This window comes from Gordonia oryzae (assembly GCF_003797185.1).
GTDB classification, from domain to species: domain Bacteria; phylum Actinomycetota; class Actinomycetes; order Mycobacteriales; family Mycobacteriaceae; genus Gordonia; species Gordonia oryzae.
On the sequence record NZ_RKMH01000002.1, the window covers coordinates 113,692 to 340,403 of the forward strand.

249 protein-coding genes, 5 tRNA genes and 4 pseudogenes (2 of these 258 only partly in view) are annotated in these 226,712 nt (G+C 64.6%); 190 read left to right on the forward strand and 68 right to left on the reverse strand.

Annotation, left to right across the window (positions count from 1 at the left end):
- From menE to EF294_RS02520, 5 genes are all read right to left on the reverse strand, one after another.
- Window positions 1-948: the 5' portion of an o-succinylbenzoate--CoA ligase gene (menE, locus tag EF294_RS02500; RefSeq protein WP_123925432.1), read on the reverse strand. It extends 207 nt beyond the left edge of the window; only the first 948 of its 1,155 coding nucleotides appear in the window; it begins with the start codon at window positions 946-948; the stop codon falls past the left edge of the window.
- Window positions 945-1,295: a DUF3349 domain-containing protein gene (locus EF294_RS02505; protein ID WP_123925433.1), complete on the reverse strand. Its 351-nt coding sequence runs from the start codon at window positions 1,293-1,295 to the stop codon at window positions 945-947. Before EF294_RS02505 ends, menE begins: the two co-directional genes overlap by 4 nt.
- Before the next feature lie 168 nt (window positions 1,296-1,463).
- Window positions 1,464-1,772: a DUF3349 domain-containing protein gene (locus EF294_RS02510; RefSeq protein ID WP_123925434.1), complete on the reverse strand. Its 309-nt coding sequence runs from the start codon at window positions 1,770-1,772 to the stop codon at window positions 1,464-1,466.
- A gap of 37 nt (window positions 1,773-1,809) precedes the next feature.
- The gene (locus EF294_RS02515; RefSeq protein WP_123925435.1) at window positions 1,810-2,094 is read right to left on the reverse strand and encodes a hypothetical protein; all 285 of its coding nucleotides are present in this window, start codon (window positions 2,092-2,094) and stop codon (window positions 1,810-1,812) included.
- 23 nt (window positions 2,095-2,117) lie between these two features.
- Window positions 2,118-3,338 carry an inorganic phosphate transporter gene (locus EF294_RS02520; protein WP_246007634.1) on the reverse strand — a complete coding sequence of 407 codons (1,221 nt, stop codon included), beginning with the start codon at window positions 3,336-3,338 and terminating at the stop codon, window positions 2,118-2,120.
- A gap of 214 nt (window positions 3,339-3,552) precedes the next feature.
- Here EF294_RS02520 and EF294_RS02525 point away from each other — a divergent pair, with 214 nt between their 5' ends.
- The 3 genes from EF294_RS02525 to EF294_RS02535 all read left to right on the forward strand — a co-directional run bounded on the left by EF294_RS02525 (window position 3,553) and on the right by EF294_RS02535 (window position 7,474).
- Window positions 3,553-4,617: an LLM class F420-dependent oxidoreductase gene (locus EF294_RS02525; protein ID WP_123925436.1), complete on the forward strand. Its 1,065-nt coding sequence runs from the start codon at window positions 3,553-3,555 to the stop codon at window positions 4,615-4,617.
- 610 nt (window positions 4,618-5,227) lie between these two features.
- Window positions 5,228-6,412 carry an EAL domain-containing protein gene (locus tag EF294_RS02530; protein WP_123925437.1) on the forward strand — a complete coding sequence of 395 codons (1,185 nt, stop codon included), beginning with the start codon at window positions 5,228-5,230 and terminating at the stop codon, window positions 6,410-6,412.
- 255 nt (window positions 6,413-6,667) lie between these two features.
- Complete coding sequence (locus EF294_RS02535; RefSeq protein ID WP_123925438.1) at window positions 6,668-7,474, forward strand: hypothetical protein; 807 nt, start codon at window positions 6,668-6,670, stop codon at window positions 7,472-7,474.
- Here EF294_RS02535 and EF294_RS02540 read toward each other — a convergent pair.
- Window positions 7,433-8,581, reverse strand: coding sequence for a ThiF family adenylyltransferase (locus tag EF294_RS02540; protein WP_123925439.1), 1,149 nt, complete (start codon window positions 8,579-8,581; stop codon window positions 7,433-7,435). The genes EF294_RS02535 and EF294_RS02540 overlap by 42 nt on opposite strands.
- 86 nt (window positions 8,582-8,667) lie before the next feature.
- Window positions 8,668-9,840, reverse strand: coding sequence for a GGDEF domain-containing protein (locus tag EF294_RS02545; protein WP_123925440.1), 1,173 nt, complete (start codon window positions 9,838-9,840; stop codon window positions 8,668-8,670).
- 676 nt (window positions 9,841-10,516) lie between these two features.
- Here EF294_RS02545 and EF294_RS02550 point away from each other — a divergent pair.
- Window positions 10,517-11,701: an EAL domain-containing protein gene (locus tag EF294_RS02550; RefSeq protein ID WP_123925441.1), complete on the forward strand. Its 1,185-nt coding sequence runs from the start codon at window positions 10,517-10,519 to the stop codon at window positions 11,699-11,701.
- A 381-nt stretch (window positions 11,702-12,082) separates the two neighbouring features.
- On the opposite strand, the gene EF294_RS02555 is transcribed toward EF294_RS02550, so the two are convergent.
- Window positions 12,083-13,051, reverse strand: a complete 969-nt coding sequence (locus EF294_RS02555) for a 1,4-dihydroxy-2-naphthoyl-CoA synthase (protein WP_123925442.1) — start codon at window positions 13,049-13,051, stop codon at window positions 12,083-12,085.
- A 263-nt stretch (window positions 13,052-13,314) separates the two neighbouring features.
- Between EF294_RS02555 and EF294_RS02560 the strand changes: the two genes are divergently transcribed.
- The gene (locus EF294_RS02560) at window positions 13,315-13,971 is read left to right on the forward strand and encodes a PaaI family thioesterase (protein WP_123925443.1); all 657 of its coding nucleotides are present in this window, start codon (window positions 13,315-13,317) and stop codon (window positions 13,969-13,971) included.
- Between the two features lie 9 nt (window positions 13,972-13,980).
- On the opposite strand, the gene EF294_RS02565 is transcribed toward EF294_RS02560, so the two are convergent.
- From EF294_RS02565 to EF294_RS21815, 3 genes are all read right to left on the reverse strand, one after another.
- Window positions 13,981-15,282 carry a saccharopine dehydrogenase family protein gene (locus EF294_RS02565; protein ID WP_123925444.1) on the reverse strand — a complete coding sequence of 434 codons (1,302 nt, stop codon included), beginning with the start codon at window positions 15,280-15,282 and terminating at the stop codon, window positions 13,981-13,983.
- Between the two features lie 31 nt (window positions 15,283-15,313).
- Window positions 15,314-16,390: an AbrB family transcriptional regulator gene (locus EF294_RS02570; RefSeq protein ID WP_123925445.1), complete on the reverse strand. Its 1,077-nt coding sequence runs from the start codon at window positions 16,388-16,390 to the stop codon at window positions 15,314-15,316.
- Between the two features lie 213 nt (window positions 16,391-16,603).
- The gene (locus tag EF294_RS21815; RefSeq protein ID WP_246007635.1) at window positions 16,604-16,843 is read right to left on the reverse strand and encodes a hypothetical protein; all 240 of its coding nucleotides are present in this window, start codon (window positions 16,841-16,843) and stop codon (window positions 16,604-16,606) included.
- 201 nt (window positions 16,844-17,044) lie between these two features.
- Here EF294_RS21815 and EF294_RS02580 point away from each other — a divergent pair, with 201 nt between their 5' ends.
- The 6 genes from EF294_RS02580 to EF294_RS02605 all read left to right on the forward strand — a co-directional run bounded on the left by EF294_RS02580 (window position 17,045) and on the right by EF294_RS02605 (window position 22,986).
- On the forward strand, window positions 17,045-17,875 hold the full coding sequence (locus tag EF294_RS02580) for a type IV toxin-antitoxin system AbiEi family antitoxin domain-containing protein (protein WP_123925446.1): 831 nt from the start codon (window positions 17,045-17,047) through the stop codon (window positions 17,873-17,875).
- Between the two features lie 169 nt (window positions 17,876-18,044).
- Window positions 18,045-19,730, forward strand: a complete 1,686-nt coding sequence (gene menD / locus EF294_RS02585; protein WP_185090923.1) for a 2-succinyl-5-enolpyruvyl-6-hydroxy-3-cyclohexene-1-carboxylic-acid synthase — start codon at window positions 18,045-18,047, stop codon at window positions 19,728-19,730.
- 21 nt (window positions 19,731-19,751) lie between these two features.
- Window positions 19,752-20,291, forward strand: coding sequence for a DUF3592 domain-containing protein (locus tag EF294_RS02590; protein ID WP_123925448.1), 540 nt, complete (start codon window positions 19,752-19,754; stop codon window positions 20,289-20,291).
- Between the two features lie 93 nt (window positions 20,292-20,384).
- Complete coding sequence (locus tag EF294_RS02595) at window positions 20,385-21,548, forward strand: glycosyltransferase family 4 protein (protein WP_123925449.1); 1,164 nt, start codon at window positions 20,385-20,387, stop codon at window positions 21,546-21,548.
- Window positions 21,549-21,736: 188 nt separating this feature from the next.
- Window positions 21,737-21,895, forward strand: a complete 159-nt coding sequence (locus EF294_RS21820; protein WP_246007636.1) for a hypothetical protein — start codon at window positions 21,737-21,739, stop codon at window positions 21,893-21,895.
- A 395-nt stretch (window positions 21,896-22,290) separates the two neighbouring features.
- On the forward strand, window positions 22,291-22,986 hold the full coding sequence (locus EF294_RS02605; RefSeq protein ID WP_123925450.1) for a demethylmenaquinone methyltransferase: 696 nt from the start codon (window positions 22,291-22,293) through the stop codon (window positions 22,984-22,986).
- Window positions 22,987-23,106: 120 nt separating this feature from the next.
- Here the strand turns inward: EF294_RS02605 and EF294_RS02610 are convergent, their stop codons facing one another.
- The 3 genes from EF294_RS02610 to EF294_RS02620 all read right to left on the reverse strand — a co-directional run bounded on the left by EF294_RS02610 (window position 23,107) and on the right by EF294_RS02620 (window position 25,954).
- Window positions 23,107-23,754 carry a DUF3558 family protein gene (locus tag EF294_RS02610; RefSeq protein ID WP_123925451.1) on the reverse strand — a complete coding sequence of 216 codons (648 nt, stop codon included), beginning with the start codon at window positions 23,752-23,754 and terminating at the stop codon, window positions 23,107-23,109.
- Window positions 23,747-24,076 carry a hypothetical protein gene (locus EF294_RS21285; protein ID WP_185090924.1) on the reverse strand — a complete coding sequence of 110 codons (330 nt, stop codon included), beginning with the start codon at window positions 24,074-24,076 and terminating at the stop codon, window positions 23,747-23,749. The genes EF294_RS02610 and EF294_RS21285 overlap by 8 nt, the downstream gene beginning before the upstream one ends.
- 624 nt (window positions 24,077-24,700) lie before the next feature.
- A complete protein-coding gene (locus EF294_RS02620) occupies window positions 24,701-25,954 on the reverse strand; it encodes a geranylgeranyl reductase family protein (RefSeq protein WP_425459386.1) in 1,254 nt (417 codons plus the stop codon).
- A gap of 167 nt (window positions 25,955-26,121) precedes the next feature.
- Here EF294_RS02620 and EF294_RS02625 point away from each other — a divergent pair, with 167 nt between their 5' ends.
- Together EF294_RS02625 and htpX are read left to right on the forward strand one after the other, a co-directional pair.
- Entirely contained in the window at window positions 26,122-27,138 is a 1,017-nt protein-coding gene (locus EF294_RS02625; RefSeq protein WP_123925452.1) for a polyprenyl synthetase family protein, read from the forward strand.
- 133 nt (window positions 27,139-27,271) lie between these two features.
- Window positions 27,272-28,123 carry a zinc metalloprotease HtpX gene (htpX, locus tag EF294_RS02630; protein WP_123925453.1) on the forward strand — a complete coding sequence of 284 codons (852 nt, stop codon included), beginning with the start codon at window positions 27,272-27,274 and terminating at the stop codon, window positions 28,121-28,123.
- Window positions 28,124-28,143: 20 nt separating this feature from the next.
- Here the strand turns inward: htpX and EF294_RS02635 are convergent, their stop codons facing one another.
- Window positions 28,144-28,635 (reverse strand): YajQ family cyclic di-GMP-binding protein, encoded by a 492-nt coding sequence (locus EF294_RS02635; RefSeq protein ID WP_123925454.1) that lies wholly within the window; start codon window positions 28,633-28,635, stop codon window positions 28,144-28,146.
- Between the two features lie 229 nt (window positions 28,636-28,864).
- On the opposite strand from EF294_RS02635, the gene EF294_RS02640 reads away from it, so the two are divergent.
- The 6 genes from EF294_RS02640 (at window position 28,865) to EF294_RS02665 (ending at window position 31,545) form a co-directional block, all read left to right on the forward strand.
- Window positions 28,865-28,945, forward strand: a tRNA-Tyr gene (locus EF294_RS02640).
- Between the two features lie 135 nt (window positions 28,946-29,080).
- Window positions 29,081-29,153: transfer RNA gene (locus EF294_RS02645), tRNA-Thr, on the forward strand.
- 41 nt (window positions 29,154-29,194) lie between these two features.
- A tRNA-Met gene (locus tag EF294_RS02650) sits at window positions 29,195-29,268 on the forward strand.
- 84 nt (window positions 29,269-29,352) lie between these two features.
- A complete protein-coding gene (rpmG, locus tag EF294_RS02655) occupies window positions 29,353-29,520 on the forward strand; it encodes a 50S ribosomal protein L33 (RefSeq protein WP_003929651.1) in 168 nt (55 codons plus the stop codon).
- Between the two features lie 178 nt (window positions 29,521-29,698).
- On the forward strand, window positions 29,699-30,799 hold the full coding sequence (locus tag EF294_RS02660; protein WP_123925455.1) for a fused (3R)-hydroxyacyl-ACP dehydratase subunits HadA/HadB: 1,101 nt from the start codon (window positions 29,699-29,701) through the stop codon (window positions 30,797-30,799).
- Window positions 30,800-31,200: 401 nt separating this feature from the next.
- Window positions 31,201-31,545: a hypothetical protein gene (locus tag EF294_RS02665; protein ID WP_123925456.1), complete on the forward strand. Its 345-nt coding sequence runs from the start codon at window positions 31,201-31,203 to the stop codon at window positions 31,543-31,545.
- Here EF294_RS02665 and EF294_RS02670 read toward each other — a convergent pair.
- Complete coding sequence (locus tag EF294_RS02670) at window positions 31,457-32,485, reverse strand: DMT family transporter (protein ID WP_123925457.1); 1,029 nt, start codon at window positions 32,483-32,485, stop codon at window positions 31,457-31,459. The two genes, EF294_RS02665 and EF294_RS02670, sit on opposite strands and share 89 nt — an antisense overlap.
- Between EF294_RS02670 and EF294_RS02675 the strand changes: the two genes are divergently transcribed.
- From EF294_RS02675 to EF294_RS02705, 7 genes are all read left to right on the forward strand, one after another.
- The gene (locus EF294_RS02675) at window positions 32,484-33,902 is read left to right on the forward strand and encodes an aminotransferase-like domain-containing protein (protein ID WP_123925458.1); all 1,419 of its coding nucleotides are present in this window, start codon (window positions 32,484-32,486) and stop codon (window positions 33,900-33,902) included. The two genes, EF294_RS02670 and EF294_RS02675, sit on opposite strands and share 2 nt — an antisense overlap.
- Window positions 33,903-34,172: 270 nt before the next feature.
- Window positions 34,173-34,245, forward strand: a tRNA-Trp gene (locus EF294_RS02680).
- Between the two features lie 38 nt (window positions 34,246-34,283).
- Window positions 34,284-34,763: a preprotein translocase subunit SecE gene (gene secE / locus EF294_RS02685; protein ID WP_185090925.1), complete on the forward strand. Its 480-nt coding sequence runs from the start codon at window positions 34,284-34,286 to the stop codon at window positions 34,761-34,763.
- Window positions 34,764-34,910: 147 nt separating this feature from the next.
- A complete protein-coding gene (nusG, locus tag EF294_RS02690) occupies window positions 34,911-35,774 on the forward strand; it encodes a transcription termination/antitermination protein NusG (RefSeq protein ID WP_123925460.1) in 864 nt (287 codons plus the stop codon).
- 103 nt (window positions 35,775-35,877) lie between these two features.
- Entirely contained in the window at window positions 35,878-36,309 is a 432-nt protein-coding gene (rplK, locus tag EF294_RS02695) for a 50S ribosomal protein L11 (RefSeq protein ID WP_006370804.1), read from the forward strand.
- A gap of 172 nt (window positions 36,310-36,481) precedes the next feature.
- Window positions 36,482-37,198 (forward strand): 50S ribosomal protein L1, encoded by a 717-nt coding sequence (gene rplA / locus EF294_RS02700; protein ID WP_123925461.1) that lies wholly within the window; start codon window positions 36,482-36,484, stop codon window positions 37,196-37,198.
- A gap of 358 nt (window positions 37,199-37,556) precedes the next feature.
- Window positions 37,557-38,492, forward strand: a complete 936-nt coding sequence (locus EF294_RS02705; protein ID WP_123925462.1) for an alpha/beta fold hydrolase — start codon at window positions 37,557-37,559, stop codon at window positions 38,490-38,492.
- Window positions 38,493-38,943: 451 nt separating this feature from the next.
- Here the strand turns inward: EF294_RS02705 and EF294_RS02710 are convergent, their stop codons facing one another.
- A complete protein-coding gene (locus EF294_RS02710; protein ID WP_123925463.1) occupies window positions 38,944-42,516 on the reverse strand; it encodes an indolepyruvate ferredoxin oxidoreductase family protein in 3,573 nt (1,190 codons plus the stop codon).
- A gap of 213 nt (window positions 42,517-42,729) precedes the next feature.
- Between EF294_RS02710 and EF294_RS02715 the strand changes: the two genes are divergently transcribed.
- From EF294_RS02715 to EF294_RS21825, 17 genes are all read left to right on the forward strand, one after another.
- Complete coding sequence (locus EF294_RS02715) at window positions 42,730-44,340, forward strand: carboxyl transferase domain-containing protein (protein ID WP_425459387.1); 1,611 nt, start codon at window positions 42,730-42,732, stop codon at window positions 44,338-44,340.
- Between the two features lie 83 nt (window positions 44,341-44,423).
- Window positions 44,424-46,544 carry an ATP-binding protein gene (locus EF294_RS02720; protein ID WP_123925915.1) on the forward strand — a complete coding sequence of 707 codons (2,121 nt, stop codon included), beginning with the start codon at window positions 44,424-44,426 and terminating at the stop codon, window positions 46,542-46,544.
- 39 nt (window positions 46,545-46,583) lie between these two features.
- A complete protein-coding gene (locus EF294_RS02725; protein WP_123925464.1) occupies window positions 46,584-47,729 on the forward strand; it encodes an acyl-CoA dehydrogenase family protein in 1,146 nt (381 codons plus the stop codon).
- The gene (locus EF294_RS02730; protein WP_123925465.1) at window positions 47,726-48,244 is read left to right on the forward strand and encodes a MaoC family dehydratase; all 519 of its coding nucleotides are present in this window, start codon (window positions 47,726-47,728) and stop codon (window positions 48,242-48,244) included. The genes EF294_RS02725 and EF294_RS02730 overlap by 4 nt, the downstream gene beginning before the upstream one ends.
- 58 nt (window positions 48,245-48,302) lie before the next feature.
- Window positions 48,303-49,199 (forward strand): HpcH/HpaI aldolase/citrate lyase family protein, encoded by an 897-nt coding sequence (locus EF294_RS02735; protein WP_123925466.1) that lies wholly within the window; start codon window positions 48,303-48,305, stop codon window positions 49,197-49,199.
- 31 nt (window positions 49,200-49,230) lie between these two features.
- Window positions 49,231-50,907 (forward strand): AMP-binding protein, encoded by a 1,677-nt coding sequence (locus EF294_RS02740; RefSeq protein ID WP_185090926.1) that lies wholly within the window; start codon window positions 49,231-49,233, stop codon window positions 50,905-50,907.
- On the forward strand, window positions 50,904-52,907 hold the full coding sequence (locus tag EF294_RS02745) for an acetoacetate--CoA ligase (RefSeq protein WP_123925468.1): 2,004 nt from the start codon (window positions 50,904-50,906) through the stop codon (window positions 52,905-52,907). The genes EF294_RS02740 and EF294_RS02745 overlap by 4 nt, the downstream gene beginning before the upstream one ends.
- Window positions 52,908-53,259: 352 nt before the next feature.
- Window positions 53,260-54,534 carry a DUF5336 domain-containing protein gene (locus EF294_RS02750; protein ID WP_123925469.1) on the forward strand — a complete coding sequence of 425 codons (1,275 nt, stop codon included), beginning with the start codon at window positions 53,260-53,262 and terminating at the stop codon, window positions 54,532-54,534.
- A gap of 154 nt (window positions 54,535-54,688) precedes the next feature.
- Window positions 54,689-56,251, forward strand: a complete 1,563-nt coding sequence (locus tag EF294_RS02755) for a cell division protein PerM (RefSeq protein WP_123925470.1) — start codon at window positions 54,689-54,691, stop codon at window positions 56,249-56,251.
- A 148-nt stretch (window positions 56,252-56,399) separates the two neighbouring features.
- Window positions 56,400-56,981, forward strand: a complete 582-nt coding sequence (gene purN, locus EF294_RS02760; RefSeq protein ID WP_221182438.1) for a phosphoribosylglycinamide formyltransferase — start codon at window positions 56,400-56,402, stop codon at window positions 56,979-56,981.
- Window positions 56,978-58,582 carry a bifunctional phosphoribosylaminoimidazolecarboxamide formyltransferase/IMP cyclohydrolase gene (purH, locus tag EF294_RS02765; protein WP_123925472.1) on the forward strand — a complete coding sequence of 535 codons (1,605 nt, stop codon included), beginning with the start codon at window positions 56,978-56,980 and terminating at the stop codon, window positions 58,580-58,582. The genes purN and purH overlap by 4 nt, the downstream gene beginning before the upstream one ends.
- A 69-nt stretch (window positions 58,583-58,651) precedes the next feature.
- Complete coding sequence (locus EF294_RS02770; protein ID WP_123925473.1) at window positions 58,652-59,398, forward strand: sulfite exporter TauE/SafE family protein; 747 nt, start codon at window positions 58,652-58,654, stop codon at window positions 59,396-59,398.
- Window positions 59,399-59,864: 466 nt separating this feature from the next.
- Window positions 59,865-60,731, forward strand: a complete 867-nt coding sequence (locus EF294_RS02775; protein WP_123925474.1) for an ABC transporter permease — start codon at window positions 59,865-59,867, stop codon at window positions 60,729-60,731.
- Between the two features lie 6 nt (window positions 60,732-60,737).
- Window positions 60,738-61,796 (forward strand): taurine ABC transporter substrate-binding protein, encoded by a 1,059-nt coding sequence (locus EF294_RS02780; protein WP_123925475.1) that lies wholly within the window; start codon window positions 60,738-60,740, stop codon window positions 61,794-61,796.
- Window positions 61,777-62,628, forward strand: coding sequence for an ABC transporter ATP-binding protein (locus tag EF294_RS02785; protein ID WP_123925476.1), 852 nt, complete (start codon window positions 61,777-61,779; stop codon window positions 62,626-62,628). The genes EF294_RS02780 and EF294_RS02785 overlap by 20 nt, the downstream gene beginning before the upstream one ends.
- Before the next feature lie 240 nt (window positions 62,629-62,868).
- On the forward strand, window positions 62,869-63,822 hold the full coding sequence (locus EF294_RS02790; RefSeq protein ID WP_123925477.1) for a TauD/TfdA dioxygenase family protein: 954 nt from the start codon (window positions 62,869-62,871) through the stop codon (window positions 63,820-63,822).
- Between the two features lie 79 nt (window positions 63,823-63,901).
- Window positions 63,902-64,369, forward strand: coding sequence for a hypothetical protein (locus EF294_RS21825; RefSeq protein ID WP_246007637.1), 468 nt, complete (start codon window positions 63,902-63,904; stop codon window positions 64,367-64,369).
- Here EF294_RS21825 and EF294_RS22525 read toward each other — a convergent pair.
- Window positions 64,370-64,651: pseudogene (locus EF294_RS22525) on the reverse strand (site-specific integrase); the annotation flags it as partial. It lies immediately after the preceding gene.
- Window positions 64,652-64,968: 317 nt separating this feature from the next.
- Here EF294_RS22525 and EF294_RS02805 point away from each other — a divergent pair.
- The 10 genes and pseudogenes from EF294_RS02805 to EF294_RS02850 all read left to right on the forward strand — a co-directional run bounded on the left by EF294_RS02805 (window position 64,969) and on the right by EF294_RS02850 (window position 75,910).
- Entirely contained in the window at window positions 64,969-65,655 is a 687-nt protein-coding gene (locus tag EF294_RS02805; RefSeq protein ID WP_123925478.1) for an MspA family porin, read from the forward strand.
- Window positions 65,656-65,784: 129 nt separating this feature from the next.
- Complete coding sequence (locus tag EF294_RS02810) at window positions 65,785-66,891, forward strand: hypothetical protein (RefSeq protein WP_123925479.1); 1,107 nt, start codon at window positions 65,785-65,787, stop codon at window positions 66,889-66,891.
- A gap of 34 nt (window positions 66,892-66,925) precedes the next feature.
- Entirely contained in the window at window positions 66,926-67,426 is a 501-nt protein-coding gene (locus EF294_RS02815) for a hypothetical protein (protein ID WP_123925480.1), read from the forward strand.
- Between the two features lie 128 nt (window positions 67,427-67,554).
- Entirely contained in the window at window positions 67,555-68,595 is a 1,041-nt protein-coding gene (locus EF294_RS02820) for an ISL3 family transposase (RefSeq protein ID WP_123925481.1), read from the forward strand.
- A gap of 46 nt (window positions 68,596-68,641) precedes the next feature.
- Window positions 68,642-69,136 (forward strand): SRPBCC family protein, encoded by a 495-nt coding sequence (locus tag EF294_RS02825; RefSeq protein ID WP_185090938.1) that lies wholly within the window; start codon window positions 68,642-68,644, stop codon window positions 69,134-69,136.
- Window positions 69,133-69,711, forward strand: coding sequence for a TIGR03086 family metal-binding protein (locus tag EF294_RS02830; protein WP_123925483.1), 579 nt, complete (start codon window positions 69,133-69,135; stop codon window positions 69,709-69,711). Before EF294_RS02825 ends, EF294_RS02830 begins: the two co-directional genes overlap by 4 nt.
- A gap of 81 nt (window positions 69,712-69,792) precedes the next feature.
- Window positions 69,793-72,126, forward strand: coding sequence for an ArnT family glycosyltransferase (locus EF294_RS02835; RefSeq protein WP_123925484.1), 2,334 nt, complete (start codon window positions 69,793-69,795; stop codon window positions 72,124-72,126).
- 21 nt (window positions 72,127-72,147) lie between these two features.
- A pseudogene (locus tag EF294_RS22635) lies at window positions 72,148-72,264 on the forward strand (alanine-zipper protein); the annotation flags it as partial.
- 123 nt (window positions 72,265-72,387) lie between these two features.
- Complete coding sequence (locus EF294_RS02845) at window positions 72,388-73,857, forward strand: sigma 54-interacting transcriptional regulator (protein WP_123925485.1); 1,470 nt, start codon at window positions 72,388-72,390, stop codon at window positions 73,855-73,857.
- 67 nt (window positions 73,858-73,924) lie between these two features.
- Entirely contained in the window at window positions 73,925-75,910 is a 1,986-nt protein-coding gene (locus EF294_RS02850; protein ID WP_123925486.1) for a vWA domain-containing protein, read from the forward strand.
- Here the strand turns inward: EF294_RS02850 and EF294_RS02855 are convergent.
- Window positions 75,884-76,276 (reverse strand): hypothetical protein, encoded by a 393-nt coding sequence (locus EF294_RS02855; protein ID WP_246007638.1) that lies wholly within the window; start codon window positions 76,274-76,276, stop codon window positions 75,884-75,886. The two genes, EF294_RS02850 and EF294_RS02855, sit on opposite strands and share 27 nt — an antisense overlap.
- Before the next feature lie 225 nt (window positions 76,277-76,501).
- On the opposite strand from EF294_RS02855, the gene EF294_RS02860 reads away from it, so the two are divergent.
- A complete protein-coding gene (locus tag EF294_RS02860) occupies window positions 76,502-77,158 on the forward strand; it encodes a DUF1707 SHOCT-like domain-containing protein (RefSeq protein WP_123925487.1) in 657 nt (218 codons plus the stop codon).
- A 13-nt stretch (window positions 77,159-77,171) separates the two neighbouring features.
- Here EF294_RS02860 and EF294_RS02865 read toward each other — a convergent pair whose 3' ends face one another.
- Window positions 77,172-77,807, reverse strand: coding sequence for a TetR/AcrR family transcriptional regulator (locus EF294_RS02865; protein WP_123925488.1), 636 nt, complete (start codon window positions 77,805-77,807; stop codon window positions 77,172-77,174).
- Window positions 77,808-77,892: 85 nt separating this feature from the next.
- Between EF294_RS02865 and EF294_RS02870 the strand changes: the two genes are divergently transcribed.
- Window positions 77,893-79,389: an MFS transporter gene (locus EF294_RS02870; protein WP_123925489.1), complete on the forward strand. Its 1,497-nt coding sequence runs from the start codon at window positions 77,893-77,895 to the stop codon at window positions 79,387-79,389.
- Between the two features lie 18 nt (window positions 79,390-79,407).
- On the opposite strand, the gene EF294_RS02875 is transcribed toward EF294_RS02870, so the two are convergent.
- Window positions 79,408-80,340 (reverse strand): AEC family transporter, encoded by a 933-nt coding sequence (locus EF294_RS02875; protein WP_123925490.1) that lies wholly within the window; start codon window positions 80,338-80,340, stop codon window positions 79,408-79,410.
- Window positions 80,341-80,473: 133 nt separating this feature from the next.
- On the opposite strand from EF294_RS02875, the gene EF294_RS02880 reads away from it, so the two are divergent.
- Window positions 80,474-81,076, forward strand: a complete 603-nt coding sequence (locus EF294_RS02880; RefSeq protein WP_123925491.1) for a DUF4190 domain-containing protein — start codon at window positions 80,474-80,476, stop codon at window positions 81,074-81,076.
- Between the two features lie 337 nt (window positions 81,077-81,413).
- Window positions 81,414-81,587, forward strand: a complete 174-nt coding sequence (gene rpmF / locus EF294_RS02885; RefSeq protein WP_014359175.1) for a 50S ribosomal protein L32 — start codon at window positions 81,414-81,416, stop codon at window positions 81,585-81,587.
- 572 nt (window positions 81,588-82,159) lie between these two features.
- Here the strand turns inward: rpmF and EF294_RS02890 are convergent.
- On the reverse strand, window positions 82,160-82,930 hold the full coding sequence (locus tag EF294_RS02890; RefSeq protein ID WP_123925492.1) for an SDR family oxidoreductase: 771 nt from the start codon (window positions 82,928-82,930) through the stop codon (window positions 82,160-82,162).
- 172 nt (window positions 82,931-83,102) lie between these two features.
- Here EF294_RS02890 and EF294_RS02895 point away from each other — a divergent pair, with 172 nt between their 5' ends.
- From EF294_RS02895 to EF294_RS02915, 5 genes are all read left to right on the forward strand, one after another.
- Window positions 83,103-84,053, forward strand: a complete 951-nt coding sequence (locus EF294_RS02895) for an AurF N-oxygenase family protein (protein ID WP_123925493.1) — start codon at window positions 83,103-83,105, stop codon at window positions 84,051-84,053.
- Window positions 84,053-85,636, forward strand: coding sequence for a 4Fe-4S binding protein (locus tag EF294_RS02900; RefSeq protein WP_123925494.1), 1,584 nt, complete (start codon window positions 84,053-84,055; stop codon window positions 85,634-85,636). The genes EF294_RS02895 and EF294_RS02900 overlap by 1 nt, the downstream gene beginning before the upstream one ends.
- Window positions 85,637-85,915: 279 nt before the next feature.
- Window positions 85,916-86,263, forward strand: a complete 348-nt coding sequence (locus tag EF294_RS02905) for a molybdopterin oxidoreductase (RefSeq protein WP_123925495.1) — start codon at window positions 85,916-85,918, stop codon at window positions 86,261-86,263.
- Window positions 86,263-88,791, forward strand: coding sequence for a nitrite reductase large subunit NirB (gene nirB / locus EF294_RS02910; RefSeq protein ID WP_123925496.1), 2,529 nt, complete (start codon window positions 86,263-86,265; stop codon window positions 88,789-88,791). Before EF294_RS02905 ends, nirB begins: the two co-directional genes overlap by 1 nt.
- The gene (locus EF294_RS02915; protein WP_342774311.1) at window positions 88,788-89,162 is read left to right on the forward strand and encodes a Rieske (2Fe-2S) protein; all 375 of its coding nucleotides are present in this window, start codon (window positions 88,788-88,790) and stop codon (window positions 89,160-89,162) included. Before nirB ends, EF294_RS02915 begins: the two co-directional genes overlap by 4 nt.
- Window positions 89,163-89,734: 572 nt before the next feature.
- On the opposite strand, the gene EF294_RS02920 is transcribed toward EF294_RS02915, so the two are convergent.
- On the reverse strand, window positions 89,735-93,916 hold the full coding sequence (locus EF294_RS02920; protein ID WP_123925497.1) for a bifunctional nitrate reductase/sulfite reductase flavoprotein subunit alpha: 4,182 nt from the start codon (window positions 93,914-93,916) through the stop codon (window positions 89,735-89,737).
- Between the two features lie 237 nt (window positions 93,917-94,153).
- Between EF294_RS02920 and EF294_RS02925 the strand changes: the two genes are divergently transcribed.
- The 6 genes from EF294_RS02925 to EF294_RS02955 all read left to right on the forward strand — a co-directional run bounded on the left by EF294_RS02925 (window position 94,154) and on the right by EF294_RS02955 (window position 101,080).
- Complete coding sequence (locus tag EF294_RS02925; RefSeq protein ID WP_123925498.1) at window positions 94,154-94,840, forward strand: response regulator transcription factor; 687 nt, start codon at window positions 94,154-94,156, stop codon at window positions 94,838-94,840.
- A 233-nt stretch (window positions 94,841-95,073) separates the two neighbouring features.
- Window positions 95,074-96,492, forward strand: coding sequence for a HAMP domain-containing sensor histidine kinase (locus EF294_RS02930; protein ID WP_425459392.1), 1,419 nt, complete (start codon window positions 95,074-95,076; stop codon window positions 96,490-96,492).
- 203 nt (window positions 96,493-96,695) lie between these two features.
- Window positions 96,696-98,276, forward strand: coding sequence for a trypsin-like peptidase domain-containing protein (locus EF294_RS02935; protein WP_123925500.1), 1,581 nt, complete (start codon window positions 96,696-96,698; stop codon window positions 98,274-98,276).
- A gap of 136 nt (window positions 98,277-98,412) precedes the next feature.
- Window positions 98,413-99,036, forward strand: a complete 624-nt coding sequence (locus EF294_RS02940) for a MogA/MoaB family molybdenum cofactor biosynthesis protein (protein WP_185090927.1) — start codon at window positions 98,413-98,415, stop codon at window positions 99,034-99,036.
- Between the two features lie 656 nt (window positions 99,037-99,692).
- On the forward strand, window positions 99,693-100,346 hold the full coding sequence (locus EF294_RS02950) for an MspA family porin (RefSeq protein WP_123925503.1): 654 nt from the start codon (window positions 99,693-99,695) through the stop codon (window positions 100,344-100,346).
- Between the two features lie 77 nt (window positions 100,347-100,423).
- Complete coding sequence (locus EF294_RS02955) at window positions 100,424-101,080, forward strand: MspA family porin (RefSeq protein ID WP_123925504.1); 657 nt, start codon at window positions 100,424-100,426, stop codon at window positions 101,078-101,080.
- Window positions 101,081-101,392: 312 nt separating this feature from the next.
- Here EF294_RS02955 and EF294_RS02960 read toward each other — a convergent pair whose 3' ends face one another.
- The 3 genes from EF294_RS02960 to EF294_RS02970 form a co-directional block, all read right to left on the reverse strand.
- Window positions 101,393-103,495, reverse strand: coding sequence for a heavy metal translocating P-type ATPase (locus EF294_RS02960; RefSeq protein ID WP_425459388.1), 2,103 nt, complete (start codon window positions 103,493-103,495; stop codon window positions 101,393-101,395).
- A 127-nt stretch (window positions 103,496-103,622) separates the two neighbouring features.
- Window positions 103,623-104,480: a large conductance mechanosensitive channel protein MscL gene (gene mscL, locus EF294_RS02965; protein WP_123925506.1), complete on the reverse strand. Its 858-nt coding sequence runs from the start codon at window positions 104,478-104,480 to the stop codon at window positions 103,623-103,625.
- A 169-nt stretch (window positions 104,481-104,649) separates the two neighbouring features.
- Window positions 104,650-105,306 (reverse strand): SAF domain-containing protein, encoded by a 657-nt coding sequence (locus tag EF294_RS02970; protein WP_123925507.1) that lies wholly within the window; start codon window positions 105,304-105,306, stop codon window positions 104,650-104,652.
- A gap of 192 nt (window positions 105,307-105,498) precedes the next feature.
- Here EF294_RS02970 and nhaA point away from each other — a divergent pair, with 192 nt between their 5' ends.
- A complete protein-coding gene (gene nhaA / locus EF294_RS02975) occupies window positions 105,499-106,833 on the forward strand; it encodes a Na+/H+ antiporter NhaA (protein ID WP_123925508.1) in 1,335 nt (444 codons plus the stop codon).
- A gap of 102 nt (window positions 106,834-106,935) precedes the next feature.
- The gene (locus EF294_RS02980; RefSeq protein ID WP_123925509.1) at window positions 106,936-107,286 is read left to right on the forward strand and encodes an FmdB family zinc ribbon protein; all 351 of its coding nucleotides are present in this window, start codon (window positions 106,936-106,938) and stop codon (window positions 107,284-107,286) included.
- Between the two features lie 18 nt (window positions 107,287-107,304).
- Here the strand turns inward: EF294_RS02980 and EF294_RS02985 are convergent, their stop codons facing one another.
- The gene (locus EF294_RS02985; RefSeq protein WP_123925510.1) at window positions 107,305-107,880 is read right to left on the reverse strand and encodes a 5-formyltetrahydrofolate cyclo-ligase; all 576 of its coding nucleotides are present in this window, start codon (window positions 107,878-107,880) and stop codon (window positions 107,305-107,307) included.
- A gap of 145 nt (window positions 107,881-108,025) precedes the next feature.
- Between EF294_RS02985 and EF294_RS02990 the strand changes: the two genes are divergently transcribed.
- From EF294_RS02990 to EF294_RS03000, 3 genes are all read left to right on the forward strand, one after another.
- The gene (locus EF294_RS02990; protein WP_123925511.1) at window positions 108,026-108,970 is read left to right on the forward strand and encodes a UTP--glucose-1-phosphate uridylyltransferase; all 945 of its coding nucleotides are present in this window, start codon (window positions 108,026-108,028) and stop codon (window positions 108,968-108,970) included.
- A 146-nt stretch (window positions 108,971-109,116) separates the two neighbouring features.
- Complete coding sequence (glp, locus tag EF294_RS02995; protein WP_123925512.1) at window positions 109,117-110,421, forward strand: molybdotransferase-like divisome protein Glp; 1,305 nt, start codon at window positions 109,117-109,119, stop codon at window positions 110,419-110,421.
- Between the two features lie 69 nt (window positions 110,422-110,490).
- On the forward strand, window positions 110,491-111,147 hold the full coding sequence (locus tag EF294_RS03000) for a GNAT family N-acetyltransferase (RefSeq protein WP_123925513.1): 657 nt from the start codon (window positions 110,491-110,493) through the stop codon (window positions 111,145-111,147).
- 35 nt (window positions 111,148-111,182) lie between these two features.
- Here EF294_RS03000 and EF294_RS03005 read toward each other — a convergent pair whose 3' ends face one another.
- On the reverse strand, window positions 111,183-111,977 hold the full coding sequence (locus tag EF294_RS03005) for a hypothetical protein (protein WP_246007639.1): 795 nt from the start codon (window positions 111,975-111,977) through the stop codon (window positions 111,183-111,185).
- 180 nt (window positions 111,978-112,157) lie between these two features.
- On the opposite strand from EF294_RS03005, the gene EF294_RS03010 reads away from it, so the two are divergent.
- The 5 genes from EF294_RS03010 (at window position 112,158) to sepX (ending at window position 116,090) form a co-directional block, all read left to right on the forward strand.
- Window positions 112,158-113,423, forward strand: a complete 1,266-nt coding sequence (locus EF294_RS03010) for a sensor histidine kinase (RefSeq protein WP_123925515.1) — start codon at window positions 112,158-112,160, stop codon at window positions 113,421-113,423.
- Entirely contained in the window at window positions 113,420-114,070 is a 651-nt protein-coding gene (locus EF294_RS03015) for a response regulator (RefSeq protein WP_123925516.1), read from the forward strand. Before EF294_RS03010 ends, EF294_RS03015 begins: the two co-directional genes overlap by 4 nt.
- A 43-nt stretch (window positions 114,071-114,113) precedes the next feature.
- Entirely contained in the window at window positions 114,114-114,242 is a 129-nt protein-coding gene (locus EF294_RS22410; RefSeq protein WP_281275960.1) for a hypothetical protein, read from the forward strand.
- A 1-nt stretch (window position 114,243) separates the two neighbouring features.
- On the forward strand, window positions 114,244-114,489 hold the full coding sequence (locus EF294_RS21835) for a hypothetical protein (RefSeq protein WP_246007640.1): 246 nt from the start codon (window positions 114,244-114,246) through the stop codon (window positions 114,487-114,489).
- A 317-nt stretch (window positions 114,490-114,806) separates the two neighbouring features.
- Entirely contained in the window at window positions 114,807-116,090 is a 1,284-nt protein-coding gene (gene sepX / locus EF294_RS03025) for a divisome protein SepX/GlpR (RefSeq protein ID WP_123925517.1), read from the forward strand.
- Here the strand turns inward: sepX and EF294_RS03030 are convergent.
- Window positions 116,047-116,817 carry a hypothetical protein gene (locus EF294_RS03030; RefSeq protein WP_123925518.1) on the reverse strand — a complete coding sequence of 257 codons (771 nt, stop codon included), beginning with the start codon at window positions 116,815-116,817 and terminating at the stop codon, window positions 116,047-116,049. The two genes, sepX and EF294_RS03030, sit on opposite strands and share 44 nt — an antisense overlap.
- A gap of 106 nt (window positions 116,818-116,923) precedes the next feature.
- Between EF294_RS03030 and EF294_RS03035 the strand changes: the two genes are divergently transcribed.
- Window positions 116,924-116,996 (forward strand) — tRNA-Ala (locus EF294_RS03035).
- A 13-nt stretch (window positions 116,997-117,009) separates the two neighbouring features.
- Here EF294_RS03035 and EF294_RS03040 read toward each other — a convergent pair.
- The 11 genes from EF294_RS03040 to EF294_RS03090 all read right to left on the reverse strand — a co-directional run bounded on the left by EF294_RS03040 (window position 117,010) and on the right by EF294_RS03090 (window position 123,826).
- Window positions 117,010-118,266: a tyrosine-type recombinase/integrase gene (locus EF294_RS03040; protein WP_123925519.1), complete on the reverse strand. Its 1,257-nt coding sequence runs from the start codon at window positions 118,264-118,266 to the stop codon at window positions 117,010-117,012.
- 3 nt (window positions 118,267-118,269) lie between these two features.
- Entirely contained in the window at window positions 118,270-118,722 is a 453-nt protein-coding gene (locus tag EF294_RS03045; RefSeq protein WP_123925520.1) for a hypothetical protein, read from the reverse strand.
- 70 nt (window positions 118,723-118,792) lie between these two features.
- Window positions 118,793-119,017: a DUF3263 domain-containing protein gene (locus EF294_RS03050; RefSeq protein WP_123925521.1), complete on the reverse strand. Its 225-nt coding sequence runs from the start codon at window positions 119,015-119,017 to the stop codon at window positions 118,793-118,795.
- A complete protein-coding gene (locus EF294_RS03055) occupies window positions 119,014-119,532 on the reverse strand; it encodes a hypothetical protein (protein WP_246007641.1) in 519 nt (172 codons plus the stop codon). Before EF294_RS03055 ends, EF294_RS03050 begins: the two co-directional genes overlap by 4 nt.
- Window positions 119,533-119,536: 4 nt before the next feature.
- Window positions 119,537-119,977, reverse strand: a complete 441-nt coding sequence (locus tag EF294_RS03060; protein ID WP_246007642.1) for a hypothetical protein — start codon at window positions 119,975-119,977, stop codon at window positions 119,537-119,539.
- Between the two features lie 50 nt (window positions 119,978-120,027).
- Window positions 120,028-120,522, reverse strand: a complete 495-nt coding sequence (locus EF294_RS03065; protein WP_123925522.1) for a hypothetical protein — start codon at window positions 120,520-120,522, stop codon at window positions 120,028-120,030.
- A gap of 1 nt (window position 120,523) precedes the next feature.
- Window positions 120,524-120,916: a helix-turn-helix domain-containing protein gene (locus EF294_RS03070; RefSeq protein WP_185090928.1), complete on the reverse strand. Its 393-nt coding sequence runs from the start codon at window positions 120,914-120,916 to the stop codon at window positions 120,524-120,526.
- Window positions 120,917-121,001: 85 nt separating this feature from the next.
- Window positions 121,002-121,430, reverse strand: coding sequence for a hypothetical protein (locus EF294_RS03075; protein ID WP_123925524.1), 429 nt, complete (start codon window positions 121,428-121,430; stop codon window positions 121,002-121,004).
- A gap of 545 nt (window positions 121,431-121,975) precedes the next feature.
- Window positions 121,976-122,092 carry a DUF2510 domain-containing protein gene (locus EF294_RS03080; RefSeq protein ID WP_123925923.1) on the reverse strand — a complete coding sequence of 39 codons (117 nt, stop codon included), beginning with the start codon at window positions 122,090-122,092 and terminating at the stop codon, window positions 121,976-121,978.
- A 102-nt stretch (window positions 122,093-122,194) separates the two neighbouring features.
- On the reverse strand, window positions 122,195-122,863 hold the full coding sequence (locus EF294_RS03085; protein ID WP_123925525.1) for a hypothetical protein: 669 nt from the start codon (window positions 122,861-122,863) through the stop codon (window positions 122,195-122,197).
- A gap of 3 nt (window positions 122,864-122,866) precedes the next feature.
- Window positions 122,867-123,826, reverse strand: a complete 960-nt coding sequence (locus tag EF294_RS03090; RefSeq protein WP_123925526.1) for a hypothetical protein — start codon at window positions 123,824-123,826, stop codon at window positions 122,867-122,869.
- Between the two features lie 477 nt (window positions 123,827-124,303).
- On the opposite strand from EF294_RS03090, the gene EF294_RS03100 reads away from it, so the two are divergent.
- The 46 genes and pseudogenes from EF294_RS03100 (at window position 124,304) to EF294_RS03315 (ending at window position 146,845) form a co-directional block, all read left to right on the forward strand.
- The gene (locus EF294_RS03100; RefSeq protein ID WP_123925528.1) at window positions 124,304-124,741 is read left to right on the forward strand and encodes a GIY-YIG nuclease family protein; all 438 of its coding nucleotides are present in this window, start codon (window positions 124,304-124,306) and stop codon (window positions 124,739-124,741) included.
- Window positions 124,742-124,805: 64 nt separating this feature from the next.
- On the forward strand, window positions 124,806-125,678 hold the full coding sequence (locus EF294_RS03105; protein ID WP_123925529.1) for a phage antirepressor KilAC domain-containing protein: 873 nt from the start codon (window positions 124,806-124,808) through the stop codon (window positions 125,676-125,678).
- Window positions 125,675-125,944 carry a hypothetical protein gene (locus EF294_RS03110; protein WP_123925530.1) on the forward strand — a complete coding sequence of 90 codons (270 nt, stop codon included), beginning with the start codon at window positions 125,675-125,677 and terminating at the stop codon, window positions 125,942-125,944. The genes EF294_RS03105 and EF294_RS03110 overlap by 4 nt, the downstream gene beginning before the upstream one ends.
- Window positions 125,944-126,087: a hypothetical protein gene (locus tag EF294_RS21290; protein WP_185090929.1), complete on the forward strand. Its 144-nt coding sequence runs from the start codon at window positions 125,944-125,946 to the stop codon at window positions 126,085-126,087. Before EF294_RS03110 ends, EF294_RS21290 begins: the two co-directional genes overlap by 1 nt.
- Window positions 126,081-126,380, forward strand: coding sequence for a helix-turn-helix domain-containing protein (locus EF294_RS03115; protein ID WP_246007643.1), 300 nt, complete (start codon window positions 126,081-126,083; stop codon window positions 126,378-126,380). The genes EF294_RS21290 and EF294_RS03115 overlap by 7 nt, the downstream gene beginning before the upstream one ends.
- An 8-nt stretch (window positions 126,381-126,388) precedes the next feature.
- Window positions 126,389-126,571, forward strand: coding sequence for a hypothetical protein (locus EF294_RS03120; protein ID WP_123925531.1), 183 nt, complete (start codon window positions 126,389-126,391; stop codon window positions 126,569-126,571).
- Window positions 126,568-126,801 carry a hypothetical protein gene (locus EF294_RS03125; RefSeq protein ID WP_123925532.1) on the forward strand — a complete coding sequence of 78 codons (234 nt, stop codon included), beginning with the start codon at window positions 126,568-126,570 and terminating at the stop codon, window positions 126,799-126,801. Before EF294_RS03120 ends, EF294_RS03125 begins: the two co-directional genes overlap by 4 nt.
- Window positions 126,798-127,103, forward strand: coding sequence for a hypothetical protein (locus EF294_RS03130; protein ID WP_123925533.1), 306 nt, complete (start codon window positions 126,798-126,800; stop codon window positions 127,101-127,103). Before EF294_RS03125 ends, EF294_RS03130 begins: the two co-directional genes overlap by 4 nt.
- An 11-nt stretch (window positions 127,104-127,114) precedes the next feature.
- Window positions 127,115-127,405 carry a hypothetical protein gene (locus EF294_RS03135; RefSeq protein ID WP_123925534.1) on the forward strand — a complete coding sequence of 97 codons (291 nt, stop codon included), beginning with the start codon at window positions 127,115-127,117 and terminating at the stop codon, window positions 127,403-127,405.
- On the forward strand, window positions 127,402-127,839 hold the full coding sequence (locus EF294_RS03140) for a helix-turn-helix domain-containing protein (RefSeq protein WP_123925535.1): 438 nt from the start codon (window positions 127,402-127,404) through the stop codon (window positions 127,837-127,839). Before EF294_RS03135 ends, EF294_RS03140 begins: the two co-directional genes overlap by 4 nt.
- Before the next feature lie 133 nt (window positions 127,840-127,972).
- Window positions 127,973-128,320 (forward strand): hypothetical protein, encoded by a 348-nt coding sequence (locus EF294_RS03145; protein ID WP_123925536.1) that lies wholly within the window; start codon window positions 127,973-127,975, stop codon window positions 128,318-128,320.
- Window positions 128,321-128,326: 6 nt separating this feature from the next.
- Entirely contained in the window at window positions 128,327-129,202 is an 876-nt protein-coding gene (locus tag EF294_RS03150) for a DUF2303 family protein (RefSeq protein WP_123925537.1), read from the forward strand.
- Window positions 129,203-129,503: 301 nt separating this feature from the next.
- A complete protein-coding gene (locus EF294_RS03155) occupies window positions 129,504-129,998 on the forward strand; it encodes a response regulator (protein ID WP_123925538.1) in 495 nt (164 codons plus the stop codon).
- Window positions 129,995-130,537, forward strand: coding sequence for a dual specificity protein phosphatase family protein (locus tag EF294_RS03160; protein ID WP_246007644.1), 543 nt, complete (start codon window positions 129,995-129,997; stop codon window positions 130,535-130,537). The genes EF294_RS03155 and EF294_RS03160 overlap by 4 nt, the downstream gene beginning before the upstream one ends.
- On the forward strand, window positions 130,534-130,728 hold the full coding sequence (locus tag EF294_RS03165) for a hypothetical protein (RefSeq protein ID WP_123925539.1): 195 nt from the start codon (window positions 130,534-130,536) through the stop codon (window positions 130,726-130,728). The genes EF294_RS03160 and EF294_RS03165 overlap by 4 nt, the downstream gene beginning before the upstream one ends.
- Complete coding sequence (locus EF294_RS03170) at window positions 130,725-130,910, forward strand: hypothetical protein (protein WP_123925540.1); 186 nt, start codon at window positions 130,725-130,727, stop codon at window positions 130,908-130,910. Before EF294_RS03165 ends, EF294_RS03170 begins: the two co-directional genes overlap by 4 nt.
- Window positions 130,907-131,911, forward strand: coding sequence for an AAA family ATPase (locus EF294_RS03175; RefSeq protein ID WP_123925541.1), 1,005 nt, complete (start codon window positions 130,907-130,909; stop codon window positions 131,909-131,911). The genes EF294_RS03170 and EF294_RS03175 overlap by 4 nt, the downstream gene beginning before the upstream one ends.
- A complete protein-coding gene (locus EF294_RS03180; RefSeq protein ID WP_123925543.1) occupies window positions 131,904-132,266 on the forward strand; it encodes a hypothetical protein in 363 nt (120 codons plus the stop codon). The genes EF294_RS03175 and EF294_RS03180 overlap by 8 nt, the downstream gene beginning before the upstream one ends.
- Complete coding sequence (locus EF294_RS03185; protein ID WP_123925545.1) at window positions 132,263-132,481, forward strand: WhiB family transcriptional regulator; 219 nt, start codon at window positions 132,263-132,265, stop codon at window positions 132,479-132,481. Before EF294_RS03180 ends, EF294_RS03185 begins: the two co-directional genes overlap by 4 nt.
- Complete coding sequence (locus tag EF294_RS22640; RefSeq protein ID WP_123925547.1) at window positions 132,478-132,816, forward strand: HNH endonuclease; 339 nt, start codon at window positions 132,478-132,480, stop codon at window positions 132,814-132,816. Before EF294_RS03185 ends, EF294_RS22640 begins: the two co-directional genes overlap by 4 nt.
- Window positions 132,813-133,280, forward strand: coding sequence for a hypothetical protein (locus EF294_RS03195; protein WP_123925550.1), 468 nt, complete (start codon window positions 132,813-132,815; stop codon window positions 133,278-133,280). Before EF294_RS22640 ends, EF294_RS03195 begins: the two co-directional genes overlap by 4 nt.
- Complete coding sequence (locus EF294_RS03200) at window positions 133,277-133,792, forward strand: hypothetical protein (RefSeq protein WP_123925552.1); 516 nt, start codon at window positions 133,277-133,279, stop codon at window positions 133,790-133,792. The genes EF294_RS03195 and EF294_RS03200 overlap by 4 nt, the downstream gene beginning before the upstream one ends.
- Window positions 133,789-134,367, forward strand: coding sequence for a phage N-6-adenine-methyltransferase (locus EF294_RS03205; protein WP_246007645.1), 579 nt, complete (start codon window positions 133,789-133,791; stop codon window positions 134,365-134,367). Before EF294_RS03200 ends, EF294_RS03205 begins: the two co-directional genes overlap by 4 nt.
- Window positions 134,368-134,659: 292 nt before the next feature.
- Complete coding sequence (locus EF294_RS03210) at window positions 134,660-134,854, forward strand: hypothetical protein (RefSeq protein ID WP_123925554.1); 195 nt, start codon at window positions 134,660-134,662, stop codon at window positions 134,852-134,854.
- Entirely contained in the window at window positions 134,851-135,039 is a 189-nt protein-coding gene (locus EF294_RS03215) for a hypothetical protein (RefSeq protein WP_123925556.1), read from the forward strand. Before EF294_RS03210 ends, EF294_RS03215 begins: the two co-directional genes overlap by 4 nt.
- Entirely contained in the window at window positions 135,036-135,305 is a 270-nt protein-coding gene (locus tag EF294_RS03220) for a hypothetical protein (RefSeq protein ID WP_123925558.1), read from the forward strand. Before EF294_RS03215 ends, EF294_RS03220 begins: the two co-directional genes overlap by 4 nt.
- Complete coding sequence (locus EF294_RS03225; protein WP_123925560.1) at window positions 135,302-135,538, forward strand: hypothetical protein; 237 nt, start codon at window positions 135,302-135,304, stop codon at window positions 135,536-135,538. Before EF294_RS03220 ends, EF294_RS03225 begins: the two co-directional genes overlap by 4 nt.
- The gene (locus tag EF294_RS03230; RefSeq protein WP_123925562.1) at window positions 135,531-135,863 is read left to right on the forward strand and encodes a dATP/dGTP pyrophosphohydrolase domain-containing protein; all 333 of its coding nucleotides are present in this window, start codon (window positions 135,531-135,533) and stop codon (window positions 135,861-135,863) included. The genes EF294_RS03225 and EF294_RS03230 overlap by 8 nt, the downstream gene beginning before the upstream one ends.
- Entirely contained in the window at window positions 135,860-136,105 is a 246-nt protein-coding gene (locus EF294_RS03235) for a hypothetical protein (RefSeq protein WP_123925564.1), read from the forward strand. Before EF294_RS03230 ends, EF294_RS03235 begins: the two co-directional genes overlap by 4 nt.
- Window positions 136,102-136,365: a hypothetical protein gene (locus tag EF294_RS03240; protein WP_123925566.1), complete on the forward strand. Its 264-nt coding sequence runs from the start codon at window positions 136,102-136,104 to the stop codon at window positions 136,363-136,365. Before EF294_RS03235 ends, EF294_RS03240 begins: the two co-directional genes overlap by 4 nt.
- Window positions 136,362-136,901: a hypothetical protein gene (locus tag EF294_RS03245; RefSeq protein WP_123925567.1), complete on the forward strand. Its 540-nt coding sequence runs from the start codon at window positions 136,362-136,364 to the stop codon at window positions 136,899-136,901. Before EF294_RS03240 ends, EF294_RS03245 begins: the two co-directional genes overlap by 4 nt.
- Window positions 136,902-136,939: 38 nt before the next feature.
- Window positions 136,940-137,398: pseudogene (locus EF294_RS21840) on the forward strand (DNA cytosine methyltransferase); the annotation flags it as partial.
- Window positions 137,399-137,839: 441 nt separating this feature from the next.
- On the forward strand, window positions 137,840-138,385 hold the full coding sequence (locus EF294_RS21845; RefSeq protein ID WP_246007675.1) for a hypothetical protein: 546 nt from the start codon (window positions 137,840-137,842) through the stop codon (window positions 138,383-138,385).
- Window positions 138,385-139,056, forward strand: a complete 672-nt coding sequence (locus tag EF294_RS22530; protein ID WP_123925571.1) for a DNA-methyltransferase — start codon at window positions 138,385-138,387, stop codon at window positions 139,054-139,056. The genes EF294_RS21845 and EF294_RS22530 overlap by 1 nt, the downstream gene beginning before the upstream one ends.
- A gap of 148 nt (window positions 139,057-139,204) precedes the next feature.
- Window positions 139,205-140,218: a DUF5131 family protein gene (locus tag EF294_RS03260; RefSeq protein ID WP_123925573.1), complete on the forward strand. Its 1,014-nt coding sequence runs from the start codon at window positions 139,205-139,207 to the stop codon at window positions 140,216-140,218.
- A gap of 116 nt (window positions 140,219-140,334) precedes the next feature.
- Window positions 140,335-140,571, forward strand: a complete 237-nt coding sequence (locus EF294_RS03265; RefSeq protein ID WP_123925575.1) for a hypothetical protein — start codon at window positions 140,335-140,337, stop codon at window positions 140,569-140,571.
- Window positions 140,571-141,182 carry a hypothetical protein gene (locus EF294_RS03270; protein WP_123925577.1) on the forward strand — a complete coding sequence of 204 codons (612 nt, stop codon included), beginning with the start codon at window positions 140,571-140,573 and terminating at the stop codon, window positions 141,180-141,182. The genes EF294_RS03265 and EF294_RS03270 overlap by 1 nt, the downstream gene beginning before the upstream one ends.
- A 214-nt stretch (window positions 141,183-141,396) precedes the next feature.
- Window positions 141,397-142,284, forward strand: coding sequence for a hypothetical protein (locus tag EF294_RS03275; protein WP_123925579.1), 888 nt, complete (start codon window positions 141,397-141,399; stop codon window positions 142,282-142,284).
- Window positions 142,281-142,619 carry a hypothetical protein gene (locus tag EF294_RS03280; protein WP_123925581.1) on the forward strand — a complete coding sequence of 113 codons (339 nt, stop codon included), beginning with the start codon at window positions 142,281-142,283 and terminating at the stop codon, window positions 142,617-142,619. The genes EF294_RS03275 and EF294_RS03280 overlap by 4 nt, the downstream gene beginning before the upstream one ends.
- Entirely contained in the window at window positions 142,616-142,924 is a 309-nt protein-coding gene (locus EF294_RS03285) for a hypothetical protein (protein ID WP_123925583.1), read from the forward strand. The genes EF294_RS03280 and EF294_RS03285 overlap by 4 nt, the downstream gene beginning before the upstream one ends.
- A gap of 214 nt (window positions 142,925-143,138) precedes the next feature.
- Complete coding sequence (locus EF294_RS03290; RefSeq protein WP_123925585.1) at window positions 143,139-143,711, forward strand: exonuclease domain-containing protein; 573 nt, start codon at window positions 143,139-143,141, stop codon at window positions 143,709-143,711.
- 322 nt (window positions 143,712-144,033) lie between these two features.
- Window positions 144,034-144,402 (forward strand): hypothetical protein, encoded by a 369-nt coding sequence (locus EF294_RS03295; RefSeq protein WP_123925587.1) that lies wholly within the window; start codon window positions 144,034-144,036, stop codon window positions 144,400-144,402.
- 397 nt (window positions 144,403-144,799) lie between these two features.
- Entirely contained in the window at window positions 144,800-144,991 is a 192-nt protein-coding gene (locus EF294_RS21855; RefSeq protein ID WP_246007646.1) for a hypothetical protein, read from the forward strand.
- Window positions 144,988-145,266, forward strand: coding sequence for a hypothetical protein (locus EF294_RS03305; protein WP_123925591.1), 279 nt, complete (start codon window positions 144,988-144,990; stop codon window positions 145,264-145,266). The genes EF294_RS21855 and EF294_RS03305 overlap by 4 nt, the downstream gene beginning before the upstream one ends.
- Window positions 145,263-145,874: a hypothetical protein gene (locus tag EF294_RS03310; protein ID WP_123925593.1), complete on the forward strand. Its 612-nt coding sequence runs from the start codon at window positions 145,263-145,265 to the stop codon at window positions 145,872-145,874. Before EF294_RS03305 ends, EF294_RS03310 begins: the two co-directional genes overlap by 4 nt.
- Entirely contained in the window at window positions 145,874-146,845 is a 972-nt protein-coding gene (locus EF294_RS03315; protein WP_123925594.1) for a hypothetical protein, read from the forward strand. The genes EF294_RS03310 and EF294_RS03315 overlap by 1 nt, the downstream gene beginning before the upstream one ends.
- A gap of 46 nt (window positions 146,846-146,891) precedes the next feature.
- Here the strand turns inward: EF294_RS03315 and EF294_RS03320 are convergent, their stop codons facing one another.
- Window positions 146,892-147,182, reverse strand: a complete 291-nt coding sequence (locus tag EF294_RS03320; RefSeq protein WP_123925596.1) for a ribbon-helix-helix domain-containing protein — start codon at window positions 147,180-147,182, stop codon at window positions 146,892-146,894.
- 8 nt (window positions 147,183-147,190) lie between these two features.
- Entirely contained in the window at window positions 147,191-147,490 is a 300-nt protein-coding gene (locus EF294_RS03325) for a hypothetical protein (RefSeq protein WP_123925598.1), read from the reverse strand.
- A 580-nt stretch (window positions 147,491-148,070) separates the two neighbouring features.
- Between EF294_RS03325 and EF294_RS03330 the strand changes: the two genes are divergently transcribed.
- From EF294_RS03330 to EF294_RS03515, 38 genes are all read left to right on the forward strand, one after another.
- Complete coding sequence (locus tag EF294_RS03330; protein WP_123925600.1) at window positions 148,071-148,316, forward strand: hypothetical protein; 246 nt, start codon at window positions 148,071-148,073, stop codon at window positions 148,314-148,316.
- The gene (locus EF294_RS21295) at window positions 148,313-148,489 is read left to right on the forward strand and encodes a hypothetical protein (RefSeq protein WP_185090930.1); all 177 of its coding nucleotides are present in this window, start codon (window positions 148,313-148,315) and stop codon (window positions 148,487-148,489) included. The genes EF294_RS03330 and EF294_RS21295 overlap by 4 nt, the downstream gene beginning before the upstream one ends.
- Window positions 148,489-148,791, forward strand: coding sequence for a hypothetical protein (locus EF294_RS03335; RefSeq protein ID WP_123925602.1), 303 nt, complete (start codon window positions 148,489-148,491; stop codon window positions 148,789-148,791). Before EF294_RS21295 ends, EF294_RS03335 begins: the two co-directional genes overlap by 1 nt.
- An 82-nt stretch (window positions 148,792-148,873) precedes the next feature.
- Complete coding sequence (locus tag EF294_RS03340) at window positions 148,874-149,023, forward strand: hypothetical protein (RefSeq protein ID WP_246007647.1); 150 nt, start codon at window positions 148,874-148,876, stop codon at window positions 149,021-149,023.
- Window positions 149,023-149,274, forward strand: a complete 252-nt coding sequence (locus EF294_RS03345) for a hypothetical protein (protein ID WP_123925606.1) — start codon at window positions 149,023-149,025, stop codon at window positions 149,272-149,274. The genes EF294_RS03340 and EF294_RS03345 overlap by 1 nt, the downstream gene beginning before the upstream one ends.
- Window positions 149,274-149,738, forward strand: coding sequence for a hypothetical protein (locus EF294_RS03350; protein ID WP_123925608.1), 465 nt, complete (start codon window positions 149,274-149,276; stop codon window positions 149,736-149,738). Before EF294_RS03345 ends, EF294_RS03350 begins: the two co-directional genes overlap by 1 nt.
- Before the next feature lie 77 nt (window positions 149,739-149,815).
- Complete coding sequence (locus EF294_RS03355) at window positions 149,816-150,130, forward strand: hypothetical protein (protein ID WP_123925610.1); 315 nt, start codon at window positions 149,816-149,818, stop codon at window positions 150,128-150,130.
- Window positions 150,131-150,360: 230 nt separating this feature from the next.
- Window positions 150,361-150,678 carry a hypothetical protein gene (locus EF294_RS03360; protein ID WP_123925612.1) on the forward strand — a complete coding sequence of 106 codons (318 nt, stop codon included), beginning with the start codon at window positions 150,361-150,363 and terminating at the stop codon, window positions 150,676-150,678.
- Between the two features lie 785 nt (window positions 150,679-151,463).
- A complete protein-coding gene (locus EF294_RS03370; RefSeq protein WP_185090931.1) occupies window positions 151,464-152,000 on the forward strand; it encodes a phage terminase small subunit P27 family in 537 nt (178 codons plus the stop codon).
- Between the two features lies 1 nt (window position 152,001).
- The gene (locus tag EF294_RS03375) at window positions 152,002-153,681 is read left to right on the forward strand and encodes a terminase large subunit (RefSeq protein WP_123925618.1); all 1,680 of its coding nucleotides are present in this window, start codon (window positions 152,002-152,004) and stop codon (window positions 153,679-153,681) included.
- Window positions 153,682-153,691: 10 nt separating this feature from the next.
- Window positions 153,692-153,997 (forward strand): hypothetical protein, encoded by a 306-nt coding sequence (locus tag EF294_RS03380; protein WP_123925620.1) that lies wholly within the window; start codon window positions 153,692-153,694, stop codon window positions 153,995-153,997.
- Complete coding sequence (locus EF294_RS03385) at window positions 153,984-155,492, forward strand: phage portal protein (protein WP_123925622.1); 1,509 nt, start codon at window positions 153,984-153,986, stop codon at window positions 155,490-155,492. The genes EF294_RS03380 and EF294_RS03385 overlap by 14 nt, the downstream gene beginning before the upstream one ends.
- Before the next feature lie 94 nt (window positions 155,493-155,586).
- Window positions 155,587-156,762, forward strand: a complete 1,176-nt coding sequence (locus EF294_RS03390; RefSeq protein WP_123925624.1) for a hypothetical protein — start codon at window positions 155,587-155,589, stop codon at window positions 156,760-156,762.
- Window positions 156,763-156,857: 95 nt separating this feature from the next.
- On the forward strand, window positions 156,858-158,381 hold the full coding sequence (locus EF294_RS03395) for a phage major capsid protein (protein WP_123925626.1): 1,524 nt from the start codon (window positions 156,858-156,860) through the stop codon (window positions 158,379-158,381).
- Window positions 158,382-158,446: 65 nt separating this feature from the next.
- Window positions 158,447-158,647 (forward strand): hypothetical protein, encoded by a 201-nt coding sequence (locus EF294_RS03400; protein WP_123925628.1) that lies wholly within the window; start codon window positions 158,447-158,449, stop codon window positions 158,645-158,647.
- A complete protein-coding gene (locus EF294_RS03405; protein WP_123925630.1) occupies window positions 158,644-159,249 on the forward strand; it encodes a hypothetical protein in 606 nt (201 codons plus the stop codon). The genes EF294_RS03400 and EF294_RS03405 overlap by 4 nt, the downstream gene beginning before the upstream one ends.
- Window positions 159,246-159,602 carry a hypothetical protein gene (locus tag EF294_RS03410; RefSeq protein ID WP_123925632.1) on the forward strand — a complete coding sequence of 119 codons (357 nt, stop codon included), beginning with the start codon at window positions 159,246-159,248 and terminating at the stop codon, window positions 159,600-159,602. The genes EF294_RS03405 and EF294_RS03410 overlap by 4 nt, the downstream gene beginning before the upstream one ends.
- The gene (locus EF294_RS03415; protein ID WP_123925634.1) at window positions 159,592-159,930 is read left to right on the forward strand and encodes a hypothetical protein; all 339 of its coding nucleotides are present in this window, start codon (window positions 159,592-159,594) and stop codon (window positions 159,928-159,930) included. The genes EF294_RS03410 and EF294_RS03415 overlap by 11 nt, the downstream gene beginning before the upstream one ends.
- Window positions 159,923-160,324 carry a hypothetical protein gene (locus EF294_RS03420; RefSeq protein ID WP_123925636.1) on the forward strand — a complete coding sequence of 134 codons (402 nt, stop codon included), beginning with the start codon at window positions 159,923-159,925 and terminating at the stop codon, window positions 160,322-160,324. The genes EF294_RS03415 and EF294_RS03420 overlap by 8 nt, the downstream gene beginning before the upstream one ends.
- Before the next feature lie 11 nt (window positions 160,325-160,335).
- The gene (locus EF294_RS03425; protein ID WP_123925638.1) at window positions 160,336-161,301 is read left to right on the forward strand and encodes a fibronectin type III domain-containing protein; all 966 of its coding nucleotides are present in this window, start codon (window positions 160,336-160,338) and stop codon (window positions 161,299-161,301) included.
- Between the two features lie 111 nt (window positions 161,302-161,412).
- The gene (locus tag EF294_RS03430) at window positions 161,413-161,994 is read left to right on the forward strand and encodes a hypothetical protein (RefSeq protein ID WP_123925640.1); all 582 of its coding nucleotides are present in this window, start codon (window positions 161,413-161,415) and stop codon (window positions 161,992-161,994) included.
- 98 nt (window positions 161,995-162,092) lie between these two features.
- Window positions 162,093-162,374, forward strand: coding sequence for a hypothetical protein (locus EF294_RS03435; protein ID WP_123925642.1), 282 nt, complete (start codon window positions 162,093-162,095; stop codon window positions 162,372-162,374).
- A 3-nt stretch (window positions 162,375-162,377) separates the two neighbouring features.
- Window positions 162,378-168,149: a phage tail tape measure protein gene (locus EF294_RS03440; RefSeq protein ID WP_123925644.1), complete on the forward strand. Its 5,772-nt coding sequence runs from the start codon at window positions 162,378-162,380 to the stop codon at window positions 168,147-168,149.
- Window positions 168,146-169,150 (forward strand): phage tail domain-containing protein, encoded by a 1,005-nt coding sequence (locus EF294_RS03445; protein ID WP_123925646.1) that lies wholly within the window; start codon window positions 168,146-168,148, stop codon window positions 169,148-169,150. Before EF294_RS03440 ends, EF294_RS03445 begins: the two co-directional genes overlap by 4 nt.
- Window positions 169,151-169,218: 68 nt before the next feature.
- Complete coding sequence (locus tag EF294_RS03450) at window positions 169,219-170,814, forward strand: Gp37-like protein (RefSeq protein WP_221182435.1); 1,596 nt, start codon at window positions 169,219-169,221, stop codon at window positions 170,812-170,814.
- 9 nt (window positions 170,815-170,823) lie between these two features.
- Complete coding sequence (locus tag EF294_RS03455) at window positions 170,824-171,903, forward strand: hypothetical protein (RefSeq protein ID WP_123925648.1); 1,080 nt, start codon at window positions 170,824-170,826, stop codon at window positions 171,901-171,903.
- Window positions 171,900-173,828, forward strand: a complete 1,929-nt coding sequence (locus EF294_RS03460; protein ID WP_123925650.1) for an alanine-zipper protein — start codon at window positions 171,900-171,902, stop codon at window positions 173,826-173,828. The genes EF294_RS03455 and EF294_RS03460 overlap by 4 nt, the downstream gene beginning before the upstream one ends.
- Window positions 173,825-174,880, forward strand: coding sequence for a glycine-rich domain-containing protein (locus EF294_RS03465; protein ID WP_123925652.1), 1,056 nt, complete (start codon window positions 173,825-173,827; stop codon window positions 174,878-174,880). The genes EF294_RS03460 and EF294_RS03465 overlap by 4 nt, the downstream gene beginning before the upstream one ends.
- Window positions 174,881-174,891: 11 nt before the next feature.
- Window positions 174,892-175,233 (forward strand): phage tail fiber protein, encoded by a 342-nt coding sequence (locus EF294_RS03470; protein WP_123925654.1) that lies wholly within the window; start codon window positions 174,892-174,894, stop codon window positions 175,231-175,233.
- On the forward strand, window positions 175,230-175,556 hold the full coding sequence (locus EF294_RS03475; protein ID WP_123925656.1) for a hypothetical protein: 327 nt from the start codon (window positions 175,230-175,232) through the stop codon (window positions 175,554-175,556). Before EF294_RS03470 ends, EF294_RS03475 begins: the two co-directional genes overlap by 4 nt.
- Before the next feature lie 10 nt (window positions 175,557-175,566).
- Entirely contained in the window at window positions 175,567-176,271 is a 705-nt protein-coding gene (locus EF294_RS03480; protein WP_123925658.1) for a glycoside hydrolase family 25 domain-containing protein, read from the forward strand.
- Window positions 176,268-176,768 (forward strand): hypothetical protein, encoded by a 501-nt coding sequence (locus EF294_RS03485; protein ID WP_123925660.1) that lies wholly within the window; start codon window positions 176,268-176,270, stop codon window positions 176,766-176,768. Before EF294_RS03480 ends, EF294_RS03485 begins: the two co-directional genes overlap by 4 nt.
- Window positions 176,765-177,412 (forward strand): hypothetical protein, encoded by a 648-nt coding sequence (locus EF294_RS03490; RefSeq protein ID WP_123925662.1) that lies wholly within the window; start codon window positions 176,765-176,767, stop codon window positions 177,410-177,412. The genes EF294_RS03485 and EF294_RS03490 overlap by 4 nt, the downstream gene beginning before the upstream one ends.
- Window positions 177,409-177,795 carry a hypothetical protein gene (locus EF294_RS03495; RefSeq protein ID WP_123925664.1) on the forward strand — a complete coding sequence of 129 codons (387 nt, stop codon included), beginning with the start codon at window positions 177,409-177,411 and terminating at the stop codon, window positions 177,793-177,795. Before EF294_RS03490 ends, EF294_RS03495 begins: the two co-directional genes overlap by 4 nt.
- A complete protein-coding gene (locus EF294_RS03500) occupies window positions 177,785-178,249 on the forward strand; it encodes a hypothetical protein (protein WP_123925666.1) in 465 nt (154 codons plus the stop codon). The genes EF294_RS03495 and EF294_RS03500 overlap by 11 nt, the downstream gene beginning before the upstream one ends.
- A complete protein-coding gene (locus EF294_RS03505; protein ID WP_123925668.1) occupies window positions 178,246-178,572 on the forward strand; it encodes a hypothetical protein in 327 nt (108 codons plus the stop codon). The genes EF294_RS03500 and EF294_RS03505 overlap by 4 nt, the downstream gene beginning before the upstream one ends.
- The gene (locus EF294_RS03510) at window positions 178,569-179,285 is read left to right on the forward strand and encodes a hypothetical protein (protein ID WP_123925670.1); all 717 of its coding nucleotides are present in this window, start codon (window positions 178,569-178,571) and stop codon (window positions 179,283-179,285) included. Before EF294_RS03505 ends, EF294_RS03510 begins: the two co-directional genes overlap by 4 nt.
- Window positions 179,282-179,554, forward strand: coding sequence for a DUF7427 family protein (locus EF294_RS03515; protein ID WP_123925672.1), 273 nt, complete (start codon window positions 179,282-179,284; stop codon window positions 179,552-179,554). The genes EF294_RS03510 and EF294_RS03515 overlap by 4 nt, the downstream gene beginning before the upstream one ends.
- 227 nt (window positions 179,555-179,781) lie before the next feature.
- Here the strand turns inward: EF294_RS03515 and EF294_RS03520 are convergent, their stop codons facing one another.
- Window positions 179,782-180,351 (reverse strand): hypothetical protein, encoded by a 570-nt coding sequence (locus EF294_RS03520; RefSeq protein WP_123925674.1) that lies wholly within the window; start codon window positions 180,349-180,351, stop codon window positions 179,782-179,784.
- Window positions 180,352-180,397: 46 nt separating this feature from the next.
- Window positions 180,398-180,643, reverse strand: a complete 246-nt coding sequence (locus tag EF294_RS03525; RefSeq protein ID WP_123925676.1) for a hypothetical protein — start codon at window positions 180,641-180,643, stop codon at window positions 180,398-180,400.
- A 670-nt stretch (window positions 180,644-181,313) separates the two neighbouring features.
- Here EF294_RS03525 and EF294_RS21300 point away from each other — a divergent pair.
- Entirely contained in the window at window positions 181,314-181,487 is a 174-nt protein-coding gene (locus EF294_RS21300; protein ID WP_185090942.1) for a hypothetical protein, read from the forward strand.
- Between the two features lie 81 nt (window positions 181,488-181,568).
- Here the strand turns inward: EF294_RS21300 and EF294_RS03530 are convergent, their stop codons facing one another.
- The 11 genes from EF294_RS03530 to EF294_RS03585 form a co-directional block, all read right to left on the reverse strand.
- Window positions 181,569-183,389 (reverse strand): recombinase family protein, encoded by a 1,821-nt coding sequence (locus EF294_RS03530; protein ID WP_123925678.1) that lies wholly within the window; start codon window positions 183,387-183,389, stop codon window positions 181,569-181,571.
- Window positions 183,390-183,392: 3 nt separating this feature from the next.
- Window positions 183,393-183,992, reverse strand: coding sequence for a helix-turn-helix domain-containing protein (locus tag EF294_RS03535; protein WP_246007648.1), 600 nt, complete (start codon window positions 183,990-183,992; stop codon window positions 183,393-183,395).
- Complete coding sequence (locus EF294_RS03540) at window positions 183,979-184,587, reverse strand: antirestriction protein ArdA (protein ID WP_123925680.1); 609 nt, start codon at window positions 184,585-184,587, stop codon at window positions 183,979-183,981. Before EF294_RS03540 ends, EF294_RS03535 begins: the two co-directional genes overlap by 14 nt.
- A 142-nt stretch (window positions 184,588-184,729) precedes the next feature.
- On the reverse strand, window positions 184,730-185,056 hold the full coding sequence (locus EF294_RS03545) for a hypothetical protein (RefSeq protein ID WP_123925682.1): 327 nt from the start codon (window positions 185,054-185,056) through the stop codon (window positions 184,730-184,732).
- Between the two features lie 84 nt (window positions 185,057-185,140).
- Entirely contained in the window at window positions 185,141-186,178 is a 1,038-nt protein-coding gene (locus EF294_RS03550; protein ID WP_123925684.1) for a DNA-methyltransferase, read from the reverse strand.
- A complete protein-coding gene (locus EF294_RS03555) occupies window positions 186,175-187,170 on the reverse strand; it encodes a replication-relaxation family protein (protein ID WP_123925686.1) in 996 nt (331 codons plus the stop codon). Before EF294_RS03555 ends, EF294_RS03550 begins: the two co-directional genes overlap by 4 nt.
- Window positions 187,167-189,368 (reverse strand): type IV secretory system conjugative DNA transfer family protein, encoded by a 2,202-nt coding sequence (locus EF294_RS03560; protein ID WP_123925688.1) that lies wholly within the window; start codon window positions 189,366-189,368, stop codon window positions 187,167-187,169. Before EF294_RS03560 ends, EF294_RS03555 begins: the two co-directional genes overlap by 4 nt.
- A gap of 467 nt (window positions 189,369-189,835) precedes the next feature.
- Window positions 189,836-190,030 carry a hypothetical protein gene (locus EF294_RS03570; protein WP_123925691.1) on the reverse strand — a complete coding sequence of 65 codons (195 nt, stop codon included), beginning with the start codon at window positions 190,028-190,030 and terminating at the stop codon, window positions 189,836-189,838.
- On the reverse strand, window positions 190,027-190,602 hold the full coding sequence (locus tag EF294_RS03575) for a hypothetical protein (protein WP_123925693.1): 576 nt from the start codon (window positions 190,600-190,602) through the stop codon (window positions 190,027-190,029). The genes EF294_RS03570 and EF294_RS03575 overlap by 4 nt, the downstream gene beginning before the upstream one ends.
- Window positions 190,599-190,856 carry a hypothetical protein gene (locus EF294_RS03580; RefSeq protein WP_123925695.1) on the reverse strand — a complete coding sequence of 86 codons (258 nt, stop codon included), beginning with the start codon at window positions 190,854-190,856 and terminating at the stop codon, window positions 190,599-190,601. Before EF294_RS03580 ends, EF294_RS03575 begins: the two co-directional genes overlap by 4 nt.
- Window positions 190,853-191,200 carry a hypothetical protein gene (locus tag EF294_RS03585; RefSeq protein WP_123925697.1) on the reverse strand — a complete coding sequence of 116 codons (348 nt, stop codon included), beginning with the start codon at window positions 191,198-191,200 and terminating at the stop codon, window positions 190,853-190,855. Before EF294_RS03585 ends, EF294_RS03580 begins: the two co-directional genes overlap by 4 nt.
- 144 nt (window positions 191,201-191,344) lie before the next feature.
- On the opposite strand from EF294_RS03585, the gene EF294_RS03590 reads away from it, so the two are divergent.
- The 3 genes from EF294_RS03590 (at window position 191,345) to EF294_RS03600 (ending at window position 194,917) form a co-directional block, all read left to right on the forward strand.
- Window positions 191,345-192,136 carry a hypothetical protein gene (locus EF294_RS03590; protein ID WP_123925699.1) on the forward strand — a complete coding sequence of 264 codons (792 nt, stop codon included), beginning with the start codon at window positions 191,345-191,347 and terminating at the stop codon, window positions 192,134-192,136.
- 218 nt (window positions 192,137-192,354) lie between these two features.
- Window positions 192,355-193,485: a radical SAM protein gene (locus EF294_RS03595; protein ID WP_123925701.1), complete on the forward strand. Its 1,131-nt coding sequence runs from the start codon at window positions 192,355-192,357 to the stop codon at window positions 193,483-193,485.
- Between the two features lie 205 nt (window positions 193,486-193,690).
- Window positions 193,691-194,917 (forward strand): hypothetical protein, encoded by a 1,227-nt coding sequence (locus EF294_RS03600; RefSeq protein ID WP_123925703.1) that lies wholly within the window; start codon window positions 193,691-193,693, stop codon window positions 194,915-194,917.
- Window positions 194,918-195,600: 683 nt separating this feature from the next.
- On the opposite strand, the gene EF294_RS03605 is transcribed toward EF294_RS03600, so the two are convergent.
- Both EF294_RS03605 and EF294_RS03610 read right to left on the reverse strand, forming a co-directional pair.
- A complete protein-coding gene (locus tag EF294_RS03605; RefSeq protein WP_246007671.1) occupies window positions 195,601-196,677 on the reverse strand; it encodes a hypothetical protein in 1,077 nt (358 codons plus the stop codon).
- 145 nt (window positions 196,678-196,822) lie between these two features.
- A complete protein-coding gene (locus EF294_RS03610) occupies window positions 196,823-197,347 on the reverse strand; it encodes a GNAT family N-acetyltransferase (protein ID WP_123925707.1) in 525 nt (174 codons plus the stop codon).
- Window positions 197,348-197,713: 366 nt separating this feature from the next.
- Here EF294_RS03610 and EF294_RS03615 point away from each other — a divergent pair, with 366 nt between their 5' ends.
- From EF294_RS03615 to EF294_RS03670, 12 genes are all read left to right on the forward strand, one after another.
- Complete coding sequence (locus EF294_RS03615; RefSeq protein WP_123925709.1) at window positions 197,714-197,962, forward strand: helix-turn-helix domain-containing protein; 249 nt, start codon at window positions 197,714-197,716, stop codon at window positions 197,960-197,962.
- 206 nt (window positions 197,963-198,168) lie between these two features.
- A complete protein-coding gene (locus tag EF294_RS03620; protein WP_123925712.1) occupies window positions 198,169-198,399 on the forward strand; it encodes a DUF2188 domain-containing protein in 231 nt (76 codons plus the stop codon).
- Between the two features lie 200 nt (window positions 198,400-198,599).
- Window positions 198,600-199,268, forward strand: a complete 669-nt coding sequence (locus EF294_RS03625) for a DUF6338 family protein (protein WP_123925714.1) — start codon at window positions 198,600-198,602, stop codon at window positions 199,266-199,268.
- A gap of 556 nt (window positions 199,269-199,824) precedes the next feature.
- Window positions 199,825-200,151, forward strand: a complete 327-nt coding sequence (locus tag EF294_RS03630; RefSeq protein WP_123925716.1) for a hypothetical protein — start codon at window positions 199,825-199,827, stop codon at window positions 200,149-200,151.
- A 60-nt stretch (window positions 200,152-200,211) separates the two neighbouring features.
- A complete protein-coding gene (locus tag EF294_RS03635) occupies window positions 200,212-200,835 on the forward strand; it encodes a hypothetical protein (protein ID WP_123925718.1) in 624 nt (207 codons plus the stop codon).
- A gap of 660 nt (window positions 200,836-201,495) precedes the next feature.
- Entirely contained in the window at window positions 201,496-201,870 is a 375-nt protein-coding gene (locus tag EF294_RS03640) for a helix-turn-helix domain-containing protein (protein ID WP_281275963.1), read from the forward strand.
- Window positions 201,867-202,424 carry an ImmA/IrrE family metallo-endopeptidase gene (locus EF294_RS03645; RefSeq protein ID WP_246007649.1) on the forward strand — a complete coding sequence of 186 codons (558 nt, stop codon included), beginning with the start codon at window positions 201,867-201,869 and terminating at the stop codon, window positions 202,422-202,424. Before EF294_RS03640 ends, EF294_RS03645 begins: the two co-directional genes overlap by 4 nt.
- Window positions 202,425-202,480: 56 nt before the next feature.
- Window positions 202,481-202,822: a hypothetical protein gene (locus tag EF294_RS03650; RefSeq protein ID WP_123925720.1), complete on the forward strand. Its 342-nt coding sequence runs from the start codon at window positions 202,481-202,483 to the stop codon at window positions 202,820-202,822.
- Window positions 202,823-202,859: 37 nt separating this feature from the next.
- Window positions 202,860-203,201 (forward strand): hypothetical protein, encoded by a 342-nt coding sequence (locus EF294_RS03655; RefSeq protein WP_123925722.1) that lies wholly within the window; start codon window positions 202,860-202,862, stop codon window positions 203,199-203,201.
- A gap of 116 nt (window positions 203,202-203,317) precedes the next feature.
- Window positions 203,318-204,451 (forward strand): DNA cytosine methyltransferase, encoded by a 1,134-nt coding sequence (locus EF294_RS03660; RefSeq protein ID WP_123925724.1) that lies wholly within the window; start codon window positions 203,318-203,320, stop codon window positions 204,449-204,451.
- A gap of 92 nt (window positions 204,452-204,543) precedes the next feature.
- Window positions 204,544-205,611: a restriction endonuclease, SacI family gene (locus tag EF294_RS03665; protein ID WP_123925726.1), complete on the forward strand. Its 1,068-nt coding sequence runs from the start codon at window positions 204,544-204,546 to the stop codon at window positions 205,609-205,611.
- Window positions 205,608-207,302 carry a DUF262 domain-containing protein gene (locus tag EF294_RS03670; RefSeq protein WP_123925728.1) on the forward strand — a complete coding sequence of 565 codons (1,695 nt, stop codon included), beginning with the start codon at window positions 205,608-205,610 and terminating at the stop codon, window positions 207,300-207,302. The genes EF294_RS03665 and EF294_RS03670 overlap by 4 nt, the downstream gene beginning before the upstream one ends.
- Window positions 207,303-207,323: 21 nt before the next feature.
- Here the strand turns inward: EF294_RS03670 and EF294_RS22415 are convergent, their stop codons facing one another.
- Both EF294_RS22415 and EF294_RS03680 read right to left on the reverse strand, forming a co-directional pair.
- On the reverse strand, window positions 207,324-207,776 hold the full coding sequence (locus EF294_RS22415) for a helix-turn-helix domain-containing protein (protein WP_281275964.1): 453 nt from the start codon (window positions 207,774-207,776) through the stop codon (window positions 207,324-207,326).
- Between the two features lie 170 nt (window positions 207,777-207,946).
- Window positions 207,947-208,780 (reverse strand): restriction endonuclease, encoded by an 834-nt coding sequence (locus tag EF294_RS03680; protein WP_123925730.1) that lies wholly within the window; start codon window positions 208,778-208,780, stop codon window positions 207,947-207,949.
- Window positions 208,781-209,187: 407 nt separating this feature from the next.
- On the opposite strand from EF294_RS03680, the gene EF294_RS03685 reads away from it, so the two are divergent.
- From EF294_RS03685 to EF294_RS03705, 4 genes are all read left to right on the forward strand, one after another.
- The gene (locus EF294_RS03685; RefSeq protein ID WP_123925732.1) at window positions 209,188-209,493 is read left to right on the forward strand and encodes a nucleotidyltransferase family protein; all 306 of its coding nucleotides are present in this window, start codon (window positions 209,188-209,190) and stop codon (window positions 209,491-209,493) included.
- Entirely contained in the window at window positions 209,477-209,842 is a 366-nt protein-coding gene (locus tag EF294_RS22645; RefSeq protein WP_425459389.1) for a HepT-like ribonuclease domain-containing protein, read from the forward strand. The genes EF294_RS03685 and EF294_RS22645 overlap by 17 nt, the downstream gene beginning before the upstream one ends.
- A gap of 448 nt (window positions 209,843-210,290) precedes the next feature.
- Entirely contained in the window at window positions 210,291-211,568 is a 1,278-nt protein-coding gene (locus EF294_RS03700) for a cation:proton antiporter domain-containing protein (RefSeq protein ID WP_123925736.1), read from the forward strand.
- A gap of 244 nt (window positions 211,569-211,812) precedes the next feature.
- A complete protein-coding gene (locus tag EF294_RS03705; RefSeq protein ID WP_123925738.1) occupies window positions 211,813-212,067 on the forward strand; it encodes a hypothetical protein in 255 nt (84 codons plus the stop codon).
- 265 nt (window positions 212,068-212,332) lie between these two features.
- Here EF294_RS03705 and EF294_RS03710 read toward each other — a convergent pair whose 3' ends face one another.
- Window positions 212,333-213,622, reverse strand: coding sequence for an alpha/beta hydrolase (locus EF294_RS03710; RefSeq protein ID WP_123925740.1), 1,290 nt, complete (start codon window positions 213,620-213,622; stop codon window positions 212,333-212,335).
- Window positions 213,612-214,643 (reverse strand): alpha/beta hydrolase family protein, encoded by a 1,032-nt coding sequence (locus EF294_RS03715; RefSeq protein ID WP_185090933.1) that lies wholly within the window; start codon window positions 214,641-214,643, stop codon window positions 213,612-213,614. The genes EF294_RS03710 and EF294_RS03715 overlap by 11 nt, the downstream gene beginning before the upstream one ends.
- Before the next feature lie 253 nt (window positions 214,644-214,896).
- On the opposite strand from EF294_RS03715, the gene EF294_RS03720 reads away from it, so the two are divergent.
- From EF294_RS03720 to EF294_RS03740, 4 genes are all read left to right on the forward strand, one after another.
- On the forward strand, window positions 214,897-215,592 hold the full coding sequence (locus EF294_RS03720; RefSeq protein WP_246007651.1) for a response regulator: 696 nt from the start codon (window positions 214,897-214,899) through the stop codon (window positions 215,590-215,592).
- Window positions 215,589-216,725 carry a sensor histidine kinase gene (locus EF294_RS03725; RefSeq protein ID WP_123925744.1) on the forward strand — a complete coding sequence of 379 codons (1,137 nt, stop codon included), beginning with the start codon at window positions 215,589-215,591 and terminating at the stop codon, window positions 216,723-216,725. Before EF294_RS03720 ends, EF294_RS03725 begins: the two co-directional genes overlap by 4 nt.
- 265 nt (window positions 216,726-216,990) lie before the next feature.
- Complete coding sequence (locus tag EF294_RS21305; protein WP_185090934.1) at window positions 216,991-217,155, forward strand: hypothetical protein; 165 nt, start codon at window positions 216,991-216,993, stop codon at window positions 217,153-217,155.
- A 561-nt stretch (window positions 217,156-217,716) separates the two neighbouring features.
- Window positions 217,717-218,808 carry a hypothetical protein gene (locus EF294_RS03740; protein ID WP_246007652.1) on the forward strand — a complete coding sequence of 364 codons (1,092 nt, stop codon included), beginning with the start codon at window positions 217,717-217,719 and terminating at the stop codon, window positions 218,806-218,808.
- 15 nt (window positions 218,809-218,823) lie between these two features.
- Here EF294_RS03740 and EF294_RS03745 read toward each other — a convergent pair.
- Window positions 218,824-219,888: pseudogene (locus EF294_RS03745) on the reverse strand (fatty acid desaturase family protein).
- Window positions 219,889-220,666: 778 nt separating this feature from the next.
- Complete coding sequence (locus EF294_RS03750) at window positions 220,667-220,870, reverse strand: cold-shock protein (RefSeq protein WP_006369600.1); 204 nt, start codon at window positions 220,868-220,870, stop codon at window positions 220,667-220,669.
- Window positions 220,871-220,978: 108 nt separating this feature from the next.
- Between EF294_RS03750 and EF294_RS03755 the strand changes: the two genes are divergently transcribed.
- A complete protein-coding gene (locus tag EF294_RS03755; protein WP_185090935.1) occupies window positions 220,979-221,197 on the forward strand; it encodes a hypothetical protein in 219 nt (72 codons plus the stop codon).
- 80 nt (window positions 221,198-221,277) lie between these two features.
- Window positions 221,278-222,228, forward strand: a complete 951-nt coding sequence (locus EF294_RS03760) for an esterase/lipase family protein (protein ID WP_123925748.1) — start codon at window positions 221,278-221,280, stop codon at window positions 222,226-222,228.
- Between the two features lie 32 nt (window positions 222,229-222,260).
- Here EF294_RS03760 and EF294_RS03765 read toward each other — a convergent pair whose 3' ends face one another.
- On the reverse strand, window positions 222,261-222,584 hold the full coding sequence (locus tag EF294_RS03765; protein WP_123925750.1) for an AzlD domain-containing protein: 324 nt from the start codon (window positions 222,582-222,584) through the stop codon (window positions 222,261-222,263).
- Window positions 222,581-223,339 (reverse strand): AzlC family ABC transporter permease, encoded by a 759-nt coding sequence (locus EF294_RS03770; protein ID WP_123925752.1) that lies wholly within the window; start codon window positions 223,337-223,339, stop codon window positions 222,581-222,583. The genes EF294_RS03765 and EF294_RS03770 overlap by 4 nt, the downstream gene beginning before the upstream one ends.
- A gap of 18 nt (window positions 223,340-223,357) precedes the next feature.
- On the opposite strand from EF294_RS03770, the gene EF294_RS03775 reads away from it, so the two are divergent.
- Window positions 223,358-223,975, forward strand: a complete 618-nt coding sequence (locus tag EF294_RS03775) for a helix-turn-helix domain-containing protein (protein ID WP_123925754.1) — start codon at window positions 223,358-223,360, stop codon at window positions 223,973-223,975.
- A gap of 3 nt (window positions 223,976-223,978) precedes the next feature.
- Here the strand turns inward: EF294_RS03775 and EF294_RS03780 are convergent, their stop codons facing one another.
- The 3 genes from EF294_RS03780 to EF294_RS03790 form a co-directional block, all read right to left on the reverse strand.
- On the reverse strand, window positions 223,979-224,806 hold the full coding sequence (locus EF294_RS03780; protein WP_246007653.1) for a maleylpyruvate isomerase N-terminal domain-containing protein: 828 nt from the start codon (window positions 224,804-224,806) through the stop codon (window positions 223,979-223,981).
- A gap of 160 nt (window positions 224,807-224,966) precedes the next feature.
- Window positions 224,967-226,505, reverse strand: a complete 1,539-nt coding sequence (locus tag EF294_RS03785) for a 4Fe-4S binding protein (RefSeq protein WP_123925758.1) — start codon at window positions 226,503-226,505, stop codon at window positions 224,967-224,969.
- Between the two features lie 113 nt (window positions 226,506-226,618).
- Window positions 226,619-226,712: the final stretch of an AurF N-oxygenase family protein gene (locus EF294_RS03790; RefSeq protein ID WP_123925760.1), read on the reverse strand. It continues 908 nt past the right edge of the window; the window shows 94 of its 1,002 coding nt (coding positions 909-1,002); the start codon falls outside the window, past its right edge — the gene reads right to left on this strand; the stop codon is at window positions 226,619-226,621.

Genomic DNA, 226,712 nt, shown 5'->3' on the forward strand with positions numbered 1-226,712 from the left:
CCCGATCACGGCGCATTCGGCGACGGCGGGGTCTTCGATGATGATGGCCTCGACGACCTGCGGGAGGATCGTGAGCCCGCCGGAGGAGATGGCCTCGTCGGCGCGGCCGATGATCCGCAGGACGCCGTCGTCGACACGTCCGAGGTCGTCGGTGCGGAAGGTGCCCGGCCTGGCGAAGGCCGGGTGGTCGGGGAGTAGGCGATAGCCGTGCGCGACCATCTCTCCGGTGAGTTCGACGCGCCCGATGCCCTCGGCACTCGACCCGTGCAGGGTGATCTTCATGCCGTGCAAAGGAGTACCGTCATAGACGCAACCGCCCGCGGTCTCACTCATCCCATAGGTGCGCACGATCGGGATGCCTGCGTCGATCGCCTTGTGTAGCAACGGCTGTGGGGTGGCTGCGCCGCCGACGAGCAGGGCGTCGAGGTTTGTCAGTGCGGTCGTCGCGCGCGGCGAGTCGAGGACCTTGACAAGTTGAGTGGGTACCAGCGAGGTATAGCGGCGCGGACCGTCGAGATGATCGAGAGCGTCTGCGAGGGCGTCGGGATCGAAACCCTCCGACAGATCGAGCACGGCGGGGATGTGCCCGGCGGCCAACGCGCGCAACAGCACTTGTAAACCGGCGATGTGGTGCGGCGGCAGCGCGAGGAGCCAATTACCCTCGCCGCCGAGGCGGTCGGCGGTCGCGCGGGCCGAGGCGGCGAGGGTGGCGGGCGTGTGCTGTGAGCCCTTGGGGACGCCGGTGCTGCCGGAGGTTGCGACGATCAGCGAGACATCGTCGGCGACATCGGTCCCGATTCCGAAGGCGTCATGCAGGATTCGCGATTCACGATCGGACTCCGGGATGGGGGCGAAGGCCGCCGAGCCGTCGAGGATGGCGCGCAGGTCGTCGAGGTGGTCGAGGACTCGCGGACCAGACGGCAGGGGGAGGGGGCGCAGCGGTTTCAGTGCCGGTCCTCGTCGGTGCCGGTCGGGTCAGTGGGCGGAGTCAGTGGGGAGCCGTCGAAGGGGAAGCCGTGCTCCTCGAGGTACTGCTGCACGCGTGCGAGGTCGGTCTCGTGCGGTAGCTCCTGGGTGACCGCGGAGATCTTGACCCCGGCATCGATCTTCGAGATGGGTTCCGGTGGCGGGGCCGCCTCGTTGATCAATTCGGCCGAGACGTGCTCGACCTCGTCCTCGGAGAGTTGTCGTCGGAGGATCGCTAGGAGCGGGACGTAGTCGTGGTCGGGTACGCCCTGCGGGTATCCGGCGCGCAACCACGCGATGATCCTGGCGACCAGCGGTCGATCGGACATCACACACCCCCTTGTCGTCTGCGGGCCATTCCTTCGCCGATTGTAGGACGCAAGGTATTGGGCCGATGGATGGATATACAGCGAACAACCCGGCGCCTGGCGAGCAGGTCGTCCGGGTTGTTCGGCGCCACGCGCGCGCGCGTGAGGAACTCAGACCGGGTGCGGAACTCAGGCCGTTGCCGGTGAGGCGGCGAGCGGCCAACCGACTGCGGCCAGTCGAGAGGCCACCTGATTGATCTCGGTGTCGGTCGGCTGGGTTTCGGTGACCTCGAGGATCGCCCGCGTGATGCGCTCTGGTGTCACCGGGGAATCGGCGGCGCGATCCTTGGCCAGGACGAGCGCCACGTTGGTGACCTCCTCCTCGGTGAGGGTGCGCATCAGCAGGGCGAGTAACGGCGGGAAGTCGGTGGGCGGAACGCCATCCGGATATCCCTTGCGAATCCAGTTGACGGCCGAGTCGAACAGTGAGGAGGTCATGATCGCCTTTCGCGGTGTGGACGAGATGTCTGGAAGGTCAGCTGTAGGCCCAGGCGGGGAAGATCCGCCAGTCGAAGTAGTACGACAACGTCTGGCGGGTCACCCACAGCAGACCGACGATGATCGCGACGATGACGATGGCGAAGAACAGGTAGCCCAGTGCCTTCAGCGCCGGATTGGGCGCGCTGATGGTGCCGTCGGCTCCTGCGTCACCGGCCCCGGTCGAGTGCAGTCGCATGCCGATGGCGAAGAGGGCGGGCAGTCCGGCACCGAAGATCATGCCGATGACGAGAACTTTGAGGATGGCTTCGAGAATATCCATGAGTGCGAGGTCCTTCCCGGCCGTCAGGCGAGGGTGGCGGGCTTGTCGGCGGGTGCGTCGTCGGCCGGGATGATCGAGTTGGTGGACTCGTCCCATTCGGCGTTGACGTTGTTGGAGTCGACCTTGTTCTGCTGAGCGCGCCAGTACATGTAGCTTGAGGCGGCGAGCAGCAGCAGGAAGATAACGATCGCGCCGGTGACGTCGCCGAGAAGGTGTCCCAGCCCGTAGCAGACGGCGCCGACGATGCCGGCGGCCGGCAGCGTCGTGACCCAGGCGACCACCATGCGAGCGGCGACCGCCCATCGGACCTGGGCGCCCTTCTTGCCGACACCGGAACCGAGGATCGAGCCGGTGGCGACCTGAGTGGTCGACAGTGCCATACCCGCGGCGCTTGAGGTCAAGATGATCGCGGCCGAGGAGGCCTCCGCGGCCATACCTTGCGGTGAGGTGATCTCCACGAGTCCCTTACCCAGCGTGCGGATGATGCGCCAGCCACCAAGGTAGGTGCCCAGGGCGATCGCCGCGGCGCAACTGAACACGACCCAGATCGGCAGGCCGTGCTTGACCGAAGAGGCATCGAGGTGGTTGGTGGAGATCAGAGCGAGGGCGATGACACCCATTGTCTTCTGTGCGTCACCGGTGCCGTGGGCCAGCGAGACCAGCGAGGCGGTGACGATCTGGCCGGAACGGAACCCGCTTTCCTGGCGGGAGACAAGCACTTTCGCGGTGATCTTGAAGACCAGCCAGGTACCCACCGCGGCCACGGCGCACGCGATGAACGGCGATGCCAGCGCGGGGATGATGATCTTGGACAGCACACCGTGCCAATCGATACCGCTGGTTCCCATAGCCGCGATACCGGAGCCGATCAGTCCGCCGAACAGGGCGTGGCTCGAGCTCGACGGCAGACCGAAGAGCCAGGTGAACAAGTTCCATAGGATGCCGCCGATCAGGCCGGCGAAGATGATCAGCAGGGCTTCGTTGGCGCTGATGCCGCCGACGAGTCCGCCGGATTTGCTCTGTAGGTGTAGGACGTTTTTGGTGATGGTGGCAGCGACCTCGACGGAGAGGAACGCACCCACCAGGTTCAGTATCGCCGACAATCCAACGGCGACCTTGGGCTTGAGAGCGCCGGTGGCGATGGAGGTCGCCATGGCGTTGCCGGTGTCGTGGAATCCGTTGGTGAAGTCGAAGCCCAGTGCTGTGATGATCAGCAGCACGAGAATCAGCATCTCTCCGTTCATGGGCAATATCATGCGGTCCCAGGTGCCGATCCGCCTAAATTCCGCCCCCGCAGCCGTTGCGCAGATCGGCACCATGACCTGCATGTTTGCCCTTTTGGTCGGGTTGTTCATCTACTGTTCATCCAGCCGCACCCGCAGGTACACCGAGTCGGGCGCGAGCCAACGATTGCGGGCGCCGCTGCGGACGGGTCGTGGTGTGGAAGAATCCGGCCGTATGACATCGATGAAGCTGGGCATGCCGATCAACTACGCCGGCGACTTTCGCGAGACGATGGACAATCTCGCAGACTTCGAAAAGGCCGGGGTCGCCCGGGTTACCGTCCCCGAGGCGTACAGCTTCGACGCGGTCAGCCAGCTCGGCTACATCGCTGCCAAGACCGACAAGATGGAACTGCAGACCGGCATCCTGCCGATGTTCTCGCGTAGCCCGTCGAATCTCGCGATGACCGCCGCTGGAATGGATTACATCAGTGGCGGGCGGTTCATCCTGGGCATCGGGGCGTCGGGGCCGCAGGTGGTCGAGGGATTCCATGGCGTCAAATACGACTATCCCGTCGGCCGGGCACGCGAGAACGCCGAGATCTGCCGGATGATCTGGCGCCGGGAGAAGACCCAGTACCAGGGCCGTCACTACACCCTGCCGCTGACGAAGGACGATGGTGGCTCAGGGTTGGGCAAGGCGCTCAAAATCATCAATCACCCAGTACGTGATCGTATTCCGATGCTCCTGGCCGCGATCGGCCCGAAGAACACCGAGCTGGCCGCCGAACTATTCGAGGAGTTCCAGCCGTTCCTGTTCCACCCCGAGTACGTCGAGGCGGCCTTCGGTGAGCCTCTTGCGGCCGGCAAGGCCAAGCGCGATCCGTCGCTGGGCGAACTGGGAATTGTGGTGCAGGCGAGCGCACTGATCTCCGAGGATGCCGAGCAAATCGAGGTCGCGATGCAGCATGTGCGCAACCATGCCGCTCTCTACATCGGCGGCATGGGTGCGCGCGGCAAGAACTTCTACAACACCCTGGCGGTGCGCTACGGCTACGCCGACGAGGCCGCACTGATCCAGGATCTCTACCTGGACGGCAAGAAGGCCGAGGCTGCGGCCGCTGTGCCCGACGACCTGGTGCGGGCGATGAGCCTGATCGGTCCGCGCTCGCTGGTGGCCGAGCGCGTCGAGGCGTTCGCCAAGTCGGGGGTCACCGTCGTCCTGGCGGCGCCGTTGGCGCCGACGCACGCCGGGCGGGTGGCGACCATGGAAGGGTTGTCGGAGATCCTTGCGGGCTGAGTCCGGCTCGGAGCATGAAGATCGGGGAAGGCTCTACCACGCATTCGGTAGTGGTCGTGGTCATCTGAGCAGACGATTGTGGACAGGTCCTCGGAACTTTGATTGATGACGCGCCAACCCGTTGGCGATGGCCACCTGACCACGCGTATTGCGTTCGGGTGTGAACCGGTCACGATGATTCGTTTTCTCGAGCACCTAGGAATTTCGCTCTCTCGGGTTGGCCGATTCTGCGCGTGAAATCCGATTATCCACCCTGAGTTCATCAATGTAATATGGGCAAATACGTCGATAGGACAAGAGGGTATTGAGAGATGGACGGTGTCTCATCTCTGATTCGGAGCGAAGCCGCTGGCACACGCACCAACCTGGTGGTGGCTTTCACCCGATGCTGCGATCGCCGGGAGCCTGGCGGCCGCGCACTCGTTCGCCACGCCGGCGATCGGCGACTCGGCGTCATGGTCGGCTCCTGCATCTCCTGGGTCGTCGGGCTCGGTCCACACCGACTCTGCGGGGGTCGCGATTGTCGTCTGAGGATGGTGGCGGGCCCGTAGGGTGGAACCATGACGGCTAGCCGTTCGGGGGGCGGGGCACGGGCTCGCGGTGATGACACGTGACCGGGTTCGGCGTGGTTGTGGCGATTTCGGCGGACCCGTATCACCGGGTCGCGGTGGCGTACGGGCGAGATCGTTCGGTGGACATCGCCGAGGCGTTCGTCGATGAGGTTCTGGAGCGGACGGGGACGACCGCCGAGATCATTCGCCGCTCCGATCTCGAATGGCTTGCCTACTTGGACGAAACCGATGACGCCGCCGTGGAATTGCTGTATCAGCCGTGGAGTTACGGCTCGCACGCCGTCGATGTCGATGGCTCCGTATATCTCCTCGAGGTCGCCATGGGGATCGTGCGCGCAGCGGACTTTCCCCCCGCTGTCACCGAAGAGGAGATCATTGCCGCCGCGGATGCCGCCCTGTCGCGGGCGCTCGTCGACGGTCTCAGTGCGGTGATCGCCAATCCTTCTCTGACGCAATCGCTTCGGCGCGAAATCTCTGTGGCGAACGCACTCATCACGGCCGACGACGCCGACTTCCCGGTGTACTACCAGCCGATTGTCCGGCTCTCCGACGATGTCACGGTGGGCTGGGAGTCGCTGCTGCGCTGGACGAGTGCGGGCTCGATGCACAGTCCGGATGCCTTCATGCCGGTGGCCGAGGCGACCTCCCTGATCATCCCGATCGGCCGGCGTGCGATCCGTAGGGTATTCGCCGATCTCGCCGGGCGAATCGGTCGCATGGAGGGCGATGAGGCCTTCGTCTCGATCAATCTGTCCGCCAAGCAGTTGTGGGACGAGTCGCTTCCGGCGTATTTCGCCGAGCTCGGCGCCGAGTACGGGGTGGAGCCGAGGCGTGTGTGGATTGAGGTCTGTGAAATCGACGTCATCCGGCCCGCAGGAGCCGCTGCGCGCACGCTGTTCGCGCTACATGATCTCGGATGCACGATTTGTGTCGACGATCTCGGCTCGGGTTTCTCTGCATTGCGATATGTCCGGGACCTCCCGGTAGAAGTTCTCAAGATCGATCGAACCCTGGTGACTCCGTTGCCGGACAGCTCCGCAGACCGTGCTGTTGTGGATGCAATCTGCACGATGGCGAAAGCGGCCGGATTGCGTGTGGTCGCCGAAGGAATCGAAACCGAGGACGAACTCGACGAGGTGAACAAGCTCTCTTGCGATCTCGGTCAGGGATATCTTCTCGGCCGTCCTGCGGCAGCTGCCGACCTTTTCGGTCCGTCGCGCTGACGCTGTCAGGCGCCTCCGACCGACTCCTTAGGTGAAGCGAACAGTTCTCTGATTGCGGCCGTGCCCGTATTCTGGACAAATGGCGTTATCGCAGACGCCTCTTGTGAAACACGGGGAATTCACGGGATTCACGACACGATCTGTGATAGTCCATTTCCTGTTTCGCCGTCGCGGGACGGGAATTGTATTCACGATTTCCAACTACGTCGTTCAGCCACAGCGCCGTGTCGACCCTCTCGGAAAGGGGCACACCTCATGAACCCAGGTCTACGCACCACTGCCGCCCGTCATGACTCCGCCTGTCATGACTCCGCGATCCGCGGCATGGTGACGCCGAACTACACCCTTCGGGCGGCCACCCCGACCACGCACCTGGCGCTGTGGCGGGCGTATCTACAGGGTGCACAGAACGCCTACACCCGTTACGGATGTGCGGCCGCCCTGGACTACGAACGGGTGGTCGGGGGCGAGGAAACAGTGATGTTCTTCGTCGTCCTCGACAACTCGCAGCAGGTGGTGGGTGGGTTGCGGGTGCAGCCCCGCTTCGCCGCGGCGGCGCAGACGCATGCACTCGAGGAGTGGGCGGGTCAGCCCGGTCAGGTCAATCTGGTCAACGCCATCGAGGAACGCCTTGATGGCGGCATCGTCGAGGTCAAGACGGCCTGGACCGATGAGCGGTCACCCGTCGCCAAGGAGGTTGTCGGACAGCTCTCGCGCCTGGGGCTGCCGATCATGGAGATGTGTGGCGTCGAGCACATGATGGCCACGGCCGCCGACCACGTACTCATGCGCTGGACTTCCGGTGGCGGACGGGTCGACCCGAGCGTGCCCGCCACCCCGTTCCCGGACGAGCGCTACCGCACCCAGCTGATGTGGTGGGAGCGGGCCACGTTGGAATCTGCGACGACGCCGGAGGTCTGGGGCCGGATGAGCGAAGAGGCCGACCGGCTGGCCGCAATCTACCCGAACTCGCAGGCGTGGGGTGCCCGCCCTTCGGTGCGTCACCACGACCGATCGGCGTCAGCTCGTGCCGGCGCCCTCGCCCATAGCCTGCGCCGCTGAGGCGAATTCTGCCTGACCGAGTTCGTTCCATCCCTCGTGCGCCCCCGCGCTGGATCCGAGAAGGATCTCCTCGATGCCGAACCGATAGCGGCCGGACCGGACGGGCCGACCACAGACGATGTTGCGTGCAGCCGTTGCCACCAGCGCCCCGGCCATCGCGGCGGTCGACCCGAGTTGCGGCCACGAGGTGACGCTGCGTCCGAGCTGGCTTGCGGAGAACGCCATCCGAGGCGTGACTTCGTCACCGACGATGGCCAGTGCCATCCGGAGTCGTTGGGCGGGGTCGGCGGCGTCGCCGGCCGAGAAGCCCTCACCGCGGCCGTGGAAGATGGGATAGGCCTGGTCGAGGTCGTAGCGCTCGACGTCGAGGACGACGTTCTCGCCCATATCGGTGGCACTGAGTACCGGTACCCCGGCAGCACGGGCGCGTCGTCGCATGTCGATCTTCATCGCCACATCGTCGATCTCCTCGATGATCACCGAAGCCGGTAGTTCTTCGGTGGAACCCGCGAAGGCTGCCGAGCCCAGGAACCCCTCGGCCAGGTCGGGACGATAACCGTCGGGAAACGTCGTGATCTGCGTATACGGGTCCCCCTCGAGGATGCGCCTGCGCGCGAGTTCGACCTTGCTGACACCGAGATCGGTCACCGACCCGACGATGCGATTGAGGTTGGTGGGCGCGAGCTCGTCGGAGTCGGCGATCCGGAATCGGCGAGCCCCGGTCAGCGCGGCGGCGGTCAGCGCCGACGAACCGACGCTGAGACCGGCGACAACGATCACCGCGTCACCCCAGATCTGCTGCTCACGCCCGGTCAGCAGGTGTCGGTTGCGAGCGGTCTTGAGCCGCCGGTAGAGGTCGGCGTCGGGAAGCCGCACCAGCGTCGAGCGCCACGGGAAGAGTATGTAACGGCTGCGACGTTCGACGAGGTCGTCGTCGGCGATGTCGACGGGCTCAGGCGCCGACGTGTCCGGATCGACGTGGTCGAGCCGGTTGAGCACCGCGAGCTCGGGACCTGCGTGGGTCCACCCGTCGACAAACGAGATGGTCGGACAGGCGCGTAAGTCGGCGATGCGTTGTCGGTCGTCGATCGGATCGAGAATCTCCACACGGGCACCTTCGGAATCGGCCGGGGCGGATCCCCCGGACAGGTCATGCGGCTACGGACGGAACGGAATTGTTGGCTGCTCGAGTTTCAGTGGTCGTCGTCCTGCTCGTCCGACGATGACGAGTGCAGGTGTCGCCAGAAGGCGGGGGCAACCATTGCGGTTTCGGCACGGTTACGGCCCATTCTCTTGGCGGCATAGAGCAACTGGTCGGCCTGGGCAGAGAGGCGATCCATCAGCTCAGAGAGGGTCAGATGGCCGGAGTCGGAGGTGGCTTCGATGATCGTCGCGCACACCCCGCCCACGCTGACCGTGGCATCGGTGGTGGAAGCCACCGTCAGTCGGATGTCGTCGGCCAGCCGTGACAACTCGACGGCGTTGTCGGTGGCGGCCAGAATCGCGAATTCCTCACCGCCGGAGCGGGCGACCAATGAACTCGGGGGAACGGCGTCTCGGATGGCGTTGGTGATCTCCACGAGTATGGCGTCACCGGCCGAGTGGCCGTGGGTGTCGTTGTACTTCTTGAAGTAGTCGACGTCGACCACCAGGAGGGCGACGTGCTTCCCGGAGGTGGCCGCGGTACGGAATAGATAGATCGCGCCGTCGAGCAGTCCGCGTCGGTTGAGTGCGAGGGTCAGTGGGTCGGTGACGCTGAGCTGTGCCTGCTGGTGCAGCAGTGTCGTCAGTCGTCGGCGCAAGCTGGTGACCAGATAGGTCGGTACCGCGATCGCCATCAATGCGGCGCCGCCGCCCACGATCAGCGCAGTCGTCGAGGTTGCCCGGATGGAGACGACCGCACACACCAGGGTCGCGGCGGTGATCACGAACCCCAGGACCACCGGTAACGAGGAATCCATCGCAGACAGCGCGGGAATCGCCGCGAGCAGAACGAGAACCGCAAGTGCTGCCCCGTTGTCGGCGATCACGAGCGCGGACCCCGCAACGCCCAGCATGCCGCCGAAACTCAGGAGCGCGAATCCGCGATCGGACAGGCGCTTGGCGTAGACGGTGATCGCCACCGACAGCAGGGTGTAGATACCGATGACAACGAGGACCCATTGGCAGCCCGGCTTGAGGAATGTCGATGACAGGAGGCCGAGAAGGATCAATGGAATCGCGCCGGTCTCGCTGATCAGCACCCCGATGGTGCGCTGGTCGAAGAGCCGGGCAAAGGACGGTCCGTCGACGCCCTTGGTGGCCGGGACCAGCTCGGTCGAGTTCAATCCCGGGTTCGAATCGTCGGAGGGGGACTGGAATTTCATCGGGGAAGAGTTCCGGCCAGTCGTCCCGGGGAGCATGAACGGCAGCACACGCATCACAGTGCGACCGTAAGGTGACGATGGGTTGACGCACCGACAAGCCGCAAAGTCATTCCACTCCATGTCTGGTTGGATGCGAATCGAGATCCGCCTCAGTGAATTTCATTCATCGGGACGACAACTCTCAAATCTGTTTGCATGCCCCCGTAAGTGGAAGATACCAGATGTCGGATTGACTGAAACCGAGAAATCGAACTGGGCGGCGCACATGGAATTCGGGTTGCGAATCCATTCGGCGGTCGCGCCGTATTGTTCGAAGAATCGTATTCGTGAACGCACTTCCACTGCCGTATGTTGCACATTCAATTGCCCGTTGACTCAGTCACGATCGATCCGTCGCGAGATGGCGCCGAGGATACGCGCGTGGCCAACTCGCGAGCTGCCGATGCCTAGGGTGTGTCTCCCAATTCTTCTGCGAGGGATTGGCGCGAACGATTGCGTTCTGGCAAGGCGGAGGAGGAAGCGATAGCGGCAGCTATCGTGACCGACGACAACGCGGCCAGGCGCAATCGGGCCGCCAAGACCCGCACAGGGAATTGGGAGACACACCCTGGCGACTATGATCCGATCACCCGGGAACTCCGGATGGTTCACGAACCGAAGCAGAGGTGGTCTAGACGTGCCGGGATATGGACACATCGTTGTCCAAGCGGATCCGTTCCGGCGCCTGACCGGGGCATTCGGTCGAGAGTTGGCGGGACTTGTCGCGGCTCGGTTCATCGAGGGCCTGATTGCTCGCGTCGGACCTACGGTCGATGTGCTGAGGGTGGCCGACCTCGATTACGAACTTGTCATGTCGGTACCGGGGGAGGAACACTTCGATCTCCTCATCGGCGAACTCCGCGGGGGAGCGCACATCGTCGAATGGGACGGCGAGCGGTATTTCCTGGACACCCGAACCGGAGTGGCCTCCCCCCGTTATCTGTCCCGTGATCTGCGTGATGGCGTCGGTAAATGGTGTGCGGAATGCGCGTTCACTGCGGCGATCGACCGGCGGACGCCGCTGGAGGTCTGTGATGAGGACATGCTTGCCACCGTCGACCTGCTGCGTACCACCGTGCTGCGGCTCTCGCGGGCCCAGGTTGACGACTTCGCGCCGCACTACCAGCCGATCGTGCATCTACCGTCCCACGAGGTCGCCGGATACGAGTCGCTGATGCGCTGGGACGACGGAAACGGGGCCGGACCGGGCGAGTTCCTCCCGATCCTGGAGGGCACTGCGTTGTTAGGGCCGATCAGCGACTCGACGATCGCGGCGGCAATTGCCGAACTTCCGCGCGGGATCACCACGGCGGCCGGGTCGGACTCGTTCGTGTCGATCAATTTCTCGCAGCGTCAGCTGCTCAATCCGGCGATCGTCGAATCGACCATCGAGCAGGTCCGCCTGAGCGGAGTAGACCCGGCGCGGTTCTGGATCGAGCTGCGTGAGGACGAGGTGATCCGCATCGCCAGCGATACCGCTCACGCCGTCGGCGCGTTGAGCGAAGCTGGTTGCACCATCGTCGTCGATGACCTCGGGTCGGGATACTCGGCGCTGAGTTACCTGCGTGATCTGCCGGTCGACGTTCTCAAGGTCGACGGGGGCCTGGTGAACTCCCTCGACAGTGACTGCGACAAGAAGAGCGAGACCACGGTGGCGGTGGTCCGTGCGATCTGCGACGTCGCCCGCGCGACGGGATCGACAACGGTCGCCGAAGGTGTTGAGGAGCCCGCCGTCGTCCCGTTGCTCGTCGACCTGGGATTCGACTACGCGCAGGGATACCACTTCGGCCGGCCCGCGTCGTCGTCGGCGCTGTTCGGTTGAGCCTGGCCCGCGGACTACTCGTCACAGCCGAGAACGGGGGCGTTCGCGAGACCGCCGAACTGATAAGCGAACTCGAGGCTTGAGTGCCGATGCAGCGACGAGGAGCCCTCGCTGCATCGGCACGGCGCCGGTGCGGTGGTCGTGGTTGGACAAGTCCGGATCGGAGTTGAGAACCCGTGGAGGCCTACGCCCCTCACGGGCGAATTGTCGTCGGTAATCCTCACAGCCGTCACGCTCCCCACCCGGAGAACGCGGTTCGCGCGAGCACAGCGGGAGGGGCCAGTCGAGAGGCCGTGGGATCCGATCGGTGATCGTGCACAGTGACGCAGCAGTGATCTGTGCCGCTGTCGGTGGGATTGGGGGTGATCAGCCGGTGGTGATTCAGTAGTAATACGGAAAAGCGTCCCATTCCGGAGAGCGCTTCTGCAGGAAGGCATCCCGGCCCTCGACGGCCTCGTCAGTCATGTAGGCCAGGCGGGTGGCCTCGCCGGCGAAGACTTGCTGGCCCATGAGACCGTCGTCAGTGAGATTGAAGGCGAACTTCAGCATGCGCTGCGCGGTGGGCGACTTGCCGTTGATGGCACGTCCCCACTCGATGGCGGCGCGTTCGAGGTCGGCGTGGTCGGCTACCCGATTTACCGCGCCCATCCGGTGCATCGTCTCCGCGTCGTAGGCTTCGCCGAGGAAGAAGATCTCGCGGGCGAACTTCTGGCCGACCTGCTTGGCGAGATACGCGCTGCCGTAGCCGGCGTCGAAGGATCCGACGTCGGCGTCGGTCTGCTTGAACCGGGCGTGCTCGCGCGAAGCGAGGGTGAGATCGCACACCACGTGCAGCGAGTGACCGCCACCGGCGGCCCAACCATTGACGACGGCGATCACGACCTTGGGCATGGTGCGGATGAGGCGCTGGACCTCCAGGATGTGCAGACGGCCACCCTCGGTCTTCGCACGTGCCTCATCGACGCCCTCGGCGCCGGCTGCGGCGACGTCGGCGTCGTGGCTGGTCGCGTACTGATACCCGGACCGGCCGCGGATGCGCTGATCGCCGCCGCTGCAGAACGCCCACCCCCCGTCCTTGGGACTCGGGCCGTTACCGGTGAGCAGCACCGTGCCGATGTCGGGGGTGCGTCGTGCGTGGTCGAGGGCGCGGTAGAGCTCATCGACGGTGTGTGGCCGGAACGCGTTGCGGACCTCGGGGCGATCGAAGGCGATGCGCACGATGCCGTCGGCCCGGGCGGTGCCGACATGCCGGTGGTAGGTCACGTCGGTGAGTTCGCCAAGGTCGGTGACCGGACGCCACTGGGTTGGATCGAAGGGGGTTGGCGTGGCTGCGGCGGCGTCGGTGCTCATGGCGTTCAGGGTAGGACACCGATCCCGACCCGCCGGTGAACACCCGCCCGGGGCGGTGCCGGGCTGCCCGAGCGCTGGCTTCTTCGAATGTGGCGGGATTCTTCCCGATAAGTGGCCACCGACCAGCGCCTTTTGGTGTAGTGGCGACTTGGATGTATCGGATGGACCTGTATGCGGTCGGCAGCCCCGTCACCACCATCGCTAGGTCGCGTTAGGCTGCGCCGACTGCGACGCCGATGGCCGGCGCCGATACGGTGTCTGGCATGACTTCTTCGCCAGAATCGGGCTGGGCCGTGCCCGCCGACGCGGACTCGCCGCACGAGGGCGGATTCCGCGCCCGCATGGACATCACCACCGACCGCGGCGGCCCGCGCTACGGCGAATTCAGCGAGGAGATCCGGCGGCTGATGGACCTGGCGCGCTACGCGTGCCCGACCCCGGAGATCACCGACGAACTCATCGACCAGGTGCGGGCGCTCAACAAGCGCCTCGAGGACGTGCAGATCGACGAGTGGCGCTCGCCCGCGGGCACCCGCATCGATCTGCCCGCGCGAGGAAACATCACGCTGCCGCCGTACGAGATCAGCGAGGGCGGCCCCGACGGCGTTGTCGCCTCGGTGACCTTCCGTCCGTTCCACCTCGGCGGCAACGACGCCGCGCACGGCGGTCACGTCGCGGTGGCCTTCGACGACCTCGGCGGTATGGCGTCGGCACTGGCCGTGCAGGGCATCACCCGCACCGCCTATCTCACCGTCAGCTACCGGTCGTTGACGCCGCTGCGGACCCCGCTGCGCATGCACACCTGGGTCGAGAACCTGGACGGCCGAAAGGCTTTCGTCAAGGGCACACTGCACGACGGAGACCGGCTGTGTGCCGACCTCGACGCGCTGTTCATCGCGCTGAAGCCGGGGCAGCCGTAGGCGTCTCGGTTACGTTAACTCGCGGACGTCGAAGCTCGCTCCCGCGGCCCGCAGACGGTCGGCGAGCGCATCACCCATCGCGGCGGCCGGGGTGAGGACGCCGGTGCGGGCGGGGAGCTGACCCCGGTCGAGGGCCAGGGTGAGCGCACTCTCGCCGAGCATCACCGCGGTGGCCTTGTATCCCGGGTCGCCCGACAGCCTCATCTGCGAGCGGTACCGACGGCCGGTGCTGGTGCGGGTGTAGGTCTCGGTGACGAAAAAGCCTTTCTCCCTTGTCTTTTCGCTCGGACCGCTACCCGGTTTGGGCAGCACGCGATCGAGGAGCCGGCGCGTCGGGCCGAAGCTCATCGCACCCAGGAAGGCTCCGGTGCCGACGCTGACGCTGCCGGCGATCAACGCCGACAGAACCGGGATGCCGCCGACGTTCATGGTTTCCGCATAGTGGAAGCCGGGGCCATAGGCGTTGTCCAGCAACGCGTTCGAGCGTCGCACGACGCGCGTGTTGTAGGACGACATGAAGAATGGCGCGAGTGTCCCCGACAACGACGGGTCGACGGTGCGGGCGCGTACCACCGCGATGTCACTGGGCTCCGAGGACATGCTGACCTTCGGGGTGTCGCCCGGATCCCCGGATAGCGCTTGCGGATTGAGCAGCAGTCGTCGCTTCTGCGGGTCCTTGGCCTCCTCGGCGATCACCCGCATCGAATCGATGGTGCCGCCGGAGATCCCACCGCGCATCGACTTGACCACCATCGTGGTGTCGGTGAGCGTGCCCGCGTCGTCGTCGGCGACCTTGCGATAGAGCAGATAGGTGCCGAGATCGGAAGGGACCGAATCGAATCCGCAGGAGTGGACGATGCGCGCACCGGTGGCCTGCGCGGTCTCGTGGGCCTTGTCGATGGAGAAATGGACGAAGGGCACCTCGCCGGTGAGGTCGACGTAGTCGGTGCCCGCGGTGGCGGCCGCGACGACGAGCGACTCGCCGTAGCGCAGGTAGGGGCCGACCGTCGTGCAGACCACCCGCGTGCGGGCGACCATCGCGTCGAGCGAACTCGGCGACGACGCGTCGGCGACGATCAGCGGCCAGCTCGACGCCACAGCGGGCAGGCGTCGGCGGACCTCGGCGAGTTTGGTCTCGGTGCGGCCGGCCAGCGCGATCCTGGTGCCGGCGGGCGCGTGCTCGGCGAGATAGCGGGCGGTCAGCTCGCCGACGAAGCCGGTGGCGCCGAAGACGACGACGTCGAACTCGCGGGCGGGCGTGGTGGTTGTCGGTTCAGGTGTGCCGGACTCGGACGAATTCTCCCCACTCATGGCGTCGAGGGTAATCGTCGTGCGAGATCGGTCACAGCGCGGCTGGTCCGGGGCGCCGGCGGGCGGCCCAGCGCGCGGCGAACGGTGCCACGAACAGCATCAACAGCACTCGCAGGATCTGTGCGGCCACCACGAAGGCGACGTTGCCGCCGGCCGCGGTGGCCGCGGCGAGCACCGCGTAGATCCCGCCCGGGGTGGTCGCCAGATAGCAGTCGACCATCGATTCGCCGGTCCACCAGGACAACAGCACACCGAGTAGCCCGCAGCCGACCCCGATCGCGAGGATCAGACCGATCGCCGGTGGCAGGATGCGCCCGATCGCCTTGAGTCGTTCCATCGTGAAGCCCAGCCCGGCCTGCCAACCGATCACCGCGTAGGCGATTGCGAGCATGATCGGTGAGATCGCGGCGTCACCGGCCACTCCGGTCAATTCTGCGGTCGTCGACAACGCCATCGGACCCAGCAGGCCGGCCGCCGGGAGGTGGATGATCCGGCCGACGGGCACGCCGACCCCCGCGCAGATCCCGAGCAGTAGCAGCCCCCAGCCCTGATCGGTCCAACTCGGTGACTCCTGCGCGACACCGCCGGCCGAGGCGCCGAACACCACCGACGCGATCAGCGGGATGGTGAGGGTCACCAGAGCCACGCGCACGTACTGAACGACGGCGACGACCTGCTCGTCACCACCGAGTTCACGGGTCAGTGCCACCAGACCGGACGCGCCGCCGGCGACCAGGGCCAGCGCACCGGTGAGGGTATCGACTTGGCTGTGCAGTCCGAGCAGGGCTCCGCCGGCCACCGACAGGGCCAGGGTGCCCAATCCGACGACGAGTACCGGCAACCACGCCGAGCCCAGTCCCGACAGCGTGCTCGGCTCGGCCATGGTGCCGATGTACACACCGAGCACCCCCTGCGCTGCCAGGAACAGGGGGCGGGGGACGACTGGGGTGTCGGGGTCGTCGGCGTGCGCGCGGGGGGCCGCTCCGGCGATGGCGAGGACCGCGGCGATCACCAGGGCTGCGAATAAAGCGGCGGCGTCGACGTCGAGGAGTTCGAGAAGATAGGCGGCGATTGCGGTGACGAGGGCCAATCCGATCCAACGACGCACCGGCCCCAGCGTAGGCGGGCCCGGGTCAGTGGCTGCGGGCGCCTCCCAGGCTCATCGCGCCGAAGATCTTGGAGTGCCGCGTTAGGAGAAGCGGTCGGGGTCGGAGATCTCGAATCCGGTGTCGGGGATGTCGCGGGTGAGGTGACAGCCACCGGCGACCCGACGCTGCACGGGCTCGAGGCGCCGCCACTGCTGGACCCGGGATCGGTTGCGTCACTGTGTTCCTGCAAGCGGAGGCCGGTAGCAGGTTTCAGGACCGCGACATACGACCAGTCCCCGGTCGCCACCGAGGAGCCAGCCGTCGTCGGAGGGTTCGATGGCGCTGACCCGGCTCACCGTCGCCGGGTAGGCCTCGATGTTGTGGCCCGAGCCGAACCTCACCTCGACGATGTGGTCGGCCAACGCGCATGCGCGCAGCGGGACCATCGTCGACGATCCGCGGGTCAGGGTCATCAGGGGTGGAAGGAGGCGGCGGTCGTGGAAACCGGAGCACGTGAGGCGAGGATTGGTCCGCCGGCCGGTTGCTCGCCTGATTTCAGTCATATATCGGGGATAAACGGCTCTCTGAACTGGGCTTTTGGTGAGTCTCGACTTCGGATATGACTGAAAGAAGGCGAGTGGGAGCCAGAACGGGTCTCGCTGCGTCCAAACTTCGTGGACAAGATCATCGAACTGGGTGTGACGAGCCGTGCGGAGCTGATCGCGGGCGGGCTGACCGACAACGACTTGCGGCGGATGGTGCGCCGAGGAGAACTCGCCGCCGAAAGACGGGGGTGGTACTCGATCCCGGGCGCCGACTCCGACGCACTCCTGGCGGTTCGGGGATATGGCGCATTGTCGGGTCCGACCGCGCTGGATAAGTACGGGATCTGGGTTCCGCCGGGCTACGAGGCGGTGCATATCCGAGCGGGCAAGGATGCGATGAGGAGGGGAGAGGCCTGCTGTCGCCCGCCTGGGCCACCGCTACCGGTGCACTCGATCCTCGACCCGGTTCCGCTGGCCCTGTGCAGTGCGGTCGGGTGCATGAGTCCCGATGACTGGATCGTCGTCGCCGATTCGGTGTTGAACAGTCAGGGTCTCGATGTGGAGTTGCTGCTGGCGATGCTCCCGCGACCCAACGCCACCATCGAGATGCTCCTGACCGAGTGCGATCCCCGATCCCAGTCGGGCACGGAAACCATGGTGCGCACCCGATTACGACGACGAGGGTATGACGTCGTGGTCCAACCGAATCTCGTCGGGTTGGGCTGGTTCGACCTGCGGGTGGGCCGACTCCTGATCGAGTGCGACAGCAAGCTTCATCACACCAGTCTGGAGAACTACCGCAAGGACCGTCGCCGCGACCGCAAATCGCTGGCCAGGGGCTACTCGACGATGCGCCTGACCTACGACGACGTTCTCTATGGCTGGGACGACACACTGGCCGACATCACCCGGACTCTCGACGACGATCGGCACCGATTGCCGCCTCCCGACGACGAATGATGGCGCTGTTCGCCTGTTTTCAGTCATTTGCCGAGTACGCCGCAACCGCCGAACTGGGCTTTTGTCGAATTTCTACTTCCGGAATGACTGCACACAGGCGAGGCGGGGTGCCACGGGGCGTTCATCGGCGGAGATCGGTGCGGAAAAGCGGCATCGTAGTGTGGAAACCATGAGGTCTTCCCCGGAATCCGCGCCCCCGAACCCGTCCACCCTGCAGGCGCGGGTCATCGTCGACGAGTTGGTCCGCGGCGGAGTCGGCGAGGCGGTGCTGTGCCCGGGATCACGCAATGCGCCACTGGCATTCGCGCTCCATGCCGCCGATGCCGCCGGCGCGCTGCGGCTGCACGTCCGGATCGACGAACGGTCCGCGGGATTCCTCGCCCTGGGATTGGCGGCGGCGTCGGGGCGGCCGGTGCCGATTGTGATGACCAGCGGCACCGCCGTGGCCAACATGAGTCCGGCGGTCTTCGAAGCCAACTATGCCCGGGTGCCGCTGGTAGTGGTCAGCGCGAACCGGCCGTACGAGTTGCTCGGGTCGGGGGCCAATCAGACCGTTGAACAGTTCGGGATCTTCGGTACGCAGGTACGTGCCGCGATCAGCCTGGGCCTGGCCGAGGCCGACCTCGACACCAACAGCCAGTGGCGCTCGGCCGTGGGTCGCGTACTGGCGGCGGCGCGGGGTGCGCGGACCGGCAACGCCGGACCGGTGCAGTTCGACATACCGCTACGCGAACCGCTCGTCCCCGGGCCGCTGACCGGCCCAGAGTCCGACCTCGGCGTCTTCGCCGGACGTCCCGGTGGGCTCCCGTGGACACAGGCACCGGTCGGCAAACTCGACATCCCGCTGCCCGTCGACCTGTCCGTTGACACGGTCGTCGTCGCAGGTCATGGAGCTGGTCGCTATCCGGAGCTGGATGGGATCCCGACGGTCGCCGAGCCGACGGCACCGCATGCGGTGACCCCGCTGCATCCGCTGGCGCTCGACTCGCTCGCCCCGAAACAGGCCATCATCTGCGGTCGCCCCACCTTGCATCGCGGTGTGGCGCGACTGCTCGCCGATGCCGAGGTCCGCGTCTACGCGGTAACCACCGGACCGCGGTGGCCGGACGTGTCGGGCAATGTGTTCGCGACCGGCACCCGGGTCGAGGCGACCGGCGAGGCGGCCGAGAAGTGGCTCAAACAGTGCGCCGAGGTTCATCAGCGCGTTCTCGGGGCGGTCGACGCCGAACTCGACGCGGGCGGCCCGGCGACCGGCCTGCACGTCGCTCGGACGGTCAGCGCAGCCATGGTGCCCGGTGAGCAACTGGTCGTCGGCGCGAGCAACCCGATCCGCGACATCGCATTGGCCGGGCGCGTCTCGCCGGGAGTGCGGGTGCTCTCCAACCGTGGCGTGGCGGGTATCGACGGGACGAATTCGACCGCGATCGGCGCGGCACTGGCCCACGACGTCGACCATCCGGGGTCGCGGACCGTCGCGTTGATGGGAGATCTGACCTTCATCCACGACGCCACCGGACTGATTTTCGGGCCGTCGGAGCCACGGCCGCGGCACCTGCGGATCGTCGTCGCCAACGACGACGGTGGTGGCATCTTCGGGCTGCTCGAGCAGGGTGATCCACGATTCAACTCCGGCCAGTACGCCGGTGCTTATGAGCGGGTGTTCGGCACGCCGCATCGCACCGACCTGGCCTCGTTGTGTGCGGGATTCCATCTGCCGCACCGCCGCATCGAGCAATTCGATCTGGCCGCGGTGCTCGCCGAGCCGGGCGCCGACGGGGTGGAAGTCGTCGAGGTGGTCACCGACCGTGAGCGCCTGCGATCTGTGCACGCGGGGATTGTGGGCCGCCTGCGGTAGCGGGCCCGTATTCTGAGGTGCATGAATCCGGTCATCCTGCGGCGTGTGCAGAAGACGCTGCTGGTGATCGGGCTGATCGTCACCGTGATGGCCGTCGCGATGGTCGTGGCGGCCTTCGCTAACGACGCGGCGATCAACCGCGACAAGGGCACCGTGATGGCCGACATCGTCTCGGCCGACCACCTGCATGCCGTCGCGTACTTCCAGACGCCCGACGGGCAGATCTACAGCCCGCGGCTGGGGCTACTGTACCCAACCGAACTCGTTACCGGACAACGCATCAGCGTCGAATACGACCAGAACAACCCCGATCTGGCCAAGCCCGCCGGCCGAGGGGCGTCGCTGGCGATCATCCCGGCGCTGTCGGTCGCCGCGCTGACGTGGCTGGTCGTTGTTGCCGTGATGGTGCTGATTGCCGAGGCCAATCGCCGACTGCTGCGCCGGGCCGCGCGTCGCGCCGACGAGGACGGCCCCGGCCCCGATGACGGTGACCTCGGCGATCACCCCGACGACGACCCGTCACCCCGTCCCGCCGACGATCGGGAAACCGTCGACGTATGAGGAGGCGGTGGCGACCAGAGGTTCGCGCGGAGTTCTCGCGTAGGTCACATGTCGTCGTTGCCGAGGTCATCGACGACAACGACCATTGGCGCCATGCGCGTGGCTATCGTCGCCGAGAGTTTTCTTCCGCAGGTTAACGGGGTGGTCAACTCGGTCCTCCGAGTCGTCGAGCATCTTGAGAATGCCGGGCATGATGCCGTGGTGATCGCACCGGATTCCGAGCGAGGCGGTCGGCGGGCGCCGCGGCTTGTGGGCCGGCATACCCCCGTGCACACGGTGCCCTCGATGCGATTCCCCGGCGTCACGTCGCTGCCCGTCGGCGTGCCGATGCCCAGCATGTACCGCGCTTTACGCGACGTGCGGCCCGACGTGGTGCACCTCGCCTCGCCCTTCGTGGTCGGCGGAGCTGGTGCGTTGGCCGCCAAGCGGTTACGGGTGCCGACGGTGGCCGTGTTCCAGACCGACGTCGCCGGATTCGCCGAGGCGTATCGGCTTGCGGTGGCCGGCCACGCGGCGTGGCGTTACACACGGATGGTGCACCTGGCCTGCGACCGCACCCTCGCTCCGTCCACGGCGACGATGGAAGCGCTTGCCGCCCGAGGGATTCCGCGACTGCATCGCTGGGCGCGTGGGGTCGACACCGCCCAGTTCTCGCCGCTCAGACGCGACGATGACCTGCGCGCACAGTGGGGTGCGGACCGGTTGATCGTCGGATTTGTGGGTCGATTGGCGCCGGAGAAGCATGTTGAGCGGCTCGCCCCGCTGGACCGCGACCCGTCGGTGCGGTTGGTGATCGTCGGTGACGGTCCGGAACGTGCTCGCCTGCAACGACTCTGCCCCAATGCGGTGTTCACCGGCGAACTCCGTGGCGAAGAGCTGGCGCGAGCGTATGCCAGCCTCGACGTGTTCGCTCACCCCGGCGAGCACGAGACCTTCTGCCAGGCGATCCAGGAGGCGATGGCCAGCGGAGTACCGGTGATCGGTCCCGATGCGGGTGGACCACGAGATCTCGTGACCCCGCTGTCGACGGGATTCCTCCTTGATCCGGCGAGCTACGCCGATCGCATCGCCGAAACAGTCGCTGCATTACGGGAGCCCGCCCGACGCATGGCGATGGGCCGGGCCGGGCTGGCGGCGGTCCGCGCGCGGACGTGGCCGGCTCTGTGCGAGGAACTGCTCGGGCACTACGGCGAGGTCATCGCCGAGCGCGGAGGCGACGCGCGGATAGCGATGGGGCGGCAACGGCTCGCCGGGTGAGGAGATCGGCTGCTGCCGGGCGCAGTAACGATGGTTCGACCGGCGCGTGAAGTGAAGAATGCCGGGTGAGCCCCTATTTCGCCCGCTCGTCGGCCCCGGAAGGTGCACAGGACCCTCGGCTTCGAACTCATCAGTCCCGAGCCGTCCTACGCCAGTGGCGTGTAGCAGCCACAGCAAGATTGCTGCTGATGGCCGACGGTGTGCTACTGCTTCTGCAGCTCATCGGTGGCCGGGTGCTGGATCTGTGCGTCGGCAGCTGCGTGGTGGCGCGGGCCGCTGCGCAGTCGGGAGCCGCGGCGGTCACGGCCGCGGACGCCTTGGACTTCGTGGTGCATCACCGACGCTGACTCTGCTTCGGCGCCCTGTGTCCGGTTCGAGTGCACTTCGGGCGGTTTGAGGACTACATCGGTCGCGACAGGTTCGACGCGGTGACCTGTAATCCGCGATTTGTGCCGACTCCTGGCATCGACGACGGCGTGGCGTGAGCGAGAGGATCGCGCGCAAATGCTGAGAAATGGTGATGTGGTGGAGTCGGTTGTGTTCCCTGCAGATGTGGGGGGATGAGTTCTCGTGTCCATGGTGTTTCCAGGTTGGTGAGCAACAAGCCCCGTCGTGGCGAACGGTCGGTGACTGTGGCGTGATGACCGGTTGTCACCTTCGATTTTGCCGAGATGTGAGTTGGGCCATCAGTGTTGCCGGGCGCTCGGTGGGGCGGCGGTGACGGGCAGGTAGCGTTATCACCATGGCTACCCCCGATCGTGCGAGTCTGGACAAGGACCCGGCCGAGGTTGCGGCGATGTTCGACGGCGTCGCCAAGCGCTACGACATCACCAACACCGTGCTGTCGTTCGCCCAGGATCGGCGGTGGCGTAGGGCGACCCGCAAGGCGCTGTCGCTCACCCGCAGTGACGTGGTACTCGACCTGGCCGCCGGCACAGCTGTCTCCACCGTCGAGCTGGCGACGTCGGGTGCCTCGTGTGTGGCCGCCGACTTCTCCCTGGGCATGCTGAAGGCTGGCGCCGCGCGAGACGTACCGAAGGTCGCCGCCGACGCGATGGCCCTGCCCTTCGCCGACGGGTCATTCGACGCCGCGACCATCTCGTTCGGTCTGCGCAACGTCCACGACGTACCGACCGCCCTGGCCGAGCTTCATCGCGTGCTCAAACCCGGTGGCCGCCTGGTCATTTGCGAGTTCTCCACACCGACTTTGCGGCCATTTCGCACCGTGTACATGGAGTATCTGATGAAAGCGTTGCCCGCCGTGGCGACCAAGGTGTCGAGCAACCCGGCCGCATACGTGTATCTCGCCGAATCGATTCGAGCCTGGCCCGACCAGTTCGGCCTCGGCGACCTCATTCGCGACGCCGGGTTCACCGACGTCCGCTGGCAGAACCTCACCGGCGGCATCGCGGCAATACACTCCGGCATTCGCGTCTGACGCGCAACTGAGCGAACTGGGTGCCGATTGCCCGGTGGGTCGAGGTGCCCGCCAGATCAGTGGTCGAGGTGCCCAGGAGCGGTAGCGGCGAGCCTTGAGACCGGCCGCATTGGTGCTGGGTCAGGGTGGCATCTTGTCGATCGTTGCCTTGGTGAAGGCGATGGCTTTGGCGCAGACCTGGTCTCTAGGCGGAGGGTTTATGAACAGAATGGCAGTTGTCGTGACTATGGCACTGCCAGACTGGACGGCAGTTGTGCATGCGTCCTGGAATCTGGGATACCCAACTGCGACTGGCCTTCCCTGCATGCTGGTGTCGTATTGCCATTCGATCGCAGTTGAGTACTTCTTCTTGTAATCTTCGAGCGGAAGGTCGTTTCCGACGCCTTGCGAAACGACTGCTGTGCTCGAATCCCGGTATCTCCAGTCGCATCCTCGGGATGTCTGCATGTTGGCGTTGGCGCCGTCGGTCACTGATTGCTGGTCCAAGCCTAATGCCTCTAGTTCCCCGTCCGATAGTGCTGTGCAGGGTTCGTATGACGAGCCGTCGTTCAGGTTGCTCCACCGATCCGGAAAGACGGTATCGAATGGTAGTCGTTTTCCGTTCGCATCCACTTGTCTGATGCTGGCAGGAGTACTTGGGCGGTACGCTGACGCGGATATATGGTCCGGTGTATGTTCGCCTGAACTGGTCGTGCAGCAGACTGTTCCAGAGAGAGTAACGGACATCGTCACCACCGTCTTGGCTATTTTCAGTTGAATGTTATGCATTTATTGATTCGAAATCTAGACCATTCTTGCCATCTGTCGCAGTCAGCTCGGCGTGTGCTTGATCGCATAGCGCTGCTAATGCGTCTATGCGCTCGATATTGGCCTTCAGTCCAGCTGCGAAGTAGTTGACGAACTGAGCCGCACGCGCAGACATGTTGGTACCTTCCGGTACGTCCCCGTAGTGATTGCCGTTGTTGACGCGGACTAACTCCGCGGCAACCCCCGCCAACTCCGACGCCAGATTTCGTGCCACCCCGGCTCGTCGCTTCCATTCGGCGTCGATGACCTGGACGACTCCGCCGTCGCCGAGTTCGGGATTCACCTGGGGAACGGAAGTGCCGGGTGGGTAGGTGGAGCCACCGCCGAGTGGCACACGTGTGCCCGGTTGTACGAAATACTCCGTCATCTCTCCCCCTTCTGGCCCCGGCCAGATCTGCAGCGTGAAAGGGATTGTAGCCAGGATCGTCGGGTTTGGGAGGGTTGGCGTGAAGGTTGTGGATGAAGGGTCAGACGCTGCGGCGGACGGGGCATTCAGGGGCGAAGGTGCCTGGCTCATCGCCCTGGTAGCTGCGCGGACAACAGCGTATCTGCGACATGTCACGCCCCAGCTGGGTAGGTACGGGCCGGCGAAGAATCGGACGGCCAGTCCTCACGCCTCGCGCCCGTTGCGGGCAACGACACGTCCTTGACACGTCCTCGATACGGGCGAGGCTATCTCGTAGCCGGTGCTCGGCGCGGCGAGTACTGATGCGATCCCGGGGCGACAGACTAAGTGGACGGCATGACGCTCCTGAGGCGGTCATTTTTCAGAAGTGCGAAGCATGTCTTTGGTTTTGTTCCAATCCGACGGGAACGAGCTGCGCCAGAGCGCAGTCGGTGCCTCTGAGAGCGCTGTCGGTGCCCCTGAGAGCGCTGTCGGCGATGGGGCGGGCGCTGTCGCCAAGCGTCAGCTGAACGGCGGGCGTTCGTCGATGCGGGTCGACAGATGGCCGACGCCACGCCAGGCGCGCGCGATGAGGTCGGTGTCGTCGGGTGTGATGAGATTGCCCATCACCCGGACCACCAGCGACATCAGCCGGGCCGACCGGATTCCGGGGCGGCCCAGGGCGGGGACGGTCTGCGGCATCGTCAGCAGGCCGGCGAGCCGACGGGCGGCGGAGAACGCCAGTCCGTAGTGGTCGGCGAGCAGAGCGCGCCAGGCGTGCGTATGGTCGTCGCCGGACAGGAGGTCAACCGACAGCCGGGCGGTCTCCAGTGCGTAATCGATGCCCTCTCCGTTGAGGGGATTCACGCACGCCGCGGCGTCGCCGATGAGCATCCAGTTTCGGCCGGCGACATTGCTGACCGCACCGCCCATCGGAAGCAGCGCCGAGGCGATGCGCACCGGCTCACCGGTGATCTGCCACTCATCGGCGACCATGTGCGAGTAATGCTCGAGGATCGGCCGAAGCGCCATGTGCGCTGGCCTTTTGGACGTTGCCAGCGCGCCGACGCCGACATTGAGCAGCCCCTCGCCAAGTGGGAACACCCAGCCGTATCCGGGCAGCAGTTCACCGCCGGGACCGCGGAGTTCGAGGTGCGACCCCATCACGGTGGCGTCGGCGCGCGGGGACGGGACGTAGGCGCGTGCGGCCACTCCGTACGCGGTGTCGCGGTGCCACTGTCGGCCGAGGATCTTGCCGAGTCCCGAGCGCACCCCGTCAGCGACGATGACCTGCCCGACGCGGATCGTTCGCCGACCATCGGCGGTGTCGAGTACCACTGCGCAGATGCGGTCGCCGTCGCGCTCGACGTCGACGGCCTTGGCTCCCGACACCATTCGCGCGCCCCGCGCGAGGGCGAATTCGCGGATCGCGTCGTCGAGTTCGAGGCGCGCGACGGCGCTGCCGTAGGCGGGGAAACGGCCCGACGGCCATGGCACGAACACGCTGCGGCCCCAGCCATTGAGCTGCAGACCGTCCAGACGCGGCCGCATGTCGAGAAGATGTCCCAGGCCGAGGCGATCGAGTTCGGCGACAGCGCGCGGGGTGAGTCCATCGCCGCAGGTCTTGTCGCGCGGGAACACCGCCGCATCGACGAGAACCACCTGGTGACCGGCCGACGCGGCATAGGCGGCGGCCGCCGAACCGGCCGGTCCGGCGCCGACGACCAGGACGTCGGCGGCGTCGGGGACCTCGACGGGGGGCACATGGATGCTCACCTGACCAGTATGTCGGCGCACCTTCGGGCGATGCTGCTCGGGCGGCGCCGGTGCCAGACGCTAGGCTGCACAGGGGGTAGTGCCCTGGGGTATGGCGCCCGGTGCGTCACGCCGATGGCCTTGACCCTCTGGAAACGGAACTTCTCGAAACGGAGCGGCGCAAACACGTGAAGTCGACATTCACCGGCGTAGACCTCGGGACCGATGAGTTCGCGGAGACCGTACGGTCCTCGTTGGCCCGCGTCGAGGACCTGCTGCTCACGGAGCTGGCGTCGGGAGACGACGTCATGACCGAGGCGGCGACGCATCTCGCACGCGCCGGCGGCAAGCGATTCCGGCCGATGTTCGCGATCCTCGCATCGCAGTTCGGACGTAACCCCGACGCCGACGAGGTGATCACGTCGGCGACCGTCGTCGAGATGATCCACCTCGCGACGCTATACCACGACGACGTCATGGACGAGGCGCCGATGCGTCGTGGCGCCCAGAGCGCCAACGCCCGGTGGACCAACAGCATTGCGATCCTCTCCGGCGACTTCCTGTTCGCCCGTGCCTCTCGGCTGGTCTCGACGCTGGGCCCCGACGCCGTGCGCATCATCGCCGAGACCTTCGCCGAACTCGTCACCGGGCAGATGCGTGAGACCGTCGGTGCCGCGCAGGGCGCCGACCCGATCGACCACTACCTGAAGGTGGTGTGGGAGAAGACCGGGTCGTTGATCGCGGCGGCGGGCCGATTCGGCGCGATGGCCTCCGGCGCGAGCGCCGACGACACCGAGCGACTTGCCAGGATCGGCGACATCGTCGGTACCGCCTTCCAGGTATCCGACGACATCATCGACATCAGTTCTGTCACAGGCGATTCCGGCAAGACGCCGGGTACCGACCTGCGTGAGGGTGTGCACACCTTGCCGGTCTTGTACGCGCTGCGCGAGGACGACGCGTCGTCGGATCGACTGCGTAAGCTGCTGCTCGCCGACGACGGATCGGCGCGGCCGCTGACCGATGATGCCGAGGTCGCCGAGGCGCTCGATCTGCTCAATGTCTCGGGCGGCATGGTGCAGGCCAAGGACAAGCTCGCCGAATTCGCCGAGCAGGCGCGTGCCGAGCTCGCCCAGTTGCCGACCGGGCCTGCGCACGGGGCACTGAGCTCGTTGGTCAGCTACACCATCGACCGGACCGGATAGCCGAGCGGTCGGATGGCTCACCCCACCTGGAAACCGAAGCGGGGTCTGGCTCGTTGGAGAAACGACAGGGCGTGTGGCCCGCCCGGCAGCCCGCCGGGACGCATACCGACGCCGTAACTCGAACGAGGACCTGATGCACTTCAACGGATTGAAGACCGCGCTCCTGCTCGGCGTGATGTCGGCGATCATCGTCGGCATCGGCGCGATGTTCCGCAGCCCCACCATCCTGTGGGGGTCGGTCATCCTCGCCGTGGCGGTCAACGCCTACGTCTACTTCAACAGCGCCAAGATGTCACTCAAGGCGATGCATGCGCAGCCGGTGACCGAGGTCGAGGCGCCGGTGCTCTATCGCATTGTCCGCGAGCTGGCCACCTCGGCGCATCAGCCGATGCCCGCGCTCTACATCAGCCCGACGGAGTCGCCGAACGCTTTTGCCACGGGTCGCAATCCGAAGAACGCGGCGGTGTGCTGCACCGCCGGGATACTGCGGCTGCTCGATGAGCGGGAATTGCGTGCGGTCCTCGGCCACGAACTGTCGCACGTCTACAACCGCGACATCCTGATCAGTTCGATCGCCGGCGCCATGGCCGCGATCATCAGCGGTCTGGCGAACTTCGCATTGTTCTTCGGGGGCAACCGCAACAACGCCAACCCGCTGTTGATGCTCGTCGTCGCGTTCGTGGCGCCGATCGCGTCGACGCTGATCAAGCTGGCCGTGTCGCGCTCGCGCGAATATCAGGCCGACGCCTCGGGTGCCGAATTGACCAGGGACCCGCTGGCGTTGGCGTCGGCGCTGGCCAAGATCTCCGGCGGTATCCAGGCGGCGCCGCTGCCGCCGCAGCCCGACATCGCCGCGCAGAGTCACGCGATGATCGAGAATCCGTTCCGTGCCACCGACCGGATGGCCAAGCTCTTCTCGACGCACCCGCCGACCGAGGAGCGCATCGCCCGGTTGCAGGAGATGGCGCGGCGCGGGATCAGCTGAGCGCTGCCGTCACCCACCCGCTACCGGTAGTTGACGAACTGCAGCGCGATGCCGAAGTCCTCGCCCTTGAGTAGCGAGATGACGGCCTGGAGGTCGTCGCGCTTCTTGCCGGAGACGCGCAACTCGTCGCCCTGAATCTGAGCCTTGACGCCCTTGGGCCCCTCGTCGCGGATCTTCTTGGAGATCTTCTTCGCGTGCTCGGAATCGATGCCCTGCACGAGCGTTCCGGTGATCTTGAACTGCTTACCCGATGCTGCGGGCTCCCCGGCGTCGAATGCCTTGAGCGAGATGTCGCGGCGGATCAGCTTCTCCTTGAACACCTCGAGGCCGGCGACGGCACGCTCCTCGGCGTCGGAGGTGATGACGATCGCCTCCTCGCCGGACCATGCGATACCGGTGTTGGTGCCGCGGAAGTCGTAGCGCTGGGACAGTTCCTTGGCGGCCTGGTTGAGGGCGTTGTCGACCTCCTGGCGGTCGACCTTGCTCACGACGTCGAACGATGAATCAGCCATGGGGTACAGCCTAGTGGGCGCGCTCACGGGTGAAACGGGCGCTCTCGAGGTGTGGGGAGCGCCGTCGGCGGTGGGGCGGGCGCTGTGGGCGGAGCGACGAGCGCCGTCGGCGAGGAGCGGAGCGCGCTCGGCGGGGGCCGCTGACCAGCAGGTTTGCGTGAACGTGCGGTAGTCGTTGTATTCTTCACGGCGTTGTTCGCGTGGTCCGAAAGGGCCTAGAGGACGGCACGGCAGGTTGCCCGAGCGGCCAAAGGGAGCGGACTGTAAATCCGTCGCGCAAGCTACATAGGTTCGAATCCTATACCTGCCACAAACGAGACGATCGTCGTTCGCGACGCGCCGTCAAGCCGCTGTAACAGGCGATTTGGTGCGCCGTCGGGTCGGTGTGTAACCTCGTTAAGGCTCTCGAGCCGTTCGGTCACCTGACCGTACAGCGCGAGTAAACGCCCCCTTAGCTCAGTCGGCAGAGCGTTTCCATGGTAAGGAAAAGGTCGACGGTTCGATTCCGTCAGGGGGCTCGGGAGGACTTGATCGCCCCCGCGGGTGCTCAGGCCGCCAAGGCGGTGTAGCTCAGCTGGTTAGAGCGCACGACTCATAATCGTGAGGTCGAGGGATCGAGCCCCTCCACCGCTACACAACTCGCAGCGCCCGCGGCGGCCCGGGACACGGGGGCGCGAGCGCCGAGAACACGCAAACCCCCGTGAAAGAAGGATTACAGTGGCTTCCTCGACTGATGTGCGGCCCAAGATCACCTTGGCCTGCGAGGTGTGCAAGCATCGCAACTACATCACCAAGAAGAATCGTCGCAACGATCCCGATCGCCTCGAGATCAAGAAGTTCTGCCCGAACTGCGGCAAGCATCAGGCGCATAAAGAGTCTCGCTGACACAGTCGTCGGCGATCGGCGACATACAGACATATCACTGCGGACCGCCTCGACGAGGCGGTCCGCAGTGGTATGTGCGCGGCACGGAGGAGGCCTTACCTTGCACGTCGCGCCGGCAGCCGTCGGAAGTCATGGATTGACGCCACCGGGACGTGGCATAGGTTAAGGAGCGAATCGCATGTCGTCACAGATCAGCGACGCCGAGATCAAACAGAGAGTCTCTGGGCTGAAGGCCGTGGGCGAGAAGCTCAGCCCCGAGGAGATCGCCGAGCACACCAAGTCGCTCGTCGGCTTCAACTACACCGTCGACGATTACTACGAGATCGGCCGCGAAGAGGTCCGCAAACACGCCCTGGCAGTGCAGGACCCGCATCCGACGCACTGGGACGAGTCCGCCGCGCGCCGGCTCGGCCATGACACCTTGATCGCCGCCCCCACATACGTGTCGGTGCTCGGCATCGTCGCCCAGCGAAAACTGTTCGAGGATGTCATCAGCGGATACGACCTGTGGCAGATCATGCAGACCGATCAGCGGCTGGTCTACCACCAGCCGATGAAGGTCGGCGATCAGCTGGTGTGCGACGTGTCGCTCGACTCGTTCCGGCACGTCACCAGCCCGGAGACGATCGACCTGATGGTGACGAAGAACGTCATCTGGAATCAGCGCAACGAGCCGGTGATGACCACCTACACCTCGTTGGCCGCGCGGCCGGGCATGGAGATCGATCCCGAACTCGCCGAGTCACTCGACCATGTGATGATGAAGGTCGACCGCACCGGCACCGTCGGTCGCACCGTCGAGCCCGAGCCGGGACGCTATGACCGCCCCGACCCCACCGAACGTCCGGGAGCCTACGGTGCGGTGGACTTCGATTCGCTGACCGTGGGCCAGGAACTACCCGCCAAGCGTTTTCTGCTGACCCGCGGCAACCTCACCAACTACGCCGGTGTGGCCGGCGATCCCAACCCGATCCACTTCTCCGACCACCTGGTGAAGGCCTCGGGTATGGGCGATGTGGTGGCGCACGGCATGCAGACGATGGGCCTCGGCGCGACCTTCGTCTCCGAGCACATCGGCGACCCGGCGGCGTTCTGCGAGTACAACGTTCGCTTCACCAGCCCGGTCTACGTGCCCGCCGACGACAGTGCCGCCGTCGATTTCACCGGCAAGATCAAATCCCTCGACCCCGACACCCGCCGCGGCACGATCGCGATCGTCGCCAAACAGGGCGAGCGCAAGATCTTCGGTCGCGCGCAGGCCGTCATCCAGTTCAACTGACGATGTGCGTGATCCGACACGGCGAGGGTTCAGTCTGTGGGCGTTCTACGGTAGGCGTGCGCGTGGATGAGCGGTACCGTCGCATTCTCGACGATGTCGTCGGCTGCCTCCGCCCACCCCGTTCCCTCCATCAGGAAACGAAAGCGTAAAGGTCGACGGCCAGGTTGGCGGCCGTGGTGGGGATCGGCGCGGTCCGATCTCGCCGCGGTCGCGAGCGCGGGCGATGATGACTTCCGTCAGCGCCGTTGCCTTGGTGCGGAGCACGGTCAACGATGAGGGAGTGGGTCGGCCACCGCGCCTGCGATGACGCCGAGGGTGAGCTCACGGCTCTGCGGCCGCAGACGCTCGAGTACCTCGTGGATGGTGTCAGCACATCGCCTGCCAAAGTGCGGGTGTCTGAAATGATGCTGCCTGATGTCGGCTTCTTCAATGGTCACAACATCATTCATCCGGTCTTGGTGCTCACGGTGTGGCTGATGGTGGGGCTGGGTCTCTGCGCGATCGCCCTGCGGCGTCAGAACGACGTCGGTGAGGACGACGAACTCATCGACGAGGTCGTCGGTATCGACGGTTCGGCACGTAGTGACTCCGACGGCGTCGGTGAGTGCATCGCGGCTCACGACTCGGTCCTCCACCTGAGCCACGGAGTCGGTTACGTCATCGAGGGGTCCGGGTACTCGTCGTCCGGGTACTCGAAGGCTGGCGACTCGATTTCGGGCACTCACGCTGACGTGGGGTCGGCGTAACGCGGGAGCGCACAGTGATAGCGGCGCACGCGATCACCGCGCACCCGCCGACGACGAGCGGCACGGTGAGATGCTCGCCGAGCATTGCGACGGCCCAGCCGACACTGAGGACCGGCTGCACCAGCTGGATCTGACTGACCGTGGTGATCGGCCCGATCGCGAGACCGCGATACCAGGCGAAGAATCCGAGGAACATGCTGACGCCGGCCAGGTAGGCGAACGCCAACCACTGGCCGGCGCCGGCGTGCGGTGGATGGGTGGCCACGCTGACCGCCGACACCGCCACCATCACCGGCGCCGCGAGAACCAGTGCCCAGCAGATGGTCTGCCATGAACCGAGTTCGCGCGACATCAGCCCGCCCTGCGCGTATCCGATCGCGCCGAGCACCACCGCCGCGCCGAGTAGGACGTCGGCGACGCCCGGCCTGCTGCCGACGGACCCACCGTGGGCGAGCAGGCTGAACACGACGGTGGCTCCCACCCCGAGAGCCGCGCCGAGCCAGAAGCGCGACGACGGTCGTTCGCCGGTCAATAGCACCGCGACCACCGCCGTCGCCGCGGGCAGCAGGCCGATCACCACCGCGGCATGTCCGGCGGTGGTGCGTTGCATGGCCAGTGAGGTCAGTATCGGGAAGCCGGCCACTACGCCCGCCGACACGGGGACAAGCCGACACAGCTGCCGGCGAGTCGGTAGCGGAGCGCCGACCGCGATGAGTACCACCGCGGCGAGAGCAGCCGCGATGACGGCCCGCCCGCAACCCACGAACAGCGGGTCGAGTCCCGCACCGCCGGTGTCCCCGACCGTGATGCGGGTGAACGGGACGGTGAACGAAAAGGCGATCACCCCGACGAGCCCCCAGGCCAGTCCGTGGGCGGTCGTCGGTCCCTGTGCCGATAGCGGAGGTGACGGAAGTCCGATAGCGCTACTATAGGTGCTCATGTCAGACGATAGCAGTGAGCAGATCGCGCGTCACCTCCGTTCGCTCACCGCAACCGCGAGCCCGGGATCGAAGCTGCCCTCCACTCGCGACCTCGCCGCGCGGTTCGGCGCCGGTCCGGTGACCGTGCAGCGCGCGCTCGCGATGGTGGTGGCCGACGGTCTCGTCGAAACACGGCCCGGCCGTGGCACTTTCGTTCGCGCACGGCAGACGCGGCACTCGGGTGCAGACGTGGCGTGGCAGACGGCAGCGCTCGGACCCCGGCGCGACGGTGGGTCCCCGGTGGGTTCAACCCTGCGGCAGGTGCCGCACGACACGATCGCCATGCATTCGGGCTACCCCGATGAGTCGCTGCTGCCCATCCGCGAGGTCAGTGCTGCACTCGGTCGCGTGGCGCGGCGGCCGGAGTGCTATCGCCGACCGCCGATCGCGGGGATTCCGGAGTTGCGGCGCTGGTTCGCCGACGAGCTCTCCCATACCGACTCTTCTGGGTCTGCGCCTGCCGAGTCCTGGCACTCCGCCGATGTGATGGTCGCCTCGGGTGGGCAGGCGGCGCTGGCCGCGGCGTTCCGTGCGCTCGCCGCCCCCGGCGAAGCGATCGTCATGGAGTCGCCGACCTACTGGGGTGCGATCGGCGCCGCCCGACAGTCCGGCCTGGTGATCGTGCCCGTGCCCCGATCCGACGGCGCGCCCCGGGCCGACGACCTCGACGCCGCGTTGACGTCGTCAGGGGCACGCGTCTTCTACGCCCAGCCCAACCACGCCAACCCCACCGGAGACCGCTGGGATGCCGGGCAGCGGTCGGCGATCCTCGACGTGATCACCGCACACCGCGCATTCCTCGTCGAGGACGATTGGGCGCACGACCTCGGGATCGATGAGCCGGTGCGGCCGCTCGCCGTTGCCGACCGCCACGGGCACGTGGTCTACGTCAGGTCGCTGACCAAGAGCATGTCGCCGTCGATGCGGGTGGCCGGGATTCTCGCGCGTGGACCGGCACGGCTGCGCATCGAGCAGGCGCTGGCTCATTCGGATCTCTTCGTCTCGCCGATACTGCAGTGGGCCGCCCTCGACGTGGTGAGTAGGCCGGCGTGGCGCACACATCGCAGGGCGCTCGCCCGCGCGTTGGGGGACCGGCGCGACGCCCTGCTGGCCGCTCTGCGTGAAGCCGGCTTCGATCCGCGCCGGCCGGCCGGTGGGCTGCATCTCTGGGTAGACCTGGACCTCGGCAGGGCCGGCGACGCGCTGCCCGACGCCGACACCGTCGTCGGGCGGGCGCTGACCAACGGTCTCGCGATCTCGCCGGGTGCCGAGTGGTTTCCCGCGGAGCCGACCGGCCTGTTCGTCCGGCTCACCTATTCCGCGGTCACCCCGGATCGATACGATGACGCCGTCCGGATTCTCTCGGAGAGCCTCTGACGTCGACGGGGTGGACGGGGTGTTCCTAGGGCGTTTTGGGTTCGGCAGGGCCCATGTTCTACACTGAAGTGTCTCGATTGACTTAGACTTGCGCGCTACCCATGGGGTGGCGCGTTGGTTTTGTCGGACGGTTCATTCTGTCGAACGGCGGAATGTCAGTCGCCGAAGGCCACGCGGCCGGACGGTGTCGACACACCAGTCCGTAGGGTGGATCGAGATGGTGGCCCGAGTGGCTCGGCGGGATTTCTCGCCGGGACGTGACGGCCGCAAAGGGGCGTAGCTCAACTGGCAGAGCAGCGGTCTCCAAAACCGCAGGTTGCAGGTTCAAGTCCTGTCGCCCCTGCCCTGGTGAGGGCGTACGTTGACGAGAGGACCTCGAAGTTGAGCAAGCGAGATCGAGCAGCCCGCGCCAAAGATGCCGCGGGGGACGCCGCCGCGGCGGCGGCCGATGAGCTCGAGGTCTCCGATGCCACCGACGATTCCGACGGCGAGAGCCCGACGTCGCTGACGAAATCGGCCGACACCGAGCTGCGTCCGTCCGGTAAGCGTTCGGGCCGGGGTCGCCGTTCGGCGTCTGCCGCCGGCACCGCAGACGACGATTCGGATTCCGCAGGCGGAAGCTCGGTCGCCGTCAAGGAACGCACGAAGAAGGCGTCGCCTGCGGAGAGTCGCAATCCGTTCGTACGGATCTGGCTGTTCCTGCAGCAGGTCGTCGCCGAGCTGAGGAAGGTCATCTGGCCGAGCCGCCGCGACCTGGTCGTCTACACGGCCGTCGTGCTGGTGTTCGTGGTCATTATGACCGCCTTCATCTTCGGCATCGACCTCGGCTTCGCCAAGGGCGTCCTCTGGCTGTTCGGTTAGCGGTTCACCTCGAGTGAGCGCACCGACCATCTCGGGGCGCCCGACAAACCGGTCGTCGGCGGCACGACGGACGCCGCGGTCGAGTGACGACCGGGCGAACGACGTGAGACCGGACCGAAACTGTGAGAAAGAGGAGCGTGGGCTGCAGTGAGCACCCCGGAGAACACCGATGCGGCTGACGTCGAAGGCGTTGAGACCGACGAGGCCGTGACCGACGAGACCCTCGTGGACGAGACCGTCGACCCTGGTGTCGCGGCGCAGGCCGAGGCTGCCGAGGACGAGGCCGCTGCCGTCGATGGCGGTGAGGCCGCGGTTGAGGCCGACGAGGCAGCCGGCGATGAGGTGGCGACCGACGAGGCCGACGCTCCTGCCGAGCCCGAGGCGACCGACCCCGTCGAGGAACTGCGCAAACAACTGCGTCGCGCGCCCGGTGAGTGGTACGTCATCCACAGCTACGCCGGTTACGAGAACAAGGTGAAGGCCAACCTCGAGACCCGCGTGCAGAACCTCGATGTCGGTGACTACATCTTCCAGGTCGAGGTGCCGACCGAAGAGGTCACCGAGATCAAGAACGGCCAGCCCAAGAAGGTCAACCGCAAGGTGCTGCCCGGATACATCCTGGTGCGCATGGATCTCAACGACGAGTCGTGGGGCGCGGTGCGCAACACTCCGGGTGTCACCGGCTTCGTCGGAATGACCTCTAAGCCGTCGCCGTTGAGCCTCAATGAGGTGCTGCAGTTCTTGATGCCGCGCACCGAGGCCAAGAAGTCCGCCGCCAAGGCCGCTTCGGCCGGCGCGAGCGTAGAGGCCGCAGCAGCCGCGGTCACCTCGACCATCGAGGTCGATTTCGAGGTCGGCGAGTCGGTCACTGTCATGGACGGACCGTTCGCGACGCTGCCCGCTTCGATCTCCGAGGTCAACGCCGAGCAGCGCAAGGTCAAGGTCCTCGTGTCGATCTTCGGTCGTGAGACACCCGTCGAACTCGGCTTCAATCAGGTCGAAAAGATCTGAACACACCGGGGCTCGGCCCCCGTGACCCCCGATCAGCGGGTCGACAGACTTCCACGCCTCCAGCGGACGTGGATCAGCAGGAAGAACAACCAAGGAACTAGAGATGCCTCCCAAGAAGAAGAAGCTTGCCGGGATCATCAAGCTCCAGATCCAGGCAGGCGCGGCCAACCCGGCCCCGCCCGTGGGTCCGGCGCTTGGTCAGCACGGCGTGAACATCATGGAATTCTGCAAGGCGTACAACGCCGCGACCGAGTCGCAGCGTGGCAACGTCATTCCGGTGGAGATCTTCGTGTACGAAGATCGGTCGTTCGACTTCAAGTTGAAGACCCCGCCGGCGGCGAAGCTGCTCCTCAAGGCTGCCGGCCTGCAGAAGGGCTCTGGCGAGCCGCACACGAAGAAGGTCGGCAAGGTCTCGATGGACCAGGTCCGCGAGATCGCCAAGACCAAGCAAGAAGACCTCAACGCCAACGACATCGACCAGGCCGCGAAGATCATCGCCGGTACTGCTCGGTCGATGGGTATCACCGTCGAGTGAGCTCGCGATCTCGCGTTGTCACCGTCGAGTGAGCTCGCGATCTCGCGTTGTCACCGTCGAGTGAGTTCGCGGATTCGCGCTCTCACCGAGGGCTGAGGCTTCAGATGTAGTGGGAGGGCCGGCTCGGCCCGCACCACCAACCCGAATAGTTTTACGGAGAAAGAACAGAGCAATGAGCAAGAAGAGCAAGGCCTACGTGGCCGCGGCCGAGAAGGTCGACAAGAGCAAGCTCTACAGCCCGCTGGAGGCTGCCGAGCTGGCCAAGGACACGTCGTCGAAGAACACCGACGCGACCGTCGAGGTTGCGATCCGGCTGGGCGTCGACCCCCGCAAGGCGGACCAGATGGTTCGAGGCACCGTCAATCTGCCCCACGGGACCGGTAAGACCGCCCGCGTGATCGTGTTCGCCACCGGCGACAAGGCTGCCGAGGCCGTGGCCGCCGGTGCCGACGAAGTGGGCGCCGAGGATCTCATCGAAAAGATCCAGGGCGGCTGGCTGGACTTCGACGCCGCGATCGCCACCCCCGATCAGATGGCCAAGGTCGGCCGCATCGCGCGGGTCCTGGGCCCGCGTGGCCTGATGCCGAACCCGAAGACCGGCACCGTCACCCCGGACGTGACCAAGGCCGTCAACGACATCAAGGGCGGCAAGATCAACTTCCGCGTCGACAAGGCAGCGAACCTGCACTTCGTGATCGGTAAGGCCTCGTTCGACGCCACCAAGCTGGCCGAGAACTACGGTGCCGCCTACGACGAGATCATGCGCGCCAAGCCGTCGGCTGCCAAGGGCCGCTACATCAAGAAGGTCACCGTCTCCACCACCACGGGCCCGGGTATCCCGGTCGACCCGGCGGTTACCCGCAACTTCGCCGAGCCCGCACAGGCCTGAGCGAGTTCGACAACCTCGACACCCCCGATCGCCCTGGTGGCGGTCGGGGGTGTTGTCGTTGTGACGGACCGACAATCGTTGTGGCGTGGCGTGGCGTGGCGTGGCGGTCCGGACCATGAGCGGGTGAACCGTGGCGTGTTGTCGGCCGCGAACTTCAGTCGCTGATTCTTCGCGCTGTTCGGCGAGACCCCGCAACCTGTCGCACCCTAGCAACCAAGGACGTCGAGTTCGCGGTGGTCTGACTGTTCACGATGACAGTCCGGACCCGGTCGGTCGGCCGGCTTTGCGATTTTGCCGGGCGCATGTGGCGACGCTGTTAGCGTTACGACGTCACCGATCACCGCCACAGGAGCCAACGATGTCACTCCGCGAAGTCGAGTTCACCTCGAGCAATCAACGGGACACGATCTACGGGTGGATCTACGAGCCGGTACGGCCGGCCCGGGGGATTATCCAGCTGATCCATGGACTGGGTGAACACTCGCGACGCTACCTCCCGCTGATCACGAAGTTGCTGGATGCGGGGTTCGTCGTAGCGGCCGACGATCACGCTGGGCACGGCAAGACGGCGATGTCGTCGGGCATCTGGGCCGACGTCGGTGATCGGGCGGATCAGGTGGTGGTGGACGATGAACGCTCGTTGCGCTCGATCGTGCGCGAACGTCATCCCGATCTGCCGTACGTGATCTTTGGGCACTCGTGGGGGTCGATGATCGCGCGCGGACTGGTGAGTGGGGACAGTGATCAGGTCGACGGGTTGATTCTGTGTGGTATCGCCGCAGGTATTCACGGCATCGAGAATCTGCTCGACCGTCATGCTCTCGCCGCCGAGACCGATACTGCTGCGCCGGCATCAGAGGCGTACGTGGTGTCGATGTTCGACGGGTTCATCTCCCGCTACGAGCCGGGATCCGGCCCGACGGCGTGGGTGGCCCGCGACCCCGACGTCGTCGCTGATCATGCCATCGACCCGCTGAACAACTTCGGCGCCCCGATGTCGGTGCGGTTCCTGCGCGGATTCGTCGACCTCTACGACGCCGCCAATGCTGCCGACTGGTACCGGTCGATACGTGCTGATCTTCCGGTGTTGATCCTCGCCGGCGACGGCGACCCGGTCACCAACTTCGGGGAGGGCGCCTACCATGTGGCCAATCAGCTTGCGCGCAGCGGACATCCGGACGTCCGCACCCGTGTATACACCGGCTTTCGGCACGAGGTTCACAACGAGCCCGAGATCCGTGACGAAGTAGCCGGAGAGATCATCGATTTCGCGAGTCGCTGCGTCGAACGGTGACCTGAGCGCCGATCTGTTGCGCCGGTGGCTGTCCGGCTTCGGTGGTCCGAGTCCAACACCGTAGCAGTGGGGCTCGAGGCGCGCCCCACGCGGCTCGCACCTCGACCAGCCGGGGATGACGCAGGCCATCGAAGGATGCTGACACTTCTCCCGCCTGGCGAGCCGTCCCATCGGGATGGGGTTGTTTCTGTGGAGTTCTCAAACAACAGATGCGGGCCCGGCCGTGCCGGGTGTGGGGAATCAGGTCGTGGGGCAGTGCAGGTCAGGCTGCTACGTCGTCGAGTCGCATGGTGCGTCGGTAGTTGGACGGCACTGTCCGGCGTTTCGGATCCTCGGCTATCGGGCGGGGTGGGTTGTTCGGCCATCGGAGGAGGGTCTCGATTGACGATGAGGAGATGCAGACGCCACGGGCGCCCCTGGCAGCAGCGAGGGGCGCCCGTGGCCGATCGGGTTACAGTCCGAGGGTCGAACGCATCTGGGCGACGGTCTCGCGATAGCGTGCGACGTTGGCCATCTTGATGTCCTCGTAACCCCGGACCATGTCCGGCAGGGCCGCGAGCTCGACTAGCGACGAATACTGTTGCGGTGTGACCGAACCCGATTCCCAGCTCGTGACGATCGCGTCGAGGAGTGAACGGTACTCGCCGATGAGGGCGCGTTCGGTCCGACGGATCTCGTTGTAGCCGAAAGGATCGAGGCGACTACCGCGCAGCCACTTCATCTTCGCCAAGGTGCCGAGGCCGGGCTTGGCCCACGCGCCGAGCGACATCTTCTCCTTCATGCCTACGGCCCGCAAGGTCGGCGGGTGTAGACGCACCGCGACCTTCGCGTCGGCGCCGTACTGGTCGGAGACCTGCGCGGCGAACATCGGGTCGGCGGTGAGCCGGGCCACCTCGTACTCGTCCTTGTAGGCCATGAGTTTGTACAGATTGCGAGCCACCGCGTCGGTCAGCTCGTCGCCCGCGCTGCTGCGATGTACACGTGCGACGGCGTCGAGATACTCACGGGCATAACGCTCGTCGGCGTAACCGACGAGATCGTCGACGCGCAGCGCGATGGTGTGTGCCAACTCGTCGTCGATGCTGCCGAGAGCGTCCACCTGCGCCTGCGCCCACGCGCTCGGCTCGGGTGTGGTCACCACTGGATGCAGCCGTGCGATCTCGGTGCGCACGGCATCCGGGTCGGCCACGACCTGACGCCCCCGGCGGAAGGCCTGGGTGTTGGCCGCCACGGCAACGCCATTGAGACCGATTGCGCGCTCCACGGATTCGGCGCTGATCGGCAGCGCGCCGGCCTGATAGGCGGCGCCCACGGCGAGCATGTTCGCATACTGCTCGTGACCGAACAGCTTTGTCGACAGGGCTCCCGGATCGAGGTAGACCGCGCGCGCCACCCGGGAGTCGATCACGTCGTGGATCTGTGCGTCCGAGGGGAACCCGACCGAGGTGTCCACGACCATCGAACCCGTCGGGATACGCGTGGTCGACACCACGGCGGTGGTCCGATCAGGATCGGTGACCTTGAGGTTGACCGCGTCGGCGGCCACCAGAGAGTCGCACGCGAGGTACAGGTCGCACGTCCCGGAGGCGACTTTGGCGGCCAGCTCGATCGGCCGGTTGGAGATCTTCACGTCGCTGACCACCGCGCCGCCCTTCTGGGCCAGCCCGGTCATATCGACGGTGCGTGCGGCATGGCCGTCGAGAGTGGCTGCGGTCGCCAGGATCTGGGAGATGGTGACCACGCCGGTCCCGCCGATGCCCGTGACCCGCAGCGTCGCCACATCTGTGCCCGGACCCGCGAGTGCTCGCGTGACCGTCGGCCGTGGCAAGGAGTCGGCGGCGAGTTCGGCGGCCGTCGCGGTCTGTGCGCGGTCGTTGGTTCCGGGGGTGACGGTGACGAACGATGGGCAATCACCTTTCAGGCACGAGTAGTCGAGGTTGCACGAACTCTGATCGATGCGGGTCTTACGCCCGAACTCCGTCGGAACAGGATGCACCGAGAGGCAATTGGACTTCTTGCCACAGTCGCCGCAGCCCTCGCAGATGCGCTCGTTGATCATCACCCGAGTGGTCGGGGTGTCCAGGGTGCCGCGCTTGCGCTTGCGACGCTTCTCCGCGGCGCACGCCTGATCGTGGATCAGGACGGTCACACCCTCGACGGCCGCCAGTTCGCGCTGGGTGTCGGCGAGTTCGGAGCGATCACGCACGCTCACTCCGGACGGCAAGCCGTTGGCCTTGGTGCGCGACGGGTCGTCGGAGGTGATGACGATGCGCCCGACACCTTCGGCGAGTAGCAGATTCGCGATCTCGGTCAGGCTGAAGCCGCCGACCGGATCCTGGCCGCCGGTCATGGCGACCGTACCGTTGTAGAGCAACTTGTAGGTGATGTTGGCGCCCGCGGCCACCGCCGCGCGGATGGCCAGTGACCCGGAGTGGGTGAAGGTGCCGTCGCCGATGTTCTGCACGAAATGATCGGCCTCGACGAACGGCGCCATGCCCAGCCACTGCGCGCCCTCGCCGCCCATCTGCGTGACCCCGGCGACGTCGCCGACCTGGTGGGGGTCCATCAGCAGAACCATGGCGTGGCAACCGATTCCGGCGCCGACGAGGGTATTCCGGGGAGAACTGGACCCGCTCGCTTCGCTCCCGGCGTCCGGCACCTGCGTCGAACTGTTGTGGGGGCATCCGGAACAGAAGTAGGGGGTCCGCACGGCGAGTGGCAGTTCGATCCGTGAGCGCCGGCGGCTGCTGCGGTCGAGCCAGTCGATCGCGGCGTCGACGTGATGGTGTCGCGCCAACCGCATGGCCAGACCCCGGGTGACCGCGTCGACGTCGAGTTCGCCGAAGCGCGAGAACAGTGTGGACCCGTCCTCGTTGACCTTGCCGACGATGTGCGGGGCGATGGGATCGCGGAACAGGATGTCGCGCATCATCGTTTCGATGAAGTCACGCTTCTCCTCGACGACGATCACCTCGGCAAGGCGTCCCGATGCGGTGTCGGTGATGAAGCGCCGCAGGATATCCCGCTCGAGCGGGTACACCATGCCGAGCTTGAGGATGCGGATTCCCAGGCGGTTGAGATCCGACTCGGTAAGACCCATCAGATGCAGGGCCTCGCGCACGTCGAGGTAGGTCTTGCCGGCGGCGACGATGCCGATGCGATCGTCGCTCGAGCGCACGGTGATCCGATTCAGGCCGTTGAGGCGGGCGTACTCGTGGGCGCGCGGCATCCGGATGGTGAGCTGATTCTGTTCCAGCTCCATCAGATTCGCGCCGAGAAGGCGCCCCGAGGGAACGTGCGGGCTACGTCCGAGGCCGCCGTACTCCGGGGTGATGCGGGTGGGGTCGAGCTGCACCGTCGAGGCGCCGTCGGCGACGTGTGCGGAGATCTTCAGCGACGTCCAGAGCCCGCTGACGCGGCTCAGGTGGGCGGCGTGGACACCGAGGTCGAGGATGTCCTGGGAGTCCGCCGGGTACAGGATCGGGATGTAGAGGTCGGCCAGTGCCATCTCCGAGGCGCACGGCACGGTCGAACTCTTCGCGCCGGGGTCGTCGCCGACGAGGGCGACCGCGCCGCCGTCGGGGTGGGTGCCGATGATGTTCGCGTGCCGCAGTGCGTCGGAGGCGCGATCGAGGCCCGGGGCCTTGCCGTACCAGTAACCGACCACGCCCGAGCGGGGTTTGCCGGCGTTGTCGGGGGCGAGTCCGGTCACCTGGGCGGCCACCTGCGACCCCATCACCGAGGTCGCGGCGAGCTCCTCGTTGAGGCCGGGGCGATGAACGATGTCGAGGGGCTCGAGCAGTGCGCGACGCTTGGCGAGTTCGAGGTCGTAACCGGCGAGGGGAGAGCCCTCGTATCCGGAGATGAAGGACGCGGTGCGCTGGTTCATGCGGCGATCGACGAGCGCTCGATCGCGCACCATGCGGACGAGGGCGGCGATGCCGCCGAGGAAGACGGTGCCCGATTCACGGACGTAGCGGTCTTCGAGACCGCTGGTCGCGGGGGCATGCGGGGCGAGGGTCATGGGTTCTACCTGGCCTTCTGTAGTTGTGGCGCGCGACTCCCATGGGTGGGGAGACGCAGGTGCTGGTGGCCCGGGGGTGGTGGGCTCACCATCACGATACGAAAAATCGTGATCGTCGTCACGTCGGCTGGGACAATGGCATCTGCGTGACACCGCGCAGGCGGGTGCGTTACAGTGAGTTCAGTTAATTGCCACTAACTGAAAGGTGGGTCGGTGGGTTCCACGGTCACCAGCCCGGCGCAGTCCGCACCGCAGAACCGGTCCACGTCGCGCGACGAGCACCTGACCAACGTCACCGCCCTGCGGCAGGCCCTCGCCACGGCCGCGCGCGGCGGTGGCGAGCGGGCCCGCGAACGCCATGTCTCGCGCGGCAAACTCCTCCCGCGCGACCGCGTCGACGGGCTGCTCGACGTCGGATCGCCCTTTCTCGAGGTGGCGCCTCTCGCTGCCCACGCCATGTACGAAGGCAAGGTGCCCTCGGCGGGGCTCGTCGCCGGGGTCGGGCGGATCGCCGGGCGCGAATGCATGATCATCGCCAACGACGCGACGGTCTCGGGCGGAACGTACTACCCGATGACCGTCAAGAAGCACCTGCGCGTCCAGGAGGTCGCCGCGGCCAACCGCCTGCCCTGTATCTATCTCGTCGACTCCGGTGGCGCGATGCTACTGCAACAGGACGAGGTGTTCCCCGACCGCGAGCACTTCGGTCGCATCTTCTTCAACCAGGCCACCATGAGCGCAGCGGGCATCCCGCAGATCTCGGCAGTCCTCGGTTCGTCGACGGCCGGCGGCGCCTACGTGCCGGCGATGAGCGATGAGACCGTGATCGTGCGCAACCAGGGCACCATCTTCCTGGCCGGCCCACCGCTGGTGAAGGCGGCCACTGGAGAGGACGTGTCGGCCGAGGATCTCGGCGGCGGCGCGATGCACTCCTCGGTCTCCGGGGTCACCGACCACCTCGTCGACAACGACGAGCAGGCCCTGGTGAAAGTACGCGAGATCGTCGCGACCCTCGGCCCCCGCGACCCCGCGCAATGGGAGCTCACCGCTGCCCGGCCCTCGACACGACCGCAGACCGACATCTACGACGTCGTCCCCACCGATCCGCGCACCCCCTACGACGTGCGTTCGGTGATCGAGATCCTGGTCGATGCAAGCGAATTCACCGAATTCAAGGCCAACTACGGCACCACCCTGGTCGCCGCGTTCGCACATCTGCACGGTCATCCGGTCGGCATCATCGCCAACAACGGCGTGCTGTTCAGCGAATCCGCCCTCAAGGGGGCGCATTTCATCGAGCTCTGCGATCAGCGGCGTATTCCGCTGATCTTCTTGCAGAACATCACCGGCTTCATGGTGGGACGCGCCTACGAAGAAGGCGGAATTGCCAAGAACGGTGCCAAGATGGTCAACGCGGTCGCCTGTGCCCGGGTGCCCAAGTTGACGGTGATGATCGGCGGCTCCTTCGGGGCCGGCAACTACTCGATGTGCGGGCGCGCGTACTCGCCACGGTTCTTGTGGAGCTGGCCCAACGCGCGGATCTCGGTGATGGGTGGCCCGCAGGCCGCAGACACCCTGGCCACCGTGCGCCGCAACCAGATCGAACGCTCCGGCGGCGAATGGTCGACCGACGAGGAGGAGACCTTCAAACAACCCATCCGGGAGCAGTTCGCCCAACAGTCCGACGCCTACTACTCGACCGCGCGCCTGTGGGACGACGGCATCATCGATCCCGCCGACACGCGCACCGTGCTCGGACTGGCGCTCGAGACGTGCAGATACGCGCCGCTGACCGAACCGCGCTACGGCGTCTTCCGGATGTGAGACACATGACCACGAGTTCTGACATCCGTTCCAGCGCAGGACCGTCCACGCCGAACACGGGGGCGGCCGACCCCGCGGCCGCCGTGGTGAGGCCCATCCGGACGGTCCTCGTCGCCAATCGCGGCGAGATCGCTTGCCGGGTCATCGCGACACTGCGCCGGTTGGGCCTGCGTAGCGTCGCCATCTACACCGACCCCGACGCGCACGCCCGCCACGTCCGCGAGGCCGACACCGCCGTGCATCTGGGATCGCTGGTGGCCCCGGGGGAATCGCGTTCGGCAGGCAGTTATCTGGACATCGCCGCCGTCGTGCGCGCCGCGCAGGCCGCCGGTGCCGACGCCGTACACCCGGGCTACGGATTCCTCTCGGAGAACCAACAATTCGCCGACGCGCTGGCCACGGTCGGCATCGCGTTCATCGGACCGCCGGCATCGGCGATCGCGACGATGGGCGACAAGATCACCGCACGCGCGGCGGTCACCGAACGCGGGGTGCCGGTGGTACCCGGGTTGTCGCGGCCCGGACTGACCGATGACGATCTCATCGCCGCCGCACCGGAAATCGGCTTCCCGGTGCTGATCAAGCCGAGTGCGGGCGGCGGCGGCAAGGGCATGCACCGGGTCGAGCACCCCGACGCCCTGCCCGACGCGCTGGCCAGGGCCCGGCGGGAGGCGTCGGCGGCCTTCGGTGACGACGCGCTGTTCCTCGAGCACTTCGTCGACACCCCGCGCCACATCGAGGTGCAGGTTCTCGCCGACACCCATGGCCACGTCATCCATCTCGGCGAGCGCGAGTGCTCGCTGCAGCGCCGTCATCAGAAGGTCATCGAGGAGGCGCCGTCGGCGTTGCTCGATGCCGCGACGCGGGAGCGGATCGGACAGGCCGCGTGCGATGCCGCCCGTAGCGTCGGCTACACGGGTGCGGGGACGGTCGAGTTCATCGTGTCCGCCCACCGACCCGACGAGTTCTTCTTCATGGAGATGAACACCCGACTGCAGGTCGAGCACCCGGTGACCGAGATGGTCACCGGAATCGATCTGGTGGAACAGCAGATTCGCGTCGCACGGGGCGAGGTGCTCGCGATCGCGCAGGAGGACGTGACGCTGGTCGGGCATGCGATCGAGGCCCGCGTGTATGCCGAGGATCCCGCCAACGGCTTCTTGCCGACCGGCGGCGAGATCGTCTCGCTCGCCGAGCCCGACACCGCGGCCGGCCAAGGGGTGCGGGTGGATTCGGCGATGCTGCCGGGCCTCGTCGTCGGCAGCGACTACGACCCGATGCTGGCCAAGGTGATCGCCCACGGCGGCGATCGCGCGGAGGCCATCGAACGTCTCGACCACGCGCTGAGTGAGACCCGTGTTCTCGGTGTGGTCACCAACATCGACTTCTGCCGCTTCGTGCTGGCCCGGCCGGAGGTGCGCGAGGCTCGCCTCGACACCGAGCTGCTCGACCGGCTGGCCGCCGACTACGCTGCGCCCGAACCCGTTCCGGAGGCGCTGGCGCTGGTCGGTCTCGCCCGAGTCGGCAACCGGCGCGCCGACGACGTGTGGGACAGTCAGGTCGGTTTCCGGCTCGGCGCCCACGCGCCGGTCGTCAGCAGGCTCAGTGCAGGCACCCACCGCCGCGAGGTGTCGGCCGAGGTCCACGGCGCCGACGAACGCTGGATCACCGCCGACGTCACCATCACCACCACACCCGATCCCGACGAGGGCGCCCCGGCCGCGGACGAGACTGGCGCGGACGAGACTGGCGCGGAAGAGAACACGGCACAGCCGTGGACCGCGCACGTGGAATACCTTGCCCAGCACGCCACCACGAGCGACCGGACCGCACGGCTGATCGTCGATGGCATCAGTCAGCAGTGGTCGCTCGCCGAGATCGGCGACCAGTGGTGGGCCTCCGGTCCCGCGGGCACGTGGATCGTCGAACTGACCCGCACCGTCCTCGACGCCGACGCCGGGCAAACAGCAGGCACCATCGTCAGCCCGATGCCCGGCACCGTCGTCGCGGTATCAGCAGCCACCGGCGACGAGGTCGGTGCGGGCACCGCGATCGTGGTGGTCGAGGCGATGAAGATGGAACACACCCTGACCGCACCGATCGACGGGACCGCCACCGTCTCGGTCGCCGTGGGCGACAAGGTCTCCGCCGGTCAGCAACTCGCCCACATCGACAGCCCGGCCCCCACTCCCGACGCCGCATGACAAGCTCGCAGACGTGACGCACGACAAGGACTCCCGCCCATGGAACTGACACAGGAATACACCGATCTCATTGCCACCGTGCGCGACTTCGCGCAATCGGTCGTCGCCCCGGTCTCGGCGAAACACGATGCCGAGCACAGCTTCCCGTACGACGTGATTGCCCAGATGGGCAAGATGGGGTTGTTCGGCCTGCCCTTCCCCGAGGAGGAGGGCGGCATGGGTGGCGACTACTTCGCGCTCGCACTGGCGCTGGAGGAACTCGGCAAGATCGACCAGTCGGTGGCCATCACCCTCGAGGCGGGGGTCAGCCTGGGCGCCATGCCGATCCACAAGTACGGCACCCCCGAGCAGAAGGGGCGGTGGCTCCCGGATCTGACCGCAGGCCGGGCGCTGGCCGGCTTCGGGCTCACCGAACCCGGCGCCGGATCGGATGCCGGTGCCACCGCCACCACCGCGCGGGACGACGGGGACTCGTGGATCATCAACGGCGCCAAGCAATTCATCACCAACTCCGGCACCGACATCACCTCGCTGGTCACCGTCACCGCCGTGACCGGTGTGAAAGACGGCGGCCGCAAGGAGATCTCGACGATAGTCGTGCCCTCGGGCACACCCGGTTTCGTCGCCGAGCCGGCCTACAACAAGGTCGGGTGGAATGCCTCCGACACCCATCCGCTGACCTTCACCGACGTCCGGGTCCCCAAGGAGAACCTCCTCGGCGAGCGGGGCCGTGGGTACGCCAACTTCCTGTCGATCCTCGACGAGGGACGAATCGCGATCGCCGCGTTGGCCACCGGCGTCGCGCAGGGATGCGTCGACGAGAGTGTGAAATACGCCAAGGAGCGCCAGTCCTTCGGCAAACCGATCGGTCAATACCAGTCGGTGTCGTTCGCGATCGCCCGGATGGAGGCGCGCGCCCACGTCGCCCGCACCGCCTACTACGATGCGGCGGCAAAGATGTTGGCGGGCAAACCCTTCAAGAAGGAAGCCGCCATCGCCAAGATGATCGCCAGCGAAGCCGCGATGGACAACGCGCGCATGGCCACCCAGATCCACGGTGGGTACGGCTTCATGAACGAATATCCGGTCGCCCGCCATTATCGGGACTCGAAGATTCTCGAGATCGGGGAGGGCACCACCGAGGTCCAGCTCATGCTGATCGCCCGCGAGCTGGGATTCTCATGAGCGAGAATGCTGAAGCGACGTCGGCGCCGGTCCGGGTGGTGCAGCGCGGACTGTGGTTCGAGGAGTTCGCCGAGGGCACGATCTACGAGCACCGACCGGGCCGCACCGTCACCGAGGCCGACAACGTCCTGTTCACCACGCTGACGATGAACTCCCAGGCGTTGCATCTCGATGCGGCGTGGTCGGCGACGCAACCCGGATTCGGTGGGCAGCGACTGATCAATTCGATGTTCACCCTCTCCACGATCGTCGGCTTGTCCGTCGCGCAGCTCACCCAGGGCACCCTGGTGGCCAATCTCGGTTTCTCCGAAGTCGCTTTTCCCGCACCGCTGTTCGCCGGTGACACCCTCTACGCCGAGACCGAGTGCACGGGCAAACGCGAGTCCAGGTCGCGGCTCGGTGAGGGGGTGGTGCACCTCACCCACATCGGCCGCAACCAGGACGGGGTGATCGTCGCCAGGGCGGCACGCGCGACACTGGTACGCAGGCGCCCGTCGGACTCGTCACCGACCTGAGGCCGAGAAGGACGTCGAGGAATCCGTGCAGGGGACAACCGAGGAGTCGAAGAAGATCATGACCTTGCCAGTGGCGGAATCGTTCGGAAATGCCTGGGCGCCCGCAGGACCTGCGATGCTGTTCTGTCCTGCGGACCGACCCGAGCGCTACCAGAAGGCCGCCGACCGTGCCGATGTGGTCATTCTCGATCTCGAGGACGCCGTCGCCCCGGAGAACCGGGTGGCCGCCCGAGAGGCATTGATCGCCCACCCGCTCGACCCCGATCGCACCGTCGTGCGGATCAATCCGGCAGGTACCGGCGACTACCGGCGTGACCTCGCTGCGCTCTCGGACACCAACTACCGGGTCGTCATGCTGGCCAAGGCGGAGACGGTGGGGTCGGTCACCGAAACCGCGATACAGACTATCGCCTTGATCGAGACCCCCACCGGTGTGGTGCGGGTCAACGACATCGCCGCCGGTGTCAACTGCATCGGACTGATGTGGGGCGCTGAGGATCTCGTGGCCGGGCTCGGCGGCAAGTCAAGCAGATTCGGCCCGGACGAGCCGCGCTCGGGCACCTATCGCGATGTGGCTCGTCATGCGCGTTCGGCGGTGCGACTCGCAGCGGCAGCCAGCGGCAAGTTCGCCGTCGACTCGGTACACATCGACTTCCGTGACATCGACGGACTTCGCGACGAGGTGACCGACGCCGTCGCTCTCGGATACGCCGCCACCGCCTGCATCCATCCCTCCCAGGTCGAGATCATCCGCGCCGGCTATTCGCCGAGTGACGAGGAACTCCAGTGGGCACGGCGAGTCATCGATGGTGCCGCCGAATTCGGGGGCGGCGTGTTCAGTATCGACGGACAGATGATCGACGGCCCGGTGTTCCGTCAGGCCGAAGCCGTCCTTTCGCGTGCGGCCGCTTCAGCGGCGTCGAGTACCGAGGCTTCCCCCGCACCGACCACCTGAGTACCCGCCACATCGGAGGAAAGTGATCACCATGACCGAATCGGTTTCCACGCGAGACGACTCCGAGCTGAGTTGGGCCCGGGGCGACGCCGCACCGCCGCTGCTGACCGAGACGATCGGGGCGACGCTGGCTCGCGTCACCGAACGCCACGGTGACCGGATGGCCCTCATCGACGCCCCGACCGGCGCCCGGTGGACCTATGCCGAGTTCCGCCGTGACGTCCTCGCGCTCGCCGCCGGACTGTGCAGACTCGGCGTCACCGCGGGTGATCGGGTCGGCCTGTGGTCGCCCAACCGGGCCGAATGGGTCCTGACCCAGTACGCGACCGCCGAGATTGGGGCAATCCTGGTCAATCTCAATCCCGCATATCGACAACACGAGATCGAGTACGCGCTCACGCAATCGGGTGCCAGTGTGGTGGTGGCGGCCGAACGATACAAGGACTCCGACTACGCGGGCATGCTGGCCGCGGCACGTCCGGCCGCGCCCGACCTGCGCGAGGTCGTGCTGTTCGAGAGTTCGCAGTGGGCCGAGCTCACCGCGCCACCCACCGCGGACGAACTCGCCGCGGTCGCCGATCGGGCTGCCGGGCTCACCTCCGATGACCCGATCAACATCCAGTACACCTCGGGGACAACGGGATTCCCGAAAGGTGCGACGCTCTCGCACCGCAACATCGGCAACAACGGGTACCTGGTGGGCGAGCTCCTCGACTACAGTGCCGACGACCGGATCTGCATTCCGGTGCCGTTCTATCACTGCTTCGGCATGGTGATGGGCAATCTGGCTGCCACCAGTCATGGTGCGACCATGGTGATCCCGTCGCCGACCTTCGATCCCGAAGCCGCCCTGCGCGCCGTCGCCGACCACAAGTGCACGAGCCTTTACGGCGTGCCGACGATGTTCATCGCCGAACTCGCCCTGCTCGATTCGGGTGCCGAATTCGATCTGTCGACGCTGCGTACCGGCATCATGGCGGGCTCGCCGTGTCCGGAACACGTCATGCGCCAGGTGGTCGACCGTATGCACATGGGGCAGGTGTCGATCTGCTACGGCATGACCGAGACCTCACCGGTGTCGACACAGACCCGCATGGACGATCCGCTGGAACTGCGGGTCGGCACCGTCGGTCGGGTTGGTCCGCATCTGGAGATCAAGGTGATCGACCCGCTCACTGGAGAGACGTTGCGACGCGGCGAGACCGGTGAATTCTGCACTCGCGGTTACAGCGTGATGAGTGGCTACTGGAATCAGCCGGACAAGTCGGCCGAGGTACTCATCCCCGAACCGACCGATCCGCAGGGCTCACCGTGGATGCGGACCGGTGATCTCGCGGTGATGGATCCCAACGGATACGTCCGGATCACCGGGCGCATCAAGGACATGGTGATCCGCGGTGGGGAGAACATCTACCCCCGCGAGATCGAGGAATTCCTCTACACCCACCCCGACATCCTCGATGCGCAGGTGATCGGTGTCCCCGACGAGAAGTACGGAGAGGAGCTCATGGCGTGGATTCAGCTGCGTGACGGCGCATCCGAACTCTCCGCCGACGACGTCCGCGAGTTCGCGACCGGCAAGATCGCCCGCCACAAGATCCCGCGTTTCGTCCACGTGGTCAAGGAGTTCCCGATGACGGTGACCGGCAAGGTCCGCAAGGTCCAGATGCGCGAGGAGTCCATCGAGATCCTCGGAACGCTGCGATGACCGATGGTGTCGGGTCGGTGATCACCACCGACAAGCGTTCGCAGATGGCTCGATTCGTCGACGCGGTCTCACGGCAACACGGCATCGACGTGTCCGGCTATCCGGCGTTGTGGGCGTGGTCGACGAGCGAGCCGGCCGCGTTCTGGCGGTCGGTGTGGGAGTTCTTCGAGCTCTCCGAGGTCGCCGGTCCGCTCGCCGACGGTGACGTCGCGGTGCTGGCCTCACTCGACATGCCCGGCGCCCGTTGGTTTCCCGAGGTGCAACTGAACTACGTCGATCAGGTGTTGCGGCACGCCCGCGCGGTCGGGACCGGAGCGGCCGCCGATCGCGCGGCCGTCGTCGGTATCGGCGAGAGCGGTGACCGGACGGCGATCGCGTGGTCGGAGTTGCCGCAGATGGTCGGGGCACTGGCGGCGACCCTGGCCGATCTCGGAGTCGGCGTCGGGGATGTGGTGGCCGCGTACCTGCCCGACGTTCCCGAGGCGGTCATCGCGTTCCTCGCGACCGCGTCGCTCGGTGCGATCTGGTCGGGGTGCGGGCAGGATTACGCCCCCGAGGGGGCCTCGGCCAGGCTCGGGCAGTTGCATCCCAAGGTGTTGTTCTCGGCCGACGGATATCGCTACAACGGCAAGGACATCGACAAGACTTCCGACAGTGCCGAGCTCGCCGCAGCGCTGCCCGAGCTCACCGGGCACATCGTGGTCGGCGGTACCGACCACCGCCCGGAATCGGGTCCGCGGGTTCTGTCCTACGCGAGCGCCATCAGCGGTGCGGCCACTGCGAAGCCGGTGCCGGTGGCGTTCGATCATCCGCTGTGGGTGTTGTTCAGTTCCGGTACCACCGGTCGGCCCAAGGGCATCGTGCACGGCCACGGCGGGGTCGTCGTCGAACATCTCAAAGCTGCTGCGCTTCATGCCGATCTCGACGAGTCCGACGTGTTCTTCTGGCAGACGGCGCTGAGCTGGATGATGTGGAACTTCCAGGTTGCCGGTCTGCTGTGCGGCTCGACGATCGTCTGCTACAGCGGTTCTCCGCTGTACCCCGACGCGGATCGGTTGTGGCAGATCGTCGCCGCGGAGAAGGTGACCTACTTCGGTACCAGCCCCGGACAGCTGCAGGCCTCCCGCAAGGCCGGGCTCGTGCCCGGGCGCGATCATGATCTGTCGGCACTGCGGACCATCGGCAGCACGGGGTCGTCGCTGGCCGGCGACCTCTTCGAGTGGATCGACGACAATGTGGCACACGGACTCCCGGTGTCCTCGATCAGTGGTGGCACCGATGTGGTGACCGCCTTCGCCGGCGGCTCGGTCGGCGAACCGGTGGTTCCGGGGGAATTGTCGGTCCGCTATCTCGGTGTCGCGCTGCAGAGTTGGGCACCGGACTGCACCCCGGTGATCGACGAGGTGGGCGAGATGGTGATCACCACCCCGATGCCGTCGATGCCGGTCGGATTCTGGAACGACCCCGACGGATCTCGTTATCGTGCCGCCTATTTCGAGCACGAATGGAGCTCGGTCGGGCCGACGACGCCGGTCTGGCGACACGGCGACTGGGTGACCGTCACCGACCGGGGATCGCTGATCATCCACGGCCGCAGCGACGCCACGTTGAACCGACACGGCATCCGAATGGGATCTGCCGACATCTACGAGGTGGTCGAGAGCATCGACGAGATCGCCGAGGCGTTCGTCCTGGGCGTCGACGGCCCCGACGGCGCGTACTGGATGCCGCTGTTCGTCACCCTCGTCCCCGGAGCCGAACTCGACGACGACCTGCGCACTCGGGTGGTCAGCGAGATCCGGTCCCGGCTCTCGCCACGCCACGTGCCCGACGAGCTCATCGTCGCCCCGGCCATTCCGCACACCCGCACCGGCAAGAAACTCGAGGTGCCGGTCACCTCGGTCCTCGCCGGCCGGTCGGTCGACATCGATCCACGATCGGTCGACGACTACTCGCTGATCGCCTGGTACGAAGAGCAAGGAGCGAAACACCCCTGGTGACGGGTTTTCGTCGTGATCAACAAGGTTGTCGAGGTTCCCTCAGCGCCGACACCCGTCCACCTGGTGGTCGAGGTGTGAGGAGCGAGAGCGACGCGCCTCGTGACTCCTTGTGTTGCCGCTGGTTCCGCCTCGTAGCCTGAGTTCTCGCAGCCCGGCCCCGACCCCGCCGACCCTGTCGTTCATCCAACCGACAACCGGCCGCCCGCCACCTCCGGTTCATCCACAACCGGGCACGGGACTCTGGGGTGAGTCCGCGCTATGTACTAGCGTGGTCGGGTGAGTGCGCTCGGGGCGCGACAACTGTGCGCGCCGGGGGAGGCGCGACATGACACGTATTCGGCAGGAGAATCACATGAGCTACCAGCCAGGAAGCGGCTACGGGCAGCAGCCCGAGTCCGGACAGACCCCGCAGGGAGCGGTCTATTCGCAGCCCGGCCAGGCATCCTCGCCGCAGGGCTACCCGCAGCAGCCGACCTACGGTCAGGGCTACGGCCAGACCGCCGGCCAACAGGGTTACGGCCAACAGGGCTACGGTGACCAGTCCGCCTACGGTCAGCAGGGATACGGCCAGCAGTCGGGATACGGCCAGCAGGGCTACGGATCAGGCCACGGGCAACAGGACTACGGGCAACAGGGATACGGCCAGCAGGGATACGGCCAGCAGGGATACGGGCAACAGGGATACGGCCAGCAGGGCTATGGCCAGACGTATGGCCAGCCCGCCGCACCCAAGCAACCGTTCGCAGGCGTCCCGCCGATCGTGGCACCGGTCCTCGCGGCCACCATCGGTGTGCTCGCCGTCGTCCTGCTCTTCTGCGGGTTCGCGGCCGGTTACACCATCCAGGGAAGCGTGGCCAGCGACACGCAGAAGCTTTTCGCTTCCGATCTCAGTGCCGCATACGTCTTGGTTGTGGCGACCGGGTTCCTCGCGTTCACCGGGCTGATCAAGTCCTACCGGGTGGCGCCGATCGTCGCGGCCGGGGCGACCGCCGGAGTGCTGCTCACCATCATCATGTATTCCGGTGCCGATCTGGACGAGTCCAGCAACTACTCACGCGGCCACGGTGCCGGCGCGATCATTCTGCTGGTGCTCTCGATTCTGATCTTCCTGCTCGCCATCGGTTGGTTGCTCGTCGACCTGGGTGTCGTCAAGACCGCCGCCGCACCCGAAACCGGTACCCCGGCGCAGACCACGGACCCCGCGGCCGCCTCGACGCCGGCCGCCGCCGCATACGGCTACGGCGCCTCCAGTGCGGGGGTCACCTCGCAGGCACAGGGCGCCGCCTCCCAGCCGGGCGCGACCGCGGTGATCCCGGGCGCGACCCAGGCCACGACGGCCTACCCGACCGTGGGCACCGCATCGTCGGGTGCCTCGGCCGCCACCGCTCAACCGTCGGGCGCCACCGCTCAACCGTCGGGCGCGCAACCGTCGGGTGCCCAGCCGGCTGCGCCGAGCTATGATCCGTCGTCGTATGCCGGATACGGGCAGGGCGCGCACGCCGCTCCGTCGGCCGGGGCGGCTCCCGGGGCGACCGCGGCGGTCCCGCAGGCCGGATCCGAGGCCGTCGCCGGATCCGAGAGCACTTCGATCTTCCAGAAGCCTGAGCCCCCGCAGGCCAACAGCTGACGTCAGCGCCTCTCTCGCGCAGATCTGGCAGAGGGTTCGCCGTGAGCGCTCCCTTCTGCTAGGTCTGCGCGCAGAGCGTGCGTTTGATCGCTTTCTGACTCGACTGCGGCGCGTCTGCGACACCACGCACGCCCCACATGCCACGCTCGAACCAATGTCCACGCTGAGAACAGTTGCCTCCGCCGACAACCTCGCGACCCGACTTCGCGACGCTCGGCGGGCCCGTCGCGCCCATCATGGCCGCACTGAACGTGGCCCGCGCGAGCTGATCCTGATCGCGTTCGCCGTACCGGTCGTCTCGGTCCTCGTCGCCCTGGTCATCATGTTGGCGGTGCTGATGATGGCCGGCAGCGGACTGTCGGGAATCGGAACTGCCGTCGCCACCTGCTGGCTCGCCGTCAACCAGGTCCCCGTGAGCATCGCCGGGGTGAGCATAGGCATCCTGCCCATGCTGCCAACCCTGCTCGTCGCCGGCGGAACCGCAGCGGTGGTGGCGTCGAGTTGCCGGTCCCGTCACACGCTCTCCGAGTACGTCGCCGTCGGCGCGTCGGCCATCGCCGGTGCGCTGCTGATGACGGCCATCGCGCTCGCCGTCGTGATGGACGGCTCATCGGTGCTGCCCATCCAGAGCCCCAACGCGCTCGAGGCGTTCGGCCTCACCCTCGTTGTCCAAGGTCTCGCCGCCACCGCCGGGGTCGTTCTCGGCAGGAGTGAACTGGTCACCAGCCGCCTCAGCACCGCCGACCGCCGCGGTATCCGCTACGGATTCGCGGCCGTGCTCGCACTGTTCGCCGCAGGTGGCCTGCTGATCCTGCTGCGGTTGATCCTGAAATTCGACGCGCTACGCGATCTCGTCTCCGGCGGCTACGACTTCGACGGCTACCTGGGACTCACCCTGCTGTCGGTGCTGTACTTGCCCAACCTGATCATCGGAGCGGCCGCCGTCCTCGTCGGTTCCGAGGCGCACGTCGGCGCAGCGTCCGTCGATCTCTTCGCCGCACGCGGCGGATCGGTGCCAGCTCTGCCGGCACTGGCCGTTCTGCCTGAGCACACGGCGTGGTGGGCGGCGTCGGGGCTGCTCGTTCCACTCGTGATCGGCGGTGTCGTGGCCTGGCGTTGCCGCACCGCCGACCCACTGCGGTACGCGCGCTCGATCGGCATGGCCGCCGCCGTCGCCGCGACAACGATGGTGGTGCTCGGCTGGCTGGCCGGCGGCGCGCTCGGGGAGATCGGTGCCGCGGGTATCACGCTGGTTACCGCCGGCGTGTACACGCTGGGGTGGATCGGGTTGTCCGGACTCGTGATCGGCCTCGTCCTCAACTTCCGGCCGGCACTGCGCTCCCGCACATCAGCAGTGGCCGGTCCCGACCCCGACACCGATGACGGCGACTGGCTCGACATCGTCGGCGCAGACGATGACGCGACAGACGAGTACACCGACGACTATCTGGCCGACGGTGAGATAGATGACGGCTACGTTGAGGACCCTCTCGTCGACGGCGACCTCCACGGGGGTGACGCCGAATACGACGGCGAGGACACAACCGATGCCGATGGTGCGGCCGGAACCGACCCCGCAGGCAGCGACATCGACGCGACGCCCACAGCACGCCCGCACCAGACCCGCGCAGCGCGGATCGACCCCGACGACCTCGACGATCCCGATGAGGCATGGACGTTCGACGACGCGGATGCCGTGACCCGTACGAAACGCTGATCGTCGTTTCCGGCGCGTTTGCCTCTGCCCGAACACGGTGGCAGTTGCCGCCCCGACGCCGTCGGTCTGTGACCGGCCCACTAGGCTCGCACGTGTGACTGGCGCTCTCTCCGACACCCCGACCGCCGATCGTGTGGCGATCGTCGTCATGGCATCGGGGACGGGATCGCTGCTCGAGGCCCTGCTCTCCCGCGCCGCAGAACCGGGGGCGCCGTTCGTCGTCGCGGCCATCGCCGTCGACCGGGAGTGCCGCGCCGCGGCGATCGCGGCGCGTGAGGGCATTCCGCTCATCATGTGCAGGATGGCCGGGTTTGCCGACCGCGGGGAGTGGGACGCTGCGCTGACTGCGCAGGTCGCCGAATCCGCGCCGGAGTGGATCGTGACCGCCGGATTTATGAAAATCCTTGGTCCCCAATTCCTTCGACGCTTTGGCGGACGGATAGTGAACTCGCATCCCGCGCTGCTGCCGGCGTTTCCCGGCGCCCACGGGGTCGCCGACGCTCTCGCCTACGGGGTCAAGGTCACCGGCACGACGGTGCACCTGGTTGACGAGGGCGTCGACACCGGTCCAGTGCTCGCCCAGGTCCCGGTTGTCGTCGAGGATGGCGACAGCACGGATTCTCTGCACGCACGTATCAAATCGGTCGAGCGCGTGTTGCTCGCCGACGTGGTGACGGATCTCGTCACCCGAGGAGTTGTCATCGACGGACGAAAGGCCCACATTCCGTGAACGCACCCAGCACCGACGCCTCCCGCCGCCCCATTCGCCGGGCTCTGGTCAGCGTCTACGACAAGAGTGGGCTGGCGGAGCTGGCGACCGCACTCCACGGCGCCGGAGTGGAGATCGTGTCCACCGGGTCGACCGCGAAGACCATCGCCGCACAAGGTGTCCCGGTGATCGAGGTATCGGAGGTGACCGGATTTCCCGAGTGCCTCGATGGCCGGGTCAAAACGCTGCACCCCTCGGTGCACGCCGGTATCCTCGCCGATACCCGCAAACCTGCTCACGTCGATCAGTTGACCGAATTGGGGGTTGCGGCTTTCGATCTCGTTGTGGTGAATCTCTACCCGTTCACCGATACCGTCGCCTCCGGTGCCGGTCCGGACGAGTGTATCGAGCAGATCGACATCGGCGGTCCGTCGATGGTGCGCGGCGCGGCCAAGAACCATCCCAGCGTGGCCGTCGTCGTCGACCCTGACGATTACGACGCCGTGCGCGCTGCCGTGACTGACGGCGGTTTCTCGTTGCGGCAGCGACAAGAACTGGCAGCCAAGGCTTTCCGGCATACCGCCGACTACGACGTGGCGGTGGCCTCGTGGATGTCGAGCGTGGTGGCCCCGCCTACGGTGACTACTGAGGGTGAACACGAGTCCACCGGAACCGGATTTCCCGAGTGGGTCGGCGCCACCTGGGCGCGTTCGGCGGTGCTGCGATACGGCGAGAACCCTCATCAGGCCGCGGCCTTGTATCTATCGACCGCCGACCACGATGGCCTGGCGTCGGCAGAACAGCTACACGGCAAGGAGATGAGCTACAACAACTACACCGACTCCGACGCGGCGTGGCGAAGTGCGCACGACTTCGACGGGCCGGCCGTGGCGATTATCAAGCACGCCAACCCGTGTGGCATCGCAGTCGGCGCCGACATCGGCGAAGCGCACCGGAAAGCGCACGCCTGCGACCCGGTCAGCGCCTACGGCGGGGTGATCGCCGCCAACCGCGAGATCACCGTCGAGATGGCCGAACAGGTCGCCGAGATCTTCACCGAGGTGCTCATCGCCCCGGGATTCGCCGACGGCGCGTTGTCGGTGTTGCAGCGCAAGAAGAACATTCGCATCCTGCGCGCCGTCCCGCCCAAACGCGGCGGAATCGAGACGCGGCCCATCTCCGGTGGTCTGCTGATGCAGGACCGCGATATCCTCGACGCTTCCGGCGACAACCCGGCCGCATGGACGCTGGCGGCCGGTGCCCCAGCCGACGAGGGCTCCCTTCGCGATCTCGAATTCGCCTGGCGCGCCTGCCGTTCGGTGAAGTCCAACGCGATTCTGCTGGCCAAGGACGGCGCCTCGGTGGGTGTCGGCATGGGTCAGGTCAACCGAGTGGACTCGGCGCACCTCGCCGTTACCCGCGCCGGCGAGCGGGCAGCCGGCAGCGTGGCCGCCTCCGACGCGTTCTTTCCGTTCCCCGACGGCCTGCAGGTGCTGATCGCCGGTGGCGTGAGCGCCGTGGTGCAGCCGGGCGGATCAATCCGCGACAACGAGGTCATCGAGGCTGCCAACGAGGCCGGCATCACCCTGTACCTCACTGGTGCACGGCATTTCGCGCACTGACATGACGCACGGTCGGCGCCAGGTGCCGTCGACCGGGCGCTTCATCTCATTGAGCGTGCCCCACGGCCGATGAGTATCCTCGACCACCTCCTGCTTGCTGCCGCGGGGTTCGGGGCGGGCCTCATCGGGTACGTCACCGGCCTGGCGTCCGTGGTCAGCTATCCGGCACTCCTGGTGGTGGGCCTGCCGCCGATAGCGGCAAACGTCACCAACACCGTCGCACTGGTGTCGGTCGGGATCGGCAGCCTCGGTCAGTCCGGGCGCGTCCTGCTCGACGGCGACCGCTGCCGCCTCGTCGTCGGGGGCGTGGCCGCACTGATCGGCGGCTCCGTCGGCGCGGTCGTTCTGCTCCTCGCGCCCGCCGATAGCTTCAAGGTCACGGTGCCCTACCTGGTGGCCATCGCGTCGATTGCGCTGCTCCTGCAACCCCGGCTGCGTGACCTGGCATCCCACCACGTCGACCGGCCCTGGATCTGGTACGTCGGCTTGGCAGTCGTCTCGATGTACGGCGGGTACTTCGGCGCCGGCGCCGGAATCATGCTGCTGGCACTGGCGCTCATCTTCACCAGCGAATCACTCTGGCGGGCAACGCTGTTGAAATCGCTGTTCCTCGGGATCGCCAACTTCGTGGCTGCACTGGTGTTCGCGGTCTCGGGTCTGGTGCACTGGACGGCTGCGCTGGCTATGGCGATCGGTTGTCTCGCCGGTGGCTGGTGTGGGCCGCCGACCGTGAAACGTCTACCGGCGGCGCCGCTGCGGATCGCCGTCGGGATCGCCGGACTCGGCCTGGCGGTCTGGCTGGGCGTCGACCGATAGTCGCACCGCATGCGGGTGGCACACACCCCCTCACGTGGGTGCGCCTCACACTCCTGACGAACTCGGACGAACCTCCGGTCGCCCGCCGGGACGTCGATCACTTCGCCGCCGACCCCGATGGTGGCGAGGGTGTGTCTCCCAATTCTTCCGCGAGGGATTGGCGCGGGCCGCCAAGACCCGCAAAGGGAATTGGGAGACACACCCTAGTTCCCAGAAACCGCGATACGGCCTCTCGGTTGCCGTCGACCACCAACTCGGCGATGGGAGCGGCCACTTCCAAGGACACCAGGGCTCCGAATATCCACCGCCGACGGGTCCGTCTGCTATGGCAATGTCGCACTTGAGAATCCACGGGACAAGTCGCGGATTAGACCATTGGGGTGATCGCAGAGCAACCCGATCGGCGCTTCTCCTCAGGGTGAGGGAATCTCTCGTTCGGTCGTCGGGATGCGAATATACAGTGCTGATGACCTTGTTCGTGGACGTCACCCCGCTGGAGCAGGGCGCGGAAACCGAGACCGGGCGACGCAACGGCCGATCTCGCTGGAGCGAGGTGGGGCTCCAGGTGGGACTGCCGCTCCTGTCGTTGGTCCTGTTCCTGTTTCTGTGGCAGGTTGCCGCGGTCAGCGGGGTATGGAGCGAGGTCTTCGTTCCCCGGCTCGGCACCGTGTGGCACGCATTCCTCGAGATGTCGACGACCCACGACGGTTCGATCGGATACGCGGGCTACTACTGGTGGGAGCACCTGTATATGACTCTGCGGCGAGTATTCGTCGGCGTGGTGGTCGGCGTCGGCGTCGGGGTCGCTCTTGGGCTGGTGATGGGCTCGATCCCGGTGCTCCGGCGAGTACTTGAGCCGTGGCTGACCTTCTTGCGTGCCCTTCCGCCGTTGGCGTACTTCTTCTTGCTCGTCATCTGGCTGGGGATTGACGAGGCGCCCAAGATCACGCTGCTGGCACTGGCGGCCCTGCCGCCCGCGGCGGTCGCCACGACAGCGGCTGTCGGGGCGGCACCGGTCGCGCTCATCGAGGCGGCTCGTGCACTCGGAGCCTCCCGCCGTGACGTGTTGCGCGACGTCGTCTTCCCCGCGTCTATTCCTGAGACCTTCACCGGCATAAGGCTATCGGTGGGCATCGCCTACTCGTCAGTGGTTGCCGCAGAACTGTTCAACGGCATCCCCGGCATCGGCGGTGTCGTCAAGGACGCAAGCAATTACAACAACACCCCTGTGGTGCTCGTCGGTATCGCTCTGATCGGGTTCTCCGGTCTGGTCATCGACGGTGTCCTGCGGGTCATCGAGCACCGTGCGGTGCCCTGGCGTGGAAAGGCCTGACCTCACATGACAACTCATCGTCGACGACCGCTGCGCGCGGGACCGGTCCTGCTCGCGACACTTGTTGCAGCTCTCCTGATGGTGACGGGCTGCTCGGTCGACCGCTCCGGTCAGGACTCCGGCAAACCCACGATTCGTATTGCCTACCAGTCATTCCCAAGTGGTGACCTGATCGTCAAGAACAATCGTTGGCTCGAAGACGCCCTGCCGAACTACAACATCAAGTGGACCAAGTTCGATTCCGGTGCCGACATCAACACCGCGTTCATCGCCAAGCAGATCGACTTCGGCGCCATCGGGTCCAGTCCGGTCGCACGAGGACTGTCGGCACCACTGAACATCCCGTATCAGGTGGCGTTCGTCCTCGACGTCGCCGGCGACAACGAGGCCCTCGTGGCCCGCAACGGCACCGGCATCAACACCGTCGCCGATCTGCGCGGAAAGCGGGTGGCCACGGCGTTCGCCTCGACGGCGCACTACAGTCTGCTCGCGGCACTCGCGCAGGCCGGGGTGAACCCCGCCGACGTCGACATCATCGACCTGCAGCCGCAGGCATCGTTGGCCGCGTGGCAGCGCGGTGACGTCGACGCCGTCTACACCTGGCTTCCCACGCTCGACGAGCTCCGCAAGACCGGTAAAACTCTCATCGCCAGCCGGCAACTGGCCACCGCCGGCAAGCCGACCCTCGACCTCGGTGTCGTGGCAACCCAATTCGCCAAGGACAACCCGTCGGTCGTCGACACCTGGCGCAAGGTGCAGGCCCGCGCTCTCGCGCTGATCCACGACGATCCGCAGGCGGCAGCCAAGGCCGTTGCGGCGCAGCTGGGTACCACGCCCACCGACGCCGCCAACCAACTCAAGCAGGGAACCTTCCTGACCGCTGCCGAGCTGACCTCACCGACCTGGCTGGGCGTCGACGGACAACCGGGGAATCTCGCCGAGAACCTGCACAGCGCAGCGGAATTCCTCGCCGCGCAACAGCAGATCCCGAGCGCTCCGCCGTTGTCGACCTTCCAGCAGGCCATCTACACGAAGGGGCTACCCGGTGTCCTCTCCGCGCAATGACGCCGTCGTCGAACACAGCCCTGCCGTGTCGGTTCCGGATTCGGAGTCGTCGGCGGCGATCGCACTGAGCAAGGTGGTGCAGACCTATGGCAGCAAGGCCGACCGGGTCACGGCGGTGGGGCCGGTTGACCTGCGCGTCGATCCGGGCGAGTTCCTGGTTCTGGTCGGTGCTTCGGGGTGTGGCAAATCCACTCTGCTCAGGCTGATCGCCGGATTCGAGACGCCGAGTGCGGGGCGGGTCGCGGTGGCCGGCGACGCCCCGATACCGGGAGTGAGTTCCGGGGTCGTCTTCCAGCAGCCACGGTTGTTCCCGTGGCGCACCGTCGGGGGCAACGTCGACCTCGCATTGCGCTACGCGGGGGTGCCCAAGGCACAGCGTGCGGCGCGACGCGACGAACTGCTGCGCCGGGTTGGTCTGGGTGATACCGCTGATCGCCGGATCTGGGAGATCTCGGGAGGACAACAGCAGCGGGTCGCGATCGCCCGAGCACTGGCGGGTGAGTCCTCGTTGCTGTTGCTCGACGAGCCCTTCGCCGCCCTCGACGCGCTCACCCGCGAGACGCTGCAGGAGGACCTGCGATCGGTCAGCGCGGATCTGGGTCGCACGAATGTCTTTGTTACCCACAGCGCCGATGAGGCAGCCTTCCTCGGCTCGCGCATCGTGGTCCTGACAGCGCGGCCGGGCCGCGTCGCCCTCGACATCACCTCGCCGATCCCACGACACGGCGTCGGTCCCGCGGAGATTCGCGATTCACCGGAGTACACGCTGCTGCGCGCTCAGGTTGCCACGGCGGTCAAGGAGGCAGCGGTGTCCGGGGCGGCACAGGCATGACCGGCCGGGCGAGGCGATGTCGGGTGTGATCGAGTGATGGACTCGTGCCGGTTGTACTCACCATGCGGCAAATCCTGGGTAAACCCACCGCCGGCCACTACACAGGTGACATGACCGGAACCGCCACCGCCGGCCTCGTCGGCCACTCGATGAGCTACTCAGACGGTTCGCACCATGGTTCCCCGCCGGTGGTACTCGGACCCCGCATCTCACAACACGATCCGAGTAGGAACTCCACCGATGACTCTGTCCACTCCCGGCCCCTTCACGCCTGAGCACGCCCTTTCCACGCCCGCACTCTCCACTGCCGACCCGGCGGGTACCGTCGCCTCCGGCGTCGAATTCGACATCGACAAGTTCGGTCCCCATTTCGGGGCGGAGATCGGTGGTGTCGACGTCGCGTCGGCCACCGACGACGAGGTCCGCGCCATCCGCGCTGCTCTCATCGACTACAAGGTGATCGTGTTGCGCGGTCAGAATCTCGACGACGCCGCACACATCGAATTCGGTCGGCGCCTGGGAGATGTGACCGCCGGGCATCCCGTGTGGAACAGCGGCGACGTTCCCGCCGAGGTCTACTCGCTTGACAGCGCCGACCACGGTTTCGCCGACGTCTGGCACACCGACGTGACCTTCATGCCGCGACCGCCGATGGGATCGATACTGCGCCCGGTGGTGTTGCCGCGCTGCGGCGGTGACACCAACTGGGCCGACGCCGAGCTGGCCTACCGGTCGCTGTCGCAGCCGATCCGCGAACTCGTCGACAAGCTGTCGGCGGTCCACGACGGTAGCCGCGAGTTCGGCTACTACCTCAAGCAGCGGCGCGGCGGACACGGAAACATCTGGGACGGAGAGGAAGTCACCGACCTTCCGCCCGTAACCCATCCGGTGGTGCGTGTGCACCCCGAGACCGGGCGTAAGTCGTTGTTCGTCAACCCTGGCTTCACCTCGCATATCGAGGGTGTTTCCGATGCGGAGAGCCGCGGCATCCTGGACTTGCTGTATGCGCACCTGACCAAGCCTGAACACATCGTTCGCCATCGGTGGCGGCTGGGTGATCTGGTCCTCTGGGACAACCGGAACACCCTGCACTACGCCAACCGTGACTATGGAGGCAATCGCCGTGTGATGCACCGCATCACGCTGCGTGGTGACGAGCCGATCGGGCCGCGAGCGAGTTGGTCGCTGGTCTAGATCGCTCCTTCGAACGCGCGCGATGATGCGGCCGGCACGCATTCGTTGAAGCTGCGGGTGGGCGCCAACGGCGTCGCTGATGGCCTCGGCGGCAATCCTGGCGATCGGCGCACCCGCGCTTACCGACACCCCGGCAGTGCCACCGACGTCGTCGATCCAGGGCGACCTGCATCTGACCCCGACGATTCGGGTCCTACGTATCGACGCCCAGGGATCGCGCACCGCGGGCGCAACCACCGGCACCTACACAGCGACCCTGTTGGGCGCAGTGAATCCCACTCCGATCCAGGTTCGCTGTCCGGTGACCCGTATCAACGTCGACGGGAACGCCCCCTCACTGATCTATCCGATCAGTGATATCCGCCCATTCCGGCTTCCGGCACGACGGTCGACGTTGCTCCACATGCGCGAGGAAACTATGACCACGGCGAGGCAGCCGCGACGGATTGCGCGTCAACACCAAATCCTGCGGCCCCCGTCCTTCAACGCGGTGATACTCATAGAACTCCCGGACCGCGGCATTGACCGCCTTGACCGTGCTCGCTGAACGCCCCTCACCCCGAGTCGGTAACGGCGGCAAACCCGCCACCAACGCGCCAACGAAATCGCACAGAGAGTCAAACTCCACAGTGTCCCAACCGATCCCGCGAGCATCGAGCCATCGATAAAACAAACTCAAATGACGTGCATACGACCGCACCGTGTTCGATGACCGCCCAACCGCCCGCATCCAATGCAGGAACTGTTCGACCTCGGCAATCGGCAACCCCGCATCATCGACCACCGTCCACGACTCGCACCCATGGTCAACCACCAAAACCGCCCGCATCGCCGTGCCTCTCTAGAGATAACCGTCCCGACAGGACCATAAACACACCCACCGACAGGGAGCCTCGACACTCCCGGCCGCCTGCGCCAAGAGACCACAGCCTTACGGGAATCACGACCACGAGATGGTCGTCGCGTTACAGGTCCTGGGTGTGATTTCGATCACCGGACTTGAGAGCCGCGATTGTCTGAACTGGGAAGATGCACCAGAGCGACCCAATCATCCAATATTCGGGTTGTTGAAACCAATGTTTGCTGCTGTGATTTTGGCACAGCGTTCATTCAGATCGCCCTAGCTAGTCGGAGGAGTCGCCACCAATGAATCGTCACACGATCTTCACGGTTATCAGCTTTGCACTTGCGGTAGTGAGTGTCGTCAGTGCTTTGTGGTCCGGAGCTGGTGACGCGGCTGCGACGACCCACCCGACCCGCGATGGGCACACCATTTACCTCGACACGTACTCGGCACGGGCCACAGCAATAGGATCGGTCGACGCGTTGTCGCGCGAAGCGCTGCTCTCGGCCGATGTCCATGCAGCTGTTCGTGGCATCAAAGACGGTGAAGCTGTGCGCGCCACGCTCGAAGTCGGTTACCAGATCGGCTACCCATTGTCGTTTGCTCCGTCAGGAGTCAAGGTGACCGCGCACACTCCCGAGCTCAAACTCAATGCCGGAGTGAATGCCAAGATTGCTCCAACCGTGAATATTTCCTCCGGCGGAGGTGGTGGATCGATCGGAGAAGTCGGTGGCGAACTGGGTGCCGAAGCGACAGTAATTCCATCGGCTGACCTGGAGTTCGAGGTTGGTGCGGGCAAAGTCACAACCGTCACATTGGCCGAGATCGCTCTGACGCGCCCCACCGCAGACATCGTGCTCTCCGACATCCAGTTGTCGATGTCGAACGCGATCGGCGCCGTTCAGGTCCGTCCGTACGCGAAGATTTCGGTCACCACTGACACCGGCATCTATGTCTTCACGCAATATGGCCGCCAAAAAGCGATCTAGCCAAGCCGCACCGACTGGCGTCCCCAGACATCAACAAGCCGAACAGAGGTCTACAGAATGCACTTCACCTCGACAAGCCGCAGTCGTCGGACTACTCGACTGGTACCTGCTGCGCTGGCGTGCGTCATTGTGACCATCGCTGCCGCGATAGCCGTGATCAGTGCCCCCGTCGGCGGCGCGGAAACGCCCGCAGAACGGTGCAAACGGGAAACTGCCGCCTACAACAACGCCTGGAAACAGGCCTGGGTACTAGCACACCCCGGCAGCACCATCGACAATGCCCCTGCACCGAATCCGCCCTACGTATGCGGACAAAACAACGACACAACGCCGACTATTAGCACGCCGAGCACTACAGATGAGAGCTCGACGGCCGAGATCTCGACCGCCACCACAAGCAATGACACGCTTGGACCCACTCTTACCGCACCAACGTCAACCAGCAGCCCAGCGGGTAACGTCAACCCAAGCCAACCCGCAATAGGCGCACCGACCGACTCGCAGTCCGTATTTTCGAAGACGCTGTGCGTTCAAGCGGTACGTAAGTTCGCCAAAGCGCTGGGCGCGGTCAGCTTTAGCTGCGGTCAGCAGCTCGCGAACATCGTGCAGAACGGCGGCCGACAGAGAAGCTACCTCCTCAAAGTTACCTCCGGAGCTGCTGTCGATGTCACTGGTATGTCAGACAATCGGCGCTACTCTTTGGCAAAGAATCTAGCCTCAGATGAGATCCCACCGGGCGGGACTTGCGGACCGCCGTACTCATCGGTCAAGAACGTCTCAAGCCAATCCAATGGCAAACTCCAAATATTCTACTGCTACGGGCAGCTGGACGATGACGGCGTAGTAGAGTATGAGAACGGCGCGCGGATCGAATATCGGATGGCACTCGGTCAGGTTCGGGAACAGCGGATGCAATTCTCGTGGATAATGAACAAACTGAACATGGTTGCAAGCCTGACCATCCGCTGGCGTTTTCGCATGGATGTCAAGGATGACGATGATATAAACGTGGATGTCGGTGCGGCCCAGGGCGCGGACCGCAAAGAGGGTAGCTGGAGATTATATACCGCAAACCGCGGCGTCTACTTCATCGAGCATACCGACATACTGATTAGCGACCCATTCCTCCGGTCACCGATCCACAACACCGAGGCAACGCAAGGTCCACGTTTTCGATGCGATGGATTTAATCCGTGTAGTTTTCCCGGCGGGGAGGAATCGACCACCCACTACTGAACTGGTCTTCAACCACAACGATGGAGTCACTCGTATGGTCATGCCACTCGTACCAATTCTTGCAGCCTTCTCGATGCTGCAGCAGCTACCTCGTGTCTCAGGAACGATCGTCCGTAATAGCGACGAGCTCGACGTGCATACGAGGCACAGGTTTGAAGCCTCACCGCTGTATGGCAGCTGGCGGGTACAACACCAGTCGGAGTCGGACACGTGGGAGTCGTACATGAACGGCGTCCTCACTGGTTGGGAAGGTACCATGGAGGTGGACTTCCCCAGCCCTCCTTACGTTCGACTGATTTTCCCGCAGTATCTCCCAATCTGGGGGAGGTATTACGACGATTTCATCCCTGAATCAGTAGTTTCAGTTGCTGAAAACAGAATCCGCCTTCACTGCCGAGCGGTAGATGACAATTCGAAAAACAGTGCGACTCTGGAAATCGATTCTAAGAACTGGTTTCCCGCGACCTATTCTCAAACAAATCGCGGCGGGACGCGAATGCTCGAACACATCATTGTTCACGCGACGCCGGTTTAGAGGCTCTTCGAAGTTGAGCGGGCGTTGCCTGGTCAGAGCCTCGGCGTGTCGATGACGTGAAACGCCCTGGTCTCCGGAAATCTGGATGTTGCGAAGCACTCAGATTCTCGTGAAGGAGTACCAGGGGCGTGGTCGAGCCTACGTCGTTGTTGTTGGGGTTGGAAGGACTGGAAGTCAGGGCGGTCACCCAGACCGCGGAACGCACCCGGGTGCTGGATGTGGTGACCGCAGATCCGGCGGCATCGCGATGCCCAGAATGCAGGGTCGCCTCGACATCAGTGAAGGGTCACGCGGTCACCCGACCACGCGACATCCCCTACGGAGATGATCCAATTCAGTTGCGGTGGAACAAAACACGGTACTACTGCATGAACCCGGCATGCGGACGGCGCTCGTTCACCGAGTCCATCCCGCAGGTCCCGCCCCGGCGGCGCACCACCACCCGGTTACGTACCCAGATCGGGCGCAGCATCGGGGACGCGGCCCGTTCGGTGGTCGAGGTCGCCGCCGGGGCGGGCGTGTCGTGGCCCACCGCACACACCGCCTTCGTCGAACACGCCAAGAAGGTCCTCAAAGACCCCGCACCCGTTCGAGTGCTGGGGATTGATGAGACCCGCCGCGGCAAGCCCCGCTGGACGCGTGACACCGACGGCCGCCGCTGGGTGCGGGTTGATCCGTGGGACACCGGGTTCGTCGACCTCAGCGGCGATCAGGGCCTGTTGGGGCAGGTCGAAGGCCGCACCAGCAAGGCGGTCACCCGCTGGTTGACCACGCAGACCACGCAGTTTCGTGACGAGATCACCCACGTGGTGATCGACCCGTCGGCAGCCTATGCCGCGGCAGTCACCGAAGAACTGCTACCCAAAGCACAGCTGGTGGTCGATTACTTCCACCTGGTCAAGCTCGCCAACGACATGGTCACCGCTGTGCGCTGGCGGGTCACCTTCGACACCCATGGCCGTCGCGGTCGCAAACACGACCCGGAATGGGCGAATCGGCGTCGGCTGCTCTCCGCCCGGGAACGGTTGTCGGACAGGTCGTTTGCGAAGATGACTGCGCTCATCGAAATTCCCCACCCGTGTGGCTCCGCCAGAGTAGGCGGGCCTCCCGTGATGCTGGTGGTCTCTGACCACTCACCAGCTACCTCGGGAGGCCCGCTTTCATGTTGACACGGGAGAACCCGAAGAGCATCAACACAGACACGAGAGGGTAGGCATCATGACCACCAGCACCCGCTATCTCCAAGCCGCGATCGAGGCGGACCCGAAGGTCCCCGTCATCCGGATCACCCGCGACTTCCGTTGTACTCCTGCGCAATTGATGAAGGCGCACATCGATCCCGATCTCTTCGTGCGCTGGGTCGGTCCCGACGCGATCTCCAGCCGCATCATCGAGTGGGATGCTCGCGACGGTGGCAGTTGGCGGTACGTCTCCACCCACGACGGCCGGGACTTCGGTTTCCGTGGCTGCTTCCACACCGTCGCCGATGACAAGATCGTGCAGACCTTCACCTTCGAGGGGATGCCTGATCAGGTGTCGCTGGAGACCTTGTGGTTCGAGGACCTCGGCGACGGTCTCACCCGGTTGCATGCCCAATCCCTGTGTGACAGCTTCGAAGCGCGTGATGGCTGGCTCGCCTCCGGCATGGAGGTCGGTGTGAACGAGGGCTATGCCGGCCTCGACCGCATGCTCGCCGCCGGTGAGCTGTGAGTAGGGGACTCGCCGAACTCTGCGCCTCGGACCGCCACCGCGACGTGGCTGCAGGGTTCGCCGAACACGCTGCGGCGGTGAAGGACTGGGACGCGCCGACGCCGGTGGACGGGTGGGTGGCCCGAGACGTGGTGGCGCACCTCGTCGACTGGTTCGCGGCGTTCCTGGCGGCAGGCGACGTCGAATTGCCCGCGGGCCCACAGGTCGCCGACGATCCCGCAGCGGCATGGGATGCCCGGCGTGCGGCGGTACAGCAGTTCCTCGACGGCCCCGAGGCGGAGACGGCCTTCACCCACCCGATGGTGGGGGAGTTGCGCCTGGCCGACGCCATCGACCGGTTCTACACCACCGACATCTTTCTGCACACCTGGGATCTCGCCACCGCCGCCGGTCGGGATCCACAGCTGGACACCGACTTCGCCGCTCAGGTCCATTCGGGCATGCAGGGCATCGAGGACATGCTTCGGTCCTCGGGCCAGTATGGTCCGGCGGTGCCGGTGCCCGCCGACGCTGATCCCGTCACCCGGCTCGCGGGCTTCATCGGACGCGACCCGGCCTGGCGGCCAATCGGGTGAAACCGACGCGGCATCCCCGGCGAATACGACATTCTCTCAACTCCCGCAAGGGAACTAGCTGCCTCACAGCAAGCTGACAGCTTGCCCACACCGGAAAGTCAGTGCATCCGGCGCACGATCATCATCGTGACCGCAACCCACCCCGGTGTCGCTCCGTTCGACACCTCTGCGAATAGTGCTCCGAGTAGCGACCATCGAAGAGTCGATCTGTCCGTTTCCGCGGATTCGACGCTGCCACCGGCCACCGCGCGTGACCGGCTGTGGCTGGCACTACTCCTGATCACCACGGCCGGCCTTTATCTCTGGAACATCACGACCAACCACTACGGCAATACGTTCTATGCCGGAGCGGCGTGGGCCGGATCGCGGAATTGGGAGGCGCTGCTGTTCGGCTCGGTGGATCCGTCCAACTTCATCACCGTCGACAAGCCGCCGGTGTCGCAGTGGGTGATGGGCTTGTCCGGCCAGATCTTCGGATTCTCCCCGGCGAGCATGCTGATCCCCGAAGCCCTCATGGGGGTGGCCGCCGTCGCGTTGATGTATGCGATGGTTGCCCGCGTCGCCGGTCGTTCGGCCGGACTGATCGCCGGCCTCGCGCTCGCGATCACCCCGGTCGCGGCGATGATGTTCCGGTTCAACAATCCCGACGCCGCGATGGTGTTGCTGATGACCGCAGCGGCCTACTGCACCTTGCGCGCCACCGTGCGAGGATCGGCGCGGTGGCTTGCGGTGGCCGGTGTCGCACTGGGATTCGCGTTCCTGGCCAAAATGCTCGAAGGCCTGATGGTGCTGCCCGCGCTCGGTGCGGTCTACCTCGTCGCGGCGCCGCCGACGTTCTGGCGACGTATGTGGCATCTGGTGATTGCGGCTATGGCACTGGTGCTCTCGGCGGGTTGGTATGTGGTGCTGACGCTGCTGTGGCCGGCATCGTCGCGGCCCTATCTTGCCGGCTCCACCGACAACAACTTCATGAACCTCGTCATCGGCTACAACGGACTCGAGCGTGTCGAAGGCCGCAGCGGTGGCGGTGGTGCCCACGGCAACCCGGCCAATGCGATCGCCGACCTCGCGCGTGAGAATCCGCAACTGGCAGATCGTTTCGGTAGTGGTGGCGCCGGTGGCTTCGGTGGCGGAATGTTCGGTGCCCAGCCGGGGATCACGAGGTTGTTCACCGGGGAATTCGGTGCCGAGATCTCGTTCCTGTTGCCGACCGCGCTCATTGCAGTGATCGTGGTCCCGGCGTTGCGTGGGCGTCGTCCCCGCACCGACCTCGTGCGCGCGGCAACCCTGCTGTTTGGTGTGTGGTTGCTTGTCGACGGACTTGTCCTGTCGTATATGAGCGGTACCGCGCACCCGTACTACTCGCTGGCAATCGCTCCGCCCATCGCCGGTCTCGTCGGTCTTGGCTTCCACCAAACCTGGACTGCGCGTGATGCTTCGGTGAGCTGGCAGCGCTACACCGCCCGCTTCGGTCTGGCCGCGATGATCGCCTCGGGAGCCATCTGGTCGTTTGTGCTTCTCGATCGCGAGCCGAATTGGCAGCCCTGGCTGCGGTGGGTGGTACTCGTCGTGGGCGTCGTCGCCGCCCTGCTCGTCGCATTGCCGTCGACCTTCGGACGGCGGATCGCGCTGGCGATGGGGGTGCTCGGCATGATCGGCATCTTCGCGGCGCCGGCCGCATATGCGATCACCGGCGACACCATCTCGCACACCGGCGGCAACCCGTCGGTGCTGCCCGAACGCAGCACCGCAAGCGGGGCCCGCGGATTCGGCGGCACGACACACTCCGGCCACGGAGGCACCAGGTCGGCGGGCGTCGGGTTGTTGGGTAGCCGTGCAGGCGGATTCGGTGGATTCGGCGGTGGCACCACGACCTTGCCCCCGCAACTGCAGACGATGCTGCAGAGCAGTCACGCACGGTGGGCCGCGGCGGTGTCGCGGACCAGTTCCGCGGCCGGGGTCGAACTCGCCGCGCAAGTCCCGGTGATGGGGGTCGGCGGATTCTCCAACGACCCGGCGCCGAGCCTCGCGCAATTCCAGAAGTACGTCGCCGACAAGGACATCGGTTACTACCTCGCTCCGGAGACCTCGTCGCAGAACGGCAGTGCCACTGCGGCGGTGATGAGCGCAGTCACCAAAGCCTTCGGCGGCGCCGGTTTCGGTGGCGGGCGGTCCTCGGTGACCACACAGATCCAGCAATGGGTGGAGGCCAACTTCCACGGCACGACGATCGGCGACTACACGGTCTACAACCTCACCGTGGCGCCGTCACCGCAACCCGCGTCGATGACGACGACAACGGCGAGCACGACCACCGGGACCACCACCGGTGCAGCAACTCCTGGCTCGACCTTCCCGACCACCGGATTCGGCGGCCACCGCCCCGTCCGACACCACACCGCCACCACTGGGTAGCCGGACTTCGCCGACAGCGCTCTTCCCACCGCCCACAGCGCCCGTCCCACCGCCGACAGCGCTCTTCCTGCCGCCGACAGCGCCCGTCCCACCGCCCACAGCGCTCTTCCTGCCGCCGACGGCGCTCTTCCCACCGCCGACAGCGCTCTTCCCACCGCCGACGGCGCTCGCCAAAGCGCTGTCGGCGGGCTGGCGAGCGCTGTCGGCGAAAGCAGGGGCGCTGTCGGCGAACCGGGCGCGACCGCGGCTCTCCGGCGTACCGTGGACGAGGTGGCAGAAGACTTTACATCCGGGGATTTCACGACTGACGCCCCGACCGGCGGTTCAACGACCACCGAAACCCGTCATCCCTCTCCTCGCACCCTTGGTGAACTGCGGGCAAGCGGTCATGTGCAGCGCAGCATCCGCGACGAGATCCGCAACAACCTGCTGACCGCGCTTCGTGAGGGCAGCGATCCGTGGCCGGGCATCGTCGGCTTTGAGGCGACGGTCATCCCGCAACTCGAACGTGCGCTGCTCGCCGGTCACGACGTCGTCATGCTCGGCGAACGAGGCCAGGGCAAGACCCGCATCCTGCGGACCCTCGTGGGCCTGCTCGACGAGTGGACGCCGGTGATCGCCGGCTCCGAACTCGGCGAGCATCCCTACGAGCCGATCACTCCGGCATCGATCCGCAAGGCCGCCAACCTCCTCGACGACCTGCCCATCCAATGGCGCCATCGCAACGAGCGCTACAGCGAGAAGCTCGCCACGCCGGACACCTCGGTGGCCGATCTCGTCGGCGACATCGACCCGATGAAGGTCGCCGAGGGCCGCAGCCTCGGTGACCCGGAGACCATTCACTTCGGGCTCATCCCGCGCGCACATCGTGGCATCGTCGCCATCAACGAGCTCCCCGACCTGGCCGAACGCATCCAGGTGTCGATGCTGAACGTGATGGAAGAGCGCGACATCCAGGTCCGCGGCTACACGCTGCGACTGCCGCTGGACGTGATCGTGATGGCCAGCGCCAACCCCGAGGACTACACCAACCGCGGGCGCATCATCACCCCGCTCAAGGATCGCTTCTCCGCCGAGATCCGTACGCACTACCCGATCGAACTCGACGACGAGATCGCTGTCATCGAGCAGGAGGCCGACCTCACCGCCACGGTGCCGACCTTCATCACCGAGATCCTCGCGCGGTTCACCCGCTACGCCCGCGATCACCCGTCGATCGATCAGCGTTCGGGTGTGTCGGCGCGGTTTTCGATTGCCGGCGCCGAGACCGTTGCCGCGGCGGCGCTGCATCGCGCGGCCATCACCGGAGAAGAGGTGCCGGTGGCTCGCGTCGTCGACCTGGAATCGGTGATCGAGGTGCTGCGCGGCAAGATCGAGTTCGAGTCCGGTGAAGAGGGACGTGAACTCGAGATCCTCGAGCACCTGATGCGCAAGTCCGTCGCGGACACGGTGCGCGCCCATCTCGGCGGCATCGACATGGCGCCGCTGGTGTCGGCGTTGGAGGCCGGCGAGCTCGTGGTCACCGGTGACCGGGTGCCCGCCGCGGACTTCCTCGACTCGCTGCCGTCGCCGGAGACCACCGCGCCGGTGATCGACGAGATCGCCGAGCGACTCGAGGCCGGCTCTGACGGCGAGCGGGCCAGCGCCGTCGAACTCGCCCTTGAGGGACTGTTCCTCGCGCGACGCATCGGCAAAGAGGCCGACGAGTCGGGGCAGATGATCTACGGCTGATCAACGCATTCCTGCGATCCGCGGCCGGGTACCCTCCCGGCGGACTCGACCAACTCCGGAGAAACCCATGGTGCAGAAGAATTTTCACCGATCCCGGTATCAGCGTTACAGCGGTGGGCCGGATCCGCTGGCACCGCCGGTGGATCTGCGAGAAGCGCTGAGCGAGATCGGCGACGACGTGATGGCCGGGGTCAGCCCCCAACGGGCGATGCAGGAGTTCCTGCGACGCGGGTCGCAGGGCATGCGGGGGCTGGACAAGCTGCGCGAGCAAGTGAATCGCCGGCGTCAGGAGCTGCTCAAGAAGCGCAACCTCGACGGAACCTTCACCGAAATCCGTGAACTCCTCGACCGGGCAGTGCTCACCGAGCGCAAACAACTAGCCCGCGACCTCGACGACGACGCACGGTTCGCCGAGATGCAGATCGGCAGCCTCCCGGCCTCCACCGCGCAGGCCGTCGAGGAACTCTCCGACTACCAGTGGCGCAGCCCCGAGGCGCAGCAGGACTACGACAAGATCGCCGATCTCCTCGGCCGCGAACTGCTCGATCAGCGTTTCTCCGGGATGAAGGAGGCGCTCGAGGGCGCCACCGACGCCGACCGGCGGCGGGTGTCGGAGATGCTCGCCGACCTCAACGAGCTCCTCAACGCCCACAACCGCGGTGAGGATACGTCGCAGGCGTTCGACGAGTTCATGGACACACACGGCGAGTACTTTCCCGAGAACCCGCGTAACACCGAAGAACTCATCGATTCGCTGGCGCAGCGTGCTGCCGCGGCCCAGCAGTTCTACAACTCGCTGACTCCTGAGCAGCGGGCCGAACTCGATCAGCTCGCGCAGCAGGCATTCGGGTCGCCGGATCTGATGAGTCAACTCGCGCACATGGATTCGGCGCTGCGGCAGGCCCGGCCGGGGCTCGACTGGGACAACGCCCAGCAGTTCTCCGGCGATCAGCAGATGGGCCTGGGGGAGGGGGCCGCGGCACTACGCGACATCTCCGAACTCGAGGCGCTCTCCGAGCAACTGTCCCAGCAGTACGCCGGTGCGCAGATGGACGACATCGACATCGACGCGCTGGAACGGCAACTCGGTGAGCAGGCCGGCGTCGACGCCCGCACCCTGCAGGAGTTGGAGAAGGCGCTACGCGAGGAGGGCTTCTTCGACCGGACCGCCGACGGCCGACTCCGATTGAGTCCCAAGGCGATGCGTCAACTCGGGCAGGCGATCTTCCGTGACATCGCCGACCAGATGGGCGCCCGCGGCGACCGGCAGACCCGCAACAGCGGGCTACTCGGCGAGCCGACCGGCTCGACCCGCGAATGGGCCTACGGCGACACCGACCCCTGGGATGTCTCGCGTACCGTCGCCAACGCCGTGTTGCGCACTGCCGCGGAAGGGCATCCGACCAGCGACGTGCATCCGGGGGTGCGGATCGACGTGCGCGACGTAGAGGTCGCCGAGACCGAGGCCCGAACACAGGCGGCGGTGGTGCTGCTCGTCGACACCTCGTTCTCGATGGAGATGGAGGGTCGCTGGACCCCGATGAAGCGCACCGCGATTGCGCTCAATCACCTGATCTCGACCCGATTCCGCAGCGACGAACTGCATCTCATCGCGTTCGGTCGCCACGCCCGGTCGATCGACATCGCCGAACTGACCGGGTTGCAGCCGCGGATGGAGCAGGGCACCAACCTGCATCACGCGCTGTTGCTGGCCGGTCGGCACCTGCGTCGGTTTCCCAATGCGCAACCGGTGGTGCTCGTCGTCACCGACGGCGAACCGACCGCGCACCTCGACCCGAGTGGTGAGCCGTTCTTCTTCTATCCGCCGCACCCGCAGACCATCGCGGTGACCGTCCGCGAGCTCGATCACGTTGCCCGCCTCGGCGCGCAGGTCACGTTCTTCCGGCTCGGCGAGGATCCCGGGTTGGCGCACTTCATGGACCAGATCGCCCGCCGCATCGGGGGCCGGGTCATCGCCCCCGACGTCGACGGTCTCGGCGCGGCGGTCGTCGGCGACTACCTCCGCTCACGCCGGGGGCCACGGCGGGGCTGACGGGGGAGTGGACGGTGCCGGCGGGGGCGCACGCCGCCGCCCGATCAGCCACAGGACAAGACCGGTGATCGCGACGGCCAGGCCGAAGCCGCCGCCGAAGACCGAGAGCAGGATGCCGCCGATGCCGGAGAACAGCCCGCCCACCGACACCGGTGGGGCACCGACGATGGAGGAGTCGCCGCAATCGAGCGTGTACACACCGCTGCTGGTGATCGAGTACTGGGCGAAGGACCGCACGGAGGTGTTCCGGTAGGTGAACGAGTACGTCGAATTTGACTGTCGGCGTTGGGCTCCCGGGCCGTTGACGGCGCACGACGGTACCGTGTCCTCGAAGGTGTCAGACTGTGTTCCCGGCGCGTAGAGCACCAGGGTGTCCCCGGCGTCGAGGTGGTGTGGTGCCGACCCTCGGATCTCGAATGCCCGCGCCCAGGCTGACAGCCACCGCGATCATGCCGAGCCACATCACGACCCTACCTACTCGCCGCATGTCCCGATCGTGCCAGACCACGGGCACTCCAGTGGCGATCTCAGGGTCGGATCTCAGGGTGTTCACCAATGTCGGGGCCGGCTCTACCGGCCTAGTCTGAACGGGTGAGCACCGTAGAGGACCCGACCTACGACGACCGTCGATCGCGGATGCGAGCCGCCGACGCCGATCGTGAGCTGGTGCACGAGATCTTGTCGGCAGCGATGGAGCAGGGGAGCCTGAGCCCCGCCGAGTACGAGGAGCGAGCGGGACAAGCGTTGATGGCCAAGACCTTCGGTGAGCTCGATGCCCTCACCGACGATCTGCCGGTCACTCAGCTCGGGGTGGCGCTACCGGAGCCCGACGCGCCGTATCCCTCGATGGTGACGACACGAAGCGGCCGCGCACCGATTCGCAGCTGTCTGGCGATCATGTCGGGCAGCGAGCTCAAGGGGCAGGCGGCCGTCGCCGATCAGCTCTCGGCCACCGCGATCATGGGCGGCGTGGAGATCGACCTGCGGGAGGTCGAGTTCACCGCACCGCACCTGAGTATCGAGTGCGTCGCCATCATGGGTGGCATCGACATCACCGTGCCGCCAGATGTGGCCGTGGAGGTTGGCGGCGGCGCCATCATGGGCGGATTCAGTAACAAGGCGTCGGGGTCGGGTCCGCCGGGCGCACCCACGATTCACGTCACCGGCTTTGCGGTGCTGGGTGGGGTAGACGTGAAATGCAAAGAGCGCGGTGACAAGCCGCGGAAGCCCTGGCAGTGCGGGCAGTGAGACAGCCGCTGTATCAGCCCGCCCGCCCGTAGATCATCCGGCCGATCGTCTGGGTAAGTGCGTCGAGGGCGTGGGCATCACGCCCGTCGTCGGGGTTGCCCTGTGCGAGTTCGGAGAGCCGCCCGTCACGCACGATGGCGACCAGGGTGGCGAGTTCGGCGGCGGCCGGCCCGTCCGGGGCGAGTTCGGCGGCGCGGTCGCGCTCGATCTTGTCGGCGAGCCTGGACACGAAGCGCTCCCTCGCGCGGCCGAGGAATTCTTGAAGCGGCGGATAGTCGGACTGTCCCGATTGTGCCGCGCACGCGAGGATCGGACCGTTGTCGCGCCAGATCGCGGCGACCGCCGCGAGCTGGGCGCGCAGGCCGTCGAGGTCGGGGCCATCGGAGTCGAACCACTCATGGGTGCTGGTGAATTCGTTCCAGGTCTGTTCCATCAGTGTGGCCAGGACAGCCTGCTTGGACGGGAAATAGAAGTAGAAGCTCGTGCGGGAGATCCCGGCCGCCGACGCGATCTCATCGATAGTGACCTGGCCGATCGGCCGGTGCGAGAGCAGTCGCCGGGTGGCGGCGAGGATCTGCTCCTCGCGTCGGTCGCCCTTGGTCGGGGCGCCGCGCCGACGCCCCGCAGCCGCGGTCTTGGCGGAACTCATGGGTTCATCGTAGGGAATGGCACATAATCGACGTCACGTCGAACAGAATCGACATGATGTCGATTTCCGTTCTATCGTGGTGGTCATGTCTTCAACCACCCGGCGTCCGGTGTCCCCGGCGCTCGTGATCGTCGCCGCTGCGGCGTCGGTCCTGTTGCTCTCGATGATCCAGACCCTCGCGGTGCCGGCACTGCCGCAGATCGGCGAGCAACTCGACGTCTCGCTGACCACGGTGGGCTGGGTGACCACCGCGACGATGCTCGCCGCGTCGGCGTTCACCCCGCTGTTGGGTCGCCTCGGAGACGTCTACGGTCACAAACGCGTGATCCTGGCCGCGCTGGCATTGACGCTCGCCGGCAGCCTCGTTGCCGCGCTTGCCGATTCGATCGATGTGCTCATCGTCGGACGAGTCCTGCAGGGTGCGAGCTTCGGCTTGTTCCCGCTGGCGATCAGCGTGCTGCGCGAAGAACTCCCGCGCGAGCGACTCACCGCCGCCATGGCAATCACCGCCTCGGCGCTCGGCGTGGGCAGCGGGCTGGCCCTCGTGGCGACCGGGCTGCTCACCCGCAATGACGCCGACTATCGCCGGATCTTCTGGCTGTGCGTGGCGATGACCGTTGTGGTGATCGGTCTGATGCTCTCCGCCGTCCCGAACCGTGCCGGGTCGGGTGGACGCGTCGACTATGCGGGCGCTCTGGTGTTGGCGATCGGACTGGTGTGTCTGCTGCTACCGACCTCGCAGGGCCATGACTGGGGATGGGCATCGACCCGGGTGATCGGTCTCTACCTCGCCGCTGCCGTCGTCCTCGTCGGATTCTGGGTCCTGCAATCGTGCCGGGCGACGCCACTGGTGTCGGTGGATCTGCTCAAGCACCGCGCAGTGCTCGCGACCAATGTCGCATCGCTGTGCGTCGGGTTCGCGATGTTCAGCGTGTTCCTCGGCGCCACATACTTCGTGCAGACGCCGGACCTGTTGGCGGGCTACGGGTTCGGTGCCTCGGTCCTGCGGACCAGCGTCGTGTTCATGCTGCCGGCGGCGATCGTGTCCATCCTCGTCGGACCCATCGCCGGACTGCTCGTCGCCCGTAGCGGGCCGCGGGCGGTGCTGCTCGGTGCGGGGATCGTCGGGGTTGTCGGCATGATGATGCTCGCCGTGCTGCACGACAACACCGGCGAGATGATCGGCGGCCTGATCGTCGCGAATGTGGCCGTGGCAGCGGCATATGCGGCCATGCCGGCTCTGCTCGTCGCCAACGTGGAGCCGCGGGAGACCGGGATCGCGAACTCCATCAACTCGATCATGAGGACCGTCGGCGGTGCGGTCGGCAGTGCCGTCATCATCGCCGTGCTCGCCGCCGAGGTGTCGGTGCACTCGGTGCACGGTGTGCCGGTGTCGTTGCCCACCGAGAATGCCTATCGGGCGGCATTTGTCTTGGGCGCCGGAGCGTTCGCGCTCGCCGCGGCGTTGGCGGCCTTCGCCATTCCGCGTGGCGGACACCCGATGAACGCCCATCAGCATGAGGAGGAGATCGCCGGCGGCGCTGCCGGAGAGTTCTCGACGGCATCGGTGTCTCTCGACTGATGGGCGAAACCTCGACGATCAGGCCAGGAGCCACGCGATGATCGCGATCGCCGGGATCGACGCGAGTGTGGTGATCAACGCCGTGTCGCGGGCGAGTACCTGACCGCTCCGGTATCGGGTGGCGTAGACCAGGACGTTCTGCGCGGTGGGCAAGGCGCCGATCACGGTTTGCGCAAACAGTTTGTGGCCCTGCTCGCCGAATCCCCAGCGCGCGATCGCGTAGACGAGGACTGGCATCGCGATGGTCTTCAGCACGGTCGCCAGCACGATGTCGCGTCGCGGGCTCTGGCCTTTTTTGAACACCGTCACACCGGTCAGCGACAGGCCGAAGGCGAGAAGGGCTCCCGGCACCGAGGCATTGCCCAGCATCTTCAACGGTTCCAGGATCGCCTGTGGCGGGGTCCATCCGATCGCGGAGATGACCACCCCGAGTACGCCGCCGATGACGATCGGGTTGGTCAGCGGCAACACGAGCGCATCACGGAACGGGTGACCTGTCCCGCGTTCCAGCGCGGTGAGATCCAGTGCGGTCAACGCGATCGGCGAGTAGATGAGGATCTGGAACAGCAACAGCGGCGCGATGAACGACGCGTCGTCGAGCACGAAGATCGCAATCGGCACACCGAGATTGACGCTGTTGACATACGACGACGACAGCGCACCGATGACCAGATCGGGAGTCGGTCTGCCCAACAGCACCTGTGCCACGACGAAGTACAGCAGTCCGATGATCAGTGCACTGCCGCCGGCGATGACCAGGGTCGAGGAGAACACGACGGACAGGTCGGTGGTCACCAGCGAATAGAACAACAGCGCCGGTGTCGCGACGAAGAAGACCAGCCGGGAGAGCACCTCATGAGCATGGTCACCGAGCACCCCGGTCCGACCGAGGAGGAATCCGACGCCGACCATGATGAAGATCGCGGTGAAACCGGAGACGACGCCTGACACCCGGTCGAGTGTATTGCCGCGGCAACAGTACGGATCGAACGGATGAGCCGCGGCCTTCGGTGTGCGGTGGTGACCGACCGGTTCGCTATTCTCATCAGCATCACGCCTCCGGGCCGATTAGGAAGGTCGAAGCATGTCCACACCGCACGACGACCGCGGGCACTCATCGGACTCCGGCGCATCGCCGGATGACCAGACAACGATTCATCACTCCAAGATCGATCTCAGCAAGCCGACCACACAGTCCGACGACCTCTCGCAGTGGCAGGCGACCCAGATGAACCCCACGCCCACGATGCCGTCGCAGGGTCCGGGGCTGCCGCCGCTGCAGCCGCCGGCGTCGCCGACACCGCCCGCCTACGGCGCGCCGTCGTATCCGGCATCCGGGACTCCCGGCTATGGCCAGCCCGGCTACGGCCAGCCCGGCTACGGGCAACCGGGATACGGGCAACCGGGATACGGGCCGCCCTACGTCGGTGTGCCGGCCAAGCGCACGAACCCGATGGCCATCGCGGCGCTTGTCGTGTCGGTCGTCGGCTGTGGGTGTTTGAGCTGGCTCGGGATCGTGTTTGGGGTCATTGCCCGAAACCAAATCAGGGACTCGCAAGGCGCCGAGGAAGGCGAAGGATTGGCACTGGCCGGGATCATCATCGGTGCCGCGGCGCTCGTGATCTTCCTCGCCTATGTCCTCATCAACATACTGATCGGCGGTTTCGCGGCGTTGTCGTCGAGTTAGGGGGTGTCTCCCAATTCCCTGTGCGGGTCTTGGCGGCCCGATTGCGCCCTGGCCGCGTTGTCGTCGGTCACGATAGCTGCCGCTATCGCTTCCTCCTCCGCCTTGCCAGAACACAATCGTTCGCGCCACTCCCTCGCAGACGAATTGGGAGACACACCCTAGTTGTGACGGCCGCTGGCCGGGGCTGACGGCGCGTTTTGGATCTGCGACCACCCGCCGGGTAGTCTGGTCGGGTTGCGTGTCGCGCCTAACTGCCGCGGACGCGCTGACCAGGAGCAATCATCCCCCTGTATTCGGTGCGGATGAACGGCGAGACCACGTAGAGAAGGGCACGATCATGGCTGTACCGAAGCGCCGGATGTCGCGGGCGAACACCCGCAGCCGTCGTTCGCAGTGGAAGGCGGACAACCCCGCACTGCAAGAGGTCAAGGTGAACGGCGTCGCGCAGCGCATCCCGCGCCGCCTCGTCAAGGCCGCGCAGGCCGGCATCATCGATCTCGATCGCCGCTGAGCCAACGTGTGACCGGGTAGCCGGTCCAGAACGTGCCGACCGCCCCGGGAGTTTCTCGGGGCGGTCGTCGTTGTGAGGGGTCGGTTGCCGTGCGGGAATATCGGGGTAGCCGCAGATTCTCTTCATCGCTGTGTTCGCCCGAGTGGGGCGCGGTGCTCGGTGACGCAGGGATGCCGGCCTCGCCCTCCTCGCCCTCACCGTCACGATGCTCACGGGCGCGTCGGTAGCGGCGTCCTGCGTGATCTGCTCCTCGCCGTCGCCGGCCCACGTCTGCGCAGACCTGGCCGACGGGCTGGTCGGCGGTCCGCGCCGGTGTCGTCGTCGTCCATCCGGCCTTCACCGAAGCGCGTCGCACGATCCATGTGCTTGATTGCCCTTCGGTATGGGACCTGTTTGCACGATCGGTGCGAGCGTCGCCGTCGGCTGATACGCGAGTGCGTCGGCCTCGGTGCTACGCGGTGCCCGCACTCGTCGGTGCCCGGTGTGGACCTCGCCGGGCGTGCCATGTTCCCCTCGAAGATGCACCCGGCCGGGCGCCCTTTTCCGGCTGGGGCTCCTCGACCATCGGGCGCCTATTGGGCGAGCACCTTGTTGACGGTCCGGTTCAGGAAGTTGGGGATGAATTTGGCGGCATTGCCCAGGACCAGGGTTTGGGTTCCGACGGAGTAGCTGGTGCGGTGCAGCAGCCTGTCGATACGGGTCGGGTTTACCGACTCATAGACCTTCTCGGCTACCTCCTCGGGGGTGATGCGCACTCCGAGCGTCTTGGTCGTCTTGGCGTCGTTGTCGGCGAGGGCGGTCTTGGCCCACAGCGGCCAGATACCGACGACGCGGATGTCCTCGTGCTCCCACTCGAGTTCGAGGGCTTCGGTGAGGCCGGCGACGTAGAACTTGGTGGCCGAATATGTGGCGATGCCGGGCTGGCCGTAGATCGCTGAGGCCGAGGCGATGTTGACCAGGTGCGCGCCCGGAGTCTTCTTCAGGTAAGGGTAGGCGGCCTGTGCGCCGAGGGTCACGCCCAGCGCGTCGATGTCGATCTGCGCGCGGATCGCCTGGGGGGTGATCTCGTCGAGGCGTCCCGCGACGAGGACGCCCGCGTTGTTGTCGAGGACGTCGAGGGTGCCGCCGGTGTGTTCGGTGAATGCCGCGAGCGCGTCGGCCCACTGTTGTGGTTCGCGGACGTCGAGGACTCCGGTGATGAAGTCGGGGTGATTGGCGCTCACCTTGTCGAGTGCTTCCCGGTTCACGTCGAAGACGCCGACGGTCCACCCCTCGCGTCCGAACCGCTCGGCCGTGGCCAGCCCGATGCCCGACGCACCGCCGGTGATGAAGATGGAAGACATGTGCACTCCTCGGTGTGGCCTGCGTAATCGTGGTATCACTCGGAACTTACTGGTGGGTATAGTAGCGAAGTTGTTTACCAGGTCACATGTGACTGCTATCTTGACAACAAGCGTTGATATGACATCAGCAGTTGTCATAGTAATGACCTGACCGAGACGGAGGCACCGCGACATGACCGCCGCAATCGACCGCATAGATCCTCACACCACCGCTGACGACGACGGCGTCGTGGTCAGCATGCGCGACCAGGGAACCGACGAGGTGTCGACGCGTCTGCTCGCGTCGGCGGCCCGGCTGTCGCGCAACGCGATGACCGAGATCGACTGGTCTGTGCCCATGGACCCGACGAAGTACGGCTGCAGCCCGGAATGGTCGTCGCTGTACGGCACCGCCTACTGGGACGAACTGACCGAGGAGCAGCGCATCTCGGTCACCCGCCACGAGTTCGCGTCGATCATGAACATCGGCATCTGGTTCGAGATGATCCTGCAGGAAATGGTCGTCCGCGATCAATATCTCGGTGCCTACCACAGCCCCGAGTTCCAGTTCGCGCTCACCGAGATCGCCGACGAGTGCCGCCACTCGATCATGTTCGCCAAGGCGAGCGAGAAGATGGTCGGCACCTCCTACAAGCCCACCAAGTGGGTCGGGCGGCTCGGCAGGCTCTTCAAGGCCACCGCCAAGGACGAGGTCGCCTATGCCGGCATCCTCGTTGCCGAAGAGGTCCTCGACGTCTTCCAGCGCGGCTGCATGCGCGACGAGCGGGTACTCCCGTTCATTCGTACCGTCAACGAGATCCATGTTCTCGAGGAATCGCGGCACATGAAGTTCGCGCGTGAGGAGGTGCGTGAGTCGATGCAGGGCATCAGCTGGACCCGTCGCCAGTTCAGCGCGCTGTACGTGTCGGTGGCTGCGTACCTCATCGTGTCGAGCCTGGTCCAGCGCAAGGCATTCGAGGACGCCGGACTCGACGCCGACCGGGCCGTGCAGGAGATGAACCACAACTCGCACTTTCAGTCGATGATCCGCAGCAGTTGCGCGCATCTGATGGAGTTCCTCGACGAGGTGGGACTGCTGACCCGCCCGGCGATGCACTACTACCGGAAAGTGCACATGCTCTGATGTTTGTCATCACCCAATCCTGTTGCAGCGACGCAGCATGCGTGTCGGTCTGTCCGGTCAACTGCATCCACCCGACTCCGGAGGAGCGGGGCTTTGGAACCTCCGACATCCTGCACATCGACCCTCAGGCCTGCATCGACTGCGGTGCTTGCGCCGACGCCTGCCCGGTGGACGCGATCTTCCCCGCCGACAAGCTCGGCACCCGCGACAAGGTCTTCGTCGAGATCAACGCCGACTACTACAAGAACAACCCGGACGTGACCTCTGGGTGGTCGGACGTGGTCTATCCGGAGATCCCGAAACTCCCTGCGGGACTGCGGGTTGCGCTGGTCGGCACCGGACCGTCGGGTGGATACGCCCTGCGGACCCTGCTCGACCGGACCGAGGCGCACGTGACCGTCATCGACAAGCTGCCCACGCCTGGTGGCCTTGTCCGCGCCGGGGTGGCCCCGGACCACCCGGGTACCAAGGGTGTGTTGCACGGCTTTGACCTGCTCTACCGCGATCCGCGGGTCACCATGGCCACCAACGTCGAGGTCGGGGAGGCGCCGGGTCAGATCACCCCTGCCGAGCTCGCGGATCATTTCGACGCCGTGTTCTACGCCGTTGGCGCCAGTGAGTCACGTCGCTTGGGGATTGCGGGTGAGGAGCTTGTCGGCTCGACGTCGGCGACCGAACTCGTCGCGTGGTACAACGCGGTGCCCGGCGCCGACGTCGCGCCTCCGATCCGCCGCGACCACACCGCAACCGGTCGGGCCGTGATCGTCGGGACCGGCAACGTCGCACTCGACGTCGCGCGGATCCTCATCTCACCGCCGGAGTTGTTGGCCACCACCGACATCGCCGACCGTGCGTTGCGCATTCTTGAGGAGCAGAATGTGCACGAAGTCGTTGTGCTCGGTCGTCGTGATCAGGCATCGGCGGCTTACACCTCGGCGGAATACCGTGCCTTGTCGACGATTCCGGGTGTGGAGCTCATCGTTTATGACGATCCCGACGCCGAGTTGCCAGACCTCACCGGTCCCGCCGATCCGCAGCGTCGTCGCATCGTGTTCCTCTTTCACTCCGCACCGGAGAGCATCCTCGGCCACACACAGGTCGAGGCCGTCGACGTCCGCACCGGAGCGCATACCCGCCGGATCGGCGCGGATCTCGTGGTGCGCTCCATCGGGTATCGATCGGTGCCGATTGCGGGACTGCCCTTCGACGACGCTCGCGGACTGTTTCCCAACCAGGAAGGCCGGATGCTCGACGAGCACGGCCAGGTCATCCCGGGCGTGTACGTTCTCGGGTGGGCCAAGCGCGGCCCGAGTGGCGGCATCGGCGCCAACAAGATGTGCGCGCAACGCACCGTGGAGGACTTCATCGAGGACGCCGTTGCCGGCGTACTGCCTCGATCTGTTCGCTCGTCCGAGGAGTTCGGGGTGTTGTTGCGCAAGCGAACCCGCGACGTCATCGGCTACCGCGGTATGCGCGCCATTGACCGCATCGAACGGCGACGCGGCGAGGAGCAGGGCCGCCCGCGGGTGAAGTTCACCCGCATCCCCGACATGGTCGGCGCCGCAAGATGGCGAAAACGATGACCGCGGCGATCGAATCCGTAGGGCCGCTCTGATGACGCCGAACCCTGCTCGCGAAGTTTCTCGCGTCATTCACCCGGAATGCGATCGCGCTGCCCATGTGACGACCATTCCGGGCCGGTTGGCGATGGTCGATCTCGGGTAGGTCGTGCGTGCTGCCCCGCGACCGGGCCCTCCGGGCCGGAAGACCTCCCGGCCGGGAGGTCAGGGCGTGAGCGCCTGACAACCCCCTCGTAACACAGCAGCAAGTCGCATTTCACGCGGTATCGCGATAGTGGCCTCATGGCCAGTACCCCACACTTTCTTCAGGGTGTCTTCGCATTCACCGGCTCCGGGCTCGCCAGGCCCGTGCCGATCGATCCGGGGCTGTCGTATGTGGTGCCCTCCGGACTGACCGCTCAACCGTTGTACTTTCGCGGTGGCAACAGCTCCGGTGAACTGATTTCGGTGACTCTCACGCGTGACGGATCGCCGATGCGGATCTTTCCGATGGGAGCACGGGGTGCGGTCAACGTACCGCTGCGGGTGGTGCAGGACGTCGATCCCGATTCCACCCTTGAACTGCTGGTTGCCGCGCCCGCGGGATGCGCCGGTGTGGTCGTCATCGACTTCGGCATGGTGCTCATCTGATGGGGGATCAGGTGCTGGGGGATTCGCTGCCGGAACATCCGGGCGCTGGTGCGACACGTCGCCTCGTCGTCGTCGGCAATGGCATGGCCGGCGCCCGTACCGTCGAGGAGATCCTGGCGCGCGGTGGGGGTGAGATGTTCTCGCTCACCATGATCGGCGACGAGCCGTACGGCAACTACAACCGGATCATGCTGTCGCACGTGCTCGCCGGGGAGAGCGCCGTCGATGACGACGACCTCATGCTCAACCCGATGACCTGGTACTCCGACAACGGCGTCATCCTGCACGCCGGCGATCGTGCGGTCGCGGTAGATCGTTTTGCCAAGACCGTCACGTGCGAAAGTGGCGCGATCATCGGTTTCGACGTACTGATCATCGCGACCGGCTCGCACACCTTCTTCCCCAACATGGACGGACTCCGTGAAGCCGACGGCCGGTTGGCGCGAGGGGTTTTCGGATTCCGTACCATCGCCGACACCAACGGCATGCTGCAGATGGCGACCTCTCGGGATCACCTGCGCGCGGTGGTCATCGGTGGTGGGCTCCTTGGGCTTGAGGCCGCCTACGGGTTGACCACTCGTGGCGTGGCGGTCGACGTGGTGCACGCACCGGGCCATCTGATGAACCAGCAGCTCGATGAGCGCGGCGGAAAAGTCCTGCGAAACAACATCGAAGCACTCGGGGTAGGTGTGCACACCGGCAAACGCACCACCGCCGTCCTGCGCACCGACACCGGAACCGTTGCAGGCGTGCAGTTCACCGACGGTGACACCCTGCCTGCCGACATGATCGTGGTCACCGCGGGCATCCGCGCCAACGTCGAGCTGGCGCGCGGCGCTGGGCTCGTCGTCGAACGCGGGATCGTCGTCGACGACCAGATGCGCTGCGAGGATGAGGCATTCATCTACGCCGTCGGTGAATGCGCACAGCACCGCAGCGAGGTGTACGGGCTGGTCGCGCCGCTGTGGGAACAAGCGGCGGTTCTCGCCGATGTGCTCACCGGCGCCGATCCACATGCGGAGTACCACGGTTCGCGCCTGACCACCAAGCTGAAGGTTGCGGGCGTGGACGTCGCAGCGATGGGCGTCAAGGGCCCCGAACGCGAGGACGACGAGTTCGTCCAGTTCTACGAACCGCGCAACGGTATCTATAAGTCAGTGGTGGTGCGCGACAACAAACTCATCGGCGCGATGCTCCTCGGTGACGTCTCCAAGGTTGGCTTCCTCACCCAGGCATTCGACGAGAAGGTGCCGCTACCCGCCGAACGCATCTCGATGCTGTTCGACATCGGAACTCCCAGTGCGGCAACCGGAGCCGCGGAATTGTCCGACGACGCGCAGGTGTGCAACTGCAATGGCGTGACCAAGGCCGATCTCGTGGCATGCGTCCGCGGCGGAGCCACGAGTGTCACCGAGGTGTGCGCGGCGACCCGCGCGGGCAAGGGTTGTGGCTCGTGCAAGGGTCTCGTCGCCGACGTTGTGGAGTTCGCGGCCGGCGACACACTGACCCCCGATGTCTGCGCCGACTGGTACGTCGCGTGCATCCCATTGACGAAATCCGAACTGATCGAGGCGATCCGGCGTCAGGATCTGCGTTCGGTCACCGCGGTGTTCGACGCGCTCGCACCCGACGGGGAGAATGCGGCGGCGAAAATGCCCTTGGCGTCATTGTTGCGTGTGGTGTGGGGGCCCGACTGGCAGCGTGAACCGGGAGCGCTGTTCGTCAACGACCGGGTACACGCGAACATCCAACGCGACGGCACGTTCTCGGTGGTTCCACAGATGAAGGGCGGGGTCACCTCGCCGCAGCAACTGCGTCGGATCGCCGACGTCGCTGAGAAATACGACATTCCGATGATCAAGGCGACCGGCGGTCAACGGTTGGATCTGTTGGGGGTCAGGAAGGAAGACCTGCCCAGGGTATGGGCCGATCTCGGCATGCCGTCCGGATATGCCTACGGCAAGAGCTTTCGGACGGTCAAGACCTGCGTGGGCGCCGACTATTGCCGGTTCGGTCTCGACGACTCTACGGCGCTGGGAATTGCCATCGAGTCGCGCTATCAGGGTCTGGAATCGCCGGCCAAGCTCAAACTGGCGGTCACTGGATGCCCGCGCAACTGTGCGGAGGCACTGTGCAAGGACTTCGGTGTGGTGGCCATCGGCAACGGGCTCTGGGAGATCTACGTCGGCGGCGCAGCGGGCGCGCATATTCGCAAGGGCGATCTGCTGGCCACCGCCGACTCCCCGGACGAGGTGATCCGACTGTGCGGCATCTTCATCCAGTACTACCGGGAGAACGCCAGGTGGCTCGAACGCACGTATGCGTGGGTGCCCAGGATCGGTATCGACGAATTGCGCGCGATTCTCGTCGATGATCGCGACGGCCTCGTCGCGGGATTGCAGGACCGGATCGACTCGGCCGTCGCCGGCTACGTCGACCCGTGGCTCGACCGCGACGAGCCGAAGTCGCCCGCCCAGTTCTCCTCCGCCCTGCCATTGTTGCCGCTGCCGCAGGTGCCGGTCCGGTGACCGGGGTCGAGCGTCGAGGCCAGGAGTCCGCGCGCTCCGGGTCCGCCCGCTCCGGGTCCGTCAGCGCAGAACCGGTGGAGATTGGCGAGATGGCGGACCTCGCACTCGGGGAAGGCCGCGCATTTGTGCTCGGTGACAAGCAGGTAGCGGTCTTTCAGATGACCGACGGCACGCTGCGCGCCACCTCCGCGGTCTGCCCGCACAAGGGCGGACCGCTCGCCGACGGACAGTTCGACCTCGGCGCCGTCGTCTGCCCGCTCCACCAGTACGAGTTCAGCTTCGCTGACGGTGGTTGCACCACAGCGGGTATCGGCACGGTCGAGGTCTACCGTGTCGAGGATCGTGACGGACGGATCGTGGTGTGGGCGTAACGGCAACCCGCCGGTCCCCGCGTCACGCGTTCGTCACGTTCGCCAGTGCCGGTCCGCACACACGGCAAAGAAGGGCGTCCGCAGGAGCTCGATCTCCGCGAACGCCGAGATCATTGATGTGGGAATGATGTTGCTGAAGAATTCGCTGGTACGCGGCAGCTCGCCAGTGCCGGTTGACTTCGCGACCGCGTCTGCCCCGGTGACCAGGGTGTGCGGGCCGATGCTGAATCTGACGCGGGGCACGACGATGTCGCCACCGCCAGGGCGAAGGTCAACGCGAAGGCACCTCGACGCACCTTGACGCTGGCGCGGCCCACCAACGTCAGGTCGCCGTTGTGAGCGATCCCGGCGATGATCGCCACGATCAGCCGGATGAACGAGGTATGCCAATCGTCCCGGGCTGTGCCGGTGGGCCCTTTGTCGGCACGATGATGACTGCGGTCATGCGGCGAGAGTGGCAACGAGTCATGTCCCTGTGGTTGCAATGCGCGATAGGTGAACCGTCATTGCGGTGCGGTGGATTGCAACTCTGTGCAGGATTTGCCGGAAACCGGTCCGCGGTCCCCGTTCGGTCAGTACACATCGCGCACATAACGCTTGTCGGCGGCGAGTGCGTTGACGTACTGCTCGGCGCTCTTCTCCGACAGCTTTCCATACTGGGCGACAACACCTTTCAGTGTCGCGTGCACGTCGCGCGCCATTCGGCTCGCGTCACCGCACACATAGATTTGGGCGCCGGCGTGCAGCCATCGGTAGAGTTCGGCGCCGTGCTCGGCGATGCGGTCCTGCACGTAGATCTTGCGGTCCTGATCGCGGGAGAACGCGACATCGAGGCGGGTCAGTAGGCCATCGGAGAGCATGTCGGTGAGTTCGTGGCGATAGTAGAAGTCGGTGGCGCTGTGTTGTTCACCGAAGAACAACCAGTTGCGCCCGCTGTGTCCCAGGGCACGCCGCTCGTGGAGGAATGCGCGAAATGGTGCGATCCCGGTGCCCGGTCCGATCATGATCATCGGGGTGTCGGGGTCGGCGGGTGGGCGAAAGTGGTTGGTGGGCGTCACGAAGACGCCGATCTCGGCGCTCTCGGCGTGGTCGGCGAGGAAGGTCGAACACACGCCGTTGCGTGGGGTGCCGTGTACGTTGTAGCGCACCGCGGACACCGTCAGATGTACCTCACCTGGATCGGTCAGCGGAGACGACGAAATCGAGTAGGAGCGTGGCGCAAGGGGCTTGATCACATCAACCCATTCCTGTGCATCGGCGCAGACTCGAGTCGTCGCCAGGACGTCCACGGATTGCCGACCCCACGACCACGAGGCGAACTCGTCCTTGTTGCCGGGTGCGGTCAGTGCCGTCAATCTCTCATCGCCACTGCGCACGGCCATGAACCGCACGAGATCGGGTGTCAGGCGCGCTATTTCGAGATGATCGCGCAGCGCCGTGCCGAGCGTGATGGTGCCGGCCGGGTGGGCTGGTCCGTCCGGGATCTCCACCAAGACCTCTGGATCGAGACCGGTGTGGTGAAGCCACTCGTCGACGAGGCTCTCGCTATTGCGCGGATAGACGCCGAGCGCATCGCCGGCGCGGTACTCCAAGGTGCCAGGCGGAAGGTGGAAGGCGAAGTTGCGCACATCCTTTGCCGAGCCGGAGGTGTTCAGTCGTCTGTTGTGGATCAGGCTGGTGCGCAACGGCTTCTTGCGTGAATACCCGGGCGCGATGACCTGCGCGGCGGGGTCGCGAACCTCGATGCGTGCGGCGGTGACGTCGGGGGTGGTCGGGGCCTCGGGTGTGAGACGGGTGAGAACACGCTCAAGCCACACCTCGGCGGGCTCCTCGAAGTCCGGTTCGCAGTCCACCCGATCGGTCAGGCGCGTCGCCCCGAGCTCGGCGAGCCGCTCGTCGAGTCTGCGTCCGTGGCCGCAAAAGTCGTCATAACTGGAGTCGCCGAAAGCCAGTACTGAATAGGTCAACTCGTGGAGTGCGGGCGTGTCGTCGGCGTTCAGGCGATCCCAGAAGCCGGTGCCGTTGTCGGGTGGTTCGCCATCGCCGGTGGTCGCCGTGACGAACAGTGCGGTGCCGGATAAGGCAGTCGGATCGCACTCGTCCATCGCCGTGGCCGTCACCGGATGTCCGCCCTCGCGCAGACGCGTGACAACGGTCTCGGCGAAGTCTTCGGCGTTGCCCATCTGCGACGCCCACAGGACGCTGATCGCTGCGCGCGACGCCGCCGGCGCCTCGACGGAATTCGCGTCGGCATCCGGGTCGGCGCGGACCGAGCGTGAGAACATCCCGGCCAGTACGCCGTTGACAAAGGTGGCGGTGTCCGCAGTGATCGGCGCGCTCGCGGGCAGGGTCGGCACCGCGGTGTGGGGCGGTGCTGCGCGGAGGCCGGCGACGAGGCCGGCGAGATAGGTCCGTTCGGCGTCGGTGAATGACGGGGTGGTGATCGCGGAAACGCCGAGGACCGACGCGAGCGAGTCGGCGAGCGCTGTCGACGCGGCGGGGGGCGCTGTCGGCGCGGCGGGGGGCGCTGTCGACGGAAGCGACCGCGCTGTTGGCGGTTCGGCGGCACCGACTCTGGTGAGGGCGACGGCACACACCTTGAACTCCGGCTGCTGGGAGGTGGGGTCGATGGCATCGGAGGTGACCGCGTTGATCGCGAGGCTCTCCCCCCAGAGGTCGTTCCAGTGGAAGGGGACGAAGACGCTTCCCGGCCGGACGCGGTCGGACACCTGCGCGGGCAGTACCGCACGTCCGCGTCGCGAGGCCACCTCGACACGGTCGGTGTCGGAAATCGCCATCCGGGCAGCATCATCGGGGTGAATCTCGACGAACGGTCCGGACGTGAGCTTGTTCAGCGTGGCGACTCGCCCGGTCTTGGTCAGCGTGTGCCACTGGTGTGGGAGGCGCCCGGTGTTGAGCAGGACCGGAAAGTCGTCGTCGGGCATCTCCGCCGGATCGACGTGCGGCCGCGCGAAGAACTGCGCGCGACGCGTCGGTGTGGCAAAGGCCAACCGAGGGCGGGTGCCGTCGTCGAACTGGTGCAGCGTCTGGCTGCGACCGTCGTTGAGGTAGCGGACAGGGTGCCGTCCCTCGGCGTCGGTGTCCTCCGGCGGGCACGGCCATTGGATCGGGGAGTGGCGCAACCGCTCGTAGGTGACACCGCGCAGGTCATAGCCGGTGCGTGGGTTGTGAAACCGGCGGATCTCGTCGAAGATCTCCTCGGCGCTGTCGTAGGTGAATGCATCGGAATACCCCATTGCGCAAGCGATCCGGGCGATGATCTGCCAGTCCGGTAGCGCCTGGCCGGGTGCCGGCATGGCCGGGGAGAACAAGGTGATGTTGCGTTCGGAGTTGACCATGGTGCCGGTGGATTCACTCCACAGGGCGGCGGGCAGGACGACGTCTGCGTAGGCGTTGGTCTCGGTGGCGGCGAATGCGTCCTGGGTGACGACAAGCTCGGCGTGACGGAGGCCGTCGATGACGGTACTCCGATTGGCCACCGAGGCAACAGGGTTGGTGCAGATGATCCAGCATGCCTTGATCTGTCCGTCGACCATGCGGGAGAACAAGTCGATGGTGCCGCCGCCGACACTGGTGCGGAGAGTCCCGGCGGGCAGACGCCATTGTTCTTCGACAAAGGCCCGGTCCTCGTCGGAGGTCACGGCACGCTGACCGGGTAGGCCCGCTCCCATGTAGCCCATCTCGCGGCCACCCATGGCGTTGGGCTGACCGGTCAGCGAGAACGGCCCGCTGCCGGGTCGGCAGATCGCGCCGGTGGCGAGGTGGAGATTGATCAGCGCGTTGGTGTTCCACGTTCCGTGCGTCGACTGGTTGAGACCCATCGTCCAACAACTCATCCAGTTGCCGGCGGTACCGATCAACGCCGCCGCGGCCCGCAGGTCCTTCTCGTCGATCCCGCAGATCTCGGCCACCTGCTCCGGCGGGTACTGAGCGGCGAACTCGGGCATCTGCTCGAATCCGTCGGTGAACTCGGAGATGAACTCCTCGTCGAGATGGCTGCCGGTGATCAACAGATGGAGCAATCCGTTGAGCAGTGCGAGGTCGGTGCCGGAGCGGACGGGTAGATAGAGGTCGGCTTTGTCGGCGGTGGCGGTGCGTCGCGGGTCGGCGACGATGAGGGTGGCGCCGGCCTTGACGCGATCCATCATCCGCAGGAACAGGATCGGGTGGCAATCGGCCATGTTGGCGCCGATGACGAAGAAGACGTCGGCGTTGTCGAAGTCTTGATATGAGCCCGGTGGGCCGTCGGCGCCGAGTGATTGCTTGTAGCCGGTGCCGGCGCTGGCCATGCACAGCCGTGAGTTGGACTCGATCTGGTTGGTACGGATAAAGCCCTTGGCAAGCTTGTTGCTGAGGTACTGCGCCTCCATCGACATCTGACCGGACACGTACAGAGCCACCGCGTCGGGTCCGTGTTCGTCGATGATGGTGCGCAGCCGCGTGGCTGTGTCGAGGAGAACGTCGTCGAGGTCGGCGGGCTGCGGCTCGGCGTCGCGGGAAGAACGCACCAGCGGGGCGGTCAGCCGGCCACCGGAGTTCAGCATGTCGGCGGTCGTGGAGCCCTTGGTGCACAACCGACCGAAGTTCGTGGGGTGATCCTTGCGCCCTGTGCTCTTGAGGACTCGTATCGGCTCGTCCGAGTGGCCGGTGACAGTCAGATCGAGCCCGCAGCCGACCCCGCAATAGGCGCACAGTGTTGCAGTGGTCGACGGCGAAGTACGCGGCGGGCTCACCGTCCCAGGGTCGGTACCGTGTGTTTCACGACCCGAATGCCGCGGTTACGTGGCAATCAACTTGGCCTCACAGCGGTGGTCGGTCGATGTGCGGGCAATCGTCAGTCGGGCGGAACCGCGCCGCGTCGCTGGTACCGGCGCAGCCCCGCACCGCGGGTCCCACGCTCGGTGCGAAAGTTCGCACGACCTGCGCGTTGCTCAGACAGCTCTCAGTAGTTGTGGATAAAACTAGTACCCATGCGGATACTCGTGGTCGACGACGATCGGGCCGTGCGTGAGTCGTTACGCCGATCGCTCACCTTCAACGGCTACACCGTCGACACCGCAGGTGACGGCATCGAAGCGCTGGAGAAGGTGATAGCCGAGCGACCCGACGTCGCCATCCTCGATGTGATGATGCCGCGCCTCGACGGCCTCGAGGTATGCCGGCGATTGCGTTCCACCGGAGACGACCTGCCGATTCTGGTGCTCACTGCGCGCGATTCGGTGTCCGAGCGGGTGGCCGGCCTCGACGCCGGGGCCGATGACTACCTCCCCAAGCCGTTCGCGATGGAGGAACTGCTCGCGCGTCTGCGTGCCCTGCTGCGTCGCGCGGCCCCCGAGGACGGCGCCGACTCGGAGACTCTGACGTTCGTGGATCTCTCCCTCGACCCGGTAACCCGCGACGTCTACCGCGGCGAACGCCAGATCAGTCTGACGCGCACCGAGTTCGCGCTGCTGGAAATGCTGATGGCCAATCCGCGGCGGGTGCTCTCGCGCAGCCGGATCCTCGAAGAGGTGTGGGGATACGACTTCCCGACCTCCGGAAATGCCCTCGAGGTCTACGTCGGCTACCTACGCCGCAAGACCGAGGCCGACGGGGAGACGCGTCTGATCCACACCGTGCGCGGCGTCGGATACGTGCTGCGGGAGACGCCGCCGTAGTGGCCAACCCCGGAGGTTTCCCGGCGGGCGCCCAGACCGATTCCGCGTCGCCGCCGCCGTTGACCGAGATGCACGCCACGTCGGACACACCGACGTCACCCTTGCACGCGTCGATCCCACACGAGACGACTCCGCACGCGTCGGCGATGAAACCCGGCAGCTCGATGCCCCCGCGGATTCGTCGAGGTGTCGCGCGCCGATGGTTTCGACTGCCCAAGCACGGTGAGCGCGAGATGCGTGCACCGATGCCGCTGACGCGCTCGGTCTCCCTGCGCGTGCGCGTGACGCTGCTGTCGGCGACGGTGGTGCTGCTCGCCGTGAGTCTGATGGCTGCGGCGGCCTACTTCGTTGTCTCCCGCGCGATGTACAACGAGATCGATACCGGGCTGGAGAGCCGTGCCGACGGCATGACGTTGCTGGCCAAGAGCGGCACGATCAACCAGCGTCCGGAAGCGCTGCTGACCGGAACCGTGTTCTCCACCAGTATCTCCATCGGCCTCGTTCGCCCCGACGGCATTGCGGTCACCGTCGGTGAGGTGCCGTTCGGTGACGCCGAGCGGTCGGTGGCGATGTCGCCGACGCGGCCGGGCAACAACGCACAGAGCCTGCGGACGATCAACAACCAGCGGGTGCTCGCCCGCAAACTCGACGACGGCAGCACCCTGATCCTGGCGCAGTCGTTGCTGCACACCGATCGCACACTGAAACGTCTGGCGTGGGTGCTCTTCGTGGTCGGCTGCGGCGGGGTGGCTCTCGCGGCGCTGGCCGGCATGGCCGTGGCCCGAGCGGGGCTGAGACCCGTTGCCAGGCTCACGCGGGCTACCGAGCGGGTGGCCCGAACCCGGGACCTCACGCCGATCCCGGTTACCGGCAACGACGAGCTGGCACGTCTGACCGAGAGTTTCAACACGATGCTGCGAGCGCTCGCCGAATCGCGGGACCAGCAGGCGAGACTGGTCGCCGATGCCGGGCACGAGTTACGTACACCGTTGACGTCGCTGCGCACCAACCTCGAACTGCTGATCGCCTCGAGCGAGCCCGGCGCGCCACCGGTACCCACTGCCGACATGGTGGAACTGCGCTCGGACGTGATGGCCCAGATCGGCGAATTGTCGACGCTGGTCGGCGATCTCGTCGACCTTGCCCGCGAGGATGCGCCCGAGGTGGTGCACGAGGAGATCGATCTCGGTGAGGTTGTTTCGGGCGCGCTCGAGCGGGTGCGTCGTCGCCGATCGGATGTGGAATTCACCACGACACTGGTGCCGTGGTTCGTCTTCGGTGATCAGCATGGCCTCGCCCGCGCGGTGCTCAACCTGCTCGACAATGCCGCCAAGTGGTCGCCGCGCGGTCGCACGGTGGAGGTGATGCTCACCCAGCTGACCCCTACCACCGCAGAACTGGCCGTCGCCGACGCCGGCCCCGGCATTCCCGAGGAGGACCGGGCGCTGGTGTTCGAGCGCTTCTACCGCGCCACTCAGTCACGGTCGATGCCCGGGTCGGGACTTGGGCTGGCGATCGTGCGTCAGGTGGTGGTCCGCATGGGCGGCACGGTACGTGCCGAACAGTCACACCTCGGAGGAGCAGTCATCCGAATGACATTGCCGGGGCATCCGGCGCCGATGGAACCAACGCCGCAGGTGGTTCGTCAGTAGAGAGATGACTCGGCAGCGATGCCCAGGACTGTGTCCGCGCGCAGGCCAGGTACTTGATCGCCTAGGGTTGTCTGCGCCACAACAACGGTGACGGACACCCGCGGTGACAACCACGGCAAGCGACACATGACCGGTGCCGACGACACGACTGGCGGACATGCGCCCGCCGGCAGGGATTCTCGACGAAAGATGTGGGGACGACGATGACGGGTGGAGGTTCGCACCGCGGGCCGTTCGGTGATGACGCGCAGAACTCCGGTGGCGCGCCGAACTACGGTGAGTCCGGGTGGACGGGAGCCTATGGTCGTCCGGGCCAGGAGCCGGGTGCGCCCGGATATTCGCCCGGTCCCTCGACCGGCCCTATTCCCACTTATGATTCGCCCCACTACGGGTCTCCCCACTACGGCTCGTCGGGCTCGGCGCCGTGGGAACGGACCTCAACCTACGGCGACAGCTCCGGATCGAACCCGGAATCGCAGTCGCAAACAACGGGTTTCGGTGAGAGCAGTGCTGCGCCCACGCAGTCCTTCGGTGCCGGATCCCACGGCGGGGCGGAGCCGTACGGCGCATACGGTGCAGGATCGGGTCCGATCGGGCCGTCGGGACCGCCCCCGGGAACCGGTTTCGGTGATCGGCAACCACTACCGGAACCGCAGGGCCCCAAGAAGAATTCTCGTGGCGGATTGATCGCGGCGCTCGTCGCCGGTGCGCTGGTGATCGGCCTGGTGGCCGGTGGCGTCGGCGGAGTCGTCGGGTCCCGGCTCAACGACGACTCGACGTCGACGGCGGCCAATAACCAACCGCTCGGTGGCGATCCCAGCGCGCGTGACAGCGGCTCTGTGCCGGCACCGGAGGGTTCGGTCCAGCAGGTGGCTGCGCAAACCCTGCCGTCGGTGGTGTCGATCGACGTCACCGCGGGCACCGAGCAGGCTGAGGGTTCGGGCGTCGTGCTCAGCGCCGACGGCGTCATCATGACCAACAACCACGTGGTGAGCGGTAGTAATGGCCGCCCGGCCACCGACGTCGTCGTGAACTTCCAGGACGGCTCGCGTTCCGCGGCTCGCGTGCTGGGTGCCGATCCCATCTCCGATATCGCAGTCATCAAGGTCGACAAGTCCGGCCTGACCCCGATCAAGGTAGGGACCTCCGACAATCTCGCGGTCGGCCAGGACGTCATCGCCATCGGAGCGCCGCTGGGCCTGCAGGGCACGGTCACCACCGGCATCATCTCCGCATTGAACCGCCCGGTCTCCACACAACGCGAGGGCGACACCACCTCGGTGATCGACGCGATTCAGACCGACGCGGCGATCAATCCCGGCAATTCCGGTGGCGCGTTGGTCAACGCGCGTGGTGCACTGATCGGTGTGAACACCGCCATCGCCACTCTCGGCGGCGGCAGCGGCGGCGAGGAGCAGCAGACCGGCAGCATTGGACTCGGCTTCGCGATCCCCATCGACCAGGCGATTCGAGTGGCCAACGAACTCCGCGACACCGGAAAGGCAACCCACGCCGGTCTCGGGGTGTCGGTGCGGCCGAGTACCGATCCGAACTCCCCCGGAGCGCTCATCGCCGACGTACAGGCCGGTGGCCCGGCCGCAGCGGCCGGAATTCCCAAGGGTGCGATCGTCACCAAGATCGACGACCGCAACATCGCCACTGGTGACGCCCTCGTGGCGGCGGTGCGCTCCCACAACCCCGGTGATCGAGTCCAGGTCACTTACACCGCAGGCGGACAAACGAAGACAGTGACGGTGCAATTGGCGACGTTGCAGTCGAACTGACCGAATTAGGTGATTCGTTCGGCATGACTGCGACGAATCGCCAGGACGAATCACCAAGCAACGCCGAATCACCAAGCAACGCCGAATCACCACGAGCACGCCGCGGGCGTGTGCGAACGCAGAGAGGACAGTGGCCATGATGACCAGCGACTCCGATTTTCAGGTGGCTGAGCTCCCGATGACCGAAGGCGTCGAGGTGGATCCGGCCGACGTGGTGGCCGCCGATGCCGCCGCCCTCGCATTCGCAGCACGCCAGGGCGGCTCGGTACGCGAGTCCGCGGGCGACGAGGTGGGTCGAGCGTTGGTCGTCGTGGTCGACGACAAGGTGGCCCACGGCGATATCGAGAACCCACTCGGCCCGCTGGTGGGGGAGTTGCTGGAGGAGGCCGGATTCCACGTCGACGCGACGATCCTCGTCCCCGGCGACGAGGTGGAGATCCGCAACGCACTGAACACCGCGGTGATCGGCGGGGTAGACCTGGTGGTATCGGTCGGCGGTGTGGGCGTGGGTGCTCGCGATGTCGCGCCGGAAGCGACCGAACCACTCCTGGATCGACGGCTGCGCGGTATCGAGGAGGCCGTTCGGAGTTCAGGACTGGCTGCGGGTGCCACCGACGGCGGACTTTCGCGCGGGCTGGCCGGAATCTCGGGGCAGACGCTCGTGGTCAATATCGCCGATTCGCGGGCGGCTGTCCGCGACGGCATGGCGACCGTGGCGCCCCTCGCAAAACATGTGATCTCCAACATCAGGGATTTCTGACCCTGTCAGATCCACGCACTCGGATGGGGTGGACCTTGCCCGCACATGAGACCCACGGCGAGGGTGACACGGCACACCGATGCGCCCAGGAGCAGGGATCGTCCGATCCAAAATCGGTCGGTGAGCAGTCGATTCGTGCTCGAGACGCGGCGCGACGCCGCCGTGATCTTGACGCGATCTTTGGAGATTCGTTACCCGAAACAACGCGCGATGAACGTGATCTGCGTCATATCGATGAGGGGCGCGCTCGCTACGACCGGGAACGTCCGCCGCACTACGAGTAGCGTTCACAGCGCCTACAACAGCCAGTTTTCCTGTCATTAACATTCGGTATTGTTTCGATTGCTCAGGATGGATGCGGCATGGCGAATGAATTATCTGAGACATCGCTGATTCCAGCTGTTGCCCTCTTTGTGACCTCTCAGATAGCGTTCGCACCGACTACACCGGTACCCAGCGTGGAGGACCGGTAGCGGGTCCTGCAGAACCACGTAAGTGGCGATGCAGTGGCGGCGAGGGCGGTTCACCTCTTGTTAACCCGGTTGATGTGATCGGGTTACCTGAGTTGGACACGATGCCCTCGACCGCCGAGGTCAGGACGGGACGTGTGGGTGCATGTTCCGCGAGATTTAGCCGAATCCTGTGAGAGGGAACGAATGAGCAAGTTCAGCAAGCTTGGGCTGCGCCGTGCTGCGGGGGCATGCGCCATCACCGCAGCCGCGGCGATCGGTCTGGCAAGCATGGGTACGGGAAACGCCGCGGCAGCTCCCTTGCCGAATGGTTCCAAGGTTGTCACCGGTCTCGATGGTGAGACGGTCCAGACCATCCGCACCGGCGAGAATGCATGGCCTGTGCCTTCGCTGGCGGCCAATGGTGCTGGGCGTGCCGCTGAGGTCTCGGGTGTGTACACCGTGAAAGCAAATGACGGTGTGACCGGACGTGTGTATGTCGGCTTCTTGATCGGCTGCCAGATCAATATCTCGGGGATGTCGGGTGGCCTCGGGGGCAGTCTCGACCTGACGACTGGTCTTCCTTCGGCATCGGCCTCGCTGGCTGTCCCACTGACGCCGGGCACCGTGAAGGCTGTCAAGGTCGATTACAAGACCATCGGTGACAAAGGCATTGCCGCCTTCCAGCTTGACCATTTCGGGATCGACGTTCAGCAGTGTGGCGGCTTTGCGCAAGCTCGCTCGTTTGTGTACGTCATGGCCGGCAAGGGCTTCAAGGTCGACACCGACAATGACGTGATCGACAGCGATGGTGGCTACATCCAGTCCACGCTTTGGGGCAAGCCCTTCAGTCTCAACTGAGTGGCAGCAGACAAACCAGCAACAACTCTGAGATTTCTCTGCTGCACAGGCAGATAGACATTCCACGAAGGGGAATCATGAAGAAGATCAGCACACGGCGTGCGATCGCGGCCGCCGGTGTCGTTGGCGCCGCATTGATGGGCCTGACCAGCCTGGGTGCCGGCGGCGCCGTGGCCGGCCCGTTGCCGGGAGCCAAGGTCGTCAAGAAGCTTGTCGATGGCACACCGGTCACGATCCAGCTCTACGACGAGAGTGCCGACGTCCATCCGGCCGTAACTAATATTGCAACAAGCCGTGAAGTATTCGTTTCCGGCAAAGTACGGGTCACTGTCGGCGGTCAAGCTGATGGCGGCACGATTTCCGCCGGTTACATCGTCGGATGTCAGCTCAACTTCGGAGCCAGCTCCGGGACTTCGGGTGGGGCAGCTCTTGGAAGTGGCGGTTCCGTCACGCCTTCCGGGTCTGCTACCGGTGGTTTTACTTTGAGCCCCGGTGAGGCGGTGTTTGTTCCGACAGTGGGTACTCTGATCGGCCTCGAAGACAGCAGCAGCAACGCCATCAACGCGAACACCTTCTCGGGCACCACCGGTGGTGTGGCCTACAGCCAGGAGAAGTTCGGGGTTGACGGCTGCGCCGGCTATGCGCAGGCCAAGGCCGTCGTTCAGGTTACCGTCGAGACGGACGCTGTCAAGGGTGTTCTGACCGCCTACGGCAAGCCGTTCAGCATCGGCTGACATTCGCGGCCGGACCTCACGGTCCTTCACGCAACAAGGGCGGGAAACCAGAAATGGTTTCCCGCCCTTTGTCGTTCCTTCGGGCGCGGCATAGGGGAGGACCGCGATCCTGCCGGAACGAGGTGCGCCGTGTGGGTTGTGCGCGGGTCGGGGGAGATGCGCACTTCCCGCACGGCACCACGGTTGCTCGATTAACCGTGAGCCGGCCGGGTGTTGCCGACGGGATTGACAGTAGGCCCGCGACCTGGGGAGTCGTTCGGGGAAACCTGTGAAAGCGCTGGCCGGTCGATCGCGCCGCCCGATGTGGTCGACTTATCCGTTTTCGTTGCGCTGCTCCAGGATTCGGTGAGAGCTGGCCTCGGGTGAGATGTCGAGCCGGCGCAGCAGTTGGGCGTTCAGCGCCACGACGACGGTGGACGCCGACATCAGGATCGCGCCGACGCTCATCGGCAGCACGAAGCCGATCGGCGCGAGCACGCCGGCCGCCAGCGGCACCGAGATCAGGTTGTATCCCGCTGCCCACCACAGGTTCTGCTGCATCTTGCGATAGCCCGCACGCGACAACTCGATCACCGACAACACCGGGCGGGGATCGGGGGAGGCGAGGATGACGCCGGCGGAGGCGACCGCGACGTCGGTGCCCGCACCGATCGCGATGCCGACGTCGGCTTGTGCGAGAGCGGGGGCGTCGTTGACGCCGTCGCCGACCATGGCGACCCGATGGCCCTCGCGCTGAAGCTCAGAAACCTTGGCGGACTTGTCTTCTGGACGTACACCCGCATACACGCGGTCGATGTCGAGTTCGGCGGCGACGCTGTCGGCAACGGCCTGCGCATCTCCGGTGACCACCACCACCTGCACGCCGAGGCGGTGTAGGGCGTCGACGGCCTGCCGCGATTCGGGGCGGACCTCATCGGCGAGTCGCAGTGCCCCGATCACCGCGCCATCGGCGACCACGTGCAGGATGATCGCGCCCTGCGCGCGCCAGTCGTCGGCGACGGTGAGCTCGTCGAGTCCCATCTCATCGAGCATGCGTGGGCCACCCACATGAATTTCGTGGCCGTTTACCGTTGCTGTGACGCCGACGGCCGGAGACGATGAGAAGTCCTGTGCGGGTATGATGTTCAGTTCCTCGGAGCGAGCGGCCTGGACGATTGCGCGGGCCAGGGGGTGTTCGCTGCCGGATTCTGCGGACGCTGCAGCGGCGAGGACGTCATCGGTGGAATGGGCCGGAGTCGGCTTCACGGCGGTGACCGCGGGCTCGCCCTTGGTCAGAGTTCCCGTCTTGTCGAACAAGACCGCGTCGACGGTCCGCATGGACTCGAGCGCCAGGCGGTCCTTGATCAGCACCCCGCCGCGCGCGGCCCGTTCGGTGGCGATCGCGACGACCAACGGGATGGCCAGTCCCAGCGCGTGCGGGCAGGCGATGACGAGCACGGTGATGGTGCGGACGACGGCATCGCCGGGCATGCCGAGTGCGACCCACACGATCGCCGTCAGAACGGCTGAGCCCAGCGCGAACCAGAACAGCCAGCCGGCGGCGGTGTCGGCGAGACGCTGTGCCCGCGAGGATGACGCTTGTGCTTCGGCGACGAGTCGTCCGATCCCTCCCAGGGCCGTGCCGTCGCCGATCGCCGAGACCTCGATCCGCAGACCGGAATCGGTGGCGACGGTGCCTGCCACCACCGAATCCCCGACGCCACGCGTGACCGGCGTGGATTCGCCGGTCACCATCGATTCGTCGAGGTTCGCCGACCCGTCCAGAACGATACCGTCGGCTGGTATCGACCCGCCCGGGCGTACGAGAACCACGTCGCCGACGACGAGGTCGGCCGGCGCGACGCTCACAATCTGCTCGTCGACCACCTTCTCGGCGGAGTCCGGGAGCAATGCCGCGAGCGAATCGAGAGCTGATGTCGCCTGCGCCAGCGAACGCATCTCGATCCAGTGACCGAGCAGCATGATGACGACGAGAAGTGCCAGCTCCCACCAGAAATCGAGCTCGTTGTCGAGCAGGTGCAGGGTCGATCCCCACGACGCGACAAACGCGACGGTGATCGCGAGCGCGATCAACAGCATCATTCCCGGAGCGCGGGAACGGATCTCGCCGACCGCCCCACCGAGGAAGGGTCGACCTCCCCACAGGTAGATCACGGTTCCGATCGCCGGCGATACCCAGCGCACCCAGTCGGGGGAGGGGAGTGAGTAGCCGATCAACTCGGCGAACATGCCGCTGACCACCACGGTCGGGATCGCGAGCACCAGCATGATCCAGAACAGCCGACGGAACGCGGCGACATGGTCGCCGTGCCCGGTGTGACCACTCATTGCAGTGTGACCGGAATGGCCGGCGTGTGCTGAGTGCGTGTGTTCCGGGTGATCGGTGGTGTTCCCTTGCTGGTCGTGCTGCTCCATGCCGCCGACCATATACCCCTAGGGGGTATGTCGCAACGATGCTCTGGACTGTGTGAATCGGGTTCGGTCAAAGACGAAGGCCCGGATCCCTTTCGGGAAACGGGCCTTCGATGGGGACGTTCGCGACTCAGCGGGAATGGCGACCGGGGCCGTCCGGCGGATAGTCGCCGGGGTACTCGCCCGGATACTGCTGATCGGGCGGCGGATAGTTGCCCGGAGGGTAGTTGCCGGGCGCTCCGCCGGCCGGGGGGTAATTACCCGGCGGAGGGTAGCTGCCCGGCGCGGGTGACGGGGTCGGCCAGCCAGGTCCTGGATACGGCGCGGTGCCCGGGCCCTGGCCGGGACGCTCCGGCGGGGCAAATGGCCCCGACGGTGCCGGATCGGAATACGGTGCGGGCGGCGTGCTGATCCGCTTCGTCGTGGTGTCGACGGCACTGGCTGAGCCATCGCGTTCGGATGGTCCGCCGGGGATACCAGTGGGTGGTCCGGACGGGTCACTGAGGTGCGGCGGGAGAATCGACTGCGCCTGTTCCTTGGCTGCAGAGCGCGAGCCCTCGGGAGCCAGGTAGTCGCGGATTTCGGTGAGCAGTGAGATCTCGGTGGCCTCGGCCTCGTCGGGTTTCTTGTCCAGCGAAGAGAGTTTGTTGTACGGCACGATGATGATGAAGTAGATGACGGCAGCGACGATCAGGAAGTTGATGATCGCGGCGATCAGCCCGCCGAAGTCGAGGAAGGTCGCCTGGTTGTCGGTGACCTTGAAACCGAGCCCACAGACCGATACCGGGTTGTTGACGGCGGTCTCGCCGGCTTTTGCGGTCGATGAGCCACAGTCGCCCTGACCGGTGGGGATGGCCGCCAACAACGGATTGATGATGCCGGTGGTGAACGCGGTGACGATACCGGTGAACGCGGCGCCGACGATGACCGCTGTGGCCAATTCGACGACGTTGCCTCTGAGTATGAAATCCTTGAAGCCCTTGAGCACTTCCGGTCCTTCCTGATCGGTCTTCGGTGCCGGGTAGTCGTGTCGTGACGCCCACAGGTGGGCATGGATTCTGGGAAAACTCTATCCAGGATCGTAAACGAGGCTGTGTATTTCGCTCAGTGAGTCGGCACTACGCATTACAGGGAACTACGTGTGTCCGGCCTGGCACTCAGTGCAGCACTACCGCGAGAGGCACGTCGAGCCCTGCTCCGGCAACTCGATGAGCTGCGGTTTCGGTCATGGCGAGCAGGATGGGCGGGTTGCTCGCCGCGCGCGTCGGCGTCGTCGGGGCCCCACCGGGAACCAGTGCGACGATGGCGCCCGCGGCCAGGATCTGCGCCTGCGCGTTGAGCACGTCCACGAGATCCCCGGCCCGTAACAGTGAAGCGACCGTGTCGTCGGCGAGTCGGACCGGCACCAACCGCGCATCGGCCCGTCCGGTCAACTCCATCGGCAGGCGCGGCGACAGTAGCCGCGCCTCGGTGACGATTTCTCCGGCGCGCACCGGGCCGGTCACCGTATGCGATTCGCCGTCGGCGGTCAGCCGTAGCGCTCCGTCGGGCACGAGGTCCACCGGAATGCGGAGTTCGCGCAGGTCGGTGCCGGTCACGGTGTGTCCCGGAAGCAGATCGCGCGCCGCCACCAAGACCGGCGCATCGGTCCTCGTTCGCTGACCGGTAACGCCGACGACGACGGCCACCGCCACCAGTAGCAGTGCTGCGCTGCGCCGGATCATCACCGACCGCGCCCATCCCGGACGCAGTGCGTGACCGACGCGATCCCGCAGTCGCGGCCCGAGAGCCGAACCACCTCCGAAGATATTCATGACGGGCAAACCTATCGGCCCCTCGGCGCGCCCGAGAGGCCTGAGTGGCGCGCTGTGGATAAAAGGCTTGTGGGCCTTGTTCTTCCACAGGGTGAACCTTCCAGATTGGACGTGGGCCCGTGTGAACTGGGAGAATGACTCCCGGTGTGCCGGGAAGCCTGGTCGGCTCCGCGCTCGTGACGAGCCGGATTCGTGCCGACGACCGATGAGGAGCCGCCCGTGACGGACCCCGACAACACCTCCACCGAACCCCACGCCGAGAATCCCGCCAAGACCGGCCACGCGTCCCGGCGCGTTGCCGACCGACGGGCACGCATGCGGCGGCTGCTCGCCCTCGACACCACCAGCGGCGTCCTGCTGTTGACCTTCGCGGCAATCGCGATGATCTGGGCCAACACAGGGTGGCGCGAGGCCTATCACCACCTACTGGCGATCGAGGTCGGCCCGGAGTCACTCCACCTGCACCTGACGCTGGCGCACTGGGCGGCCGACGGTCTGCTCGCCATCTTCTTCTTCGTCGTGGGTGTAGAGCTCAAACACGAATTCGTCGCCGGGGGGCTGCGCGATCTGCGGCTCGCCGGTGTGCCGATCGCGGCAGCGGTAGGCGGCATGATCGCGCCGGCAGTGGTGTATCTGCTGGTCGTGGGAACCACCTCGGACGATCCGTCCGCGCTGCACGGCTGGGCGACGCCGACCGCAACCGACATTGCCTTCGCCCTGGCCGTGCTCGCCATCTGCGGGCGTGGACTTCCGCTGGCGCTGCGTACCTTCCTGCTGACCCTGGCCGTCGTCGACGACCTGCTGGGCATCATCGTGATTGCCACCGTCTACACCGACTCCGTCGATCTGCTGATGTTGGGTGCGGCGGTGCTCGTCGTCGCAGTCTTCGCGCTCGCCGTGCGTGCGCCGCGCACCCGCTGGTGGCTGTTGTTGCCTCTGGCGGTGGCGGCGTGGGCGTTGATGCACGCCTCCGGGGTACACGCCACGGTCGCCGGTGTCCTCCTCGGATTCGTGGTGCCCGCCAAGCCGATTCGCGGTGAGAAGCGCAGCCGTGCAGAGCTCTTCGACGAGACGGTGCGACCCTGGTCGTCGTCAGTCGCTCTACCGGTGTTCGCCTTCGCGTCCGCCGGGGTCTCTCTCGTCGGCGCCGGCGGCGCGCTGGTGGAACCGGTCTCCGTCGGGATCGTGGCCGGCTTGGTGCTCGGAAAGATCATCGGCGTGCTCGGCGCAACCGCGGTGCTGACCCGCTTCACGCCGCTACGACTGCCCGATGCGATCGGGCTGCGAGATCTCGTGCCGATCGGCATGCTCACCGGTGTCGGATTCACCGTCGCCTTGCTCATCTCGGAGCTGTCGTTCGAGGACGGCGAGCATGCCGCACCGGCCAAGGCTGCCATCGTCATCGGATCGGTGATCGCCGCTGCTCTCGCGGGCGTGCTTTTGCGGTGGGATGCGCGCAAGAGTCGCGACCCCGACATGAACCGCGACGGCATTCCCGACCGCGACATCGAGGTCATCGGCGGATAGCCTTCCTGAGCAGTGCAAACCGTGCCTACTGGCACTCGGAATGCCCGAGTGCCAGCTTCGGTTAAACTGGTCGAGGTTCCTACGTTCTTGTGGAGGTTTTCGGTGCCCACTTACTCGTATGCGTGCACGGAGTGTGACAACAAGTTCGACGTCGTGCAGTCGTTCTCCGACGACTCGCTCACCGAGTGCCCTCAGTGCACCGGGCGGCTGCGCAAACTGTTCAACTCTGTCGGGATCGTCTTCAAGGGCAGCGGCTTCTACCGCACGGACTCGCGCAACGGCTCGTCGTCGTCGGAGAGCAGTAGCTCCTCGGAATCCACGTCCGACTCGTCGTCGAGTTCGTCCTCGGACTCCTCGGCGAGCAGCAGCACCGGCTCGTCGTCGAGCAGTGACTCGACCTCGTCGTCGAACTCCTCGAGCAGCACCACGGCTGCGACACCCGCCTCGGCCTGACCGACCCACCGGGCTTGCTCACCGCAGCAGCGTGAACCCACCACCCGGCGTGAGGGCCCACCCCATAGGAACGTCGTAGGCGTCGGCGGGTAAATCGTCGACCAGCTCATGGTCGTAGACGATGCCGATGAGTGCGCCTGCAACCCCGGCGACGGAGCGGTCGTAATAGCCTGCGCCACGGCCCAATCGGACACCGGTGCGCGCGACCGCCAGCGCCGGGACAAAGACGGCGTCGGCATCTGAGATCGCATCGACACCCACCCGTGGGCCCGTCGGCTCGAGAAGTCCGAACCTGCCCCTGGCCAGTGAGTCCGGCGCGTCGTAGTGCACCCAGTCCAGTGCAGCCGGCGGCCCGGACGGCACCACTGGCAGCAACACTGTGCAGCCGTGGCCGCGTAGAGCGTCGAGAAGTGCTACCGACCCCGGTTCTGCGCCCACCGGAACGTAGGCCGCAACCGTCACCGTGGCGTCGAGCAGAACGGGACTCGACGTGAGGTGGGCGACGAGCCGGGCCGATGCGCGGTCACGATCGTCGACGGTCAACCTTGCTCGCCGCGCCGTGAATCCGGCCCGCAACTCGTCCTTGCCTGCCACAGGTTCTCCTTTGCTTCCACTCGCCGACGCCGCCCGTATCCTGGCGCTGACCAGGTGTAACACCGGTCCCGATGGCGGCGATCTCCCAGCGTTCGGGCACCGCAGTTGTGGCTGCCTCCCGGCCACCGACACTAGGGTGTTTCTCATGACCAGCGTGAGTAATTCGACGACCGAGATTCCCGAGTACCACGACGTACCCGATACCCCGCCGATCCCACGTACCGCGGTGGTTCCGGCAGCGGGCCTGGGCACACGATTCCTGCCGGCGACCAAGACGGTGCCCAAGGAGTTGTTGCCGGTTGTCGATACTCCCGGCATAGAGCTGGTCGCCGAGGAGGCCAAGTCCGCCGGAGCCGAACGGCTGCTGATCATCACCTCGCCCGGCAAAGACGGCGTGGTCGCGCACTTCGTCGAAGACCTGGTGCTGGAGAACACGTTGGCCAAGCGTGGCAAGGCGGCGATGCTTGCCAAGGTCCGTAAGGCGCCATCGCTACTCGACGTGGCCTCGGTGATCCAGGAGAAGCCGCTGGGCCTCGGTCACGCCGTGGGGTGCGTCGAGGAGTACCTCGATGACGACGAGGACGCAATCGCGGTGCTGCTACCCGACGATCTGGTGCTGCCCGGCGGGGTACTCGAGGTGATGGCCCGCACCCGGCAGCGACGCGGTGGATCGGTGCTGTGCGCCATCGAGGTTCCCGGCGACCGGATCAGTGCCTACGGCGTCTTTGACGTCGAGGATCTGCCCGACGCCAATAACCCGAACGTCAAGCGTCTCAAGGGCATGGTCGAAAAGCCCGCACCCGAGGACGCGCCGTCGAATCTTGCCGCCGCCGGCCGATACATCCTCGACCGCAAGATCTTTGACGCGCTGCGTCGCATCAAGCCCGGTGCGGGTGGTGAATTGCAGCTGACCGACGCGATCGCCCTGCTCATCGAGGAAGGTGAGCCGGTGCATGTGGTCGTCCATCACGGCACCCGTCACGATCTCGGCAATCCCGGTGGCTACCTGAAAGCGGCCGTCGACTTCGCCCTTGACCGCGATGACTACGGACCCGACCTGCGCGAGTGGCTCACCGAGCGCCTCAAGTAGGGCTGGGCCCGCTTCGTTTGGTGTAGACGGTCCCCGCGCGCCTGACACGTGTATGCGTGCCCGACGACTAGCCTTTACCCGAAGGTCGACCGGCAGGTACCCCGGCCGATGAGTGTGCGCACGGGCCGGCGGCGGAGTGAGGTGAGATGCGTTCGGTTGAGGATCATCTGTCGTTGGTGACGGCCGCGGCGGTCGCGCCGCGGCCGGTGCGCGTGGCAATCTCCGAGGCCCAGGGGCTGATGTGCGCCGAAGAGGTCGTCACCGAACACCCCATGCCCGGATTCGACCAGGCCGCCGTGGACGGATTTGCGGTACGTGCGGTCGACGTGGCACTCGCCGGGGTGCCCGCACCCGAGGACCTCGATGAGTTCGACGCCGGTGGTGCCGAACTCATCGATCTCGAGGCGAACGAACCGATGATCGTGTCGTTGCCGGTGGTCGGCGAGGTCTCGCCCGGCGCCCGCACCCCGACGCGTCTGCAGCCGCGACAGGCGGTTCGTGTCGAAACCGGCGCTCCCATGCCGACTCTCGCCGATGCGGTGGTGCCGTTGCGGTGGACCGACGGCGGAGAGTCGAAGGTCAAGGTGGGCCACGGCGTCGAGAGTGGCGATTACGTGCGGCGCGTCGGCGACGACGTGCAGCCCGGCGATGTCGCTGTCCGTGCCGGATCGATCATCGGGTCGGCGCAGGTGGGTCTGCTCGCCGCCGTCGGGCGTGCGCGTGTCCTGGTGCATCCTCGTCCGCGCCTATCGGTGATCTCCATCGGATCCGAACTCGTCGACATCGACCGCACCCCTGGGCCCGGGCAGATCTACGACGTCAACAGTTACGCTCTCGCTGCGGCCGCACGCGACGCCGGCGCCGACGTGAACCGAGTGGGCATCGCCGAACGCGACAGCTCCCGTATGCGGGAAGTCGTTGAGGCACAGCTTATCCGGTCGGAGATTGTGGTGATCTGTGGCGGGATCGGTGGGCAGGCGGGCGGCGCGGTCGTCGACGCGCTCAGTGATCTCGGCGATCTTGAGATCGTGCGGGTGGCCATGCATCCGGGCTCGGTGCAGGGCTTCGGCCGACTCGGGCGTGACGAGGTGCCCACGTTTTTGCTGCCGTCCAACCCGGTCAGTGCGCTGGTGTCCTTCGAGGTCATGGTGCGTCCGCTGATCCGCATCGCGCTCGGCAAACGGCAACCGATGCGCCGGGTCATCAAGGCGCGCACGATCGGCCCGATCGCGTCGGTCAAGGGCCGCAAGGGATATCTGCGCGGGCAATTGATGCGTGACGAACGGTCCGGTGAGTATCTCGTGCAGGTACTCGGGGCGTCACCGACCGGATCGAGTCACCTACTTGCCGAACTCGCCGAGGCCAACTGCCTGATCATCGTGGACTCCGATGTCGAGGAACTTGGTATCGGCGACGAGGTGGAGGTCGCCTTTCTCGCCCAACGCGGCTGACGCCGACGAGTCGGCGCACGTGCCGGTTACCTCCACGCCGGGCGATGGTCACCGCATAGACTCCCAGATGTGTTCAGGTGGCTGAGTGGCGAACCGGTCAGTCCGGGGTGGCCGGCGACTCTGGGACCTCTGGGGACCAGGGCGGGTGCGGTGACGATACGGCCGGTGAAGTTGCGAGACGCCAAGGACTGGAGCGAGCTGCGCATCCGCAATCAGAACTCGCTGATGCCGTGGGAGCCGACGGGGGTCGGATCGTGGGCGTCGCGCCATCAGGTCTCGTCCTGGCCGCCGCTGTTCGCGGTGCTGAAGTCCGAGGCCAAGCGAGGGACGTTGTTGCCGTTCGTGATCGAACTCGACGGCGCCTACATCGGCCAGCTGACCGTCGGCAACATCCAACGCGGCGCGGTGCGCAGCGCATGGATCGGCTACTGGATCGACGCCGGCCACGCCGGACAGGGCATCACCACCGCGGCGGTAGCGCTCGGGGTCGACCACTGCTTCGGTCCGGTCGGGCTGCACCGGCTCGACGCGACCGTCCAACCGGACAACGTTGCCTCCCAAGCGGTGTTGAGCAAGATCGGTTTTCGACGCGAAGGGCTGCTCGAGCGGTACATGGACGTCAACACGCGCTGGCGGGATCACTTTCTTTATGCCCTCACCACCGAGGAGATCACCGGCAGCGCCGCCGAAACCCTGGTGCGGTCAGGGCGGGCGGCCTTTCTGTAGCCGATGTGCCGTCGGCGAGGTTCGACGGACGTCGGTCAGCCACCGAAGAACATCGCCAGAGCTTGTGCTGACTCAGCGGCCGAACTGACATTGGCAGCGCAGACCACCCCGGTGGTCAGCGCGACGAGCGTTAACGCGGCGGCACGAGCGAGCGGTGGTGTCCGGGCGTCGCGGGGTGCAATCGCCGCGGCACGAAAGACGACGCCGGCCGCGCCGAGAACGCCGACGGTGAGTATTCCGGCGATCACCGCGATCACCGCGTGGTACCGGGCGAAGTCGTCGACGAGAACCTGCAAGGGTGCGGTGAATCCGCCGCCGGCGGATGCGATGAGTTCGGTGTGCGCCTGACTCGCGATCGCGCGGGTCGTCGGGTCACCGCTGCCGGAGAGGAAGGGCAGTAGTGAGGACAATGGTGCGATCGCGCCCTGGATGTTCGCTGTCACGATGACGAGTGCGATTGCGGCGAGGGCGCCAGCAGGTAGCGCCCGCAACGGTCGGCGGCGCGTGGATTCGCTCGTCCCCCGGTAGAGGGCGATCGCCAGTCGACATGCGGTGGCGAGTAACGCCAGGCCGATCACGGCTTTCGCGATGTGAAAGCGCCGCCAGTCATCGACGAGAGCCGTCAGATCGGCGGGTGGTGTGCTCGATCCGCTCTTCCAGAAATGTGCGAACGCCGAGCAAAAGGCCGTAGCCATGCCGCCGGGGCCGGGGCCGGTGAGCAGCCAGGGCGCGAGCGTCGTCGCCGCGGCGAGCGCAACGGTCAGTATGCCGAGGGCGACGATCCGGGCGGTGGTAGTGGTCGGAACAGGGCGGTGACGGTCAGTGTGCATGACGGGCAATGACTTTCGAACAGCAATCGGGGACCGCACCATGGTGGACCCATCGGCCGGAGCGGCACATCGGCAGTGGGAACGGTGCCGTCGAGACGACGCGTCCTCCGCGCGGACGAGCTGAGAACCGTTCGCGAGGAGGGCGCGTCGTGCCGATTCAGGGGTCTACAGTTGGCTCCGATGCCGACCCAGATTGCCCAGACCGCGCGTCGCTGGCGCGTGTGGTGGATGACCGACACCGCCCCGATGGCGGTGGCATCCGATGGCTCTGTCGCCGCGCGCGTCGGCCGGCGGCTACGGATCGTTGCGACGTCGTCGTCGGTATCGGCGATCGTGCCTGTCGCGGTCGTGCTGGCCTGCGCCGCAATCCCATTGATCCAGCGAAGCGGTCCGAGTGCGGAACGTCCGGTGGCCGCGCTGGTTGTGAGCGCACTGCTGGCGCTTCCGCTGTTGGTGCGGCGTCGTCTTCCGGTGACGGTGTTCGCGGTGCTCGTACTCGTCGCATTTGTGCACTGGGCCCTCGACCTTCGGTCGGTGGCCGACATCGCCCTGCTGGTCGTCGTGTACACGGTGGCGTCGGTGTACCCGGCGCGCACGGCGTGGGCCGCGGCTGCCGTCGTCGAGGTGGGTGCGGTGTTGGCGGTGTTGCGGTGGCAGGCGAGCGGCTACCGCATCGAATCCCTCGTGCTGTTGACCGGGCCGCTGATCGCTGCGGTGTGTGCCGGGATCGCCGTGCGCAATCGCCGCAATGCGATCCTGGCCGCCGCGGAGGGTGCCCGACGACGCGAGCGTGAACGGCATCAGGCCGAACTGCTCGCGGCCGCGCGCCACCGTCAGCAGATCGCGCGGGAGATGCATGACGTGGTGGCACATGGTCTCTCGGTGATGGTCACGCTGACCGAGGGGGCACTGGCCACGGGGGATCGCGACGCCGCCGCCACGCGGGACGCGATGAAACGTGTCGCCGACACCGGCCGCGCGGCGCTTGACGACATGCGCGACCTCGTCCGGGTTCTGCGCGCCGGCGAGCTGCCGCGCCGACCACAACCCGGTGTCGGCGACGTAGGGACCCTGGTGGATGAGGCTCGGCGCACCGGGGTCGACATCGAGCTGCTCATTGAGGGCACCGTGACCGATGTGTCGGCGCCGGAGGGGCTGACCGTGTATCGCATCGTGCAGGAAGCCTTGACGAACGTGCGAAAGCACGCCGACGCGACCACGGTTCGCGTGAACCTGGTCTACCACGGCGACGCGATCGACGTCGAGATCGTCGACGACGGGCGAAACTCCGGGCGCTCGGCTGAGCCGGGGTTCGGACTGACCGGGATTGCCGAGCGTGCCGCATTGCATGGCGGTCACACGGAGTCGGGACCCCTGGTGGGCGGCGGTTGGCGGGTGTGGGGGCGCATCCCGACACGACGCGCCGCGACTGGAGCCGACCGATGACGATCCGGGTGGCCATCGTCGACGACCAGGAACTCGTCCGGCTCGGACTACGGATGGTCTTGCAGGCCGCTGACGGCCTGGAGGTGGTGGGGGAGGCCGCCGACGGCGACGAGGCCGTGGCGCTCGTCGATTCCTGCGCTCCCGACGTGATCCTGATGGATGTGCGAATGCCAAGGATGAACGGTGTCGAGGCGACCCGGCAGGTGGTATGCCACCGGCCATCGGTGCGGGTGCTGGTGTTGACGACCTTCGACGTCGACGAGTACGCCTTCGACGCCATCCGCGCGGGAGCGGCGGGGTTTTTGCTGAAGGACGTGCGTGGGGCGGCGTTGGTCGATGCGGTTGTGGCCGTCACCCGAGGCGACGCAGTGATGTCCCCGCATATCACCCGCGCCCTGGTCGACGCGTACGTCGCGACTCCGCCCGCGCATGATGCACCCGATCAGGTCCCCGCCGACGACCTGACCGAACGCGAACGGCAGGTGGTCGTCGCCGTGGCTCGTGGACTGTCGAATCGGGAGATCGCGTCGGAGTTGTTCGTCTCCGAGACGACGGTGAAGTCGCATGTGGCCAACATTCTCGCCAAGCTCAACCTACGCAACAGGATTCACGTGGTGATCTACGCCTACGAGCGTGACCTGGTGTGACGCTACGGATAAGCTGACGCCGTCGGTTCCTTAGCATCGGGCCATGACGCAGCTGGCGATCATCGTCGGTGGCCACGCTGACGGGCAATGCACGCCGGAGTGGGCAGTGCTACACCGTCGAATGGCGGTGTCGGGGAGCGGACGGGAAGCGGTGTACCGCGACGCCGTCTGAGGTGCGTGCGCGTCTGATCGCGACGCTCGATGAACTCACCGGCACCGACGCCGTGGCCATGTGCCCGAGCGACACGGTATACGTGTACTCGCACCGGCCCGCTGACGTGAAGGGCACGCTGCGAGAGCTCGTGTATTCCACCGACATCGGCGTTGACGTTGAATTCGTCGACGTCGACGCACTCGGCCGGCTCATCGACGTGTGGGCGAAGGAATCCGGGGTCGACCTCGCCGATGCGGTTGGGTGAGGGCCGGTCACCCCGACCCAACTCGCCGACCCGGAAATACTCGACGCCCACCATCCGACGTCTGGGGCACTGCTCGCCGTCGGAGCGCCTGACGGCGACGGCGACTCGCCATCGCTCGACCTGCGATCCCGCGACATCGAGCTGTCGGTGACCGTCGATGCGGGCCCTATTGCCGAACGACGGTGTGCGTCCGCTGAGAAGTGCATGTGAACTCCGACTGATTCGATGCTGCCTCGGCGCGTCGGCGCAGGATGCGGCGCGTCCGCACCTAGATTGTCGAGTGGCCCGGTGTAACCAGAGTGAAGAAAGGGAGAGCCATGCCGAACTCCGTCTTGTGGGTCTGCCTCGTTGCGGTGTGGCTCTTCGTGTTGGTCCCGATGGTGATCAAGGGTCGCCCGCAGACCAAGAAGACCACCGAGGTCGCCAAGGCGACCCGACTTCTCCATCGTGGTGGCACCCGAGCACGCAGCACTCGTCGGCTCGCGGCCGGTGCACACCCGCACGACCCGAGTTACGTCTCCGAACCCACGACAGCTCGTCGCTCGGCGACCGCGGTTCTCGACGCCGCGGACGACGACACCAAAGACCGGAGTGCAGAAGCGGTTTCGTCGGCCGACTCCGATGCCGACGAGGTGCCTACCGGTGACGTCGAGACCGACGACGTCGACGATGCCGTGAACGCGGTGGCCGAAAAGGTCACCGTCACTCGTGTCGAGGTCGATGTCGTCGAGGTCGAGGTGGATCTGCTCGACGAGGACGACGACGCCGAACTTGACGACGAGTCGCAGTACGAGGACGCCGAACTCGACGACGAGTACGACGAAGACGACGAGTACGACGAAGACGCTGAGTACGGCGAAGACGCTGAGTACGACGAAGACGCTGAGTACGACGACGCTGAGTACGACGACGCTGAGTACGACGACGCTGAGTACGACGACGCTGAGTACGACGACGATCTCGACGGTGACTCCGACCAGTACGACGATGACTCCGACCAGTACGACGATGACGACTACGACGGCGAGTGGGACCTCGAGGACGAGGTCGACGAGGAACTCGACGGTGTCCGCAGGCCTCGCAAGGCGACACCTGTAGCGGCGAAGGACTCGGCTCCGGACACCAAGCAGGATAGGAAGTCTCGTCGTCGGAGTGCATTCACAATCGACGCGACAGGCGATGCCTTGCGCTACAAGGAGCGCCAGCGGGTCACCGTGGCCCTTGCGGCGATGGTCATTGCGACCATTATTTGCGGTGTGCTATTTGGCCGATACGGTTGGATCGCCACCGGGGTGACGGGAGTTATGTTCGTCGGCTACCTGTTCTATCTGCGACGAACCGTCAAGGCCGAGCAACAGATTCGGAGGCAGCGCATCGCCCGCGCACGTCGTGCCGCGAGGGCTGACGCAGAGCGTGAGCGTCGCGAAATGCAGACTCCCGAGTTCGCTGCCTACCCGCCGCCGCCGCGACTACGCCGTCCCGGTGGTGCGGTTGTCCTCGAAATCGACGACGAGCACCCGGTATTCGACCATCTGCCACCGTTCCAGCGGCGTCGGGTCATGCGCGAGCACGAGGACTTCCGACAGGCCGCTGCCGGCTGACATCCAAAGACTCCGGGTGCGCGACAATCCATTCGCGTCCCGATCGGACGGCACGGCACAGTGCCAACCGTTCGCCGATGTAGAGCGACGGCGCTCCCAGCAGTGGAATCCACGACAGTGTCGAGAACGGTCGGGGTGGCTGGGGGCGCCGGCCCATCTGTGCGTCGACCTTGCGCAGGATCTGCGCGATGTCCCACAGCAGACGCACTGCTAAACGTTTGGGCTTAGCGTTCTCCGGGCCGACCGGTGTCACCGATGCCGGGAGGGAGTCATCGCGGAGTTCACGGCCACACAACACCGAAGCCAGCAGGCGGATCTGCCAACCGCGGTCGGTGACGCCGTATTCACGTGCGATGGCAACGAGGACCGTGGCCTGATTGGCGAACCCCAACGGTGTTGCCAAGGGCAACACCTTGGCCCATGCCCCCAGCGCGCCGGGATAGGCCACTGCGATCGTATTGACGGCGCCGAGTCGATTGATCCACCAGTCGGCGCGATCCTTCATCGACAGCTCCGTCCAGCCCTTGGTACCGGGCCAGTCGGCGACGTCCAGCGCCTTGGCGACGGTGTGCTGGACTGCGGCGATCCCGGAATGATCGCCCTCGTCGAAGGTGTGTGCCTTCAGCCCCAGCGGATCCCGTTCGGCCAGCACGTCCAGGAGTGGATCGATCACCGTGATCGCTGCGTCCAACGCTCTTGCCAACTGCTCATTCGTCATCTCGGCCACGCGGTGCAGTGTAGCGACACGAGGTCACGACACGGTGTGACCTGGCGTTTGTGAGGTGCGCGGGCGGTGCTGCTAGAGTGTCAACGGTCGGTTTCCGGGCCGGCGCGGGGCTATGGCGCAGTTGGTAGCGCGACTCGTTCGCATCGAGTAGGTCAGGGGTTCGATTCCCCTTAGCTCCACAGAAACACCAGTTCAGACGGCCTCTCCCGACTTCCGGGAGGGGCCGTTTTTCGTGTCACCCACGGAATACCCACGAGAAACCGGAGCGAGCCGGTCCAGCACGTGGCGGACATCCCCCGTGATCTTCTTGCGCTGCACGTAGTGGCGGCGGGTGATCTCCGGCGAGGTGTGGCCCAGTTGCTCGGCCGCGGCCTCCATGCCGATCTCGTCAGCGAGGATCGTCGCCACGGTCTTGCGGAAGGTCTTGGGCGTCACCCACTCGAACATGTCGGCCGGACCGTCGGGCTCCCCGTTCTCGAGGACCACGAACTTGCGGGCGTCGCGGAACTGACGCCGGGTGTTGGCGGTAGTGCGGGGTCCACCATCGCGAGAGGGGAACACGAGTCCGAGTTCGTTCGAAGGGAGGTCGCGCGCCTTCTGTCGCTGCAGGGCGCTCACCATGAAGTCGGGCAGGATGAGCCAGTGCTGGCTCGTGGCGGTCTTCGGCCGCGGCTGGTACTCGCCGCGCTTGTTGATCGCACCCGCGAGGTACACCATCGCCGGTGAAAGGTCGGTGGCCCACCGGATGTGCTCCCACTGGAAGGCGAGCACCTCGGAGATGCGCCCACCGGACCCGATGAGGCAGTCGGCGAGGTCGGGGAAATCCGTCCCCCGCTTGGGTCCGTATTGGTTGGTGCCCGACCAGGTGGCGATGCGGATCCGCAACTGCTGCAGCTCGTCGATGGTCAAAGCTCGCGCTGCTGCCGGCGCCGAGAACCGACGCGTCGTATCGACGATGGGGTTGCGGTCGATCGCGTCGTGCTGGGCGGCGAGGGTCATCATTCCCGACAACACCGTGCGGCACTGGCGTGAGCGTGCGTCGGTCGCCACAGCGCGCAGGAACGCATCGAGCACGCCGACGGTCGCCTCGCCAACGCGGACATCGCCGAGTCCGGGTGTGATGTGCAGCTTGATCAGCTCTCGGTCGTTGTCCAGGGTGCCGGCGGCATACTTGCTCGACTCTTCGCGCTTCTCCAGCCACAGCTTCGCGAGATCGGCGAGCCGGGTATCGCGGGTGATGTCGACGACCGAGTCCGTTGGCCGCGCCCTCGTGGACAGCGCCTCCACGAGGGCCCGCTCGGCCTTCGCCCCACTGGCGCCGAAGCGCTCCACTACCCGCGTCTTGCCGTCGTAGTCCCGGTACTGTGCCCGGGCTCGGTGGCGTCCGGGAGCTACCTCGGTGCGGTTGATCCGGCCCCAGGTGCCGAGGGGGAGTGGTGGGCGTGGCATCGGCTATTCCGTCGGTGTTGGGGTGTCGGTGTCGTCGTCAGGGGTGTCGGTCGGGGTCGAGTTGTTGTCGGCGATGTTCGCAATCCCGGTCGCGTCGCCGTTCTGATGCACAACCGCTTCGCAGGAGAATGCTTCATCGCCGACGTAGCCACCGAACTTGTTCTTGGCGTTGACCATTCCCACGATGATGTAGAAGTGGTCTGTCGCAGCAGCGGATGTCTCAAGCGTGGCTGGCGGCGTGTACTGGTGGTCTGGACGTTTTGTCACTTGCTCCTGGCTGAACTGCGCACTGCCAGGGTCGCTGAGCTGATTCTTTATTGAATTCTCGCATGCCTCTTTCGCATTCGCCTCTGCGATGTATGGAGTATCGCCATCTGGCGTGCTGGAACATCCGCTGACGATGAGGACAGCCAGCATGCAACTTGCGGCAATTGGGGCGAATCGGGCGATTCTCATATTCGTATTCCGTTCTACCGCTCAGTGATTCACGGATCGTATCGGGCCGACGGGGCAGAGTGCCGGGGATTCATCTCCCCAGAGGACGTTCTCGCAGTCTCCGCAGTCGGTTCACCAGCACCGGGTTGTAGGCGAGTGCCTCCTCGGTGTCCAGGAGCCGATTCACGCGCTGCCAGTACCGCGTGACCGAGATGCCGAACTGGGCCATGATCGCGTCGGCCTGCCTGCCGGCGTATCGCCACTGCTTGTCGGCGAAGTCGAGTAGGGCGCGGTCGTCGCTCGAGAGTGCCCTCACGGGTTCGCCACCCAGGTTTGGCCGCCGCACAGGATTGCTTTGCCCTGCGGGTCGGTGCTGACGCTGTCGACGCTGGGATCGCATGGGTCGCCGATGTTGTGGGTCTCGCCGTCGTTGTCGCCGTGGAGTACCCACTGGTACCCGCCGCCGGCGCCGAGGTAGGCGCACACGAGGCTCGTGCCGTCGGCTGCGGTCCCGAAGGAGCGGGCTTCGGATTCGAAGCATTGGCCGCCTTGTACTGGCGTCGATCCCGTGGGGGTCGGTTCCTCGGTTGTCGTTTCCGTGACCGTCGGTGTGGGCGCGGCGGCTGGTGGTGTCGACGACGCCGGTGGTGTGGTGGTCGCGGTCATCGTGACCGTCGAGGGACCGGTCGCGCCGGTCGAGTTGTCCCTTCGGCTGTCGACGATCACGAATATCACCGCGACGACGAGAGCCGCGACGAGTAGGAACGCGATGACGCACAGCACCCAGGTCAGCCGAGAGCTGCGCCGTGGTTCGGATTCGGGGTACGTCATCGGTTCAGGCTCCTTGCTCGCGCCCGGCGCCCCGCCGGTCCAGTTCGTCGTCGATCCACGCCCGCTCATCATCCGACAGGGACTGCACCAACGTCACCAGCATGGGCACATCCACCCACAACTCCTCGGCGACCTCATCGGTGTGGCGGGTCCAGCACAGGACGTCGACGAGGTCCTCGAGCGCGACCAGCCGGCGCGCTGCGATCCTCTCGACCGTCAGCTCCTCCCGCGCCCGGAGCACGCGGTCCGTGGGGAAGACACGGCGTTCGTCGTGAACGAGTTCGTGTGCAATGGTGCAGCGCCGCTCGTCGCCGAGCATGTGGCGATTCACTTCGATGCGATCACCGACGATGCGGCCCCGAACGCCGACGGGCAGGTGCTCGACGAACTCGATCCTCAGGTGCTCGCGGAGTCGGGCGTCGCGCCATGGGTGGTAGATCGACATGCCGGACACCGTAGAACCAGACACTGACAATCGCCTTGCGATGCAACGAATTACACTGATGCAATTCCCGCCGGTGGGGCATCGTCACTAGCTTCCGCATCATCGTCGAAGAGCATCGGCAACACCTCATCCCAGGACGGTGTGCGGATGGGGAGCATTGCTGTGGGCATACCGATCAGTCTCGTCTGATCTGCCACTGCCGCCCGCACGAAACCAAGGACATACTCCAAGGCGTGGTCGCGCAGGAATTCTTCAATCTCCTTCCGGCCAGGCGCCGATACATCGACAAAACGGAACTGGACCGCGCAACTCAGCTCAGCCGTGATGTCTTGGTCCGCCAGCTCAAGCTCGACGCGCAGCTCTATGTGATAGCTGGCAGAGTCACCATCATCTGGAGCGTCAAGAACCTGATGATGCGAGAGACCAAAACCGATCTGTAACCGAGCGTCCTCATCCCACTGATCGCGTTCATCCCCATAACGTCGCTCGATCGAGCGTTTGAACCAACGAAGTCCGGCACCCGCGGCACTCTCGATCAGAGCCATTTCATCCCATCGCCCGCGTCGCCAACGGTGGCCACGGCCGCAGATCGTAGTCGCTTTCTGCGATCTCGTCGTGGTCCCAAGTAACGACGTCGGCGTTTCGCGAGATCATGCGGCACTTCTCGGAGTGCCAGCTTGAGACATCCACGCGAAAGATGGCGTTCACGGCCTTGGCGTATCGACGCACGGTCGCCATCGTGGGATTGGTCGATCCACTCTCGAACCGAGAGACCTGCGACACGTCCACCTTCATCATCTCCGCCACCTCTGCAAGCGACAGTTCGCGATCGATGCGGCATTGGCGCAGATCAAATATCAACTTCAACTGCTCGTTGGCCAGCTCCGCCCCGAGGTGGTCGATCGATGTTGGGTGCTCAACTCCTGGAAACATGCTCATGCGGTGTGTGCCCTTTCGATGCATACGAAGGCACCGCGCTCTGCGCGGGCTCTCACTCCCTCATTGCGCTATAACGCAAAAGCTATCACGCTGCGTTCCAACGTCGCCAGGTAGTCCGCATGTTCAGACACCGATCAATCCCCGAGTGCATCGCGTCCTTAATCTCGACTGTCTGTTGGTTCGGGTCGTACGTCGCGTCATTCGCTGGTTTCGCGCCAAGCCCACTGCCAACGATCTCAATGGTCGCACCCTCAGGCGTTGCACGGCGTTCGATAAAGTACAGCCGGTACAGCGTTAGCTGATCACTGGACTCGGCGTAGAGTTCGCCCGCCCATGGCATCGGTCGTTCAGGCGTGAAGTTGTGATCCGGCAGATCCATCACCCTTTCACCTACCGGCACCCTGTGGGACGGATGACTCACTCCTTCGAGGCTGTTGTTCTGGGTGGGTGCGATTCCCTGCAGGCGCGCGCGGTTCGTGAGCGCGATCAGTAGGTCGTAAGCCTCAGAGTCCACAGCGTGAAGCGCACCGAGCTGCTCTTCAGCCTCAAAGGTGTATGACCAGCTACAGCCCGGTCGATGAATCCGCGATGCTAGTGCTGCGTCGATAGGATCGATTATGCATCCTCCCGCCCGTTGCAATCGCCAATCCGACCCCTTGCTACGGCGATGACCAGGCCAGTCAGTGCTCCGATTGCGGCGGCGACCAGACCGTAGAGGACTTCGTTGGCAAGGACACCTACGGCGACGCCTAGTGCGTAGGCGACACCTCCGTCAGCGCCTCGGTGGGCGAACTCCTCGTTGCTGAGCTGCGCGAGCGCAACAAGAATGACCAGGGTGGTCCCAACACACCCGCCTGTCAGCGCACCTACTTTAACTGCGCGCCCGCGCAGGGATGAGTTCTCAAACATGCCCGGCCCTTCTTGTCGGCTCGCGACTACTCGGCGTGCGGCTCAAGAATTCTCCCTGGGGTCGCCGCACTTGTCGTGGTTGATCGCAAGATTCATCTGGTCGAGGGACGGCCGAGCGCTGCGGGGTAGGGTGCCACGACTCCGCTTGAGTCACCGCGGCCCCCTCGGCGCCGCGTGTTCGGTCCATCGCACTCCGTCCCAGTAGCGCTGTAGTGCGGGGTTGACGGGGTCGGGGTACCAGCCGGCGGGACCACGTAGGGCGGCGATCTCGGCTCTCCTCGGGGTTGATCTGCGACTTCACTGACTCTTTCATCGCAGCCGGTTGCCAGGCGCAGCCCTCCGAGTTCTTCGCGGCCAGCGGCCCCGACGTCACGCTGGCAACCCTTTCGGCGGGGCAGACTTAGGAGGCACCATCGCCGCGGACAATGTCAGCAAAACGAGTCCAATTCCGGCGACAATCATTGGTCGGATGTTCGAGGTGTCAAGGATGACGAGTGCGGCGACGATACCGAACAGGAGGAAACCGATTGAGGCGAGTCCCACGTGCCACGCACGCCGCCGATACAGATTCCGACCGTGAAGGCAGACCAGCATTACGCAGCAGCATACGATTCCGTATGACACGAGCCAACTACAGATGCCGATGACGAACCACGCTGCTGTCTCGGCTGAACCTCTGAGAAGCGAAGAAGCGTAGGCCACCGGAATTACGAGTGCTGTTGTCACGACGATGAAGTGTGCGACTTGTCTACCGATCTTCTCGTTGCCACTCAACTGCGTGGCGGGCGCGATGAATCGAGTGGCCACCCACACCACCAGGTAGGCGGATAGGGCCTGTGGCAGGTAGACCAGATAGTCGCCGAAAATCGTTCGGGTCAAAACAAACTGGATCAGTCCAAGCCCTGATCCGCCGAAGGCCAATGCGGTGGCGCCAGCTGCGACCGCCGACAGGGTCGCTAGTGGACGCTCGCGGCGCCTGTTAGCGACCACCGCTCCAACTGCTATCAGTACGAACGTCGCTGTGAGTTGCAAGTTCACCTCTTACTCGAACCCTCCCGTGTCCGTGCCATCATTGAAGTCTTGCGATTCCTCGCCAAGTCCCGCGTCTCGGTCACGGAGCTGCTCACCCCTTGTTCGTCTGGGGCCGCGGCGATTGGCGTACGCGAGTGCTCGTTGCTCGATTGGCAGGTTCGCCGCGATGAGATCAAACTGGCCAGTCTCAATCCGTAGAACCAGTTCCCGCAAGTCGGCAATCAGGTCCGCGATGACGCCTTCCGCGCCAGCTACATCGCGAGTCTCGACAAGCTCAAGGACCGCCGCCCGTTTCGCAACAGCGATGGACGCGGACGCCAATGACTCGTTCCCATCGACGAGCCGACGCACGGCGTGGGTGTCAACGGACTGGGTGGAACCGCGAGCGACGATTTCGCCGAGCACGTCGTCCCGAGCGCTAGTTAGCATGCCTACTGCTTGGGCGAGTAGATTCCGGAAATGCTCTGCATGGAGCCGAGCATCGTCAGCTGCTTTGCCTTCTGGGTCGGTCCCACCATCGCGGCCGGCGAGGTCGTAGTCGTCAGTGTGTTCACCGTAGCCAGTAGACACACGAGACGCGTTCTTCTGGTCTTCACGCGCTTCGCCCGATGCTCCCGATTTCTGCGTAGCTTCCAGTTCATGGCGATGTCCTCGCGTCGCGACGATGCTGCGGATCAGCTCGTCTACTGCGCGGCGCTGCCGTTCGTCGAGGAGTGCTGCTTCGTCGGGCGCGACATATGGCCCGAGCGGGGCGGAGACATCCCATGCGGCCTCTTGTAGCTGCTTTTCGGTGAACGGCACCACCTTCGCGAGCTTGCTGAGCGTCTTCGCGGTCGGTCGCCCGTGACCACCTGACCAGTAGGCGGCGATGGTGCCGTACCGGAGGTCCACGCCCGCCTTCTCCGCTTTGTCCGCGGCCTGGCGAGCGGTAACGGACCCGCTGTTCAGGAGATCGCTCAACTTGCTCACGGTTTCAGACGCTCCCATGCTTGCCGCTTGTTCGAATAGCCGGAGTGTAACTCCAAAAGTTACAAATCACTCGGATGTGATTTCTTAACCTGCATGTCAGGTGCAGTTACAGGGGTTGCGCAATGTAACTAGAAGCAGTTACATTGGTCTTGGTGCTTGACCAAGCAACAAGAAGGGAGTTACAGTGATCGCACACCGCAGACCAGTCGACACAGGGAGGCTCTGGGTGCGACTTATCAGCAAGCAAGCGTTCCGGGACTACATGAAGCACCGCGGCATGACCAATGAAGAACTGGCCCGGGAGGCGAAGTGTTCGCCGTCGTCGATTGCCTTTCTTCGTTCGCGCGGCAAGAGTGCTAGGAACACTGTTGGTCCCGACACGGCCCGCCGCATAGAGGAGGCTCTCAACGCCCCTCCTGGATCGCTCTTTTCGGCGCAAGTGCTTGTCGCTTCGCCCAGCGTCAACCGTGGAGCTGCGTGATGGCGGACAAGAGTGACGGCGTTCGAAACCACTTCGTCTACCGCTATTTCGATGCAGCCGGCGACCTGTTGTACGTCGGTTGCAGCCATCGCCCCGCAATTCGGTGGGCAGAACACAAGACCACGCGTCCGGGCGTGTGTGCCGCCGTGACCAAGGTGAAGATCTCCGGTCCGTACTGCTACACGAAGGCTCGGGAGATCGAGCGCGCGGCGATCCGTACGGAGCATCCTCTGTGCGGATGGACCCCCGACAAGCAGCGCGAAAAGGTACTGCGCAGCAAGTGGATTGACGAGCGAATCTCAACACTCCGTGCTGACGGCGTGCCGTATTTCTACGCAGTCAAGGTCGCGGTCGCCGAGGCCGAGGATGTCTGGCCTGACCCGATGCGCAGTCCGTACGACCCGCCGACTGCCCTATCTCAAATCCCAGCCTGAAACGGAAACGGCCACCTCGGCGCGCGAACGCCGGGTGGCCCTGAACGAGAAGGAGAAGTTCTCGATGGACCTCACACTACCCAACGCGAGAGAAGAGCGCGATCAGCTCTCTGCTCGCACCGACGTCCTCGACAAGGTGGGCGTGCTCTCGACCCTGCCGGACGATATGCACGCCAACGCCGATCAGGTAGCTACGTTCTACGGAACCACCCGCGAAGTAGTCCGCCAGGTCGTTCTCCGCAACAAGGACGAGTTCGATGCTGACGGGTATCGGGTACTCACTCGTGCAGAAGTCAGTGACGAGTTGTCACTGACTCCCGACGAGCTGGGAATGCCTCGGACCGCGCCGTCGATGTCACTCTTCCCTCGCCGTGCAGTCCTTCGTGTCGGGATGCTGCTCCGCGATTCGCGGGTTGCTCGCCAGGTCCGCGACTACCTGCTCACCGTCGAGGAGGTCGCCCGCGAGTCTGAAGACCAGATCATCGAGCAAGCTCTGTTCATCCTCCGCGATCGCAATGAGGCTCTCGTGGCTGAGGTTCGGGAGCTGAAGGAGGAGCGCGAGCGCGATCGGCCAGCGATCGACTACGTCAACACTCACGTCGTCGTCGATGACGACGTGATGCTGATCGAGGACTGGGGCCGCGCGTACGGGCTGACGAAGCCGCAGGCGTTCGCGCTCCTGCGGGACGAGAAGGCCTTGATCTACCCGAAGACGTTCGAGCGATGGTCTCGGACGAAGCAGCGCAAGGTTACTGAGACCGAGTATCGCCCCCGGGCGGGCAAGCCGTCTTTCACATGGTTCGACGTGAAGGAACAACGCGATGCGCCGCGGCGCAACAACGGTCAAGCGCGAAAGACATGCTACGTCAGGGCAGTTCACGCAGTCGACCTGGCTCGACTGGTCGGACTCCTGCCGAACATCGAGGTCGCATCGTGAGCGCCCCCATCTTCGACGGCCACCGGTCCGACCCTCATGATCAGCGACACGTCCAGCACGAGACCGCAGTGACGATGCGAGTTGATGAGAGCGACGAGTGGATCGTGGTCCCGATTCGCGCGGTGTTTACCGATGATGGACTGTCTGGCTGGTCATTTGAGATCGGTCCCTACTCCATCGGCGGTTCAGATGCCACCGAACTCGCCAATGCCCTGGCGCACTATGGGCGACTGTCTCATGACTTCCGTCCCATCGGCGGTGCGTGATGACCATCGAAGACTTCACTGATCACGGCGCCGGTGCGGGCTGCACCTGCGTCGAGCGCGGACCAGCCGCCACTGGTGATCGCGCGGCCCTCGACGCCGGTGATGGCGTCGAGGGCACCAAACCTCCGGAGGGGCAATGCTGACCCGGGCCGATCTCGACGCCCTCGGGGTCACCACCGACGTGGCTACGGCCGCAAAGGCTTTGGGCATCTCAGCCAGTGCCGCGTACAAGGCCATCAACGACGGACACTTCCCCGTCCGGGTCATCCCTATCGGGGGCCGATACACCATTCCCACCGCCGACCTTCGCCGCGAGGTCCTGGGGGAGATCACGCCGCCGGCTGATGTCACAGACCGCCTCGACCGCATCCTGTCCACCCTCGACGCCATCGTGCAGATCCTCAAAGTCCAGTCCATCAACAGCATTGCCGCATAGGAGATTCCATGTTCACCACGTTCGAACTGTCCCTCATCGTGATCGGCGGGATCGGCTGCACCGTCGCCATTCTCGCGGATGAAATGCGGGCTCTGGTTGCCAGACGCAGCGTTCCGTACCTCACCGTCCACAAGGGCGACATCATCGACTCCACCCCGGTGGGTGTTCTCGGACGTCGGGGGGAGCGGTGACCCGCCACGGATTACGCCTCGGGGCAACACTCACCGACGACGACGTCCGCGACGCAGCATCCGAGCGGGCCGATCGCTGCTGGGATCTGATGGCCGGCGCCACAACGGTCTTCGTTGACGGCCTCCACATGTACGGCGCTAACGCTGTAGGGCTACTGGAACGGGCCGCTGCTGATCATCGCGAGGCCGTCATGGCGCGTGGGGAGCTCATCGCGGAGGTGGCCCAATGACCGACATCCTTCACGCAGTGCCAGACCTCGCCGAGCCGACCAATCTCACCGAGCAGCGCAACGCCGACGAGGCGCGAGGTAGGGCGCTGCGGAATCTCGAAGATGCCTGCGACAAGGCCGGTCTCGACTTCACTGTGAGTCGATTCGCCAGCACCTTCTCTTACGAGACCCGCGAGCCGTTCTGGGTGATCGTGAAGAAGTGGATGAAGACGGAGCCGATGATCACCGTCCACGAGTCCACCCTCGTTGAGGCCCTGGACCTCGCTCGCGATCGCCTGAACCGCGAGGAGTGGGACCAGTGAGCGACAGAACCATGCGGAGCCTGCTCGAGGTTCACCGCGAAGAGATCGGCTTGCGCGATCGCGACATCGAAACCCTAGAGAGGGTGAAGGAGTCCTTCGAGCAGAGTCTCGCGGTGTCGAAGAAAGAATGCGCCGAAGTGCGTAGGCAACTCGTTCAGGCCAATCAGCGCGCGGACGAGCGGCGGGACAAGATCGCCAAGCTCGAAGGCGTCGTCGAGTCGCTCAAGATCGAGTTGCAGAACGAGCGCGCCGCCCATACATCCACGAAGAAGCGGACCGCACGAAAGGTGGCTTCGTCATGAGCATCGACCTCGCACAGATCCCCGACGAGTCGGTCCGCCACGAGTGGGCACACTTCCGCGGATTTGGTTGGGACGACGAGAGAATCGCCACTCGTCTCGGGTACTCCGAGGACACCCCGAAGCAGTGGGCGCTCCGGGCGCCGAAGGTGACCCGAGGGACGCGGCAGCATCGCGAGGCGCGCAGAGGCGAGATCCGGAGACTCACTTCCGAGGGGTGGACGGCAGCCGAGATCGCCTCAGCCCTGGGGTGCTCCATCGACACCGTGCACAAGGACCGTCGGCGCATGGGTCTGCTGCTCATCGGTGACCAGTCCGCCGAGTGTCCTGTGTGCCTCCAAAAGGTCCAGTCCACAGCGGTATACGCCCACCACCGCGATGTCACTGGCCACGACTGCCCGATGTCGGGGCAGGCATTGGAGCAGGTCGCCTCATGACCGAACTCGACGGCCTCGAGTGCGTCGACTGCGGTCGCCAGATGTCCGGTCTACCGATCCGGATCGCAGACGGTCTGTGCCGAGACTGTCGCAAACACAACGACTCCGATACGGACGTCGAGAAGGAGTAGAAGTGCAGGACCCGAAAGACGAAGCCGAACAGGACTTCGCCGCCGTGCTGATGCAGCACTCCGGAGGCAGAGCCCACACCGAGGTGTCGAAGAAGCTCGCCGAACTGATCGCCGCGGTCCGCGAGACGGGCAAGAAGGGATCGGTTTCGGTGACGCTCACCGTCTCCCGCGACAAGGAGATGAGCCGCGTGGTCAAGATCGACGACTCGATCAAGGCCAACATCCCGAAGGAAACCCGACGCTCGCTGTGGTTCCCGGACGACAACAACCGACTGCACCGCAACGATCCCACCCAAGATTCCCTCTTCGACGAGCCCGCGAAGAAAGTCCAAACCCCCGAAGGGAACTGACAACTGATGAGCGAACTCAAGATGTCCCCGTCTCTGATCGCATCGAATGACGGCGACATAGACGGTGCGCAGAAGCTCGGAATCATCGCGACCGACGACATTCCAGGCATCGACCCCGGAGTGTTCGTGCTCGCCGCAACCACTCGCGAGCATGGCCTCCAGGTGGAGACCGTCGACCTCAGGGAGTTCATCCCCGGCGTCACCGCGTCGGCAGATTCGGGCACTCGCCTGGTGGCCGACGTCCCGTCGTTCCTCGCCGAGCTGGATCGTAATCCACTCTCCGCGACTGGCAACGTGGGTTCCGGATCGTTGTGGGGCGACGAGACCAAGGGCCGCGTCGAGGCCATCTACAACGACCACGTCGAGGACGAGGCAGGGCTCCGCGACAGCCGACTCCGCCTCGAGCTCCGCCCGGATGAGGACTGGGTGGCGTGGCATCGGCTGTCCGGAAAGTACATGCCGCAGGAGGAATTCGGCGACACGGTCGAGGAGCTGCTGCACACGGTCACCGACCCAGCTCAGGCTGAGCTACTGGAGGTCATCGACTCCATCCGCGCAAGTACGAAGGGGTCGTTCGAATCCAGCATCTCCCGCGCCGACGGCGGCCAGTCCGTCGCGTTCAAGGAGGACGTCACCACCACCGCCGGCCGATCTGGTCGGCTTGAGGTGCCGCAGATCGTCACGCTGGCATTGCGCCCGTGGGAGGGGCTCGACCGCTACGAGGTGAAGGCGTGGTTCCGTCTGCGTGTGCAGAACGGACAGCTACTCCTGGCGATCAAGCTCAAGCCGACCCGCAACGTCCTGCGCGGCGCGTGGTCCGATGTCGTGTCGCAGATCGAGAGCCACCTCGATGGCAAACCCGTTCTCGCAACGCGCTTCTGAGGCGCACGCCCATCGAGCCTATGAGGAAGGGCTCGATGGGCGTCTTCCCCGCGTTGAGTACACCGACGACGACATCCTCGACTGGATCGCCGGTGACCACGATCGGTACACACGCGACCGCGAATGAGCTACGCGCAACGCGCCCGCGGTGGCATGTCCGAGCAAGACCAGTGGGATGCCGACGGCATCCCGCAGTGCGACTACTGCGGCGAGTACGGCCACCCCAACCACAGATGCCCTCACTACAGCTACGCGGATCAACTCGACTACGAGCTCCGCAAACTACAACACAGGAGATCCGTTGAGCACGAAAGACCTTGCCTTCCTGGCACTGCGAAGAAGAGCACTGATCGACGCCGCTGACACCGTGGTCAAGGAGGACCGCAAGGCCCTCGCCGAAGCCATCGCCGTCGGGGAGCGCATCGGCGACCCCGAAGTGGGATACGCCTCCATGACCAACCCTGCCGACGTCGTGGTCGTGGTGGACCAGGAAGAGCTCGACCACTTCCTCACCCTCGAAGGCAAGGCTGTTACCCACACCCGTGTCACCAATGAGGCTGAGGCGATCAAGGTGTTGCGAGAGCACGCGCCACACCTGCTGGCCGACGACACCGGCATTCCCGAGTATGAGCACACCGCAGCGAAGGGGAGAGCGAAGTCCGGCGAGAACATTCCCGGTATCGCAGTGCGGAAGGGCAACTCGTCTCTGCGGCTCACGCCATCCAAGGCGGTCAAGGAGTGGGCGCAGAACGTCGTCACCAACGGTCTCGCAGGGGAGTTGGGGGCTGGAGAATGACCAAGTTCAGCCTCGATATAGAGACCGCGATGGCGGCTCTCCATGGTGATCCGACGCGCATCGACATGGACCTCGACCCCATAGCCGAACGCATCTCCGGAGTCGCGGCCCACGGCAATACGCCATTCGACATGCCCTACATCTCAGAGATCGTCCCCGGGCTGTGGCAGGGAGGGTGCCGAAACGGAATGCGGCTGCCCTCCGACATCAAGCATTTGGTGTCGCTGTATCCGTGGGAGCGGTACACCCATGAACACGACCTGGACAGTGCGATCGCGGTTCGCATGTACGACAGCACCTCTCAAGCATTCGATCAGGTGGACGTGTTGGCTGCCTGGGTGAACGTGTGCCGTGCCTCGGCGCCCACGCTCGTGCATTGCCAGGCGGGGCTCAACCGATCATCCCTCGTTGTGGCCCGCGCTCTCATGCTCGACGGGATGGGCGCATCGGACGCGATTCACCTGATCCGTGAGAAGCGTTCTCCCGCATGCCTGTGCAATGAGTCCTTTGAGGCGTGGCTGACGGGGATCGAGGCGTGAACCCCGGGGACCGCGTCCGCGGAAAGGATGGGCGCACCTACGTGATCCTCAAGGTCACCGAGATGCATTACGGCCTGGTCGATCCCACCCGCCCTCCGATGATCGACGCGAAGAACGGCCAACAGGTCGCCCACATCGCAGTGCGCCACGAAGAGGTCGAGCCGTTGCCAGTGCAGGGAGTGGCGCAATGATCCACTCACTCACCCTCTGGGTACTGCTGTCGATCGTGCTGCCACTGGCGTCGCTGTCGTTCCTCGTTGCAGCGACCAATGCTCCTCAGCGCGCTGGTGGACGCATCACGGTGTTCTCGCTCGTAGCCCTGGTGTGTGCCGTCGGGACCTGCGTCGCAATCGGTATGGCGGTGGCGTCATGACAGCCCTCAAGACCAGACCGCCGACCGGCGCTGTGCCGTGGCCACTCATCCTCGTTGAAGGCCCAGAGAAATCGGGCAAAAGTTGGTGCGCCGCAGAGCTATCCGCATCCGACAAGGTCGGCCGCACCCTGTGGATCGACGTCGCCGAAGGCGCGGCGGATGAGTACGGAGCGATCCCAGGAGCCCGGTATGAGGTTATCGACCACGACGGGACGTGGCTCGACATCCTCGGCCAGGTGAAAGCGGCACGAGACGAGGCCAAGAGGGCACTGGACGCCGGCGAGAAGCCAGTAGTTCTGGTCATCGACTCCATGACCGCCGAGTGGGACATGCTCAAAGAGTGGGTGGACGGGAAAGCCCGAAACCGGAAGTCCAACCGCGCCAAGCTGGAACGCGACCCCGAGGCAGAGATCGTAATCGGCCCCGACCTGTGGAACCTCGCCACCGCTCGACACCGAGACCTGATGCGAATCCTGATGAGATTCCCGGGCATCGTCGTGATGACCGCCCGTGGTGCCGAACAGGTCGCGATGGAGAACGGCCAGCCGACGAAGGATCGGACATGGAAGGTCGACGGCCAGAAGACTCTCGCGTTCGACGCCTCCGCATGGGTGCGCCTCCAGCGAGGGTCTCAGCCGCAGGTGATCGGAGCGAGATCGGTGCACGCCGGAATCCGTCCAGGGGAGGACAAGGCGCGCACCATCCCTGGGTTGACGTTGGAGCGCTTGGTGTTCGACATCCTCAAGTGCGATCCGAAGACGGCTAAGGTCCGTGATTTCGCGTCGGTCCAGGACCGAGTCGCCGACATCCTCGAGGCCATCGCCCAAGCCGAGAACCGGGATGAGCTGACCGCGTTGTGGCGGGAGGCGAAAGACGCCGACGTGCTGGGACTGGGTATGGAGGGCGGTCCCACCATTGACGAGGCTCTGATGTCGCGAGCGTCTGCCATCGAAGCTGCCGCGACGCAGTCCGACTCCGAGGCGGTGCCGAACCATGGCTGATGCCGAGCCCTACACCCCCGTCTCGATCGAGGCCGCGATCAATCACTGCGCCAACAGGATCGCCAACAGTGTCTCGGTGGTCAACGATCGTTACAAGGCGTTCCTCACCGCGGACCGGGACTTCGACCACGCGTTCTCGCAGGCGTTCCTCGATCACGACGGCCCCCAGACCGAGAAGAAGCACGCAGCGGTCGTCGCCACGATCAGCCTGCGTGAGGCCCGCGACGTCGCGGATGCCGCGTACCGCTACGCCGACCGGAAGGCCAAGGCTCTCGAGGATGAGCTGCGTGCACTGCAGTCGGTGAACAAGTCGATGCGATCGGCGTACTCGGCGGCGGGGGTGGGGGAGCGATGAGCTGGCGCGACCACGCGGAGTGCCGGGGAGCCGACAGGGAACTCTTCTACCCCAACCCTGGGGAGAAGGGCAAAGCCGATCAGGCGCGGGCGATCTGCCGATCCTGCAAGGTCCGACAGGAGTGCCTGGAGTGGGCGTACTCGGTCAATGACCAGTACGGGATCCTCGGTGGTTTCACGGCCGGCCAGCGCAACCACCTGAGGCAGGCGTCATGAGCGAGAAGACGACCCGCCGCATCGTGAACCTCCGCTCCGGCGGCGAGGAGTCTGTTGGCCAGTGCGAGCGTTGCGGCCGGTGGGGCACCACGATCCATCACCGCAAGAACAGGTCCCAGGGTGGCGAGTGGTCACCGGTGAACTGCGTGGCGTTGTGCGGTGACGGCGTCCGAGGTTGCCATGGGTGGGCAACAGTGAACCCGAACGCCGCCCACGACGAGGGTTTTCACGTTCGCCCATGGGAAGACCCAGCGAGCGTCCCGGTCAAGTTATTCCTCTATGGCCGTGCCTATTTGGGCGATGACGGCTGTGTTGCTTCGAAGGAGTTGGGATGAAAGACGATCCAGCAGCACTTATCCGGGAGTGCACATCACAGATCAGGGCCGTGGTCGATGACCTCCTGACCGATCTCGCGGAGACGGAGAACGCGCGCCAGAGTGCCCAGGCGAAGGTGTTCGCTCCGCAGCTACCGGAGCCTGACCCCACCAAACCGGCGAATTGGCGGTTCGCGGCCGACGTGATCGCGGCGGCGGATGGGTTTTCGCGATTCCGGGCGGACGACACGTTGGTGGTGGTTCACCTACGTCGCGAAGCCGACCGTCTCGAAGCCGCCCAGCAGCAGGCCGACGCGGATGAGGAGCTGATCGAGAAGGCGGCGCGGGTGCTATACGAGCGCACAGATTGGTCAGGATGTGCAGGGTCGGCCTGGGATGCACTCGACAGCGCGTATCAGAAGCCGTGGATCGACATGGCCCGTGCCCTCCATGCCGCCAACCTCCTACGGGACGGTGAGAAGTGATCCTCCAGTCAGCTATCGAGCAGCACCGCCGTGAGCAGAACCCCGAAGGATATTGGGACGACGACCTGGGCAGCATCGACGACTATGCGCCGTTTGCCATGGCCCGCATTGTCGGCGGCATAGTAGCAAGCGAGCTTGGCGAGCTCGTCTCGTGGAGCAGCTTCGACAACTGCCGTGAGCATGGGCTCACGGTATCGACTCCGGGCGGGTGGACATTCTGCTGGTACGAGCACCGCAACTCGGACGTGGTTCACATTGAGGGTTGCCCTACCAGCGAAGTGCGCGAGTGGGGGCCGTATGGCGGTGATGACAAGTGGGACACCCTGGCCGAATTCTGGCCCGAGACCTATGAAGCCGTGGCGAAGTGTCTCGTCGAGATGATTCGCCACACCATCGAGTCTTCAACTCGGCGTGCTGATTTGAAGGCGATCGGCCTGCGTCACGGGAATGTCGAACTGGAGCGTCGACGACACTGGGCGTCATTTGCGCGGGACGGCGGTGACCACGCATGAGTTCGATGTTCGCAGACGCGTTCGCCGCAATGGGCGACGGGAAGCATCAGCCCTCTCGGAGGAATGGTTGGCTTGGCGGTGAGAGCCAGGATAAGGGCAGTAGGCAGCGCGAGACTCGCTGGCTCACTCCGAGCCCGATTGTCGATGCCCTGGGTGCCTTCGACCTGGATCCATGCGGGGCGCCTGGGCACACTTTGGCCCGTCGCACCTTCCAGATCGACGACGGGCAAGATGGCCTGGAGTTGCCGTGGGTGGGTCGGGTATTCCTGAATCCGCCATACGGCAAGCTCACCCTGCCATTCATGCGAAAGATGGCCGATCACGGGAACGGGACGGCACTCATCTTTGCGCGCACCGAAACGGCAATGTTTTTCGAGACTGTTTGGGACAGGGCGACCGCGATCCTCTTCCTCAAGGGCAGGGTGACGTTTCTTGACGCCCAGGGCGCGCCAGCGAAAGCCAACTCGGGTGCCCCTTCATGCCTGGTCGCATATGGGGCTGCTGATGCCACGGCACTGTATGAGTGCGGGCTAGATGGGATGTTCATTCGCCTGCGGGACGGCGGTGAGAAGTGATGGCTCTCAATCCGAAGATCACCTGGCTTCTTGGGAAGCCCATTAACCCGTGTGGATGCCATGTGTGCGAGAACGAGTGGCTTCGCATCATGGATGAACTCGATCCTGATGGATGGATGAGTCGCCTGTCGCGGGGAATGATTTTGTGCCCCGAGTGTGGTTGCAAGCGCTGTCCACGTGCGACCTATCACGAGCATTCGTGTACGCGCAGCAATGATTCGGGCCAGCAGGGATCGATATACGGCGGATTTGACGCTGGCGAGGGCGAGCCCGTGGACGGCGGTGAGAAGTGATGGGGAACCTTAGCATTCGCAGTGGCTCACCACTGGACATTGAGGTCGACAGTTTCGACGAGGTGGTCATCGACGAGATGTACTGGCTCACCTTAGATGAGGCCGAGGCGCTGGCTGAAGGGATTCTGTGTGCGGTAACGCTTATCCGCGAGCGTCGGCACAGCAAGCCCGTGGACGGCGGTGAATCCCGATGAGCATGATGCACATTGCCTACGAGATTGACCGGCTGGCCGCACAGGCCAAGCGTGGCACCGAGCACGAAGACCATGACGGCTCGACATTCCCTCACGACCATTTCGGCCTGTATTGCGGGTGCGGGGCAGCGCTGGTGGATGCGTCCATGTTGCCGAGCGAGGAAGAGGACGGTGAATCCCGATGACCTGGCATCCCATCACCTGCGCCGAGCGTGAAGCACTCATCGACCAGGTGGGCCGTTCCTACAACGGGCCAGCAGCGCCGTACGTCCCAATCAGTGGCCGGAGTGATCTCGGCGGCGAATACGGCGATCCCTGCATCCTCACCATCTGGGGACATAGGGAGACGAAAGCGCCTCTGCTCAAGGACATTCGATACCCGGCACCCGATTTCGATGGGCATGATTCGCGCCCGTGTGAACACTACCGATGGGAGGAGGAATCCCGTTGAGCGACAGTGAAGCCCTAGCGGTCGAACAGTTCCCGGTCGAATACCGGGAGACCATGATCATCGCCTACCCGGTCATCGCGCAAATGAGCCGCAATGAGTTCTACTTCGCGAGCAGCCGTGCTCGTGACGAGGCGTTCGCTCGTGTGCTCGCCGCGAAGAACCTACGCCGCACACACGAGATGTTCCTGGAAGACCTGATGAAAGACGTGGAGAGGCGGACAAGGGATGAGTGACAACGTGATTGATACCGAACATCTCGAACGTCAGCGAGAGTTCTCGCTCCGCACATTCGGGCCGGGTCAGCGGCTAGCGGGGGTTCTCGACCACATTCGTAAGGAACTCAAGGAGATTGAGGACAGCCCGGACGACATCACCGAATGGGCCGACCTGATCATTCTGGCGTTCGACGGCGCTATGCGATCTGGCCACGAACCCCAAGACATCATCGACGCGATCAAAACCAAGCAGACGAAGAACGAGCAGCGGGAGTGGCCAGACTGGCGGACTCAAGACCCGAACAAGGCCATCGAGCACGTGCGAGAGGCGGACAGGGGATGAGCGACCCAGCCGTGGAGGCGGCATGGAGGGCATTCGGTGCGCTGTGGCCAGACCAAGGCCACTTCGAGTTTGACTTTGATTCGAAAGACTATGCGCTGCTCACCGCCCGCGAGATGGCCGCACCGATCCGGGAGCTGCACAAGCCACGTGGCAGCGGCAGGTTTCAAGAATGCATTGAATGCCACACGCCGTGGCCCTGTGCCACAGCGCGTCTCGTCTACACCGAGGAGGAACTGTCGTGAGTGACGCAGAAGATCGGGCACAGGAATTGCTGTCCTACTACGACTCGTGCCGCGGACGCGGCACGACCATCGCACTCACGGCGGACACCACTGACACCATCCGCGACCTCATAGCCGACCTCACCAAGGCCCGCAACGTGATCGAGCAGGTGCGGGAGGTAGTCGCCGAGATGTTGGAACAGCTCGTTTCTGGGCCGGAGCGTCGCGATGTCGAGCGAATCGCGAGCATCCTCGCCGACGCTGAGGGGAGTGGACAGTGAGCGAACTACGCGACCTTGACGACATCCTCGACGATCGACGTCACCTCGCCTACGTCAGCGACGGCACCAGTGGCAGTGAGAAGGTCGGGCGACTGCTCAATGACGTTGCGCCACTAGTGGATGAGGTTAGGCGTCTCCATAACGTGATCGAGCGGGTGCGGGAATACCTGGAGAACGACTGTGGACCATTCATCGCCGCAGATGGGTTCCAATCGTTTCGAGGGGCCGACCGTTCTCGCCTACTGGCCATCCTCGCCGACGCTGAGGGGAGTGGACAGCGCGCCAACGGGTTTGCGGTGGTGGAGCTGCCGAAGCCGACGGACACATATAACCACCTGACCGAAACATCAATGATGGGCTGGGAGATCCCATCGTGGGAACACTTCGTCGAAACCATCGGCAACGAAGTGCAACTGTCGTACAACGGAGAGCCCGAGGAACCGTTCAGCTCCGAGGTTGCCCGAGCGTTCGCCGCTGCCCTCTTGGCCGCTGCCGACGCTGCTGATCGTGCCGGGGACGACGGGGAGGGGCGATGAGAACCGGCTCCCTCTTCTCCGGCTATGCCGGTCTCGACATGGCCGTCAACGCGCACTTCGGCAGCGAGACAGCCTGGTTCGTCGAGAAGGACGCCGCGCCCGCCCGCATCCTCGCCCACCACTGGCCCGACGTACCCAACCACGGCGACATCACCGCGATCGACTGGGCGGCGGTCGAGCCCGTCGACATCCTCACGGGCGGCTTCCCCTGCCAGGACGTGAGCGCCGCCGGCAGACGGGCCGGTATTCGCGAGGGCACCCGGTCTGGTCTATGGTCCTACTTCGCCACAGCCATCAATCAGCTCAAGCCCCGAATGGTGGTGATCGAGAATGTCCGAGGACTCCTATCAACCGCAGCCCATCGCCCAGTGGAATCCGTTGCGGATGCTATGGGAGACGGAGCAGGGAGACCTGTTCTCCGAGCACTTGGAGCCGTACTCGGCGACCTTTGCGACATCGGGTATGACGCGCAATGGACGACTGTTGCCGCTGCCGACGTCGGCGCCTGCCACCGACGAGAACGGGTCTTCATTGTCGCCACTCCTCGCGACGCCCCGCGCGTCTCGGGGCGCGAGTTCGAAGGCACTTCTGCCGACGCCGAGCGTGGCGGATGGGATGGGCGGGCATCTGACGAGATCGGGGAGCCGGTCGGACGAGTTGCTATTACCGGGAGTAGGGAAGCTCCTGCCGACGCCGGTGACCGAACCCGAGACAGGGAACGGGAACGCACGGAACCTCGGCAAGGAGGTGAGGTTGCTACCGACGCCGAGCGCATCGAACCCGAACGACGGCGAGGATCTGGCCTCGTGGGAGGCGCGCCGGGATCGTCTGAAGGCGCAGGGCTGCAACGGGAATGGGATGGGGACGCCGCTCGGCGTCGCGGTGCGGAAGCTGTAGCACTGCCCCCGACTCCGCGGGCTATGGATGGCCACGGGTCGATGGTTGCCCCGGCCGCGCGTCAGCACGTCGCCGACGGCGCCGGGTCGCTCCCCGAGGTGCTGGGCGTGCATCTACTCCCGACACCCAAGCAGACCGACCACAAGCACAACGACACCGCCGGCGAACGGGATCGGCGGAGCCCGTCCCTGGGTGCAGTGAACGCACTCCTTCCCACCCCGAATGCCAGCGACAGCACGGGCGGTGGTCAGCACCCCGACAAGCGTGAAGGGCACTCGCGTCAACTGATCGACTACGCGTTGACGGTGGCGACCGACTGGGGCGACTACGAGCCCGCGATCCGCCGCGCCGAGAAGGCTTCCGGACGTCCCGCGCCAGCGCCAACCGAGTTGAGCCGCAACGGCAACCCTCGACTGTCGTCCCGGTTCGCCGAGTGGATGATGATGCTGCCTGAGGGGCATGTCACCGGAGTCGGGTTGTCGCGTAACGAGGAGTTGAAAGCCATTGGTAACGGAGTTGTTCCTGCGCAAGCCTTTGCGGCGCTGGGGATTCTGACGCCGATCGCCGAGAGCCTGGGGGTGGCCTGATGGGCCCCTACTACTCCGATGATCTCGTGACGCTGTATCACGGGGATTGTCTCGCGATCACCGAGTGGCTGAAAGCTGATGTCCTGGTGACCGATCCGCCGTACGGCACACAGTTCTCGGGAGCCAATCCGAAGGGCGGCTACGGGCGGCGACAGAATGCCGGGTTGGGGCCCGAGGGATTCACTATCGCCAACGACGGCACAACAGAGACCCGTGATGCTGCCCTCACAGCATGGGGTGATAGACCGGCAATGGTCTTCGGAAGCCCTCGGCTACCTGATCCACCGGGAGACTGGATTGACAGGCTCGTATGGGACAAGAAGCGACCCGGTATGAACGGTGGCCCTTGGCGCTATCGCCATGAATCCATCTACGTCACAGCGGGATTCGAACGACGAAACAACGAGAGTGTGTCGATACTCGCCGCTTGGCCCGACCAGAAGGACCATATTCACGCGAAACCGCTGGGCCTTATGAGCGCTCTCGTTGACTGCGTCCCAAGGGGCGCGGTGATCGCCGACCCATTCGCCGGTTCGGGGTCGACGCTCGTCGCAGCAGTCAATCAGGGCCGCAGGGCAATCGGTGTCGAGTTGGAAGAGAAGTACTGCGAGATCATCGCGCGGCGGCTGAGCAACCAGACGATGGCCTTTGACTTCGAGGCAGGTGCGTGATGGGTCCGTACACATGCCGCTGGTGCGGCCTCGTCTTCGTCGGCCGAGGCACCACCCCGGCTGAGACCGCCGTGCAGCGCTGGTCCGATCACACGTGGGAGCACTACACGGAATGGCGAGAAGGCTTAGACGCGAAGGCAGGTGCGTGATGGCCGACCACACCGACATCGAGTGGACGGACCGGACGTGGAATCCGGTAACGGGTTGCGCCAAGGTATCTCCCGGCTGTGATCACTGCTACGCCGAGGGCATCGCTGAGCGGTTCCGCGGCGGGCCGGCGTTCCCGAACGGCTTCGATGTCCAGCTTCGCCCGCATAAGCTGACCGAGCCGTTGCGGTGGCGGAAACCGTCAAAAGTGTTCGCGAACAGCATGTCTGACCTGTTTCACGATTCGGTTCCCGACGAGTACATCGCGCAGGTGTTCGCCGTCATGGTCATCGCCGAGCATCACACGTTCCAAGTCCTGACGAAGCGGCATGGTCGGATGCGATCACTACTTAGCCGCAATGACTTCTGGCGCAGTGTCTACTTGGCGGCTATCGACCTGGGCGCCGACGATCCTGCTGACGTCTCGACAATCGCACCGCCGAGCAACGTGTGGCTCGGCGTCTCCACCGAGAACCAGCAGTGGGCCGACATCCGGATTCCCGCGCTGCTCGACACCCCGGCGGCGGTGCGGTTCGTCAGCGCTGAGCCGTTGCTTGGGCCGATCGAGCTGGAGTTCGTGCACTACTTCGACACCGACTGCAACGGCTGCTCGGGGATCATCTCTCCCGCACACGAACCAGCCTGTGGCAATGAACCTGGCCGCCACTGGGGTATCGACTGGGTGATCGTCGGCGGCGAGTCTGGCCCGAAAGCCCGCCCGATGCACCCGGATTGGGCGCGATCACTGCGAGACCAGTGCGCGGAGGCCGGGGTGCCGTTTCACTTCAAGCAGTGGGGTGAGTGGGTTCCCGAGTCGGCGAACCTCCACGCCGCCAAAGCCGCTGCCGCATTCCTCGACCTCGACGGCACAGTGCGGCCACTCGTCAACGGATACCCAACCACCCCGCCAATGAGTCGCGGAGAAGCCATCACGATCCGCCGCGTCGGTAAGAAACGCGCTGGCCGGGTGCTCGACGGGCGGACGTGGGACCAGTTCCCGGGCGGTGAGGCGTGATGGGCTACCTACTCGGTCTTCTCACACTCCCCGCGATCGCGCTCGTTTGTGTGGCTCTGTGGGGCGCGTATCGGTGGCTGTGGCGTTGGTGGACAAGCCCAGTCGACCTTGACGAAGTGACCCGGGATCGCAGAGCGCACGTCACGGCGATCGTCGCATCCGAGCTGTGTGCCGCACGCCGCATGTGGCACATCAAGATCCCGGGCGGCGTCATGCTCGCGATCCGGTCCGGCGGTGTTGGTCACGACAAGGGCTACGGGTGGGTGCTACTCGACCGTCGGATGCAGGCATTCGAGAACGGAATCCGCGGCGCATTCGACGACCTCGACGAGCAGCCGGGCGGTGAGGCGTGATGGCCACCGACCTGAAATTCATGATGCGGGTACACAATCTGATCCAGGACATCCACCTCGACGACGACCTCGACGCCAACGCAAAACTGTTTTGCCTACTGGTCCTCGCGGACATCGCCCGCCGTCGCACACTCAGCCCGTCTGCACGACTGGCCGAGACGGTCGGGTGGATAAACCGCATCGATGAGCGTGCCGGGCAGCCCTACTTCAGTCGCATGGTGATCCGTCGGGACGTCCCACGCTATGAGCGCGAACAGGACACCGGAGTGTGTGTTGGCGAGATGATCCGGCGTGACGGCCCATGCGGCAAGAAGGTGTACAAGACCATCGTCGACGTCGACCCCGCGACTGGGCGAGAAGTGCTCATTGGGTACTGCACCCGCCACTGGAGCCTTGACCACGAGCAGCGAGCCAGGGAACAGCGCAGGCAATGGTACGAGAACGGCCGCCCTCGACCACCAGTCAACGCGGGAGGGGTTCTCCGGCGCCACCTCTCGACCGACTGGGATTACCTCTACGACTGGGCGGACCCGCACCGTGATCACGCCGAGGACGGCAAAGAACCCATACCGCCACGGCCAACACTGAGCCTCATTCAGGGCGGTGTCTGATGCCCCGCAACCCTGATGGTCTACCCGCTGCACGGTGGCAGACGGTCGAATACGACAACGGACACCGTAATCAACAGCGCTACCGGTCCGTGATACGCGGCAACCGGTACGAAACACGAGTCGACACCCGCCGCGACCCCACCTGTCTATGCCTCGCATGTCGGCGACGGTGCCTGGGGGAGACGACGAAGAAGGAGGAGGTGAACGAGAAGCAGTGAGAACGCATGGAAGGCTCCTCGTCTCGATTTGGCGCGACAAGGACTTCGTCTCCTGCAGCGTTGAGGCCCAGCGCTGCTACATGATGCTGCTCGCGCAGAAGGACGTGAACAACGCGGGCGTCCAGCCGCTCATGATCCGCAAGTGGGCGCGAGGTTGTGAAGCGACCTCCGAGGACGACATTGTGCGAGCGCTCAATGAGCTACAGGGCGCTCGATTTGTCTGCTACGACGTCGACTCCGAGGAGTTGTTGATCCGTTCGTTCATCCGTAACGACGGAATCGTGAAGCAGCCGAACGTGCTCAAGAATGCGCTCCGGGTGGCCGAGCAAACCGAGTCGCCGAGGCTCCGTCAGGCGCTCTCCGACGAACTGCAAACTCTTGGCCGCAAGGACGCCTCAGAGGTGGCTTCGCGAATGGCTGTGGAAGGCAGCGGAAACCCTTTCGAGAACCCTTCGGAAACCCTTCCTGAACCCTTGAACCCTTCGGGAACCCCTCGCGAACCACGCGGAGATGGGGATGGGGAGGGGGTAACTAACAACGTTGTCTCACCTTCAGATTCCAAGAGAGTTTCCGCGCAGAAGCGCGGCACCAGACTCCCAGAGGGGTGGATGCCCGATCAGTCGGTGATCGCACAGATGCGCCAAGAGCGGCCAGACGTCGACCTCCAGGCAGAACATCGCAAGTTCGCGGATCACTGGAAGGCGGCCACTGGGAAGAACGCGACCAAGCGGGACTGGGACGCAACCTGGCGGAACTGGATCAGGAATGCCCGCGGCAGTTCCCGTGTCGCGCCCATCTCGACCACCGACGCGCGTATCGCAGCCGCCCAGGCACTCAAGGATCGACCCGCCAACGTTCACCCCTTGCGAGGACTCGAAGCATGAACCGCAACCAGATCATCGACCTTTTGACCATCGCCTCGGCGTATGACCGCCGCACGATCGGGGAGGGCGACATCGCCGCCTGGTCGGAGGCGTCACGCCGCGCCGGGTGGCGTCTCGAGCTTGCGACGGACGCGATCCACGAGCACTATGCGCAGACCTCGAAGTGGCTGATGCCCGGTCACATTACCGAGCGGATCAAGCTCGCGGCCCGACAGCCTGCGCCGGTCGATGAGGCGATGCGACAGCTTGGCGCAGCCCCGCCGGCATCGGCCGAGCGCCGTGCCGAGGTGATGGCCGAGATCCGAAAGTTCGCCGATCGGAAGGCGATGCCATGACCAACAACATCCCTGCCGATCTCGCGCGCCTGGATGCGTCTCTCGGACCCGTGATGTGCGAGTGCGTATGCGCCGAGTGCCACGGCTCGCGGCCGGCCACCACGGTGGTGGTGATCCACGACTGCGGCAACACCCCGACGCGCAAGGCGATGCTCGCGTGTGAGTCCTGCGAACGGAACCTCGTCCGCGTGATGGCGCAGCAGATCCACGCTGCGGCACTCCGTGGGGAGATGTTCGCGTGCCGTGGTTGCGGGGTGCGCTTCCACTCAATCGCCGACTACGTGCTGGAGGTGAGCCCGCTGTGATCCCGATCCAGGCGGCTCTACGCAACGCTGTGGGCTTCGTGGCCACTCTCACGGGTAATGACCACCCCCACGACGCCAGCGAAGCTCTCAGCGGCTCTCAGGCCCCGATTCGACCCACTCCACTCCGAAACCCGTCAAACCCCAGCGATCACCTGCCTGCCGACACCGTGTGGTGGGAGAACCAGGCTGATCGCATCGCAGAAAGGCTCGCGAGATGAAAGCACCACTACAAGGCGACATCGTCGTCGTCGACGTCGAGACCACCGGACTCAACCCGGAGGCCGACCAGATTTGGGAGTTCGCGGCGATCCGTCGCCATGCCGATGGGTCGACGACTGAAACCCACATCTACCACCAGGCCCATTCGGACCTCGTGGCACAGATGCCCGAGCGATTCAAAGCCGACTACGACCAGCGATACGGGGTGGACGGCCACGCCTACTCGACCCCTGCCGCTGCCGCGATCATCCACGCGGCCTGCGATGGCCCCGGTGTTCATCTGGTCGGAGCCAATCCGCGCTTCGATCACGAGTTCCTGAGCCGGCTACTTGCTCGCAGTGGATTCGAGGCGCCCTGGGATTATCACGTCATCGACGTCGAATCCATGGCCCTAGGTTGGCTTTTGGCGAAAGGGCACCGGATCACGCTGCCGTTCAAGTCCGACAACCTGGCGGAGCGTTGTGGAGTGCGTGGAACGTTCGCGCGTCACACCGCATTAGGTGACTGCCGATGGGCGCTTGCGTGGCTGGAGCGGATTGAAGAACAGTCGGTGGTGATGGGGGCATGAACCACCCACCCTGCTCTGTAGACGACTGCGGTCGAGACGGCATCAAACGAGGCATGTGCGAAGTGCACTACATGCGCTGGTACCGGAAGGCTATGCGCGATGGGACATTCGTGAGAGTTCAACGCCGGTCAGACTCTATACCGCCCGAAGAGGGTGTCGAAGAGTTCGAGATGCTCATGCAACACACCACCGACATGCTGTTGGCCTGCCGACGGCTGGGGGTGCATCCACGCACCGTGATCCGATGGCATAAGCGTGCCGGAAAGCCCGTGCCACAGGGACTCTGGCAGGCGTACAACGTTGCATCGACTCGGGTTGCGTGATGACTGCGATGACTGACGAGTGTGATGCACTATGCGACGACATTGAGCGTGACCGCGACGCCCTGCGCCAGGCGTGGGATGACCACCACGACGCTGAGCAAGCTGAGGGTTTGTGGTGTGACCGCAATGATCTTCTGATTCGGATCGAGAAGTTGCGGGCCGAGGTGAAGCGGCTGACACCCCGCGAAATCACGACGGTGGTGGAGTTGGAGGCGTTGCCGAACGGGGGTGTGATCCGCTCCGACGAGGGCTGCATCTGGGAGAAAGACATCAGCGGATGGTATGAGCCGGGTTCTCGACATGAACACATCGCTTCCGACCTCGCACTCCCCGCCGCCGTGCTCTACCTACCTGAAGGTGGTGAGTGACGTTGAAGGCCAAGCACAATGGCCCCTGTGCCGACGACTGCGGCCGTTGGATTCACGAGGGTGACGAGATCGAACACCGAGACAACGGTTGGGCTCACACCACATGCCCAGACCTGGCAGAGATGACCGGCGAGGCATCCGATGCATGCCCCGACTGTCACCTTATCCACGCAGGGGAGTGCTGGTGACCACCTACCGGCTCGACCTTCCGTGGACGAAACCGCCACTGTCGATGAACGACCGCCGCAACCACTTCGCCCATGCTCGCATCGTCAAGCAGATCCGAAACACGGTGCACCTGTTAGCGATTGCCGCTCATCTGCCCCGCGATTGCGAGCACGTCACGGTACAATTGCACTACGCACCCAGAGATGAAAGACGCAGGGACACAGATAATTTGGTCGCCACGTTGAAGCCGATGTGCGATGCCCTGGCCAAGGGAACGACGGCGCATCCCGGATACGGTCTCGTCGAGGACGACACCCCGATGTGGATGTCGAAACCCGAACCGATCATCCATCCGAAGACAGGCACCGGAGTGGGGGAGATGTGGCTGGAGATCGAGGTGGAGATCGGGGTCGACGGATGACCGGATGGAAGCACGGCACCCCATCGGGCGCTCAGATGCACTACCGGATGGGCGAGAAGCCCTGCGAGGCTTGTCGAGCGGCGAAGAACGAGTACAACCGGAAAAAGAATCACCTGCGCCGCCTTGTCCACCGATGCATCTCAATCCCCGAAGGTGTGCTGGTGGAGTTGTACCTCAACGCCACTCCCGAAGCGCAGGAGCACCTGGAAGCCGTGATCGACCTGCCCACCTTGGATCGCATGGTCGCGGCACATGACGAGAAGGAGAGCGCGTGAACCCCGAAGACGCGGTGCTCGACGAAATCGACCGGCTGGTGGACGAATCCCTCGCCAAACCGTGGGATCGGATCAGCGGCTACGACAACGACATCAATCAGCCTCAGTGTCGGTGCGGGCTCGACTGGCATGGGCTGCCGAGAGGGTACTGTCCCGGGTCGGATACGGAAGGTCCTATCGACGATCCTTGGTCGCGAAGGCGTGCGAAGAGGTTGTCGAGCAACCTCGTCAATTCAGGGACAGTCTTTGTTGCTCAAGCCAGCCCCGACCCTGAGGGCCAAAGCTGGAGTCCTCTCGGGACGGTCACCGCTGGTCCTCGATTCACCTATGCGCCGGAGTTCTCGTTCTCCACACCTCAGTGGCCGCGTATCGGGCCGTCCTATGCCGAACTGTTCCATCGCGCCAGCGAGATCTTCCCCGAGATCTTCGCCGAACTGTCCGTGACGTTCCAGAACCTCACCGCCGCAGTGGAGACCAGTAGGGAGCGTCTTGGCGCCTGGCAAGAGCCATCCGAGGAGCCGCAGACACCCCAGCAGCGAGCACTCCCGCGCCCATCCACCACCCCGCCCATGTGGGCACCGCGCGCCGACGGACGGAGACGACACTGATGCAGTGCACGAAGTGCGGTGGACGAGCAACGGTGTACCTGTGCCGTGAGTGCATCCGAGAATTGGACTCCAACCTCGAGCAAATCCCGTGGATCGCTGACCGACTCACCGAGGCGTACGCGAAGCAGAACGCGCTCTCTACGCCACCGGGACCGCGGCACATCGTGGAAGCCGAGGACGATGAACAGTCCCCGATGCCGTATGACCGGGTGGCCGGCGACACCTACAACGAGTTGCGCACCGTGCTGATGCGCTGGTGCCGTGACCTCGCCGACCTGATCGGTGTGGAGTGGCTGCCCGTGGATGCCGTGCCACTGGACTTCATCGGCCCACTACGGCCCATGATCCCGGCCAACAACACCGAGCGGATCCCGGAGATCCCCGGCCAGTTCCGCATCTCCCGCCACTACATCCCCGACATCGCGGATCTGTCCCGGTGGCTCAACGTCCACCGCTTGGATCTCGCCAACTCCGAGGATGCGGCGTTCGCGGCCCACGAGATCGACCGTGTGTGCCGCAAGGCGTTCCGGGTACTGAATCCGCCGAAGCGGGTCTACTGCGGCCCGTGTCCCACGGTGGTGGGCAAGGATGCCCGCAACCGCCCGTTGGAGTGTGCGCAAGGCCTGTGGGCCGACTGGGATGACGACAACGACCACGCAGCCACCCATGTGGAGTGCTGGAAGTGCCGCAAGCGACACAACGTCGACGAGCTGAAGAAGCACATCTACGCTCACGCCGATCACTTCTCGATGACGGTGGAGGAGCTGTTGAGCGTGCTCGACAACCTTGGGGAGCCGGTGCCGCAGTCCACGTTGTACCGGTGGATCAAGGAGGGCCGTGTGAGACCGCGCGGATATCAGCGTGATGGACGGATCACACCGACGCGCCTGAGACGTGGTGACCCGGCGGTGTTCTCGCTCGCCGAGGTGCGTGGACTGATGGCACAGAACGAGAAACAGACGGTGGGATGACTCGAAAGTCGAATACTCGCGTGGAGGTGTGAAAACCGAGCGGCGCTCAGGCCGAGTGCCGCTCGATGTACTCGCCAACAGCGCGGCGGATGACTTCGGCCGGCGCGACGCCCTCGGCAGTGGCCACGGCCTCCAGTTGCGCCCGGAGTTCCTGCGGGAGCCGCACTGATGTGGTGGGCGTCTTCCCTCGTGCGGGGGCGGTCTTCGGTGGCCGACCGGTGCGCAGGATCGCGTGGTTGACTTCGATCTCGCCAACGATCTCGTCGGCGGTGGGCGGGTTGGCCTCGAAGTCTGCGGCCATCTCCGCATACTCGTCATCGGTGAATCGTCGTTCCATCTTCTCTCTCACTTCCGTTGTGGCGCATAGGTGATATCGCCGAGGAGTTCAGCGATCCCGAGGTTGTTCACGAGGCTGCGGCGCAGCATCATCGCGTGGAACACCACAGCCTCGTCTTCGTCGGCCATGTCGGCCAGGACCTCGATGTAGGGCGCATTGGCGGCTGCTGGTCCGATGTGCAGGAACAGCACCGCGCCCTCACGCTTCGCCGGGAGGGAGATCCGGAGGGCGAAGTAGGCGAGGACCGTGCGGATCTCGTCGCCGGTGATCCCGTGCTGACGGGCGCTTGGGGTGATGGTGATCCGCATGAGATAAGTGTACTGCACTTACCTACGATAGTGCAACACAATTTCTTGAGTTCGGGCAAATCATACTTGGACGTTTTCACTAGGCGTGTGTGAGAATGGATCTGCAGCACTACAGCTGTCCCCAAAACACACCTGATCAGTGGTGTGTACCCGATCTTCCGCCGCGCCGCGTCAACGCCGTCTACTCATGCGGCAATGCCACGCCCATGACCGTCCTTCCGGCAACTCCGCGCGAGGCGTGAATCGGGTTCGGGCAGGACCCGAGTTGCAGCGCGGCGCGGCGGATCACCCACCGATGAAACCGAGAAACCGATGACAGTTCTCCTCCATCTTCTTGTCGAATCACTCATCTGTGCAAGGCATTTGGCATGAGTGCCGAGGCGCGCGCCGAGAAGACTGCAATTCTCACAGGCGCCATATTGGGCGTCGTGGCGATTCTGCTCCCGCTGGCGATCGGGGTCGTGGCACTTAGTCGGGGTGGTGGATGGCTCACGTACTGCGCGGTCTACCTCGTGGTCGTTAGCTCCATCGACATCTTCCGATACTGCGTCCGCGGCGTCTCGTCCGATTCGAGACGACGATGAGCCGCCAGAATCCGAATCCCGTCGCGCACCTCGACCAGCGCGCTGTGAAGACCCTCGCAGACCACCTGAGCCACCTGGAGCATCCGGGCCGCGGTGGAGAGCCGGCGAAGATCATGCGTCTCGTCCAGCTCGACGGCACCGGCCCGGGAACGGTGAAGATCAAGAAGGATCTCGCCGAGGCGATCATCCACCACCTCTACGTCTCCGGATTCGAGCTGAAGCGACGCAGGGGACGCGGATGATCGGCCGCAAGAAACCTCAGGCCATCCCACCCCGCGCACCAAAGCAGGGAAGCGTCGAGGCGTTGCTGAAGATGTTCACCCTCACCCTGCAGCGTGCCGGCGCCACTGTCGACGTCAAGGAGCCGCAAACCCGCACCGTCGTCATGACCATCAGTTGGCGCAAGGGTCAATAATGGCCGTGCTGATCGAGCTCGAAGGTGACGAGTTCGTGTGCAAGTACGGCACGATCTCATCTGCGCCGCCCGTCCTCTCGAGCGCGCCAGTGCCACTTGACATGGCTGGCTGGCTGCCAGACCTTCGGCCCGAAGATGTTCCGCCACCACCGCTGATGTTCCTCGGTACGAACATCGTCGGCACGGAGCCCTTCTACACCGTCGAGACCAACCGGGGCTCCTGGACATACCAACTCCACGAGATCGAGTGGTGGGACCGCGGTCTCGATCCCAAGTTCCGTCTCGGCGTCTGGCCAGACTGAAAGGCAGCCGATGCACCCCGCAACACGACATTTGCTTGACCAGTTCCATTTCGACCACTTGCGCACCGACCATCTTCGTCGTGTGTCGCAGCAGTTCCACGACCTCGCACACGATCTCGCCGAGGTGCTCAATGACGGCCCCGAGCTGTCGGCTGGTCTGCGCAAGCTGCTCGAGGCCAAGGACTGCTGCGTACGCCAGGCCGTCATGGACGCACAACCGAAGGAGTCCTGATGCAGAAGGTTGACCGAGACTGGTTGGCAGCCAACGACGCCCATCCGCACATCCTGCATCTCGCGGACGTTCTGAACGGCATCGTGGAGCACCTGACCCAGGAACGGCTCGAGCGCAATCCCCACGCTTTGGATGCGATCGCCGACGGAATCGCCAATGAGCACAACGCGGTGACGATCTCCATGCAGGCCACCGATGAGGCCACCACCGACGGAGAAGTTGAAGCCACCGACCCCTCCGGGGATGCCTGATGCGCATCGAGCGCGTCGACATCAGTTGGCTCGAAGCCCAACGCTGCGAGCCGCACATCATCCACATCAGCAACGTCCTCAACGCCATCGTTGAGGGATTGGAGCTCATCATGACCGCACAGGACGACATCAACGCCGCAGTCGCCGAGGAGACCGCCGCCGCGACCGCGATCGCATCGGCCGTCAGTTTCGTCGCCACCGAGGTCGCGAACCTCAAGGCCGCGAATCCCGCCGTCGACACCACCGCACTCGAGGCCGCGACCTCGGGTTTGACCAGCGCTGTGGCGACCCTGCCGCAGCCCGCAACTTCCGCATCGACCGGCGACACAACCGCTCCGGCTTCGGGATCGACCAGCACCGCGACGACCACCGGATCGGGCGATGCCTCGACCACCGGTGCAGCGGCGAGCAGCGACTCGACTTCCGGCACCAGCGCCACCGGTGCGGAACCAACGTCGGCCTGACCACCGACAGCCGAACCACCCGCACGTCCGTAGCCAGCGCGCGGGTGGTTCGGCACCTTTCGTTACGGAGCAAACCGATGAGCAAGAAGGAACTCAAGGCCCGCGTTCGCGAGCTGGAGATTGAGAACGCCACCCTGCGTGGCGAACTCGCCGCACACCGACAGCAGTCATGGACCGCGCCGTTCGTCGGCGACGTACCGCCATTGCCGACAGTCAGACCGTGGGTCTGGTGCGACGTCTCGGCATCGGGTGGCCAGATCAAGCACATCAACGACTACTCAGTGAGTCCGATGATGAACGACGCCGACTTCATGGAAACCGCGCTCGCCGCGTCACGCATTCAGCGTCAGACGCGGCACGACTTGGCCAAGCTGACCACCGAGCTGCTGTGACGACCCACTCCTGTGGTTGCACCGTGGACGGCACGCCGAAGTGCGCGTACGCCACCGGCCGCATTCCGGCATCGGGAGTCTTCAGCGTCCACGGCATTCCCCGTCCACCGGTCGTCGATGCGGGTTCGGCACACGACACACCAACACTTGGCGGGGCAAGGTTAGGCACGGCAAGCCGTGGCCTGGCATGGCATGGGATAGACACCAGCACAACGAGGGAACGTGGACACATGGACAAGTGGCTGTCATGGATACCCACAGCACTGTCATCCAAGACGTCGATCATCATCGGCATCGCGATGTTCGCCTACCTCGTTGTGTTGGGTGCCGTCGGCATCCTGATCGGTCACCCGAGCCTCGTACCCGACAACGCACAGTTGGTCCTCGGGAACTATTGCAACGTGGCGAGCATGGTCGCTGCGGGCATCGCGGCAGGCGCCGGCCACAAGGCCGTGCAGAACCAACGCCGTGCACACGAGATGCACCAGCAGACCCACGAACTCCTCACCCAGATCAGCGAACAACTCGACGTCCCAGATGCCGAGTAAGCCATCTCGACCATGCAGTAAGTGCGGTCGTAGAGCAGCGCCACAGAGCAACCTCTGTGACACCCACACACGACAACGAGAACAACGACGAGGCAGTGCCGCCGACCGCGGGTACACCTCCGATGGTCACCAGTCCTTCCGCCGCTCAGTCCTCGCCCGGGATGGCTACCGGTGCACCTTCCCCGACTGCGACCACCGAGACCCCACCGGTCGGACACTCCACGCCGACCACCACCCCCACAGCCGCCGGGACCTCCTCGCACAGGGGCGCAACCCGAACGACCCCCGGTACGGCCGGACCCTCTGCCACTCCCACCACTCCTCCGAGACCGGACGCAAGGAAGGTCGAGGGAACCTCCACCGCGGGTAGCGCAGGGATCTCCGACCGGAGAGCCCTCCCACACTGGGGGAAGACCGGGAGAGCCCGACAGAGCACCGGGATGGACCCCACCATCCACCATCCCCACCCCGGAGGGACCACACAGGACCCCGAGGTCACCACCCCCATGGGCTAGGGGGCACCCGAAACCTCTGCGCGTGGCACAAGAGGACCGCTTGGAAGCTCCCCGCGTGCCACTTCCAATTTTTCAAAAAATGTCAGAAATTCCCCCAATTACCGGGAGGTGATCGAAAAAATGGCTGACCAGCATGTTTGCGTTGACTGTGGCCAGACCTTCGACCCTCCGGGAGGGCGGGGAAGGCCACCATCCCGCTGCGAGTCGTGCCGGGAGGGCCGCGGACCGAAGTCGGGGGCGTGCGCGCACTGCGGGAGCGAGATCAAGCCCGTGAAGGGTCGCGGTCGCGGTCGTCCGAACGCTTACTGCTCGGTGGATTGCCGTCGGCAGGCCCAGTGGGAGCGCGCCCGGGTGCGCGGCCACGGTGAAGAGACGCCCGATGACGTCGATTCGATCATTGACATCCGCCGCGCGCAGAAGTCCGAGCCCCGCGAGCCGTCGGCGGCCGCCATTGGCGATGTGAAGCCGCCGTGGGGCCTCACCGAGGGCGCCGAGAGGGTCTGGATGGACCTTGCACCCGATCTGGTGCGCAAGAAGATCCTGACAGCGGCCGATGTGCACCTGTTTTCGGTCTACTGCGAGGCTGCGGCGATGTACAAGGAGTGCCGCGACCTCCTTGGTGACCGCTACATCGGCAAGGGCGCTGCCGGCGGGGACATCGTGTCGCCGTACTTCCAGGCCATGGTGAAGTGCCAGCAGCAGATGGTGCAGATCGGCGCCCGGATGGGCCTCACACCGGCCGATCGGGCCCGCCTTGCTTCCGCCGACGAGCCCGACGCCTCCGGCCTGGATGAACTGATCTCCTGAGATGGACCTGCCACCCTGTGGCCGGTCACTCGGTGGTCACACCTGCACCGAGGTGGGGGAGCACTTCTGCGTCCCGCGTGCCGATCACGCGCAGCGGTTCATCGAGACCGCGCTGAAGCACACCAAAGGCCGTTTCGCGCGGACAGCGTTCACGCTCCTGTACTTCCAACGCGAGGAGATCGTCCGGCCGTTGTTCGGCACGGTCGTGTGGGACGAGGAGCACGAGTGCTACCGGCGCCGATACCGCATCGCCTGGATCGAGATTGCCCGGAAGAACGGGAAGTCCGAGCTGCTGGCGGCGATCATGCTGACGGTCTTCTTCTGCGACGGCGAGTATGGCGCAGAGCTCTTCTCGATCGCCCGGGACCGGAAGCAGGCGGCGCTGATCTTCGACGTCGCGGTGCAGATGATCAAGTTCAACCCGGCGCTGGCGAAGCTGTGCAAGATCATCCCGAGCCAGCGACGCATCATCAAGACGAACTCGAACTCGATCTATCAGGTCCTCGCGAACGACGCGGCCGGTGCGCTCGGATCCAATCCGAGCGCGGTGGCCGCCGACGAGATCCTGGCGTGGCATGACGGCGGCATGTGGGAGGCACTGCGCACGGGCATGGGCTCGCTGGCGCGGGTGCAACCGCTATTCGTGGCCGCGACCACTGCCGGATATGACACCGAGAGCTTCGGGCACAAGGAGCACACCGAGATGCTCCGAGTCGCCGAGGATCCCAGCTACATGCCTCACTGCTTCTCCTACATCCGGGCGCTGCCGCGAGACGCCGACGCCTTCGACGAGGACAACTGGTCAATCGCCAACCCTGCGCTGAAGACTCCGGACAACCCCGACGGGTTCCTCTCGATGCAGTCGATGCGGGAGATGGCTCTCGAGGCGAAGAACAATCCATTGAAGCTCAACGGATTCCTGCAGTTCCAGCAGAACCAGTGGACCAACCAGGCTGTGCGGTGGATGCCGATGCACCTGTTCGACGGCTCTCGCGGGACTGTCTACCGATCGGCGCCCGACACGATGGAGCAGTTCGCCGGTCGAGAGTGCTGGATGGGGATCGACCTCGCCGGCCGCCAGGACCTTACGAGCATCTGCTACCTGTTCCCGGACGGCGAGTCGTGCGACGTGGTGTGGCGCCACTTCTGTCCGGAGGGTGCGCTGACGCGGCTCGACGAGCGCAACTCGGGTCGGTTCTCTCGCGAGTTCGTCACGGAGGGATGGTTGACCGTCACCGAGGGTGACGTCCTCGACTTCGAGAAGGTGTACGCCCAGATCGAAGAGGACTCGCGCCGATTCCGCATCCTCGGCGCCGACATGGATGTGTGGTCGTCGGCGCCCGTGCTGCAGGCTCTCGAAGAACGGCTCTACACAGAGATTTTCGCCTACGCCAACGACTTCAAGCACATGAGCGACTCGATGCACCGCATCTTGGAACTCACGACCGAGAAGAAGTTCCGGTGGCATGGGAATCCGTTGGCCCGGTGGTGTTTCGACGCCGTGCAGGCCCGTATCGCCGCATACGACCCGAATCTGATCCGTCCTGACAAGCCCAACCGCGACACCGAATCGAAGCGAATCGACGCCGTGCCGGCCGCCATCATGGCGGTCAACGCCTGGCAGGGCCGCGGTACCGCGTCGACCTCGTATTACGCCGACAACGACGTCATGACCCTGTGAGGAGGTGCCGATGCTGATCGCGCTCATCGTCTTCGCTGTCGCCGCTGTGGTGTCGGTGTTGGTGAATATCTTTCTCGCGCTACGGATTCGCGCCATCCGGAGTGACCCGCTGTGTCGGCGCATCCTGCAGCGCCTCGTCATCACCTCAGACGATCCTGTCTTCACCGGAGTGCTCCGAGAGGTGGGCCAGGGCCGGGATGGGCATGTGGTGTTCTCCGACTGCCAGCTCGTCGAGGGCAAGCAGGCGATCGCAGGTGACGTGATCAAGGCGAAGTCGCAGATCGTGACCTACCAGGTGCCTCATGCTGCTGGCTAACGGCCTGCAGATCGCCCCGCAGGCCCTCGCTGAGGTCACCCCGCAGCTCGCCGAGTCCTACTGGTATCAGGACGGCGGCGCGCTGCAGCTAGAGCACACGTACGCGCTCTACGGCGAGATCTACCGCTCCGAGCCGTGGGTGGCGGCCGTGGTGAACAAGCGCGCCGACGCCATCGCGCGGTTGCCGATGCATGTGTGGTCCGACGACGGCCCAACCCGGCTACAGGTCACCCCTGCGCAGTCGGGATACGCCAAGCTCATCGCGCAACCCTGCTACTACCTCGACTCGTACACGTTCTGGTCCTGGGTGGCCACCACCTACGACATCTATGGCGAGACATATCTGGCGATCGTGTTCGACGACAACGGTATTCCGGTGACGCTCATGCCCATGCACCCTTCGCGGGTCGCGGTCCGGCGAGATCCCGATACCGGAAAGCATGAGTATCTCTTCATGGCCGGCAACGCCCTGGGGGCGGGGCTGGTGAAGTTCGGCGATGGGGAAGTCGTGCCGATCCGTTCGTACAACCCCGCCGGCACCGAGCGCGGGCTGTCGAAGATGGAGCCGCTGCGGTCGACGATCTTCGCTGAGGACTCGTCCCGGACCGCCGATGCGGCGATGAAGACCAACGGTGGTCGTCCGAACGTCGTGCTGTCCACCGACAAGGTGCTGGGTCCAGACGGTAAGAAGCGGCTACGCGACAGCTGGAATCAGGCGCATGCCGGATCGTCGAACGCCGGTAAGGCTCTCGTGCTCGAGGATGGGGTGACCGCGTCCCCGGTGCAGTTGACGTCGGTGGAGCTGCAGATGATCGAGGCGCGCCACCTCAACCGCGAGGAGATTTGCGCGGTGTACGACGTCGCGCCGCCGATGGTGCACGACCTGACCCGAGCGACGTTCTCCAACATCGCCTCCCAGATGCGGGCGTTCTATCGGGACACCATGGCTCCGGTGATCGAGCGGTTCGAGTCGGCCTTCGATTTCTACGTGGGCCAGTTCTTCGATCCCAAGTTGGCGGTCCGCTTCGACGACGCCGATGTCACCCGAGGTGATTTCGAGCAGCGCGCCACCTCGGCGCAGGCGCTCGTCGTGATCGGCGCGCTCACGCCCAACGAGGCACGCGAACTCATGGGCTTCGGCCGGTTCAAGGACGCCAAGGCTGACAAGTTGTACGCCAACTCGGCGCAGCAGCCCCTCGGTGAGCCCACCGAGCAGATCCGCCTCACCGGGGAAGTGCTGAACGACCCGGACGGCATTGCCGTGGCGCCTCCGGGGCCCACGACCGACGTTCCCGCGATCGCCGGTGGCACACATCAGATTCCGCAACTCACCGCCCCGTCAGCCAAGGCCGTCCGCGATCTCAAAGCCGAAGTCGGCCGCGGGAAGTCCATCGCCGACGCCGCCCGCGCGCTCGCGCAGAAGAGCCCCGACGACCTCAACGACATCGCCGCCGCCGTCCTGACGGCGATGGCAGCCCAGCGCGAGAACGCATAAGAAAAACCGCCGATCGCATCGCCATTGGGTATCGGGCCGAACATGGATCAGCGGCTTTCACCAACTCTATACCGCCTGAACGACAGGAGACGCAATGTTCATCCAGGATAAGGCTGTCGCCGACATCACCTCTTCCGGTGACGATTTCGGCCCCAACGGCGGATTCGAGGCGATCTTGTCGGCTCCTACCCTCGATCGGGACGGCGACGTGTTCGCAACCAATGAGTGGAAGACCCCGCTCCCGGACAAGATCACCGTGGACGTCGATCATGAGATGTCCGTCTCGGGAACGATCGGCTCGGCGAAGCCCTACATCGCCGACGACGGCACCCTGCGCATACGCGCATCGTTCGCGAGCACCGCCAAGGCGCAGGAGGTCCGAACCCTGGTGCAGGAGGGCCACATCGACTCAGTTTCGGTGGCGTGCATGACCGACAAGACGCTCAAGAAGGCCGGCGAGCCGTGCCGGGAGCTGCTGAATGCCGGGGTGGTCGCGGTGCCGTCGAATCGTGAGGCCAAAATCCTTGCGTCGAAGGCCAAGGACGGCGGGACCGTCAAGGCCGGCGCCCGAAACTCCAAGTCCGATCAACAGTGGATTCAGGCTGCGCACGACGCCACGATTATGGCCGGCGCCGACTGTGTCGAGGAGATCTCCGACGACGGCGGTGAGGCCGACGGCGCCAACAAGTCCGCCGCCCGAGACAACGAGCCTGCGTTCGTCATCGGCGCGAAGGCGGTCAAGGGATCGTTGGAGGATCTCCAGTCCACCATCGGAGAAGCACTCGATGCCGCCTACGCCAACTCCGGTGCATCGTTCTCCTACCTCGTCGCTACCTTCCTGTCCGGTGACGGTGGGACGATCGTCTATCGCCTGTACCCGGCGAATGACGGCCCCTCGCAGACCCTCTCGCGTGCCTTCACTCTCGCGGAAGACGGGTCGGTGACCCTGTCGACTGAAGTTGAGGCGGTCGAACTCGTCACCACCACCACGATCGCCGAGAAGGCCGCAGGTCCCGAGCGAAAGCCCGAGCCCACCATCACCCTCGAGCAGTTCGAGCAACTGCTCGCCAAAGCCACCGGTCAGATGGCCGGTCCGCCACAACACGAGGCCAAGTCTCCCGTCGACGCTCCCGCAGATCCTCCCGCGCCCGAGGGCGCCGCTGGTGATGCCGCTGCGAAGGCCGCTGATGGTGCCGAGTCCGACGTGGCCGAGGAACTACCCACACACCTGCTGGACATGGTCAACGCGGCCAAGTCCCGCCTGGAGTAGTTCCTCACCTGTCCGAAAGGCATTCGGACTCAACCCATCCCATACAAACCCCCGCACTCACCGTGTGGGGGTTTTTGCATGAAAGGACACCGATCATGGCCACGGCCAAGCAGATCGAGACCCGTCAGCGTGAACTCGACAAGAAGATCGCCGACATCTACCAGAGCACCGAGCTCACCACCGCCGAGAAGTCGTCTCAGCTCGATGCCATCGCCCCTGACTACGAGGCGCTGCAGAAGGAGTTCGAGCTGTCTGAGCGCGTCACCGAGATGCGCTCCAAGCTCAAGGCTCCCGACTCCGGTGCCGAAACCGAGGACGGCGCACCGATCCGGATGGCCACCGGCCGGATGGAGGCGCGGACCCTGCGCCAGACCAAGCGCGCGCTCGCCTACGCGCTGGCCAATCACCCGCAGATGCGCTCCGCCGTCGAGGAACTCGGCGGCATCGCTGTCGAGGGCAAGTCGCAGGGATTCAAGGGTGAGGCGTTCGAGAAAAAGTTCTCGGTCGAGCTCAAGGATTCCACCGCCGCCGGCAACGGCATGGGTGAGGGATTCTTCGGCGCCGGCCCGGGCGTGGCCGCCGGTCAGAACCTCTTCGCTCCGGGCGCCTGGGGTGAAGGCATCCTCCCGACGTTCCTCCCGGGCATTGTGCAGCAGCCGCTCTATGACCTGTCGATCGCCGACATCCTGCCCGCGATCTCGGTGTCGACGCCGATGATGAGCTACCTGATGCAGGGGGCGACCGCATGGAACGCCGCGGAGACCGCCGAGGGTGCGGCCTACCCGTTCAGCTCGGTCCAGTTCACCCGGGTCGATGAGCAGGTCGGCAAGATCACCAACGCCGCCGAGGTCTCCGACGAGGGTGTGCGGGATGCCCCGCAGCTGTTCTCGTTCCTGCAGAACGAACTCATCACCGGCATCGAGCGCCAGGAAGAGGTGCAGCTCCTCGCTGGCAACGGCTACCCGGGCGTCAATGGCCTGCTGAACCGTGCCTCGGGCTTCACTCAGGACGCCACGGCGGTGACCGCGGGTGCCGCCGTGAACTTCCCGGCCGTCGGCACCCCCGCCGCGGGCGTGACGTCGCAGGCCCTCACTGGTCTGCGGTACGGCCGCGTCATCGCCGGCTCTTACGCCAACTCGGCGGGCGCCTACCCGACCGGCGTGCAGATCGGCCTCGGCCTGCTGTCGGCGATCACGCAGGTGAAGTACAACAGCTGGATCGCACCCAACGCGGTGCTCATCAACCCCCTCGACTGGGAGCTGATGCGCAAGGCGACCGACAACAACGGCCAGTTCTTCGGCGGCTCGTTCTTCGGCACCAACTACGGCTACGCACAGGGCGGCGGTACCACCCTGTGGGATACCCGCGTCGTGCAGACCCCGTCGATCCCGCAGGGGTCGATCTTGCTCGGTGGCTTCTACCCCGAGACGATCACCGCGGCCCGCAAGGAAGCCATCTCGGTGCAGATGAGCAACCAGAACGGCACCAACTTCGTCGACGGCATGGTCACCGTGCGCGCCGAGGAACGCCTCGGCCTGATGGTGTTCAAGCCCGCGGCCTTCCAGCTGATCCAGCTGGCCACCGGCACCTCCACCGTCGCGGCTCCGTCCGGCGAGTGATCTGAACGCCGGGGCGTCCGCGTGGCGCCCCGGCGTCCCACTCTCTCACCAGCGAAAGGGATTCCATGATCTCGGATATCGATCCGTGGCACATGAGCCTGCGGCGACCGTTCGGCAAGACCATCCCCACCGGTCGGCACGAACTCACCCCGGATGACCCCGATGAAGAGACCGTCGAGGACGTCGCCGAGAAGGTGGAGCAGAAGGTCGTCGAGCGACCCGCGCCGAAGTCCACGAGCAAGACCACTGGGGCACAGGGTAAGTGACCACCCCGCAGTTCGCGGCGTCGGATGCGATGCTCGTCGCCCCTTCGACGATCACCGCTCCGGCGTTCACCCCTGCGCAGATGTCGACGGCAGTCGGTGTGGCCTCAGCGATGATCACCGGCTACACCGGTCGGTCGTTCGTGGCCAACGCCTCCGACACCGTGACCCTCACTGCATCGGCTGACGGCTTTCAGCTGCCCCAATACCCGGTCACCGCAATCACATCCGTGTCCATCCTCACCGATACCGGATGGGTGGTCTGCGATCCATCCACCTACTCGTCCGACGAGACCGGGTGGGTGACGATGCCGATGTCGGCGATGAACTACATGGTGGAGCTGGGGTCCACAACCCCCGCTCCACTGTTGCCCGACTACGGGTGGCAGGTGCAGGTGGTGTACTCCCACGGCTACACCACCGTCCCCACAGACATCGCCGCGGTGTGCACACATCTCGCAACCCAGTACCTCGACAATCCCTTCGGCTCGATCGAGCAGAAGGTGGGGGAGATTGCCGACCGCTACGCACCACAGCGCGCTGGCGATCTCGAGCCGTGGGTGACGAAAATCCTCGACCGGTACGCCGACGTGGGTGTGGCGTGATCTACGGCAACGACTCCGGGACGTTCTCGGTGCCGTCTGCTGTGACGCAGCTGGACAAGCACTTCCAGCCGATCAACAACCCCGCCACCGTTTCCGTGCAGGGGCTGTCGATGCAACCGGTGTCCACCAGTGAGGTCATCTCCAATACGGATCTCACCATCGACGACTCCAAACTGCTGATCCCCGCGACACAGATGCCGTCAGGAATCACCACCGAATGCACCTACACCCCAACCGGATCGACCGACATCTATCAGATCGTCGGTGAGCCGCGCCCGTGGACCAACCGACTCGGCATCCCGCACCACACCACGGTGTATCTCCGGAAAGCGAGGGCTACCAGTGGCGCTTAACGTCTCCGAACTCGAGAAGGCGCTCGCCGGTCCGATGGTGACCGCCGAGGTACTCAAGCGCACCGAGGAAGTCGCCGAGTACTGGCGATCCCTCACCCAGGGAGTGTTCGAGCACCAGAAGGAGCACACCCTGAAGTCGGGGTACGTCGAGGAGCCGGGGGATTACGAGCGCTCCATCCGGGCAAAGACCATCCGTCGCAAGGATGGATCAATCAAGGGGCGCGTGGAGTCCACAGACTACAAGGCGCACTGGATCGAGTACGGGTCTTCGAAGATGCCCACCTACGCGTTCGCCGAGAAGACCCGAAGCCACTTCACCAATGGCTAACTTCGTCTGGACCTTCCCGGACGCCGAGGATCTGGTGTGTTCCTACCTGAATCCTCTGTGTCCCAACAATGTCCGTCCCGAGATGGACAACTCCGCAGGGCTCCCCTTCGTGCTGATCCGCTGCATCGCGGCCGGTAACGACGGGGTCACCGACTATGCCAGCGTGCAAGTCGATTTTTTCCACAACAACCGATCGAGTGCCAATGACCTTGCTCAGCAGGGACATTCACTCATGGTCGACATCAAGTCGGCACCCATATCGGTCAACGGGCAGCTCGTGTCCATCGACCGATTCCAGGTCATCCAGAGGCCCATCTGGATGCCCTACGACGACGAGAACCTCAAGCGGTTCGTCGGCCGCTACCAACTCGACACGCGCATCTGCGTGCTCTGAAAGGAATCATCATGACTGATGTGTTGTGGGCCGCTGGCAACACCACCAACTACAACCGCATCTTCAAGGCGCAGTTCGGATCTGTGTTCGCACGCGACTACGGCAACGCGTCCACCGCGCTGCTGCCGACGTTCACGCCGTTCACCTCCGACGGCCTCGCGATCGACTTCGCCCGACTGGCCACCCTCGGGTTCATCAACCTGGGGTCGTGCTCGTCCAACGGCATCAAGTTCAACCCGAAGTTCACCACCTCCGAGGTCGATGTGTGGCAGACGCGCATGCCGGTCCGGTCGGACGTCGAGACCGACCAGGATTCGCTGACCGTCGAGTTCATGGAAGCCACCGCCGCGGTGGATGCCATCTACAACGACACCCCGCTGACTGGTCGGCCGGCGGACGGCTCGATCGGCTACAACATCGTCAAGTCCGGTGTGACGCCGCTGTTCCCGCGCCAGATCATCGTGATCGGCGTCGACCAGCAGGCTGGAGTCGAGGAGTACTCGGCCGTCACCTACGCGATGGCGAAGCGAGACAAGGCCACCGGTCAGTCGTGGGATCCGAAGAACCCGGTGATGTCGGCCTACGATCCGGTCTCCTACATCGACCCGTTCTCCGGCCTGGCTCGCATCTTCTCGCGTGGCGGTCCGGGCTGGGTCAACTCCGGCGGCACCACCGGCGCCGTGGGCACGCCGGTCGCCGCCGCGCAGTCGGGCGACAAGGCCACCCTGACGTTCACCCCGCCGCAGACCGGATCGGGCGCCTACACCTACACGGTGCAGGAGACCACCGGTGGCAACACCACCGCGGTGTCGAGCGGCAACGTCACGGTCACCTCGAGCTCGAGCAACAGCGTGGTGCTCACCGTGTCGGGCCTGACCACCGGCTCGGCCTACACCTTCACCGTCACGGCCACCTCGACCACCAACGGGTCGGCCGCGACCTCGGCGCCGTCGAACAGCATCACCGCGACGAGCTGATCACAGACCGGGGCGGCGTGGGGTTTCTCATCGGTTACCCGCGCCGCCCCGGCCCTTCGGGGCCACCCACAACCGATGACCTACCAACCGATGATCTGAAAGGAACAACCGATGACACAGCCAGCACACGCGGCCCCGGAGATCGTCAACGCCGAGGTGGTGGAGGAAAAGTCGCCGATCCGGCTCAAGAGCCTTCCGACGCGGATGACGCTCGAAGAGCTGCAGCTGCAGATCGCCGACAAGCTCGGCATCACCCCGTACGTCGACATCAATGTCGGCGGTCGCGACTACCGAGTCCACGGCATGCAGGTCATGCCCGATGACGCCCTGGAGCGCATCAACGCCATGTGGCAGGACAAGGATCTCGACCCGTGGCCTGATGACACCCCGCCGCGCAAGGTGGCTGTCACCGACAAGGACGGGAAGATGACCGGCGAAGTCATCGAAGTCCCGCGTGCAGGTAGGCCCAACACCGAGAACCCCACGATCGACGGAAAGACCGCCCCGAACCCGTCGGCTCGACTCGCTCGCTCGATCTTCGGCGTGGAGAAGTACGAGCAGTTCAAGGCCGACGGCGGCGAGTCGTACATGGTCGCCTGGGTTTTCAACGAGCTCAACGACATCGCGAAGGCCAAGGAGGACGCCGAGAAGGGTGAGGCGGACCCAAAATCGCCCGCGCCCTCGGACTCCTGAGGCAGTTTCCCAACGAGATTGAAGCCGACCTCCTGTTCCGGACCCCGTACACCATCGAGGACTGGTACAGGGGTCGGCTCTCATCGAGGGAACTCGTGGTGATCGTCACCCACCTCCCCGATGATTCCGCCACCAAGACGGCCATGCGCGAAGGCGATTGGTCTGAGGCCGAATACATGTCGGCCTTCACCGTGAACCAGCTGCTTCTCGTTCGCGCCGATCTTCGAGGCATGTTCGGCGGCCAGCAGTGGTCCCCGCCGCTCGTGAAGTCCCCGCAGCAACGGATCGCCGACGAGGCAAACCGCCAACAGGCGTCCTCGTGGAATGCCCACGTCACGGCTCAGATGCGTAACGCCCAACTCGCTCTCGAAGGGAGGTGATCAGTGGCTCTCGATTCGATCTTCGTCGACGTCCTACCCCGGTGGGATATGGCCGGCGTGCAGGCGTCCATGGATGCGATGAAGGCGCGCTACGAGAAGTTTGGCCAGACTCTCTCGGATGCCATGGGGATGAAGGGGTCTCCCGCCGCCGCCCGTGCGGCTGAGCAGCAGGCCAGGCAGGTCGCCGCCGCACAGAAGGTCGTTGCCGACGCCATGACGAGCCAGTCCCGGCAGTCGCAACTGGCTGAGGATGCGATCTCAAAGCAACAGATCGCGCAGGCGCGTCTCAACGAGGTGCTGGCCAAGTATGGCGACACGTCGAGTAAGGCGATGGCCGCCCAGCTCAAGCTCACTCAGGCGACGCGGGACGCCTCGGCGCAGACTGAACTCGCCACGAAGGCAACCACCGATTACGAAGCGGCGCAGGCGAGGCTCGCGAGAACCACCGAGGAGTCGGCCGCCGCCACCGACACTCACGCAGCGCGGATGACGGCGCTCAACGGCACGCTGAAGACCGTCGCAACCGTCGGCATGGTCGGCGTGGTAGCTGCGCTCGCAGATGGCACCAAGCAGGCGGCCGAGTTCAATCGCACCACCGAATTGCTCGTCACCGGTGGAGGTTTGGATCCGAAGAACCTTGAAACAGTTCGGCAGGGCATCCTCGGCATGGCTGGTGACGTCGGCTACACCTCGGATCAACTTGCGACTGGCATGCGCAAGATCACGCAGGCGACCGCGTCGATGGGGCCGGCATTCTCCGCGCCTCAGGCGCAACTCTCTGCCCTGAAGGCGGCAGCGCAGGGTGCGTCCAACGAGAACGCCGATCTGTCCGAGGTCACCGATGCGCTGACCACGACGATGATCAACTTCAACGAGCCGATGTCGAAGTCGTCGACGATCATGTCGCAGATGGTCACCGCGGTGTCCAACGGCAAGACGACCTTCGATGAGTTCTCTCGGTCGCTAGGAACCGTGGAAGGCGTTGCAGGGCAATATCATATCTCGCAGACCGAGCTGTGGGCCGACATGGACGAGTTCACCAAGCATGGCATCTCGGCAGAGCAGGCCGCGCAGGACCTCCAGCACGCGATCCAGGTTCTCGGGCGTCCAGTCTCCGGCGGTCAGGCCACTGCTCTGGGCATGCTCGGGCTGCAGGCCGACTCGCTGCAGAAGTCTTTGGGCACCAACGGACTCGCCGGCACCCTCGACATGGTCATGCAGAAGGTTGCTGCCATGCCACAGCTTCCCGGCGGCCAAGTGCTCATGTCGACGTACAACACCTCGAAGGTGGACGCTCAACGTGCCCAAACGATGTACTCCGGGCTCAGCTCTGCCGATCAGCAGCAAGCCGACGCGCTCCAGGCCGATCTCGCGTCAGGCAAGAAGGCGTCCGCATTCGGCAAGGACAAGCAACTGCAGCAGTGGTTTTCGTCCTACCAGAAGTCTCAGGGATTCTCTGATCTGATCAACAAGACGGGGACGAACGACACGTCGGCCGCAGGCCTGGTAAAGCAGGCCGTGGGCGACTCTCCGACACTCCAGACGGCCCTCATGCTCGGCGGCACGAACTACGAAGACGTCCGTTCCATCCAGGGGCGCATCGCGGGAGCTCGACCTGATGCGAACGGCGACGTCAAGGACACCGCCCAAATGCACGCCACCACCTCGCAAGAGGTGAAGGACATCAAGTCGGGCATCAACTCGAGCCTAATCTCGGTCGGCGAGACGACTCAGGGACCGCTCAACTCGTTCCTCGGTGCCCTCAAAGACGCGACGTCGTGGCTGTCGAAGCACTCCACGGTCCTGCAGTCGACGATCCTCTCCCTCGGCGCTCTCGGGGTGGCGGCAGCTGGCGTCAAGGGCCTGAACATGGCCGGGAATCTCTTCGGCGCCGACCATCTCGGCGGCTCGATGGTGAAGGGTGCGGCGCGCGGCATCGGCAGAGGAGTCTCGGCAGCAGGACGCGGCGTAGCTGGGGCCGCGCGCACTGTCGCGAACGTCCCGGGCGCTGTGGGGGACTACTGGAACTGGACCGGGAAGGCGAAGGCCGGTCAGGCCCTCGACACGGTGAAGGGGAAGGCTCGGGCCGGCCTGGACGCGGCGAAGTCTGGCGGCTCCAAGGTGCTGGAGGGTGCGAAGTCCGCCGGGTCGAAGACGCTCGACGTTGCGTCGGATCTCGGCACCGCCAGCGTGTCCGGGGCGAAGAAGGCGGGTACCGCGGTCGCCGAGCTTGGCGGCAAGGCGAAAACTGCGGTCACCGACCTCGGGAAGCTCGCCGGTAGCAACATCGCGAGCGGGTTCGAGAAGCTCGCCGGCGGCGCGTCCAAGGCCGCAAAGGGCGTCAAAGACCTCGAGGTCGGATCGAAACTGGCTTCGGCCGCAACGAAGGTGTGGTCTGGCATCCAGGCGGCCTTCAATATCATCATGGACGCCAACCCGCTGGCGCTCATCGTGATTGCAATCGCCGCCCTCGTCGCCGGAGTGGTGCTGGCCTACAAGCACTCTCAGACCTTCCGGGACATCGTCAAGGATGTTTGGAACTGGGTGAAGAAGGCGGCCGACGCGATCGGTAACGCCCTCACCAAGGCGTTCCGCGATGTCGTGGGATGGATCGAGAAGGCCTGGAACTTCGTCAAGAAGTGGCACGACGTGCTGCTCATCGCTCTCGGACCGATCGGTCTGGTGATCGTCGGGATCGAGCAGATGGTGAAGCACTGGCACGACATCACCGATGCCCTGTCGGATGGGTGGAAGGTCATCTCGCAGGTCTTCTCCGATATGGAGTCGGGGATCCGGGACGGCATCGGCAAGGCGTGGAACTGGCTCTATGACGACGTGATCAAGCCGGTCGGCGACAAGATCGGGCAGGTCTGGACCGATATGCAGACCGGCGTGAAGGTCATGGTTGAGGCCTTCAAGCTGGAGTGGAACAAGATCATTTCGATCGTCGCCACGCCGGTGAATTTCATTGTGAACACGGCATATAACGACGCGCTGGCTCCTCTGTGGAATGACATTGCTGGCGCGTTCGGTGCCCCGAAGCTGGATAAGATCAATTTCAGCCTTCAGTCGGCCGCAGGGTTCGCGGGCGGCGGTGTCCTGTCTCCGGGTCAGGGAATCCTGGTCCCCGAAGCCGCACGCGCCTTCGGCATCCGCTCTCCGTGGCCCGGTTACGAGCCTGGTATCGACTCGGTTCCCGTGCCGATCCGTGGTGGTGGCATGGCGGTCGTGTCGAAGGGTGAGGCACCGGTCGATCCGGCGCAGTTCGGCGGCGTCGGAAACCTGCTGGCGATCAATCACCTGTTCTCCGGCGGTCGGAAGAATGCCAACGGCATCCCTCCGAACCACTTCGCTCCGGGGGGCGTCCTCAGCTCCATCGGACACGCGCTATCGAGCGTCGGCAGCGGTGCCGTGAACCTCGGCAAGAGGGCCATCCACGCGACGGTCGACACCGCGGAGTTCCTGGCGAAAGTCGTCACCAATCCGATCGGCGTGATCAAGGACTATCTCAAGAGTGCCCTTGTGCCCGTGCAGGGGTCGGGATTGTCCTCGTTCGGGTCCCTCGTCGCGAAGGTGCCCGGTAAGGCTGTCGACGACATCGCGAATTGGGTTGCCGGGTGGGTGAATCGCAACCCCGATGCCGGTGCTGCGGCGGCTCTTCCTGCGTCCATCGCCAACAATCAGCAGATAAGAGCGTGGATCTCTCAAGCTGAGCAGTTGACCGGTGTGGATTCATCGTGGACACCCGACATCCTTCGGATCATCGCCCGTGAATCTGGCGGTAACACGCACGCCATCAACCTCACTGACTCGAACGCAAAGGCCGGAGACCCTTCTCGCGGTTTGATGCAGACAATTGGGTCCACTTTCCGGGCATACCACCAGCCGGGTACCTCCACGGACATCTACGACCCGGTGGCGAACATTGCGGCGGCGATCAACTACATCAAGGGCCGTTACGGCGGCAACCACGCCGAGGCGGCGGACGGCCACAACTATGCCGGCGGCGGGGTCGTCGATCCGATGCAGGAAATTCAGTCGCACGTCGGAACCCCTTACGGGATGGGTGGATTCAGCGCGAGTTCGCTGGACTGCACAGGCGCGACGAGCATGATCGTCAACGACTACCTCGGTGCGCCGGAGTTCGGCTCCCGCATGTCCACACCTTCCGAAGGTCAGTGGCTCTCCGCACGCGGCGCCCTTCCCGGCCGGGGCGGTGCCGACGATCTCACCGTCCTGTGGTGGGACGGCGGTACCGGCGGATTCAACAACGGGCACTCCGAGGTCGTCCTCCCCGGCGGGCAGGTCGCTGAGGCGGGCGGTACCGAGCAGAACTTCCACATCGGCACTGGCACATCGCCCAACGACCCGCAGTGGACGAACGCAATGCACTTCCCCGCGTCGATGCTGCGTGGTGCGAAGAGTCAGCAGGACCCGAACACGCCGATGGGCATCGGGACGACTGGCGCCGGAGGTACGTCGGGGGGCACCTCGGGAGGTAGTTCTGGCGGCTCGTCGGGCGGCTCGTCGGGTGGATCATCCAACGACTTCGGCCAGACGCAGGGCGGTTTCGGCGCGCTCACCGACATGACCGATCCGTCGAACTGGACCGTCCACGGCCTCGGATCGTTCCTCGGCTCGACGATGATGAACTGGGCCCTGGGCAATCCGGTCGGCAAGGGCCTGCTCGCTGCTCAGCAGCAGGCACAGCAGCAGAACGCCACCTCTGCGACCACTGCGGCGACCGACTCCACCACGTCGTCTGCGGCGGCGACCACCGCGGCGACGACGGCCGCCACCGCGGGAGTGGATGCCACCGCCAAGGCCACCGAGCGACTGTCGAAGGCGCAGAAGACCTACAACGACGACGTCGCGAAGTACGGGAAGAACTCGACTCAGGCGCAGACCGCGCAACTTGCGGTCACCAGCGCGCAGGAGGCGATCACCAACCATGCGGCGACGTCGGCGCAAGCGGCGACCGCTGCACAGCAGTCCTACGACAACCAGGTCAAGCGTGTCGCGATCGACCAGCAGAAGCTCAACGAGGCGATCTCGAAGTACGGTCAGAACTCGAAGCAGGCCATCTCGGCGGCGAACACCCTGCGCAACGCTCAGGCCACCGAGGCGAAGGACAAGGCTCGGCTCGCACAGAAGCAGTCGGCCGCAGCAGCTACCGGACCCATGACGCCCACAGCCCCCACCGGGGCTACCCCGAGTGCGTCCGGCGACTCGTCGGCAAACTCGGACACCACCAACACCGCGGGCAGTGACTCGACAACTCCGGACTACTCGGCGTCGTCGGACACCTCCGGTGCTGCCAACTACCAGTCCAGCGGCCTCGGTGTCGGCGGCGGGTTGGCCGGCGCCGCGATGGGCGCGGTCACCTCGGCCGCCGGTGCAGCGGGCGGACCTGCCGGTGCTCTCGCGGGCCTGGTGGGGGCGAATGCCGCCACCACGATCACCAACGGAGCGATCCAGTACGCCGGCAACATCGGCGGCGACCTCGCCGACGGTCTGCTCGAGACGTTCGGACTCACCGACCCCACGGACACGTGGCCCGGGAAGATCGCCACCGCTCTGGGGCAGGCGCACTTCGCCACGGCGAACACCGCCGGTCAAGCAGCATCTCCCGCGGTGTCGAAGCGTTCCACCGATTCTCGCGGAGGGGTGAGCGTCAACATTGGTGAGCAGCACGTCCACGGCGGTTCGGGCGACAAGGTCGCCAACGACATCTACCGCAAGATCAACTCCAAGGTCGGGAGTGGTACGCGATGATCCCTCAGCTCACGCAATTCGGGATCAACTCTCTCCTTAGTGGTGCTGATCCGATCATCACATGGATCGACCGCAACGGTGACATCTGGCCGCTCTCTGGCGGATTGGCGCCGATCCCTCCGCTGGAGGGCGTCAACATGTCCTCCATCGAGGGGTTGATGGCGTCAATCAAGATGCTGACCCAGCAGGGGGCACTGCAGGACGGTGACACGTGGATGGGTGCGGTCTACGACCCTGCCGAGATCACCGTCGATCTGGAGGTGTTCGCGAACTCGCCGTCGTCGTACCGAGACATCACCCGGCGTCTCATCTCCGGTCTGGATCCGAAGTATCCGGGGAAGCTCAACTGGTTCAGCCCGGAGATGGGGGACTGGTGGCTGCCCGCGCGATTGGGGAAGCAGATCGACGCCACGTGGAAGACATCGCCTGCGCTGGTGGGGCATTCGACCATGGCGGTGCCGCTACACATCGACCAGGCGTTCTTCCAGTCCTACGACTCAGTATCGGCTCCTGTGGGCCAGTCGGGCGGTTTCTCCTGCATGACCAACCTCGGTGATCAGGACGAGTGGGCGCGGTATCTGGTCTACGGTCCGGGAACTGTCACCTTCCACGATCCGGGCGGTGAGGTGACGTTTGGGCCGATCGAGTCCGGACAGATCGTGCTGGTCACGACGAAGCCCGGTGTCCGCGGGGTGCTGGACCTGACACCGAATCGGCCGACCACTGCGCAGATGTCGCATTGGCAAACCTGGCTGGAGAACATCATCGACCTGGCCACCAACAACAACGTGCCGCCGCTGTTGCAGACATTCGAGTCTTGGTTCGGAATCGTCCCGCCGCAGGGGAACTTGTATTCGCTTCTCAACGGTCGCTTTTCGACACCGGTGCCTGCTACCCCTACCAAGCCCACGACCTGGTCGATGCCGATCTCTGTCACCGGCGGCACTGCGCACACTCAGGTGATCGGTGCGCTCACCCCACACCGGAAGTGGCCTGAGTAGCGGTGTACGCCGTCAAACCGGACCCGACACAGCTCACCGCAGCTCTGTACGGGCGGCCCGATGCTGCCATGAATGCGGCCCAGCAGGTGTGGGACACATCGCCTTTGACCAATCCCGGCCAGGGTCAGGTCCTCGTCCAGATGCTCACCAATATGTACGAGTACGCCGGGGAGGCGTCGGACTACATTTCCACCACAGCCACGTGGGTGGTCAACGACGTCGACACCGCCACGGTCACCCTGAAGGGGTCAGATCCGTTGGGGCCGTTCGCGTACAACTGCGACAAGACCGTGGTCCCGATCTTCATCACCTCAGGGTCGATGCGGTTCACCGGGCAGGTCGACACCTGCTCCCCGGACTTCTCCGAGGGTGAACTGAAGTGGACGATCCAGGTCAAGGGCGACTGGGACTGGTACAACCGAATCCTGGTGTGGCCCAACTTCGCCGCCCCGATCTGGCTGCAGGAGCCCAAGGAAGCCATCTACATCGGGCCCGCGATCTCATGCCTGAAAGCCATGGTCGGGGAACAGTGCATCCGCCTGCAAACCGGTCTGTGGGAGATGGCCAACAACATCACCGATCCCGCCGCATGGTTCGGGTCGATGCTGGAGAAAGAAGGACTTCTCACCCCATGCGCGGTGGTGCCCACCGACCCGCTGTTCGACACGTCGAAGTGGGTGGCGTTCTCGGCCAAGATGGACACGGCTGCCACGTTGATCCAGCAGGTGTGCAAGGACAATGGGCTCGTCTCCACGGCGGATGTGTGGATGCCGGGAGATGCACAGCCCACCGACTGGTTCACCCTCACTCAGCCGACTGTGGTGTTCGACGTGAAGGACCGTTCGGGCATCACCGGACCGACGGGCACGATGGTCGACGGCCTCGTCGAGGATGCCGTGGACCTCGAGCACTCGATGCTCGGCGACATCCTTACCCCGTTCCTCAACGCCGAAGGCGAATATGCGCCGGAGGGGGTGAACATCGCTCCCGCTTTGGGCGTGAACTTCGTCAAGCCGTGGGTGTTCTTCGACTGCGACAACCCACTTCGCAGCGGTGTCAAGGAGTTCCACGCTCCCGCTCATGCCCCGCTGGCATGGCAGATCGTCGGCGGCGGGAAGTCACCCGACTGGGTCAACAACATCATCAACGCCACCGTCGAGTTCCTGCTCGGATCGGCGCTGACGGTCGTGGGTCTTGAGGGAATCCCCAACACCCTGCTCGACGGGGTGCTCGACGACGTGCTTTTGGCGTATCAGCTCATCGAGAACGAGCAGCGCCGGTCAGAGATGGGGCCGTACGGCAAGCCGGAGTACTTCTGCTCCACGGGATCGACCGCCTACACCCTCAACGAGGAGTTCGCCCTCGAAGGAGCGATGTGGGAGACGCGCGGCTACAAGAGCGCAGAACTCATCTTCGACAACGGATTTCCATACGTCCTCGGCGTCGATCTGTTCCTCGGTGCGCTGGCCACGTGGAAGTTCATGAACGCGCTCTACACCGACTACGTCATGCAGATCACCCTCACCGACGACCGGGACAACCGGGTGCAGGTGACGGCGCAGATCGGTGACAACTCTTCCCGCCAGGACCCCGCCGAGATCATGCAGCGCAAGTTGGCCGGTCTGCAGACCGATCTCCAGATCGCGATGCTCTCGCAGAATTAGGAGACTTCCTTGACCGCAACGTTTTACGTTCTCCCGTTCGGTAATCCGTCTTCGGGCACGTTCACCGCTGGCTTCACCGGCACTACCATGTCAACGGCGGCGTTGGCCTACGACGTGTCGGCCGCGAACTTCCAGTCGGCGCTGGCGGCGATCGTCCCCGGCACCACGGTGACGGGCAGTGGTCCGTGGGTGGTCACCGTCCCCACGGGCTACACGCTGACGGTCAATGACTCTGGGATGCCGCAGAATACGTCCATTGTGGTGCAGTCCACGGACGCCTTGTCGTGGTCGGGCAACATCATGATGAGCAACACCACCGACTATCAGTCGACGGGTGTGGCGACGGGCGTCTTCACCCCGGCCGGTGGCGTGGCGAATCTCCCGGCCTTGGTGGATGGACAGCCCGGGCAACCTCCGGAGCTGAACTTCCAGGCTACGCCGGTGAATCCGGGTAACCCGCCGACGATCTCGCAGACGCAGACCTCTCCAGGTGGCGCAGGGCAGCCGTCGGCGTACACGGTGACCATCGGTGTGCCCACAGGGCAGACGGGAGCCACCGGGCCAACGGCGACGGTGAGCACAGCCTCGGATGTGGAGGGCACGCCGTCGGACGGCGCCGCGCTGATCTACTCGGGAGCCGACGAGAAGTGGAAGATCCAGGCGATCTGGGTGCCTGCCCTGTACTCATGCCAGAGCTTCACCGCTGGGACAGGGACGGGCTCGTCGACGGTAACCATCGCCTCTCTGGGCATCCCCGCGCAGCCGTTCGCGTGGCGTCCCCGCGTGACCGCGCAGGCACAGTTGACCGGCACGGTGAACACCCACCTGGATCTCGCGGTGTACCTCAACGGGACCTCGGGCACGCAGGTCGGATACGGCCAAGGTGTCACCGGAGCACTCACGCAGACGGTCTCCTGCCTTCCCGCGTTCGGCTCGTCGATCTCCGGCTCGTCGGCCTACGCAGAGGTGGCGGCGGGAGCGACCGCAACCCTGTATTTCGTTGCGCTGCAAACAGCATCGACCACCGATCAGTGGTCAGTGTCGGTTGCGCACGCCTCGTTTGAGATCGAAGTGGTGCCGCTCGCATGACCGAGCCCAGCTCGATCCTCAATGGGGTCGTCAAGACGTCGTGGCCATCGGACATGCTGCCGTCGGAGACCTCCAACGTCATCGACATGCTCCCGGCGATCTGGAAGGCGTTCTTCCTCGGGATCGTGGGCAACATCGCGATCAACATCGCGAACGCCGCGGACATTGACGGCCTGGATCCGCTTGCACTCCTGCGGCAGTGGGGCCAGGAGCAGGAGCAAGCTGCCTCGAATGCGTTGGCGGCCGCGAACTCGGCACAGACCACGGCGACGTCGGCGCAGTCAACCGCCAACAATGCGTCCACGACGGCGAACACCGCGAACACGACCGCGACCAACGCGCTGAGTGCCGCGCAGAACGCGCTGCAGAACGCGGAGAATGCTCTTGGTCAGCTCGGCACGCTGATTGGTGATGTCCTCGGCGGGCAGTCGACGGCGGCCGATCTGGCGGCCTTCATTACCGGCCTCGACGGCATCATCGACCCGTCGCGGATCGCGCAGGTGTCGGCGTCGGCGATCGGCGCGGTCGGGACTCCGAATCTGCTGACCAATGGCAGCTTTGTCGATTCGGTGTCGATGGCGCCGGAGGGCTCGGGGTGGACGTGGGATGGCACCACCACTCACAGCAACACCGCACCCTCGGGGCACACCGACGGGTCGGTGACGACCACCGGCACTGGAGTGCAGCAGACCCTCGTGTCGAATGTGGTGGCGGTCAGTGCGGGCCAGTCTCTTTCGGTCGCCGGGTGGCTGAAGTGGTCCGGGGTCACCGCCTCAGGTTCGGCGTTCTCGCTGAACGTCATCTCCTACCTCGACGGTAATCAGTTGTCGCATCAGACGATCGGCAGCGTTGTGTCCCCGTCAGCGGCCGGGTCGTGGCAGGAGATCACCGGCACCTACACGGTGCCCTCGGGTGCTGATCAGGTCCGCGTCCAGCTCGTGGTGACCGCGAATGTCACTGCGGGGCAAGTGTGGTGGGATGACCTGTCGCTGACAAAGACGCAGACGATCGACCAATCGCTGATCACCGACCTCGAGAACGCGCTGTCCACAATCAATTCGACGTTCAACCAGATCGGGCAGACGCTAGAAGGCGAAGCCGTGACCGCAATCAGCACTGCGGTCACCAATGTGCAGAACTTCGCGGCTTCGCTGACCGGGTGGCAGTCAACAACGACCGCCAACGCGCAAGCCGTGGTCGACGGCATTATCAACGGAGCGACCAACGCATCCGGGTCTGGCTATGCGACCTCGGAGGTCCAAGCTGCCGTTGCCGGTCTCGCCACCGGGTATGCGACGCCCGCTTACGTGTCGAATCTGACGGATATGGCCACGGTCCCGCGTCAGTCGGTCATTGGATGGTCAACGCAGATACCGAGCGGATGCCCCCTGGTCTGTTCGTCGTCGGGGCTGCCAACGTTCCCTCCACAGGTGGACAAGTTCGGATCACCGGGCACGGGCACCGCCTACTTCACCCCCATTGTCTCGGACCGGAAGGGCACGCTGGGAAAGCTGCGATTCATCACTGGAGCGGACGGTGCACTCTTCTCCATCGACGCATGGTTCCTCGACGTGTACGTCTACTCCGGGGGCACCCTCACCAAGGTGACGAGCAACGGAAACCTGAAGTCCGCCATGATGTCATCCCTTGGCGAGCAGAGTATCGACATTTCCTCCTTCGGAATCAACGTCGTGCCAGCTGAGATCCTGTTCGTCGCTCACCTCCAGCAGGCGCCCGGATTGGCCCAGACAGCTCGCAGCTACGCTGCCGCCCCGAATAACGGAGTTCCACGGGCTGACGTTGTGCTGCAACACGCGTACTACACCCAGACCGGACTCAGCACACTGCCTCAGACCGTCAGCCTCTCCAGCCTCACGGGCGCAGATCGAATGATCCCCTGGGCGGCAGTCAGCGTTGTCTCGTGACCGGCTGGTCACCGTCGGGTCCGTCCGACCAGTCCCAACCGCTCAACGGATGGTCACCGCCCGGACCGCCGACTGTGACCGCGCCGCGCGTCGGCTGGTGGTACGAGCCCGTCGTCGCGGCTCTGCTCTCCGGATCGGGCCAGCTATCGGTCAGCGCGTACGTTCGCGTGCCAGCCGCCGTCAATCTCGCAGGAGCAGGACAGCTCTCGGTCGCGGCGTACGCCATCACCCCGGCCGCCGCGCAGTTCGCCGGAGTCGGAGCGCTCACCGCCACCGCCTACGCCCGCGTGCCTGCCGATGCGCAACTCATCGGCGCGGGTGTGCTCGCCGTCGCCGCTCAACGCTGGTACCAGTACGTCACTGCCGCCCTCGCCGGTAGCGGCGCATTGTCGGTGGGCGCCTACGCCAGAGTGCCCGCCACGGTGGCCCTCGCCGGTGCTGGAGCGCTCGCCGTCGGCGCAGCATTCCCAGCGAAGTCCGCGACCACCACCACCTACGCCACCGCAGGCACCTCGACGTACACCATTCCCTGGTGGTGCCGCTACATCGACGTCATCATGGTCGGCTCAGGCGGTGGCGGATCCGGAGGCGACACCGGATTCGGTGCCACCGGCAACGGCGGGTCGGCCGGATCCTGGACCGCGGTCACCCTCACCCGAGGTGTCGACATCCCTTGGAACGCAACCACACTGACCGTCACCGTCGGCACCGGCGGCACCGGCGGCGCCAAAGGCACAAGCGGCAACACCGGCACCGCCACCACCCTCACCTACACCGACCCGTCAGGCACCAGTCACACCGTCACCGCAGCAGCCGGAGCGGGTGCACCCTACGGCGGCGGCACCGGACAACCCGGCGCATCGCCGGGGAACGAGACCTACAACGGCGTCACCTACACCGGGGGCGGCACCGCAACCTCCGGCTCGTCCGGCTCGGCTGGAAAGTCGCCCGGCGGTGGTGGTGGCGGCGGCGCGGGCGGCTACTTCGGTAGCGGCAGCCCCGGATTCAACGGCGCACCAGGCGCATCCTGGCTCGTCGCGCGACAAACCTAAAGGAGACCCACATGGTCGCAGTCACCAGCACCAAGCAAACACTCGCCGCGTACTACGCCACTCTCGGACCGTATTTCGGCCTCGCAACCGGCAGTCCGGGAGCCACGGCTACGCCCGCCAACGAGGCATCCGGCGGCTCGTACGCCCGCGTCGCCACCACCTGGTCGGCCGGATCGGGCGGGGTGATGAACGGGAGTGCCGTCACCGTCAACGCCCAGGCTGGCACCTACACCTACGCCATCATGTGCTCGGGAGCGTCGGGCAACAACATGATCGACAACGTCGCCATCACCTCAACAGTCCTGTCAGCTCCCGGGCAAATCGTTCTGACACCGACCTACACACAGTCATGACCGCCCCCGTCCACGGCGACGGCCGTCTCGCTATCACCGTGTGGCCCACCTTCATTGGCGTCATCGGACGCTGCGCCGACGGAACCCTCGGAGAGCCCACCCACCACCCCGACTATCGGCGATCCCAGATCACCTGGACCACAGGCGTACTCGTCACCGGACGCGCCCGGATCGCCGCCCCCGCAGGAGAGTGGACACACTTCGCCTACTTCCGTGGCCCTGGCGACCACGAGCCCGTCGGCGAGCCGGTCCCGATCGGTCAGTTCCCCATCCGCCTACCCGCAGGCGGCGTCATCGACGCCGATCCCATCATCGTCAACTGAAAGGGCGACCATGTCTCTCTTCGCCGACGTTTCGGAGTTCCAGAACGTCGTGAACGACTCGTACCCGTACCAGATCCTCTCGATTCGCGCGAACGATGGCACATACCGCGACGGACACTTCGCCGCCAACTATCTCTGGATGTGCGACGCTCTCAACAGCGGTCGTCTCGCGTGCGGAATCGTCTACGCCTACTGGCGCACGAACTGGCAGGACACCGTCAACACGATGCGGTCGATGATCGACTCCTGCGGTGGCCTGCACCCCAAGGTCATCCTGATGATCGACCTCGAGCGCGGCGGCAACCCGGCCGGCGACGAGACCGGAGCCGTAGACGCGACGGTCGACGCCATGGCCGCCTACGCCGGGAACCTCAAGCGGGTCATCGTCTACGCGAACTCCGGCGACTTTCATGAGATGTGGGCGGAATACTCGACTCGGCTCCCACAGATCGGCGGCCTGATCGCGGCCGGGTACGGCGCCAATCCTGGCCTGCCGTACCAGATCGCCCACCAGTACACCGACGGAAGCGGTTACGGCGGTGGACTTCCCGAAGGAACGGCACCATTCGGGAACTGCGACATGAACAGTGCCGACAACCTCACCCCGCAGCAGTTCGCGTCGCTCTGCGGTGTCGGCCCGACGAACCCCGGAGGCATGACCGACGCGCAGTACGCCCAATTCGCCACCTACATGGGGCAACTCGGACCCTCGTGACCACCGAGAGCGCCGCGGCCGAATGGCTCGCGCAGCAACGGCGCCGCACCGACGCCACCGAGCACGTCGCCCGACTACTCGCCAACAACGCCCAACTGAGACCCCTGAAAGGAATCCCGATGTCCGATCCCGTCGCCAACGCCTCCCAATTGGGAGACGCACAGAGCACGTGGGGCAAGACCCCGCGTCAGCTCGCCGCCCAGTACAACGCCGACCAGTCCGACTGGGGCCGCGTCTCGATCGAGCGCGCCGCACTCCTCGCGGGCAACACGCAGTTGTCGTGGAGCCCCTACGCCAACGGCAACACCACCAAGTTCGACGTCGAAGCTCTGATCCGGGCGACCGACGCCCGCTCGGATGCCATGTACGTCGAGGCCGGCGCCGCATTCGGCGACCCCGATTCCATCTCTCGCCTCACCGCCGCCGCAGCAGCGGGAAACGCCCGCGCCATTGCGTGCTGCAAGCACCTCGGCCTCACCTACGGGAGCGCATCGTGAAGTACAACAAGGCAATCTGGTCCGGGGCACTGTCGGTCGCCTCGGGGCTTGTGTTCATCTTGACCGTCGCACAGCCATACCTTCCGACGAAGGTTGGTGTGCCCATCGGCATCATCCTGCTGATCGCGATCCCCGTCGTCACCTACCTGGTGCCCAACTTCGACCGCATCAGGGCCGATGCGGAGAAGGTGCTGAAAGACGCCAAGACCGGCAACGTCACCGCAGTGGTGCACGACGGCGCCCTGTTCGTTCGTGAGGACCTGGAGCCCGCACTCACAGCGGGGCAGGCATATCGGCAGAAGGTCGACAGCGAAGGAGCGACCGCGATCCTCTCCGGCGCAGACGGGCTGATCGGTGACGTCGAGCGCTATGCGCCAGCGCTCGGGAAAACCGTCCCTGCCGTCACCGAGGTGACCGCCGAGATACCGAAGGTCGAGCAGGCCGTGCACGCGGCGCGGGCAGGTCTCGCGGGCATTGCGAAGTTCACGGATACCCCCATCGCCAACGAGGCGTTGGCAGCCGCATCGGAGGCCAGCGCTGTCGCCACCAAGGTCACCCCGATCGCCAACGTGGCCGTCGCCGACGCCGAGAAGGTGATGTCCGCGCTACCGGTGGCCGACCTCCGCAAGGCACTCGGGTTGTGACGGCTCAGGCGAAGCTACTCGCACACGAGTCGGCCCGGTGGCTTTCCGTGCTCCTCCTCGGATTGGCGGCTGTGCTGATCCTTGGTGGCCAGCAGCGAGTCTCGGGCCCGTCATACAAGTTCGTCCACGACCTCGGCGGCTCCGACGTGTGGGGGCTGCTGTTCTTCGCCGGGGCGTTTGCGGTAGCCATCGCCAGCCTGAAGTGGCCCAGGGCGCTGAAGTGGGCGCTACGCCTCGCCGCAGTGAGCTTCCTGCTCTTCGCCCTCGCCGGGATCGGCGCGGCCATCGCCTCGCCGATCGCCGGCCTCACCGGGATCGTGGTGTATCTCTGGCTGGCCTGCTGGGTCGTGTGGGTCGCAGCCGGGGTGGATGATGTCCGCTGACGAGCCCGCACCCCTTGTGTGGGTCGGCGTCCGGGGCGCTGCCCCGTTCGAGAAGGCCGTCTTCTGGGCAGGCGTCCTACTGGGCCTGATCAGCCTGTGTACCGAGGTGGATGTGTCCAACGCTCTCGCCGCGTCGTGGCCGCAGTACTTCCGTATGGGCAACGACGTCTTCTATGCCATCTACGGGATCGGCGGCCTCATCGGCGTGGTGGCGACGTGGCGTACCTCGGACTGTCCCACGATCTCTCATCGGCGTGCGACTTCCGAGGCGTGGGCGCTGTTCGTGTGCGCGATGGCTCAACTGGCCTACTCTGCTGCGGCATTCGATGCCGGACACGGCGGTATCCACGGCGGTGTGGTTGGGGCACTCCTGGCCGCCGCCTGTGCAATTCGTATCCGGCAGATCCGGTCTGATCTGAAAAAACTACGGCAGGTGAGAGACGGTGACGAGTGATCACGCAGGTAATCGCGATCTTCACAGCACTCTCCGGCGCGGGCCTGCTGTCGTGGATCGCGGCGCTGGTCAAGCAGTGGATGGACCGTGGGCATCGACGAGTCCATGACGAGTCGATCGTGGCCGCCACCACCCGCAACCTCATCGAGCCCGTCCAACAGGAGTCGGAGCGTCGCCTGCAACGAATCGTGTTCCTCAAGAGAGTGATTCGGCGGCTGGACGACCACCTCGACGACTGCCGAGATGCGGCACGCAATGCGGGAATCACCCTGCCATTGATGGACGACGACCTCCGCAACCAGATCGACGAGATCGGAGAATGACAATGCAGATCACCAAGGTCATCCGCTGCCGTGGGATCGGCGAAGACCCCACCGGCCACGACACAATGCTCGAGGGGGTCACCGATCTCATCCCCGGGATCGAGACAGTCGAGCTGCCCTGGTCGGCTCAATACGGCCCCGTGGGACGTGCAGGCCTCACCGGCGACGACTACCTCCACGCCCTCCAGCAAGGCGTGGCCCTGGCGCTCGCCGAACTCGATCGAGGGCCCGCCGCCCTCTTCGGATACTCCGGGGGTGCCCAGCTCGCCCACATGACCGCGGCGCACGGCCACCACAACCTGCAGGGTGTGGGATTCATCGCCGACCCAGCGATGCCGAAGGGGATCGGCCCCAACTACGGGGTGACCGGCGCCGACCCTGAGCCCATCAGCGTGCCCAAGCACTGGGTGTGGAACCCGCTCGACATCATCTGCCAATGTCCGGCCGACTCGCCGATCCGCGACGTCGCTGACTTCTCGGAGTCCTTCTCCGCGCAGAACTTCCCCGGCTGGACCTGGGACATGCTCGACGACCTCCGATTCGGGCGCTGGCAGGTGCTGGGGAAGTACCTGTTCATCAGCCCTGTGGACCAGTGGAGGCGGTGGGGTGCGGCGATCGCCGGCGCCACTGGGTACCTCAATGGCACCGAGCATGTGGCGGCTTATCATGGTGCGCGCCAACGGGAGCTGGCCGACTGGGTGAAGTCGCTGTGAAGCATCTGCCGCCCGAACGGGCGTGGGCGCTGATCGCGGCGTTCGTGGTCGCCTATGACCTCGCATGCCATCGCGGGCAGACGCTCTCCGAGGAGGCCGACCGATGGACGAAGGCACACCCGGTGCTCGCTAGGGCCGGAATCCTCGCCGTCGCACTACATGTCGCCAATGTCGTCCCTGATCGGCTCGACCCGCTGCATCGGATTGCCGAGATGCTCCCGAAGACGGAATGCGCGGCAAAATCGGAAAACTATTGTGCAACAACATAATTGAGTGCTACAGTAAAGGCACAAGTTCAGAGCGGGTGAGGTTCAGGAACATACACTGACGCCAACCGGGACCAGAGGCCAGCTCCTCCGTCACCGACCGGCCACAGATCAAGAAACACTGGGAGCCCAATCGCAGAGAGTCATGATGCGACACCCGCTCTGAGCCTGGACAACCACTAAGCCGCCCCCGATCCACACGGATCGGGGGCGGCTTCGTTTTTGCTCCCTCAGCGAGACCGCTTCGTCGTCACTGGCGTGGTGACCCGGTGCGCAAATCGCCGGTACGCATTCTGACGTGCGATACCGAGCGCATCACCGATGTAGTCCCAGCTCATTCCCGCATCCCGTGCCGACTGCACGGCCTGCAAAAGGATCTGGTCGCTGGCCTGATTCAGCCTTTCCGACGTCGCCAGAGCGGCGAGGAGCTGATCGTGTCGCCGGCCGAGTGAGAAGTAGCGCCCCTCGGCTGCGAGGTCGGACAGGGCCTGTAGCGCGGAGCGAAGGGAGGCGCCGGCTCCTGCGTCGAGCGCGTCCTGGTAGGCCCAGAGTGCGTCGTAGAGGTCGCGATCTTCCAAGACCGGGCGCCCCGCCGCGTCCCAGCGTCCATGGGTGTCGATCGCCAGTGCCTCTGCCGCCGTCGGCTGGTCAGGCAGGATGCCGTACTTCTCGACGGCATCTTGCAGCGCGGCGTAGACCTCGTAGCCGCTGGCGCTGCCGCCGGACGCGTACAGGGCTGCGGTGAATGCGGCGTGCTCGCTGTAGTCGCGAGGCATGTCCTCGGGGGTGTGTGTCATCATGGTGATGACATTACACCGTCATCATCATGATGACAAGGTGTAGCGATCAGCCATTCGGTTCCCAGTCGTCCCCCAACACCTCGGCGATCCGCTTCACCAGCCCCGGCATCTCCCGCCGACGCCCGTACATCACCTCGTCGATCTCCACAGCCAGCGCTTCCAGCTCGGGGTCCGGTCGCGCCCACGCCGACGGATCACTCTCGAGCATCGCGGCCTGCTCGATGGCCTGACGCTGGCGCATCAGATCGCGGATATCGCGGGCGGCAGCGGAGAGGAGAGCGCGGTCGATCACGGGGTGAGCGTAGATCTGGGGTGTGACACGCAATCGATTGACGGAAACTCGGGGATTCACGTCGCGTCAGCACCCATAGGTGGGATAGAACATGACGTGTGAAGAAGGCAATCGGCGCAATCGTTGTACTCCTGGCCATCGGTTGTGCAGCCGGTTGCGGGACCAGTTCAGATTCGAGTACCACCGCCGGCCGACACAGCTCATCGGCCACATCGGCATCGACCGCGACAGAGACCGCGGACGTCCTCAACAAGGCGGTCGGGCAGTCGGCCGGATGGAACTGTGCTGACGCCTCCGACGAAAGCTGTTCACTCGCCTTCACTGTCACTGCACTCGACAGGGTGCCTTCGGCCAACTGCTCAGACAGCGCGCCTCCGCCTGCGGGTTCCGAGATCTACCGACTGGCCATCGATGCGCAGGCCTACCATTCAACCCCGGCGCCCAACGCAACCTTGCCTCCGGGGTTCGTCATCTCCTCGGACAACTGGTACGCGATCGACGCGGACGGATACGGCACGAAGGCCGATGTCGCCATTGGGTGTGGCGACTTCGATCCCGGACCTTTCTATCGGCCTCTCAGTGTTGGCCAAAAAGGCCGTGGAAGCATCCTGTTCGCTCTTCCTGCGGGCTCCCGCGAACTTGAACTGCGCGAACAAGGTACGCCGGGAACGTGGCGCTGGGCGCTGCCGGCGGCGTGAGATTCGTTCGGGGCGACCGCGTCCACATTCTCGGCACTGACCGATGGGGCAAGGTGGCGGGCGAGCTCCGACCGCTCATCGCGGTCGACCTCGACGACGGCGACAGGGGAGTTTTCGCGGCCGAGGAACTGGAGCATCTGGACTGACCGTCATCACCCACGGTTTACCCACGGTAAATAACTGGAATGATGCGCCTCAATAGAGAGCAGACGGACAGGCGAAGTCTCTCACCTGCACCTAGGGCAACGGCATGGACCGCTAGGACCCAGGCGTACCAGCCGACGCATCGAGTAGGTCAGGGGTTCGATTCCCCTTAGCTCCACCAAAGTGTTCTTACTCGAACCGGTGCCCAAAAGGATGTCGGCGAGGGATAGAGCCAGATCAGAAGAAGACGAGTCGTCACCTACAGCCACCGAGGCCTCCGCAAGGGGGTCTCGGTGCGTATCTGGCTCCGTGTAGCCAGCCATCACAGTGGTCGGTCTCGCCTTCCGCGTGAGCTGGTGCGCAGCATAGAAGTCGTCGAACGGCGGATTGTGACGGCTGCCCTGCACCCCATGCTCATCGACGTAAAAGTGCTGGTAAAACGCCTGGTTGAGGTTTCGCCGTATGGTGTCGTTCCCGTCGCGGTAGTAGACGGCTGGGTTGGACACGAGTTCGAGGGCTTCGATCAGCACTCCGGCTCCGGCGGCAATCTCAGCCGATGTGTTGGCCAGTCCTGCCTCGGCTGATGCGCGGTCAGCCTGGATCTTGCGGAGTTTGGCCCTGACCTTGGCCTGCGGAAGGGCTTCGTCAGCGAGGACGTCGATGAGTCGGTCTTCCTTGGCTTCGAGTTCTTTGAGTCTGCGTTTCAGGGATGCGTGGAGTTCGGTCACGCTGCGTTGCTCGTCGGCCATGGCGTCCGCGAGTACTTCTCGAACGCGAGTAACAAAGTGCGGCGGAAGTGTCATCGCGAAGTAGTGATCTACGATCGCCTGCTCGACTCCTTCGGCGGGAAGGTGCGGGAGGTCGCAGACGCCGTCCTGACGTCCTCGACACAAGAAGTAGGCGTACCGCCGACCTGAGCGACCCCGGGCCTCTGTGAAGATGAGCCGGGATACCTGTCCGCGCTCTTCGCATCGGGCGCAGAACAGTGTGCCTTTGAGGTAGTGCTGGAGGACTCGGTCGCGCTGCCCTCCTTTGCTTCGTAGGTTCATGACGTCCTGCACACGGTCAAACAGATCTTGGTCAATGATCGGCTCGTGCCGCCCCTGGTAGATCTCACCTTTGTAGGTCACGTAGCCCAGGTAGTACTGCTCTCTGAGCATCCTGTGCAGCCATTTGAATGTGACAGGGCGTTCGGGGAGCTTCGGAGTGGCCCGGGTGGTCAGCCCGAGATCAGCCATGGTCGCTTCGAGCCGCTCAAGGCCGTATTCCCCGGTGGCATACAGTTCGAATGCTTTGCGCACCAACGGTGCCCGTTTGGGGTCAAGCTGCACGGTGTTGATCTGTCGGCCTTCATGCTCGACGCGGACGTTCTGGTAGCCGAGCGGCGCTTTGCCTGTGGTGCCGCCGTTGATCGCCTTGTGCTGGAGCTTGATGCGAATGTCTTCGCCGCTGAGGCGATTCTGCACCTCGTTGAAGATGTCGGTGACGGCTTCCATGGCGTCGGCATAGACACCATCACCGAAATCTTCACGTGCAGACACGAGTCTGACGTGGAGCTTGTCCAGGAGGCGTTTCGTTATTGCGGCGTCGATATAGTTCCGGAATGCGCGAGACCTCGCATATACGACGACATACCGAACGTCGGGATTCTCGCGCAGATACGCGAGCATGTCCTGAAAGACTTGGCGCTTCTCGATTGTTGACGCCGAGACGCCGGGCTCAACGAACTCGCGTGCAACGATCGCTCCGATGCTGTCCGCCTTTCGCGTGCTGACCTCACGCTGGGTTGCGATGGAATTTCCATCCGGATCGATGTCAACGGCCGTATCCATCTGCTTCTTGCTCGACACGCGCAAATAGAGCACGGCCTTCCCGGCGCCATCGGTGTTGGTCGCGTGAGTCATAGGTCAGCACTCCTTCGGTGCGCAGGGACATTGTGGGCAGTGAGTGCTGCGTTGCGGGCAGCTTGCGGTGGACAGTCGGTAGTCGCCTCGTGTGCGGACTGCTCGTTTGGATCGCAAGTCATCGACGTAGTGCTCGGCCTCCTCGACAGCGGACTCCGGTAGGTCGGCAAACTTGGCGTTCAGGTACGTGCCGAGGTCCGGCAGGTCGTCGGCGGTGAGCCACCCGACTGTGGTGAATAGTTGCATCGGGCTGATACCAAGTACTTTTGCGATGGCGATCAGACTCTCGACTCGCGGTTTGGCGATCATGCCCTGCTCGATGCGCCAAACAGTTCCAGTGTCGACTCCGGCACGACGAGCGACTTCGTTGACGCTCAATTTCAACTCGCTACGCTTGCCCGTCAGCAGGTTGATGAGTTTCACCGTTTGATCTGGCGTCATTTCTATTAATTCCCCTTCTATTTCCCATTGTATAACGAGGCATTGATTAAAATCAATAGAAATGCGCAATATAACGCCTAGATTGTTCGCAATTTCGGAACGGAATATTTCGGAACCTTTGCAGTTTCGAGGCGGTGCTATGCGCGGGTTATATGTTGGCATTGAATAGCCAGACTCCGCCCTCAGGGTCGTCGATGCTTGCAATGTCGCCGCTGGCTTCGAGGTCGCGGGCGATGGCCGCGTAGTCAATGTGGGTGTATTGCTGTACGTACTCGGGCAGCTTTTCCAGTTCCTGGGTGTAGCCGAGGTCGTCAGCGAATTGTTCGGCGTAGTCGGTGATGGATGCGTAGTGTCCGAGGTAGGCCTCCTGGAAGGCGTCGTCTGGGTCGCTGTCGTCGTCACGTGTGTGGCGCCACGCCGCGTAGGCGTAGCCGTGCTCAGCGATGCCACGCGCGAGTGCGGCGACGTGCTCGATGCGGTCGTATTCGCCGATCTGGCACTGTCCGAATTGGTCGTAGTCGTGGATGGCCCATTCTTCGGCGTCGGGCTCCTGTGAGGTGGCGAGCATGGTCGCGATGTCGGCGTAGATGTCGTCGGGGTCGCGGGCGGTGTTGAGCCAGGTGCCGTGGAGTCGTCCGTTGTTGTAGTCGGCCAAGCTGGCGACGTAGATCGACGGCTTTGGCGACGGGTCGCCTTCGTGGTGGCGCTCGGAGTCTGCGGTACCCGGCTGTGATGGTTCGTGAGGGGTTTCATTCATTCTCACCTCCTTTCGTGGTCATGGGTTGTTGACGGGCCGGGTCGGAACGCGGGGAGAGCGTGGTGCTCGGTCTCCGTGTCCCGACCCTGGCCCTGGGGTTGCGCCGTGAGGGTTCAGCGGCGTCCGTGTGATGCCGCGGGCATCAGGATGTGGTGTCACCTCCCTTCGGGCTCCGGCGCGTACGAGACGTTCCGGGAGCGGGTTCGCCGCCGTCGGCGAACAGGGTGGCGATGGCTTCTTGGCGGGCGGCGGCTTCACGCTCGATATCGGCGCGAGCTTGTGCGGCCTTGCCTGCCAGTTCCGGATCGTCCTTGGCCCGACTGATGTGCTCGGCGATGGCGATCTGGATTTCATCGGTGATGGTTCCGTCGCGCAGTTGGGCAATGAAGCTCAGCTGCGCGTGGACATCGGGCTTGAGTTTGATGCCAAGGGTTTTGACGCCTCGGTTCGACTCATCGGGTGTGGACATTGCGACCTCCTCGGTGCGCTGCGGCCGGTAACCACGGTGTGTGGTTACAGATAACGGCCGCATGACACCGACGAGGCATGAGGTTCATGCAGCTGCCCCTTCGGGTGGTGCCCGGCGTTCTCGCGCGTCGGCGATCCGCTGTTCGGCGGCGGCAGCGAATGCTGGGTTGATCTCGATGCCCATCCAGTCGCGGCTGAGCGTCTCGGCGGCGATAGCGGTGGTGCCGCTGCCCATGAAGGGGTCGAGGACCAAGCCTGGCTCCTTGGCCGCGTGGCATCCGCAGGTCGGTGCAAGGGCGTCGCGGGTAGCGGTTCCGCCGAGCGCGCGGATGACGTTGCGCCGCCACGGTGCTCGGCAGCGCGTGCAGCGAGCTTCGGGGCAGCCGGCGGCGATCATGCGTTCGGCTAGCTTGAGCGGGAAGATCGCATGGTGGGCAGCCCGGTAGCCGCCTGGGGTGATCGTCCAGACGTCGCCGGGGTTCTTGCCGAGGGGATGACCGTTTCGTCCCTGGGCTTTGATCGACTGCAGGCCGCTGGCGGCCATCCCGTTCGGTCCGCGCCACGATTCCCGCGCCTGCCCTGTGGCCTTTGCAGTCTTGCGCTTCGACGTTGATCGGCTCCGTAGCGGTTGGCGGATGGCGTCGAGGTCGAAGAAGTAGCGGGGCTGCTTCGCGAGGACGTAGATGACTTCGTAGGTGCAGTTGAGCCGGTCTGGCACGCTGGTCGGGACCGGGTTCGGCTTGGCCCAGACGATCTTGTTGCGGATGATCCAGCCGTTGTCCTGGAGGCGAAGCGCGAGTCGCTCGGGAGCCATCAGCAGGCTTTTGCGAGCGGCGCCCTGCGACGAGTGGCCTGAGTAGGTGTCGCCGACGTTGAGCCAGAAGGTGCCGGTCGGGACGAGGACACGGCGGACTTCATCACTGAGTGCTACGAGGTGGGTCACCCAGTCGTCGACGTGAGGTTCGAGCCCGATCTGGCCGTCAGCGCCGTAGTCACGCAGACGGAAGTACGGAGGACTGGTGACAACACAGTCGACCGAGCCGTCTGCCAGAGCCGAGAGGTGGGTCAGCGCATCGCCGACCACGATTCGGTTTCGCTCGACTGGTTGTTGATTCGCACTCATCGCAAACCTCCAGTGCCGAGGAGCGGTAGGAGGTCCTCTGGTGCGACGACGCGGAACAGCGCGGTCGGTAGCCGTCGGTCGGCAGCGATTGCGTCGGTGAGATCCTGGCGGCGTCGTTCGGCCCGCTCGGTGTTGGCGTGCGTCACCGACCAGACGACGAGCGGGAACGCACCGTGTTCGGACTGCTCGAAGCCGGTCTGGCGGTAAGCTTCGTACTCGCGGCACTTGGTGAGCAGTGTCGGGATGTGCTCGGTGCCGAGGTCGACTTCGATGAACCAGGCAGAGACGAGGTCGTCGGTTGAGGCAGTTTCGGCGTATAGGTCGGGCTTGAGGATGCGGCGAGCCGATCCGATTCCGGTGAAGCGGCGCCAACTGGCAGGCTCGACGGCACCGTCGACCAGATCGACGTCCCCGGCTCGGTGGGCCACGACGAGGGCAACGTGGGCATCGGCAATGGCGAGGCGGTGGTTGACGAAGCGAGGGCTCGGATCGAACCGCAGGCGTCCGGTTCGCCGCCGGTTGGTTTTTCGGGCCAACATTCGATCTCCGGCTACACCGACGTGGAAGATGAGTCCCGCTGATCCGGCGCGTGTACCGCCGATCCGGCGATCGAGTGTGTCGAGGACGCGAAGTCCTCGTAGGCGGTTCAGCACCCGTCGGGCGATGCGGTTGCGCGCGTTCGAGCTGATGGCGGCGAAATGGAGTCCTTCGATCTGGCGGACAGTGAGGAATTGGTGTTCATCGACGGACGCCAGGATTGCGCGGTCGCGGTCACTAAGACGGTCGGCGATGCGGTCGATGTCGGCGGCAGATAGCCGGCGCCGTGGCCGTGCGGACGGTGTGGTGCCCGTATGGGCACCATCATTCCCTGACGGTACGGATGCGGATGATTCGTTGACCAGGGGTGATACGGACGGTGTGGACGACACGACCGGACCAGCGACCGGATCACCGTATGCTGCCTCACCCGCCCCGTGTATCGCCCCGTTCATGCCTGCCTCCGTCGTCGCCGGGGGCCGCCGATGTCGTCGGCGTCGGTCGTGTGCTGCGCACCCTCGATGAGCGCGGTGAAGCTGGCTTCGATGTCGGCGAGCGGTTGTCCGTAGCGGTCGCGGCTGCGACGGCGAATGGCGGCGGGGTCGCTGCTGGTGGCTGGCGCGGGGTTGGTGGCTCCGGACGCCCAGGGCTGGACGGCGTTGTCGCGCACCAGGCTGGCGTAGATGTGGTGGGCCGGGAGCCGGGTGAAGTCCTCGACAGTGAGGACGGATTGCCCGGCCACCATTTCCTTGGCGTCACCAGCTTGGAGCTGGAAGCAGACGCGCGAGCGGGCGTTGTTGCGGAATGCGTCGAGCATCGACGATGGCAGCTGCTTCTCATACTGGTGAGCCAGGTGAAACCCGGCGCGCAGACTCCGAGCGGTTGCCAGGGCGTCGCCGAGATCGGTGGGAAGTCGGAGGTAGTCCTGCACCTCGTCGATGTAGATCATCACCGGGTCGCGTTGGTCTTCGGGTGTTCCGACGCGTTCGCGGATGGCTTGCCAGAGTTCGGCGACGACCAGCGCGCCGAGCAGTTGGGCGTTCTCCGGCCCAACAACACCTTTTTGGAGCGGGACGAGCAGCACCTTCTTCTCCGACAACGCCTGCCGCACGTTGAACTTCGGATGTTGTTGAGCCAGCACATCGCGAAGAGGCCTGCTCAGCAGCGGGCGCAGCTTGTTGCTCAGGGGTGCGATGGTGGTGGCGGTTGCTTCCGGCGACAAGCTGTCGAACCACTGCCAGAACGGCCCAGCGGCAAACGGGTCGGACTCCATGACGCCGCGGGTCAGGCGGCGGCGGAAGCCGGGATTGGTCAGCAGCAACGGCAGCATGACGAGGCTGGCGTCGTCGCGGCGGGCGAGGAGATCGAGGCAGTTACGCAGGATGTCGGCCGATCGCGGCCCGAGACCGTCGCCCCAGATGGCTTTGAGGGTGCCGAACAGGGCGTCGGCCACCACCTCGGGTGAGCGCCCGTGACGGTTCTGGGCATCGAGCGGATTGATGCCGACGGGTGCTTCATCGAACAGGTCGAGCACGACGATGTCGCCCTGGCGCTTCTCCGGTATGCGGGCCAGGAGGTCGGCGATCAGGTCCTTCGGCTCGATGACCACCACGGGGCGGTCGGCTTCGAGGTCTTGGATGATGAGGTTTAACAGCAACGTCGACTTGCCGACGCCGTTCGGTCCGATCACCCATGTGTGCCGGAGTGCGTCGGTGACGTTGTAGCCGATGGTGCCGTGCGCGCCTGGTGCGCTGGCTTCGGCGACGACGCGCACACCTTGTGTGAGGGCATTGCTTGGCCGGACGGGGCGAGGGTGGATCGGTGGCTGGCCGGGAAAGTGTTCGTCGCGATCGGCGATGGGCCACCCTGACAAGCGCGCTACTTCGGTGACGGTGAGGCGCTGGGATGGCGTGAACATTGACCATGAGGCGCGCGGTGTGTTGACGCGGGCGCTATTCTCTTGCCGCAGCATGATCCGAACGTCGGGTGCTTCGGTAGTCCCGATTGCCGCTGAGAGTCCGGTCAGCAGCACCTTTCGCCGCTCGGCGGTCCCTGCTTTTGCGCCGAGGCGGACGGCGGCGGTGAACGCGTGCTGGCCGAGCTTGTGTGTGAGGGCCTGTTTGGCGTCGGGGCGGTTCTCGCTGAGGACTCCGTGGATCAGCTTCGACACTGTGGGCTGGTTGTCGCGCATCAACGTCTGAGGCGGACTCTGGGGGTGATGGCGGGGGCCAAGCACGATCTGGATGGTGAGTTGTTCACCCTTCCCGACCGCAGTCAGGGCGTGCAGGATGGAGCGATGTGAGGCCACCGCGTCGACGGGCTCCAGTTGACGAAGGCTGGTACTCAACTGCACTCGGCGGGCCGTGGTGACGTGTTCCCGGTCGGCAGTATCGAAACTGGTGACGATGGCGCCATCGACGAGTTGCTCAACAGCACGCCGGACGGCCGCCCGGTGCCGGAGCTGACTCCCGATTAGGTATTCTACGCCAGTCACGTCGGCACGCGCTTCGAGGATCAGTTGAGGTGCATGGGTCCGTGCAGCAAAGTGCCGCAGCAATCCGAACGCTGTCGTCTCTGGAAGTGGTTGCGGCCAAAACAGCTGTTGCCACACCATCGATCCCGCCGACACGGTGGTCTCACCCAGCTCAGTCATCGGCAGACTCCATTGCATCGGCCTGCTCTTCCGATGTCGACTTGTCCACGTGAGTTCCGGTCAGCGCCTGATCGATATCTGCTTGTAGTTCGGCCTCGCGCATGGCCATCGCGATCACCGCACGGCTGAGCTTGCGGAGGTCTGGCTGGTCGCGCCGAACCCCGTGCACGACGATCTGGCGATCTGACTTCGGCGTACCCCGAGCCCCACGCCGATAGTTTGTTCTTCCTGTTTTAGACATAGCTGTCCTCCAATGTGAATTACGTGATAAATGAATGGGCCGCATTGAATTAGTGCAACTCGCCGGCTATTGTCTATTGAATTAAATCAATAAGCAATAGACTCGGTCTGCATTTCAATTGTTCGAATCTCTACTAACAGGGATGAATGTGAGACAAATTCATGAATGTGGAATTCACAACGTTGAGCATTTATGACATGGAATCGACCGCCGACAGCGTCGGGTGCTACCAGCCACGAAAGCGCCGATACACCAGAGCGCTGCTACTGCCGACGATCACGACGATGGCGATCGTGACACATAGCGGCACCCAGATCTCGCGCAAGATGTAGATTGCTCCGGCCAGCGCCATGACGGCAATTAGGACAGTGATGCAGGTATCGAGTAGTCGGCCACCAAGCCCGCCGGGGTCGCCACTCACGACGACTCCCGGCGTATCTCACGCAAAATGCCCTGCTCGAACCCGAACCGTTGGCACTCTAGATCGAACAGTTCCTGGTCGGCTGGAAACCGACGTGTCACCGCGTTGATGATCACCTGGCCCAAAGTGTCGGCCTTCAGGAAGGCGTATTCTAAACTGCCTGAACTGAATCCGTCGCGCTCCAGCTCGGACAGATGCCAGAGTGCCAGCGCGTACTCATCAGGGAGCGAGAAGCTCAGGTCGTGTTCGACGTGGGCCACGTCGTGGACGTACCTCCACGCGAAGTTGGCGTCGGGACTGGTCAGGATCACCGAGGCCGAGTTCTCCGACGACACCCGCAGCGACGCACCCGACCGCTTCGAGCGAGCGAATGCCGCACACAGATCGGGGTAAGTCGATGGCGCGTCCGCACGGGGTACCCAGGCGAAGCCCTCGCGGCGGACAGTGTCCGTGGCGGTCTGCATCACCCAGCGCGTGAGATTGTCTCTCGCTCGTGCGATCTCTGCGGTGGAGACGTAGTCGGATTGCGTGCCCACGAGCAGGTCGGTCAGATCTGGCGTGGTGTCGGTCATTGCACACCGCCCCGTCCGACGCAACGGGTGCACTGGCAGACGATGCTGTGAGGTGCGGCGGCTTCCGCCATCTGCTGGATCGCTGTCGTCGTGAGTCGGTTGATCCGAGCCTCGGCCAGTCGGCGCTCGCGGTTGACGCGGGCGATCTCGGCGTGCCGGTCGGCTTCGTCGCAGAGGCTAGCAACGAAGCCGACCAGGAACAATACGGCCAGGAGTCCAGCGACCACGGCGAAGATGATCAGGAGCATAATCATCGGCGGTTCACCGCCCGACTGGTATCCGCGACGATCTGGCCGACGCCCATAACGGTCATCGTCTTGATGAAGTCCAGGTCGCCGGACGCAGCTGGTGCCGCGAGGGCGAGCTGTTGCTGCATCTGTGCTACCAAGGCGACCTGCTGCATGGCGTAGGCACCGGTGCGGGCGACAGCATCGACCTTGACCTGCTGAATCTCGCCAGCGGCGGCAATTCGGGCGGTCGTGATGTCAGTGCCGTGATCGATGGCGGCGAGGTCGCGGGCGGTCTGGCGGGCCAGCCGGCCACCGGTGGTTGGTCGGCTTGGGAATGTGGACTGGGTGTATGGCTCGATTGATGGCATTGGAATGCTCCTTCGCGAGTCGGGCTATCCGGCGTCTGCCGGACACCACTTACGATTCAGCCGAACGGAGGACATACGCTAGGTCACAGACTGGGCATATACTGGGCTCTCACGAACTGCCGCCCGACCTGCGAAGGGAGCCTGGTGACCACGACGAAGCTTCCGGTGCAAAAGCAGCCGCCGCTGCTCGAAGACCTTGTCGAGCCACTCAAGGAGATCCTCAAGACGGGCTTGCCGGTCAGCTTCGACTTCGGCGACATGAATCTGCTGGCGCTTCGTGGAGTCGTCGCGCGATCTGTGATGCCACACGATCGGCTCAGCCGTATCAAGGCCCTCAACGAGCTGCTCGCCCGCCTGCTTGTTCATTACCCGGACGATTCGCTCGGTGAAGCAGCACGGATCGTGTTCGGTCTGGCACCGGGCGTTCGTGGTTTAACCCTCACGCAGCGCAGAGAACGGGCAGCGTCAGAGATCGAGCGAGAGGCCGACCACTTTCGCAAACGCATCGAGCCCAAGATCGTACGTGAACTCGCTAGACAACTGCATAGCGACTCACAAAACTACGTCCCGCGCACGACGCCGACCCCGGAGCCGGTAGAAGTATCTGGCGATACGCCCTACATCGCGGTGGGAGACGTTGCCAGCCACGACAAGGCGCTGCGCGAAGAAGCGGTATCCCGGCTGTGGGCAAACGTATACGCACTGCGCGCCGAAATCCTGCGCGTCGAGCGGCTGAAGAACTGGCCGTACGACCCCACAGAACCGCAGCTCAGCCAAGACAAGCTCCACGAAGCGCTCAAGGCGCGTACGTCAGCACGGACCGACGCCCAGCGTGCAATCCAGGAGTTCGTCGCAGACCACGGATCGGCCATCACCTCAGGAGCCGCCGAGTTCAACGTCGAAGGACTTGAACGGCTGGTGAGATGGAACACATGAGTCACGCCGCACCAGCTCTGCCACTGATGGGCCGCTAATGGCAGTGCGCAGAGGTGGGACTGAACGATGAATGACCATGGTTGTCGTTTCAAGGAAGTCCAGGTGTCTGTCAGCACAGACGCCCTCACAGCCTTGCCGACTACGAAGGTCACAGCCACGACACACAAAGCGATTACAATCTGCCTCCAGGCAGGACTTTTAACGAGCGAAGGCAACTGATGACCCCTCTCTTGCAGCGGCACATCTCTAGTCGCGAGCACGCTGTCAATATCGAGCGTCCCGACTCGGGCGAGGCGGCTCGTTGGATCGAGTTGTGGCGAGGAGACGCACTCGCATCGAGGCTGCGGATCTCGCTGACTGCGCAATGCAACTTCGGGTGCTTCTTCTGCCACAACGAGGGACAATCGACCGGAAGCTCCGTGTTGCAGCGCAACCTCGGAATCGACGACTATATGCGGGTTGTCTTTGCCGCTGCCGATTCAGGCATCACTGATATTAAATTGACGGGTGGGGAACCCCTTCTCTATCGCGATGGGACGCGGGGGATTGTTGAGTTAGTCGATCAGTTGTCGAAAGTACGTGATTCGTATCCGATCAATATCTCGATGACAACAAACGGCAGCCTACTTCGTCGGTATGCGCGCGACCTGAAGTCAGCGGGACTTGACCGCGTAACGCTTAGTATTCATTCGCTCAGCGAAGCGGGATTCACTGCATTTATCGGGAAAACGGTTTCTAGCCGGTATCAGTCTCCTGAGGCGGCCCTCGCCATTCTGCGGGAGGTGAAGTTTACGCAGACTAAAATCAACACAGTCGTGTTTGGTAGCGAATCTGCTGGTAGTCTATCGGAATTACGCGATATCGACCAACTTTCGAGGCAGTATAACGTTGTTGATCATCGCCTGTACACCATAATTGATTCCGAACGCAATGGCGTGAGCGACGAGTGGGTCCGTTATTGGAACGACGGACGGCTCCCCATGGAAGTCAGTCGAGCCCTCAGTCTCAATACGCAGGACTCACAGATATTTTGCGATTCGGTTGAAGAGTATATCGGAACGCGGTCACCGGATTTGCTTCCTCGAAGCATTCTTAGGTTGAAGATCGGTGGTGCGTCATACAGCATCGAAGCTATGAAGCCGGGTCGCTTTGTCTCTCAAGGCCTTTCCGATGAGGGGCCATACGCACTGCGGCTAGCTGCAGATGGCACACTGCGCAGTTTTCTACCCCCGGTTGAGCGCGACCCAGCTCCGACCGAAAATCTGACATCCTCAACCGGTGTACTCGCGTCTGCTGAGGTGCTTCGTCGTTGCTTCGACACCGCCCGGGCAACGCTAGCAAAGAGCTAACGGCGTGCCCACGGGTGTAGGCGAGTTTCGGTTAGGGAAGCTCGATGTCTGGTATATGCATGCAATCGATATATCTGCACTAACTTCGGAATGGGATACTCTCTGGGATACTCTAATTAAGGTAAGGTCCGCAGTAGATCTGAGAGACGCCGCATTTTCATTGATCGTGGATAGCAATGGTGTGGGTCGCTCATACTCCGAGGATATGCAGACATGGATGCAACAGGCCAGAGCGCGGCGCGGAAAAGCAATCTGGAACGACGCCTTTCTCAAGGAAGAGGCGCCGTTCAAGATTGGTATTGACTCAAATCTATCCAGCGGGGACGTATCGCTACCAACCAATGAGCGCCTCTCGCGGGAGGCTACCGATGATCTGCATTACGCCCGGTTTGTATCGCACTCGATGAAGATCTACCCCGAGGGTGTCATAACGTACTCGATCTGCTACCGCCTCGTCCACAAAGTTTCAACCTCGATCGACGCGGAAAATTCACAACCTCCCCTATCTACACCCCGCGCCATCGCTATTTTAGACGGACTAGAAGATGTATCCTGGTTATCCTTCAAACAGCTCGTCCAAGACTGGCTCCGAGGGAATACCGTAGCTGAGGGACTTTGCAAGGCATTCTCGGTCGAATCAGAATTCGATTGTACCGAACTGCAAATGAATGATTTCAAACGACGAAGTCGAACGCATAAGCTCTTGGTTCTTGAGGCGGTACTACGACCAGCAATCGATGGCGAGCATAGCGATTCCGGTTTCGACGGATGGTGCCGGGTTTCTCCTGAAGATGCGCTACTCGACCCGAGTGTAGCCGGGCTTCTAAACACGGCGACATGGTACAAGGAGTACCGGCCTAAGTACCTAATAGGGTTGGCTGAGAAGAACATTGGTTACCGCATCGATGAGATCTACCTGACAGACCGCAAAGCATCTTTGGTGTCCAATGCGGGGTTCTGGCACCAGGACAACCCTCTGCAAGAGTACAGAAAGGATATATGCATTGTCATCGAGTATTGGCTCGCCAAACTCGTTCAGGCACATGCGCTGTTACGATTCCTGCAGGAGCATCGAACAATACGCGAAATTAGCAACGTTACCCCGTCGGAAGCTCTGGATCCCGTGGTTGTGTCAAAGCGGGCTGTTGCTCGACTCCGGGAATCGCTGGATCCATCTCGCTTAATCGACCATGGATTTACCACGGCGTTTATGATGCGGATGCGAACTGAAATGGAATTAGATACGCTGCTTCGGTTTATTGACGAGCGCGTCGATGACGCCGCGACGAATATCGCCCTCCGGTCGGCGGTAACTGCGGAGGGTGTGGTCGCGCAGAAATCGCTGAAAATCGGATACTGGACGCTCGTATTTACGATCATCGTTCTCATCGTGACCTTGATCGGCGTGGCGGTAAATCCCTTCGTTACATGACATGCTATGGCGATAATTCTGCCAGTCACAATGTCAATTCGTTGACATTGTGGCCGGAATACTCTATATATAGGGCGAGAGTACTCTGAAATTCTGCGGTAGGTCTGCGTGAGCCGGAACCTGTCGCAGAAGCGATGGGAATCCTGCATCAAAGGAGACTCTCGTGAAGAGACCATTGTGGGTAGTTTTGTTGACCGCAGTTGCTATTTACTTTGCAGTAGGGGTGTCGACGACGTCCGTCCTCGATCTCGGTGCGAAGATGGCATTATCAGGTATAAGTATCTTGATAGTGCTGGTGGGAATGATTTCCATGTTCACCAGGCGCGATTGACGAAACTGGCCTTCTGAGCGCTACCGCTCAGAAGGCCTCTTTCTAAGCTGAGGCTAACAATGTTCGCTGGAGCGCAGACCGAGGTTTAACTGCCGAACTGAACAGGGGAGGTCACTACGCGGCCTGGCCGTCATCGTGGGGTTTCATGGTAACGATTCGTTTCGCGCTCAACGGATGCCCGAGCCGGCACATCTGCGGGATACACGGCGTACCGGATCAGATGCTGAATTCAGAGCCGCGAGGTATGCGTCCCAACCGACATATCTCCGGCGTGTGAACGACTGTGGTTGTTGGAAGGCGATTCCTGCCCCAGTCTGTTGCTACGTGGTGAGGGCAATGTTCATGGATTCAGTCAGGCTGCCTCGTGCTGCGAATCGTCGCGAAGCACTTCTGTGTCGAGCGTCCAGGTGAACGTAAAACCGGCCTTCGGCATGAGCCACCCGATTGCTTCGACTGAGATCGTCCGTCCGGGAGTTCGGTCAGGACTGCGCGAGAGCTGTGTTGGCCGAGTGGTCGCAACTGATTCAATGACGCGCATGTCGACGATGTTGGTGTTCGTGTAGTCGAATGACACGGTCATGTTGCGTGCTGGCTGCGGCAACTCGAAGTAGAGACGATGTCCCCAAGTGGGCGTCACGGTACGGAACACTTGTCTGATGCGGATTGGCTCGTCGGTCTTTGCGCCTGCGTCGAGGTGGACTGAGTATGTCTGGCCGTCCTTGCGGACCGTGCGGCGGATGGGCTGTGGCCGGCCATCGACGGTGAGTTCGAGTAGTTCGTAGCTTTCGCGGCTGGACGCGTCCATGCCTGGTCGAGGCTTCATGAACCAGGGTGACGTGGCCGGAATGTCAAGGAGCAGGTCGTTGTACTCGTCTCGGTCTGAAACACAGGCGAAGCGGCGGACGCTTCCCGATGGCACGGTGGTGTATTCCCACTCCACGGTAACGTCGAACAAAGCAGTACCCTCGGTGCTGCTCTCTAGTGCACTGGCGAGACGGATACGAACTTCGACGTCGTGCCAGCGTTCGGCGGCGCGGATCGCCTGATCGCGGATCTCGCTGTAGATCTCGCGGGCGAACTGTTCGTCGCCTAAGCGCAGCGACATGACGTTGGCGGCGATGTCGTCGAGCAGCGCGGGGTTGGCTACGCGCTTGAGATCCTCGGGATGGATGGCGAAGCCTTCGACCACCGCGTCACGCATGGCAGGCGCTTGCTCTTTGATGATCGTGCGGAACTGCTCGACGGTCGCCGCTTCCTGATCCTTGCGGAAGCTGTACTCGAACAGCGTGCCCAGCAGTCCAGCGCCAAACAATGTTCCGCCGAGCTCTCCGAGCGGCAGGGCGTGCAACCAGTTCCACGGACCGAGGTCGAGCGTTGCAAGCCAGCCGTTCAGGGTGATGAGGACGATTCCGGCGAGCGTCAGGATCACGGCGAGCAAGGCCGCTTTTGTCTTACGGAGTCGGAAAGCTAAGGAGGACTGTCGTTTTCGTGCCATTGCTTATGGCTATTGTAGCAAACCCGCAGGTCAGTGCATAGATGCGTGCCTGGTCTGCGTTTCACTCGATGCAGTGAGGTTACCCGGAGCTATCTGCGAGTCGGGACAGTACATCGACGTCATGGTGTTTGCCGTCGTTGAGGTATCGAGCGCGAAGGGTGCCCTCATGAACGAAGCCGCACCGCTCAAACAGGGCGCATGACGATCGGTTGGTCGTGAGTATCCAGGCTTCGAGACGGCGGAGACCGAGATGGCCGAAGCCCCAGTTCGTCACCTGCTCCACCCCGACGCGTCCGAGTCCTTGGCCGCGGTCGACTGGTGACCATACGCAGATGCCGACCTGTGCCACGCGGCTACGCCAGTCGATCGCGTGGACTGAGCATTCGCCGACAAGCCGGCCACTGAGATCGTCCACGAGCACGAAGCTGTACTCGGTGGCCGGCTGTGGGCCAGAAGTCGCGGCGATCTTGCGCTGAAGTTCTGCCGAGCTGCGGGGTCGCCAGTACGGAGGGCCGTACTGCGCCAGTTCCTGCCAGTCGCTGCAGGCGTCGAGAATCGTAGGTATGTGGGCTTCAGTCAGCGCACGGAGCGACACCTTCGTCATGTCTTCCTCACTCCCGCTTTGCTGTTCACGAAAGAACTCGACGTTGAAGAGCCTGCGCAGGCCGTCCGATCCCGAGTCGTCACGGATGAACGAGAGCTGCGGTGTACGAAAAGGATTCGTACACCGCAGCTCTCGTGCTCGACTTGCTATCTAATGAGTCGCAGCCATCAGAAATTGACGCGTCGCTCGATGCCGCTCACGCGATCTTGAAGTCGCCTCCGCCGATCATGGTCACCTCCTCGCCGAATCGTCCGTCCTGGTCGCCGATTCCACAACCGGTTTCGGTTCGCCCACGATACCAGGATTCATAAACATGGGATTCATCGTCTCTGGATTGATGGTCATGGGACCTATGGGGTTGATGGTGTGCCCGCCCCGTCCAAATCGCCCATCTCGCCGGCTACGCGTGAGTTCGGTCGCCGGGTGCAGGCGCGGCGCGCAGAGCTGGGGCTGAGCCAGGAGAAGGCCGCCGAGCGCTGCGAGCTGCACTGGACGTACCTCGGCCAGGTGGAGCGAGGTCGGCGGAACGTGACGCTGCATAACATCTTGAAGATCGCTGGTGGGTTGAACGTCGACGCCGGGGTGCTGGTCAGCGGTCTGGAGCCCCCGGAATAGCGGATCGACCTTTCCTAAATACATTCCGGCCATCGTCCGCCGAGGTGAGCTGTCGCCCAAACGGATGAATCTCACACGGGTGTAATTCAGAGTCACTGCTCTGAACTGCGCAGATGTTTGCTTTCGGGTTCGGCATCGCCGGGATTGTCGGTGTTCACGGCTAGCCTGGATAGTGACATTTGGCACGGCACAGTGAAGGAGCTGAGATGGCAGTCGGCGATGTCGAGACGTACTACGAAGACGGCGTCTGGAAAAACAAGGTGCAGGGCAACTCGCGTGCATCCGACACGGGTGGAACGAAGAAGGAAGCGCAAGCTCGGGGTCGAGACAAGGCCATCGATCTCGGTGTTGAGCATGTCATCAAGAACCAGGACGGGACGATCGGTAGCAAGAACACCTACCCCCGTTCCCGTGACCAGCATCCACCGAAGGGATAGGAGCGTGGCTCATCGTCCTCATGACCGTGACCCCGAGGGTTCACTACGGGGGTCAGGTTACTTCGACAAGTCGGTCGATTCGATCGAGGTTCCTTCGCCACCGGTGGTCGATCCACCGCCGCGACTTGAAGCGCAGAATGACGGTGGATCAGGTTCGGATGCGACTTCGTACTTGAACGACTTCCCCGACTAGCGCATCGATGGTTCCATCCAATTGGCTTACGCTGCTTGGATTCTTCGCGCTGGTGGCACCCGGTGTCTACTACGATCTTCGTCGTTCGACGAAGTTTGCCGAGCGCCGGGAAACCACGTTCCGAGAGATCAGCCGTGTCGTCCTCGTATCGACATGCTGCAGCGCCGTCGCACTCCCTATCGTGCTGGTGGTAGGTAGTTGCCTCCGAACCTGGACGAAATCAGACTTCTGGCCGACTCCACGCGACCTCGTCTTCGCTAATCACGCATATGTCGGCGATCATGTCATTCCCATTGGTCTTGGGTTACTCGTGTTCGTGGCGACGTCGATCGGGGTCTCCGAAGCAACACTTCGGATTGCTTCTCGGACCACAGAAGCCACGATCTCGCACGTCTCAACGTGGAGCAAGGCATTCCGTGACGATTGCCCACAAGGCTCTTATCCGGTTGTCCGAGTACGCCTCACAGGCGGCGTCAGCTGGTCCGGTCGAGTCGCGCACTTCTCGCCGGACCTTGAAGTGGCTGATCGCGAATTAGTGCTGGCTCCGCCGATCGCGATGAAGGCCAACGAGGCACCCGCCAACTTGCCGAAATGGGGTCGGGTCATCCTGCGAGCGGATCAGATCGAGTCGATCGCGGTGAGATACGAACGAGACACGCCCTCGGATACCGGCTGATCAGGTCTCCCCTGACGCGAAGGCTCACCGTGCTGCGGCCACTTGCGGGAGAATCGGATATCGAAGTTTGAGTCACCACATTAGGAATGAGTCGTTGGCGCTGAAAGACCCTATTCACGAAGGTCAGCTCGACGTGCTGCGCTGGATCGGCGATGGGTGTCCGGACGGTCGATGGGATGGGCACACGTACAAGACCGTCGCCAATGCACTTGCCTCTCGTCGTCTGGTCACTGTGTCCAAGAAAGGAGGCGGTTGGCGGGCAGAGCTGCTACCGGCCGGTTCGTTCTACCTAGAGCACGGCGACTACCCCGACGGACACTGGGGACGGAAACACCGAGGTTCACGAGGCGGAGTGACGAAGACTCCCGACTTGTCATCGTCAGTTGGGCCGGACCCGCGATCTCAGCCGGCCCCGCGGACGCCGAAACCGACACCGACAGCCACCAAGCGATCGCCATCCGGGCTGACACCTACACGCCAACTCCTGGCCGACCTGGCGAGCGCTGGGGGCGTACTGGAGCGCAGCTCTCGCGACGACAAGGTCAAGTACTCGACGTTGGCCGCCGCGATCAACCGGCACGGGATGGCGCCCGACGGCCAGCACGTCGCCGCCTATAGCGGTGCGAGGTATGGGGAGTGGATTATCCTGCTGGTCTCGGTTTCGGAGTGGCAGACTGAGGCGCCGTCGGAGGTGATGGCGAGGGAACGGATCGGTCGCTGGCATCCTGTGGTGGCCGAGATCCTTTCGGCAGGAAGGCTCGACGGGATCGGCAAGGAGCATCGCCGCCGCGCCGCAGTGCTACTGCATTGCCTAGCGACGGAAGCTGCTGCACGCGGAATCCAGGTCGAACTCGTCAAGCAAGTCGAAGGGCGAGACTACTAAGCGAGGCGCAGCCAGCCGCCTGGCTTTCTCGTACTTTCTGAACAGGAGTTCCGGTGTCCAGTGAGCATCAAGCAGCTCCGAGATCAGCTGCCGCATGAGCCGACCGCACGTGAGATAGCTGATCAGAAGAAGTGGGAATGGTCGCATATCCCGAAGTACGATCACGCGCCTTCGGATCGGTTGGCCATCGTGACACACGACGCTGCGGCCTATCCAAGTGAGAAGTCATGGGCGGACACGAAGACTCGACGACTTGAGGATCGGCTCGTCGACATCTTGGCTGCCTTCAGCACGTGGGTCGCCAGTGACACCGACCGACGTGAGCGACAGAGAATCGAAGACGAGGAGCGCGCAAAACGCCTCGAACTGGAAAACCAGCAGGCGCACTCCGCCTACGTCGAACACACGCTTGGCGAAATGCTCCAGGCTGATGCAGCAGCGTGGGAGTCGGCGCAGCGGCTACGCAGTTACGTCGATGCACTGAGAAGACGTGTAGCCACCATCGAGGACGCTCAGGAGCGCGCCGACGCAGACGCATGGGTTACCTGGTCCAAACGGTACGTCGACCAGGCCATTGATCCGTTGAGGCGACCAATCCGGCGACCAGAGGTACAAGAGCCGGGCGACAAGGACCTCGGAGAGTTTCGGCGGAAGCTTGGGTTCGGCAGAAACGGGTTGTGGTGACAGAACTTCGGAGATCGCGAAGTTCGTATCGTGAACGGTCACCGGTGTCCGAGATGCCGTCGACACATCCATGCACAACGCGGTATTCCACGTGGCTCGACCAGACGGGCTGAGTGACGAGTCTTCCCCGTCCGCCACCCAGCCCGTCGCCGATTGATCACTCACCTCTCGCGCCGTACTCCCTTGAACGGCGCGCCGTCAGCTTTGCCGTCCATGAATCGGCCCGACTCGCTGTCGCGCTTTACCCAGCCACGAGGCGTGGCGACCTGACTGCGAGACCGCACCGCTCCGCGGCGAGACCCGTGCCCGGTGTTCTTTGCCATGTTCATCACCTCCTTTCGCGTCCAGCGCACAATGCGACTAATTGCTCAGGCGGTGTGGACGAGCGACCAAACCACAGCGCGGCCGCTGTACGGCGGCATCACGTTGCCCTTGGCGATCGGCGCGGTCGTGGAGGGAGTGCTAGCCACCCGCCACACTCCACTGATCGGGCACCGTTCGCCGGTACGTGCAGTAACTGCCATGACCACTACTCCTTGTGTCGAACCTCTTGACGCTTCGGAAGTGAAACGCTGCTTCGAATCTACAACATGCGTCGGGTTCGCGCCAGTCCATCGGATCTGCAACACTTGCTATCATGACTGACCAAGGGCACAAACTGTGAGCAGGAAGCTGACGATTGACACCGATGCGCTCTACGCTGCACTAGATCTAGTCCGACGTGAACGAGGTATCTCGATGCGACAGTTGGCGAAAGAGATCGGAGTCAGCCCGTCTTTGTTGTCGCGGCTCGCGAATGGGTACAAACCCGACGCGGACGGCCTGGTTACCCTGACATCGTTTCTCAGGATGCCGGTTGAGCAGTTCATTGATAGAGGCAACGAGGAACTCTTAGATAACCTGCCCGAACTCTCCGCCCAGATGGCACCGCTGCTAAGAGCACGTCCAGATTTCGACGCCGATGACGTAGAACACCTCGAAGAGGTCATCGATGCGACGGTGCGACTCATGAAGGCGGTGCGAGCGAAACGATGACCATGGCCCGAGGGCGGAAAAGCGCACTCCGTCAGCTTGCAAAGGAACTGCGCGTTGAGGTTGGCGCAGCTTCCAGCGATCCGTTCGACGTGTTCGCTCTGGCTGAGCTGTACGGACTCGATGTGGTGCAGATGTCACAACTCGATTGCGCCGGTGCTGTCCAGTTTTTCGGTGAAGCTGGCTACCAGCGTTTCTCGGGCGCTCAGGTTCCTGTGAGCCGATTCGGGTCGTGCATCGTCGTCAACGATCTCCACACGATCGAGCGCCAGCGGTCCACCCTTGGGCACGAGGTCGCACATTCTATCTGTGAGCACCCCCACGAAGCGCGTCTCGTCGACTCCGCCGGATGCCGGGTAGCCGATCGCGTCCTTGAAGAAGAGGCAACGTTTTTGTCGGGCGAGCTCCTGCTACCGACTGACGCTGCAAGGATGCTGGCAATCAAGGGAGTCGCCGCAGAAGTGGTCGCGACCCAGTACCAGATTAGTGTCGAGATGGCGCGCTGGCGGTTGAATATCAGCGGCGGACATCAAATTCGTCGTCGCCGTGCACAGTGATTGGTTGATAATTTCACATCATTCTTGCGACTGCGAAATTGATATAATTGGAACAGATGAAAGAATCCGATATCGACAAGCTATTCAAGTACATGCGTGGTGAATTCGCCAAGGTTCATGGCAGTGTCGATTCGCTCGGATCACGCGTTGATCGGCTTCAGAGCGACATCAATGCAATGGGTCGCCAGATCACGGAGCTTCAGGATGGACAAACCGAACTTCGGAACGGGCAAACCGAGCTGTCGAGGCGCATGGGTACGATCGATCTCAAGCTCGACGCGATTCAGGATGCCGTCGGTGAGAACTTTGTCGACTACGACAAACGCTTCGACCGGCACGCGAGCTGGATCACTCAGCTCGCGTCGGCGACAGAGACCAATCTCAGGCCACGGCCGTAAGCTGCCATGTCGGACTCAGCGCATACATTGAGGATTGATGACACGGCCATTTGATCGCGAACGCTACGACCGGGCCCTCGCCGAAGGTGCCGAGGAGTACCGAGACGTTCTCGACGCACTCAAGACGATCGGCATTGACGCGCAGTTCACCCAGACAGGTGGCATGTGCGCCGCCATCGAGGCAAACCTTGAAGACGCAACGTCACTGCTCATCACTGACGCCGACGACTCGCTCTCGTGGGACCGGGGCCACCACAACGGATGGGGCGTCGGGGTATATGAGATTGACGCACCCGATGAGCCGATCTGGTTCGATTCTGTTGATGACGGGTCGCTTCAGGCCTTGATCGACTTGGTCGATCGCGCGTTTCGGCGATGACCAGACAATCTTGACAATTCTGCGAACCCTGGGGATGCTTCCCCGTCGTTTGGTCTGCGGTCTGGTACCGTTGGGACCTTGCAACCCGACATATCGCCAGGTCAGTGAGGTTTTCTGTGTCCGATCAGCTACCCGTGATTAGCCTATTCTCCGGTGCCGGCGGGCTTGACTTGGCAGTAGAACGGTTCGATGAAACGCGGCCGCTGCGGATCGCCGTAGCCACCGACTACGACGAGCCAGCACTCGCCACGCTCTCGAAAAACTTCCCTGAGACCGAGGTGCTCTGTAGCGACATCCGTGAGACGCAGTCTCAAGAATTGCTTGAGCGTGCAGAACTTTCAGTCGGCGATGCCGCGCTCCTTGTCGGCGGACCGCCATGCACGCCGTTCAGCAAGTCCGGATTCTGGATAAAGGAGAAGCGGGAAAGCCGCGACCCGAACGCGTCGCTGCTCGATGAGTACGTACGTGTTGTCAAGGACACCCGGCCCGAGGCGATCGTCCTCGAGAATGTCCAAGGGCTGACGTACAAGACCCATCGTGCACAGTTTGCGCGACTCATAGGTGGCCTGTCAGAACTGGGCTACAACCCGTCATGGAAGGTGCTGCTGGCAGCAGACTACGGAGTCCCTCAACTGCGCCGGAGAGTATTCGTAGTCGGCCGACGCGATGGTGTTCCGTTCGAGTTCCCATCTCCCACGCATTCAGGCTGGAGCGAACATACTCGTACGTTCGACGAGTCGAAGATCCCTTACGTCACTGCTCGGCAGGCAATCGGGGATCTGACAGGCGCTGACTCGGAGGAGGGCGAGCTGGTCGAAGGCGAGTTCGCTGAGCTTGCGGCCGAAGTCCCGGGTGGACAGAACTACCTGTGGCATACCGACCGCTACGGCGGGCGAGATATCTTCAAGTGGCGCAGCCGATACTGGACATTTCTTCTCAGGCTCGATCCTGACCGGCCATCGAGCACGATCCAGGCGCAACCGGGACCATGGGTCGGACCGTTCCACTGGGAGAACGTCCCCAATGAACAGGGACAGCTGCGAGCACGTCGCCTGCGGGTGCCTGAGATTCTGCGGCTGATGACGTTTCCCGATGACTTCGTGCTCGTGGGCAACCGCGCAGACGCACAGCGCCAGCTGGGCAACGCGGTGCCTTTCGGACTCGGTAGCGTGGTTGTTCGTGCTCTGATGGAACAGCTCGGGCATGTGGAGCCAGGATCGGGGGCAAGCACCCAGCTGCAGCTGCTGTAGACCCGCCGGATGCACCGCAGCTGACACTGCCATCATGAGTATCGTGGCTTGCAGATAGTCTGTACCTCTCGACATAGAGGTGGAGGCTCAGTGTGGCGATCACGATCAGAATGCCCGAAGCAGAGCGGGTGATGGAACAGGCATACGACCTCGCGTGCTCCGATACCTCCTTGCCGGACTATTGGACATCTGTAGCGCAACAGACCTTCGCCATGGACTTCAAGACGTACACACCTGCGCTCGGTGCAGCTCTGCTTGCCCGGGCAGTCGACGATCGCGTCGATCCTCTCGCGATCAAGTCGGCTCACTCGCAGTACGCCTTCAGCTTGCGCACAGTCGGTCACAACCTTCTGATACCACTAGCAGATCGTTATGGATTCTCCGTCCGAACGACGACGCGTGAACCACTCAATAACCAGCCATTCTTCCGCTACGATCATCTACTCGAAATCGATAGGGTGCGAAATCGTGCTGAGTTTGATCGATACGTCAACTCTCTCAAACCGCTGGCAAACTTGCACGGAGACGATGCGGTAGAAGCCCTAGCTGCGTTTGTCCGAGTCGGTTTGCAGGAGGCCGCTAACAGGCCAGGCTACGACGTTAGTCCAGCCGTAGGACATCTCGCCGGTGTCATCGCTGCGTCCGATTCCTTCATGGCTGACGGTTTGGATGTGCCGCGCAGGGCGCAAGCGCTGGTCGCTGCAGCGTTCGATTCGGTGCATGACGACGTGAGGTCGCGTGCAATCAATGACCCATCTCGAGACATCCCAGGGGATGTCCAACTGTACGACCCGAATGGCAAGGTCGTGGCCTCAGTGGAAGTGCGCACAAAACCCGTACAGCCCTGGGAGATTCGAGGTTTCGTGAACTCATGCCTCGAAGCAGATATTGACCGCGTTATGATCGCTGAGTTCCTCCCTGAATCGACACCTGTCAATGAGGGGACTCGCCCCAATGATGCAACGCTGATGATTTATCACCTTCCGAGCGAGATGTTAGAGCAATTGTGGGCTGCATCGGCGAAGGGGCCAGCGGCAGGGGCTGCCGAGTTATTTCACGAAAGAATGATCAATCGACTCGTAGAGATCGAGGCTCCGGAAACGTCGGTGCGCCGCTGGATCGAAATGATCGAACGAAATAAGAGAGATAGTGCGGAATGAAAGTAAAGAGCGACGACCGTACTATTATAGAAGTTCTCCGGAGCTATTACCTGAGAATCCCACGATTTCAACGTCCATACGAATGGGAAGACGTTGAGATAGATGAGTTCTGGGAAGATGTTACGACCGCCGATTCGGACTATTTCATTGGATCAATGGTTCTGTTCCAGTCAACCTACGGGACGCAGGGAGTCGTCGATGGTCAACAGCGCATCACAACAATTACTGCCCTGTTGTGCGTTCTACGCGACAAATTTCGATCAGTAGGTAAGGACGACCAAGCAGATGGCCTCCAAAATCTCATTGAGCGGGCGAGCGAGCTTGATAATCAGAAGCATTTTGTTTTGCAGCACGATCGGCCGAGTAAGTACCTGCGGTACGTCCAGGCTGGTCAGTCGGGGGATGAGCCCGCCATCGACGAATCTGAACGCCGCCTGAAGAAGGCGGTCGACCGGTTGCGGAACAAGGTCGATACTCTTTGTGCCGGGATAGTGGATACTCAAGAGGTTGTCGGATTGCTCCTGAAATTGCGTGACTCGATACTTGAACTTCGCCTTATAACCGTTGAGGTGGATAACGAGGAGGATGCGACCGTAATCTTTCAGACCTTGAATAGTCGTGGACGCGACCTGGAAACTGCAGACCTGGTGAAGAGTCATTTGTTCTCGATTCTTCGTGCAACTAATCCTCAAAACGACGTCCCTCGCGAGAAGTGGAGTGGAATTCAAGAGAGCTTCTCAATATCCAAGGCAGACTTGCCTATGGATCGATTTCTTTTGCATAGTTGGCTATCACGGTACGAGTACTTGGCAAGTGCCGATCTCGGAAAGACGGTCAGGCGGACGATATCGCGAGAACTCGCGGAAGGCTATCTGGATCAGTTGGTCGCGGATAGTCGATTCTACAGAGAGATTCACGAACCAACATTTCGTGAGGCCTGGCAGCAAGAAGAAAGGCCGATCCTGGATGCGTTTAATGCACTGCAAATTTTTCGCGTCAGACAGCCGCTTCCCTGGCTCTTGTCAGCTTGGCGCGCGTACGGTGATAAGCAGATCAATCTGAAGTACGCCCGTATTGCAATACTAGCAATCGAGAGATTCCACTTCATAGCAACGGCCATTTCCAGCCAGCCGTCTTCAGGTGGGGTCTCTAAGATGTACGCCGCCCATGCGCGGCAGCTCAGCACTGCTAACAGTAATGACGCTCGGTACAAAATAGTTCGAGATCTCCACGCCAAACTATCTGACGATTCTCGCCTTCCTTCGCTCGATCAATTTTCTGCGGATTTTGCAGAACTCAGATATTCGCGCCGTTATACTCAACAGCAACGATTGGTGCTCCACATCTTGCAGCGCCTATACTCGTACCATTCAAATATTGAACCCGATTTCAAGCTATTGACAGTGGAGCATATTATCCCGCAGGCTTCCCTGACTACGCCACCCTCGGCAGTTGCATCAATTGGGAATCTGATCCTCATCCCTCGAGAGCTGAATGAGAAACTCGCAGACAAGAACTTCGATGAAAAGCGATTAATTCTAGACGATGCCAGAAAATCGGGTGTGTATATTGACGATAGTATCATAAGTGCTAGTTCTTGGGGCGAGGCAGAGATAGCCAAGCGGTCACGCGATATGGCCGAAGAGGCGTTCGCTGCCGTCTGGTCGCTCTCAACCATCCCCGGCCTGTAGCGTCGAGTATTGTGGCCATTATCAGCTCCCCGAGGAATCGCTCCATCCTGGTCGTGGCCGCATTCGGGTGCCGCGCTTCTTGAGGACGTTGGCGATGGTGGCGTGAGAGACGCCGAAGTGAGCACCGAGGGTGGCAAGTGACTTGCCTGCTTCGTAGAGCTGTGCGGCTTCGCTCACCTGTTCGTCCGTGAGGCCTTGGCGACGGAGCGGAACGCCCTGCTCGCGGAGGATGGTGGCGACACGAGTTTTAGATATGCCGTAGCGACTGCCAATGCACTGAGTGGATTGGCCAGCTTCGTACGCGTGCACGATCTCGACTGTGTCTTCGGCTGTCAGAAAGCGCCTGGAGCGCGGCGGAGAGGTGTCGGAGTCAGCCTGGGGCGACCGGTGTGGTGATGAGGTGATTCGTTCTTGCAGGTCATGCCACTTTCTTGACAGGTGTACAAGTTTCGAGTTTCTTCGTACTAGCTCCACAGATCGGATAGGTAAGCGTCCGTACTCGAACCAAATTCGATGTCGTTGTGGAGCCGCTACATACAACGAGGGCAGCCAGTAGGCGATGAGCGCCGTGTTCTACTATCGCTTGTAGCCGCGCGGGCGCCTCGGTGCTCTAGCCTGCAACTATTCGCTGCAACAGGACGCGTCTACGGCGTGGCGAGGAAGCGATCGGTGATGGTGTCGACGCTCAGTAGCTCTTGGATGTACTGCTCGCGCCCGTCAATCTCTGCCGGAGTCATCATCACGAAGCGGATACCCTCGTCGCCAGCGATCGAGACCAACGCTCGGAGGGCGGGGCGTTCAAGGCCGCGAACACACACCGACGTTTCGCCAGGCCACAATGCCTCCGTGAAGCGGGCGGCGTCGACGTGAGATATGAACAGAGCGATCACGCTGTTTGCATCGTGCTCTCCTTCGGGGCTGTTGCCCAACGGGATCCGCAAGTGAGTCCCTGTCGTCTCCCCGTTCGCGGCCTCCATAAGGACCCAGAACGGTTGACCAACAGCATTGCTATCAGGGAGGGCGAGGGGCTGGAACCAGGAACCGACGATCGCGCCAAAGTGTGGGAGGTTGCTGGCGTCGTAATGGGTGACTCCACGGTCTTCGAGGTACTTCTTGGCTCCACTTTGGTAGCCGCGCGGTGCCACGAACACGCCGATCGCGTTCGGTATCTCCGCGACCGTGGTGGAAAATGCCATCGCGTCCTTTCGGCTGGCTGGCCGATTCTGATCCTTGCACTCAATGGCGGCCCGATGTCGGATTCCGGCGAAGGTGTACTCCATGAAGACATCGATCTCGTGGGTGTCGCCGTGGATGTCCGATACGCGGGCGCGGTGGGTCACGTTCACATCCTGAGCGTGGGTCACGAGAAGAGACTCGTGCATGTATCGCACGTACCGCTCAAGGAACTCCCCGGAGAGTGGCTCCTTTCCTTCCTCTCGTCTCTTCCACTCAGCAAAGTCGTCGCGAAATTGGTCCACGGGTCCTCCTCTAGCCTGTGTCTGGAGGCTACGACGCGGGACTGACATCGTTGTGTGCGATGCGCTCTAGCCGTACGGCGTGCGATGCGCCGGAGCGCTCGGCCCTTACAGATTGATCTCTACATTCAGCGGTGCCGCCGCAGGCGATGGTCGTCGGAGCTAGAGCGAGCGGCTTCGCATTCTGAAGACGAGGCTGCGGAAGGAGATCGACACATAGGCAAGGCTCGCGCGTCCGACTGGGTGTCATGGTGCAGCCTGGTGGTCAACCTTGGGGTGGCGGTGGTGATGGCATTGCAGGTTGTCGCCGATTCTGTATCCGCTTGTGGCGGGCAGGATGAGATGTCAGTGCCTGCTGCCGGGTCAGTCTGATTGTCGAAATGCGGCTCAGAGTCTGAGAGACTGAACGCATGACCACCGCGATCCCGCTCAACACGGAAGCGATCGCTGCTGTGTGCGTGCGGTATGGGGTCGATCGGTTGCGGATCTTCGGATCGGTCTTGACCGAGACATTTGATCCGGGCCGGAGCGACGTCGATTTCCTGGTGGAGTTCAAGACCGGCCGCGAAAACGCGTTTCATGACTACTTCGACCTCAAGACGGCGCTTGAACAGATCGTTGAGTGCGATGTTGACCTCGTCGTGGCCAACGCGGTGAAGAATCCCTATGTCGCCAAGTCCATCTTCGACAGCGCTGAAGATGTCTACGCGCCCTGACAACCGTCCGGCCGCTTATGTTTGGGACGCGCTGACCGCGGCGCGGAACGCGCGGTTGATCCTCGCCGAGGTCTCACTCGATGGCTACGTGGGAAACCTACTCCTCGAGTCTGCGACCGAGCGTCAGATGGAGATCATCGGAGAAGCCCTTCGCAACCTCCGGCGAGTCGATGAGGATCTCGCTGACCGAATACCGCACGTACACAAGATTATTGGGATGCGCAATGTCCTTGTACATGGCTACGTCCAGGTAGACAGCTTGATTGTGTGGACAGCAGCGACGACGGACGTGTCGGAGCTCATACCTGTGCTGGATGCCCTGCTCGGCGAGTTCGAGAAGGAGTTGTAGCTTCACCAGCCTGGACGTGGTCGCAGTCGGACGCCACGACACTTGAGGACGTTAGCGATGGTGACGTGGGAGGACGAAGTGGAAGTACATGCCCTACACACGAGGGGCTGGTCGATCTCGGCGATCGCTCGGCACACCTGGCAGGTCCCCGATAACCGGTCCATCGACGTCCACGACACCACCGAATCATTCCTTTGACAGGGGCGGCAATGCGTACCGAGCCTGGCGGCGTAGCCCTTGGTCACGAGCTCCGAACGAGGTCACGGGCGGTTCGACCCCCGCCAGATGGCGGAACTTGCCCCGCCCGTCGGAGGCTAGGTGCGGAGCGCAGTGGGTGCGAGCACCTCCGCACCGGTACCCTATCAACCAGCGACATCTCTGTGCCGCTAAGTCGTCCGAGCCGCCATGTGCCGTTCTGCGGTGCCTGCAATCTGGAGAGTCCGCCCCGATGGCCACTGTTGTGTTGTTCGTTGCGGGCTCTCTGCTCGTATGGGCGGCCGGTCACCAACTGCTGTTGCGCTTGACGATCACCGGCCCGCTGTTGATGGTGGCGATCGGTGGATGTGCCGGCTGGTTGTTCAACCAGCAGGCCTTGACATTCTTTGACTCAAAGCTCGCGTTGTACCTAGCCGAGGTGATTCTCGCGCTGCTGCTGTTCGTCGACGCTATCGACGTCCGTGGTTCTGTGCGCTCACATCTCACTGCTGTCCCGATCCGACTGTTGGCGATAGCCTTGCCGCTGTCGCTACTGTTCGTGGTCATCCTCGGACTCTCGCTGCCGCTGGGTCTGTCGGTTGTTGCGATACTTGCCATTTCGTGCCTGGCTGTGCCAGTTGACTTCTCGCCCGAGATCTCGCTCATCCGCAATCGGCGAATTCCGGAGTCTGTCCGACGCTGGTTGACTATTGAGAGCGGGTACAACGACGGACTCGTCTCGCCCTTTCTGCTGGCGACGCTGGCGCTGGCGACCACGACCGGCGACCCCAGGGACCAGGCGATCAGTGTCTTTCTCAAGGCGGCACCGTCGGGGGCGATCGCGGTCGGTGTCGGCTTGGTCGTCGGCACCGCCGCGGGCTGGCTGTTCCGTCAGGCAGCCGCCCGAGGATGGAGCGACGAGCGCAGTACCCGGCTTGGCGTCCTCGCTTTGCCGATGTTCACCTTTGCCCTTGCCGTCCTCGCACATGGCAACGGCTTCGTCTCGTCCTTCGTGTGTGGCGTGGCGGTGCGGATCGCGTTGTCGCGGAACCGTTCGGAGAGTGAGGTGCGCCCGAACTTCCGGCTGGCTGAGGACGTCGCGGAACTGACCAACCTCATCCTGTGGTTGGCATTCGGTGCGGCATCGGTGGCGTTGCTCGCCGGTGCTTTGGATTGGTGGCCGGCGATCGTGTTGGCGGGGTTCGTTCTCACGCTCGGACGGATGCTTCCCGTGCTGTTGTCGTTGGCCGGAAGCGGCGTGAACTGGCGCGACCGTACGTTCATGGCAACCATGGGACCGCGCGGCGCGGCCTCGATCGTGTTCGGGCTCATCGCATTCAACGCGCTGCCGGGTGACGACGGAATCGCGGTGCTCTCGGCGACATGCATCATCGTCTTGGGTAGCCTTCTTCTCCACGGCATGGGCGCGCCGGTAGTCATCAGGGCACTCTACGGCCCTGCCACCACACCGACAGCTCGCCGACGCCGCCGCCGTACCCGCAGTGACCAGCAGACAGGGAGTCGAACATGACGCGAGTTCGGATGTCGTTGCGAACGAAATAATCTTTCCGGGACGACATCTCAGCGATCGTCGCGCCACGTGCGCCGCTCACCGGCCGCACCACCGCCTGGATTCTGCGGGCGATGATCTGCGACAAGGTGACGGTGAGTGCTCGAGGGCGCTGACTTGTCGATCGGCCGGAGCGGTCCTCTCGCGATGGTTGGGCCGTCGGGATCGGGCACAACGACGACGATGAACCTGATGCTGCGCTTCCTTGAGTTCAGCGAAGGGCAACTGCCAGAGGTTGTCGTTCGACGCGGTGCGTCGCGGGTGCGGTTATGTGGAGCAGGGCACCGCAGTAGTCGTCGGGGACGGTAGGCGGCAACCTCCCGATCGCCGTCCGGATGCCGCCGATGAGGCCATCCGTGCAGCGCTCGAGCGGGTGGGATTGGCGCAGCGGGTAGAGCAGCTTCCTCCGGGGCTCGATACCGCGATTGCTGCGACCACCTTGTTGCGCGTCGAGCAGTAGCGTTCCTCGCTGGCGCGCGCTCTGATGGTTCACCCGAGATCCTGCTGCTCGACGCGGCCACCGCACAACTCGATGGCGGGAGCGAGGCTGCCGTGCATGCGGTGATCGACCGGAGGTTGTCGTTCTGGAGCACGGCCGCATTGCGCGCGAGGAACTCACCGGCAACTCGTCGACGACGATGCTCTCTACTGCGCACTTGTTGCCGAAGTACGCATCGCGGTGTGACAAGCTCAGGCGTGCTGGGTGACTCAGCTCGACGGAGACCTTACCGTGGGTCTGGGCGAGTGAGGAATGGTAATGCCGACTCGAAAGCCCGGGCGGCAAATGGCCAGGTATGCCCACCACGGACAAAAAATGTGGCGACGGTGAATCCGGCAGTGCGTCCGGCACTGGCCAGATCGCGTGCGGTGTCGATCTCCGAGGACGACCAGGTTCGCATCCCACTCATGGTGCGCATCTGGTCACCTGCGGCGGCGTAGTACGCCGATATCCCGCGCAGCCGTTGTGGGTTCGACCGCATGACGGACAGTGGATCGTGTTCGGCCCAGCGGCGCTCGTCGCCGCCGAACAAGGTGCGCACCGTGGTTGTCTTGTCGCCCACCGCGGGCCGGCGGTCGGGCGAGATCGCCACGAAGCCGCTGAAGACCTCTGGTGAGCGTAGTGCCAGCGTCACCGCGCACGTGCCGCCCATCGACCATCCGGCCATCATGAAGCGCAACCCGGCGGGTTGACCCAGATTCCGTGCCACCCAAGGCACAACGTCGGTGACGATGTGGCTCTCGACCCTGCCGCGCGGGCTGTCGACGCATTCGGTGTCGTTGCCGAATGAGCCGGTCGGATCGACGAAAATCAAGATCGGGGCGACGCCCCGGTGGGTGTGAGCGTAGGAGTCGGCGGCTTCGACCGCATTGCCTGCACGTATCCAATCGGTGGGTGTCGTGAGCACCCCGCCGACCATCACCACCGCAGTCAGCCGCTCCTTACCGGCAAACCACGCGGGCGGCAGGTAGACGTACTCGGTACGGTGTCGAAAACCACTGGGGCCGAGGTTGTTCGGCAGGCGCAGGATTCGGCCGTCGCTCGGCATGGTGCCGCGCAGCTTTGCCAGATCCGTGAGTTCGACCTGCCGGGTCATTGGCTGCCCCGAGATCGTTGCCCACGCCTTGCCGGTGGTCGGGAAATAGCCCAACCACTGATTGCTCACCAACGACATCGCCACCACCGCAACCGGAATGGCGCCGGCGGCCGACATCCGCTGCCACCATCGCCCGCGCGGAACTCCGGCCACCGCGGTCACCACTGCGATACCCACCACCCCGACCGAGATCCAGAACGGGATCGGTGCGTTGATCCCGCCATCGTGGAACACCGCGAAAACTCCAGCAACCCCAGCGGCGGCGAGCAATGCTGCGCCGATCGACCAGTAGCGAAGCCAACGGTTCGAACGCCGCCAGAGTGCCATCACGTGCACCGCGGCCACGACGATGAGAACGGCGGGGGTGACCCACGGTGACAGCAACGGAAGGTCGGCGACGGCGAGGTTGTCAGTGACCATCTCGGGCACCGCCCAGCACTTTCGACGACCCCCGCACAGCAGCGGCAGTCACCGTCATTGTTGTACCTGAGTGTGCGACCGATTGGGCCGCACGAATCGCTGACAATGCCGAGGACCATCCACGTTGCATTGAGACGAGGCCACCATGGCCGACATGATCAACCGTGACGAGGGTCACCGGAGCGCGGACGGCCACTGCGCGGTCGCGGTATTCGGTTGCCACCGGATAGCGCACCACGGCATCGTCGCGACTGTGCACCACGAACACCGGCACGTCCGGATTGATCCGCTCGATCGGATTCACCAGTGCGTACCGCTGGGCAAATCGATTTGGCGGCCCGCCCAGCGCATCGCCGGAATTACGCGTGATCCGAGTGCGATCACTGGCCATGTTCAGTACCCCGGCCAGCGAGACGACGGCCTTGGGGATGACGCGTGGCGCCGGACCGGGGCCACTTTCGGAATGCAAACCGCGTGATGCCGTCCAGACGGCCAGCTGTCCACCGGCCGAGTGCCCGACCACCACGACGTCATCAAGGTTCAACATCGGGGCACGGCGCTTGAGCTCCACGAGGTGATCCACGGCATATGCGGTGTCACTGAACGTCGTCGGCCAACCCCCGCCGCGTCCGACTCGGCGATACTCGATGTTCCACACCGCATTTCCGCGGTCCTGGAGATCGCGCGCGTTGGCATCGAGGACGTCCTTGCCCACTCGGGCCTTCCAACCGCCGCCATGGATCAGCACGATGACGGGAACCTGCGTTCGGGCTGAGGCCGTCTTCGGAAGATAAAGCGTGCCGATGTTCTGCGATGGATCACCGCCGGGGAGGTAATCGACCGTGGTGATCGATCCTGGTTGTAGCGACCCGGCCTGTGATCGTCCGGCCGTCGGCGCGACACAACCCGCAACCAGTACGGCGACAGCGATGGCCAGTGCTGCGGTCAGCGCGACCTGGATGGCACGATACCGACGAGGTAAGCCGAGGTACCGCACGCATTCTGTTGCGAGAGTGATCACTAGCAACCGTCCTAGCTCATGATGACAATGTCTGCGGCCCTTCAACCGACGCGTCACCGAGTATTGTTCGGCACCCGTGTGCGTCGTAACCGCCGGCGAGCCCAACCAGGTCGGCCGATCGGCTAGACCTACCCCCGCCGAGTGGCGGGTTCGCCGCGCACACTCTGGACCTGTGGGATCGAGTCGGGCACGGTGATATTGGCCGGCGCGGTAGTCTGCCGTGACGGATCGAAACAACACACGAGGAGAAGCGGTGTCATCGCTGCAGTCGTCGAGCGAACCCGCCACTATCCGGGTCGTCGTCATCGACGACGAGGCACTGATCCGATCGGGATTCGAGTTCATCCTCAACGCCGACGCCGGCATCGACGTCGTCGGCACCGCGACCGGCGCCGACGCGGTGGCTGTGGTGTCGCGAACCAGCCCGGACGTGGTCCTGCTCGACATTCGCATGGCCGACATCGACGGACTGCAGGTGCTCCCACAACTGCGCCGACTCGAACACGCGCCGACCATCGCCATGCTGACGACCTTCGACGCCGACGACTACGTCTTGACGGCGTTACATGCCGGCGCCGCGGGATTCATCCTCAAAGACACCGACCCCGATCACCTCGCCGACGCCGTACGAACTCTCGCCTCCGGAGGTGTGGTGCTTTCCCCTGCGGCGAACGCGGCACTGTTGCGCGCCACCGACCTCGGAACGTCGCAGACCGAAGACCCGCAAATCGCCCGAGTGGACATGCTGACCGCGCGCGAGCGAGACGTCGTACGGCTGGTCGCGCGAGGGTTGACCAACGCCGAAGTGGGTCAGCAATTGCACTTGAGCGTCGGGACCGTCAAGGACCACATCAGTGCCACCCTCACCAAGCTGCGCGTCGGAAGTCGAGTCGAGATCGCACTGCTCGCACAGCGAGCCGGACTGCTCGACGAGAGCCCCGATCAATGACCGCTACGGCGCCCTCCGGGATTCGATGGCAGCGGGTGCGGCCGATCGTGGTGACGGTGGGGCTGCTGCTGATCACCGCCGCGGACTTCGCCTACGCGCTTATCGGGAGTGACACCGCGCCGACACTGCCGACGATCGTCAGCGGTGCCGCCGCCGGTGCCGCGGTCCTGGTGCGTCACCGCTGGCCATTGGCGGCCTTCGTCGCAAGCCTTCCCGCGCTGAGCGTCGTCGGAGCGATTGCGGCGCCGGCGATCACCCTGTTCTGCGTGGCCGCGGTGGGTACGCAAACGTGGGTGGTGGTTGCCAGCGCGGTGGTCGCTGCGCTCGCGGGATCGCTGCCGACGTCCTCGCCGACGATGGAGATCAGCAACATCGTCGATTTCGCGTATTTCTTGGCGGGCTCGGCAGCTCCGGCGTTACTCGGCCGACTGACAATGGTGCAGCGCGAACTGCGTCAGAAGCTTCTCGAGGTGGGAGAGGCGCAAGAGCATGAACGGCAGCTCTACGCGCAGACGGTACTTGCGCGTGAGCGAGCGCAGATCGGCCGCGAGATGCACGATGTCGTGTCGCACCACGTGAGTCTCATCGCGGTTCGCGCCGCCACCATGCTCGTCGGCGATATCGACGATCGGGTGCGGACGGAGGCGACGACCATTCGACGGCTGGCTGTGGCCACTCTCGACGAACTCCGGCATCTGGTGATCGTGCTGCGGGCCTCCGGTGGTTCGCGGTCCGATACACGACCCCAGCCCAGCCTCGACCAGGTGGATTCGCTGATCTCCACATCGGGTATCGATGTCGACGTGGATGGGCAACTGCCCGATCAGCTTCCGGCTGCGTGGCAACGCGCCATCTACCGGACGATTCAAGAGGCCCTCACCAACATCCGCAAGCACGCGCCGGGCGCCTCCGCGACAATCAGCTTTGGTGGCGATACGCGCAATGTACGTATGAGCATTGTCAACCGCCCGTCCGCCCGGCCCGCGTTGAACCTCCCAGGGACGGGGGAGGGGCTGATCGGCTTGCGAGAACGCGCCGAGCTGCTCGGCGCGACCTTTGACGCCGGACCTCGACCGGACGGTGGATTCGAAGTGGCCCTTTCCTTTCCGGTCACGGGGCTCTCCGGTCGGTGACCGCGGCATGCCGGAGCAGCGGTCAGCAGAAGGGTAGACGCGGATCAGGGGTGGCAACCAAGCCGACCGTGCAAGGACGGACCCGCGCCTCCACATGCGTCGCGGCGATGACCGGTTTCTGATGCCCGCGGATCGTCGCGGGTATCGCGGCATGCTGTATCCCCATCCGCTGTGACGCCGCGCTCGACGGCAAGCGGTCCGCGAGATCATCGACCTGATCACCGAACCTCTCGCCAGGCGGTGAGTGGAGTCGTAGTCTGGGGCGATGGGACGACGGAACTGGCGGGATCGGCTCAGCACCCTGATCCCGAGACGTGAGAAGCGCGGCTATCACTCGACGAGCGGCGGGTACTCACCGATCGCGCCTCGCAACGAGGACGGGGAACGCGGACCGATCATGCCCTTCAACGGCAACGGTTGGGGCCGATGATCGAGCCGAAATCACTGTCCGACAACTCATTCAGCGCTTTTCGCGGCGCGGGACGACCGTTCCGTCCGGTTCGTACTCCTGGCTGACGGGCCGGTGGATTCGCGGTACGCCATCACCCCACATCCCCAGGGCGCGGCGAGTGTGGTCGACGGAATAGGCGCGGCGAACGACGTTCTGAAGAAGCTGGTTATCACCTACTCTCACACCGCGCCCATCGGTGCCTGTACCGACTTCACCTATCCGTCGGCGCTCGGTGGAGCGATTGCGGGGACGCATACCCCCGGGCTTGGGCAATTTGACCTTTCCTCTCGTCGGTGACATCAACGCCGTCCGAAAGGGTGAGGGTCCTCTACGGCTGGCGATGTCAACCCGTGCAAGCAACGTTGTCTCGCAGGAGGGCTTCGAACTTTTCGCGTGGGGTGTGGAAGCCGAGGGTCTGTCGGGGGAGTTGCGATAGTGAGCAGCATCGACACGGAATGCGCCGGACCAGCGAAGGGTGAGCGCTGATGGCGACCCCGCCGAAACCGGCAATCTGCCGACGTCTACCGCGATAATCGGACGATGTCACGGCCCCAGAGAACGGCGGTGGTGGTCCGGAGCGCCTACGGAACCACAACCGTCGAATGGTTTCTGATTTTCCCTATCGGCACGATCCTCGTCACCCGCGCCTATCTTCAGCTCACTGGCTATCCGCAGATCGGTGGCGGCACATTACACATCGCGCATGCGCTGTGGGGTGGAGCGCTGATGATGATCGCGCTCATCATCGGGTGGTTGTTTCTCGGTGCCACCGTTCGCCTTGCCGCGGTTGCCCTCGGCGGCATCGGCTTCGGGCTGTTCCTCGACGAGGTTGGCAAATTCGTCACCAAGAACAACGACTACTTCTACGGACCGTCGGCGGAGATCATGTACATCCTCGTCGTGGTCGTGCTGCTGATCAGCAGGGTGGTCCGCGATCTCGCGAAACCGACCGTGGCCGAGGCGCTGGCGAACGCCGCGTCGATCGCCGCCGACGGGGTGAGTCATGGTTTACCGCCCCATCGACGTAGGCAGGCACAGTTGTTTCTCGCCTATGCCGCCGATCGAGGTGGCGAACCGACGCAGATCGCCACGATCCACGAGTTGCTGTCCACCAGCGCCACCAGTCCCGACCGGCTCGTGGTGTTGCGCGCCCGGGCCGTGCGGTTGATCCCTGGGTTCGTGCGCAGTCCGCGCTGGGTGACGGTGTTCGGCGCACTGTTGGTGATCACCTCGTTGTGGGCAACCGCGCTCGGGGCGTGGCAACTGTTCGTCGGACACGTCGACAGCGGCGAACTCCACCTGTACCTCGAACTCAGTCGAAACCGGCACGCCGCATGGATTCTGTTCATCAGTGGCATTGTGACGGCGCTGATCTCGATACCGGGAATGATCGCTCGCCGACGAACCGAACGGGCCTGGCCGCTCCGTCTGCTGCGACTCGCCGCGCTGATCTTCACGCTGAGCAATGCGCTGGTCGACTTTGCGCTCGAGGGATTCGGCGCACTGAGTAACCTTGCCGTCGGCCTTGTCGCACTGGCGGTGATGAATTACCACCTGTCGGCTCGGATGTCGGCCGAGGTGGTCGGCGACCCGGGGGTCGCGGCCCTTGGGGTCAGGGACGTACGAGTCTGAGAGTGTGACGGGCTCTCAGCGATACATGCGAACCAGGGGGCAGGTGAACGGATCGCGTTCGCCGAGTCCGACCTGGTTGAGGTATCGGACGACGATGGCGTAGGAGTCGATCAGCGACGTCTCGGTGTAGGTGACCGAGTGGCGTGCACAGTGCGCCTGTACCAGCGGTCGGACCTTGGCGAGGTTGGGGCGCGGCATGCTGGGGAAGAGGTGATGCTCGATCTGATAGCTCAGGCCACCCATCATGAAGTCGATGATCGGCCTGCCGCGGATGTTGCGTGACATGAGTACCTGCCGGCGCAGAAAATCGACACGTACATCCTTGGGTACCAACGGCATACCTTTGTGGTTGGGGGCGAAGGCGCCGCCGAGCAGAACGCCGAACACGGCCATCTGGAGCAGAACGAACACGAACGCCTGGGGCGTCGTCATCACCACGAAGGGCAGGACGGTCGCCAGGCCGAGCCGGACCACGATGAGCGACAGCTCCAATACTCGATGCGGCACAGGTGCTTTGGATGCGAGCCCTTGGATACTGGCCACGTGTAGCGCGGCGCCCTCGAGGGTCAACAACGGAAAGAAGAACCAGCCCTGGCGACGTGTGAGCCACGCGGCGATACCCGACCGCTGCGCCGCGACGTCGGTAACGAAGGCGATGGGGCCGTCGACGATATCGGGATCGGTCCCAATCTGGTTGGGCGCCTTGTGATGCCTATTGTGTTTGCCGCGCCACCAGTGCAGCGAGAGTCCCGCGCCCACCGCCGCCACGATGCGAGCCGTCCACTCGTTGGCCGCAGCCGAGGCGAACATCTGGCGATGGGCACCGTCGTGCCCGAGGAACCCGAACTGGGTACTGGTTACTGCGAGCAGCGCGGCGAGCACCGGTTGCCACCACGAATCGCCCAGTAGGAGAACCATCGTCCAGAGTGCGCAGAAACTCGCCGAGGTGGCGACGATGCGGACCAGGTATTAGGTGCGGCGGCGGTCGAGAAGGCCGGAGGCGCGAACCTCGGCGGCCAACTCTGTGTAAGAACTCACGAATTCGTTGCGGGGGGCCGAGATTTCTCGGGTGGGGGACACAAGTGCCTCGATCTGTGGTGCTGCGCGACGGCAGTGGAAGTGGTCGGGCTGAGGTGTTGTTGCAAGAGCGGGGGTCGGCCCACCGGCCCGATCGGCGGGGGACGTGCGTCGCGTGGCACCGACTGTGCGGAGATCTGAGCCATTGGCGTCGTGCGACGCAACCGCGAGATGGTCGTACGTTCTGGTCGCGGTGTGCGGGCCATCGGGCCCACTCTCCAGCAGGAGGCGTAATCGCAGGAGAAGACCGCTGACAGGGGAGTTGAAAAGTTCTACGCCGGCGGAGGCGGTGACGCGCGGCCGTCCGGGGGTCGGCGGGGCGGGCTATCGGCCGGATCTACGACTACTCGAATCGCGCGTGGAATCCGCGGAGCGGCGCTCTGCGGTGTCGGAGAACACGAGCTGAAAAGACATCGGATTCTGGGTCAGATCGTCTGTCTGGGAAAGGGTTTCGTTTTGATGCGAAAAGAGGTTGTGGTCCATCGGGGTCCTCGATGTCTGTGGGGTGACGCCGTGCGTCGGGGTATTCGCGAGAATTGGTCATCGTTGAGGACCTCTCGCGGGTGGCGACCCACACCGGCCGTCGGTGATGAGCGAGGCGCGTGTGGCCGCAACGCGCGGTGTGCGCGGGCTACGGGTTCGACCCTACAGCAGCAGGCGCCGAGCGGCAGGCGACAGGCCGGTGAATGGGCGCGGGCATGTGCTCGGTGGACGGAGCCCGGATACGGCTCGGCCCCGACACCGAATCGGTGCCGGGGCCGAGAGGCCGAAGCGAGAGCTCTTACAGAGCGCTCACGTTGGTGGCCTGAAGTCCTTTGGCGCCCTGCTCGACGTCGAATTCGACGCGCTGGGCTTCCTCGAGGGTGCGATATCCGTTCCCGGTGATCGCAGAGAAGTGGACGAAGACGTCCTCACCCTGCTCATCGGGGGCGATGAAGCCGAAGCCCTTTTCGCCGTTGAACCACTTGACGGTTCCCTGTGCCATCCTGCTACTTCTTCCTGTTGCTTTGGGACGTCGATGCGACGGCCCGTAACCAGGGTCTCATACTTTTCGCCGATACCTGACATCGGAGGGTCCGCGTACGCTTTCGCCATGACTGCAACCCGCGTTCCGGCGAAGTTCGAATCGATGTTCGACGACGTCGGTATCGACCCCACGTTCGAAGCCGTCGCCGACGAGTCCGGAGTGGACGTTGACGAGGCGCGCGGGGTCCTGACCGGCGCAGTCGATGACGTGGAGACGGTCCAGAAGATCGCCGACACCCTGTGCGTTGTTCCCGAGGCGCTCGCCGACCTGATCGCGGATCGATAGCCGACACGCCGACGAGCCCCTCGCCGATTGATTTCGGCGATCACCCAGTCCGTTGCCCAAGCGCTTGCTAGGTTGCTCGAATGAGATTCCGGGGGATCGTCGTCGTCATCGGTGTGCTCGCTGCCGCACTCACGCTGCTCCTCGGCTCGGGTGGCGGAATTGCCCGAGCCGATCTGCCGGTGACCTACAACTTCCTCGGCGGCATCCCGGACGAACTCGCCCACCCGGGCGGCTCCTTGGCCGGCTCGAACGATTTTGGCTGCAAGCCGTCGCCGGCGCATCCGGAGCCGGTGGTGCTCGTGCACGGCACGGGTGGCTCACAGCAAACCAACTGGGGTACCTATGTGCCGCTACTCAAGAACCAGGGGTACTGCGTCTTCGCACTGACCTACGGAGTGATCGACGGAGCGCCGTGGCCGGTCAGCGCGGTGGGCGGCATGAAGCCGATGGAGTCCAGCGCGGCGCAGCTCGCCACCTACGTCGACAAGGTCCTCGCGGCCACCGGGGCTCGCAAGGTCGACATCGTCGGCCACTCCCAGGGCACCGTGATCCCGGACTACTACGCGAAATTCCTCGGTGGAGCGAACAAGATCGACAAGTACGTCTCGCTGGCACCGCTGTGGCGGGGAACCACTGTCGGCGGCGCCGCCGTCTTGATGCCTTTGCTGCGTGGGCTCGGGTTGACCGACGCACAATTCCCGCTGTGTCAGGCTTGTGCCCAATTCGATCCGACATCACCGTTTCTGATCAAACTGCGTACCGGTGGCGTGTACCTGCCGAACATCACCTACACCAACATCAGCACGCGTTACGACGAACTCGTCATCCCGTATACCTCCGGGCAGCTTCCCGGTGGCGTGAATGTCCACAACATCGTTGTGCAACAAGGATGTTCGGTGGACTACACCGAGCATGCGGGTCTCGCCGGTTCACGTCGGGCGGCCTATTTCGTGCTCAATGCGCTTGACCCGGCCCACCCGAAACCGGTGCCCTGTGACCGGGCCGCGCCGATCACCGGAAGTGCGTTCTAGCCCTCGAACTCACATCCATAGTGCGCTCGCACTCACGCCACACCGAGCGCGCGCAGTCCCGCGGCGCTCGCGGCGGCGAGTACCACGACCACCACGATCGGCGCTTTACACAGTGCGGCAACGACTCCGACGGCCACACCGGCGGGCCGGGACCACCCGAGGACCTCGTGGCCGGAGTACAGGGCTCCGGTGAGCGCCACCGACACCAGCAGCACGATGGCAGCGCGGTCCATGAGTGCGGCGGCGCGCGCCGACACCTGGATGCGGTGACGCAACGCCGGGCCGGCGAAGCGCAGCAGGTAGGTGCCGATCGCGAGCACCGCGACGCCGACGATGATTCCGGTGGAGTGACTCATGACCTGCCCGCCTCTGGACACTCGTCCTCGGCCACGGTTGCCGACGTCCGGGAACGGTGGCGGACGGTCGTCAGCACCCCGACCAGTGCGACGAGCACGGGCAGCCCGGCCGGCACGAACGGCGTCACCGCCAGGGCCGCGGCGCCACCGATCAGTGCGGCCGTCAGCGTTGCGCGATCACGTAGAGCGGGTAGCGCCAGCGCAGCCAATAGAGCCGGGAACGCCGCGTCGAGTCCGAGTGACTCGGGTGAGGCGACGAGCGATCCGAGTGCGGCGCCCAGCGCTGCCCCGAGCGGCCAGCATACGAGAATGCCTGTGCCGCAGAGAAAGAACACCGCCCGTCCACGTCGGCGGTCGGTCTCGGCGGTGGCCAGGGCGGCGGTCTCGTCGTTGATCAGGTGTGCGCCGATGACCATCGGGATCCCGCGGTCGAGATGGCGACCGACGGCCAGGCCGTAACCGAGGTTGCGGGTGTTGACAAGCAGTCCGGCGGCGGCGCCGAGCAGCGGGGCGCCGCCTGCGGCGAGGACGGCGACGAAGACGAACTCCGACGACCCGGCCAGGACGACGGTCGCGATGATCACCAGTTGCCACCATGCGAATCCGGCGGTGTGCCCGGAGACGCCGTAGGACATGCCGATCACCATCACCGACAGACACATCACCGCGACGGCGCGGATGGTGGCGCTGTCGAGGTCGCGCCACGGCCGGCCAAGCCTCCCGGCCGAGAAGGTCGTACTGTCTGGCGAACGCATGGCCACTATGATGAACGCATGGCTCTCGTACGTCAAGGAGAACGATCGTTCGACGAAGCGAACGACCGGTCCGAGCGTGCCTCGGCATCGGTCGATCCGAAGAAACTTGTCGCCGCCGGACTCAAGCGCGAGCGCACCCGCGCCGGCCTGTCGCTCGGCGAGCTCGCGCGTCAGGCCGGGGTCAGCAAATCCACCTTGTCCCAGCTCGAATCCGGCGTCGGGAATCCGAGTGTGGAGACGATGTGGGCGCTCAGTACGGCGCTGGGAATCCAGTTCTCGGCGCTGCTCGACGCCCCGGAACGCAGGGTCGAGGTGGTGCGTGCGGGGGAAGGGCCGGTCATCGCGGCCGCCGACGCCGACTATCTGACGACGCTGCTGTCGGCGGCACCGCCCGGTTCACGTCGTGACATCTATCTGATCCGGGCCGAACCGGGTGCACCGCGACGATCGGCTCCGCACGCACGCGGCGTCGTCGAGCACGTGGTGCTCAGCGCCGGCCGGGCATTGATCGGGCCGACCGACAATCCCGTCGAGCTCGCCGCCGGCGACTACATCGGCTATCCGGGCGACATTGAGCACATCTTCAACGCGCTCGAACCGGGCACCGCGGCGGTGCTCGTCAGCGAGTCTCTGTAGAAGTCAGAACGTCATCGTGTGACTGCGTGCCGCGGCGAGTCGCCGGCTGAGCCCGAGCGCCAGCCACGGCTTGGCGCCCCAGGCGAGGGCGCGGCCGCCCAACAACGCAGACCCGAGCGAGAAGCGGCCGTGCGCGGCGAGGACGACGGTCTCGGCGTCGACGCTGATGAAGACGTCCGGGTGCGGCGGGTCGGTGGGGTCGATCTCCAGACGGCCGTCGACGAACCGATAGATAATCCGCTCGGAGGTGTGGCGGATGCGGATGTTGTAGGTCGCGTTGTGGCCGCAGCAGTGATACGAGTCGGCCCACGGGCGCAGCAACTGATGGCCACCTCGTGTGACCAATGGAGCGATTGCCGGATCGATGTCCCACTGCTCACCGACGGCACGAGCGATATCCCGACCCCGCACGGCCATCTCTCCGATGAGGATTCCCAGGGCAGTGTCCGAGCGCACGCGGTGAGTGCCGCCGATGCGCATCATCGGTACCCGTGCCCCGAAATGCGACACCGTGTCGAGGAGTTCGTCGAGGTCGGTGAGGAAGCGCTCGCTCAGGGTCCGCGTGTCCCGGGTCGGAAGGTTGGCGATCTGTTTGGCGTAAATATCGGTCAAAAAGCTTGGATGGCAGGGCCATTCGTCTTTGCCATGCACCAGGTCGAGGTAGCGGGAGGGTTCGCAGGCGACGTGGCCGACACAGTCGACCAGTGACCATCCCCGCCCGGACGTGACGCGCGCATCCTGGGTATCGACCCCACGCGCGAGTCCGGCGAAACGCTCGGCCATCGTTCGTGCCGCGTCGATGTAATCGAAACGAGAGATCGTTCCGGGCATACTCACCCCCATTCGCGCCGACGACGTTACTCGGCGTTGGGGAGATGTGCAGCAGGCGATTCAGAGGCAAAAGTCAAAGGACGCCAAATCGTGACCGTTCCCGGTATTCGGGGACATTGCGTCCACGAAAATATGAGAGTTGTCCACAAATTCGCGGGGATCAGCTGCGACCGAGCCGGGATACAATCGCTCGCCGCGAGCCTTCCGCGGGGGTGAGCACACCGTTCTCGAGGTCGTCGACGAGTGACCTGACCGTCTCCGCGGAGTCGGACTTGTTGGTGCCGATGAACCCCGAAGGTCCACGCTTGATCCATCCCGTGACGTACATGCCGGGCATCGCGTCTCCGGTCGACGAGTCGGCGATGACGCGTCCAGCGGAATGCGGCACCACACCTGCGGCATCATCGAAGGGCAGTCCCGGCACGGGACGGCCCCGGTACCCGATCGACGTCAACACCAGCCCGGCATCGAGGACCTCGCAGGTGCCGTCGGGGCGGTCGGTGACCATCCCAACGGTGCGGCCGTCGACGGCGCGGATCTCGCGTGGCGCACGATCGAACGCGAATCGGATGTGCGGAACCGTGGGAGTCGGGCGGGCGGCGATCTCGCCGAGCAGCTCGAGCTTGGCGCGAGCGGTCGGATCGGTCGCGGACGCCGGGTCGGGGACGTCCTCGGCGTCGATGGTCACCGGGATGCCGCCGTCGATGAGCCCGACGAGTTCGGGGAGGGTGAACGCCGCATGTTCGGCGCCGCGACGGCCGACCACCGTCACCCGGCGCACCGCGGACGAGCGCAACGCGGCGAGCGCACGGGCAGCGATGGAGGTACCGGCGAGATCGTCGGGATCGCGGACGAGGATGCGCGCCACATCGAGGGCGACGTTGCCGGTACCGATCACCACCGCCTCGGCAGATGACAGGTCAACGTCGAGATCGGCGAAATCGGGATGATCGTTGTACCACCCGACGAATGAGGTTGCGCTGATGACGTTGCGGGCGTCGGCGCCGGAGACCTGCAGACGGCGATCGGTGGGCGCACCGCCTGCCCAGATCACCGCGGTGTGCTGGGCCCGTAGGTCCTCGAGGGTGAGGTCGCGGCCGACCTCGGTGTTCAGCCGGATCTCCAGGCGCGGATGGCCCGCGATGTCGTCAAACAGGCGCATGACGGTGCGGGTGGACTCGTGGTCGGGGGCCACGCCAAAGCGCGCCAGCCCGAACGGCCGGTCCAGCCGCTCGTACATCGTGACGCTCACCTGGGGATACCGCAGCAGATCGTCGGCGGCGTACATCGCCGACGGCCCCGATCCGACGATGCCGACCGACACTTTCCCGGCCACCGCGAGTGCATCGGGGTGGCCGATTGGTGCGAGCGGTAATCGGCGGCCCGGATCGACCGGGAAGCGGGCTTCGGTGAGCCCGATCCGCGCGCCCGCGGCACCCGAAGCGGTGCCGGCATACATCGACGCGTTGATCTCGATGAACCGTTCCTGGCCATCGGTGAGACGATGCGACGCGGTAATCGCGCCGACCGGACACGCGGTGACGCACGCTCCGCAATCGACGCAGGTGTTGGGGTCGATGTAGAGCATCTCGGCGATACCGAAATCGGGTTCGTCGGGGGTCGGATGGATACAGTTCACCGGGCACGCGTACACACACGACGCGTCTCCGCAGCAAGCCTGGGTGACTACATGGGGCATGGGATGGGCGATCTCTTGCTTCTACGGAAGGGACCGGACGCGTGCTACGCCGGTGATCGGCGACCGAGGGATGCGGCGACCGAGTGGGTCGGGGCGAGCGACGGACGGCGCGATCAGGATGCGGTGTAGACCGGTTCGCTGCGGAACCGCGATGACCGGCCCGAGATGCCGAGCGCACGCCACAGTACGCGGGAGGCCGGATTCATC

Coding starts and splice junctions, on each gene's coding strand:
- EF294_RS02505 (WP_123925433.1), bottom strand. CDS start 1,295: ATGTCCGATCGACCGCTGGTCGCCAGGATCATCGCGTGGTTGCGCGCC.
- EF294_RS02510 (WP_123925434.1), bottom strand. CDS start 1,772: ATGACCTCCTCACTGTTCGACTCGGCCGTCAACTGGATTCGCAAGGGA.
- EF294_RS02515 (WP_123925435.1), bottom strand. CDS start 2,094: ATGGATATTCTCGAAGCCATCCTCAAAGTTCTCGTCATCGGCATGATC.
- EF294_RS02520 (WP_246007634.1), bottom strand. CDS start 3,338: ATGAACGGAGAGATGCTGATTCTCGTGCTGCTGATCATCACAGCACTG.
- EF294_RS02525 (WP_123925436.1), top strand. CDS start 3,553: ATGACATCGATGAAGCTGGGCATGCCGATCAACTACGCCGGCGACTTT.
- EF294_RS02535 (WP_123925438.1), top strand. CDS start 6,668: ATGAACCCAGGTCTACGCACCACTGCCGCCCGTCATGACTCCGCCTGT.
- EF294_RS02545 (WP_123925440.1), bottom strand. CDS start 9,840: ATGAAATTCCAGTCCCCCTCCGACGATTCGAACCCGGGATTGAACTCG.
- EF294_RS02555 (WP_123925442.1), bottom strand. CDS start 13,051: ATGAGCACCGACGCCGCCGCAGCCACGCCAACCCCCTTCGATCCAACC.
- EF294_RS02560 (WP_123925443.1), top strand. CDS start 13,315: ATGACTTCTTCGCCAGAATCGGGCTGGGCCGTGCCCGCCGACGCGGAC.
- EF294_RS02565 (WP_123925444.1), bottom strand. CDS start 15,282: ATGAGTGGGGAGAATTCGTCCGAGTCCGGCACACCTGAACCGACAACC.
- EF294_RS21815 (WP_246007635.1), bottom strand. CDS start 16,843: ATGACCCTGACCCGCGGATCGTCGACGATGGTCCCGCTGCGCGCATGC.
- menD (WP_185090923.1), top strand. CDS start 18,045: ATGAGGTCTTCCCCGGAATCCGCGCCCCCGAACCCGTCCACCCTGCAG.
- EF294_RS02590 (WP_123925448.1), top strand. CDS start 19,752: ATGAATCCGGTCATCCTGCGGCGTGTGCAGAAGACGCTGCTGGTGATC.
- EF294_RS02595 (WP_123925449.1), top strand. CDS start 20,385: ATGCGCGTGGCTATCGTCGCCGAGAGTTTTCTTCCGCAGGTTAACGGG.
- EF294_RS21820 (WP_246007636.1), top strand. CDS start 21,737: ATGGCCGACGGTGTGCTACTGCTTCTGCAGCTCATCGGTGGCCGGGTG.
- EF294_RS02605 (WP_123925450.1), top strand. CDS start 22,291: ATGGCTACCCCCGATCGTGCGAGTCTGGACAAGGACCCGGCCGAGGTT.
- EF294_RS02610 (WP_123925451.1), bottom strand. CDS start 23,754: ATGCATAACATTCAACTGAAAATAGCCAAGACGGTGGTGACGATGTCC.
- htpX (WP_123925453.1), top strand. CDS start 27,272: ATGCACTTCAACGGATTGAAGACCGCGCTCCTGCTCGGCGTGATGTCG.
- EF294_RS02635 (WP_123925454.1), bottom strand. CDS start 28,635: ATGGCTGATTCATCGTTCGACGTCGTGAGCAAGGTCGACCGCCAGGAG.
- EF294_RS02660 (WP_123925455.1), top strand. CDS start 29,699: ATGTCGTCACAGATCAGCGACGCCGAGATCAAACAGAGAGTCTCTGGG.
- EF294_RS02665 (WP_123925456.1), top strand. CDS start 31,201: ATGATGCTGCCTGATGTCGGCTTCTTCAATGGTCACAACATCATTCAT.
- EF294_RS02675 (WP_123925458.1), top strand. CDS start 32,484: ATGTCAGACGATAGCAGTGAGCAGATCGCGCGTCACCTCCGTTCGCTC.
- EF294_RS02670 (WP_123925457.1), bottom strand. CDS start 32,485: ATGAGCACCTATAGTAGCGCTATCGGACTTCCGTCACCTCCGCTATCG.
- rplK (WP_006370804.1), top strand. CDS start 35,878: ATGCCTCCCAAGAAGAAGAAGCTTGCCGGGATCATCAAGCTCCAGATC.
- rplA (WP_123925461.1), top strand. CDS start 36,482: ATGAGCAAGAAGAGCAAGGCCTACGTGGCCGCGGCCGAGAAGGTCGAC.
- EF294_RS02705 (WP_123925462.1), top strand. CDS start 37,557: ATGTCACTCCGCGAAGTCGAGTTCACCTCGAGCAATCAACGGGACACG.
- EF294_RS02710 (WP_123925463.1), bottom strand. CDS start 42,516: ATGACCCTCGCCCCGCATGCCCCCGCGACCAGCGGTCTCGAAGACCGC.
- EF294_RS02725 (WP_123925464.1), top strand. CDS start 46,584: ATGGAACTGACACAGGAATACACCGATCTCATTGCCACCGTGCGCGAC.
- EF294_RS02730 (WP_123925465.1), top strand. CDS start 47,726: ATGAGCGAGAATGCTGAAGCGACGTCGGCGCCGGTCCGGGTGGTGCAG.
- EF294_RS02735 (WP_123925466.1), top strand. CDS start 48,303: ATGACCTTGCCAGTGGCGGAATCGTTCGGAAATGCCTGGGCGCCCGCA.
- EF294_RS02740 (WP_185090926.1), top strand. CDS start 49,231: ATGACCGAATCGGTTTCCACGCGAGACGACTCCGAGCTGAGTTGGGCC.
- EF294_RS02745 (WP_123925468.1), top strand. CDS start 50,904: ATGACCGATGGTGTCGGGTCGGTGATCACCACCGACAAGCGTTCGCAG.
- EF294_RS02750 (WP_123925469.1), top strand. CDS start 53,260: ATGAGCTACCAGCCAGGAAGCGGCTACGGGCAGCAGCCCGAGTCCGGA.
- EF294_RS02755 (WP_123925470.1), top strand. CDS start 54,689: ATGTCCACGCTGAGAACAGTTGCCTCCGCCGACAACCTCGCGACCCGA.
- purN (WP_221182438.1), top strand. CDS start 56,400: ATGGCATCGGGGACGGGATCGCTGCTCGAGGCCCTGCTCTCCCGCGCC.
- EF294_RS02770 (WP_123925473.1), top strand. CDS start 58,652: ATGAGTATCCTCGACCACCTCCTGCTTGCTGCCGCGGGGTTCGGGGCG.
- EF294_RS02775 (WP_123925474.1), top strand. CDS start 59,865: ATGACCTTGTTCGTGGACGTCACCCCGCTGGAGCAGGGCGCGGAAACC.
- EF294_RS02780 (WP_123925475.1), top strand. CDS start 60,738: ATGACAACTCATCGTCGACGACCGCTGCGCGCGGGACCGGTCCTGCTC.
- EF294_RS02790 (WP_123925477.1), top strand. CDS start 62,869: ATGACTCTGTCCACTCCCGGCCCCTTCACGCCTGAGCACGCCCTTTCC.
- EF294_RS21825 (WP_246007637.1), top strand. CDS start 63,902: ATGGCCTCGGCGGCAATCCTGGCGATCGGCGCACCCGCGCTTACCGAC.
- EF294_RS02805 (WP_123925478.1), top strand. CDS start 64,969: ATGAATCGTCACACGATCTTCACGGTTATCAGCTTTGCACTTGCGGTA.
- EF294_RS02815 (WP_123925480.1), top strand. CDS start 66,926: ATGGTCATGCCACTCGTACCAATTCTTGCAGCCTTCTCGATGCTGCAG.
- EF294_RS02850 (WP_123925486.1), top strand. CDS start 73,925: ATGGTGCAGAAGAATTTTCACCGATCCCGGTATCAGCGTTACAGCGGT.
- EF294_RS02865 (WP_123925488.1), bottom strand. CDS start 77,807: ATGAGTTCCGCCAAGACCGCGGCTGCGGGGCGTCGGCGCGGCGCCCCG.
- EF294_RS02870 (WP_123925489.1), top strand. CDS start 77,893: ATGTCTTCAACCACCCGGCGTCCGGTGTCCCCGGCGCTCGTGATCGTC.
- EF294_RS02880 (WP_123925491.1), top strand. CDS start 80,474: ATGTCCACACCGCACGACGACCGCGGGCACTCATCGGACTCCGGCGCA.
- rpmF (WP_014359175.1), top strand. CDS start 81,414: ATGGCTGTACCGAAGCGCCGGATGTCGCGGGCGAACACCCGCAGCCGT.
- EF294_RS02890 (WP_123925492.1), bottom strand. CDS start 82,930: ATGTCTTCCATCTTCATCACCGGCGGTGCGTCGGGCATCGGGCTGGCC.
- EF294_RS02895 (WP_123925493.1), top strand. CDS start 83,103: ATGACCGCCGCAATCGACCGCATAGATCCTCACACCACCGCTGACGAC.
- EF294_RS02900 (WP_123925494.1), top strand. CDS start 84,053: ATGTTTGTCATCACCCAATCCTGTTGCAGCGACGCAGCATGCGTGTCG.
- EF294_RS02905 (WP_123925495.1), top strand. CDS start 85,916: ATGGCCAGTACCCCACACTTTCTTCAGGGTGTCTTCGCATTCACCGGC.
- nirB (WP_123925496.1), top strand. CDS start 86,263: ATGGGGGATCAGGTGCTGGGGGATTCGCTGCCGGAACATCCGGGCGCT.
- EF294_RS02925 (WP_123925498.1), top strand. CDS start 94,154: ATGCGGATACTCGTGGTCGACGACGATCGGGCCGTGCGTGAGTCGTTA.
- EF294_RS02930 (WP_425459392.1), top strand. CDS start 95,074: ATGCGTGCACCGATGCCGCTGACGCGCTCGGTCTCCCTGCGCGTGCGC.
- EF294_RS02935 (WP_123925500.1), top strand. CDS start 96,696: ATGACGGGTGGAGGTTCGCACCGCGGGCCGTTCGGTGATGACGCGCAG.
- EF294_RS02940 (WP_185090927.1), top strand. CDS start 98,413: ATGATGACCAGCGACTCCGATTTTCAGGTGGCTGAGCTCCCGATGACC.
- EF294_RS02950 (WP_123925503.1), top strand. CDS start 99,693: ATGAGCAAGTTCAGCAAGCTTGGGCTGCGCCGTGCTGCGGGGGCATGC.
- EF294_RS02955 (WP_123925504.1), top strand. CDS start 100,424: ATGAAGAAGATCAGCACACGGCGTGCGATCGCGGCCGCCGGTGTCGTT.
- EF294_RS02960 (WP_425459388.1), bottom strand. CDS start 103,495: ATGGAGCAGCACGACCAGCAAGGGAACACCACCGATCACCCGGAACAC.
- EF294_RS02970 (WP_123925507.1), bottom strand. CDS start 105,306: ATGAATATCTTCGGAGGTGGTTCGGCTCTCGGGCCGCGACTGCGGGAT.
- EF294_RS02990 (WP_123925511.1), top strand. CDS start 108,026: ATGACCAGCGTGAGTAATTCGACGACCGAGATTCCCGAGTACCACGAC.
- glp (WP_123925512.1), top strand. CDS start 109,117: ATGCGTTCGGTTGAGGATCATCTGTCGTTGGTGACGGCCGCGGCGGTC.
- EF294_RS03005 (WP_246007639.1), bottom strand. CDS start 111,977: ATGCACACTGACCGTCACCGCCCTGTTCCGACCACTACCACCGCCCGG.
- EF294_RS03010 (WP_123925515.1), top strand. CDS start 112,158: ATGCCGACCCAGATTGCCCAGACCGCGCGTCGCTGGCGCGTGTGGTGG.
- EF294_RS03015 (WP_123925516.1), top strand. CDS start 113,420: ATGACGATCCGGGTGGCCATCGTCGACGACCAGGAACTCGTCCGGCTC.
- EF294_RS22410 (WP_281275960.1), top strand. CDS start 114,114: ATGACGCAGCTGGCGATCATCGTCGGTGGCCACGCTGACGGGCAATGC.
- sepX (WP_123925517.1), top strand. CDS start 114,807: ATGCCGAACTCCGTCTTGTGGGTCTGCCTCGTTGCGGTGTGGCTCTTC.
- EF294_RS03040 (WP_123925519.1), bottom strand. CDS start 118,266: ATGCCACGCCCACCACTCCCCCTCGGCACCTGGGGCCGGATCAACCGC.
- EF294_RS03045 (WP_123925520.1), bottom strand. CDS start 118,722: ATGAGAATCGCCCGATTCGCCCCAATTGCCGCAAGTTGCATGCTGGCT.
- EF294_RS03055 (WP_246007641.1), bottom strand. CDS start 119,532: ATGACGTACCCCGAATCCGAACCACGGCGCAGCTCTCGGCTGACCTGG.
- EF294_RS03060 (WP_246007642.1), bottom strand. CDS start 119,977: ATGTCGATCTACCACCCATGGCGCGACGCCCGACTCCGCGAGCACCTG.
- EF294_RS03065 (WP_123925522.1), bottom strand. CDS start 120,522: ATGGCTCTGATCGAGAGTGCCGCGGGTGCCGGACTTCGTTGGTTCAAA.
- EF294_RS03070 (WP_185090928.1), bottom strand. CDS start 120,916: ATGAGCATGTTTCCAGGAGTTGAGCACCCAACATCGATCGACCACCTC.
- EF294_RS03105 (WP_123925529.1), top strand. CDS start 124,806: ATGGACCTCACACTACCCAACGCGAGAGAAGAGCGCGATCAGCTCTCT.
- EF294_RS21290 (WP_185090929.1), top strand. CDS start 125,944: ATGACCATCGAAGACTTCACTGATCACGGCGCCGGTGCGGGCTGCACC.
- EF294_RS03115 (WP_246007643.1), top strand. CDS start 126,081: ATGCTGACCCGGGCCGATCTCGACGCCCTCGGGGTCACCACCGACGTG.
- EF294_RS03120 (WP_123925531.1), top strand. CDS start 126,389: ATGTTCACCACGTTCGAACTGTCCCTCATCGTGATCGGCGGGATCGGC.
- EF294_RS03130 (WP_123925533.1), top strand. CDS start 126,798: ATGACCGACATCCTTCACGCAGTGCCAGACCTCGCCGAGCCGACCAAT.
- EF294_RS03135 (WP_123925534.1), top strand. CDS start 127,115: ATGCGGAGCCTGCTCGAGGTTCACCGCGAAGAGATCGGCTTGCGCGAT.
- EF294_RS03140 (WP_123925535.1), top strand. CDS start 127,402: ATGAGCATCGACCTCGCACAGATCCCCGACGAGTCGGTCCGCCACGAG.
- EF294_RS03150 (WP_123925537.1), top strand. CDS start 128,327: ATGAGCGAACTCAAGATGTCCCCGTCTCTGATCGCATCGAATGACGGC.
- EF294_RS03160 (WP_246007644.1), top strand. CDS start 129,995: ATGACCAAGTTCAGCCTCGATATAGAGACCGCGATGGCGGCTCTCCAT.
- EF294_RS03170 (WP_123925540.1), top strand. CDS start 130,725: ATGATCCACTCACTCACCCTCTGGGTACTGCTGTCGATCGTGCTGCCA.
- EF294_RS03175 (WP_123925541.1), top strand. CDS start 130,907: ATGACAGCCCTCAAGACCAGACCGCCGACCGGCGCTGTGCCGTGGCCA.
- EF294_RS03180 (WP_123925543.1), top strand. CDS start 131,904: ATGGCTGATGCCGAGCCCTACACCCCCGTCTCGATCGAGGCCGCGATC.
- EF294_RS03185 (WP_123925545.1), top strand. CDS start 132,263: ATGAGCTGGCGCGACCACGCGGAGTGCCGGGGAGCCGACAGGGAACTC.
- EF294_RS22640 (WP_123925547.1), top strand. CDS start 132,478: ATGAGCGAGAAGACGACCCGCCGCATCGTGAACCTCCGCTCCGGCGGC.
- EF294_RS03195 (WP_123925550.1), top strand. CDS start 132,813: ATGAAAGACGATCCAGCAGCACTTATCCGGGAGTGCACATCACAGATC.
- EF294_RS03205 (WP_246007645.1), top strand. CDS start 133,789: ATGAGTTCGATGTTCGCAGACGCGTTCGCCGCAATGGGCGACGGGAAG.
- EF294_RS03210 (WP_123925554.1), top strand. CDS start 134,660: ATGGGGAACCTTAGCATTCGCAGTGGCTCACCACTGGACATTGAGGTC.
- EF294_RS03215 (WP_123925556.1), top strand. CDS start 134,851: ATGAGCATGATGCACATTGCCTACGAGATTGACCGGCTGGCCGCACAG.
- EF294_RS03220 (WP_123925558.1), top strand. CDS start 135,036: ATGACCTGGCATCCCATCACCTGCGCCGAGCGTGAAGCACTCATCGAC.
- EF294_RS03230 (WP_123925562.1), top strand. CDS start 135,531: ATGAGTGACAACGTGATTGATACCGAACATCTCGAACGTCAGCGAGAG.
- EF294_RS03235 (WP_123925564.1), top strand. CDS start 135,860: ATGAGCGACCCAGCCGTGGAGGCGGCATGGAGGGCATTCGGTGCGCTG.
- EF294_RS21845 (WP_246007675.1), top strand. CDS start 137,840: ATGGTTGCCCCGGCCGCGCGTCAGCACGTCGCCGACGGCGCCGGGTCG.
- EF294_RS22530 (WP_123925571.1), top strand. CDS start 138,385: ATGGGCCCCTACTACTCCGATGATCTCGTGACGCTGTATCACGGGGAT.
- EF294_RS03260 (WP_123925573.1), top strand. CDS start 139,205: ATGGCCGACCACACCGACATCGAGTGGACGGACCGGACGTGGAATCCG.
- EF294_RS03270 (WP_123925577.1), top strand. CDS start 140,571: ATGGCCACCGACCTGAAATTCATGATGCGGGTACACAATCTGATCCAG.
- EF294_RS03280 (WP_123925581.1), top strand. CDS start 142,281: ATGAACCGCAACCAGATCATCGACCTTTTGACCATCGCCTCGGCGTAT.
- EF294_RS03285 (WP_123925583.1), top strand. CDS start 142,616: ATGACCAACAACATCCCTGCCGATCTCGCGCGCCTGGATGCGTCTCTC.
- EF294_RS03290 (WP_123925585.1), top strand. CDS start 143,139: ATGAAAGCACCACTACAAGGCGACATCGTCGTCGTCGACGTCGAGACC.
- EF294_RS03295 (WP_123925587.1), top strand. CDS start 144,034: ATGACTGCGATGACTGACGAGTGTGATGCACTATGCGACGACATTGAG.
- EF294_RS03305 (WP_123925591.1), top strand. CDS start 144,988: ATGACCGGATGGAAGCACGGCACCCCATCGGGCGCTCAGATGCACTAC.
- EF294_RS03315 (WP_123925594.1), top strand. CDS start 145,874: ATGCAGTGCACGAAGTGCGGTGGACGAGCAACGGTGTACCTGTGCCGT.
- EF294_RS03320 (WP_123925596.1), bottom strand. CDS start 147,182: ATGGAACGACGATTCACCGATGACGAGTATGCGGAGATGGCCGCAGAC.
- EF294_RS03325 (WP_123925598.1), bottom strand. CDS start 147,490: ATGCGGATCACCATCACCCCAAGCGCCCGTCAGCACGGGATCACCGGC.
- EF294_RS03330 (WP_123925600.1), top strand. CDS start 148,071: ATGAGCCGCCAGAATCCGAATCCCGTCGCGCACCTCGACCAGCGCGCT.
- EF294_RS21295 (WP_185090930.1), top strand. CDS start 148,313: ATGATCGGCCGCAAGAAACCTCAGGCCATCCCACCCCGCGCACCAAAG.
- EF294_RS03335 (WP_123925602.1), top strand. CDS start 148,489: ATGGCCGTGCTGATCGAGCTCGAAGGTGACGAGTTCGTGTGCAAGTAC.
- EF294_RS03345 (WP_123925606.1), top strand. CDS start 149,023: ATGCAGAAGGTTGACCGAGACTGGTTGGCAGCCAACGACGCCCATCCG.
- EF294_RS03350 (WP_123925608.1), top strand. CDS start 149,274: ATGCGCATCGAGCGCGTCGACATCAGTTGGCTCGAAGCCCAACGCTGC.
- EF294_RS03355 (WP_123925610.1), top strand. CDS start 149,816: ATGAGCAAGAAGGAACTCAAGGCCCGCGTTCGCGAGCTGGAGATTGAG.
- EF294_RS03360 (WP_123925612.1), top strand. CDS start 150,361: ATGGACAAGTGGCTGTCATGGATACCCACAGCACTGTCATCCAAGACG.
- EF294_RS03375 (WP_123925618.1), top strand. CDS start 152,002: ATGGACCTGCCACCCTGTGGCCGGTCACTCGGTGGTCACACCTGCACC.
- EF294_RS03380 (WP_123925620.1), top strand. CDS start 153,692: ATGCTGATCGCGCTCATCGTCTTCGCTGTCGCCGCTGTGGTGTCGGTG.
- EF294_RS03385 (WP_123925622.1), top strand. CDS start 153,984: ATGCTGCTGGCTAACGGCCTGCAGATCGCCCCGCAGGCCCTCGCTGAG.
- EF294_RS03390 (WP_123925624.1), top strand. CDS start 155,587: ATGTTCATCCAGGATAAGGCTGTCGCCGACATCACCTCTTCCGGTGAC.
- EF294_RS03395 (WP_123925626.1), top strand. CDS start 156,858: ATGGCCACGGCCAAGCAGATCGAGACCCGTCAGCGTGAACTCGACAAG.
- EF294_RS03400 (WP_123925628.1), top strand. CDS start 158,447: ATGATCTCGGATATCGATCCGTGGCACATGAGCCTGCGGCGACCGTTC.
- EF294_RS03420 (WP_123925636.1), top strand. CDS start 159,923: ATGGCTAACTTCGTCTGGACCTTCCCGGACGCCGAGGATCTGGTGTGT.
- EF294_RS03425 (WP_123925638.1), top strand. CDS start 160,336: ATGACTGATGTGTTGTGGGCCGCTGGCAACACCACCAACTACAACCGC.
- EF294_RS03430 (WP_123925640.1), top strand. CDS start 161,413: ATGACACAGCCAGCACACGCGGCCCCGGAGATCGTCAACGCCGAGGTG.
- EF294_RS03445 (WP_123925646.1), top strand. CDS start 168,146: ATGATCCCTCAGCTCACGCAATTCGGGATCAACTCTCTCCTTAGTGGT.
- EF294_RS03450 (WP_221182435.1), top strand. CDS start 169,219: ATGAATGCGGCCCAGCAGGTGTGGGACACATCGCCTTTGACCAATCCC.
- EF294_RS03460 (WP_123925650.1), top strand. CDS start 171,900: ATGACCGAGCCCAGCTCGATCCTCAATGGGGTCGTCAAGACGTCGTGG.
- EF294_RS03470 (WP_123925654.1), top strand. CDS start 174,892: ATGGTCGCAGTCACCAGCACCAAGCAAACACTCGCCGCGTACTACGCC.
- EF294_RS03475 (WP_123925656.1), top strand. CDS start 175,230: ATGACCGCCCCCGTCCACGGCGACGGCCGTCTCGCTATCACCGTGTGG.
- EF294_RS03480 (WP_123925658.1), top strand. CDS start 175,567: ATGTCTCTCTTCGCCGACGTTTCGGAGTTCCAGAACGTCGTGAACGAC.
- EF294_RS03500 (WP_123925666.1), top strand. CDS start 177,785: ATGTCCGCTGACGAGCCCGCACCCCTTGTGTGGGTCGGCGTCCGGGGC.
- EF294_RS03510 (WP_123925670.1), top strand. CDS start 178,569: ATGACAATGCAGATCACCAAGGTCATCCGCTGCCGTGGGATCGGCGAA.
- EF294_RS03520 (WP_123925674.1), bottom strand. CDS start 180,351: ATGATGACACACACCCCCGAGGACATGCCTCGCGACTACAGCGAGCAC.
- EF294_RS03530 (WP_123925678.1), bottom strand. CDS start 183,389: ATGACTCACGCGACCAACACCGATGGCGCCGGGAAGGCCGTGCTCTAT.
- EF294_RS03535 (WP_246007648.1), bottom strand. CDS start 183,992: ATGCCAACATATAACCCGCGCATAGCACCGCCTCGAAACTGCAAAGGT.
- EF294_RS03540 (WP_123925680.1), bottom strand. CDS start 184,587: ATGAATGAAACCCCTCACGAACCATCACAGCCGGGTACCGCAGACTCC.
- EF294_RS03545 (WP_123925682.1), bottom strand. CDS start 185,056: ATGTCCACACCCGATGAGTCGAACCGAGGCGTCAAAACCCTTGGCATC.
- EF294_RS03550 (WP_123925684.1), bottom strand. CDS start 186,178: ATGAGTGCGAATCAACAACCAGTCGAGCGAAACCGAATCGTGGTCGGC.
- EF294_RS03555 (WP_123925686.1), bottom strand. CDS start 187,170: ATGAACGGGGCGATACACGGGGCGGGTGAGGCAGCATACGGTGATCCG.
- EF294_RS03560 (WP_123925688.1), bottom strand. CDS start 189,368: ATGACTGAGCTGGGTGAGACCACCGTGTCGGCGGGATCGATGGTGTGG.
- EF294_RS03575 (WP_123925693.1), bottom strand. CDS start 190,602: ATGACCGACACCACGCCAGATCTGACCGACCTGCTCGTGGGCACGCAA.
- EF294_RS03580 (WP_123925695.1), bottom strand. CDS start 190,856: ATGATTATGCTCCTGATCATCTTCGCCGTGGTCGCTGGACTCCTGGCC.
- EF294_RS03585 (WP_123925697.1), bottom strand. CDS start 191,200: ATGCCATCAATCGAGCCATACACCCAGTCCACATTCCCAAGCCGACCA.
- EF294_RS03595 (WP_123925701.1), top strand. CDS start 192,355: ATGACCCCTCTCTTGCAGCGGCACATCTCTAGTCGCGAGCACGCTGTC.
- EF294_RS03600 (WP_123925703.1), top strand. CDS start 193,691: ATGCAGACATGGATGCAACAGGCCAGAGCGCGGCGCGGAAAAGCAATC.
- EF294_RS03610 (WP_123925707.1), bottom strand. CDS start 197,347: ATGACGAAGGTGTCGCTCCGTGCGCTGACTGAAGCCCACATACCTACG.
- EF294_RS03620 (WP_123925712.1), top strand. CDS start 198,169: ATGGCAGTCGGCGATGTCGAGACGTACTACGAAGACGGCGTCTGGAAA.
- EF294_RS03625 (WP_123925714.1), top strand. CDS start 198,600: ATGGTTCCATCCAATTGGCTTACGCTGCTTGGATTCTTCGCGCTGGTG.
- EF294_RS03645 (WP_246007649.1), top strand. CDS start 201,867: ATGACCATGGCCCGAGGGCGGAAAAGCGCACTCCGTCAGCTTGCAAAG.
- EF294_RS03650 (WP_123925720.1), top strand. CDS start 202,481: ATGAAAGAATCCGATATCGACAAGCTATTCAAGTACATGCGTGGTGAA.
- EF294_RS03655 (WP_123925722.1), top strand. CDS start 202,860: ATGACACGGCCATTTGATCGCGAACGCTACGACCGGGCCCTCGCCGAA.
- EF294_RS03670 (WP_123925728.1), top strand. CDS start 205,608: ATGAAAGTAAAGAGCGACGACCGTACTATTATAGAAGTTCTCCGGAGC.
- EF294_RS03685 (WP_123925732.1), top strand. CDS start 209,188: ATGACCACCGCGATCCCGCTCAACACGGAAGCGATCGCTGCTGTGTGC.
- EF294_RS22645 (WP_425459389.1), top strand. CDS start 209,477: ATGTCTACGCGCCCTGACAACCGTCCGGCCGCTTATGTTTGGGACGCG.
- EF294_RS03700 (WP_123925736.1), top strand. CDS start 210,291: ATGGCCACTGTTGTGTTGTTCGTTGCGGGCTCTCTGCTCGTATGGGCG.
- EF294_RS03710 (WP_123925740.1), bottom strand. CDS start 213,622: ATGGTCACTGACAACCTCGCCGTCGCCGACCTTCCGTTGCTGTCACCG.
- EF294_RS03725 (WP_123925744.1), top strand. CDS start 215,589: ATGACCGCTACGGCGCCCTCCGGGATTCGATGGCAGCGGGTGCGGCCG.
- EF294_RS21305 (WP_185090934.1), top strand. CDS start 216,991: ATGGGACGACGGAACTGGCGGGATCGGCTCAGCACCCTGATCCCGAGA.
- EF294_RS03740 (WP_246007652.1), top strand. CDS start 217,717: ATGTCACGGCCCCAGAGAACGGCGGTGGTGGTCCGGAGCGCCTACGGA.
- EF294_RS03750 (WP_006369600.1), bottom strand. CDS start 220,870: ATGGCACAGGGAACCGTCAAGTGGTTCAACGGCGAAAAGGGCTTCGGC.
- EF294_RS03755 (WP_185090935.1), top strand. CDS start 220,979: ATGACTGCAACCCGCGTTCCGGCGAAGTTCGAATCGATGTTCGACGAC.
- EF294_RS03760 (WP_123925748.1), top strand. CDS start 221,278: ATGAGATTCCGGGGGATCGTCGTCGTCATCGGTGTGCTCGCTGCCGCA.
- EF294_RS03765 (WP_123925750.1), bottom strand. CDS start 222,584: ATGAGTCACTCCACCGGAATCATCGTCGGCGTCGCGGTGCTCGCGATC.
- EF294_RS03770 (WP_123925752.1), bottom strand. CDS start 223,339: ATGCGTTCGCCAGACAGTACGACCTTCTCGGCCGGGAGGCTTGGCCGG.
- EF294_RS03775 (WP_123925754.1), top strand. CDS start 223,358: ATGGCTCTCGTACGTCAAGGAGAACGATCGTTCGACGAAGCGAACGAC.
- EF294_RS03780 (WP_246007653.1), bottom strand. CDS start 224,806: ATGCCCGGAACGATCTCTCGTTTCGATTACATCGACGCGGCACGAACG.
- EF294_RS03785 (WP_123925758.1), bottom strand. CDS start 226,505: ATGCCCCATGTAGTCACCCAGGCTTGCTGCGGAGACGCGTCGTGTGTG.